Raw genomic sequence first — 228,236 nt, forward strand, 5'->3', positions numbered from 1 at the left:
GTATGGGCCCAGCCCCGTCGACATCATCGCTTCGCCCAGAGTGGCAGGCAAATGGGTGAGGGCCAGAAATGGATTGAGCAAATTGGCCCCGATGATGATCAGGTAGAGCATGGCGGTTGTGCGTATGGTGTCAGAAACAGCTCTGACGACTGATTCCCTGTCGAGCTTGCCCGACAACAGTGCCATGACGATCACCAACGCGGCCCCGATTCCTGCGGCCTCAACAGGCGTGAAGACCCCAAGATAGATACCGCCAATTGAGGTGACGATAACAAAGATCAACGGCAAGGCGCGCAGGAGCGCCACAAAACGCTCGCGAATTGGCACCTCAGCACCCCGTGGCCCCGCTGCCGGGTTGCGCAAGGTAACAAGGGTGACTGTGGCCATGAAGAGCACCGTCAACAGCAGGCCCGGCAGCACACCGGCCATAAAGAGCTGGCCGATACTCTGTTCGGTCAAAATGGCGTAGATCACAAAACCCGTCGAGGGTGGGATCAGAAATCCCAGCGTTCCCCCCGCTGCGATCGCACCAGTCGCCAGTCCGTCAGAATAGCCAAAGCGCTTCATCTCCGGAAGCGCCACCTTGCCGATGGTCACTGCGGTGGCTACGGACGAACCGCTCACCGCGGCGAAGGCCGCGCAGCCAACAATCGATGCGGAGGCGAGCCCACCGCGCAGCCGCCCCACCCAGGCGAAGGCCGCCTCATACAAGCGGCGACTAAAGCCTGCCGCCGAAGCGATATTGCCCATCAAAATGAAAAGCGGCACGACGGTCAGGGAATAATTCGAGGTCGCCGAAAACGTCTCTGTCACCAGCAGCGCATTGGCGGAGCGGCTGCCGTTCAGGACCATGGTGCCGAAAAATCCAACAGCAAGCATGGCCATGCCCACCGGCATTCTCAGGATCATGAGAATGAACATGATGCCGAGGCCACTGAGTCCAATCAGGAAATCACTCACTTCTCGGCGCTCCCGGTTAGCAGCACATCAACAAGTTGAAGGGCCAGCACAATTGCATAGAGCGTCGCTCCGAGCACGAGCAGCCCGTAAAACGGCCACAGCGGAATAGCGAGCATATTGGTGGCATCGCCAAATTCAGCCGCGTCCTGCATCTTCGACCAGGAACGCAAGGCCAGCAGGCCGAGCAGATATATGGCAATGCCACGCGACAGGAGATCGCCGAGAAACCGTCCCACGGGGCCAATAATGCCATCGAACACGTCGACGCGAATGTGGTCGCCCCGCTGCGCTGCGGCAGGCATTGCCAGCATCACCAAAGCGATAGAGGCCAGTTGGATAATCTCATTGCTGCCCAGAATGGGCGCCGCGAAAACATATCGCATGATCACGCCAACGGAGGTGGCTACCAGCAGGACCACCAGCGCCGCTGAAGAGAGTATGTTAAGAAGGCGGACCGCCCATTCGACTGGTGTCGAATGGGCCAATCCGCGTGGCGCGTTTGCGGCCTCGTGGTCAATCATTCTGCAGGGCTTCGACGTAGGCCCGAGCATCCAGCCCGCTCGCATCTGCTTCGGAGACTACCTGTTCCACCACAGTCGCAGAGACTTCGTTAAATCGCGCTGCTTCCTCAGGCGAAAGCGTGATCTGTTCCTTGCCATCGGTGGCGACAAAATCTGCCATCGCCTTGTCGGCAACTGCGAGCCAGGCGGCATTGCCGTTGATGGCTGCTTCACCGCCAGCCTCAAGCACAATTTTCTGCTGCTCAGCGGACAGATCATCGAAACTGTCGCGGTTCATGACCAGGAAAAAGTCGGAGATCGTAGTCTCCATGCCACTGGTGACGTATTTGGTCACTTCGGCCAGTCGGAACGCGCTTAGGGCTGTCGCGTCGATCATGGCCCCATCAATCACCCCAGTTTGCATGGAATTGTAGATTTCAGTCGCCGGCATCGAAACGGGTGTTGCACCCCAAGCTTCCACGACCAGCCCTGCATTGCGCGAGGGAACCCTGAGCTTCAGCCCTTTGAGATCTTCGAGGCTATGGACAGGCTTTTCAGCCATGAACAGCAGATTAGGTGCATTGTTCCAGATCCCGAGCAAGACAACACGGCGATACTCATCCGAGAGCTTATCCAAATTGGCAAGCATCTGGGCCGTTCCGGTCTCTGCGGAGATGACCCCGGGCAACTCTGCCAACAGGGTTTTTGGGAAATTTGACGCCGTGTAACCGGGCAATCCGAACACGATGTCGGCAACCCCATCGACGGCGCGGTTGTATTGCTCCGCTGGCCCTGGGCCAAGTTCACCACCCATGAAGATGCTGACGGTCACCTCACCACCAGTCTTCTCGGCGATTGCGTCAGCAAAAGGCTTGTATGCCTGCTCCAGAACGAAGTGGGTCGGCGGCTGGAAATCAGCCAGTTTAAGTTCACGCGCCATCGCTGACGACGCCGCAAGTGCCAGTGCGGCCGTTAACACCGCTGTCAAGCTCTTGATATTCATGTTGTTTTCTCCCTTTGTAAATTGACTGGCTAAGTTCTATTTTCGTTGCGCCGGGACTGTTCCTGGCGCTGATGCAGCATGGTTTCAGCGGGGATAGACCACCCCTTCGAACAGTTTGCGCGCGGTGCGGATGGTGCCGGCCGCCTTGACGCCGCCGTCCTCGGCCATTTCAAGAAATACCTCCATGGCCCCGGTGGGGTGCTCGATCTGAAAGCGGCCATCCGCCGGAATGACCGATAATGGTTGGGCGACGCTGCCTTCAATCAGGCAGGCCGTGGCGACCGTTACGGCGGCCAGCACCCCGACAGAAGCGTGCACCCGATGGGGAATGAAGCTGCGGGTATTGATGGCGCCCCCCGCGACAGCGGGCGAAACCAGTGTCATCTTGGGAACCGAAGCCTCGCTCACATCGCCCAGGTTCATGAGCGGCCCCACCGCCAGCCGGATCGCCTCGATCCGGGCCTTGAGCGCGGTGTCGGCTTCGATTGCCTCACGAGTTTCTTGCCCCGACAGGCCAAAATCGCTGGCCCGCATGATGACGCAAGGCATGCCATTATCAATCAAGGTGCAGTTCACGCCGTCGATGACGTCGCTCGCCCGGCCAGTGGGCAGCAGGGCACCACACATGGCGCCGGCAATGTTCTGAAACAGCAGGGGGATCGCGGCATGCGTGCCGGGAACGCCATCAATGCGCGCATCGCCCGCATAATTGACGCGGCCATTGGGGGTCTGGATTTGCGCGACCGCCACTTCACCGGAATTGACCATGTGGATGCGAACCGGGGTAATATCACCCGCAACCGGCACCAGACCCCGCTCGATCGCCGCAGGGCCAACGCCGGCCAGGATATTGCCGCAACCCTGCGCGCCCGAAACCAGCGCCTGGTCGACAAATACCTGCAGGAACAAATAGTCGATATCGGCGTCCGGTCGGGTCGATGGCGACAGGATCGCCACTTTGGAGGTCAATGGATCAGCGCCACCAATGCCGTCGATCTGACGCGGATCAGGGCTGCCCATAATGGCCAGCAGCAGCGCGTCGCGGCTGGTCGGCTCGGACGGCAGGTCGCTGGCCAGAAAATAGGCGCCTTTGGACGTGCCGCCCCGCATCCACAGGCAGGGGATGCCGCCCTCAGACATATTTCAGCCCCTTGGCCGCCAGCGTTTCGCGCATGCCATAGATATCGAGCCCCAGTTCACCGGCGGCCAGACGCTGGCGCTTGCTCTCTTCATTGGCCAGCCGCTTATTGGCCGCTGCCAGAACCGCTTCGGCTTCGTCGCGCTTCACCACGACAACACCATCGTCATCGGCCACGATGACGTCACTTGCCTCAACCAGTGCGCCGGCGCAGACAATCGGCACATTGACCGAGCCGGGGGTTTCCTTGACCGTGCCCTGCGCTGAAATCGCCTTGGACCACACCGGAAAGCCCATGCGGGTCAGGTCGCGGATGTCACGGACGCCGGCGTCAATGATCAGTCCGCGACAGCCCCGCGCCATGGCCGAGGTCGCGAGCAGATCGCCAAAATAGCCATTGTCGCAGGGTGAAGTTGGCGCCAGTACCAGAATGTCGCCTGCCGCCAATTGCTCGATGGCCACATGGAGCATCCAGTTGTCGCCCGGCGGGGCCGAAATGGTGACGGCAGAACCGGCAATCTGGGCACCGGCATAGATGGGCCGCATATGGCTTCCCAGCATGCCCTTGCGCCCCTGCGCCTCGTGCACGGTGGCAACACCCGCCGCAGCCAGCCCGTCAATGGTCGCCGCAGTTGCGCGCGCGATGGTCTGAACAACAATACTCATTGTTCATTCTCCTTTTTGGCCACCGGTGGGGTGCCGTGCGTATGGAAGCTCTCGATGGTTTTCAGGCCCCAGGCCTGGCCTTTTTTGCGCTCGGTTTCGGTCCAGACGACCGTCTGCCAGTCGGGCGCCAAAATCAGGCGGGCGCCGGCATTGGCAAGTTCCACGCGGTTGCCGGCCGGCTCCCAGACATAGAGGAAGAACGTGCCTTGAATGGCATGCTTGTGCGGCCCGGTTTCGATATGCACGCCGTTTTCCAGAAAGATGTCGGCGGCCCGTAAGATATCCTCGCGCGTGTCGGTGGCATAGGTGACGTGGTGCAGCCGGCCCTGCCCGCCGCCATGCTCTTCGGTGCAGGCCAGATCATAGGTCTTGTTGTTGACCGTGAACCAGCAGCCGCCAATCCGGCCATTGTCGAGCTGGATCATCTCGGTCACGCGGGCGCCCAGACAGGTTTCCATGAAGCGGCGGAACTCGGAAACATCGGCGGCCAGAAGGTTGAGATGATCCAGCCGACGGGGCGCGGCACCGCGACCGTGATAGCGTTGCGCCAGGTTCTTCAGCTTGGGGCGCTCGGCTTCCGGCGCGACATAGCGCTTGGTGTCCCAGTAGATTTCGAACACATGTCCGGACGGGTCTTCAAAGCGGAAGGCCCGACCGTAACCGAGATCGCCATCGACCCAGCCGAGCACCTTGAAGTCGCTCGCTTCGATGGCAGCCACCCGGCGGTCCAGCGCTGCCTGCGAGCTGGCGCGATAGGCGATGTGACCGACGCCGGTGGTATGATGGCGCGTCAGCTTGAGCGTGTGGAACTCATAATCGTCCCAGGCGCGCAGATAGGCCGAATTTTCGTCCTGGCCCGACACGGTCAGGCCATAGACGCGGGTGAAGAAGTCGAGGCTTTCATCGAACTTGTCGGTGAACATCTCGACATGCCCGAGATGGGCTATATCAAAGCAGGGTTCCATCAGAGCTCATCCACGGTGCGGGGAAAGATCGACTGGAAGCCTTCGGCATATTTTGAAGCGCGGCCGCCCGACTGTCCGCCCGAGTTGCGCTGGAAGTGGTTGGCCCGGTTCTGGGCGACCCGGGTATAGAACTCCCAAAGGTGTTCCTGGCCTTCCATGCATTCGATGGCGGCGCGCTTCTTGTCCCAGACGTCCGTAACGTCGAGAAACACATCGGGCTTCCACCCCATCTGCTCGGTCTGGTGCGGCTCGAACAGATAAAGCTGTGGCGCGCCGAGCACCTTCTCGCCGGGTTTGTGACCCCAGGCCTGGGCAATCATGCGGGTCTCAAGGGCGACCTGCGTAGCGTACATGTGATCGGTATTGTAGGGATCATATTGCGAGTGGCTGAGCATGAAGGCCGGCTGCACGGCGCGAATGATATCGACCAGGCGATACTTGTCGTCATCGTTCAGGCGCAGCGGGTAGTCGCCCAGATCCATGCTGACCAGATCATGCACACCCAGTTTTTCTGCCGCCCGTTCAGCTTCTCCGCGTCGGGCCGATTTGACTTTTTCGAGGGTCATGTCGGGCTGCTTCCACAGCTTGGCAGACTCGCCCCGCTCGCCAAATGACAGGCAGACGACGGTGACCTCATAGCCCCGGGCCGCATGTTGGGCGATGGCCCCACCGCAGCGCCAGACGAAGTCGGCGGCATGGGCGCTGATGACAAGTGCGGTCTTGGCTTTGGACTGGGTCAACTCACTCTCCTGATGCTTAAGCTGGTTGAATGTCGCATCGCAGCATCGAGAAAACCAAATCCAAATCTCGGACCAGCCATAAGTATAGGCTATAGCGATTTACGTTTGACGGTGGGACCTGTACGCTGGCGAGGCCCCTCCCCCCTATGCAGCCAAGGATATGCAGATGGTGACCGCTGGATCGATTGCGCTGGCCGGTATTGGCGCGGCCAGCCGGGCCTCCACGCAGGGCTGGCAATTACCGTCGCGCGCACCATACTCCGATGGCGTCAACGCGCAGCATGCCCACCCGGCACTCGATGCCCTATTGGCCGCAAGTTCATGAGAGCCAATCTGCGCCATCTGCGCGCTTTTCTGGCGGTCTTCGATACCGGCTCCATCACACGCGCTTCGGCGATGTGTCACGTATCCCAACCGGCGGTGACCCAGGCCATTCGCAAGCTGGAGCGGCAGGCCGAAGCCGAGCTGTTCCAGCGCACCAGCCATGGTCTGTTCGCCACTCCAGCCGGTACGGTGCTGGCACTGCGCGTCCGCACCGCCTTTCGCCTGCTCGATCCAGCGCTTGCGGAATTGGCCCCACGCCTGCGCATCACCGCCACCGCGGCGCAACTGACGGCACTGATTGCGGTCACCGAGACCGAGAATTTCACGCTGGCCGCCCGACGGCTCGGCCTGGCCCAGCCCACCGTGCATCGGGCCATCACCGACCTTGAGCAGGAAATCGGCCGGTCGCTTTTCGAACGTACCGCGCACGGCATGATCGCCACCCGGGCGGCGGAACTGCTGACCCGGGCTGCCCAGCTGGCCTTTGCCGAACTTGATCAGGGCGAGGCAGATCTCGGCGAATTGCTGGGCCGCGAAGTCGGCCGCATTGTCGTCGGGGCCATGCCGCTCTCGCGTTCGCTGATCTTGCCGCGTGCCATTGCCCGCTTCCGGCAACAGCGCCCAACCTTGCCGATCCAGGCACTCGATGGCCCCTATGCCGATCTGATCACCGGCTTGCGACGCGGTGAGGTGGATTTCCTGATCGGCGCCATGCGCGATCCTGCGCCGATCGGCGACATTGTCCAGCAAGCGCTGTTTGACGACGAACTGGTGGTTGTCTGCGGGCGTCATCACCCGTTGCTGACCCAGCCGAGTGTGCAACTCGCCCAACTGGCTGCCTATCCCTGGGTGGTTGCGGTTGAAGGCACGCCCACCCGGCAGCAATTCAACCAACTGTTCGCACCCGGCAGCAGCACCAGACCGATCAGCCTGATTGAAACGGGCTCAATGGTGCTGATGCGCGAATTGCTGCAAATCTCTGATCACCTGGGGTTCATTTCAGGGCTGCAGATTGAATCGGACATCAAGCTGGGTGCCGTTGCGCGCCTGCCGCTGCGGCTTGGGGATACATCGCGCTCGATTGGCCTGACCGTTCGCGCCGGCTGGACCCCGACGCGGGCCCAGGACGAGTTTCTGCAGGCGCTTCGAGCCACGGTGGCTGACCTCGGCCCCTGAGCATCATCAGCCAGATGCGCTAGATCTGCTCGGGCCAGTAGAGCCGCGTCGGATTGTCGACCAGCAGTGCCTGGAGGCTTTCGGGCGACGGGGCGATGATCTTGAGCAGATCGACCAGTTCGCCATCGTCGGGCATATTCGCCTTGATATTGGGATGGGGCCAATCGGTGCCCCACAGCACCCGGGTCGGAAAGCGCTCAACCAGCAGGCGACCATATTCGGCTGCGTCGTGGAAGGGCGGGCCGGCGCGCGAGATACGCTCGGAGCCACAGACCTTCACCCAGAAGCGCTCATCTTCCATCAGCTCAAGCAGCAGGCGGAAGGCCAGTTGCTCGGGTCCGGCGCTGGCATCGATACGACCCATATGGTCGATGACCATGGGCAGTTCGAGTTCCTTGAGGAAGGGCGCCAACTCTTCCAGCCGATGCGCATCGAAATGCACCACAATGTGCCAGCCAAGCGGAGCGATACGCTTCACCATGGCCCGCACCATATCCTTGTCGGCGGCCTCGCCAAGGTGGGTGACGAAGTTGAAGCGGACGCCGCGGACGCCCGCATCATGCAGGCGCCCCAGTTCCTGATCGGAAACCGTCGCATCAACCATGGCGATTCCACGATAATTGCCCTTGCCCGCAATCAGCGCGTCGACCATGGCCGCATTGTCGCTGCCGTGGCAGCTGGCCTGCACGATAACGGAACGATCAATGCCCAGATGGCGATGCAGGGCAAAGAGTTTTTCCTTTGGGGCGTCCTCGGGCTGATAGGTGCTGGTCGGGGCGAAGGGAAACACAGCTGCAGGCCCAAAGACGTGACAATGGGCATCGCAGGCGCCCTTGGGCAGCACGAGATCGGGCTTTTTGGGATTGGGGTGGAAAGGCAGGTTCATGGAGTCAGATGCTCGTCGGTTCGTGTGATAGCGGCTGGGCCGCAGCAGGCGTCGCCACGCTCAAGCGCAGCGTCGTGAGGATCAGCAGCACTATGCCGACGGCTCGCGCGGACAAGGTAGCAAGGTCAACGGCATCAACGGCAGTTGGCCAGACGGTCAGCAAGGCTCCCAGGACCAAGATGCCGCGTTCCGGCCAGCTGAGAGGCCGCACGAGCCAGCCCGAGAACGCCAGGGTCAGGCCCATCGTACTGAGGGTCGCCAGCACGATGGCCAAGCCAATCTGCACGCCACTGCCGACCATCAGAATGCCCGGCATGGTGAAAAACAGAAACGGGATCAGCAGCTTCACAAAGCCCAGCCGGATCGATTCCACTGCGGTCGCATTGGCATCGGCGCCTGAAATGCCGGCTGCAGCATATGCCGCCAGCGCCACCGGCGGGGTGATGGCCGAAACCAGTCCATAGTAGAAAATGAACATATGGGCCGAGATTGCGGGCATGCCCAATCGCGTCAAGGCCGGGGCTACCAGGACAGCCAGGAGCAGATAGGCGGCCGAGGTTGGCAAGCCCATGCCCAGCACAAAGGAGGCCAGCGCCGTCAGGAGCAGGATGGCCCAGATATTGCCGGCGCCAACTTCGACGATCAGGCTGGACAGCATGAGCCCGACGCCGGTGAGATTGAGCACACCGATCACCACGCCGGCTGCTGCGACTGCTGCAATGATGGGCATGGTGGAGACCAGCGTGTCCCGGCAGACCTGTACCAGGTCGATCAGGCTCGCCCTTGTCTGCTTGTGCCAAGGGCTGATGGCCAGCGCCAGCACGATACAATAGACCGCCGCGCGGGTTGGTGTCGTGCCTGCGAACAACAGCGCAATCATGCCCACCAGCGGCAGCAGCAGATAGCCCCGGGTCTTCAACGCTTCCAGCAAGAACGCGACGCCGCCAGCGGTGTCGCGTTCCAGATTGAGTTTGCCGGCTTCAAGGCGGATGGCGATCATCAATGCCAGCACGTAGAGCAGGCCCGGAACCAGCGCCGCCAAGGCGATCTGAGAATAGGGTACGCCGACGATTTCGGCCATCAGGAAGGCCGCAGCGCCCATGATCGGGGGCAGGATCTGCCCCGCCGACGAGGCGGCAGCCTCAATGGCGCCCGCCGTTACCGGGGAGTAGCCGACCCGCTTCATCAGCGGAATCGTGAAGGTTCCCGTCGTCACCACATTGGCGACGGCGCTACCATTGATGGTACCGAACAAGGTGCTGGACAGGGCCGCGGAAAGCCCTGGTCCGCCCTGGACACGGCCCGTCAGGCCACGGGCGATATCGACGAAAATCTCACCAGTGCCGATTTTCATCAGCAGCGTACCCAACAGGGTGAACAGGAAGATATACTCGACCGCGACGCCCATCGGCACACCGTAAAAGCCTTCGGTGGAGAGGAACAGCGTCGAGGAGAGGCGCGCCAGATCGTAGCCGCCATGGCCATATTTGCCCGGAATGAGATAACCGAACAGCGCATAGCCGATGGCGAGTGTGGACAGCACAAGCAGCGCCCAACCCAGGGTTTTGCGCACCAGCACGAAGGTCACCGCGCACAGCGCGAGAAACATGATTTCGTCCATCCAGGTGGAGAGCGCGCCACGCTGGATGACGTCGAGATAGGAGTACCAAAGATAGGGGCCCGGTACGAGGGCGATGGCAGCCAGAATATAGCAGAGCACCCGCGATATCCGCGAGCGGGCTGACAGGCCGACGACCATCAGGCCTGCGGCAGCAACCAGCGAATAGAACATGGAGCGCAACAGCAGAGCGGTGATACCGCCAAAAAAAGCGCCATAAATCACGAGCGCCGTGATCGCAACAGCCAGCAGGGCATAGAGGAGCGATACGATGATCGCTCCTCGGCCCTTACCATGCCCGCCGCGCAAGAGGAGTTTGTCGAGAGCTTCAGACATTATGGCCATTGCTGGTCCGACCTACCGGCCGGCCTCGTCAAAATAGCGCTGCGCGCCGGGGTGGAGCTGGATCGGCGTGTTGGTCGCCGTGGCGAGAGCGATATCGGCCGCCTGAGGATGGATAGCGCCCAACTCATCGAGGTTGTCGAAAATGGCCTTGGTGATCTGGTAGATCGTTTCCTCATCGGCGTCAGCGACGGTGAAGATCGTGGCCGGATCGTTGATGGCCAGTACGGCCTCATCCTGGCCAGCATAGGTGCCGGCGGGGATTTCGTAGTACTGATAGAATGGGTAGTCCACGATCATCGGTGCAGCCGCGTCGGCGTCGATGGGGATCAGGTGCATCTCGCGCTGCGCACCCAGATCGATAAGGGCGGCGGTCGGCGCACCGGCCAGCACGACGGTGGCGTCGAGCGTGCCATTCATCAGCGCCGTGGTGCCTTCATTGTAGGAAATGAACTGGACATTGGCCGGATCGAAAACGCCGTGGGCTTCCAGCAGACGCTGGCCGAGAACGGCAGAGTTTGAACCCGGCGGTCCCAGATTGATGCGTTTGCCGGCGAGATCAACCATGGTCTGGATGCCGGTATCGGCCGTGGTGGCGATCTGCAGCACTGCTGGATAGAGATAGGCCATGGCCGCGACGGGCAAGGCTTCTTCAAACGGGCCCTGGCCGACGCTGGCTTCGTACAGCGTAGAGGACGAGGAGAAGCCCATGGTCATCTGACCTGCCGCAGCGCGGCGGATGTTTTCCACCGAGGCGCCCGTGACTTCTGCGCGGGCAAAAGCATCAGGCATGTTCTGGTTGAGCATCTCGGCCATGCCGGCGCCGATGATGTAAAACAGGCCACCAGTGCCACCAGTGCCGATGGAAATGCGCTCCTGGGCAAGTGCCGGCGTTCCCGCCAACCCTAGCGCCAGACCAGCGCAGATGATCAGTTTCGAAAGTTTCACAGTCTTCTCCCTTGAGTAAAAAAACAATGGCGTCATGCCATTTCTGTAGGCCGCAACACGGGTTCGGCAGAAAGCGCGCGGAAGCTGGCAAAGCTGGCTTCCACAATCTGCTCGACAGCGAGTTCGCGGTCGGCTCCATCGACCGTGCCACCCGACAGACGGGTGACGCGCTCGGGATTGACGAGGGCGTAGTAGAGGGCACCAAGCAGGAAGTGGCTGCGCCAGACCAGATCGGCCTTGGACGCGCCCGGCAGGCAGTCGCCGATCGCCTCGAGAAAGGCGTGGCTGGTGCTGTCGAAGGCCCCGGCGATGATCTCGCGGGCATCACTATTGCCCTCGGCCGACAGAACGGCGCGCATGCGGGTGAATTCGGCACCGCCACCGTCATGATCTGACGATGAGGAGAATGCCGGCACTACATAGGCGCGCAGAACCGCATTCAGACGATCATCTGCATCGTGCACGCGTCTCGCCTCGCCCAGCAGTTCCAGGCGACGGCTATTCATGGGCACGGTATGGCGCTGGTAGATTTCGCGCAGCAAAGCTGCCTTTGAGCCGAAATGATAGGTGAGGCTGCCGACATTTGCGCCAGCCGCCTTGGCGATCTCACGCAGCGATACGGCACTGTAGCCGTTCGAGGAGAACAGCTTGATCGCCGACGCCAGAAGCGCTTCGCGCACACTTGCCTTGGACATATCCTCCCCCCCCCGTTTTGTACGAGTGTTCATATTTCTTGTACGTTCGTACAAATAGAGAGTCAACTGCTGCCCAGCGCCAGCCAATGGTCATTGTCGGCCAGACGGCTTTCCATTCCGGCGTGCGTCATTGCGAGCGATTCCGACCCGTCCTTGCTCAATGGGTGGCGCAGCTGATTGATCTGCAGGAAGCGCCCGCGACGAGTCGTGGGTCGTTACCGAAGCGCCGGCGCCGCTCACAAAAGCGCAGCTCGAGTGTACGCACCCCGTTCGAATCCGAACTGGCTTGGCTTCATGAAGGCAGCCGGCATGAGGACCGCGGGAGGAGAGCCTCACAAATCGCCAGACTGCAGAACGCCAATTGTGTGCTGTATCGAGCGATCTACTGCTTTTTGCGCATTGCTTCGTTCAGCCGATCGCCCAGCGCGCCGGTGCTGCGAGGCGCTTCTTGTTGTGGGCGCTGATTGGCCCGCAGGGGCTGATCGCGGGGCCGTTCGCGCGGGGCTGTATTGTCAACTTCCCGGCGCATGGTGAGGCCGATGCGCTGGCGTGGGACGTCGACCTCGACAACCCTGACCCTGACCACGTCGCCCGCCTTGACGACCTCGTGGGGGTCCTTGACGAATTTGTCGGCCAGCTGGGACACGTGCACCAGCCCATCCTGATGGACGCCGATATCGACGAAGGCGCCAAAGGCGGCAACATTGGTGACGGTGCCTTCCAGCATCATGCCGGGTTTGAGGTGTTTGATGTCGTCCACGCCTTCGGCAAAGGTCGCTGTCTTGAAGGCAGGGCGCGGGTCGCGGCCGGGCTTTTCCAGTTCGGCAAAGATGTCTCGTACCGTAGGCAGACCGAAGCGGTCATCGACAAAGCCCTTTGGATCGAGACCGGCCAGTGCCGATTTGTCGGCCATCAGGCTGCGCAGGTCGCGGCCGCAGGCGGCGATGATGCGGCGGGCCACGCCATAGGCTTCCGGATGCACCGAGGAGGCATCCAGCGGCTCGGCGCCATCGGTGATGCGCAGAAAGCCGGCGCTCTGCTCAAAGGTGCGCTGCCCCAGGCGCGGCACCTCGAGCAGGGCCTTGCGTGAGCGGAATGGGCCATTGGCGTCGCGGTGGGTGACGATGGCTTCGGCGACCGATGGGCCAAGGCCGGAAATGCGCGCCAGCAGCGGGGCCGAGGCGGTGTTGAGGTCAACGCCCACCGCGTTCACCGCGTCCTCGACCACCGCGTCGAGCGAGCGGCTGAGGCGATACTGATCAATATCGTGCTGATACTGACCGACGCCGATCGCCTTGGGCTCGATCTTGACCAGTTCCGCCAGCGGATCCTGCAGGCGGCGGGCTATGGAGACAGCGCCGCGCAGCGAGACGTCGAGGTCGGGGAATTCGGCGGCGGCCAGCGCCGAGGCCGAGTAGACCGAGGCGCCGGCCTCCGAGACGATGACCTTGGTCGGTTTTGCTCCCGGCAGGCGCTCGATGAGATCGGCCACCAGCTTTTCAGTCTCGCGGCTGCCGGTGCCATTGCCGATGGCGATAAGCTGCACGCCGTGCTGCTTGACCAGCGCGGTGATCGCCGCCTGGGCGCCCATGACATCGTTGCGGGGCTGGAAGGGATAGACAGTATCGGTGGCGAGCACCTTGCCGGTGGCGTCGATGACGGCGACCTTGACGCCGGTGCGGATGCCGGGATCGAGCCCCATGGTGGCGCGGGCGCCAGCCGGTGCCGCCAGCAGCAAGTCCTTGAGATTGCGGGCGAAGACGGCGATGGCTTCCACTTCGGCGCGTTCGCGCAATTCGACCATGAGATCGATGGAGAGCGAAACGCGCAGGCGCGTCCGCCAGGCCCAGCCGGCAACCTCGCGCAGCCACTGGTCTGCCGCACCATTGCCCTGGGCCTGGAGCGCCGCCGCAACAAATCGCTCGGCTGGTTTGACCGGGTCGATGACGTCGGCGTCCACCTCGATGTCGAGACTAAGAAAGCCCTCGTCCCGGCCGCGCATCATCGCCAGTGCGCGGTGGCCGGCCACCTTGTTCCAGCGTTCGGCATGGTCGAAATAGTCGGAGAACTTGGCGCCGCCCTCCTCCTTGCCCTTGAGTACCTTGGCACGGAGCATGGCCTTGTCGCGCATATGGGCGCGCAGGCGCCCGAGCAAAGGGGCATTTTCCGACAGGCCCTCGACAACGATATCGCGGGCGCCCTCGAGCGCTTCCTTGGTGCCGGGCACCTCCTCGGTAACATAGGCGGCGGCCAGATGCAGGGGATCGGCGCTGCGATTGGCCAGGATCGCCGTGGCCAGCGGACCCAGGCCGCGCTCGCGGGCGATCTCGGCCTTGGTGCGGCGTTTGGGCTTGAACGGCAGATAGAGGTCTTCGAGCTCGGCCTTGGTGACGGCACCGGCCGCGGCAGCGGTGAGCTCGGGGGTCAGCTTGCCCTGCTCATCGATGGATTTGAGGATGGCGGCGCGGCGAGCCTCCAATTCGCGCAGATAGGTCAATCGCTCGGCCAGCAGGCGCAATTGCGTATCGTCCAGCCCGCCGGTCACTTCCTTGCGATAGCGCGCAATGAACGGCACCGTGGCGCCGCCATCGAGCAGCTCCACGGCGGCGCGCACCTGTTCGGGTCGGGCCGCGACTTCGGTGGCGATCTGGGCGGCAATGCGGGTGTCGAGCTGGGACATGGATCTTCTTTGCGGTTCGGCTGGCGCGACCATAGTCGCCCCAGGCCCAGGCTCACACCCGCCACGCCACGATTTCCTCAACTGTGTGAATGGCGGCGGCCAAGGCCCCGGCGCCTCGTTCGCCCCGCGATCACCGGTCGCCGCCTTGTCGGCGCCCAGCCGGTCGGCCGGCGCCAGCATGACAGCGCCGCGCTCCTTGACCGAAATCAATGCGCCACCGCGGCGTCTTGCTAGGATTTTCCCATGGAAAGCGCGCCACCCAATCGTCCGGATTTGCTCCGGGTCACCAAGCTCACCAAGACCTACGCGGTCGGGGATGCTCAGGTCGTCGCCCTCGACGGGGTCGATTTCGTTGCTGCCAGCGGCGAGTTTGTTGTCATTCTGGGGCCATCGGGGTCTGGCAAATCGACCTTTCTCAACCTCATCGGCGGTCTCGACACAGCCAGCGCAGGCCAGGCATGGTTTCGTAACTGGCAGATCACCTGTGCTGACGACGCCGGCCTGACCCGCTATCGACGCAACCATGTCGGCTTCGTGTTCCAGTTCTACAATCTGGTTCCCAGTCTAACGGCCCGTGAGAACGTGCAGCTGGTCACCGAAATCGCCACCAATCCAATGGCGCCAGCGGAGGCATTGGCCATGGTGGACATGGCCGACCGGATGGATCACTTTCCTGCCCAGCTGTCCGGGGGCGAACAGCAGCGCGTAGCCATCGCCCGTGCCATTGCCAAGCGACCCGACATCCTGCTGTGCGACGAGCCGACCGGCGCCCTCGACTCCAAGACCGGCATTGTCGTGCTGGAGGCCCTCACCCGGATCAATGCGGAACTCGGGACCACTACGCTGGTAATCACCCACAACGCGGCCATCCGCACCATTGCCCATCGCGTCGTCAGTTTTGCCGACGGCAGGATTGCCGCGATCGACACCAATGCCGAGCGCCAGCCAGCCGCCTCTGTGCGATGGTGAGCGGTCTGAGTGCCCTGCACCGCAAGCTGTTGCGCGAGCTGCTACGCTTGTGGGCGCAGGTGCTCGCCATCGCCCTGATCATGGCAGCCGGGGTTGCCACGCTGCTGATCGGCATCGGCACCTATCAGTCGCTGGAGCGCACGCGCGAGGCCTATTACCAGAGCCATCACCTCGCCAATGTATTCGCCACCGTCACCCGGGCGCCCGGCTCAATGCTGGCGAAGATTGGCGCCATGGACGGGGTTCTGGCTGTCGATGGCCGTATCGTCAAGGTAGCGCTGGCCGATATCGAGGGGCTGGAGCAACCAGCATCGGTGCGGCTGATCTCGCTGCCCCAGCAGCAGGCGGGTACACTCAATCGCCTCTATCTGCGCAGCGGGCGGCTGCCCGAAGCCGCCAACCACATGGAGGCGGTGGTCAGCGAGATCTTTGCCAAGGCCCATGGCTTTCGCGAAGGCTCGCAATTTGGCGTCGTGGTCAATGGCGCCTGGCGGCAGGTGACCATCACCGGCATCGCCCTGGCCCCCGACCATGTCTATGCCATCGCCCCCGGCGAGATAACGCCCAATAGCGGCCGCTTCGGCATCCTCTGGGCGCCTGAGCGCACCCTGGCGGCGGCCTATGATCTGGGTGGCGCCTTCAATGCAGTCTCGGTGCAACTGGCGCCCGGCACCTCCGAGGACGCAGTGATTACCGAGCTCGACCGCCTGCTCGATCCGTTCGGCGCGCAAGGCGCCCATGGCCGCAGCCAGCTCACCTCCCACGCCTATCTCGATGCCGAATTGCAGCAGCTTCGCTCAATGAGCGAGGTGCTGCCGCCGGTGTTCCTGCTCGTGGCTGCCTTCCTCGTCAACATGACGCTGACGCGCCTGATTGCCCTTGAGCGCGAGCAGATCGGCCTGCTCAAGGCCATTGGTTATTCCGGCCGCGCCATCGCCTGGCATTATGTCGAATTCGTGCTGCTGATCGCCATCATCGGCCTGGTCATTGGCACCAGCTTCGGCGTCTGGGCGGGCAACGCGCTCACCGAATTGTACACAAGGTTCTACAGTTTTCCCGTCCTCGTCTTCAGCCGCGAACCCAGCCTTTACGCCATTGCGGGCGGTATTACGCTGTCCGCCGCCGTGGTTGGCGCCATCCGTGCCGTCCGTGCCGCCGCCGCGCTGCCCCCAGCTGTGGCGATGTCGCCGCCGGCCCCGCCGACATACCGGCGGCATAGTACCCGCCGCCTGCACCTGCCGCTGCGCCAGACCGGGGTCATGGTCATGCGTCACCTGCTGCACCGACCCTGGCGATCAGGTGGCGGCATCGTCGGCATTGCCTTGTCTGTCGCCGTCCTTGTCGGCTCGCTCTGGTCGGTGGGCGGCGTCGAGTTCATGATCGATTATTCGTTCAACCGGACCGAGCGGCAGGATGCCATCGTCAATTTCACGTCCAGCAAACCGCTGGCGGCCACGGCCGAAATTGCCCGTTTGCCGGGTGTGCTGAGCGCGGAACCCTTCCGGGCCGTGGGTGTGGAAATCGGTCATGCCCAGGTGACGCGCCAGATTGCCCTGATGGGGCGTCCCGCCACGAGCCCCCTCACCCGCATTCTCGACGCCGATCTCAAGGTGGTGCCGATTCCGCCGCAGGGCGTGCTGCTGACACGGTCTTTGGCCAGCATCCTGGGCGTCAGTCCCGGCGACAGCGTCGATATCCGCCTCCTCGATGGAGAGCGGCAACGCCATCAGCTGCATGTGGCAGCTGTGGTCGAAAGCTATCTCGGACTCGGCGCCTATATGGACATGGCCGCCCTGCAGGCGTTGATTGGCGAGGGCAACCGCATTTCGGGCGTCAATGTCACCATCGACTCGCTGCACCAGTCAGAGCTCTTCGCTGCGCTCAAACGCTCCCCTTCGCTGGGCCATATCTCCCTGCAGGCGGCCGCACTCACGCAGTTTCGCGCCACCATGGCGCAGAATATGTATGTCATGATCGCCGTCCTGGTGGGGCTAGCCAGCCTCATTGCCTTCGGCGTGGTCTACAATTTTGCCCGGATCTCTCTATCGGAGCAGGGGCGCGAAATGGCCAGTCTGCGCGTGCTTGGCTTCACCCGCGGCGAGGTCTCGGCCCTGTTGCTGACCGAAATTGCCATCCTGACGCTGCTCGCCCAGCCGCTGGGCTGGTTTCTCGGCGTGCTGGTCGCGCGCGGCATGGTGGAGGGTTTTTCCAGCGAGTTGTTCTCCATGCCGCTGATCATCGGCCCTGATGTTCTTGCCACCGCCAGTCTGGCCGTTATGGCCGCAGCGCTGCTGTCCGGACTCGTGGTCCGCCGCCGGGTTGACCGCCTCGACCTTATCGCCGTGCTCAAAACCAGGGAGTAGCCAAATGTGGAGCCGCCTTCTAACTCTGTGTATTGTCCTCTCGCTGGCCGCTGCCGCTGGCTGGGCCCTGTGGCCGCGCCCGATCGGCGTTGAGACCACCAGCATCGCTACCGGCAGCCTCGTGGTTACCGTTGATGAAGATGGCACCAGCCGCATCGGCGAAGTGTTCCATGTTTCGGCGCCCATTCTGGGTCGCCTGAAACGCGTGGGCCTGCATGTCGGCGATACCGTTACGCAGGGCCAAACACTTGTGAGCATGGAGCCGGTCGCTCCCGGCCTCCTGGATGAGCGGACGCGACGCGTTGCCGAAGCGGCGGTTCAGGCGGCCGCTGCGGGCGTTACGCTGGCCGAAGCTGGCCTGGCACAGGCTAGGGCAACCGACACCTTTGCCCAGCAGGACCTGGAACGATCAATCCAGCTATCGGAGCGCGGTCTGGTGTCGACGCAGGCCCTGCAGCGGGCGAGGCTCGCGGCGGAAACTGCGGAGAAGTCCATGGAGGCGGCCGAGGCAACCCTGCAGATGCACCAGCAGCAGCTGCAGAGCGCACAAGCCGCGCTGATCCAGGGCGACACGCCCACAGTCGGTCCCTGCTGCGTCAATGTCGTGGCGCCGGTCACCGGGCGGGTACTCGCCGTCTTCTCGGAAAGTGAACAGGTGCTGCAGGCCGGTGCGCCGCTGATGGATATCGGCGACCCAGACCTGATGGAAATCCAGGTTGACGTGCTCTCCAGCGACGCTGTGCGCATTGTTCCAGGTGCCCGGGCCAGCATTGTGGATTGGGGGGGTGCGCCGCTGCGCGCTGAAGTGGCACAGATCGATCCGATTGCCACCACCCGGGTCAGTGCCCTGGGTATCGAAGAGCAGCGCACGCGCGTAACGCTGCGCCTGCTCGATGGCCCCAAGAGTCGGGCCGGGCTCGGCCATGGTTACCGCGTTACCGCACAGATCGTGGTCTGGGAGGCGGCAGAGGTGGTCCTGGTGCCCCTCGGCGCGCTGTTCCGCACCGGGGGTGATTGGTCGGTTTTTGTGGTCGAGAATGGCACTGCGCGGCTGCGGACATTGCGCCTGGGCCAACGCAATGGCGAACTATCAGAGGTCACGGACGGCCTTGAAGTGGGCGAGACTGTAATCATGCACCCGGGCGATACGCTGACAGATGGTCGCAGCGTCGTGGCGGAACGCTAACAGCGCTATGCCCGGCACCAGCGGCAGTATCGCTGCGCGACGGCACGCCAGCTGCCCCTGCAACGCAAGGACTTTCTGGGACTTCAATGGCTTAGTGGGTGGATGGCGGAGAGGAAGGGATTCGAACCCTCGAGACAGCTCTAAACCATCTGCGCCCTTAGCAGGGGCGTGCCTTCGACCACTCGGCCACCTCTCCGAGGGGGTGGATAGCGGGCGGGGTGGACGAAGGCAAGCGGTTTTTGGCCAGAATGTCAGCGAGGCCACAGGATCGTTGCGCGCTGTCGGGCTGTCAGCGGTCAGCGGCGGCAAAATTGGGTCTGGGCGCGTCGAAGCCGGACCGGGAATCCCTGGCTCCGACGCGGTGCCTGCCTAACGCTGGTTGAACAGCACCTTCTGGGCGTCCTTGTCATTGGCGAGGTCGAGTGGCGCTTCCTTGCCGACATTGAGGCCCTTATGGACAGCCGGGCGGGCGTTGAGGCGCTCGACCCAGGCGGCGAAATTTTTCAGTTCGGCCGTGTCGATGCCATAGCGCTCCCAGGCCTGGGCCCAGCCAATGGTGGCAATATCGGCGATGGAATATTGGCCGGTAATGAAGTCCCTGCCCTCAAGCTGCTTGTCCAGCACGCGGAACAGGCGATGGGTTTCGTCGCTGTAGCGCTTGATGGCATAGGGCACTTTTTCAGGGGCATAGACGCTGAAGTGATTGTTCTGGCCGAGCATGGGGCCAAAGCCACCAACTTGCCAGAACAGCCATTCATCGACCTTGACCTGCTCACGCGGATCAGTGGGGTAGAACTGGCCGAATTTGAGCCCGAGATATTTCAGGATCGCGCCCGATTCAAAGATCGAGATGGGCGCGCCGCCAGGACCTTCGGGGTCGACGATGGCCGGAATCTTGTTGTTGGGGGAAATCGCCAGGAACTCGGGCGTGAACTGCTCGCCCTTGCCGATATCGATGCGATGGTAGGTGTAGGGGACCCCCAGCTCTTCGAGCATGATGTGCACTTTCTGCCCGTTTGGCGTGGGCAGCGAATAGGCTTCGATAGGCTTGCTCTGGGTGGTCATGGCAGTTCCATTTGTCGTGACGTTACCCAAGTTTGTATCGCCCAATTACGATGAAGGGCAAGGCAACAGCATGCTGCCTTGCCCTTGCAGGAAGATTTTCATGCCCGTTTGACGACCATTTGTGGCCGACCATTTCCACGCAGGGCCGGCGTCACACCGTGACGGTCCAACGTGGCCACGACGCGGTGGCGCATGGCGGCGAACATGAAATCGGGCGTGACGTTGACGGGGGCGTCAAAGGTCACCGTGACAGTGCTGTGACCGCCATCGCCGAGCAGTTGGACGCCAATCACCTTGCCGGTGAAGGGCTGATCGAGATAGGTGCCCTTGACCCGACCGCCAACCTGGAACGGCACCAGCTCAGCATCGGGCAAGGCGGCCCGGGCGGTGTTCCAGTCGCGATAGCCGTGGCGGCGCGCGATCTGCTCCAGGGCCGCACCATGGGTGAGGGTTTCACCGGCCGTGGCGCGCGTTTCGCGCAGGGTTCGGGCTTCAGATTTCAGGGTCTGGATGGACGGGGTATCGAGTGAATACGACATGACAGGATCTCTCATTTGCATGAGGCGTCTGGTGCATGGGAGCCCGCATTGCCATGAAGAGCCTCGCAAAGATGAACCTGGGTTCGCTTCTTGCTCGGAGACTGGGCTTCACCATCGGAATTGCTTCCGGCGAGCGGCAGGTGCCAGTGACCTGAGCCCGATATGATACCGAGACCGGGGTTTGTCAACTGCATGGCTGGGCAGCGATCAGCGCCGCTGATGGGCGCGATCACATTTTTCGGTTGGGCAGATGTTGGTGGGCAGGCTATGGCCTGTCCCAATTCGCCGGAAGAATCCCGGCCTGCGCCGGGATGACACCGGGATGTAAGGACACTGCCATGGTTGAAACGCTGTTCCTGCTGATTGCCGGCCTGCTGGGCGGGGCGCTGAACTCGCTGGCGGGCGGTGGCTCGTTCATCGTGTTTCCGGCGCTGCTGTTTGTCGGCGTGCCGCCGGTGATGGCCAATGCCTCCAACACCTTTGCCGCCCTGCCCGGCTATGCCAGCGGCACCTTTGGCTATTGGCATGCCATGGCGCAACACAAGCATCTGCTGGTGCTCTATGGGGTGGTCGCCGCGGTGTTTGGCTATATCGGCGCCGAACTGCTGCTGGTGGTGACCGATGCCCAGTTCGCGCTGGTGGTGCCCTGGCTGATGCTGTTCGCGGTGCTGTTGTTCGCGTTTGGCAATCAGCTGAATGCCTATGTGGCCAGCCATAGCGGTGGTGGACGGGGCATGAAGCTGCTGGGCAGTGGCCTGTTGCTGCTGTTTCTGGCCGGGGTCTGCGTCTATGGCGGATTCTTCAATGCGGGTCTGGGCATTTTGCTGCTGGCGTTTCTGGCGACGGCAGGGATGAGCGACATTCACGCCATGAACGGGCTCAAACTCTATGTGTCCTCGATCGTGGCGCTGGTGGCGGTGGGGCGGTTTGCAGTGAGCGGTTCGATCGACTGGTACCATGGCTCGATCGCCCTGGTGGGCGTGGTAGTGGGTGGTTATCTGGCGGCACGAAATGCGCATCGGTTTCCGACCAAAGTGATCCGGGGCGCAGTGATTATCTACGGGCTGGTAATGACCGGGTATTTCTTTTGGGGGGCGTATGTCGCTTGAGTCCCAGCCCAAGCTGGATCGTCATCGTTCGGCTTGACCAGTTCGAAAGTGTAGCGCCCTCGGGTCGAGCCCGGGGGCGATGCGCATCGGGTGGGGCCAGCCATGTGCGTTACTGAATATCCGCCTTGCTGATCCACACCGCTGCATCATGGAATGTCGCGCCGCCAAAGGGTTTGGCGGGGCTGGCGCTGGTCAGGGTATTGATGCCCCTGCCGCCGCGATGTGCCCTGTTCTGGTGCAGGCCTTCGGCGATCAGCACGCCGGTGGGCAGGCCAGGCCGAATCCGGGCCGTCAGATCAACGGTACCCCGGCGGTTACCGATGGTGACGAACTGGCCATCGTCAATGCCAAGGCGAGCGGCATCCTCGGGGTGGATAAAGACGGCGGGCGGGCCCTCGCGCTTCTGGCTGCCGGGGGTCTCGTTGAAGGTCGAGTTGAGGAAACCGCGCGCCGGGCTGGTGGCAAGGCGGAAGGGGTGTTCTGCGTCGGTCGGCTCATTGATGGCCCAATGGTCGGCAAAGCGCGGCAGTTCGGCGGGATCGCAGGTCCAGAGGTAACCCTTCTTGTCGGCCACGGCCTGCCAATCAGGCTCGAAACGGAAGCGACTGTCGGGCCAGGCGAAGCCGTTGGCGAAACGGGCCACGGCGTCGGGGCGTTCGCGGTCGACAAAGCCGGTCTTTTCGACCTCCTCCAGAGCCGGATAGCCCGAGCGGCGGAAGGTGTCGGCGACGACCTCGCGGTCGGTGGCGCCAAAGCTTGGATCGGTCAGTGCGAGGCGCGAGGCCAGGGCGTTGATGACCTCATGATTGGAGCGGGTTTCGCCCGGGCGGGTGATGACCGCCGGGCCGTAGAGCACACGGGTATGGCCGCCGCGGGTATAATAGTCGTTGTGTTCGAGGAACATGGTGGCGGGCAGCACGATATCGGCCAGTTCGGCGGTTTCGGTCATGAACTGCTCGTGCACGACCAGGAACAGGTCCTCGCGCGCCAGACCATGGCGCACCAGCGTCTGTTCGGGCGCGACCGAGGCGGGGTTGGTATTCTGCACGATCATGGCCTTGACCGGACCGCCCTGCTTGAGCGCCCTCGCATCGCCGGTGAGGATCGGGCCGATTTCGGACATGTCGAGCCAACGCGGCTCGCCCTTTTGCAGGGTTGTGCCGGTGAGGCGCGACTTGTCGAGCGCCCAGGTGCCCGAATTGGAGTGGAAGGCGCCGCCGCCGCGATGCTGCCAGGCGCCGGTCATGGCGGGGATGCAGAGCGCGGCATGCATGGCGGTCGCGCCATTGCGCTGGCGGGTGAAGCCATAGCCGAGGCGGAAATAGGAGCGCGGCGTGGTGCCGACGAGATGCGCGAACTCGGTGATCTCGGCGACGGTGAGGCCCGTGATCTCGGCGGCCCATTGCGGCGTCTTGCCGGCAAGATGGGCTTCAAAGTCGGGACCGAAATCGGTATATTTTTCCATATACTCGCGGTCCGCCAAGCCATCGAGCAGCAGGATATGCATGACGGCAACGGCCAGGGCGCCATCGGTGCCGGGGCGCAGGATGAGGCCGAGATCGGCCTGGGCCATGGTGGCGGTCTGGTAGATGTCGATGACGACCACCTTGGCGCCGCGTTCCTTGCGGGCGCGCATGGTGTGGGTCATGACATTGACCTGGGTATGGACCGCATTGGTGCCCCAGATGACGACGCAATCGCTTTCGGCCATCTGTTCGGGATTGACGCCGCCCAGCATGCCGGTGCCGGCGATATAGCCGGGCCAGGCGGTGCCGGTGCAGATGGTGTCATATTGGCGGGAATAGCCCTTGGCGGCGCGCAGGCGATCAATGCCGTCGCGCTGCACATGGCCCATGGTGCCGGCATAGTAATAGGGCCAGATCGCTTCGGCGCCGTGCTCGGCCTCGATCTGGCTGAAGCGGGCGGCGATTTCGTCGAGCGCGTCATCCCAGGAGATCGGCGCGAACTGGCCGCTGCCCTTGGGGCCGGTGCGGCGCATAGGCTGGGTCAATCGATCGGGGTGGTGCACCCGCTCGGCATAGCGGGCGACCTTCTCGCAGATAACGCCGGCGGTATAGGGGTCATCCTGAGCGCCGCGTACCCGGCCAATGGTGCGATCATCGAGAATGTCGACGTCGAGCGCGCAGGCTGACGGACAATCATGCGGGCAAACGGAATGGACAGTGCGCAGGACGACGGGCTTGTTCATGGCAGGAAAATACGTGCCTCTCGGCCCGGGTGCAAAGTGATTGTTGTGATGGACGGATTATAAGGCGTGATGGCGTGCCCAAGCGCCGCCTGCATTGCGGTTTTCATCAGTCTGGACGGACCCCGAGACGGCTTTCGCCTCTGGTAAAGTTAAAAAACGAGACGATTGCCGTCCCGGGATGCCGGTTTTTGGAACTGTACGGCGGCACGGGGATCGCTCGCCCCCACACGGCCGGACTGGAACCTGTGGAAGAGACGAACTTCCACCCGGCACACCCCACCACCGTTCGCCTGCAGGCCGCCCATGCGGGGTGATGGGCAGAGTATGCACGCGGTTTTGGGGGGTGGGGATAAGGGGGATAGTTCTGGATCCTGGCGGGTGAGGATCAGCCAGACTTGCAGTCGACACCCACCCCTTGTGGGGAGGGGGTGGTTGGCCCCGATATCGAGGCAATATCTTGCCACATGCACAGCATTGTACCTCTGCATCGAGGGGAAGGCGCAGATCGCGCGGTGTGGTCGTGCAAAGCTACAGGGTGGCGAAGGCTTTGCTGGCGGGTTCGGCGTTGCGGCGGGCGCGGTTGCTGGCGTGGGTTGCCAGTTGGGCGGCGCCAGCGTGGAACTGGGAGAAAGTGATCGTCCCGGCCGACTGCGTTGCAATGGTGATGCCGCGCCAATTGGGCCGCACCGCGCGCACATCGGACCAGATGATGCTGGTGACGCGCCCCAGGGCAGAGCGGTGCTCGATGCACTTATTGTTCCAGCGCACCCGGGTGAACAGGCCATCCAGGCCGATGCCCAGTGCCCCTGCCCCCAGCAGCAGCGAGGCCAGGAAGGTGGCGATCATCTGCGTGGCGGGGATGTGTTTGGAACTGCCAATGACGATCACCGCCGACATCAGCACAACGGCCAGAGCCGCCGCGCCATAGCAGGCAAAATACTCTACCAATGAGGGCCGCAACTCGGACCAGCCATCCACCAGCAGGGCCTCCTCACTCTGCAGCAGGCGCAGCGCCAGAAAGGCGGCATAGCCGAAGGCGACGACCCCGGCGGCACGGGACAGCGGCAAGTCAGCAGTCAGCGGTACATATTTGAGAATGAGAAGGGAGATAATAATCGACAGTGGCACAGCCACTTCCTGCCAGCGCAAGGGCACTAATGCTCTCCAAAATAGTTGGGCCGATGACGCGAAACGGCAATTTCGATGCCTCGAATCTAGCAAGGTGCGGTGATTTGGCCACTGACAATTTTGCGACTTGTGTGCGTGGCGGCGATTTTCCGGCGAGAATGTCACAGTGTCGGCGTGCATATATGGCTTCAAGGCGATAGGAAACCGATTCATGACGCCGCGCCAAATAGTTGATTTACCACGCATATTTCGTCCGTGGCAGCGCATCGGATGCGGCCGCAACGGCGCTGACGCAGCGCGCCCGCCAGTGCGGGGTGGACAGGCGAGCCCATTGCGATTTCTAAATTGGCGGCGTGCTGGAGGGCGAGATGCGCGATTCGATACCAATGCCGGTGACGGCGATGCTGGGCGCCAGCATGTTCTGCTCCGGCGTGACCTTTGCCAGCACCGCCCCCTATGCCGCCATTGTTGGCATCGAGGCGCTGGGATTGAGCAGCGCGCAGTATGGACTGCTGATTGCCATCGGCTCGGTTGTCGGCGCGCTGGTGTCGGTGGCGCTGGGTTATGCATCTGACCGCCTGCATGATCGACGCGTGCTGGTGTTGCTGGCGGCTGTCGCCGGCATGGTCGGCTATGGCCTGATCTATGCCGTGCGGACGCAACTGGCATTCGTTGTCGCCATGGGCGCAATCATGCCGCTGGGCCTGGCGATGTTTTCCCAGAATTTTGCCTATGCGCGGGTGTATTACAACGCCAAGAACCCAGAACGGTCGCAGTTCATGGTCTCGGCGATGCGCACGGTGTTCACCGTAGCCTGGGTGGTTGTGCCCCCGATTGTGGGCGTTATTGCAGCGCAGTTTTCGGTGTTTGACGTGTATCTAGTGGCGGCATTGGCCTATGCGGTGTGCGGGCTGATCTTTGCCATCATGATGACCGATCCGGGCACCCATATTGCCTCGGCCCCGATTGCCAAGCGCGAGGCGGGCGCCAAGCGGGGGCTGCTCCCGGCGCCGATCCTGACCGGACTGGCGGGCATTCTGGTGATCAATATCGCCATGCGACTGGTGACGCTGGCCATGCCGCTGACCATTGTCACCCGGCTGGGCGGCACCTTGGCCGATGTGGGACTGTATGCCGGATTTGCTGCGGCCATGGAAATCCCGTTCATGATCATGTGGGGCTATCTGCTGGCACGGATGTCGCGCGAAGCCATCATCGTGGGCAATGCGCTGCTGCTGGGTCTTTACATCTATCTGGTGTCGCAGGCCGGGTCAGTGCTGGAAGTGTTCTGGCTGCAAATCCTCAACGGCATTGCCACCGCCGCGCTGATGTCGATCCCGATCAGCTATATTCAGGACGCGATCAAGGGGCGCGTGGGGCTGTCGACCTCGCTGATGGATGCGGTTGCGATCGGCGCCACGCTGGTGGGGGCGACCGCCTTTGGCGTCTTGAGCGCTACTGGCGATTATCAGCTGGTGCTGCAAGTGGCAGCGGCCATTGCGGCGGCGGGTGGGCTGATCATGCTGACCGGCAATGCCAGCAGAATGCGAGCCCGCCTGGCATAGCGCGACGGGAAATCCCGCGCGCAAGAAGAAAGGGTGGCCGTAGCCACCCTCCCCTTCAGATATGTGACGCCGCTCAGATCTGCGGCTTGCGCTTGGGCTTGTGGTCTTTCTTGACCGGCTTGACGCCATCGGTCGGCTTGCCGGCCCATTTCGGCTTGCCCTTGTCCTTGCTCGGCGCCGCCTTGCTGACCTTGGGCGGGCGCGGCTTGTCGAAGTCGGGCTTGGGTGGCCGAGGCTTGTCGGCATCAGCGGAGGGGTTCCAGCCGCCGGTTGCCGGTGCCTCGAAATCATCAGGCCGCAAGCCTGCAGAGCCATAGCGGCTCTGACGGTCGGCCCGTTCGGGGCGCGGTGCATCGGGATCGTAGCGCTCGACCGGACCGGGTGGGCGACGTTGCGACGGGGGTGGGCCAGCCGGACGTTCGCCGGGACCATCAACCGGGGTGATGGTGACACCGCGTTCGCCCGAACCATTCTTGGCGATGTTACGGGTAAAGGCATCGGCCTTTTGCGCGGCAACTTCAAAGATGGATTCCGTATCGAAGATGCGGATCGAGCCAATGGCGGTCTTGGTGACGTCGCCGGCCTTGCACAGCATGGGCAGGATCCAGCGCGGTTCGGCACGCTGCTTGCGACCGACATTGACCTTGAACCAGGTACCGCCTTCGAAGCGTTCGCGGGTCCGCGGATCGCTGTCGCCGGGCTTGCCGGGCACCGGGTTTTCGGTGACATCCTCGGGAGCCGGACGGGCAGCGAGCTGCTGACGCAGATAGGCGGCGGCAATGGCTTCGACCGAATGACGTTCCATGAGCTGAGCGACGAATTCGGATTCGTCCTCGGCGATGGGCGCTGTCAGGGCGTCATTGGTCAAAATACCTTCGCGGAAGCGGGCGTCGATCTCGGCCGCGGTGGGCGGCGCCATATTGGTGACGTCGAGCTTGGCCGTGCGCAGAATGCGCTGGGCGACATTGCGACGATGCATCGGGGTGATGATGACGCAGGTGCCCTTGCGTCCTGCCCGGCCAGTGCGACCCGAGCGATGCAGCAGGGTGTCGGGATTGGTCGGCAGATCGGCGTGGATCACCAGATCGAGATTGGGCAGATCGATGCCGCGGGCAGCAACGTCAGTAGCGACGCAGATCCGGGCGCGGCCGTCGCGCATGGACTGCAGCGCATTGGTGCGTTCGGCCTGGCTGAGTTCGCCGGACAGGGTGACCACATCAAAGCCGCGGTTGTGCAGGCGGGCCGAGAGGTGTTTGACGCCCTCACGGGTGGAGGCGAAGACAATGGTATTGGCCGCCTCGTAGTAGAGCAGCGTGTTGATGATGGCGTTTTCGCGCTCATTGGCCGGGACCAGCATGAGCTTGTAATCGATATCGGCATGCTGCTGACCACCGCCGGTGGCAGCAACACGCAATGCATTGCGCTGGAAGGTCTTGGCCAGTTGGGCGATGGGCTTGGGCACAGTGGCCGAGAACATCAGGGTGCGACGATCCTCGGGGGCGGCGTCGAGGATGAATTCGAGATCCTCGCGGAAACCCAGATCGAGCATCTCGTCGGCTTCGTCGAGCACGACGGCCCGCAGTGCCGACATGTCGAGCGCGCCCCGGGTGATGTGATCGCGCAGACGACCGGGGGTGCCCACCACGATATGGGCGCCACGATCGAGCGCACGGCGCTCGGTGCGGGCATCCATGCCACCGACGCAGGTGGCCATCTTGGCACCGGCTTCGGCATAGAGCCATTCGAGCTCGCGCTGGACCTGCAGGGCCAGTTCACGGGTGGGGGCGATGACCAGGGCCAGCGGGGCGCCGACCGAAGTGAAATGTTCGGCTTCGCCGAGCAGGGTGGCGGCGATGGCCATGCCGAAGGCAACGGTCTTGCCCGAGCCGGTCTGGGCCGAGACCAGCAGGTCGCGGCCAGCGGTCTCATCTTCGATGATGGATGACTGGACAGGGGTCAGAGTCTCGTAGCCCTTGGCAGCAAGGGCGCGAGCGAGTGGAGGCGAAATGGTTTCAGGCAGGGACAATGCAGATCTTTCGGATGGGGTGAGAACCCCTACCCGAGCCTCCCCTGGATAGTCGGGAGGGCGGCAAGGAGTTCTGAAGTTGGTGCATTATAGCACAAACAAGCAAAAAGGCCGCCCCCGATGGGCGGCCTCGGATTTTTGGAGGCGCGAGGCGATCAGCCCTTGGTCTGGCGGCGCAGTTCGGCGATTGATTTGCCCTTGTGGCCCCAGTTTTCCATCGGCACCTCATCGATCACGACAAAGGTGCTGTCAGGACTTTTGCCGAGCACACGAACCATCACATCCGTAATGCCGGCAATCACCGCGGCCTTTTTCTCGGCCGAGACATCATCATCGGTAATGCGGACGTTGATGTAGGGCATCAGCCGACGATTTCGTCTTCGTTGAAGAAGAACTTGATTTCTTCAGCAGCGGTTTCCGGCGCATCCGAACCGTGCACGGAGTTTTCGCCGATCGAGAGGGCGAATTCCTTGCGAATGGTGCCGGCAGCGGCGTTTTCCGGGTTGGTGGCGCCCATGACTTCACGGTTCTTGAGGATGGCGCCTTCGCCTTCAAGCACCTGAACGACGACGGGCGATGCAATCATCTGCTCGACCAGTTCGCCAAAGAAGGGGCGTTCCTTGTGCACCGCGTAAAAGCCTTCGGCCTGGGCACGGGTCATATGGATCTTCTTGAGGGCGATCGGGCGGAGACCGGCTTCCTCGAACTTGGCAATGATCTTGCCGATCAGGTTGCGGCGGACGGCATCAGGCTTGATGATCGAAAAGGTGCGTTCGAGCGCCATGGGTAGATCCTTGGATGGGTCTGAGGGAATGGTGGCGCTTTGTAGCGGGAGAGTCTGACGGAGGCAAGACGGGGCAGCCATGCGGGAATCCCGGTTGCCATCGGCGTCACATAACTTTATCCAGCGGCAAAGACTTTTTGTTGCGGGTACGCGCACGGCTTGGCCGATGCGCTGTTTTGCCTGCCCAGTTCCATAGATTGCCGTTGTCATGCTGTCGATCAACAACCTCACCTATCGTATTCAGGGCCGCGAACTGTTCGAGGACGCTTCGGTGGTGTTGCCGACGGGGTCCAAGACCGGCTTTGTCGGCAAGAACGGCACCGGCAAGACGACACTGTTTCACCTGATCCAAGGCCATATCCATGCCGATTCCGGCGGCATGGAACTGGTCAAGAAGGCGCGCATCGGCGCGGTGGCGCAGGAAGCCCCGGCCGGCAATGAAAGCGTGCTGGATGTGGTGATGTCGGCCGACAAGGAGCGCACGGCGCTGATGGCCGAGGCCGAGACGGCGACCGACCCCGACCGCATCGGCGAAATCTATATCCGGCTCGCCGATATCGACGCCTATACGGCCGAAGCGCGCGCCTCCTCCATTCTCAAGGGTCTGGGCTTCGAACAGGACCGGCAGAATTCACCGACGCATGAATTGTCGGGCGGCTGGCGCATGCGGGTGGCACTGGCCGGCGTATTGTTCAGCCAGCCTGACCTGTTGCTGCTGGACGAGCCAACCAACTATCTCGATCTTGAAGGCACGCTGTGGCTGGAAAAGTACCTGGCCACCTATCCCTATACCGTGTTCATGATCAGCCATGATCGCGACCTGCTGAACAAGTCGGTCAGCTCGATCATCCATCTCGAGCATCGCAAGCTCACCTATTACAAGGGCAATTACGACACGTTCGAAAGCACGCGTCGCATGCAGATGGAGCTCAATAACAAGGGCCGCGAGAAATCGCTGGACCAGATCGCCCACATGCAGAAATTCGTCGACCGCTTCGGTGCGTCAGCGACCAAGGCCAAGCAGGCGCAGGCGCGCATGAAGATGATCGCCAAGCTGAAGCCGCCAGCGGCGATGTTTGACGAGTACTCTGCGCCCTTCACCTTCCCGCAGCCCAAGGTCGAACAAGCCACGCCGATGATCTCGCTGGACGGCGCTTCGGCCGGCTATGGCGACAAGACCATTCTGCGCCACATCAATATGCGCATTGACCCGGGCGACCGGATCGCGCTGATCGGGGTGAATGGTAACGGCAAGTCGACCTTTGCCAAGCTGCTGGCCGGCGACATCAAGCCGATGGGCGGCACATTTGCCAAGGGCAAGAAGCTCGAGATCGCACATTTCGCCCAGCACCAGATGGACAAGCTCAAGCCCGAATGGACCCCGTTCGAGCATATCGTCGACATCATGCCGACCGACAGCGAATCCAGGCGTCGCTCGCGCCTGAGCCAGATGGGCCTGACCAAATCACGCATGGACACCCCGGCCAAGAACCTTTCAGGCGGCGAGCGGGCCCGCCTGCTGATGGGGCTGATTACCTTTTCAGGCCCGGGCATGATGATCCTGGACGAGCCTACCAACCATCTGGATATCGATAGCCGCGACGCGCTGGTGCACGCGCTCAATGACTATGAAGGCGCCGTGCTGATCATCAGCCATGATCGCCATCTGATTGAAGCGACCTGCGACACGCTTTGGATTGCCGAGGGCGGCACCATCCGCGTGCTCGATGAGGATCTGGACAGTTACCAGAATTCCATCACCTCGGCCAAGGAAGGCAAAGGCGGCAGCAAGGCCGACCGGAAGGCCAACAAGCAGGAAGCCGCCGCCCGCCGCGCCGAGATTGCGCCGATCAAGAGTGCGATCAAGGATGCGGAAACCAAGATCGCCCGTTTGAAGCGGGAGATCGACAAAATCGACGCCCAGCTCGAAGACCCCAAAGTCTACAATGGCAGTCCCGAGCAGGTGATTGCCCTTGGCAAGGACAAGGCGCGATGCGGCGCCGAGCTCGAGAGCACCGAGGAGCAATGGCTGGCGCTGAGCGCGGAGCTGGAAGGCGTAGAGCAGGCATGAACCGACTGACCGCCAAGGATGTGATCTTCACGCTCGGCCTGCAGCGCCATCCCGAGGGCGGCTGGTATGCGCAGACATTCGAGGACGCGGCGAAGGCGGATGGTCGGTCGCGCTCGACAGCGATCTACTATCTGCTGGAACGCGGCGACATTTCGGCCTGGCATCGGGTGGACGCGGTCGAAGTCTGGCATTTCTATACCGGCGCGCCGCTCGGGCTGCAGGTTTCGGACGGCACCACGGTCGACTCGTTCATCCTGGGTCCTGATCTGGAAAACGGACAGCGGCCGCAACTGGTGGTGCCGAAAGCCGCCTGGCAGTCGGCCCAGAGCACGGGAGACTGGACGCTGGTGGGTTGCACCGTGGCGCCAGGCTTTGTGTTCTCCGGCTTTGAGCTGGCCCCGCCCGGCTGGGAACCTGGCCACAAATAGGCTGGCGCGCCCCTGCCCCGGGTTTCAACCGACAGACATCGGCCCAGACAGATCGTCCCAGTACTGATATCACGCATCAGCCGCCACACTGGCGCGGGGGACCCCAAGATGACGACGCCGACTGCATTGTTGATCGCGACTGCCATAGGCGCCTTGTTGAGCCTGCCGGCGCATGCGCAAGATCTCGATGAAACACAGACTGCAGAGGCAATGGACTTTGCCATGCATGACGCCGTGTTCACGATGTATCACGAGATCGGCCATCTGCTGATCGGGGAACTCGGCCTGCCAGTGCTGGGCAAGGAAGAAGACGCTGCCGACGCTCTAGCCACGATCATGCTGCTGCTTGATAGCAGCGATGACGACAGCTACGATGCGCTGATCGACAGCGCCGATGGCTGGTATTTCAACGCCGTCAAATCCACCGGCGAGGGCGTCGACGCGTTCTCCTATTATTCCGACCATAGCCTGGATATCCAGCGCGCCTATGCCATGGTGTGCATGATGGTGGGCAAGGATCCGGATGCCTTCTCCGAGACCGCTGAGGCCTATGATCTCGATGCGGATCGGCGCGAGGCCTGCGGCTATACCTTTGCGCAGGCGGCCTCTGCCTGGGCGACGCTGCTCGAGCCCCATATGGTGGTTGAAGCGCCCGGCGCCGAGATCACCGTGCGCTATGAGGACGCCGGGGACTATGAAGGCTTTGCCGAGGCGCTCAAGGGCCGGCAGGTACTGGAACGTGCGGCGGCGCTGATCACCGAGAGCTATGTGCTGCCGGGACCGGTGAGCTTCATCGCCAGGCAGTGCGGCGAGCCCAATGCCTTTTACAGCCCCAGCCAGAGCGCAGTCATCTATTGCTACGAGATGGCCGCGGACATGCATGCGCTCTATGTCAATGACATCCTGCCGCTGGCGGCGGCGTCAGAGACCGAAGAGGTGACGGTCGAGCGCGTGGACAGCGATGGTCCGCGGCAGAACCTGGTGGGGCACTGGAGAGATGCTGCGGTGGCGCCTAACTGAAGCCGACATAGCGGCCCGGCTTGTGATTGAAGCCGATAATGATGTTGAGCACCAGCGCGCCCAGCACCGAGTAGATGACCCGGTCCAGCGGCAATATGAAGAAGGCCGCCACCAGGATAAGGGCGTCGATGCCGAGCTGAAAATAGCCGGCGCGAATGCCGAAATTGTCCTGCAGATACAAGGCGAGGATGTTGATGCCGCCGACACTGGCCTTGTGCCGGAACAGCAAGAGCATGCCGATCCCCATCAGCCCGCCGCCCACCAGGCCGGCAAACAGCGGGTCAACCGAGGCTACGTCGAGCCAATCGGGAATATGACCGGTAAAGAACGAGACCAGCCCGACGCAGGCAAAGGTCTTGATGGTAAAGGGCCAACCCATGCGCAGCACCGCGAGCACGTAGAATGGCAGGTTGATGGCAAAGAACAGCCAACCGAACGGGATGGCTGTGCCATAGTGCAGCAGCAGCGCCAGACCGGCCGTGCTGCCGGTGGTCAGGGTGACCTGAGCGTAAAACACGATGCCGAGAGAGACCAGCATGGTGCCGATCAGCATGGCGAGAATGTCTTCGTGCAGCTGGTGGCGACTGGGTGTGGCGAGGTCTGGCGTCATGCTTTCTTGGTCCAGCGGCCATTGGCCTCCTGCTGCCAATAGGTCAGTTGGCCACTATCCTTGAGGGCGCGCCAGGCCAGCCGGGCTTCGGCCAAGGCATCGGGGTCGTGACCGGAAAACAAATAAACCAGCCGCTCATAGCCCTCGATCGATTGCGGTACGGCGCGATCAACGAAAAAGCGGCAGGCAGCCCCATTGGGATTGTCGGTGGCGGTGGTGAGCAGGATGGGCTGATGCGCATCGGTGGGCGAACCGGCCAGACCGTGCGCGAGAAAGCTGTCGTCGCGATAGGTCCACAGCTCGGCGTCGAGCGCCTCGGCCCGCTCGGTCGAGCCGACTTCGATAATCGCGCGCCAGCCGCGCTCGAGGGTCTTTTCCAGCAATTGGGGCAGGACGGCTTCGAGCGGGCGGGCTTCGAGATGATAAAACAGCACATCAGTCATCAAGTGCACCGATCTTCCGGCCAAAGGGGGAGTTTCTGCGCTTCCGGTGCTGACGTACTCCAAGATACGCTCCGCTCCGGTTCGCCAAACTCACCATTTTCGCCTCGCCCTGACCGGATCCTGGCACAGTTTAGCGCTCGTAACAGTCGCGCACCAGCCGATCAAGCAGGGCCACGCCAAAGCCTGGCGCCCAGGAGGCGTTGACTTCGCTCGCTTTGACGCCAAAGGCCGTGCCGGCGATATCGAGATGGGCCCAGGTCACATCATTGACGAAGCGCTGCAGGAACTGGGCAGCGGTGATCGAACCGGCGGGGCGACCGACCGAATTGCGGATATCGGCGAACTTGGATTCGATCATTTTGTCATAGGCGGCGTTCAACGGCATGCGCCACAGCTTTTCGTTGGCGGTTTGGCCCGCCGTGAGCAGTTGGCCGGCAAGCTGCTCATCGTTGGAAAACAGACCGGCATATTCGTGCCCGAGGGCCACGATGATGGCGCCGGTCAGCGTCGCCAGATTGATCATGAATTTCGGCTTGAACCGATCCTGCGTGTACCAGAGCGCATCGGCCAGCACGAGGCGGCCTTCGGCGTCGGTATTGATCACCTCGATGGTGGTGCCGCTCATGGCGGTGACGATATCGCCCGGGCGCACCGCCGTGCCCGACGGCATGTTTTCCACCAGACCGATGACGCCCACCACATTGACCGGCGCCTTGCGGGTGGCCAGGGCGCATAGCAGGCCGGTGACAGCGGCAGCGCCGCCCATATCGCCCTTCATGTCTTCCATGGAGCCGGCCGGCTTGATGGAAATGCCACCCGTGTCAAACACCACGCCCTTGCCGACAAAGGCGAGCGGCGCAGCATCGGGTTTGCCGCCCTTCCAATGCATGACAACCAGGCGCGCCGGGCGGTCGGAGCCGCGGGCGACGCAGAGCAGCGCGCCCATGCCGAGCTGCTCGAGTGCTTCGGGCTCAAGGATTTCGACCTCAACGCCCAGCGCACTCAGTTCGGCGGCGCGGGCAGCAAATTCCACGGGGCCGAGCACATTGGCCGGCTCATTGACCAGATCGCGCGCCAGCAGCGTGCCGGTCACGACCGCGTCGCGCTCGGCAATCGCCAGATCGGCTGCCGCCGGGTCGGCAACATGCAGGGTAATGGAGAGATTGCCGGGCGCATCCTCGGGGCGGACGGACTTGTATTTGTCAAAACGATAGTGACGCAGGCGCAGGCCGGCGGCCAGTTCGCCAATCGCGGCAGGCGTGGCGTCAGGCTCGTCGATCACGATGGCGACAGTTTCAAGGCGCGTGGCGGCGATCTTGGCGAGCAGCGAGCCACCCCGATCGGTCCAGCCATTGAGTGGCGCATTGGTCTCGGGCTTGCCGCGGCCCAGCACCAGCAGGCGGGCACCCTTTTGGCCAATGATATCCAGGGCCTGACCCTGCCGACCGGTAAAGGCGCCGGCCGCCGCCGCTTGCGTCCAGTCCAGGCCGGTGGCCGTCCAGATGGCAGCCGCTGCGCCGGTGGGTGCTGCGCCTTCGGCGGCATAGATAACGGTCAGCGGTGCCGACGCGCCCAACTGGGCGGCGGTGCGGATTTCGAGAGACTGGGACATGGAAAGCCTTGGTGGGCGAGGAAGCGCAGGGCGCAAAATAATGACTGGGCAACATTGAGATGTTTGGACCGCGCGTCAATCCCGCAACAGGGCGCAATCAAATCGGAGCAGGTCTGTTTGAGCGCTTGTCTGCCCCGGCGAACTGCACCAGACTAAGTGCACTCAACGAGACACAATTGCGGCACCTGGGGACGCTAGTCAGACAGTATGAAGCGACTGACGGCTTATCTGGCACGCCTGTTCGTCACCGATGCGGTGATTCTGTTCGGGGTGGTGTGTTTCCTGCTCTGGCTGGTCAATTGTCTGCGCTCGTTCGACGTTGTCGCGGTCAAGGGCCAGGGCGTCGCCACGCTGGCGCTGCAGGGGCTGCTGACACTGCCGCCATTGGCCATTTCCTTCTTCTATGTGTGTGTTGGCATTGGTCTGGTGCGCGCCTTGCAGGCGCTGCAAGCCAATCGGGAACTGCATATCATCCATAGCAGTGGCGGCCTTCGCTCGCTGTGGAGCGCCACTGCCATCGTGGCCAGTGCCGGGGTTGCGGGGGTATTGCTGCTAACGCACTTCATCGAACCCGAGGCCAATCGCCGGCTGAACATCCTCAGTGCCAGCGTTGCAGCGGACCTGGTGAGTTCCACGCTCAAGCCGCAACGGTTCACCCAGGTGACGCCGGGGGTGGTGATGTTGATTGGCGGCCGGTCCGGCGATGGCGAGATCCAGGAGTTTTTCGCCGATGACCGGCGTGATCCGGAAACCCGGCGCACCTATATCGCCGAATCGGCGCGCGTTTCGACCGACGGGGACAATTATGTGCTCGAACTGCGCGACGGATCACTGCAGAATACCGGGTCAGACGGCCGGTTTTCCGAGGTCACTTTTGGTCGCTATGACGTCAATGTGGACCGCTTCTCCCAGCCGGTCGGGCAGATCGATGAACTGTACCAAACCAATAGCCTGGCGCTGGTGCTGGCGGCGCTGGAGAGTGGCGAGTGGTCGCCACGACTGCTGACAGCGCTGGGCAATCGTGGTGGCGAGGGGCTGCGGGTAATCGGCATCTGCCTGCTGGTGCTGGCAATGTCGGGATTTCCCAGCGGGCGGCGGGCCCGCTTCAACGTGCCGATGGAGGCAGTTGTGCTGCTGATTGCCTTCGGCGAGCGGGGCCTGAGCGCCTATAGTCCATTGGGACCGTCGACCGGTGCGCTGGCCATGATCATCGCTGGCGGGGGGGCCCTGCTGCTGCTGGCCCGACCACGCCGCATACAGCCCGGGATAACGGCATGACCCGGATCGACTGGATCGTACTGAACCGGCTGGGCAGCCGAATCGGGGTCACGGTGCTGATCTTTTACGGGATCATCATGCTGGCCGAGTCGCTGGACACCTGGCGCTTCAACTTCGTCGCCGACAATTACGGCCTGCCAATGGCTGGGTTGATGGTGGCCATGAGTGCGGTGCGCTGGACCATCAAGACCCTGCCCGTCACCGTGCTGATGGGCGCCATTCTGGGGTTTCTGGACCTCAAGGCGCGGCATGAGCTGACGGTCATCCAATCAAGTGGCATCTCGATCTGGCGCGTGGTTCGCGCGCCAACCATCGCGCTGGCCGTGATCAGCCTGGGGATTGCGCTGGGCGCAGAGACCGTCAGTACGATCGTCAATCGCGGGCTGTATCCAACGCCGCCGGGGCAAGCGAGCATGCAGACGCCGAGCGGGGAAATCTGGCTGGAACAGGAGAGTGGCGAGTTCCACTATGTGATGATGGCCACCGGCATGCAGCCGGGTGGGGCGTTGCTGGGCAATGTGACCATCTTCCGGCTCAACGGGGCCGACAAGGATCGCATCGAGGCGCCTGAGGCGCAGTTGCAGGATGGCGCCTGGCTGCTGCCGAGCGCCACGATCCGCACGGCGCACGAGCCGGCCCGCACGGTCTATAATTATCGGCTGCCAACCACTTCGTCGGCTGGTGAAATCAGCCTGAAGCTGGCTTCGACCGAGGATATGACATTTTTCGAACTGGCCGGATTGCTGAGCGTCGGGGTGGCAGATCCACTGATCCGCAATGCAGCGACAATGCGCCTGATCAAATTGCTGGCGCTACCGCTTGTGCTGACGGGGTCACTGTTCATTGCCTTTGCGTTTACCGCGGGTTATCGAAGGTCATCTAATTATGGTCCTGCGGTGCTTTATGGGATCGTGCTGGGTTTCGTTGTGTTCGTGATAACCGAGATGGCCGACCGCGCTGGGTCGACCGGCGTTCTCGATCCTACGTTTGCCGCAGTCGGACCAGCATTTGTGGCCATCGTCATTGGTGTGACGGTATTGCTGCACAAAGAAGACGGGCGCGCGTGAGAAAAGTGGGCTGGAGCGATTGGTTGAATTCGGCGCTCCGCCTGGCCTGTGCCAGCGCGGCGCTGGCGCTCGTGGCAACAGGCGGTGTAACCGCACAGGGCCTGATTCCCAGCGACTTCTTCAATGCGCCGATTGATCCCGCCTCACCTTCGGCGATCGAGGCCAGTACGTTAACATTCGACAACGCCTCAAATGTCATTCTGGCCAGTGGCGATGTGGTGCTCAAGCGCGGCGGCTATACGCTGACCGGGCAAAATCTGGTGTATGACCGCAATAGCGACAATGTGCACTTTACCGGGGCCGTGACCATTCGCGACCCGTCCGGCAATCTGACGGAAACCACCGACCTTGAGGTCACGGGGGGGATGAAGCAGGCCTTTCTGGAGGCCATGACTATCACCACCTATGACGGCGCGCGGATCACCGCCGACAGCACCGACTATGACGAGGCGCTGGAAACCCTGCTGGTGAATGCCACCTACGCCCCCTGTGGCGAATGCATCGACGCCAAGGGCCGCCGAATCGGCTGGTCGATGAAGGCCAAGCGGGTGATCTCCAATTCCGAGGATGGCTCGCTCTATCTGGATCAACCCAGCCTGGCCATTCTGGGCATTCCGGTGGCGTGGCTGCCATTCCTCTGGCTGCCCGACACCAGCGAGGACGCGCTGTCGCGCGTGCCCAAACCGGCCTATTCCTTCACCGAGAAAACCGGCCACGCGCTGGCCTTCACCTCGACGGTGTATTCGACGCGCTGGAGCGACGTGATCCTGACCCCCACGCTGATGAGCCGGCAGGGATTGCTGCTGGGTGGGGAATGGGTGCAACGGTTTGAGGGTGGCTCGTTCCGCATCAAGGGATCGGGCCTGTACCAGCGAGACCAGGGCGCGTTTACCTTCAGCGAAGCCAAGCGCGACTGGCGCGGGGCCTTGCAGACCAGCGGCAGCTTCCAACCGGTCAAGGACTGGACCGTGGGCATGAGCTACACGGCATTCACCGATGCCGCCTATCTGCCGGACTATACGCGGACGGACGACAAATCGTCGGTCAATGAGATCTACGCGACCAATTTGACCGAAAACACCTATATCGACGCCCGGGTGCAGAGCTTCACCCTGCTCGGCGACGTCACCCAGGCCAGCCAGGGTCAACAGGGCCAAACGCGGCCAACGGTGCGGTTTGACCATATCGAGGATCTTGCGCCGGGGCTGGGTCGCATCGAGGTCAGCGGCAAGCTGCTCGGGGTGCGTCGAGACCTTGATTCGACCACGACAGTGGGACCTGCCAGCACCCCCTACACCTTTGGCTATGCGGGCAGCAAACAGCACGCGAGCCTGCAGGCCGGCTGGCAGAACCAGTATATCGGCGGGGGCGGATTTGTCTTTACGCCCTATGTCGGTGCGCGCGCCGACATGGCCTATTATGACGGCAGCAGCGCTATCGGTCCGGGGCCGACCTCTTTGTTCAGCGCCACGCCGATTGCGGCGATGGATGTGCGTTTCCCGATGGCCGCCAGCGATGGGCGAACGGTGCATCTGGTCGAGCCCATCGCGCAACTGGTCTATCGTGGGTCCAGCACCACGGCGGTCGGTATCACCAATGACGATGCGCAGAGCTTTGTGTTCGATGACACCAATCTGTTCAGCTACAACCGTTTTTCGGGCAGCGACCGGCAGGAAACCGGACTGCGCGCCAATCTGGGTGGCCGTTATCAGGTCAACTTCGCCGACAATGACTATCTTGAGCTGATCGCGGGGCAGTCGTTTCAGTTGGCCGGCGCCAATGCCTTTGGGGCGGCCGATCCGGCGCAGACAGCGGTTGGTGGCGGGCTCGATGCCACTGCGTCCTACGCCGTGCTGGGAGCCTATGGTGCTTTCGAGCCCGGTATCCGGCTTGGCGGCAAGCTGCAGATTGATACGGTAGAGCCCAGCATCGCGCGCGGCGGATTTGGCGGCAGCTTTGCACAGGATGGCTACTCGGCCTCGGTCGACTACAACTATCTGGCCGCCAACCCGGCCGCTGGCGTGGTCAATGATCAGCACGAAATTGGTGGCAGCGTCGGCGTGCCGATCGCCGACTACTGGACGATCAGGGCGGCGAGCTATTGGGACCTGCAGGCCAATAGATGGTACAAGGTGAGTGGCGGCGTTCAGTATGACGACGGCTATTTGCTGATGGCGCTGGATGGCACACGGACCAATGGCGTCGCCAATGACACCAAGGTCACCGCAACTTTTGCCATCAAGGCACCGGCGGGGCTCAATCTAGGCTATAGCGGGGCCTTTGCGCCCGGCCAGTAGGCGAGATACCGGATTTTGGCCGTATTGTGCGGGCAATTGACAGTACGGGTTTCCCGCCGCATGGGAAGCAGGCACATGATTTCGAGGCAGAAGACGATGATGGCAAATGGTTTGTGGGGACGCGCAGTTGGCGCCCTGATCGCTGGACTGCTGCTGAGCATGGCGGCAGCGATGCCGACCCTTGCGCAGAGCGTCCGGGTTACGGTCAACGGCACGCCGATCACTGACGTGCAGATTTCCCAGCGGGTGAAGCTGTTTGCCCTGGAGGGCAATCGCGGCGGCACCAAGGGCGCCACCGAGCAGTTGATCGACGAAGCTGTGCAATTGAGTGAGGCCAAGCGGCTGGGCATTACGGTCTCCAATGCGCAGATCGACGACGCCTTCCTGCAGATCGCGCGCAATCTCAAGATGAGCTCCGACAATCTGCGCCAGATGCTGCAGCAGCAAGCCATCAATAGCGACACCCTCAAGGATCGCCTGCGGGCGGCCATTGCCTGGAATGCGGTGACCGAACAGGCCATCATGCCGCAGGTGCAGATTTCCGATCTGGAACTGGACCAGAAGGCAGCCAATCAGATTGAGGCGTATCAGGGCTTTGACTACATTCTGAAGGAAATCATTTTTGTCGGCCAGGGGTCGAGCGGGCGGACAGGTCAGGCCAACAAATATCGCAGCAGTTTTGCCGGCTGCGATACCGCCGTCGACCTGTCGCTGAACTTCACCGATGCGGCCGTGGTCGATGTCGGACGCCGCCACGCCACGCAGATGCCTGAGGCGATTGCCAAGGAACTGGCCGGACTCAATGTCGGCGGCATCACCAAGCCACGCGTGGTCGAGAGCGGCGTGTCGATGCTGGCCGTTTGCGAGAAGACCCAGGCCGAGGACCTGACGTTCATCAAGAGCGATCTGCGCGCTGACGCCGGCAACAGCGCAATGGCCGAGAAGGTAACCCAGTATCTGGCCGATCTGCGCAAGCGCGCCAAGATCATCTACAACTAGGTCACAGGCCCGCCAAGGCGGGCCTGCCACTGATCTGCCAATGGGGGCCGAGATGGACAAGCCGCTGGCCATCAGCATGGGCGAGCCGGCTGGCGTTGGCCCCGACATCGCACTGCAACTTTATGCACGCCGTGCTGAACTCAACCTGCCACCATTCTGCCTGTTCGGGCATGGCGCGTTTCTGGCCGAGCGGGCGGCGCGGCTGGGGTTGGATATTGCGTTTGCCCCGGTGGGGCCGGACGGCGCCATGGCAGCATTTGACAGCGCCCTGCCCATCGCACCGATTGATGGCATTGTGCCTGATCAGCCCGGCCAGACAACGCCGCTGTCAGGTCACGTGGTGATCGAGGCGATCTCAGCGGCCGTGGCGGCAACCCTGCGCGGGAGCTGCCGGGCGCTGGTGACGGCACCGATCCACAAGGGCGCACTCTATCAGGCCGGGTTCAAGCATCCCGGTCATACCGAGTTTCTGGCCGAGTTGTGCGCGCAGGGCGGCAAGCCGAAATTGCCGGTGATGATGCTGGCGCATGGCGGCTTGCGGGCTGTGCCAGTGACCATCCACGTCCCGATCCGCGATGTCCCCGGATTGCTGAGCAAGCAGTTGATCGTGGATACGGTCCGCGTCGTGGCGCATGATCTCAAGCAGCGGTTTGGTATCGCCAATCCGCAGATTGCGGTGGCCGGGCTCAATCCGCACGCCGGCGAGGGCGGCAATATCGGCCGGGAGGACCTTGAGATCGTCGGCCCAGCGGTGGCGCAATTGCAGTTCGAGGGCTATGGCGTAACGGGCCCCCTGCCCGCCGACACACTGTTTTATCCGCTCCACTGGGCGCAATATGACGCGGTGGTGGCGATGTACCACGATCAGGCACTGATCCCGATCAAGACGGTGGCGTTCGAGGAGGCGGTCAATGTGACGCTGGGGCTGCCGATCGTGCGCACTTCACCCGACCATGGTACGGCATTTGATCTGGCCGGCACCGGTCGGGCCTCACCCAAGAGTTTTCTCGCCGCCATCGTCATGGCGGACGCAATGACGGCGAACCTATGAGCCAAATCGACAATCTGCCACCGCTGCGCGAGGTGATCGCCGAGCATGGGCTGCGCGCCAAAAAGGAACTGGGGCAGAATTTCCTGCTCGATCTGAACCTGACGGCCCGCATAGCGCGCGTTGGCGGGTCGCTGGAGGGCGTTCGGGTGATCGAGGTGGGTCCGGGGCCAGGCGGGTTGACCCGGGCCCTGCTGGCCGAGGGGGCGCGCGAAGTTATCGCCATTGAGCGCGACGCGCGGGCCCTGCCCGCCCTGGCGCAGATCGCCGACGCCTATCCGGGTCGATTGACGGTGATCAGTGGCGACGCCCTGGAGATCGACTACCAGGCACTGGCCGACGGGCCGACGCGGATCATTGCCAATCTGCCCTACAATATCGCCACGCCGCTGCTGACCGGCTGGTTGACGCAGGCCCCGTGGCCCCCGTTCTTTGAGAGTCTGACGCTGATGTTTCAGCGCGAAGTGGCCGAGCGCATCTGTGCCCAGCCCGGCGATGATGCCTATGGACGGCTGGGCGTACTGGCCGGCTGGCGCAGCGACGCGCGGATGGCGTTCAATGTGAGCCGTGAGGCCTTCGTGCCCTCGCCCAACGTGACCTCCACCGTGGTGCATCTGGTGCCCAAGCCGGTTGATGCGGACGTGGCGGTGAAACATCTCGAACAGATCACCAAGGCCGCGTTCGGCCAGCGCCGCAAGATGGTCCGGCAGAGCCTGAAGGCTACCGGCGTGCCGGTTGAGGGACTGTTGGCGGCGGCTGGGATCAGCGGCAGCGAACGGGCGGAAGATCTGCCCATTTCGGTATTTCTGGCCATGGCACGTGCCCTGCCAGAGCTGCGCAAGACCGGCAATCCAACCTGACGGATTGATTCAAGACGCTGTCAGATCGAGTCGATCTGGCTCTGCAAGTCCTTGACGAAGCTAGGTAAATTCAGTTGGCGCTGGCGCTGCAGCCGCGCCGACGCAAGGATGGTACGGACGCGCTGGCTCGACGTCTCGAGATCCTCGTTGACGATGACGTAGTCATAATCCTCGAAATGCTCCATCTCGATGCGGGCATTGCGCAAGCGCGTTTCAATGGTGCCCACGCTATCCTGGGCGCGGCGTTCCAGCCGGGCCCGCAGTTCCTTGATGGAGGGCGGCAGGATGAACACGGTCACCATGTCCTTGCGGGCGCTGCGGTAGAGCTGCAGCGTGCCCTGATAGTCGACATCGAACAGGATGTCGTTGCCGGCGGCCAGTTGCTGTTCAACCTGGGCGCGTGGGGTGCCGTAGAAATTGCCGTGCACCTCGGCGGATTCGAGCAGTTCGCCGTCGGCCTGCATGCGCTTGAACTTGGCGACGTCGACAAAATGATAGTGCTTGCCATCGACTTCGTCGGTGCGGCGGGCGCGGGTGGTGGCCGAAACGGAAAGCCTGATATTAGGATCAGCGCCAAACAGGGCACGCGAGATTGACGACTTGCCCGCGCCCGAAGGCGAAGCGATCACCAGCATGACGCCGCGACGCTGGAATTCCATCATCGGCCAGTTCCTATTCGATGTTCTGCACTTGCTCGCGTAGTTGATCGATCGACGCCTTGAGGTCAAGGCCGATGGCGGTCAGTTCCACCGCATTGGATTTGCTGCATAGCGTATTGGCTTCGCGATTGAATTCCTGGGCCAGAAAGTCGAGCCGCCGGCCGACGGCGCCGCCACCGGCGATCAGTTGGCGCGCGCTGCCCAGATGCGCCGTCAAGCGATCAAGTTCCTCGCGGATATCGGCCTTGGTGGCCAGCAGCAGTGCTTCCTGAGCCAGCCGTTCCTCGGGCAGCGTGATGTCGTCTGCCAAGGCGGACACCTGCTGGCGCAGGCGGGCCAGAATGGCCTCGCGGGTGCGGGCGGGATGCGTTTCGGCCTGGGCGATCTGGGCTTCGATTTCCTGCAGGCGCTGCAACAGCATGGCGGCAATCCGGCCGCCCTCCTGACGTCGCGCCAGCGCCAGATCAACCAACGCCTGGGAGACACCCTGCAAAATAGCTGCGCTCAAGTCCGCTTCGGCGGCGGCGGTCATGGGCAGATCGCGCTGCTCCAGCACGCCCTTGAGCCCCAAAATCCCATCGAGGCTGGGCGGCGCTGCATCGACCTTGCCGGCCAGCTCGCCCATGGCGGCGAGCACGGTGGCGAGGGCCTGTTGATTGACCAGGACATTTCCCCCTGCCCCCTCGCGCTCCACGGCCAGATTGCAGGTGACAGAGCCGCGCGAGACCATCTTGCCGATGAGCTGGCGAATGTCGCTCTCCAGGGCATCAAAGCCCGGAGCAAGGCGCAGCCGGATGTCGAGACCACGCGAATTGACCGATTTGATCTCACAGGTGAACGATGCCCCCGCCGCCGCACCGGTGACGCGGGCATAGCCGGTCATGCTCGCCAGGGAATGGCTCACTGCGCAGCCGGCGTATCGGCCTCAGCGCCTGCCTCGACGTCCTCAAGGGCCTTGCGGGTCGCCTCGGCCTCGTCAGCCAGCTTGCGATACTGGGCGACGTTCTTGCGGTGTTCGGCATAGGTCTCGGCAAAGACATGGCCTTCGCTGGGCAAGGCCCCCTTGGCAACGAAGTAGAGATAATCGTGGCTATCGGGATTGGCGACGGCCTCGAGCGCATCAATGCCGGGATTGGCGATCGGGGTGGGGGGCAGCCCGTCGATCTGATAGGTGTTGTAATCCGTCTTCGCCTCAATCTCGGAGCGGCGCAGGCCACGGCCGAGCGGCGTCTGTCCCTGCGTGATGCCATAGATGATGGTGGGGTCGGACTGCAGGCGCATGCCCTCGCGCAGCCGATTGACAAAGACCGCCGCAACCTGGGGACGCTCAGAGGCCACGCCGGTTTCGCGCTCGACGATGGAGGCGAGTATCAGCAATTGTTCGGGGGTCTCCATCGGCAGGTCGGCCTGGCGAGCGGCCCATACTTCCGCCAGTTTGGCGGTCATGGCCGCCTGCATTTCGTCGATGACCGATTGGCGTGTGGCACCAGGAACATAGTCATAACTGCCCGGCAGAATGGAGCCCTCGGGTGGCAGCGTGGCAATTTCGCCAATCAGGTTTTCGTTGGCATTGACCCGCTGCAACACTTCCCAGCTGGTCCATCCCTCGGGGATGGTCACGGCATAGCGGATCGGATCGCCCTCGGTGATTTCCTTGAGAATATCGGCCATGCTTGCCCCGGCCGGGATGCGGAAATCGCCCTGCTGGATGATGGACACACGCTCCAGGGTGCGACCACCCAGCTGGAAGATATAGCGATTGGAAATAAGCCCCTGCTCTTCGAGCCTGGTGGAGATCGAGCTGAGGCCGGACCCGGCTTCGACGCGGAAAGTCGCCTCCTGGGTCAAGGGGCCATCACCATAGAACTGGGAAGCGCCATAGAGCAGCACACCGCCGGCCACCAGCAGGGCAATGACCAGCAGGGTCAACAGTGCGTTCAGGACATCGACCAAACCATTGCGCGAACGGCGGCGGGGGCGCCGGGCCTTACGATCATTCATTGTGCTGTTCAACCTTGATGCCCGGTCGCGCAACTAGTGCGCCGGATCTTAAGTGTAAATCGGCAGCCGTTCGACGATAGCGCCAACGCCATTGTTGGCGGGGCTGGTGGCAAAGACAAGAGGCACGCGGCGCGGCGATGCCATGAGGCCCTCCACAATCGTGGAAAACTCAGTGGACCTTGCGCATAACCAGCGTCGCATTGGTGCCGCCGAAGCCAAAGCTGTTGGAGAGCGCCACGTTGATCTCTTTTCTGAATGCCGTTTTGGGCACCAGATTGATGGCGGTTTCGACCGATGGATTGTCGAGGTTCAGTGTCGGCGGCGCAATGTTGTCGCGCATGGCCAGCAGAGAGAAGATCGCTTCAACCGAACCGGCCGCGCCGAGCAAATGGCCGACTGCCGATTTGGTCGAGCTCATGGCGACGCCAGCAGCGGCATCGCCCAGCATGCGCGTGACCGAACCAAGTTCGATCTCGTCGCCAAGTGGGGTGGAGGTGCCGTGGGCATTGATGTAGTCAATCTCGCCCGGGCTGATCCCGGCGCGCTTGATAGCGGCCTGCATGCAGCGGAAACCGCCATCGCCGTCTTCGGACGGCGCGGTGATGTGGTAAGCATCGCCGGAGAGGCCGTAGCCGATGATTTCGCCGTAAATCTTGGCGCCACGGGCCTTGGCCCGCTCATAATCTTCCAGCACGACAATGCCGGCGCCTTCGCCCATCACAAAGCCATCACGATCCTTGTCGTAGGGGCGCGAGGCGGCTTCGGGCCGGTCATTGAAGCCGGTGGAGAGCGCGCGGCAGGCAGCAAAGCCGGCCAGCGCCAAGCGGTTGACGCAGCTTTCAGCGCCGCCGGCGACCATGACGTCAGCATCGCCCAAGGCGATCAGCCGGGCGGCATCGCCAATGGCGTGGGCGCCGGTGGAACAGGCGGTAACGACGGAATGATTGGGGCCCTTGAGCCCAAAGCGAATCGACACATGACCCGAGGCCAGGTTGATCAGGCGACCGGGGATGAAGAAGGGGCTGATGCGACGCGGCCCCTTTTCATGCAGAATGATCGAGGCGTCGTAAATGCCGCCGATGCCACCAATGCCAGAGCCGATCAGGACGCCTGTGCGTTCCTGATCTTCCTGGGTCCTGGGCTCAACGCCGGCATCCTGAATAGCCTGGGTTGCCGCCGCCATCGCATAGACGATGAAGGGGTCAACCTTGCGCTGTTCCTTGATGTCCATCCACTCATCTGGATTGTACTTGCCATCGGCGTAGTCGCCGAGGGGCAAGCGATGAGCGATCTGACAGGCGATATCGTCCACCTGGAACTCGTCAATGCGCCTGGCACCACTCTTGCCGGCCAGAATATTGGCCCAAGTGGATTCAACTCCGCAACCGAGGGGCGTTACAAGCCCCATCCCGGAGACGACAACGCGACGCAATTCCATGGCGAGCTATCCCTGCTGGCTTTTAGCCAACAGCTTTGGTGAGGAACGATACGGCATCACCGAAGGTCTGAATGCCTTCAGCAGCGTCGTCCGGAATCTCCACCGAGAACTCTTCTTCAAAGGCCATCACCAGCTCGACCTGGTCGAGAGAGTCAGCACCCAGATCGTCGATAAAGCTGGCCTTTTCGACAACCTTCTCGGCATCCACATTAAGGTGTTCCACAACGATCTTGCGGACCCGATCAGCGACATCGCTCATAGTTTGACTTCCCTTTTCGAAATCGACGTTTCGTTTCGCTTCTTATTGGCGCATTGCCAAATCTTCAAGCACCGTATTAGCTGACTAACCGGCAATGTAAGCGCGCTTTGGGGCGCCTGCAAGGCGATCTGCCAGCGATGCAACCGGGGCCGATTAGCACACTTGTTAACGCTGCGCCATAAGCCAATGTCCCGGTTTTCCACGAGTTTGACCGCTTTAGATCATTGCCATGCCGCCATTGACGTTAAGCGTATGACCGGTGATGTAGGCCGCCGCGTCGCTGGCGAGAAAAACCGCGCAGCCGGCAACTTCCTGTGCAGTCCCCAGCCGATTGGCAGGAATGGTCGCCATGATCGCCTCGCGCTGCTTGTCGTTGAGCTCATCGGTCATGGCGGAGGCGATAAATCCCGGCGCAATGGAGTTGACGGTAATATTGCGCGAGGCCACTTCGTGGGCCAGCGCCTTGTTCATGCCGATCAGGCCGGCTTTGGAGGCAGCATAATTGCCCTGCCCGGGATTGCCCATGACGCCCACGACCGAGGCAATGCCGATGATGCGGCCAAAACGCTGCTTCATCATGCCGCGCAGCACGGCGCGATTGAGATGGAAGGCCGCGGTCAGATTGACGGCCAGAACTTCGTCCCACTCCTCGTCCTTCATCCGCATGAACAGATTATCGCGCGTCATGCCGGCATTGTTGACCAGGATATCGAGCCCCCCCAGGGCCGCCTCAGCCGCCGGCACGAGCTTGTCGACCTCATCGAGCCTGGACAGGTTGCAGGGCAGAATCGGGCAGTCCTTGCCGATGGCGGCGGCGGTGTCTTCGAGCGCACCGACGCGGGTGCCGCTCAATGCGACGCTGGCGCCGGCGGCGGCGAGCGCCTTGGCGATTTCACGACCGATGCCACCGCTGGCGCCAGTTACAAGAGCGCGTTTACCAGTTAAATCAAACATTTAAGTGTCTCCCGTGGAGAAAGCGATTCACGTCGCTCAGCTTTTGCATAAAGGGGTCAGGCTGACAATTCGGCGACGAAGGCATCGATATCGGCCGGCGTGCCAACGGCGGTGGCAATGGCCTCGCCATTGATCCGCTTGGCCAAGCCGGTCAGCACCTTGCCGGTGCCCAGTTCGGCCAGATGGGTGACCCCACCAGCACCGGTGAGCCAAGTTACGCTCTCGGTCCAGCGCACCACGCCGGTCACCTGTTCGACCAGGCGTTGCCGAATCTCGTCAGGATCGGAAATCGGGGTCGCCAGTACGTTGGCGACCAGCGGCACGACCGGGGCATTGACGGTCACTTCGGCAAGAGCCGCCGCCATGGCTTCGGCGGCGGGCTGCATAAGCGAGCAATGGAACGGTGCGCTCACCGGCAGCAGCAGAGCGCGCTTGGCGCCCCTGGCCTTGGCAATCTCAAGAGCCCGTTCGACTGCGGCCGTGGCGCCGGAGATCACAACCTGGCCGGGGGCATTGTCATTGGCGACGTCGCAGACGTCGTCGCCTGCAGCCTCGGCCGCCACGGCACGGGCGGTGGGCAGATCCAGCCCCAGCAGCGCGGCCATGGCGCCGTGCCCGACCGGGACGGCCTTCTGCATGGCCTGGCCGCGCGTCTTGAGCAGGCGCGCCGCATCAGACAGCGAGAAGCTGCCAGCTGCACACAGCGCCGAGTATTCTCCCAGCGAGTGGCCGGCAACATAGGCGGCATGATCGGCCAGCCGAATTCCCCTGGCCTCGAGCACCCGCACGACGGCCAGGCTGACGGCCATCAAGGCCGGCTGGGCATTTTCGGTGAGACGCAGGATGTCGTCGGGGCCTTCAAACATGATGGCCGACAGACGCTGACCAAGGGCCTCGTCGACCTCCTGAAACACCAGGCGGGCCTCATGATAGGCCGCAGCCAGATCCTTGCCCATGCCGACGGCCTGACTGCCCTGGCCGGGAAATGTGAATGCGCGCTTGGTCATGCAGGTTCTCCAGGGTAGCAGTAAGACAGGCTCCTAAGCGGCTGTCCAGTTGCGCGGCGTTTGCCTCGGGGGTGCGGCGCTGTCAAGGCAAGGCGGCCGTTTGGCCCAGTTTTGCCTTGCTTCGGGCTTGTTCATATCTTATAGCCGCGCCAGCAATTCGTTTGGCCGGGGGCTGAACGGAGGGTCTGCGTTTGCAGATAGGACGTGTTGTCCGGCCTCCCGTGTTCCCGCTCTTTGCAAGACTGCTTTGATGCCCTTCCCGGTTTCAAGGAGGCTCCGCGCCAGGTGATTGCAGTGTTTGAACCACGAAGGAAGGCGCATTCATGGCCCTTTACGAACATATCTACCTGGCACGCCAGGACGTTTCCCAGCAGCAGGTTGAAGAACTGACCACTGCACTGACTGACATCCTCGCCACTGGCGGCGGCAAGGTCACCAAGAATGAATACTGGGGCCTGAAGGGTCTCTCCTATCGCATTCGCAAGAACCGCAAGGCGCACTACACGCTGCTCAACATCGATGCGTCGCCGGCGGCGGTTGCTGAAATGGAACGCCAGATGCGCATCAATGAAGACATCCTGCGCTTCATGACCGTCCGCGTGGACGAGCATGAAGAAGGCCCGTCGGCAATGATGGCAAAGCGTGACCGCGATGACACCCGCCCCGATCGTGGTGGCTTCAGCGGCGAACGCCGCCCGCGCCGTTTCTAAGAACAGGACCCATACGCTATGGCAATCAAAGACCTCACAACCGCCCAAGCCCGCCGTCCTTTCCAGCGTCGTCGCAAGACCTGCCCGTTCTCGGGCGAAGGCGCGCCAACGATCGACTACAAGGATGTGCGTCTGCTCTCGCGCTATGTTTCCGAGCGCGGCAAGATCGTCCCAAGCCGCATCACGGCCGTTTCGGCCCTGAAGCAGCGTGAACTGGCCCGCGCCATCAAGCGCGCCCGTTTCATCGGCATCATGCCCTACGCCGTTTCGTAAGAAACTGATCGGGCTGGCTGCGGTCAGCCCGATCATTGTCGATCCGACACGCTGTGCCTCATCCGCACAAAGTTGGGGCGACCGGAATGGTCCGGCGCTCCTAACCGTCCTTGAGACGGGACAGCCACAAGGAATTTCCACATGAAAGTCATTCTTCTCGAGCGTATCGCCCGTACGGGTTCGATCGGCGACGAAGTCACGGTGAAGGACGGCTTTGCCCGTAACTTCCTGCTGCCCCAGGGCAAAGCGCTGCGCGCCACCGAATCCAATCGCAAGAAGTTTGAAGCCGAACGCGCCAATATCGAAAAGCGCAATGAAGAGCGCCGCAACGCCGCCACCGGCATTGCCGAAGGCCTGAACGGCGCCACCGTGACGATGATCCGTCAGGCCGGCGAGACCGGCCAGCTCTACGGTTCGGTCGCCGCGCGCGACATCGTGGAAGCGCTGGCTGCAGACGGTTTCACCCTGCAGCGCAGCCAGGTTGACCTGCTTGATCCGATCAAATCGGTTGGCCTGCACACTGTTGCCCTGAACCTGCATGCTGAAGTTGCCGTGACCATCACCGTCAACGTCGCCCGCTCAGCCGACGAGGCCACTCGCCAGGTTGCCGGCGAAGACGTGACCGTTACCGTGTATGAAGACGATGTCGATGGCGATTTCGCCGCCGGCCAGAAGGACGCCAAGCAGGACGACCGCTTCGACGACGAAGCCTAAAACCCCGGCGATCCAATAGATCTAAAGAGGCCGGGCATCTCGCCCGGCCTCTTTTTGTTTTAGCGAAGGCCGCGACTCGCCCGCATTCTGGTACCCTCCCCAAAGCAAGCTTAAGCCGTCATAATCCCCGCTGTTCACAGAGTTAACCGCAGCGGCATATGAAGGCTCAACCAATCGCTCATTGGCGGGCCGTTTGGAATCGACTCCGGCCACGTGACGGTTAAGACACGTTAACGTTTTACCCGAGGGGACCCATGGCAGAGATTGCACGACTGCATCCGACCGAAGACAAGTCGTTTCGTCTCGCCCCACACAATGTGGAAGCCGAGCAGGCGCTGTTGGGTGCAATCCTGCTGAACAATGACGCGTTTTACCGCGTTTCGGACTTTCTCGAGCCGATCCATTTTTACGAACCGATTCACCGCGATATCTATGAGCTGGCCGGCAAGATCATCCGGGCCGGCAAATCGGCTGACCCCACCACCATCAAGACGCATCTGCCCGACCAATTGCTGCCTGAGGTGACGATGGCGCAGTATCTGGCGCGGTTGGCGGCGGAAGCCACCACCGTGCTCAACGCGGCTGATTACGGCCAGGCGATCTATGATCTGGCGATTCGGCGCAATCTGATCCTGGTCGGCGAAGAGATGGTGCAGGTCGCCTACGAATCCGAAGTGGAGATGACCCCCAACAAGCAGATCGAAAAGGTGGAAGGCGAGCTGTTCCAGCTGGCAGAGAAAGGCCGCTATGATGGCGGCTTTCTGAACTTTTCCACCGCGCTCAGCGCCTCGATCCAGATGGCCGGTGAAGCCTATCAGCGTGACGGGGGCCTGTCGGGCGTGGCCACGCTGCTGGACGACCTGGACCGGCAAATGGGTGGCTTGCAGCGCTCCGATCTGATCGTTCTGGCGGGTCGCCCGGCCATGGGCAAGACCTCGCTGGCCACCAATATTGCCTTCAACATTGCCAAGTCCTGGAAGTCAGAGGTTCAGCCGGACGGACATCTCAAGACCACCAATGGCGGCATTGTCGGCTTTTTCAGCCTGGAAATGAGCTCGGAGCAGCTGGCCACCCGTATTCTGGCCGAGCAGGCGGAGATTTCCTCGTCTGACATCCGCCGCGGCCGCATTCACGACAGCCAGTTTTCCAAGCTGGTCGATGTCAGCAACATGATGAGCAAGATCCCGCTCTATATCGATGATACCGGCGGCATCAGCGTGGCCCAGCTGGCGGCGCGGGCGCGTCGGCTGAAGCGGCAGAAGGGCCTCGACTTTCTCGTCGTCGACTATCTGCAATTGCTCAGCGGGTCGAGCAAGGCATCGAGCCAGAACCGCGTGCAGGAACTGACTGAAATCACCACCACGCTCAAGGCGCTGGCCAAGGAACTGGAAGTGCCCATCGTCGCACTGTCGCAGCTGTCCCGGCAGGTGGAGTCGCGCGACGACAAGCATCCGCAGCTTTCGGATTTGCGCGAATCGGGTTCTATCGAGCAGGACGCCGACGTGGTGCTGTTCGTGTATCGCGAAGAATACTATTTAAAGAACAAAGAGCCTAAAGAAGGCACGCCAGAGCACATGGCCTGGCAAGGGGAAATGGAACAGGTGCACGGTAAGGCCGAAGTCATTATTGCCAAGCAGCGCCATGGCCCCACGGGTACGGTGCAATTGAGCTTTGAGGCGCAGTACACGCGCTTTGGCAATCTGGCGCGTGCCGACTACCTGCCCGAACGTATGGAATAGGCATGGCGCTGACGTCTGGCCTTGGCGGGCAACTCAGTATCGATCTTGGGGCACTGGCCCGGAACTGGCGGGCCCTGGACAAGGTCAGCGCCGGCGCGCTGACGGGCGCCGTGGTCAAGGCCGATGCCTATGGCACGGGCATCACGGTGGCCAGCAAGGCGCTGCATGCTGCCGGCGCGCGGTTTTTCTTCGTGGCGACGCCCGATGAAGGCATGGCGGTGCGTGCTGCCGTGCCGGACGCCCATATCTTCGTGATGAACGGGCTCTATCCGGGCGCGGCCAATCTCTACATTCGCCAGAACATGATGCCGGTGCTCAGTTCGGTGGCCATGCTTGAAGAATGGCTGGCCAAGTGCATGGAGCGCAATGAGGCCTATCCGTCGGCATTTCATTTTGACACCGGTATCAACCGGCTCGGCTTCCGGCTCAATGAGGCCGGGTTCGTGCGCGAACGCATCGCCGCACTGGGCTATGCGCCGCAGATGCTGATGAGCCATCTGGCCTGCGCCGACCAGGCCAACCATGAGAAGAACCGGACGCAATTGGCGCTGTTCGGCTCGGTGATGACGCAGTTCCCCGGCATTCCAGCCTCACTGGCCAATTCGGCCGGGCTGATGAGCGGGCGCGACTATCATTTCCAAATGGTGCGACCCGGTATCGCGCTCTATGGCGGGCGGGCGGTAATCGGCCGCAAGAACCCGATGGCCACGGTGGTGACGCTGCATGTGCCGATCCTGCAGGTCAAGGAAGCGCGGACCGGCGAGACCGTGGGTTATGGCGCGACCTATAATCTGGCACGCGACAGCCGGCTGGCCATTGTCGGCCATGGCTATGCCGACGGGTTTTTCCGCAGCCTGTCGGGCACCAATGCGCGGCCTGGCGGCAAAGTCGCGATCCGCGGCAAGTTGTGTCCGGTGATCGGGCGCGTATCGATGGACCAGATGGTGGTGGACATTACCGAGCTGGGTGCCGACATCCCGAATCCGGGAGAAGGCGCTGAAGTGCTCGGTCGCCAAATCAGCATTGATGACCAGGCCGATGCGGCGGGAACGATCGGCTACGAAGTGCTGACATCGCTCAAGGGCCGCTACAACCGCAATTACGTTGGCGACGGCAATCTACCGCCGGAGTAGGTTCGTGTTTTGTTCTTGCGTCCTGGTTGTGATCAACTAGTATCGCCGGTGCATTGACGGGCCGGGCAGCAGCGCGATCCGCCGTTTCGTGAAAGGTTCGTCTTGGCCAAAGCCCGCTCCTCGTTCGTCTGCCAGTCCTGTGGCGCGACCACCACACGCTGGCAGGGACGCTGCGACGCGTGCGGCGAGTGGAACACCATTGTCGAGGAAATGACCGATTCGGGTGTTGGCGCCGGCCCGAAATCGGCCAAGGCAGGCAGCCGTCCAACCAATCTGGTGCCGCTGTCGGGCGAGACGGAAAGTGCGGCGCGCGTGGTCAGCGGCATCGCCGAGCTGGATCGTGTGACCGGGGGCGGGTTTGTGATGGGGTCGGCGCTGCTGGTTGGCGGTGATCCCGGCATTGGCAAATCGACGCTGTTGCTGCAAGCGGCCGCCGCCCTGGCCAATCTGGGCCGCCGCGTGGTCTATGTCTCGGGCGAAGAAGCAGTGGCCCAGGTTCGGTTGCGGGCGCAGCGACTGGGACTGGGCGAGGCCCCGGTGCTGTTGGCGGCCGAGACCAATGTCGAGATCATTCTGGCGACGCTGGAAAACGGCCCTGCCCCCGATCTGGTCATTATCGATTCGATCCAGACACTGTGGACCGACCGGGTGGACAGCGCCCCGGGCACGGTGACGCAAGTGCGCACCTCGGCACAGGCCCTGACGCGGTTTGCCAAGAAAAGCGGGGCTGCGGTGGTTCTGGTCGGCCATGTCACCAAGGACGGCCAGATTGCCGGGCCACGGGTGGTCGAGCACATGGTCGACGCCGTGCTGTATTTTGAGGGCGATACCAGCCACACCTTCCGGATTTTGCGCGGCGTGAAGAACCGCTATGGCGCCACCGACGAGATTGGCGTGTTTGCCATGACCGAACTGGGGCTTGAAGAGGTCGCCAACCCGTCGGCCCTGTTTCTCGATCAACGGGACGAGGGCGCGGCAGGCTCGGCGGTGTTTGCCGGGATGGAGGGCACACGGCCCATTCTCATCGAGATCCAGGCGTTGGTGGCCCCCTCCCCGCTGGGCACGCCGCGGCGGGCAGTGGTGGGTTGGGATGCCGCCCGACTGTCGATGGTGGTGGCGGTGCTCGAAACCCGGTGCGGGGTTCGGATTGGCGCCAATGACATCTATCTCAATGTAGCGGGCGGGCTGAAGATCAACGAGCCGGCGGCCGATCTGGCCGTGGCCGCAGCGCTGATCTCGTCGCTTACCAGTTCGCCACTACCGTCAGACTCGGTGTATTTTGGCGAGATTTCACTGGCAGGCGGGGTGCGGCCGGTGGTGCATGGCTCGCTGCGGTTGCGCGAGGCCCAGAAGCTGGGATTCAAGGCGGTGTCGACCGGACGGCTGACCAATGCGGACCGCACCAGCGGGCTGGAAGTCTCTGAATACAGCACCTTGCAGGAGTTGGTGGGGCGCATTGCGGCCAATGGCAAACCGCGCGAACCGGATCGCGACGAGTGGTAAGCGGGCGACAGCACCATGGTTTGTCGGCGGATTGACCGCGATGACGGCGGCAACCCTTGGCAGCCGCGTACAAAGTCGCTAAACGGGACCCAACACAGCCGGGGGCGGCTACAGGAGCTTGGCGAACAAAGATGCTGACAGCGTTTGACGTTGGTGTAGGTGTGCTGGTGCTGATTTCAGCAATCCTGGCAACCGCACGCGGATTGACCCGCGAAGTTCTGTCACTGGCGACATGGGCCGGCTCGGCCGCGATCGCCATCTATATGTGGCAGTATCATCCCGAAATTGCGCGCGGCTACATTGCCGAGCCGCTGGTTGCCGATATCGCCACAGTGGTGGTCACGTTCATCATTGCGCTGATTGTGCTGCACCTGCTGACCATGCGCATCGCCGATTTCGTGGTCGATAGCCGTGTCGGCCCGATTGATCGCACGCTGGGCTTCGTGTTCGGCGTATTGCGCGGCATTCTGATTGCCATCGTCATCACCATTTTCGGCACCTGGCTGCTGCCCAATGCGCTGCCGCCCTGGGCCGCAAACGCACAGACCTTGCAGCCCCTGCAGTCGATGGGCAACACGCTGATCTCCATGCTGCCGGCCGAACTGGAGCAGCAGGTAACGCAAATTCTCAAGGGCGGCACCGGCCTGACCGATGAAAACACGGGCGGCCCGGTCGTTCCGATTGAAGAGGGCACCGACGCCATCGAAGACGGCACAGTGCCACCAGCCGCCGTGAACTGACGCTTGATCACTCTGTGGTGAGGGCAGCGCGCTCGCCACAACCCTGACCACCTTGCACCGCAATGGTCGGGACCCGAAAATGGGACTATAGCGTGGAGATCTCATTCCGGCTCTGGTCCGCCCGCAAGTCACGACCCGCGGCAGCCGCGATTGAGGCAGCATTGGCATGGAGAGCCCGTTGAACCATCCGAACGATGACCGGCTTGATATTGATGGCGACACGCTGCACGAAGAGTGCGGCGTGTTCGGCATTTTGGGGCACAGTGATGCGGCCGCCCTGACCGCGCTGGGGCTACACGCCCTGCAGCATCGCGGGCAGGAAGCGGCTGGCATTGTCAGTTTTGACGGGCGCCAGTTCTACGCCGAAAAGCGCATGGGGCTGGTGGGCGACCATTATACCGACCCCGTGCTGCTGGCCAAGTTGCCCGGCGCGATGGCAATGGGACACACGCGCTATTCGACTACCGGCGAAGTGGCATTGCGCAATGTGCAGCCGCTGTTTGCCGAACTGGGTGACGGCGGCATTGCCATTGCCCACAATGGCAATTTCACCAACGGATTGACGCTGCGCCGGCAGATCATCGCCACCGGCGCCATCTGCCAGTCGACTTCGGACACCGAAGTGGTGCTGCATCTGGTGGCGCGCTCGCGGCACAGTTCAAGCACCGACCGGTTCATCGACGCCATCCGCCAGATGGAAGGCGGCTACGCCATGCTGGCGATGACCCGAACCAAGCTGATCGCCGCGCGTGACCCGATTGGCATTCGGCCGCTGGTGATGGGCGAACTCGACGGCAAGCCGATCTTCTGTTCGGAAACCTGCGCGCTCGACATGATCGGGGCCAAATATATCCGCGACGTCGAGAACGGCGAGGTGGTGATCTGCGAGGTCCAGCCCGATGGGTCGATCAGCATTGAAGCGCGCAAGCAGGCGCGCAAGCAGCCCGAGCGTCCATGCCTGTTCGAATATGTCTATTTCGCCCGGCCTGACTCGATGGTTTCGGGTCGCAGTGTCTATGGCGCCCGCAAGCGCATGGGAATCAACCTGGCCAAGGAGGCCCCGGTCGAGGCCGATGTGGTAGTGCCAGTGCCCGATGGGGGGACACCTGCTGCCATCGGCTTTGCGCAGGCCAGTGGCATCCCGTACGAGCTGGGCATTATCCGCAATCATTATGTGGGCCGCACCTTCATCGAACCGACCCAGTCGATCCGGGCCTTTGGGGTCAAGCTCAAGCACTCGGCCAACCGAGCCGAGATCGCCGGCAAGCGCGTGGTGCTGATCGACGATTCGATCGTGCGCGGCACAACCTCGATCAAGATCGTGCAGATGATCCGCGATGCGGGCGCCACGGAAGTGCATATCCGCGTGGCCAGCCCGATGATCGCCTATTCGGATTATTATGGCATCGACACGCCGGATCCGGACAAGCTGCTGGCCAATCAGCACGACAGCCTGGAATCCATGTGCAAGTTCATCGGCGCGGACTCGCTGGCATTCCTGTCGATTGATGGCCTGTACGAAGCCGTCGGTGGCGAGAAGCGCAACGCGCAGGCACCACAGTTCACCGACCATTATTTCACTGGCGAGTATCCGACGCAGCTGACCGATCTGGACGGCCGCGGCAAGAACGACCCCAAACATGTTTCTCTGCTGAAAGAGGCCGGTTAATGGCTGTATCTGCGGATCAAACCGGCCAGGATCTGGTCGGCAAGGTCATTCTCGTGACGGGCGCTTCGCGCGGCATCGGTTATGCGGCGGCGCTTGAGGCGGCACGGCGCGGAGCCCATGTGGTGGCGGTGGCCCGTACGGTTGGCGGACTTGAGGAGCTCGATGACGAAATCCAGGACCTTGGATCGTCAGCGACGCTGGTGCCGCTCGACCTGCGCGATGGTGACGCGATTGACCGGCTGGGCGCGGCAATCTTTGAGCGCTGGGGTGCCCTGGACGGGTTGATCGCCAATGCCGGGCAGCTTGGTGTGCTCAGTCCCCTGCCCCATGTGAAGCCAGAGGATTTCGACAAGGTGATAGCGGTCAATGTGACGGCCAATTACCGGCTGTTGCGATCGACCGATCTGTTGCTGCGCCAGGCCGAGGCCGGGCGCGCGGTGTTTGTGTCGTCGTCTTCGGCCAAGTCGGCGCGGCCGTTCTGGGGGCTGTATGCCGCCAGCAAGGCGGCGGTAGATGCCATGGTCAAGTCCTATGCTGCCGAAATCGAGCAGTCCAAGGTCAAGGTGAACGTGTTCTATCCCGGCGCGGTGCGGACAGCGATGCGCGCCAAGGCAATGCCTGGGGAAGATCCGGCTTCTCTGCCAACGCCTGCCGAGATTGCGCCCAAGCTGGTCGACATGGTCAGCCCGGCCTTCAAGGACAGCGGCAAGCTGTATGATGCCAGCACCGGCACCATCAGCGAACTCTAGGCGCCCGCCATGGCAACGATCCGCAGCTACCGGCCGGACGATCTGCCAGCACTGTACGATATCTGCCTGACGACCGGCGCGGCCGGTCAGGACGCATCGGCACAATACAGCGATCCAGAGCTGATCGGACACCTCTACGCGGCGCCCTATGCGGTGCTGCAGCCCGATCTGGTGCTGGTGGCCGAGGACACGCTTGGCGTTGCCGGCTATATTGTCGGCACATATGACAGCAATGGCTTTGCCGAGCGCCTGGAGCGCGAATGGTGGCCGGCGCTGCGACAGCGTTACGCCAAGCCGTCAACGGCGCTCACGCAGAGCGACAGGCAGCGGATCGCCGACATTCAGACCCCGAGGAGCAATCCGCCAGCAATCGTTGCCCGCTATCCGGCCCATATCCACATGAACCTGCGCAGCAGGCTGCGCGGTCAGGGCGTGGGTACAGCGCTACTGGAACGCTGGGTGGACAAGGCGCGCGCGGCCGGCGTGGCGGGCATTCACCTGGGGGCCAGTGTCAGCAATAGCGGCGGCGTTGGCTTTTGGCGGCGCAGCGGCTTTGCTCCGCTGCAGACCATTGGCAGCACGGTGTGGATGGGTATGGCGCTGACCGACTAATCGGCCAGCGGCGTCATCAGGATCTTGTCAATCCGGCGCCCATCGAGATCGAGCACCTCAATCCTGAAGCCGTCATGTTCAAATGTCTCGCCGACTGCCGGCAGACGATTGATGATCGACAGCACATAGCCCGCCACCGTCTCGAACTTGGCGTCACGCGGAATGGCGATCTTGAGCTTGTCGCTGAACTCGTCGACCGGCATCCAGCCGGCGACCAGCCAGGAGCCGTCCTCGCGTCTGACGATCGCCGGATCATCGCCCGTCTCTTCCTGGAACACGCCGGTGATGACTTCGAGAATGTCCGCCGAGGTGACAATGCCTTCGAAGTGGCCGTACTCGTCGACCACCAGGGCCATGTGGACGGTGGAATTGCGAATGGCGCGCACCACGTCGAGCGCATCGGCATGATCCATCACGACAGGCACCGGCTGCACGAAGCGGCGCAGCTCGAGCGGCAGGCCATTGGCGAAGACGCCGATAATGTCCTTGATGGCGACAACGCCGATGATGGAATCGGCATCCCCGTCCTGCACCAGCAGGCGGGAGCGATTGGTGCTGAGGATCGTCTTGCGGATTTGCTCGCTCTGATCGGAGAGATCGAGCACATCGACATCGAGGCGCGGTGTCATCAGGCCACGGGCCGAACGGTCGGCCAAACGCATGACGCCCGAGATCATCGAGTGTTCGTCGCTTTCGATGACGCCGGCGGTGGTGGCTTCAGCGATGATGGTCTTAACCTCTTCCTCGGTCACCTTTTCGTCAGACTCCCCGGCCTGGCCGAGCAGGGCCAGCACGGCCTTGCCCGAGATGTCGAGCAGCCAGACCACTGGTGAGCCGACGGCAGCCAAGAGCTTCATGGACGGGGCGACACGGGCAGCGACGCCTTCGGCATCGCGCAGGGCGATCTGCTTGGGCACCAGTTCACCCAGGATCAGCGAAACATAGGTGATGACCAGCACGACAACACCGACGCCGAGAATGTCGGCGAGACTGCCGGCGACGCCGACGGTCTTGAGCCAGTCGGTGAGGCGCAGGCCGAGCGTCGCGCCGGAAAAGGCGCCCGACAGGATGCCCACCAGGGTAATACCGATCTGCACCGAAGACAGGAACTTGCCGGGGTCCTCGGCCAGGACGATGGCAATTGCGGCGCCCTTATTGCCCTGATCTGCCATGTTGCGCAGGCGGGCGGGGCGGGCGGAAACCACCGCAAGTTCCGACATGGCCAACAGGCCATTGACGATGGTCAGGACGACGACGATCAGTATTTCTAGGAACAAGGTGACTTCACAAAATGCGACCGCACACTCAGCAGCGGGTCGCTTCAGCGCGCGCAATATAGGGGTAAGTCACGGCTTTGTACCATGGGGTCTGTGAATATGTTGCGGACAACCACGGCACGAACGGTGAACCGGAACGGGGCCCGCCGGGGCGCGACTAACCCAGGCGGCGCTTGGTCTTGTCGTCATAGGGATTATTGCTGCCGGCACGCACCCACAGGCGAATGGGCGAGCCCTTGATATCGAAGGCCTCGCGCAAGCCATTGACCAGATAGCGCTGGTAGGACGTGGGCAGCACGTCGGGGCGCGAGGCAAACAGGATGAAGCTGGGTGGCCGGGTCTTGGCCTGCGTCATGTAGCGCAGCTTGAGGCGGCGACCCGAGACGGCCGGTGGCGGATGCCCATCGACCATGCCCTGCAGCCAGCGGTTGAGGCGGGCAGTGGAAATATGGGTATTCCAGGTGCGCTCGATCTTGAAGATGGCGGCCATCAGCTTGTCGATGTTCTTGCCGGTAAGGCCAGACAGGGTGACGAGGGGAACACCGCGCATCTGCGGCAACAGCCGCTCGCACGCCTCCCTGAGGTGGGCCAGTGCGGCGTTCTTGTCCTCGATCAGATCCCATTTGTTGACGGCGATGACCAGCGCCCGGCCTTCGCGTTCAACCAGATCGGCCAGCGCCAGATCCTGCTTTTCGAACGGTACGGTGGCGTCGAGCATGAGCACGACAACTTCGGCATACTGGATGGAGCGCAGACTATCGCCGACGGCAAGCTTTTCCAGCTTCTCGGTCACGCGGGAGCGGCGGCGGATACCGGCGGTATCGACCAGATTGATGACCCGCCCTTCCCATTCCCACGGCACCAGGATGGAATCGCGGGTAATGCCGGCCTCGGGACCAACCAGCACGCGCTCTTCCCCGACCATGCGATTGATCAGGGTCGACTTGCCGGCATTGGGGCGCCCGACAATGGCAACGTTGAGATAGCGGTTGGGATTCCAGCGCAGCGTGGCTTCGTCGCCCTCGCCTTCGAGCATGTCCTCGGTAATGTCGACATCGACGGCCGGCATCAGGTCAACAATGGCCTGGTCCTGCGCGCCGCGCTCGGCGGCAGCCTTGTCGATGGCGGCAGAGACGATGGAATAGAGTTCGGACAGACCCAGACCGTGTTCGGCGGACAGCGCGATGGGCTCGCCGAAACCAAGCTTGTAGGCTTCCACCAGGCCAGCCTCGGAGGCGCCGCTTTCGGCCTTGTTGCCGATCAGATGGACGTGCTTTCCGGCCTTGCGCAGCACCTGGGCAAAGCGCTGATCGAGCGGCATGACGCCGGCGCGGGCGTCGATCATGAACAGGATGACGTCGGCTTCGCGAATGGCCAGCTCGGTCTGCTGGCGCATGCGGTCCTCAAGGCTGCCATCCTTGACATCCTCATAGCCCGCCGTATCGAGGATGCGGAAGGTCAGGTCGGCGATGCGGCCTTCGGCCTCGCGGCGGTCGCGGGTGACACCGGGGGTGTCATCGACCAGCGCAATCTTGCGCCCGACAAGGCGGTTGAAGAGCGTGGACTTACCAACATTGGGACGACCGACAATGGCGACGGTGACGGTCATGGATATGCGTTCCGATCAGGCGGAGACGGCGACCGCTATTGAGCGGCTGGCGCAGTCTCGGTGGTGACAGCCGATGCATCGGCCGCCGGTGTTTCTGTGGTGGCCGCTGCGTCAGCAGACGGTGCATCGCTACTGACGATGGCATCAATGGCGCTGGCAGCAGCGTCCGCATCGGCAGTCGGTGCAGCAACGCCCTCGGCCTGCAACTGCGCCAGATAATAGCCCATGCGGTTGCGGGTGGTTGACTGGGTCAGCGGATCATTGATCACCGCCTCGAAACTGGTCCGGGCCGCAGTAAAATCGCCAGCCTTGTACTGGGCCAGGCCCAGCGCTTCGTAGGCCGCATTGCGCAGCGGGCTGGTATCGGTGGCAACACTGCCGACGCGCGCTTCGACATCAGCCAGATTACCGTGGTCGACCATCAGCGTGCCGCCCAGCACCAGGGCCAGCTCACGCAGGCGCTGATTGGACTGGCTGTTGGCCAGGGAGTCGTAAGCGGCGACGGCCTCGTCAATCTTGCCGTCCCTGGCCAGAAGGCCGGCTTTGCGGAACTCGGCCAGTGTGGGGTAGTTGCCACTGCCATCGGCAATGACGCTATCAAGCTGGGCCTGGGCAGCAGCCAGATCGCCGCCATCGGCGAGTTCGAAGGCCGCGTACAATTCGTCGGACGATGCGGCCGCCTTGCTGGCATGATACCAGGCCCAGCCTTCATTGACGGCAACGAGGACCACAACGGCCACGGCAGCACCAATCACATAAGGCGCAAAACGACGCCAAAGCGCGCGCATACGATCGCTGCGCAGCTCCTCATCGACTTCGCGGAAAATATTGTCTTCGGCCATGGTCTGCCTAATGGTCGGGTTTGGATTGGAGCGCACGTTTAGCACTTTGCCGGGCGAATGCAAATGCGCCCGGCGCGGCCATTGCCGCAGGCTTTGGTGCGATACTAGCGCGGGTTGAGGCGCCGGGGATTATTCCCACTCAATGGTGCCGGGCGGCTTGCTGGTCACGTCATAAACGACGCGGTTGATGCCGCGAACCTCGTTGATGATGCGGGTGGCGGTCTTGCCGAGGAAGTTCATGTCGAACTGGTAGAAATCGGCCGTCATGCCATCGACCGAGGTCACGGCGCGCAGGGCGCAGACGAACTCATAGGTGCGGCCATCGCCCATGACGCCGACGGTCTGGACCGGCAGCAGCACGGCAAAGGCCTGCCAGATCTTGTCGTACTGGCCGGACTTGCGGATTTCATCGAGATAGATGGCATCGGCCTGGCGCAGGATGTCGAGCTTTTCGGGCGTGATGCCGCCGGGGCAGCGAATGGCCAGACCCGGACCGGGGAATGGGTGGCGGCCAATGAAGCTCTCGGGCAGGCCCAGCTCGCGGCCCAACACGCGGACTTCGTCCTTGAACAGCTCGCGCAGCGGTTCGACGAGCTGCATGTTCATGCGCTCGGGCAGACCGCCCACATTGTGATGGCTCTTGATGGTGACCGAAGGACCGCCGGTGAACGAGACGGATTCAATAACGTCGGGATAGAGCGTGCCCTGGGCAAGGAACTCGGCGCCGCCGAGTTTTCTGGCCTCTTCCTCGAAAGTTTCGATGAACAGCCGGCCAATGATCTTGCGCTTGGTCTCGGGGTCCGAGACCCCATCGAGCTCGCGCAGGAATATCCTGGAGACGTCCACATGGACGAGCGGGATGTTGTACTCGTCGCGGAACATGGTGACGACCTGTTCGCTCTCATTGAGGCGCATCAGACCGTGGTCGACATAGATGCAGGTGAGCTGGTCGCCAATGGCCTCGTGGATCAGCACGGCAGCCACCGAGGAATCGACGCCGCCCGAGAGGCCGCAAATGACTTTGCCCGTGCCGACCTGCTCGCGGATCTTCTCGATCATCCTGGCGCGATAGGCCGCCATGGTCCAGGTCGAGGCGATGCCGCAGATCTGGTGCACGAAATTGGCATAGAGCCTGGCCCCATCGGGGGTGTGCACCACTTCGGGGTGGAACTGCACGGCCCAGATGCGACGGGCTTCGTCGGCGATCATGGCGAAGGGGGCGTTTGCGGAGGTGCCGACGACTTCAAAGCCCTCGGGCAGGGCCACGACGCGGTCGCCATGGCTCATCCAGACCTGGTGCTCGCTGCCCAGATCCCATACGCCGTCAGTCAGGGCCGAGGCCTTTTCAACCTTGACTTCGGCACGACCGAATTCGCGATGATGGCCGGCTTCGACCTTGCCGCCCAGCGCCATGCACAGGGCCTGTTGGCCATAGCAGATGCCCAGGATGGGGACGCCGGCATTCAGAATGGCCGGATCAATGGTCGGGGCGTTTTCATCAAGGGTTGAGGCAGGCCCACCCGAGAGCACCACACCGCTGGGCTGCAGGGCGGCCATGGCGGCGCCGGCGCTCTGGAAAGGATGGATTTCGCAATACACCCCCGTCTCGCGAATACGGCGCGCGATCAACTGGGTGACTTGCGATCCGAAGTCGACGATCAGGATCGATTGCGGGTGGTCGGCGGTGTCTGGGCTTTGCATGGCGAGCCCTTAGCCGTGATGGCGAGATTCCGCAAGATGGCAGCGTGCAGAGCACAGTTGCGCGCGCACGAAAAAGCCAGCCGGACTAGTTGAGAATGGCGATGGAAAAATTGAGCAAAGTCGCAAAAGACACCCATGCCAGATAGGGAACGAAAAGCCATGCGGCGATTGTATCGGTTTTTCGCGCCACGAGGATAAACCCGATGATCAGGCCGAGCATGACGATGATGATGGCAAAGGCGCCCCAGAGCAGGTGGGCCGTGAACCAGACGGGGGACCAGAGCCAGTTGGCCAGCATCTGGGCGACCCACAGGCCCATGGCCGGGCTGTTGGGCCGCGCCATCCAGATGCGCCAGCCGGCAATGGCGATCATGACGTAAAGGATGGTCCAGACCGGCGCAAAGACCCAGCTGGGGGGATTGAAGGGTGGCTTGGCAAGGTTTTCGAACCAGGTGCCCGGGGTGGACTGGGAACCGATGAAACCACCGACGCCAATCACCACGACCAGGAAGACTGCCAGGGTCAGCCAGCTGCGGGCGGAGCGGTAGTCAATGGTGGTGGTGGTCATGGCGTGCGGCTCCGCAAACGTACAGCTCAACCGGTAACGCGCCGGGGCACCGATTGGTTCACCGGGGCGATCATGGGTTTCGGCGCAGGGCGTTGAGATAGAAGCCGTCGGTGCCGGTCAGGCGGGGGGTCAGCGCAATGCCGGCGCCGGCAGTGGCAACGCCCGCGGGCGCCTCGGCGCCGAAGGCAGCTTGCCAGAGCGATTGGGGATCGAGCGAGGCAAAATCGGGGTTGGCGGCGAGGAAGGCGGCGACCTGGTCGTCATTTTCTTCGGGCAGGATGGAGCAGGTGATGTAGATCAGCGTGCCACCGGGCTTGAGGAAGCGCCGGGCGTGCGCCAGGATGGCGGCCTGCTCGGCGACGCGCTGGGCGAGCAGTTCGGGGGAGAGCTTCCACTTGGTATCGGGACGGCGGCGCCAGGTGCCGGTGCCGGTACAGGGCGCGTCGATGATGACGCGATCCATCTTGCCGACGAGGTCATCGAGGGCATCCGGCAGCGGGGCCCGCACCTGCACATTGTGGGCGCCATTGCGCTTGAGCCGGTCATAGATCGGCGCAAGGCGGCTGCGATCGCTGTCATAGGCGAAGATCTGGCCCTTATTGGCCATGGCTGCGGCCAGCGCCAGGGTCTTGCCACCGGCGCCAGCGCAGAAATCGAGCAGCTGTTCGCCGGGCGAGGCGCCGGCCAGGGCGGCAACAATCTGGCTGCCCTGATCCTGCACTTCGAACCAGCCCTTGAGGTAGCCCTCATCGGTGGTGACATTGGGGGTGCGGGCATCGCCCGAGCCGGCAGGCATGGTGACGCCGACCGGGGAGATGGCGGTTGGCACGGCATTGAAGCGGGCCAGCGATTTCAGCACGCGCTCGCGCTGGGATTTCAGCGTGTTGGTGCGCAGATCAAGCGATGGCCGGGCCGCCATGGCCTGGCCCTCGGCGATCCAGCTATCGCCAAAGGCGCGGGTGAGGGACGGCGCGAGCCACTCAGGAACATCGGCAAGGATGTGACCGGCGGAATCGTCGGGGAGCTGGCCGGTGATGCGGGCCAGCTCGTCGGCGCTCAATGGTTCGGGCGCGTGATCGTCGGTGGCGAAACTGTCGTTGAGGGCGGCGGGGTCGTGCCCCCAGTCGCGCACGGCAACCGCCAGCACCAAAGCGCGCGGGCTGTCATCGGCCATGATGGCGGCATGGGAGGCGCGGCGGCGCAGGGCGTCATAGACCAGATTGCCGATGGCGGCGCGGTCCCCTGCCCCGGCGAAACGATTGTTGATCCCCCAGGCCTTGAGCGCTTCGGAGACGGGACGCTTGCGCGTCTCGACATCCGTGAGGACTGCAATGGCGGCGGATAGACGGCCTGGAAGGCGCATGCGAGACCTCTGATTATTCTACTCTGGTGGGAAGCTGCAGCGTGTTTCCTGCGCTTCCGGTGCTCACGTACCCAAGGTACGCTGCGCGCCGGTTCTCGAAAACCCGCCCCATCTCCCACACCAGAGCGAATACTCAAGCGGCCTCTAGGGGCCAGGGGATGCGACGAGAACGCGAAAGAGGACCATTAGCCAGAGGATGGCGAGGACCGCAAGGCCGGCGGTGTAGATGGCGAAGCGCTGCAGCAGGTGATTGGTGGTGACATGGATGATGGCGTGGGCATAGCGCAGGGCCACGAAGAGCCCGGCGGCGGCGGCCTCCAATGAGGTTACGCCGCCCAGCATGAGGGCCAGCAGGGCCGCGACGTAGAACAGCACGGGCAGCTGGAACTGGTTGTCGAAGCTGTTGGAGAGCAGGCGCGCCCTGAGCGGATAGGCAGTGCGGTCCACCGCGATGGCGGCCATGGCAATTTCGCCGGACATGACACGCGGCACGCGCTCGCGGCCCATCAGCACGAGAATGGCCATGGTCAGCAAGGCCTGGGCGGCCATGGCCAGGATCATGAGCTTGGCGAGAAGAGGCATGAATAAAGCTCCGCTAGAGAGTCTGCTACGCGTGGCAAGTGCTTTTGGATGCGTGGGATTTTTCTCCAGGCATGGTTCTCGACCGCGCGGCGCGGGCCGGACGGTTGCGGGCAGGCGGACGGATCCCGAGACGGCCTTCGCCTCTGGTAAAGTTAAAAACGAGACGATCGCCGTCCCGGGATGCCGGTTTTTGGAACTGTACGGCGGCACGGGGATCGCTCGCCCCCACACGGCCGGACTGGAACCTGTGGAAGAGACGAACTTCCACCCGGCACACCCCGCCACTGTTCGCCTGCAGGCCGCCCATGCGGGGTGATGGGGGAGTATGGCACGGGACGCGGGGGCCGGGGATAAGGGGGACTGACGCTGGCGCCGAGGGGGTTTGGTAAAGCAGCGTTCAGTCAGTGCAGAGCCCTCGGGTCAAGCCCGAGGGTGACGGTCTGTGGGTGGGGAGGCCCCCGGTCCTCGGGTCAGGCCCGATTATGCCGAGGGCGACGGCCTGCGGGTGGGGACCGAAAGTGCCCCTGCCCCGGCCTAGCGGCCGGAGCGGTAGTTGGGGGCTTCGCGGGTGATGGTGACGTCGTGGACGTGGCTCTCGCTGAGGGCGGCGCCGGAAATCTTGACGAAGACCGAATTGTCGCGGAACTCCTTGAGATTGTGGGCGCCGGTATAGCCCATCGAGGCGCGCAAGCCGCCCGCCAGCTGATGCAGCACGGCGCCGGCGGCACCCTTGTAGGGCACCTGACCTTCAATGCCTTCGGGCACCAGTTTCATCTGGTCGCGCACATCCTGCTGGAAGTAGCGATCAGCCGAGCCCGAGCCCATGGCGCCGACCGAGCCCATGCCACGGTAGGATTTGTAGGAGCGGCCCTGATGCAGATAGACCTCGCCGGGGCTCTCGTCGGTGCCGGCCAGGAGCGAGCCGACCATGACGCAGGAGGCGCCGCCGGCCAGGGCCTTGGCCATGTCGCCGGAGAATTTGATGCCGCCATCGGCGATGACCGGGATGCCCTGGCGGTCGCCCTCTTCGGCGCAGGCCATGACGGCGGCCAGCTGGGGCACGCCGACACCAGCAACGATGCGGGTGGTGCAGATCGAGCCGGGGCCAATGCCCACCTTGACCGAATCGGCACCGGCATCGACCAGCGCCCTGACGGCTTCGGCGGTGGCGACATTGCCGGCGACGATGCGCACGCCATTGCTCTCGCGCTTGACGCGCTCGACGGCCTCGGCGACGCGGACGGAGTGGCCGTGCGCGGTGTCGATGACCAGGAGGTCAACGCCAGCGTCGATCAGTTGCAGGGACCGCTCATGGCCGGCATCGCCAACGGTGGAGGCCGCCGCGACGCGTAGGCGCCCGCGTTCGTCCTTGACGGCATTGGGGTTGAGCTGGGCCTTTTCGATATCCTTGACGGTGATCAGGCCGGTGCAGCGATAATCGGCATCGACCACCAGCAACTTTTCGATGCGGTGCGTATGCAGCAGCACCTTGGCCTCTTCCTTGGAGACGCCATCGCGCACGGTGACCAGTTTTTCAAAGGTCATCAGCTCGCGGATGGGCTGGGCGGGATGGGAGGCAAAGCGGACGTCGCGATTGGTGAGGATGCCCACCAGCTTGCCAATGGCCCGCCCGCCGGTGCCGCCGTTCTCGACGACCGGAATGCCGGAAATCCGGTTGGACTGCATCAGCGAGAGCGCATCGGCCAGGGTGGCATCGGGGCCGATGGTGATGGGGTTGATGACCATGCCGCTTTCGAACGACTTGACCATGCGCACCTGTTCGGCCTGCTGGTCGGCGGTCAGGTTCTTGTGGATGACGCCCATGCCGCCGGCCTGGGCCATGGCGATGGCCATGCCGCTTTCGGTGACGGTATCCATGGCCGATGACAGAATGGGCAGATTGAGCGCTATGTCCTTGGTGACATAGGTCGAAATGTCGGTTTCAGAAGGCAGAATATCGGAGCGCGCCGGCTGCAGCAGCACGTCGTCAAAGGTCAAAGCCGCGTCGCCAGTAATAGTGGTAATAATCTTCGCCAAGGCCAGACCTTTCCGGACTTCTGAATGGGATCAGAGATGTAGGATGCTGAACCGGACAGGGTTTTTGTCGGGTTCTGGTTGGCGAGGGTCAATAGCACCGGCAGGGGCACTTGCATAGTGGGTGGCGGTGGATGGCGGCTATGCCATGAAACCACAGTGCGAAACGACGCTGATCTTTCGCGCGACAGGCGTCTGGCCGGGTTCTCAGAACTGCCGGCACGGTTCATATTGGGCCGCCGCAGCCGCGACGCCTTCCGATTCCTTTCTGGTTCCCATTCCGTGATCCGCGCAACTCCGCTCATCCTGGCCGTCGCCCTGTTCATGGAACAGATGGATTCCACGGTCATTGCCACCTCCCTGCCGGCCATTGCCAGCGATATCGGCAGTGAACCGATTGCGTTGAAGCTGGCGCTGACCGCCTATTTCGTGGCGCTGGCCATTTTCATTCCGATCAGTGGCTGGATGGCCGACCGGTTCGGGGCCAAGAACATCTTCCGGATCGCCATATTCGTGTTCATGCTGGGCTCGCTGGCCTGCTCATTCTCGTTTTCGCTCGAGACTTTCGTGCTGTCGCGATTCTTCCAGGGCATTGGCTCGTCGATGATGACTCCGGTGGGGCGCCTGCTGCTGGTGCGTTCAACGCCGCGCAACGAACTGGTTTCGGCCATGGCCTGGCTGACCATTCCGGCGCTGCTGGGACCGCTGACCGGGCCGCTGATCGGGGGATTTCTCACGACCTATCTGAGCTGGCACTGGATTTTCTGGATCAATATCCCGATCGGCATTGCCGGGATCATCCTGGTCAGCATCTTTCTGCAGGTGCCAGAGGAACGCTCGCCGCGCCGGCTCGACGTGAGGGGTTTCCTGATTGCAGCGGTGGCGTTCTCGGGAACAGTGTTCGGGCTCTCGGTGGTCAGCCTGCCGGCACTGCCGATTGCCTATGGCTATGGGACGCTGGCCGTGGGGCTGATTGCCGGCGGACTGTATTTCGTCCATGCCCGGGCCACCCAGCACCCGCTGCTCGACCCGCAATTGTTTCGCCACAGGCTGTTCCGCTCGGCGGTTATCGGCGGCTCGTTCTTTCGCATCGGCGTGGGTGCGGTGCCATTCCTGCTGCCGCTGATGCTGCAACTGGGATTCGGGATGACGCCGTTTCAATCGGGCGCCATCACCTTTGTCTCGGCGATCGGGGCGATCATGAGCAAATTCCTGGCCGAGAAGATCTATGCGCGGTTCGGGTTTCCCCGGACGCTGGGCTTTGCCGCGTTCTTTGGCGGGGTGCTGATTGCGGCGCAGGGGCTGTTCAATGACGCGACGCCCATACTGGCCATCATGGTGGTGCTGCTGGTGGGCGGCGTGTTGCGCTCGGTGTTTTTCACCGGCGCCAATGCGCTGGGCTATGCCGATGTGAATGATGAAGAGGCGGGCCAGGCCACCGCCATCGTCGCGGTCGCCCAGCAATTGAGCGTGGCGTTCGGCGTGGCGGTGGCCGGCGCCATCCTGGAGGTCAGCACGCAAATGCGCGGCAGCGAACTGGAATTGGTGGATTTCCAGATCGCATTCTTCGTGGTGGGGGGCATGAGCGCCCTGGCCGCGTTCATCTACTGGCGCCTGCCGGCCGAAGCGGGCAGCAATGTTTCCGGCCACAAGGCGACGACCCTGCCCAAGGCGTGAGCGGCAGGGCGCGAGGCCAGCCCTGACGGATAGCCACGGAAGTGGCTGGACTGGCGCCGGGGGCTAGCGGTCGTACTCCCCTTCGCCCGGCACGGTGTCATTGGTGCCCTTGAACCCCTTGGCAATGAGATAGGCCTCGGCGGAATCGGCGCGGCTGGAGGGCGGCTTGGCGTGGTGGGTGGACTTGAAGTGGCGCTTGAGCATGTGCAGCAGCTCATGCTCGGTGCCGCCCTGGAACACCTTGGCGATGAAGACGCCATTGGGGGCCAGCACGTCGAGGGCAAAGGCGGCGGCGATCTCGATGAGCTGGACGATGCGCAAATGGTCGGTGGGGCGGTGGCCGGTGGTGGGCCAGGCCATGTCGGACATCACCAGATCGGCCTTTTTGCCGCCCATGGCCTCGATCAGCATGGCCGGGGCGTCATCATCGGTGAAATCCTTCATCAGCAGCTTCACGCCGGGGATGGGGTCCATTTCGAGATAATCAATGCCCACGATCAGCGGATTGGCATCGGTGGAGCCGATCGCCTTGGCAGCCACCTGTGACCAGCCGCCGGGCGCGGCGCCCAGATCGACAATGCGCATGCCCTGGCGGAAGAGATGGTGCTTCTCGTCCATTTCCTTGATCTTGAAGGCCGCGCGCGAGCGATAGCCGGCCTCGCGGGCCCGGGCGACATAGGGATCGTTGAGCTGGCGCTCGAGCCATTTGGTCGAGCCGGTCTTGCGGCCCTTGGCCGTCTTGAGCCGGATCTTGAGGTCCTTGTCGGACTTGCGCCCGCCAGAACCGAGAGCTTTATCCACCATTGGGGTTTCTCCGAGGATAGCGCGAGGCACGCGACCGGGTCCGGTCGGCATCCATCAGCGAAATAAGAATGCCTTCGCGCAGGCCACGATCGGCCACGCGAACGCGGTCAGTAGGCCATTCGCGACGAATGGCTTCAAAGATGGCGCAGCCTGGCAATACCAGATCGGCGCGGTCGCGGCCAATGCAGGGATGGGCCACGCGGCGCTCGAACGGCATGGCGAGCAGCGCGTTCATGGTTTCATCGACCTGATCGCGTTGCATCCACAGGCCATCGACCTTCTGGCGCTCATAGCGCTCAAGGCCAAGATGCAGGCCGGCCAGCGTCGTCACGGTGCCAGAGGTGCCGATCAGGTGCACCGGATGGCTGGCAATCATCTGGCGCAGCTTCTCGCGGCCGCGGAACTGGCGCAGATGCTCGCTGACATGGGCCACCATGGCTTCAAAGACTGCCGGGGTGACATTGACGCCACCAAATTTCTCGGCGATCGACACCACGCCGACCGGCAGCGACTGCCAGGAGCGGATCGCCGCCGACATCCGGCCCTGGGATTTGGGCCGGCCACCGCGGAAATCGAGCCAGGCCAGCTCGGAGGAGCCGCCGCCAATATCGAAGATCAGCGCCCCGGCGGTGTTGGCGTCGACCAGGTCGGCGCAGCCAATCACCGCCAGCTGGGCCTCGGTGTGGCGATCAACGATTTCAAGATCGAGCCCGATTTCATCCCTGACGCGCTGCAGAAAGGCCGGGCCGTTTTCGGCGCCGCGGCAGGCTTCGGTGGCAATCAGGCGCATGCGGGCGGGCTGATGTTCGCGCAGTTTGTTGCGGCACTGGCGCAGCGCCTCAAGCGTGCGATCCATGGCCGCCTCGCCCAGACGCCCGGTGACGGAAACGCCTTCGCCGAGGCGGACGATGCGGGTGAAGCCATCAATGACGCGAAAGCCGTGATCGTGCGGCCGGGCTATCAACAGTCGACAGTTATTGGTGCCAAGGTCGAGCGCCGCATAAAGCGGCCCGCGGTGCTTGCGAGTCGGATTGATGGCGGGCGCTGTCCGCTTGTCCGTATCAACAGGGACCCCGTTGGTCCCTGCCCTCTCCACCTGGTCAAGACCAGCTGGAGAACGGCGTGCCGGTCCGTCCAAAGACAGAGCTGCAGCAGCGGACCGATCGGAATCGGTCACATTGGTCTCCTGATGTGCGCGGTCGCTGGGCCCGGCTTTGGCCGGTAGCGCCCGATCGCACTTTGTTTCGTGTCACCGACGACGGTAGAGCAAGAGACCAATAAGCGCAATGGAATGCGTACCACGCCCCTGAGGACAAGCAGGCGGCGGCGCGCGATTGAGCAGGCCGGTAAAGTGCCAATCCGTTAGGCAGATTGCCGTGCGATTGTGCGGCACGACGCCATGACCGCCCCGAGATTGATTCAGGATGAATCGATAAGTCTTTGTTCTTCAATCGCTTTACGAAGCCGCCACGGCTGGCACGGTTCCTGCATTGAACTGATGGCAGGGCTCGTACCGAGCTCAAAACTGATTGGGTGTCCAGCGTTGGGCGCCCCGCATGGCAAAGCTGCCAATCGTTTCGCATTCCGGTTCCCCAACCGGCGCGCTTCGATTGGCAGCTTTTTTGTTTTGCGTCGCGCCGAACAGGAGAATGCAGATGAGCGAGAGACTTGTCATCGTCGGCAACGGCATGGCACCGGGACGGATGCTGGAGCATCTGTTTGAAGCGGCACCGGGCCGTTTCGAGGTGACCATTTTCAATGCCGAGCCGCGCGTGAACTACAACCGGCTGATGCTGTCGCCGGTGCTGTCGGGCGAAAAGAGCTATGCGGAGATCATCACCCATGGCGATGAATGGTATGCCGAGCATGGCGTGACGCTGCACAAATCGGCGCCGGTGACGCAGATCGACCGCGTCGCCAAGCGCGTGCAATCGAGCAATGGGCTGGTCGCGGAATACGATCACCTGGTGATCGCCACCGGGTCCAGCCCGTTCATTCCGCCCGTGCCGGGCCATCAGCTGGCGGGCGTGGTGACCTATCGCGACCTCGACGACGTCGACAAGATGCTGGCGGCCGGGCGGGGCAGCAGCATCGTGGTCATCGGCGGCGGGCTGCTGGGGCTGGAAGCAGCGGCAGGCCTGAAACTGCGCGGCATGGACGTCACCGTGCTGCATCTGGCGCCGACGCTGATGGAGCGCCAGCTGGACCCGGCAGCGGGCTATCTGCTGGAAAAGGCGTTTGTTGACCGCGGCGTGCGCGTGATTACCCAGGCCAATACCAAACAGGTGCTTGGCCAGGATCGCGTCGAGGGCGTCGAGCTGAGCGACGGCACGGTGATCGCCTGTTCCATGGTGGTGATGGCGGTGGGGATCCGACCCGCCTCGGCGCTGGCCAAGGAAAGTGGCCTGGCCGTCAATCGTGGCATTGTGGTCGATGACCAGATGCGCACCGATGATCCGCATATCTTTGCGCTGGGCGAATGCGCCGAACATCGCGGCGTCTGCTACGGGCTGGTGGCGCCGCTCTATGAGATGGGCCAGGTGCTGGCCAGCACACTGGTGGGGGTGCCGGCCAGCTATCAGGGATCGGTCACCTCAACCAAGCTCAAGGTCACCGGGATCGATCTGTTCTCGGCGGGCGATTTCGGCGAGGGCGAAGACCGCGAGGAGATCGTGCTGCGCGACGCCAGTGCCGGCATCTACAAGCGGCTGGTGCTCAAGGACGACCGAATTATCGGGGCGGTGCTGTATGGCGAGACCTCGGACGGGCCGTGGTTTTTTGACCTGTTGAAACGCGGGGTGGACACGCGCGAGATGCGCGACACGCTGGTGTTTGGCCAGGCGTATCAGGGGGGCACCCCACTGGACCCTATGGCGGCCGTTGCAGCCTTGCCGGATGAGGCAGAGATCTGTGGCTGTAACGGCGTGTGCAAAGGCAAGATCACCTCGACCATTACCGGCAAGGGCCTGACCGGGCTGGATGGCGTGCGTGCCCATACCAAGGCTTCGGCCTCGTGCGGCTCGTGCACCCATCTGGTGGAGCAATTGCTGCACCTGACGCTGGGCGCGGGCTATAACCCGACCGCCGTGCAGCCGATGTGCGGCTGCACCGAATATGGCCATGACGATGTGCGCCGGCTGATCATCGCCAAGGGGCTCAAATCGATCCCCGCGGTGATGCAGGAGCTGGAGTGGAAGACCAGTTGCGGCTGCGCCAAGTGCCGGCCGGCGCTGAACTATTACCTCGTGTCCGACTGGCCCGGCGAATATGAGGATGACGGGCAGAGCCGCTTCATCAATGAGCGGGTGCACGCCAATATCCAGAAGGATGGCACCTATTCGGTGGTACCGCGCATGTGGGGCGGCATGACCAATCCCAAGGAATTGCGGGCCATTGCCGACGTGGCCGACAAGTTTGCCATCCCGGCGGTGAAGGTGACGGGTGGACAGCGCATTGATCTGCTCGGGGTGAGAAAGGAAGACCTGCCCGGCGTCTGGGCCGACCTGAATGCGGCCGGCATGGTATCGGGCGCCGCCTATGCCAAGGGTCTGCGGACGGTCAAGACCTGCGTGGGGTCGGACTGGTGCCGCTTCGGCACCCAGGATTCCACCGGGCTCGGCATCCGCATCGAGAAGTTCATGTGGGGCGCCTGGACGCCGGCCAAGCTGAAGCTGGCGGTATCGGGCTGTCCGCGCAACTGCGCCGAGGCGACCTGCAAGGATATCGGGGTGATCTGCGTCGACTCCGGCTATGACATCCACTTCGCCGGGGCGGCCGGGCTCGACATCAAGGGCACTGAATTGCTGTGCCACGCCAATACGGAGGATGAGGCGCTCGAAATCATCGTGGCGCTGACCCAGCTGTATCGTGAGCAGGGGCGCTACCTCGAACGCATCTACAAATGGGCCAAAAGGGTGGGCACGCCGTCGATCCTGGCCAATGTGGTCGACGATCGTGACAAGCGCCGCGCCTATTACGAGCGGTTTGTCTATTCGCAGCAATTTGCCCAGGTCGACCCGTGGCAAGAACGGGTCAATGGCAAGGATGCGCATGAGTTTGCGGCACTGGCCGAGTTCGGCATGCCGGTGGCAGCAGAATGAGGGAGCGGGCCATGGACGAATGGATCGAAATCGGCCGCGTCGACACCATACCCCGCCGCGGGGCGCGATGCGTCAATACCCCCAATGGCAAGATTGCGGTATTCCGGACCCAGGACGACCAGATCTTTGCCATCGACAATCGCTGCCCGCACCGGGGCGGCCCACTCAGCGAAGGCATTGTGCACGGGGCGTCGGTCACCTGCCCGATGCACAACTGGGTGTTCGACCTGAGCACGGGACAGGCACAGGGCGCCGATGAGGGCGAGGTGCGATCCTATGCCGTCAATGTCGTGGACGGGCGCATTTTCATCACGCCCGACCTGATGATGGTTGCCGCCGAATAGGCTGGCGCCCGGCTCAGTCCTGATGGCCGGGGCGCGTCACCTTGGGTGGATCGCTGGCCGGGAAGCTGTCGGCCAGTTCGCGGTCAAGCTTGGCGTCCAGTTCCTCGGGCGTGGGGCGCTCATCAGGCTCCCCGTCCCGGGCAGGCGCGGGGTGTTTGGGATCGGCTTTGGACTTGTCGGCAACCATGCGTGGTCTCCCTGGCTTGGTAGCGACGCCACAACAACAGGACACGCTGAAGGGGCGAAATCGAGGTGGCGCGCTGTCTATCCCGCGAAGATGAGACTCCCTGAGGCCGATTACAACCTCTGCGCCAAGGGTACCTGCCCCGGCGTGCGGTCAGGGCCCTTCAACAAAGGTGTCGAAGCCGATGGTGAGGTGGTGTTGCAGGGCGTATTGGTAGTTGATGCGGTCATGGGCGCTCAGGGCATCGATGACGGCCTGGTGCTGGTCAAAGGTGCTGGTGCGAAAATCCTGGCGGGATTTGCCTTTTTCCATGATGCCGATGATCACCGGCTTCATGATGCGATAGAGCTCGAGCAGGGCGGCATTGTCGAGAATGCCGACCAGGCTGATGTGAAAGCCGAAATCAGCCTCGGACGCTTCCTGAATGGTCTGGGCACTTTTCATGGCGGCATTGGCGGCAAGCAGCGCTGCGAGGTGGTCATCGGTCAGATTGTCGAACATGGCGTCGACTGAATTGACCTCGATCAGCGTGCGGAAGCCCTGGATGTCGGCAAAGGTCTTGCGCGAAATCTCGATGGTGTTGAACGAGAACAGATCGAAGGCCCGCGCCATGCGGTTGTCGATGATGGTGGCGCCAACCTTGGGACGCACTTCGACGACGCCATAGGCCTTGAGCATCCGCATCGCCTCGCGGACGGTATTGCGGCTGGTGGAAAACCGCTCGCACAGTTCCCGCTCGGACGGCAGGGCATCGCCCACCTTGAGCAGTTCACTGTCAATCAGCGCCCGGATCTCGAGCACCAGACTCTCCACCGCGGAGCGCGCCTGAACGGAGCTCCCGGCCTTTGCTGCGTGTGGATGATCAAAGGACAAGGCGGCGTCTCCGGGTGGGGCCTGGCGGGCAGGCTCTTTTGTAGGACCAGATTGTGCATGGCTTAACGATGTTGGCAAGAATTGCCACGCCTAACCGTTCAAAGTGAGACAAATCCGGTGTCGTGGTCAGACAAAAAGCGCAGAAATTGGCGAAAAGCCGCTTTCTCAATATTGATCGCCCCGCCAATTCGTGCACAGTTCAGGCAACGGACCGGTGAAACGATGCATTCTCGGACCTTCTGCCAGAACCACCTACCAGCATCGACCCAGGGAGAGAATAATGAGCTTGCTCAAAAAGCTTGCGGGCCTGACCGCGATCACCGCATCGGTCCTGACACTGTCGGGCGCCGCCACCTTCGCTGCCGACTACAACTGGACGTTCCAGACCTCGGAAACCGCGGGTGAACCCGGCTTTATCAACAAGCAGAAATGGGCCACCAATGTCGGCGTGCTGTCCGGCGGCCGCATTGAAATCGAAATCCTGCCCATTGGCTCGGTCGTTCCGCACACCGATACGCTCGACGCCGTCGGCTCGGGCATTCTGCAGGGCCATCTGACCGATCCAAGCTATTTCGCCGGCAAGGACCCCGCTTTTGCCATGATGGGCAATCTGGTGGGCGCGTGGAGCGATCCATTCGAACTGCTCGGCTTCATGCAGTCGGGCGGCGGCCAGGAGCTTTATGCCGAGTTGGTAGAGCCTTATGGCGTTCACTTCATCGGCGCAGCGGCGACCGAGCCCGAAGCCTTCGTGGCTGCCGTGCCGATCCGTACCGTCGAAGACCTCAAGGGCGTCAAGCTGCGCGCTCCCGAAGGCATGGTGTTCGAGATCTTCTCCAAGGCCGGCGCGTCGCCAGTTGCCTTGCCAGGCTCGGAAATCTTCTCGGCCCTCGACAAGGGCGTGGTTGATGCGGCTGACAACACCGTGTTCGCCACCAACCAGGCACTGGGCATGAACGACGTTGCTCCGTACCCGCTGTATCCCGGCTTCCACTCGCTGCCGCTCATCGACATTTCGATGAACAAGGAAATCTGGGATGGCCTGCCCGAAGATCTGCAGGCGATTCTGGTCGCATCGGTCGACAAGTTCATCTTCGATCACGTCTATTCGGTGCGCATGCTCGACGCCAAGGCCGTTGCCGAGGCCCGCGCCAATCCTGAAATCGAGATCATCAACTGGTCCGGCGATGAGCGTGCGAAATTCCGTCGCATCGCCCAGGAAGAGTGGAAGAATTGGGCCACGCGCAGCGACATGACCCAGCGCTACTACGACACCGTCACCGCCTATCTCGAAGGCCGTAACCTGCTGTAGCCTCAACAGCGCTTGACCTGAGTGCGCCCGGCAAATTATCTGCCGGGCGCAAATGTATGAATACCGGAGAACCGAGATGGCCGAAGACGTTGATATTGCGGCCATTGCCGATGGCGGCGATGAAGAAATCCGCACCGGGCTGGACCGGGCGGTTTCCAACTCCAGCAAGGTATTGGCCTGGGGCATTTTCCTGGCTTTTGCCATCACCGTGTTTGAGGTGATTTCGCGCTATGTGTTCAACAGCCCCACATTCTGGGCGCACGAAAGCACCACCTTCCTGATCGCCGCCACCTTTCTCATCGGCGGTCCGATAGCCCTGGCGCGCGACAAGCATATCCGCGTCCGCATGTTCTACGATGGCATTTCCCCGGCCCGCCGCCGCGTCATCGACATCTTCAATTCCATCATTGCCCTGCTCTTTTTCTTCGGCCTCGCCTATGCGGGCTGGACAATGGTGGGCAAATCCTGGCTCTCACCCACCGGTGACCTGCGCCTCGAAGGCACGGGAACCTCGTGGAATCCACCCACCCCGGCCCTGCTCAAATTGCTGGTGCTGATCTGCGTCGCCACCATGTTTGTCCAGACTCTGCTGCACCTGGTTTCGGCCATAAGGCGCGACGTGTCCGTGCCATCTGACCGCGCGGAGGAGAATTAATCATGGGCTTGAGCGCATTGGGCATCGAGTACGGCTCCTACATTCTCGTCGGCGCCATTTTTCTGCTGCTGCTCACCGGGCAGCCACTGGCCTGGGTCACCGGCCTGGTCGCCCTGATCTTCACCTTCGGCTGGTTTGGCGGCAACGCCCTGCCCCTGGTCACCTCGCGCATTTTCGGCTTCATCACCGAATATTCGCTGGTTGCCATCCCGATGTTCATCCTGATGGCGGCGCTGCTCGACCGCTCCGGCATCGCCAAGTCCTTGTTCAACGGCATGCGCATCCTGGCTGGACGCCTGCCCGGCGGCGTTGCCGTGCAGACCCTGATCGTCGCCATCCTGCTCGCGGCGATGTCCGGCGTGATCGGTGGCGAAATCGTGCTGCTCGGTATTCTGGCGCTGCCGCAGATGCTGCGCCTGGGCTATGACCGGAACCTGTCGATCGGCGTCGTCGTCGCCGGCGGTTCGCTCGGCACCATGATGCCACCATCGATCGTGCTGATCATCTATGGCCTGGTCGCCAGCGTTTCCATCGCCGACCTGTTCGTCGCCGCCATCACGCCTGCCCTGTTGCTGCTGGCCTTCTATGTCGCCTATGTGCTGTTCATCTGCTGGCGCGATCCGCAGATGGGCCCGCCCATGTCCGATGAGGAGATGGCGCAGGAATCACTGGGCAGCGCGCTGCGCTCGCTGGCGGCACCGTTCTTCATCGTCTTTGTTGTGCTCGGCTCGATCTATGGCGGCATCGCCTCGATCACCGAAGCGGCAGCGATGGGCGTTTCCGCCGTGCTTCTCATCTCGCTTATGCGGCGTGAGCTGACCTTCAAGATGGTGCAGGACAGCCTGGTCCACACGCTCGAAACCTGTGGCATGATCATCTGGATCGGCATTGCTGCCGCCGTGCTGGTGGGAGTCTATAACCTGATGGGCGGCAACCGCTTCGTGGCCGACGCCATTCTGGGCATCGACGCGCCGCCGGTGGTCATCATCATGGTGATGATGCTGATCCTGCTGGTCCTGGGGATGTTCCTCGACTGGATCGGCATTGCGCTGCTGACCCTGCCGATCTTCGTGCCCATCGTCATCCAGCTGGGCTACGATCCGATCTGGTTCGGTATTCTGTTCGCGGTCAACATGCAGGTGTCCTACCTCACCCCGCCGTTCGGTCCGGCAGCGTTCTACCTCAAGAGCGTGGCCCCCAAAGAGATCACGCTCAAGCACATCTACACTGCATTGTTGCCGTTCATCGCGCTGCAACTGGTGGTGCTGGCGATCATCCTGTTCTTCCCGCCCATCGCCACCTGGGCGATCAAATAAGCACAAGGGCCCGCGCCGCAGTCTGGCGGCGGGGGCCCTGTTGACGAGAGTGACGGCGCTATCTTTGGCGCCTGGGTATTTCACTGTGTCTGTCGAACCGGCGAAATCGCTTCGCGTCCCAGGGGCGCGCAGTCAAATGGCTGCGGTGGAGCCGCCTTCGCTGAAAGCGCTCTAGGACCGGGCGAACGGTACCGAGGCCGTCAGAATTTCCCCGGAATTGTTGAACTCCACCTCGAAGTCCACGGTAATCGTATCTTCAATAAGCAGGATGCGGGCGCCGATGCGCACATCACTGCCCGAGCGATCGCGCTGGGATTTGCGCAGATCAAAGCTGATCGTGTTGCCGCGAATCAAGCCGATCGCCGCGCCGGTGAAACCGGCATTGGAACTCATGACCGCTTCATAGCGCCGCTGCTCCTCGACATAGGCAATGGTGCCACTGATCGAGAGGGTGGTATCGACCAGCGAACAACGCCCCGTGTAGTTGATGCGCCCCAGATTGCCCTTGGCAACCGACAGGCGACAGCGGAACGGCTCAGGTTCGTCCCCACCCACCAGCTTGCTGTCGCCGCGCCACTGTCCGATATAGGCCTGCAGCAGGTTGATCTCGTCCTGGCCGGCACGGGCCGGCATGACCGCCGCCAATGTCGCCAGCAGCAGCAGAATCACGGGGAAAATCGACGTTGATCTTTTCACTTGAGAAATGCTCTCCACGGTAGGGTCGGCGGAACAGATCCCCTTGAGATGGGGATAGAAGACCTGGACTGTGCTTGGCCCTTGCAAATTTGGGGCACCCTGACAGGTTGGCTATGAGACAGGCGCAATCCGCTGTGCTCAAAATAGTGGCAATACGTAACCATCTAGTTCACAGGGCGAGACTCGTGACCACATCCGACACACCCATTATTGATGTTCACGCGGTCAGCTACACACTCGAGATCGCCGGGCGACCGCTGCACATTCTCAGAAACGTGTCGCTGCGGGTCAATCCCGCCGAAGTAGTGGCCATCGTGGGGCCATCGGGCAGTGGCAAGACCTCGCTGCTGATGCTGCTGGCGGGCCTCGAGCAGGCGAGTTCGGGACGCCTCACCATCAACGGCGCGACGCTGGCCGGGCTGGACGAGGATGATCTGGCCCGCTTCCGCCGCCGCACTATGGGGATCGTGTTTCAGAGTTTTCACCTGATTCCGTCACTGACGGCGCTGGACAATGTCGGGCTGGCGCTGGAAATCGCCTCGCCCGAACTCTCGCAAGCCCAAGTTCGGGAAATGGCTGCTGCGGCTCTGGCCGCCGTTGGCCTGGCCAACCGGCTTGACCACCGCCCCACCGCCCTGTCTGGCGGCGAACAGCAACGCGTCGGCCTGGCGCGCGCCATGGTCGCCAACCCGCCGCTGCTGCTGGCCGATGAGCCGACCGGTAATCTGGATCAGGAAACCGGCGCCCTGGTGATCAAGCTGATGTTTGACCTGGCCCGGGAACGCGGCACTGCGGTGGTGCTGATTACCCACGATCCCGCGCTGGCGGCGCGGGCGGACCGCGTGCTGACCATGACGCAGGGCGAGCTGGTCGAAACGCCGGTGGCCCGCTGATGCGCGCATTCTGGGCGGGCATTCGCATCGGATTGCTGGACCTGCGCGGCGATATGCGCCGCTTCGTGCTGTTGCTGGTTTGCCTTGCCGTGGGAACGGCGCTGATTGCCGGCGTCAATTCGGTGGGCGCGAGCATTACCCAGGCGATTGACCGCAACGCCGCCGAACTGATGGGGGGCGACCTTGAACTGTCGCGCGCCGATCGTCCGGCAACGGCCGATGAAGTGGCGCAGATGGCGCAATTTGGCCAGGTTGCCGCCGTGGTGGACACCAATGTGCGCGCCATTGCCGGGGACCGGGATGCCTTTGTCGACCTGGCAGCGGTGGGCGACAGCTATCCGCTGCTGGGCCAGGTGGCCAGTCCGCAATTGCCCGATGGCATGACGCCGTTTGCGCTGCTCGAGGAACGCGATGAGCAATATGGCGCGCTGCTGGCGCCGGTGCTGCTGGACCAGTTGGGGCTGGTGGTCGGGGACAGTTTTGAGCTGGGTGGCACGACGTTTCAGGCGCGCGGCACGCTGAGCAAGCTGCCCGATGGACCCGTGCGCGGCTTCCGGCTCGGGCTGACGACGCTGATCAGCAATGACGGCCTGGCGACGCTGCGCGATCGCAGTTCGCCCCTGCCTGGGCTGGGCAACTGGTTCCGCTACAAGCTGCTGCTCGCCGACGGGCTGGACGCGGACAGCGTGCAGGCCCGCCTCGATGACAGCCTTGGCAGCACCGGCTGGACGAGCCGTTCGGCGCGGGACGGGCTGGGGCCCATGGTGCGCTACTACAACCTGTTCATGCGGTTTCTGGTGATTGTGGGGCTGGGGTCGCTGCTGATCGCCGGGGTCAGTGTGTGGACCGGGATGCGGGCCTATGTCACCGAGCGTGCCGGGCTGATTGCCATTCTGCGCAGTCTGGGGGCCGACCGGTCGCGTCTGATGCTGCACTTCTTTTCGCAGGTCGCCGCCCTGTCGGCCATTGGCGTGGGCGCGGGGCTGCTGATCGGCGGCGTTGCTGCCTATGCGTTGCTGCCGGCGATTGGCGAGGCGGTCGGCATCAGCCTGTCGACCCGTCTGCATGTGCAGCCCCTGGTGATCGCCGGCGCGGCAGGGCTGCTGATCGCCTTCGCTTTTGCCTATCTGCCGCTGCAGCAGGCCCAGACCATCCGGCCGGTGCTGCTGTTCCGCTCCAAGGGGCTGGGCGCGCCGCCAATTGACTGGCGCGGCCTGCTGGGCAGCTGGCAGGCATTGCCGTTGCTGGCGGCTGCAGCCGGCTTTTTCTGGCTGGCTGTATTGATGACCGGCGACCCAATACTGGTGCTGGCCTTCGCGCTTGCCAGCGGGGTGGCCGCGCTGGTGTTTGAAGGGGTGACGCGGCTGGCGCAGTGGGGGCTGAACCGGTTTCCTCATGTGCCCATGCGCATTGTCCGTCATGCCATCCGCAGCATCACCGAGCCGGGCTCGAACTCGGCCCCCGTGGTGGTGTCGGTGGGCATGGCGCTGGCCATGCTGATCGTGGTGCTGGTGCTGCAAGGCAATCTGCGACAGGAATTCATCGGCGCTTCAGCATTTGACGTGCCCACGCTGGTCGCCTCGGACCTGTTTCCCGACGAGGTGGACACGGTGATGGCGATGAGCAGCGCCGGTGGCGACATTGCGTTGTCGGTGGCAACGCCGATGCTGCGCGGGGCGCTGGTGGCCATCAAGGGAACGCCGGTGGCCGAGGTGCGCACGCGCGGCCCGGAGGCGACCTTCCTGTTGTCCGGCGAGGTGCCGCTGACCTACCGAACTCAGATGCCGGCCGCCTCCAAGCTGATCAGCGGGCAATGGTGGCCCAGCGACTATTCCGGCCCCGGACTGGTTTCGCTGCACCACAGCCTGCGCTCCGGGCTGGGCGTGGAGCTTGGCGACCAGCTGACCTTCGATATTTTTGGCGACAATATCGACGTCGAAATTGCCAGTTTCCGCGACTATTCCTGGCAGGGCGGCATCGATTTTCTGGCCACCTTCTCCCCCGGCGTGCTGGACGCCTATCCGGTGACACTGTTCTCAGCCGTCACGGCGCAGCCCGGGCGCGAAGAAGCGGTGGCGCGGGCGCTGGCCAGCGCCGTGCCCGAGATCAATTTCATCGCAGTCGGCGACACGCTCAAACAGATCACCAATGCGCTGAGCCAATTGTCATTCGCGGCGGCGCTGGTGGGCGGGCTGGCGGTGGGCAATGGCATGCTGGTGCTGATCGGCAGCCTGGCAACGGGCCGGCGGCAGCGCGAAGCCGACGCCGTGATCACCAAGGTGCTGGGCGCCACGCGGCTGGAACTGCTGGCGACGGCGGCCATTCAGTATCTGGTGCTGGCGATCATCGCCGCCGCGCCGGCCACCGGGCTGGGGGTGGGGCTGGGCTGGCTGATCAGCGCGGTGATGCTGGATGTCGATTTCACCATCCAGTCATATGCCCTCGGACTCGTGCTGGTATGCGCCATCGCCATCACCGCCCTGCTGGGCGCCTTGACGATCCTGCGCGCCGCCTCCACCCGCCCGGCCCTGCTGCTGCGCGATCTGTAACAGGCGCGTTGCAGGCTTGCGAAGGCGCCACTGGCGACAGTGGCGTCTTGGTATTGATAACGCTTTCAATGACTTGGCCGATTTTTTGACCGACTGTCGTGCCGCTGGTGAACCCGCCTGCCCGATGGCAAGGGCACGCATATCAGCGCGGCGGCGCGATCGCGTGACGGCCCGGATTTTTGTCCATCGTTAACTTGACTATTTTACTCACCAATAATATGCACCAAAAGGTGATCGCCTCGATCATATTTATGTGCAGGCTATTGGAGAATACGCATGTCCGACCGTATCCGAAGCGGAAACAGGTGGTTACTGGGGGCCGGTCTGGCGCTCGCTTTTGCCGGAGCCGCCGTGGCCGAGGAAATCGTGATCACCGACCACGAGAACCGCGAAATCCGCCTGGATGCGCCCGCGTCGCGCATTGTGACCATACCGATGCCGTTGGCTTCTGGGGTGATTGCGCTGAGCGGCGGCGCCGACCGCCTGGTGGGGCTTAACCCGCTGTCGCTGACCGCCATTCGTGAGGGGATTCTGGGCAAGATCTTCCCCGACGCCGTCAACATTTCGGACGCCGTCACCGGCACCGATTTCGTGCCCAATGTCGAGGCGCTGGCCGCCGTCAATCCCGACCTGGTGGTGCAGTGGGCCGGTCGCGGGCCCGAGATCGTCGACCCGATCGTCAATGCCGGCCTCAACACCCTGCTGATCAAGTACGGCACCGAGGAACTGACCCGGCAGTACATGACCATGGTCGCCACCGCCATTGGCAAGCCGGAGCGGATCGCTGAACTGGTCGACTGGAGCGACGTGGTGCAGCACGATATTGAAGCCAAGGTGGCGAGCATTCCCCAAGACGAGCGCCCCAACGTGCTCTATCTGGGCCGTTCGCTGTCTGACATCACCGCAGCGGGCGACACGGGCAGCTATAGTTCCTGGTATATCGCGCTGACCGGGGGCCGCAACGCTGCGGCCGAACTGGACGGCACCAGCTCGATCAACCGCGAACAGATTGCGCAATGGGATCCAGAAGTGATCCTGCTCAACAGCTTCGAGCCCAATCTCGACGTCAACTGGGTCTATGACGATCCGATCCTGTCGCTGACCAAGGCGGCGCAGCAGCATCGCGTCTACAAGATGCCGCTGGGCGGCTATCGCTGGGATCCGCCGAGCCAGGAATCGCCGCTGACCTGGATGTGGCTCGCCGAACTGCTGCATCCGGAGCTGTTCGACTATGATCTGCGGGCCGAGATGACCAAGGCCTACAAGACGCTGTATAACTACCAGCTGACAGAGGCCGATATTGACGGCATCATCTGGACCGCCCAGCAGGGCGACAGCCTTGGCTATGATCAGTTCGCGGCGCAGTAGACCGTGTCCACACAGATCGATGATGGGGGGGCAATTGCCCCCCGCTGGCGACCATGGAGCCGCACCGGCTTCGCCTTCGCCAGTTTCGGCGTGGCGCTGATGGTGGCCATCCTGGTCAGCCTGTGCGTTGGCCGCTATTCGGTCAGCGCCATGACGGCGCTGCACATTCTGGGCGAGGCGATTGTTCATCCCGGACAGGCCATCGAATCGATGGACCAGCGCATTGTGCTGCTGGTTCGCGCGCCACGGGTGGTGATCGCGGCAATGGCCGGGGCGGCACTGGCAACGGCAGGCGTGGCCCTGCAGGGCGTGTTCCGCAATCCGCTGGTATCGCCCGAAGTGCTGGGCATTTCGCAGGGCGCGGCGTTTGGCGGGGCCCTGGCGATCACCATGGGGATCTGGGGCGTGCCGCTGCTTGGCATCGTCTTTGTCGGCGGCTTTTCGGCGCTGATCGCGGTGGGCATGCTGGCACGGATCAACGGCCAGACCGAGATCCTTACCGTCATCCTTTCAGGCATGGTGGTCGGCTCGCTGTTTTCCGCCTGTGTCTCGCTGCTGCAGTTCATCGCCGATCCAAACAGTTCGCTGCCCGCCATTGTCTACTGGCTGATGGGCTCGTTCGCGACCGCCACCTGGGACCGGGTGCTGGTGTCGGCGCCGGGCCTGCTGCTGGGCATCGCCCTGCTCTGGGCGCTGCGCTTCCGCCTCAATGTGCTGTCGCTCGATGACAGCGAGGCACGCAGCCTGGGGGCGAGGCCCGATCAGGAACGCTGGCTGGTCTTCGTGCTGGTCGCGCTGATCGTGGGCTGCCAGGTCGCGGTGTCGGGCATTGTCGGCTGGGTGGGGCTGGTCATTCCGCATGCGGCGCGGCTGATCGTGGGGCACGACCACCGCCGGCTGCTGCCGGCCACGGCGCTGCTGGGTGCCACCTTCATGGTCGGCGTCGATACATTGGCCCGCACCCTGACCGCCGCCGAAATCCCGCTGGGCGTACTGACCGCCATCATCGGCGCACCGGCGTTCGCGCTGCTGCTGCGCCGCCATTTCAAAGACAGGGAAGCCACATGATCGGTTTAACCAATGCCGTCGTCCGGTTCGGCAATCGCTGCGTGCTCGACCAGCTAAGTTTTTCGGCGGAACGGGGCAGAAGCCTGGCCATTCTGGGGCCCAATGGCCGCGGCAAAACCACGGCACTGCGCGCCATGCTGGGGTTCCAGGCCCTGGCTGCAGGCACGCGCACGGCGCCGGCGGTGGTGGGCTATGTGCCCCAATATGCCTCCAGCAATCAGAGCTACAAGGTGCTGGATGCCGTGGTGATGGGGCGCGCCGCCGGGCTTGGCCTGTTCGGGCAGCCCTCGGCGCGCGACATCGCCGCCGCCCGGGACGCCCTTGAGCAGGTCGGCGCCTTGCGCTTTGCCAAGGAACGCTTTGACCGGCTGTCGGGCGGCGAGCGGCAACTGGTCCTGCTGGCCCGGGCACTGGCGACGGGGTCCAAGGTCCTGGTGCTGGACGAGCCCGGTTCGGCGCTCGATTTGAACAATCAGGCCCGGCTGCTGCGCCTGCTATCGGCGCTCCGGGCGCCGCGCGACCGGGCCATTGTGTTCACCACACACGACCCCAACCATGCGCTGGCGGCCGCCGACGATGCGCTGCTGATGCTGCCGGACGGCCCGGCCCTGTTTGGCCCGGTGGCCGAAACCATCGTGCCCGAACTGCTCGAACGGCTGTATGGGGTGCCGATGCGGCTGGTGAACCTGATCGGCGAGGATGGCACTGGCCAGAATGCCGTGCTGCCAGCCTTTGCCGGGAGGCGCGCGGCATGAGCGTCTTGCTGATCCACTCCCATTTCGGCGCCGTGGCCCCGGGTTATGCCGAGGCAGCCCTGGAGGGACGGGTGGCGATCGTGCGCGAGCGCGATCTGGGCCCTGCCGACTTTGCCCGCGCCAGCGGCCTGATCACCACAACCCATCTCGACCAGATCGGCCTGCTGGCCCATGCCGAGCCGCTGACGGCCCTGCTGGATCGCGGCGGCCGCTGGTTTTTCAATGGCCACATGCTGCGCAGTTTCGTGGCGGGCCTGGGGCGCTATGTGCCGATCGAGGCGCCCAGGCGGCCCGACTACAAGCTGACGCGATTGTACGAGCATCCGATCTTTGCCGGCATCGAGCAAAGCGAGCTTGAGGAAAACAAGGGCGTGGCCGGGTTTTACGGGCGCGGCCACAACCCGCTGCCGGAGGGCGCGCGTGCCGTCAATGGCATCGGGCCAGCGCAATTGCCGGTGGACTGGGTGTGGGCGCGGCCGGCGGGCGGGCACATTTTTTCTCATGCCGGCAATGATCTGAGCGGCATGATCGGCGACCACGGGCACGGCACAGTATTGACCCAGCGGATTATCGCCTGGTGCGAGGGGAGACTGGAAGCATGAGTATCCTGGCAGTTCACCCTGGCGCCTACTACCATATCGAGAGCTTTGAGAGCCCGCGCCATGCGGACTATTTCGACCAATTGGTGCGCCCCGAAGATCTGGGATCGGTGGCGCTGGAAGAACACAATGTGGTGCTGATCCCCTGCCGCACTCCGGCCGACCGGATGGCGCCGCACGCGGCCCGGCTGCGGGCCTATCTGGACGGTGGTGGCACAATTGTCGCCACCGGCGAGAGCGAGTCGCAATTGTTCCTGCCGGGGATCAGCTTCACGCCGCAGCCGACCAATTTCTGGTGGTGGCTGACGCCGGGCGCCGATCTTGGCGTGCGGATCGCCGCGCCGGAGCATGCCCTGTTCCAGCGGTTGGAGCAGCGCGACATCACCTGGCATCTGCATGGCTGGTTCGATGCCCCGCCCGGCGCCGAGATCCTGGCGGTCAATGGCCAGGGCAAGCCAATCCTCTATATCGACGACGTGACCACGGCTGGCCGCATGGTGCTGACCAGTCTTGACCCCTTCTTCCACCATGGCAGCCATTTCATGCCTGCCACCACGCGTTTTCTCGAGGGCTTTCTGCCCTGGATGCGCAACACACTTGACCGCAAGGCTTCCCAATGACTGACACAACAAAACTGCATGTCCGCGAAAACGGCCAGGACCTGGCCTATAGTTTTGAAGACCTGATGCACTTTCACGGCTTCGGCTTTCCCGGCGGCGTCGCCCATGCCTTCAAGGTGATGCAACGCGCCCTGCCCCTGCTCGCCGATGGCGCGCCGCCTGAACGCCGCGAGATCGAAATCCGTACCGCGTTCCGGGGCCTGGGCGCCCGCGACGCCTTCGAGATGGTGACGCGATCCCTGAGCGAGCAACGCTATAGCGTCGATGCGGCGCTGGAACGCCCGGAGCGCGGCGAGACCCTGATGCGCTATGTTTTCGTGCTCAGCTATCGCGGCAAGACCGTTCGGCTGCAGATCCGCGACGGTCTGGTGCGCGACGAGTTCATCGCGCTGGGCCGCAAGGAGAACCGCAGCGACGCTGAAAATACCCGGCTTGGCTATCTCAAGCAGGAGATGGCCGAGCGACTGCTGGCCACCCCCGCCATGGATGCATACGACCTCGCCTAGGCGATCGGGTGGCTAGTGCGCTGCGCGGTCACGACTGCAAGCGGCGGCGGGCCCTGCCAATGGACCGCCGCCGTCACTGCACGTTGACCAGCTTGGAGGGCAGCAATTCGCCATGGTCACTGAGGATGGAATAGCCGATGCCGCTCAGCAGGGAGTTGATGCGGCGCAGGGCGTGAATGGTCTCAAGGTGCAGATCGCTGGTCTGCACGCTGGTGGCGTTGCCGGCGCGCAAGCGGGCAAAGTGCTGCGACATGCTCGAGCGTTCCATGCCGTTGACCTCTTCCTTCTCGGCCACCAGTTCGCGCGCTGACTCGGTATCTTCAGAGATCAGCACGTTGGAGGCCAGTTGCATGTTCTCGAGCACGCGCGCGTGCAGTTCCATGATCTCCTGCCAGCCAGGCAGGGAAAAGCTGAGACGGCGCTCGAATTTCTGATCGGCCAGCTTGAGCAGCTGTTTGGCGATGATATCGCCGGCCTGCTCCAGGCTGATGGCAAAATTGATGAGATCGGAGGCGCGCCGCGTCTGCTGGGGGGTCATGGCGTCCCACTTCAGGCGGGTCAGAAACAGCTTGATCTCGCGATTGGACTGATTGACCTCAAGCTCCAGCGCCTTGACCCGGCGGATCGCGGCCTTGTCGCCGCTCTGGTAGATTTCCATGACGGGCTGCAGCATGACCTCGACGGCCTCGCTCATCCGCAACAGCTCCCGCGTCACGCTGGCCAGCGCCAGATCAGGGTTGGTCTGGTTATCGGCCTGCAGGGCCGGTGTCCGCAGATTTGCCACGTTGAGCTCGCCCGGCACCACCGCTTCGGTGACGAAGCGTTCGGTGGCGCGCGCCAGCAGACCGGTGAGCGGCAAGCCGAGCAGCATGACGGCGGCGTTGAAGCCGATATGGAGCAGGCTGGCCTGCTGGCCCACCGAGCCGGGCAGCGTCCCCAGGTGAGGCAGCGCCAGCTGGAACAAGGCCAGACAGATCACCGCCGCGCCGCCGCGCACGGCCAGCACCCCCAGAGACATGCGCCGCGCCCGAACATCGGCGCCGCGGGTCATGGCGACGGCAATCAGCGTGCCACCCAGATTGGCGCCGAGCACAAAGGCAGCTGCCACCTCGAACGGAATGACGCCCGTTGAGCCAAAGCTGATGATGACCAGAATGGTGGCCACCGAGGAATAGGAAATCCAGGTGATTGCCGCGGCCACAAAGAAGCTGGTCCACAAATCGCCCCGCAAATAGCCGATGGCGGCTTCCAGCACGTCACCACCGCGCCAGGGCGCGGTTGCTTCCGAGACCATCTCCAGCGACAGCAGGACGAAGGCGATGCCGATGATCATGCGGCCCAATTGCTTGGTCTGGCGGCTATTGCCGCGCAGAAACAGCAGGCCGCCCACGATGATCAGGATCGGCGTCAGCAGGGTCAGGTCAAACGACAGCACACCGGCAATGATGGACGAGCCGAAATAGGCGCCGAGCATCAGGGCCAGGCCGGTGGCGCCTTCCAGCAACCCGCCAGCGGCGAACCCGGCCGCCAGGGCGGCGACGGCGGTGGAGCTCTGCAGCGCAATGGCCATCAGGGTACCGGCGCCCGCTGCGCTGATCCGGCTGTCATTGGCACGGGCCAGCAGGCGCTTCAGCTGTGGTGAATAGGCGCGCTCAACCGCCGAACGGACCATGCGCACCGCCCAAAGCAGCAGCACAATCGCAGCAATCAGTTGAACGGCAAGCAGATACATCCAGTACTCCAGAAAGTCCGCGCCGAAACGGCGCGTCGTGCATGCTCAACCTTTGTCTGAGCAGATGCAAGGTCAGTCGCGCGCTGTTACCGGGTGTTTGAGCGGCGCGGTTGGCGCAGCGCGGTTTGCCGATTGTCGAGCAGGTGAGCGCCGTTAGCGGCGGCGCGCTCCTTGCGGGCGATTGATGGCGCGCCGGCAACTTCGGACAGCCAGCGGCGTTAGGCTAGATAGACAGCAGCAATGTCACCAAGATGTGGCGCCGGGTTCTGGCTGCTGCTCAATACCGGAGAGTGCAAATGGCTGAAATCGACCATGAGAAGATCCGCATCGTTGCCTATGAGCTGTGGGAGCGCGACGGCGCACCGGAGGGGCGCGCGGACGACTACTGGCACGCTGCCGTCAAACTGCTGTCGGACGAAGCCCATTCGGCGGAGCCGACAGATAGGGCGGCAACGCCGATGCCGACGCCGCCAACACCGCCCATCTGAGCGCCGGCCTAGCTGGCCTGGTCGAAGCGCTGGCGGGTGACCGCTTCGAGCGCACGCAGCATGACCGATGAATCGGCGCCGGGCTTGCAGGTGTCCACGCTCATGATCTGGCGGAACTGGCGCGCGCCCGGCAGGCCGGCGGCCAGCCCCAGCATGTGGCGGGTGATATTGTTGATGCGGGTACCGGCCGCGCACTCGCGATCGGCATAGATGACCATGGCCTGCATCACCGCCTCGAGCGTCACCGGCGCGGTGGTGGCGCCGAAAAAGCGGCGGTCGACCTCGGCCAGCAGCATGGGATTGTGATAGGCAGCGCGGCCCAGCATGACGCCATCGGTATGGGCGAGCTGGGCCTGGGCCAATTCGAGCGTATCAATGCCGCCATTGATCAGCACCGGCAGCGGCGCCAGCCGGGCGCGCAGGCGATAGACGCGATCATAGTCGAGGGGCGGAATGGTGCGGTTTTCCTTGGGCGACAGGCCCTGCAGCCAGGCCTTGCGGGCGTGCACATAGAGCGCCGCGACCCCGGCCTCGACCATGGCATCGGCAAAGCGGTCCAGCCCGGTTTCGACGTCAGAATCGTCGATGCCGATGCGGCATTTGACGGTGACCGGGCGATCGGTGGCGTCGCGCATGGCGCGCACGCAATCGGCGACCAGCGCCGGCTCGGCCATCAGGCAGGCGCCAAAGCGGCCCGACTGCACGCGATCGGACGGGCAGCCGACATTGAGGTTGATTTCGGCATAGCCGTAAGCGTCGGCCAGCCGCGTGGCCGCCGCCAGTTCGGCGGGATCGGAGCCGCCCAGTTGCAGCGCGACAGGTTGCTCTGCCGGATCAAAGCGCAGATGGCGGTCGACATCGCCATGCATGATGGCGGCGCTGGTGACCATTTCGGTGAACAACAGGCTTTCGCGCGTCAGCAGGCGATGGAGGAACCGGCAGTGGCGGTCCGTCCAATCCATCATAGGGGCAACGCTGAAGCGCCGGGCGCGGGCAAGAGAGCTCATAGGGCGGGCAAATAGCGCAGATTGGGCCGATTGGCCAGCCGCTGGGGACAGGGCGGGGTTGCGCGGCCGACTAACATGTCAGTGATGGTCATGGCGCGCGAATTCCAGTATGGCGGCTGCATCAGGTTCAACGAGTGCGTGCAACATGCCCCTGCCCCGTTTCATCGCCGTGATCGATATCGGCAAGACCAATGCCAAGGTGGTGTTGATCGACGCCCAGACCAGCCAGCAATTGGCGGCGCGCAGCACGCCCAATACGGTGCGGTCGGACGGGCTTTATCCGCATGCCGATGTGGAGCGGCTGTGGGGCTTCATGCTGGAAAGCCTCGGCGCCCTGCAGGCCGAGCATGGCGTGGATGGCATTTCCATCACCACCCATGGCGCCACGGCGGCGCTGCTGAGCGGCGACCGCCTGGCCTTGCCGGTGCTGGATTACGAGTTTGCCGGCCCCGATGAAACCGCGGTCGACTATGGCGCGGCGCGGCCCGATTTTGCTGAAACCCTGTCGCCGCGCCTGCCCAACGGGCTCAATATCGGCGCGCAATTGTTCTGGCAGAGCCGGCGCTTTGCCGAGCCGTTTGCCAGCGTCACCCAGATCCTGACCTATCCGCAGTATTGGGCGTGGCGGCTGAGCGGCGTGATGGCCAGCGAAGTCACCTCGCTGGGCTGCCACAGCGATCTGTGGGCGCCTGACAAGGGAGATTTTTCCAGCCTGGTGCGCCAACAGGGCTGGCGCGAGCTGTTTCCGGCGGTGCGGCCGGCGGCCTCGGTGCTGGGAGCGATCCGGCCCGCACTTGCCCAGGCAACGGGGTTGCGGGCGGAAACGCCGGTCACCTGCGGCATTCACGATTCCAACGCCTCGCTGCTGCCGCATCTGGGCAGCCATGCCGAGCCGTTCACCATTCTGTCGACCGGCACCTGGGCCATCGCCATGACGGTGGGCGGCGACACGAGCCATCTCGATCCAGCGCGCGACAGTCTGGCCAATGTCGACGCCTTCGGGCGCCCGGTGCCGACGGCGCGCTTCATGGGCGGGCGCGAATTCGACATGCTGGCACCCGGAGCGGTGACGCCGGTGGCGGCCGATGTCGATGCGGTGATCAGCGGCGACGTACAGGCGCTGCCCAGCTTCATGGCGGGTGTCGGCCCCTTCCCCGACCATGTGGGCCGCTGGACCGGGGACCCCGGGACGCTGAGCCCGGGCGAGCGCACGGCGGCGGTGTCGCTCTATCTGGCGCTGGTGACCCAGACTTGCTTGGGCCTGTGCGGCCTGGGCAAGCAGATCATCGTTGAAGGACCATTGGCCCGCAACCAGCTGTTCGCGGCGGCGCTGGCCCGGCTGACCGGGGTGCCGGTACAGGCGTCAGGCGATGCGACCGGGACGAGTCTGGGCGCCAGCATGCTGTTTGGCGGCGGCGGTGGCAGCGCGACGGGCACGCCCATTGCCCCACTCGAGCATGAAGGGTTCGACGCCTATGCCGCACGCTGGCGCGCGCGGCTGGCCTGACAGCGCCAATCAGAGCGTGATCGGGGCGCTTTTGGGGCTAGCGCGCCGCCACGTCATCGAGCGACGAGTTTGCCTTGTGCAGCGATTTCTCACGCAGCCAGATATAGAGCCCGCTGGCGATGATGATCGCGGCCCCCACAATGAACAGCTGATCCGGCGGCTGGTTGAAGATCAGCCAGCTGGCGATCGACAGGTATAGCAGGCTTAGATAGTTGAACGGGGCCAGGGTGGCGGGGGGCGCGTAGCGGTGAGCTACCGAGTTGAGAAAATGCCCACCCAGGCCGGCAACGCCCATCACGAAAAAGGCCAGCCAGGAAATGGGCTGGCTGGGCCACACCCAATCGGTGAGTGCCACCGGGGCAATCAGGATCACGGGCACCACGCCGACAAAGAACTGCTGGGTCTGGGCGCTGTCGACGCCGGCCAGCTTGCGGGTGAGGATGGAGAACAATGCCAGGAAAAACGCGCAGCCGACACTGAGCAGTGCGGCGGGCTGAAAGGCCTCAGATCCGGGCCGGACAATGATGAGAATGCCGATGAAACCGACGGCAATCGCCGCCCAGCGACGGGGCCCCACGGTTTCGCCCAGCAGCGGACCGGACATGGCGCAGATGATCAGCGGGGAGCTGAACTGGATGGCGCTGGTGACGGTGAGCGGCAGGTAGCGCATGGCGAGGAAGTTCAGGCCGGTCGTGCACAACAGGCAGACGCCGCGCAGGACTTCCAGCTTCCAGTTATTGCTGATGAAGAGGTTGCGGCCGGTGACCGGCAGGAACAGCACCAGCAGCAGCGCAAGGTGCATGCCATAGCGCATGAAGATGATCTCGGTGGTCGGCATGCCGCCAACTGAGAGCCACTTGGCGGAGACATCGAGGACCAGCAACACCAGTTGGGAGACCAGAACCAGCGTGATGGCATAGTTGGCCCGGCTCTCCACAGGAGCAACGACGCTGGCCATCAGCTCAGCCAGCCAGCAGAAGAGGCATCATGGCTGAACGCTATAGTCATCAACATGGCGAATCCGGGAGGAACACGGCGACTGCCGCGGAACATCCATAGCGTTGGAATATGCCGCCGCAGGTGTCAATGCGCCGGTCGCTAATACTGGTATGGAAGATGAAATAGGGCCAGCCGGCACCCCTGAAGCCATTCCCGGGGTGCCGACCGTGACAGGAGACGCGGGCTAGAACGTCTCGCTCAGATTTCGCACCTTGAGGGACTTGACCAGTTCGGATGCCGAAGGGGTGGCGCCGTGGCGGGGGGTAAAGGTGAGGTCGGTGGTGCGCCCCGGCAGGAGCGTCACGGCATTGTCGGAGAAATAGCCGGGCGTATCGACCGTGGCGGTGACGAACAGCGCCGGCTGGTCGCTGGTGAGGCTGAGCACCAATTGACCATCGACATCGGACCAGGCGGCCCGGATCTTGGGCTGCACCAGCTCATAGGCCTTGTAGGGCTTGGGGAAATAGTCGTTCTCGCCCAGCAGCTTGCCCTCGGCGTCGCGCCAGGAGAAGAACAGGAACTCGTCTGCCGCCAGGTCGACCGCCGGGATGGCCGCGACTTCTACCGCGCCATCGGGCGAGATGGTGCTGTGGCCGGTGAACAGTTGGCGCTCGCCACCGGCAACCTTGACCGCCCGAACTTCCAGGCTGATCCCGACCGGCGCACCGGTGTCGTTGATGGCCTTGAGCACAATCCGACTGGGGGGTGCGTTCTCTACCGGCTTGCCGCGCGAATTGGTCGGCACCGCGTCATGCACCGGCACGGCGACGACATTGACCGGCAGGAAGAAGCGCTTGGCCATGTATTGCAGCAGCTTCCACTGCCCGCCGTAATCGAGGCTCGACCAGGAGGCGACCGGCCAGATGTCGTTGATCTGCCAGAACAAGGTGCCCATGCAGCGCGGCTTGGTGGAGCGCCAGTATTCAATGGCGGTCTTGATGGCGAGGCCCTGCTGGATCTGGGACAGGAACACCATCTGGTCGAAATCGCGCGGGAAGCGGAAGTAGCGCGTCATGGTTTCGAGGATACGGGCGTTGCCGCCATCATTGCGCTGGTGGTTTTCCATCACCGGCGAGGACGGGTTGCGGTCCCTGGGCTCGGAAAAAGTCTCGATGACGTTCATCGAAGTGAAGGACTGGAAGCCGAATTCGGAGGCAAAGCGCGGATTGACGGTGCGATAGGCCTCAAAGCTCTTGGCCGAATGCCAGACGTCCCAATAATGCGTGTCGCCGCGGGTATCGGCGTGCCAGCCATCGGAGAAGTCCAGATAGCCCATGGAAGGCGAGGACGGCCAGAAGCGGCGGGCGGGATCCTCGTCCTCGACGATATTGCCGAGCATGGAATTGAGGCGATCATAATTGGCGACATAGCGCTCGGGCGCCGCCTTGGTCTCGGGATACCAGCCAAGCGAGCCGATGACTTCATTGTCGCCGCACCACAGCGCGATACAGGCGTGATGGCTGAGCCGGCGCACCTGCTGGGTGATTTCGGTGCGCACATTGGCAAGGAAAGGGCGATCCGAGGGGTAGCTCATGCAGGCAAACATGAAATCGTGCCAGATCAGAATGCCCAGCTCGTCGCACATCTCGTAGAAATAGTCCGGCTCATACTGACCGCCGCCCCAGATGCGCAGCATGTTCATGTTGGCGGCCTTGGCGCTTTCCAGCAGGTCGCGGATGACTTCGGGGGTGATGCGGGACGGAATGGCGTCGGCGGGGATCCAGTTGGCGCCGAGCATGGAGATGTCGCGGCCGTTGATGCGGCACTTGAAGGAATGGTCGATCTCGTCCTTCTCGACGATCCACTCAAGCTGGCGCAGGCCGATCTGGCGGGTGGTCTTTTCGCCGTCCAGATTGGTCACCAGTTCATAGAGCGGCTGCTCGCCCTGCCCCGCCGGCCACCAGAGTTTCGGGTCGTGTATGGTCAGGTTGTGGGTGAAGAGGTTTTCGCCGGGATTGACCACCAGCTTGTCGGTGACGGTCTGGCCGGCAATGGTGTGCTCAAGTTCCACCTCACCGTGAGCAAAGGCAAAAACCCGAGTCTTTATCGACAGTTCGACCGAATGGCTGGCATGGGCCTGATCGACCTGCACGCTCTCCTGACGGGCCAGGCGCGACTTGCGCAGGGCCATGGTGCCATAGACGCCGATGGGCATGATGCAGATGCCCCAATCCCAACCCGCATGGCATGCCGCCTTGCGGATGAAGTTCATGTGGATGCCGGCAAGACCATTGGTCTGGTAGTTCTTGGTGAAGGGGATCGGGAATGGATGGGCGTCGGCGCGCGCCCTGGCCACGTCGGGGGCAATGGCGAAATCGATGCGCAGGGTATTGTCGCCCTCGCGGACCATGCCGGTGACGTCGATGTCGTAGCGGATGAAGCTGTTGTCGGTTTGCGCAATGACCTCGCCATTGAGCGAAATGGTGGCAATGCAGTCGACCTCGCTGAGGGTCAGGGTCAGATAGCCAGCGATATCGGCGGCGCTGGCGCTGAAGCGTCGCTCCACCGACCAGGCGGTTTCATTGACCCACATCACCTGCTTTTCGTTTTCGCCGTAATAGGGGTCGGCAATCTTGTCGGCAGCCAGCAGCGCCGAATGCACATCGCCGGGCAGGTCCAGGGGCACTGCTATGTCGCTGGTGGGTGAGGTCAGGGCGAAGCGACCGGCCAGATCGATTGCCGAATAGGTGGCGGGGATAGACATCAACAACTCCTGGGAGCAGCGCAAGCGGCGCTGCCAATACTGCTGGAACGGGCGCACCGAGCGACAAGAAAAGCCGATGCAATCGATTTCATCCGCTTTTAGCCGGACTCGTGACAGCTTCCAATGGGGTCGATGCCCAAAATGTTGGCAGCGCTGTCAATGCGGCAATCGCGACAGGTGTCTCTATGCCGCACCGCTTACAGTTCTATTAGGACTTCAGCAGGTAGGCTGCTTCCATACAAAGGGCGCAGTCGATGTGGTCACTCGAGTCAATAAAGCGACAGTTTTCGGTTCCGGACGACCCCGAGCTGGTGCTGGCACAGGCCCGGGCGCTGTCGACGCAGGTCCCGCTGATGTATGCCATGGTGGTGGTCAACACCGTGATCCTGGCGGTCAGCCATGCCGGGGCGGGACCGGATCTGCTGACCCTCTACGCACCGGCGATGCTATCGGTGCTCTGCGTGGCGCGCATCGTCTCGTGGTTGCACGGTCGGCAGAAGCTCAACGATATCGATGTTGCCCGCCGCAGCCTGCGACGCATGATGCGGGTGATGCCGCTACTGTCGATCGGGTTCAGCGTGTGGACCGTTGCGCTGCTGCCCTATGGCAATGCCTATCAGCAGTCCCAGGTCGTGTTTTTCGCCGGCGTCACGACCATTGGCTGCATGTTCTGCCTGATGCATATGCGCGCCGCGGCCGTGTCCATGGGCGCCCTGCAGCTGGTTCCGTTCACCATTGCGATGCTGATGATGAACAATGTGGTGATGACGGCCATCGCCATCAATCTGGGGTTTGTGGTGGCGGGCGTGCTGATTGTCCTGCTGGGCAATTATCGCGACTTCGCCGACCTGGTGGCATCGCGTTCGGCGATGGCGCGAAAGCAGGCCGAGACGCAGCGCCTGTCGGACGAGAATAACCGGCTGGCCAATGTCGACCCGCTGACCGGCCTGCCCAATCGTCGATGGTTTGACCGTCAACTCGACGAGATGCTGGGCGAGAGCAACGCGGACGGCACAGCAATTGCCGTCGCGCGCATCGATCTGGATGGCTTCAAGGCCATCAACCAGACGTTCGGACAGACGACCGGCGACCGGGTGCTGGCCGAAACGGCCCGCCGCATCAGCACGGTGAGTCCATCGGGCAGTTTTGTCGCGCGTCTGGGGGCCGACAATTTCGCGCTGATCACGCGCGATGTTCAATCGGACGCCGGGCTGCAGCGCCTGGGCACTGAATTGTGCCGCGCCCTGCGCAGCCCTTTCGACCTGCCGGACGCCAATATCCACCTGTCAGCGTCAATCGGCTTTGCCGCATCCCATCCCGGCGACACCGCCGAGATGGCCTATGACCGGGCCGACTACGCGAACTCGGTGGCCAAGCGCGAGTGTCGCGGCCATGCCGTGGTGTTTGCCGACCGCCACGACCGCGAGATCCGCAAAGTGCGCCAGATCGAGCACGAATTGCACACCGCCGACCTCGACAAGGAAATCCATATCCTGTTCCAGCGGCAATTCGATACCGCAACGAACCGCACGACGGGCTACGAAGTGCTGGCGCGCTGGAACAGCCCGGTGCTGGGGGAAGTCTCGCCAATGGAGTTCATTCCACTGGCAGAGCATATCGGCTTGATTTCCAAGGTGACCCAAACCGTCCTGCGCAAGGCGCTGGCCGTCTCGGCCACCCTGCCCAAGCACATCCGCCTGTCGGTCAATCTGTCAGCCCATGACATCGGTTCCGCCACGGCGATCAAGGCCATTGCCGGTTTGCTGAAACAGGCTGGCACACCGCGCCGAATTGACTTCGAGATCACCGAAACCGCCGTCATGCGTGACCTCGATCAGGCCAATTCTTCCCTGCTGACGCTGCTGGCACTGGGGTCACGGATTGCGCTGGATGATTTTGGCACCGGCCATTCGAGCCTGACCCACGTGCAGCGGTTGCCGCTGGACCGCATCAAGGTCGACCGCAGTTTTGTCACCGATATCTGCAATGACCGAACCAGCCAGGCCATCATCAAGACCACAACCGAACTCTGCCGCAATCTGGGCATTTCATGCGTGATTGAAGGGGTGGAAACCCAGGAGGAGCTCGACGTGCTGGTGGGGCTGGGTGGCACCGTCATCCAGGGCTATCTGTTTGGCCGACCGGTCGATGCCGACACCATGCTGGCGCAACTGGCGCGCGAGCGGACCGTCCGCAGCGGCGACGCCAGAAGAGCTTCTGGCGCCACCAATTAGGCTTTCCCGGCGCGTTGCGGCGCGGCTACTGCGCCGCCTCATCAGGCAGGTCGGCGTCGATAAAACCACCGGACTGGCGATTCCACAGGCTTGCATAGAGGCCGCCGGTCTGCAGCAATTGGGCATGGGAGCCCATTTCCACGACACGTCCCTGATCGAGCACCACCAGCCGATCCATCATGGCGATGGTGGACAGGCGATGGGCGATGGCAATCACCGTCTTGCCGCGCATCAGCAGCTGCAACTGGCTCTGGATCGCCGCTTCAGCCTCCGAATCGAGGGCGGAGGTGGCTTCGTCGAGCACCAGGATCGGGGCGTTCTTGAGCAGCACGCGGGCAATGGCGATACGCTGGCGCTGACCGCCCGAGAGCTTGACGCCCCGCTCGCCCACATGGGCGTCAAAGCCCTTGCGACCCTTGGCATCGCTCAATCCCTCGATGAACAGGGTGGCCTCGGCCAGATCGGCCGCTTCGCGCATCATCGCCTCGCTCGCGTCGGGGCGGCCATAGAGGATGTTCTCGCGCACCGAGCGATGCAGCAACGAGGTATCCTGGGTCACCACGCCGATATTGGCGCGCAGACTGTCCTGGGTCACCCTGGCAATATCGTGGCCATCGACCAGAATGCGGCCATCAGCGCGGTCATAAAAGCGCAGCAGCAGATTGACGATGGTGGACTTGCCGGCCCCGGAACGACCGACCAGGCCGATCTTTTCGCCGGGACGGATATGCAGGTTGAGATCCTCGATCACCCCGCCTGTCTTGCCATAGTGGAACGAGACGTTCTCGAACTTGATGTCGCCCTTGACCGGACCGATCGGTTCGGCTTGCGGCTTGTCCGAGACGACGCGCGGCAGCGAGATGGACGAGATGCCATCGCGCACGGTGCCGATGTTCTCGAACAGCGAGGACATTTCCCACATCACCCACTGGCTCATGCCCTGGAAGCGCATCACCAGACCCAGCGATACGGCCACCGCACCGGGGCTCATGGTGCCCTGCAGCCACAGCCAGATGCCGGTCCAGCCCACCGCAAACAGCAGCAGGGCATTGGAGAAGTTGACCAGAATGTTGAGGACGGAAAACAGCCGCATCTGCCGGTAGGCGGTGTCGAGAAACTGGTCCATGGCCTCCTTGGCGTAGCTTTCTTCCCGGTTGGAATGGGAGAACAGCTTGACGGTGGCAATGTTGGAATAGCTGTCGACGATGCGGCCGGTCATCAGCGAGCGCGCGTCGGCCTGCGCCTCGGAGATATTGCCCAGACGCGGGATGAAATAGCGCATCATGGCGACATAGGCGACCAGCCAGACCATGAACGGCATTGCCAGGCGCCAGTCCGAGGAGGCCGCCAGGATGACGGCGCCGGTGAAGTAGACGACGACATAGACCAGCATGTCGAGCAGCTTCATCACCACTTCGCGCACGGCCAGCGAAGTCTGCATCAGCTTGGCGCCAATGCGACCGGCGAACTCGTCCTGGAAATAGCTCATCGACTGGCGGATGAGATAACGATGGCTCATCCAGCGAATGCGCTGCGGGAAATTGCTCAGCAGCGTCTGGTGCATGATCAGCGTGGAAAACACCACCAGCAGTGGCATGACCACCACCACGATCGAGGCCATCAGCGCCAGCTTCCAGCCATCAGTCTGGATGAAGGTGGCGCGATCGGCCTGGGCCAGCCAGTTGACGATATCGCCGATAAAGCCGAACAGCAGGATTTCGCTGGCTGCGATGGCGGCCGCCAACAAAGCCATCAGCAGCAGCCATTTCTTGGCGCCGTGGCTGTAATGCAGGCAGAATGCCACCAGCCCCTTGGGCGGCTCGCTGGGCTCGCCCAGAGGATAGGGATTGAGACGTCGTTCAAACCAACGCAGCATGGTCACTCACCGTAATTGGGTCCGCCGGACCGTCGTGCAAGGCGCGATGTGCACAACCTCAAGCATGGTTGAGGTCAAGCCGGCACTGGCCAAGAGCGAACAGGCAGCTAAGAAATCTGGATACCGCGCTCATGGGCCCGCAATCAGCCCAGAGGAGACACGAGCCGCGACCCTATCATGCCCCCTCCCCAATGCCGTCCCATTTGGCGTAGAAGAGTGGACCGAAGCGGTCGCCGGGCCGCAAACAATACATGAAAGCGCCGCGCTGGCTGTTGCGGCGCAGCCACACTCATTGTCAGACCGCCGATTTATGGACCCGTTCATGCGCACCCAAGACACCATCTACCTCAAGGACTATGCCGCCAGCCCCTACCGGATCGTGTCAGCAGATCTCGATTTCCGGATCACCGAAGCCGATACACGGGTGCGGGCGCTACTGACGATCGAGCCGCGCGAGGACACCGCAGCCGGAACGCCGCTGGTGCTTGACGGCAATGAGCTGACGCTGGGTTCGATCGCCATTGATGGCGCGCCGCTGGTGCTGTCGGCCTATGGCGCCGACGCCAGCGGGCTGACGGTCTTTGAACCACCATTGCGCCGCTTCGTGCTGGAAACCGAGGTTACGCTCAAGCCCGAAGGCAATACCCGGCTGATGGGGCTGTACCGCTCGGGCGGCACCTGGTGCACCCAGTGTGAGGCCGAAGGTTTCCGCCGCATCACCTATTATCTGGACCGCCCCGACAATCTGGCGCTGTTCAAGGTGCGGATCACCGCGCCGCTGAACGTGGCGCCAGTGCTGCTGTCCAATGGCAATCTGATTGACCAGGGCGATGCCGGCGAGGGCATGCACTTTGCCGTCTGGGAGGACCCCTTCCCCAAGCCGTCCTATCTGTTTGCCCTGGTGGCGGGCGATCTGGGATCGATCACCGACAGCTTCACCACTGCCTCGGGCCGCAAGGTCGCGCTGGCGATCTATTGCAGCCATGGCAAGGAAGACCAGTGCCTGTGGGCAATGGACAGCCTGAAGCGCTCGATGGCCTGGGATGAGCGGCGCTTTGGCCGCGAGTATGATCTGGACATCTTCAATATCGTGGCGGTGTCGGACTTCAACTTTGGCGCGATGGAGAACAAGGGCCTCAACATCTTCAACGACAAGCTGGTCTTCGCCCAGCCCGAGAGCGCCACCGACGCCGACTATGACGGCATTGAGCGGGTGATCGCGCATGAGTATTTCCATAATTGGACTGGCAACAGAATCACTTGCCGCGACTGGTTCCAGCTGTGCCTGAAGGAGGGCCTGACGGTCTATCGCGACCAGGAATTCACCAGCGATGAGCGCAGCCGGCCCGTCAAGCGCATCTCCGATGTGGTCGGCTTGCGGTCGGGGCAGTTCCCCGAGGATGGCGGCCCGCTCGCCCATCCGGCGCGGCCGGACCAGTATAGCGAGATCAACAATTTCTATACGGCCACTGTCTACGAAAAGGGCGCCGAGATCGTGCGCATGCTGGCGACGCTCTTGGGCGAAGCCGGATTCCGCAAGGGCATGGACCTGTATTTCGAGCGCCATGACGGGCAAGCGACAACGATCGAAGCTTTTCTGGCGGTGTTTGCCGAAGCCAATGATGTCGATCTGGAGCAGTTCAAGACCTGGTATCTGCAGGCCGGCACGCCGCGCCTGAGCGTCAGCGACAGCTATGATGGGGCGAGCCAGACCTATACGCTCAAGCTCGGCCAGCAGACGCAGCCGACACCGGGTCAGCCGACCAAGCAGGCCCTGGTGCTGCCGATCAAGTTCGGCCTGATCGGCCCCAATGGCAGCGAGATGAGCTGGACCGGGGTGAGCGGCGGCACGGTGCGCGACGATATGATCGTGCTCGATACCGCCGAGGCCGAAATCCGTTTCACCGGCGTTCCCAACAAGCCGGTGCCCTCGCTGCTGCGCGGCTTTTCAGCTCCGGTCAATATGGACACCACGCTCAGCCAGGCCGATCAGCTGTTCCTGGCCCAGCATGACAGCGATCCGTTCAACCGCTGGCAGGCGCTGCAGGATGTCGGCATGGCGCTGGCCGTGGCGGCAATCGGCGGCACGCCCTGGAGCCAGCAGGCGGTCACCGCGCTCAGCCAGGCCATGGCTGAAACGCTGGCCAGCGAGACGCTGGACGACGCGTTCAAGGCACTGGCCCTGAACCTGCCCGCCGAAGCCCAGATCAGTCGCACCATTGGCAAGGATATCGATCCTGACCGGGTGCACATGGTGCGGGCCGCGCTGCTCAAGGCGGTGTTTACGCCCCTGGCGCTGCAATTGCTGCAGACCTATCGCAAGCTCTCCAGCGACGCGCCCTATGCCCCCGACGCGGCCAGCACGGGCCGACGCGCGCTGCGCAACCGGCTGCTCGGCCTGCTGGTGAGCAGCGATGCCGCTGGTGCAGCCGATCTCGCGGCGCAGCAATATGCCGGCGCCCGCAATATGACCGACCGCCTGGCAGCGTTGAGCGTCAGCGCCCTTGCCTGGACGCCGGACGCGGAGGCGCTGCTGGCCCACTTCCACACCAATTTTGCCGCAACCAACCCGCTGGTGCTGGACAAGTGGCTGGCGGTGACGGCCAGCGTGCCCCAGGACATGGTGATCGACCGCATGCGTGCCGTGCTGGCGGACCCGAACTTCCCCAAGACCAACCCCAACCGGCTGCGCTCACTGGTGGGCGTGTTCTCGATGGCCAATCCCACCCAGTTCGCCCGCGCCGATGGCGCCGGTTTCCGCTTTGTGGCCGAAACCGTGGTGGAGATCGACAGCATCAATCCGCAGGTTGCGGCCCGGCTGCTGACCGGTTTCCGGGTCTGGCCCATGCTGGAAGAGGAGCGCCGCGCCGCAGCGAAGACCGCCCTGCTCTGGCTCGAGACCAGCGGCTCACTGAGCCGCAATACCGCCGACATCCTCACGCGCATGTTGGCAAGCTAAATCGCCGCCATTGTTGGAAGAATTTTTCTTCAACAGCTAAGTGATTCTGCCGACTCGCATTTTTGCGGGTCGGCCCGCTGCCGCCATTTTCGAGGTCTGGACACGCGAGTCGCGCTGATTCATTGTTCGTTAAGGGCAAATCGGGTCGGGCAAAGACAGCCTCGCAGGATGGAGAATTGCATGGGGCGGGTGGAAACATCCGGTGTCGGCGCCAGAGGGTTGGGCGCACACCAGCAGCGGGCGACAATGCCCCCTGCCAGCGATGGTTTTGAGGCACATGCGCGCCTGGGGCACAGCCTGGTGCTGTCCCCGATCACGGCTGCGGTGGCGTTGACCGCCGTGTTTGCCGCCCTGCTGTTTGTCGCCTACGACACGGTGTGCACCTTTGCTGCCGCCCAGCATGATCTGCCCAGCAACGCGGCATGGACCGCCGACAATTCCGGGACGAATGGTACGGCAGCAGCCAGCGCCACCCCGCCCATGTCCCGCCAGTTTGACCTGCTGCGGCGCGCCAGCCTGATCACGGCGCCACCCGCCGATAGTCTGGCGGCCTTTCCCAGCCATTTCCTCCCGGCGACCAATCTCGGGCCGCAGGCCGAGGGCGCGGCAGCGCCAAACCAGTGGGCTGCCATCGGGCAGCGTGCCGGCATCGCCTTTGGCCTGGCGGGTCTGCTGACAGTCCTCGTCTGGCGCCGCAGGCGCGGCGACATGCCCGACCTGCTGCAGCGCCACAGTTACCGCATACTGGCTGCCGCCATCCCGATGGGCGTGGCCTGCTGGACCAGGGACGGGGTGCTGGTGACCTGCAATGAGCAGTATCGGGCCCGGCTCGATCTATGCGGCAAGACGGTCACCTATCATGACGCGGTCAAACGGATGATCGCCGGCGGCTATGTCAAAATACTCAACGATGATGCCAATAATCGCCTGCTGGAACTACATGCGCGCGACGGCTCGTGCCTGCTGATTGACGAGCGGCCATTGGCCGATGGCGGCTTCATGACGCTGGTCAGCGATGTGACCGAGCGCAAGAAGACCGACACCATGCTGCAGACGATCCGCGAGGAACAGCGCCAGCTGGCGCGGCGCTACCATGAGGAAAAGCTCAACGCCGAGGCGGCCAACCGCGCCAAGACCAATTTTCTGGCCCATCTCAGCCACGACATCCGCACGCCGCTCAACCACATTATCGGCTTTGCCGATCTGATGCGGCACCAGGCCTATGGGCCGCTGGGCGATGCCCGCTATGCCGACTATGTGCAGTCGATCAAAAGCTCGGGCGAACATCTCCTGGCCTCGTTTGCCACCATTCTCGATCTGGCCGAACTGGAGGGGGGGCGCAAGGCGCTGCGCCATGATCCGCTCCAGGTCGATGATGTGCTCGGAAGCGTATTGACGCGGTTTGCCGGAACGGCCGCCCGGGCCAAGGTCGGGCTGGAACTCACACGCACCTGCGGCGCCACCATTGAAGGCGACCGGCTCGGCCTGGTGCGCATGGTCTCCAATATCGTGGAAAACTCGTTGCGCTTTACCCCGGCTGGCGGCCGGATCACCCTGTCCGCCTTTGCGGCCGATGATGGCGTGGTACTGGAAATCACCGACACCGGCATCGGCATGAGCCAGGAGCGGCTGGCCAGCCTGTCGCAGCCCTTCGCGCTGGGAGACGCCACCTTCACCCGCGAGGGCGCCGGCCCCGGCCTGGGACTTTCGATTGCCCAGGCCATTGCCGAGCAGAGCGGCGGCTCGCTCGCCATCGACTCCAGTCCCGCGCTGGGCACCACGGTTGCCATCTCGCTGCCCCTGCTGACGGCCGATCTGTCGGTGGCCGCCTGATGCTGAACCGGCAATGGCATGACGCGCACCCCATGCCCGACAAGGCGACGCTGGAACAGCGCATCGCCTGGCATCTCGAACATGCCGCACAATGCGGTTGCCGCGACATGCCCGAGAGCATCAAGCGCGAACTGGCGGCACGCGGCATTGACCTGCCGCAGCGGCCGACGCGCTAAAGGCCCCGTGCCTTTTCATACCAGGCCCTGGCGGCCTCGGTGACCTCGGCCCGCATGGCGGCAAGATCGAGCTCCAGCCGTTCGAAATTGGGGTAGTTCGTCAAGCCGGCGAGCAATTCCCGAAACGCGTTGGGCCAGACTTCATCCTTGAGCGGCTGCACCAGCGCTGAACTCATCACCTGCAGCACCGTCGAATACACCCCATGGATTTCGGCCAGCCGGGCGCCCTGCGGCACCAGGCCGGTCTCGCCGAGCCGGCTCAGCACCGGCGCGGTGGCGGCTTGCGGCAAGGCGATGGTCTGGCCGGCCAGCAATTGCGCCGACTGGACGATGAATTCGAGGTCGATCAATCCGCCCTCGGCCAGTTTCAGGTCAAAGGCGTGCCGCGGCGGGCGCTCCTTGGCCATCATGGCGCGCATGGCGAGCACATCGTCCACGGTCTTGGCAGCGTCGCGGGCGCGCGAGATCGCCGCATTGATGGCGTCGTTGATGACATCGCCAAAACTGCCATCGGCCAGAATGACGCGGGCGCGGCTCAGCGCCAGATGCTCCCAGGTCCAGGCATTGTCGCGATGATAGGAGGTGAATCCGGCCAGGCTTGTCGCCAGCGGCCCGGCATTGCCCGAGGGGCGCAGCCGCATATCGGCTTCGTACAGCACGCCCTCGCCGGTCGGCGCGGTGATGGCAGCCACCAGACGCTGGGTCAGGCGCGTGTAGTAGTGGTTGGTGCTGAGCGGCTTTGGCCCGTCGGACTCGCCATCGACTGCGTCGTAAAGCAGGATGAAGTCGAGATCGGAGGCGACGGTCATTTCGTGGCTGGCCATCTTGCCAAAGGCCAGCAGCGCCACCTTGCCGCCTTCCATGACGCCGTGTCGCCGTTCGAACTCGGCGCGCACGCTGTCAAACAGGCGGTGCAGCAGGGTCTCGGCCAGCGCGGTGAACTGTTCGCCGGCGCCCCGCGCGTCCACCGTGCCCGAGAGCAATCCGGCGGCGATCAGGAATTTCTGCTCCTGGCCGATGATGCGGGCGCGGTCGATGACCTCTTCATAGGAGCGGGCATCGGCCAGAAAGGCATCGACCTTGGCGATCAGCGCATCGCGGCGGGTGACATCATTGGCGAAAGCGGGGTCGATCAGCCCGTCCATCACATGGGCCCGGTGGATCACCGACTCGGCCATGCGCGGCGCCGAAGCCAGCAATTGCACGAGCAGGGTGCGCAGGCTGGGATGATTGCGCAGCAGGGCAAACAATTGCACCCCAACGGGCAGGCGCGACAGGAAATCATCGAATTTGGCCAGCGCCGCGTCGGCGTTGCCGGTATTGCTCAAGGTGACCAGCAAGGCGGGCAGCAATTCGGTGAGGTGGGCGCGCGCGGCCGAGGCCCGGGTTGCTGGGTAGCTGCCATAGTGCCATTTGCGGACGATTTCGATGGCCTTGGTGGCGTCAGCAAACCCCATATTGGTCAGGGTTTCGAGCGTGCCGGGATCGTCATCGCTGCCGGTGAACACCAGATTGCCTTCGCCGCTCCCCAGGCTTTCACCCTCGGTGAACAGATCGGAATAATAGGCGGTGACCAGTTCGAGGGCGGCGCGATAATCGGTCTCGAACTGGCGCAGATCGGGCTCGCCCATCAGTTGCCCGATCACCGCGACGTCGGCGGCAGTGGCTGGCATGACATGGGTCTGCTCATCGCGCAGCATTTGCAGCCGGTTCTCGACGGCGCGCAGATACCAGTAGGTCTGGCTCAGCTCAGTGGCGGCGCGGGGCGAAATCCAGTTGGCGTCAGCCAGCGCAGCCAGGGCATGGGCGGTCGGCTTGACGCGCAGGGTCTTGTCGCGACCGCCGGCGATCAATTGCTGGGTCTGGGTGAAAAACTCGATCTCGCGGATGCCGCCGCGGCCCAGCTTGACGTTGTGGCCCTCGACGCGGATCGAGCCGACATTCTTGGCGATATTGATCTGGCGCTTCATCGCCTGGATATCGGCGATGGTGGCGAAGTCGAGATGCTTGCGCCAGATATAGGGCGCCAGCTCCTTGAGGAAGGCCTGCCCCACCTGGCGGTCCCCGGCACAGGCGCGCGCCTTGATCCAGGCGGCCCGCTCCCAGTTCTGGCCGCGGCTCTCGTAATAGGACAGCGCCGCATCAACCGAAATGGCGACCGGGGTCGAGCCCGGATCGGGGCGCAGGCGCAAATCGGTGCGGAACACATAGCCATGGGGCTGGCGGTCTTCCATCAGCCCGACCAGCTTCTGCACCATGCGTGAATAGGTCCTGGTGGCCTCCAGCGGATCGCGCAGCACGCCCTTTTGCGGGTCGTAGAACACCACGATGTCGATATCGGAGGAGTAGTTCAGCTCCTGGCCGCCATGCTTGCCCAGCGCAAAGATGGCCAGACCCGAATTGGCCGCGTTGGCCTGGTCGGGCGGCAGGGTGAGCTGGTCGCGCGCGCTGGCCTGACGCATCAGAAGATTGAGCGCGGCATCAAGGGCAGCGTCGGCCAGATCCGAGAGCGCGGCGGTGGCCTGCGCCGTGGTCCAGGCCCCCCCGGTTTCGGCAATGGCCGCCAGCAGCGCCGTGCGGCCCTTGGCTATGCGCAGAATGGGGCCGAGTTCGGCTTCGTCAGCCGCGGTATTGCCCGCCGTTTCAACCGCATCGATGATGTCGATGAAACTGCCATCGGGCGTGTCGCTGAGCGCCACCACCAGCCAATCCACATTGTCCTGGGCCAGCCCCAGCAGATAGGGCGCCAGTTCCAGCAGCGGGCCAAGGGCTGTTGCCGCCTGGCCGAGCACCGCCTGGTGGGCGTCGGACTGCTCGCCCAGCCACGCGCTGAAAACCGGCGTCGGGATCGGGGGGAGCGGATTGAGTTTTGTGACCATGCAAAAGGGATAGCTTGGCGGGCCAATGGCGGCAAGGCGCCACGCGCGACTAAGTCGGGGCCCCCGGCTGATCGGTCAGGCGGCCGGCAGGTCGATCACGGCGCGCACGCCCGGCGCATTGTCCTCGACACGAAAGCTGCCGCCATGCAGCCGGGCCACGGCATTGACCAGTGACAGGCCCAGGCCCGAGCCGGACTCGGAGCGGCTCTTTTCGAGGCGAACAAACCGTTCGATGACGCGCTGGCGATCGGGTTCGGGAATGCCGGGGCCGTTATCGGCCACTTCGATCAGCACGCGGTCACCGGCCCGACGCAGGCCAACGGTAATCCGCCCCTGCGCTTGTCCCTCGCCCTGGCCCTCGGGCCGGGCATATTTGACTGCGTTTTCCAGCAGATTGACCATGGCCTGGCCAATCAACTCGCGATTGGCATGCAGGTGCACGCCTTCGGTAATGGTGGTTTCCACGACAATGCCGGCATCTTCGGCCACCGGACCATAAAGCTCGGCGACATCGGCAACGATGGCGCTGACATCGTTGTCCTTGAGCGCGCCCGAGGGGGCCCCGGCCTCGGCGCGGGCGATCATCAGCAGGGCGTTGAAGGTCTGGATCAGGCGGTCGCTTTCGGCAATGGTGGTTTCCAGCGCCTGCTGCCGGGTTTCATCGCTGGCGCCCTCGCGCAGGGCCGACTCGGCCTGATTGCGCAGCCGCGTCAGCGGCGTCTTGAGATCATGGGCGACATTGTCGGTGACTTCCTTGAGCCCCTGCAGCAATTGCTCGATGCGGTCCAGCATGGCGTTCAGATTGGTGGCGAGACCATCGAACTCGTCATTGCGCCTGGTCACCGGCACGCGTTCGGACAGATTGCCCGACATGATCTTGGTGGAGGTATCGCGGATTGCATCAATGCGGCGCAGCACGCGTTGCGCGGTGATGCCGCCGGCAATGATGGAAAAGGCAATGATGCCGAGCACGCCGATCAGAAAGCTCTGGATGATGATGGCGGAAAAGCCGCGCCGCTCGACCACGTCGCGCCCGACGACCAGGCGCATGCCATTGCTCAGCTCGACCGAGCGTACCACGGCATAGCCCGATTTGGCGGGCTGCGGGTCCCGCCCCTCAAGCTGTTCGGGGTTGTCGGTCAGCGCGTCGGCGCGCTCATAGTCAAAGCCGTAAGTGCCCGGCGTCAGCAGCACATCCACCGGCACATCGGTGACATTGCCCAGCAGGTACTGGCCCGAAGCATCACCGAGAAAATACACCCCCGGCCCCGGCGCGCGCGAGATACGCTCGACGGCAAAGGCCAGCGCGCGCACGCCCTGATTGGCATCGATGCGCTGCAGGATGCGTACTTCACGGTCGATTTCATCGGCCTGCTGGCGCTGGATCGAGACGTTGGACTGCCAGCCGATAAAGCCCAGCAGCAGGATCGAGAAGATCCCGAAGATCAGAATGAACGTGGCCGTCAGGCGGACCGTCGAGGTGCGCCAGAGCTGGGCGAAATGGCTGAACTGGCTCACCAGCTACTCGCGGATCATGTAGCCGGCGCCACGCACGGTCTGCAGCAACGGGCTGGCATGGCCCTTGTCGATCTTGGAGCGCAGGCGCGACATGTGCACGTCAATGACATTGGTCTGAGGATCAAAGTGATAGTCCCAGACATTTTCCAGCAGCATGGTGCGGGTCACCACCTTGCCGGCATTCTTCATCAGATATTCCAGCAGGCGGAACTCACGCGGCTGCAGGAGGATGGTCTCGCCGTCGCGCTCGACCTTGCGCGACAGGCGATCAAGGCTCAGGCCACCCACGGCATAGCTGGTGGCGGCTTCCGACGGGCTGGAGCGGCGCGCCAGCACTTCGACACGGGCCAGCAGTTCGGTAAAGGCATAGGGCTTGGTCAGGTAATCATCGCCGCCCGCCCGCAGGCCGGTTACACGGTCATCGACTTCCCCCAGCGCGGACAGAATGAGCACCGGGGTCTTGTCGCCCTCGGCGCGCAGCGATTCAACGATGGACAGGCCATCGCGGCGCGGCAGCATCCGGTCGACGATGAGAACGTCATAATCCATGCCCGAAGCCATGGCGTAGCCGGTTTCGCCATCAGCGGCGTGATGGGTGATGTGCCCGGCCTCATCGAGCGCCTGCATCAGATAGCTTGCGGCCTCGCGATCATCTTCGATCAGCAGAATCTTCACCGCGACGCTCCGTGTGTGACGCTAGATATCTCAGTCGTCACCCTCCCCCTTACGGGGAGGGTCAGGGAGGGGGTGGGTTGGCCCAAATTTCGGTGCTCCCGCACTCCCTCCCAACCTCCCCCGTCGAGGGGGAGGTGCCGTCCGGTAATTGTGGCGCGACAAGCGCCACAACAATGCAAGGCTATTCGCTCAGCGGCAGGCCGATAAAGCGGGCCTCGCCGTCACGGCTGGCCTTGACCAAAGCCGTATTGAGCCCCTTGGCCTTGACCGCGTCGATCGCCGCTTCGAACTCTTCGAGGCTGGCTACCGGCGTGTTGTTGACCTCAAGAATGGCGTCGCCAACGGCCAGACCCTTCTCCGCAGCTGGCGAGTCCTCGTCAACCTGCTGGATCAGCAGGCCACCGCCGCCATCGGCATTGGGCACCAGTGTCAGGCCGACACTGGACTTGCTGGGCAGCTCGGCCGGCGGGGTCGGCTGGACCGGCTCTTCGGTGGCAGCGGCAGTCTCATTGAGGGTCTGCAGCTTGACCGACAGCTTGGTCTCGGCGCCATCACGCCAGATGGTCAGTTCAACCGTGGAGTCGGGGGTCTTGCCGGCAATGGTGCGGCTAAGGTCGAGCGCATCCTCGATCGGGTCGCCGTCAACAGCGATGATGATGTCGCCAGATTTGACGCCGGCATCACCGGCCGGGCCGTCAGTGGCCGGTTCACGCACGATGGCGCCCTTGGCGTCGCTCAGGCCGACACCGTCAGCAATGTCACGGGTGACATCCTGAATGGAGACGCCAAGATAGCCGCGGGTCACCGAGCCATCATCGATCAACTGCTGGACGATGCCCTTGACGGTAGCCGCCGGGATCGCAAAGGCGATGCCGACATTGCCGCCATTGGGCGAGTAGATGGCGGTGTTGACGCCGATCACTTCACCCTCGGTATTGAAGGCGGGGCCACCGGAATTGCCGGTGTTGACGGCCGCGTCGATCTGCAGGAAATCGCCATAATTGGAGCCGCCGATATTGCGGCCCGAACCGGAGATGACGCCGACGGTCACGGTGCCGCCCAGGCCAAACGGATTGCCCACGGCCACCACCCAGTCGCCGACGCGGCTGGCTTCGGTCTCAAACTTGACGAAGGGCAGATCGCTGCCCTCGATCTTGAGCACGGCCAGATCGGTGCGCTGGTCGGTGCCGACAATGGTGGCGACCTTTTCGGTGCCGTCCTCGAACAACACCGTTACCTTGGTGGCATCTTCAACGACGTGATTATTGGTGACGATATAGCCATCAGCCGAGATCACGAAGCCGGAGCCGGCGGCCATGTACTGGCGCGGCTTGGGCACGGGGGCGTCGCTGCCGGGACCCTGCTGACCGAACTGGTCAAAGAAATCGCGGAAGGGATGGCCCTCTGGCAAATCGGGGAAATTGAAATCGAACTGACGCCCGCCCCGCTGCACCCGGCTATTCTGGCTTTCCTGGGCCTCGACAAGAATGGAGACCACGGCGGGTTTGACGGCCTCGACCAGATCGGCAAAGCCGGCATGGGGCTGAATTTCCTGCGGCACGACGATCTGGGCAGCGTTCTGCACCTGGGCATTTGCCGTCTGGCCGGTGATGACATAGGCGGTGGAAACACCGCCAACACCGATCATCAGCGCCAAGGCAGAAACCCCGAGCCAGCGACTGGTACGTTTCATGATGGATGGACGCATTGCGGTTGTTCTCCTTCGGGCAAGCCCTCAACAGCTTGAGGGGGTGGTTATGAAACACCTGAGCTTGCTGCGAGGTTGCGCCAACATTAAGGTTTGGCAATGTTGAGGGCGAGATTGCGGCAGTAAATCAGTCGCTGCTGTGGCGCTCAAGACTATCGAGCGCAGCCTGTTCCTCGGCACTCAACCCTGGCTGAACAGTGGTGGGCCGCTGACGCCCCACCAGCACCAGCACCAGCAAGCCGGCGAGCAGCAAGGCGGGAGCGGCGATCCACAGCAGCAGGGTCTGATCAGTGACGCGCGGATTGAGCAGCACATATTCGCCGTAGCGGTCGACCAGATATTGCTGCACCGCCGCGTCACTATCGCCGGCGACCAGCCGCTCGCGCACCAGAAGGCGCAGATCCTTGGCCAGATCGGCATCGCTGTCGTCAATCGACTGATTCTGGCAGACCAGACAGCGCAGCCCCGCCGAGATATCGCGCGCCCGCTGCTCGAGCACCGGATCATCGAGCATTTCATCGGGGCTGACGGCCAGCGCCGCGCCGCTCAGCAGCAGGACCATGGTCAGGGCAAGGGCGCGCAACCAGATCATTCTGCCGGCTCCGGCGCCGCTCTGCGCGCGCGGCGTGGCGCGCCCACGCGCACCTTGCGGTCGGTGAGCGAGATGATGCCGGCCAGCGCCATCAGCAAGGTGCCCAGCCAGATCAGCGTGATGTAGGGCTTGTGCCAGACGCGCACGACATGGGTATTTTCCAGCGGTTCGCCCAATTGCAGATAGAGCTGGGAGAAGCCGTAGGTTTCGATGGCGGCTTCGGTGGTAGGCATGCCGCTGGCGACATAGGTGCGGCGGTCGGCCATGGTCTGGCGCGTCTGGCCATTGGGCCCGGTAATGGTGAAGCGGCCTTCATCGGCCAGATAATTGGGCCCGGGCACCTGTGCAAAGCTGTCAAAGGCAATGCTGTAGCCGGCCAGCTCAGCGGTTTCGCCCGGGTTCAGCGTGGTGACCAGTTCGCTCTCCCAGGCACTGGTCGAGACAATGCCCAGCACGGTGATGCCGATGCCGAAATGGGCGATCGCGGTCGACCAGATCGAGCGCGGCAGGCCCGCCAGCCGGCGCCAGCTCTCCTGGGTCGGAATGCGGCCCAGTTTGGCGCGCTCGACCAGTTCGGCAAAGGCGCCAAAGGCGACCCAGAAGCCGAGCAGCAGGCCCAGTGGCGCCAGGGAGATCGACACCCCGCCCAGCGCCGAGATCAGGATGGTGAAAAATACCGCCAGCGCAGCCGCGCCGATCAGGCGTTGGGCTGCCGCCACCACATCGGCGCGCTTCCAGGCCAGCAGCGGACCAAAGGGCAGTACCAGCAAAAGCGGCGCCATCAGGGCGCCAAAGGTGAGGTTGAAGAACGGCGCGCCCACTGAAATGGAGGTGCCCGCCAGGGCATCGAGCAGCAGTGGATAGAGCGTCCCCACCAGCACCGCCCCCACGGCCGTGGCGAGGAACAGATTGTTCAGGATCAGCGCGCCTTCGCGGCTGACCGGGGCAAACAGCCCACCCTGGCGCAGGGCGGCGGCGCGCAGCGCAAACAGGAAGAACGCTCCGCCAATGACCAGTGCCAGCAGGCTCAGGATCACCAGACCGCGCGTCGGATCGCTGGCAAAGGTATGTACCGAGGTCAGAATGCCCGAGCGCACCAGGAACGTGCCGAGCAGCGATAGCGAGAAGGTGATGATGGACAGAAAGATCGTCCAGATCTTGAGCGCATTGCGCTTTTCCATCACCAGCGCCGAGTGCAGCAGCGCCGTGCCGGCCAGCCAGGGCATGAAGCTGGCATTTTCCACCGGGTCCCAGAACCACCAGCCACCCCAGCCAAGCTCGTAGTAGGCCCAGTAGGAGCCCATGGCGATGCCCAGCGTCAGGAAAGTCCAGCTCAGCATCGCCCAGGGGCGTACCCAGCGGGCCCAGGCCTGATCGATGCGGCCCGAAATCAACGCGGCAATGGCGAAGGAGAAGCAGACCGAGAAGCCGACATAGCCGGCATAGAGCAGGGGCGGATGGATCGCCAGACCGATATCCTGCAGCACCGGGTTGAGGTCATTGCCCTGCAGCGGCGCCGGAAATACCCGCGCAAACGGGTTGGAGGTCAAGATGGTGAAGCCGGCAAACGCGGCCGTCAGCAGGCTCTGGGTGGCCAGCACCAGGGTCAGCAGGTCGTGCGGCAGGCGGCGGCCGAAGGCGGCAACCATGGCGCCGAAACTGACCAGGATGAATATCCACAGCACCATGGAGCCTTCGTGATTGCCCCAGACGCCGGAGATCTTGAAGATCAGCGGCTTGAGCGAATGGGAATGGTTCACCGCCAGCAGCAGCGAGAAGTCCGAGGTGACGAAGGCCTGGACCAGCGCCAGAAAGGCCACGGCCACCAGCACGAATTGCAGGATGGCGGCCTGGCTGAGCACCTGCGCGATGCGCGCGCCCGAGCGCCAGAACGCATAGCCGCCGATCGCGCCCATGGTGGCGATGGCAAAGGCCAGGATCAGCGCGAAATGGCCAAGTTCAATGCTCACTGCGCCGTCTCCGGACGCCATTCGCCGCTGGCCTTGAGGGCGTCGACGACTTCCTTGGGAAGGTAGTTTTCATCGTGCTTGGCCAGCACATTCGTGGCGGTGAACTGACCATCGGAGCCCATGCTGCCCTCGGCGACCACGCCCTGCCCCTCGCGGAACAGATCGGGCAGCAGGCCGACATAGCGGGCCGTCACGTCATTGGCGCCATCGGTGACGATGAACACATTGTCCTGCCCGTCCCGCACCCAGCTGGCGTCCTTGACCAGGCCACCGAGCCGGATCGGCTGACCGATGGCGATGTCGCGGGCCATGATGTCGGATGGCGAATGGAAAAACACGATCTGGTCGCGCAGTGCCACCAGCACCAGCGTGGTCGCCAGCGCCAGCACCAGCGCCAGCCCGGCGATGACCGCCAGCCGCTTCTGCTTGCGCGTCCAACCCGACTTGCGAACGCCGATGGGCATGGTCATGGCTTTGCTCCCTTGATGGTGAGGCCGGCGCCGAGCGCCAGCGTATCGAGTTCGCCGCGATCGAAGGCCTGCGGATAGGCCGAAACGGCCTCGTCAAAGGCCGCCTGGGCCTTGGCGGTGTCGCCCAGCACCAGATAGGCGCGCACCAATTGGGTCCACTCCTCAATGGTGCCGCCCTGCTCGGCCAATCGTGACGCGAGGCCCGAGACCATGCCGGCGATCATCTCTGCTTGCTGATCATCAAGCGCGGCGGCCGGACCGTCAACCGGCTCGGCACCGTCGTTCTGGGCCACGGCGAGACCCTGCTGGGCGGCGGGCAGCCAGGGTTCATCGCCCGTCGACAGCGCCAGGGCGTCGTTCCAGGCGGCAATGGCGGCCGGATAGTCGCCCTGCCGTGTCAGTTCGGCAGCGATATAGAGCCGCGACAGCACATGGCGCGGGTCGCTGGCGGCAGCGGTGCGCAACAAGTCCATCGCCTCGGGCGAGCCCGCGCCCTGCGCCTCGAACATCAGTGCTTCGGCCAGATTGGTCTGCAGGTCGGGCGTCGGGCCTGACAGCGCGATGATGCGGCGATAGGCCTGCACGGCATCGCCGAAGCGGCCCATTTGCATGTAGGCGGGGGCAATCACCGTCCAGCCGCGCAGATCGTCGGGATTGGCAGCCAGCGCGGCTTCGATGCGCACAATGGCCTGGTCCAGGTCAACCTCCTGGGTTGCACTCGCCGGCACCCGGTCAGCCAATGGCTGCGCCGGCAGGTCGGGACTGCCCAGTTGCGCATAGACCACCAGAGCCAGCGCGGCGATGCCAGCCAGACCGGCCAGCAGGGGTGCACGACCCATTTCGGGGCGCCGCGCTGCGACCTGTTGCGTTTCCGCCTTGAGGCGCAGGATTTCGCGGGCCAGTTCGCCCTTGGCGGCCTCGGCGTCGGCGGCTTCCAGCTTGCCGGCGGCGAGATCGGCATCGATCCCGGCCAGCACAAGGCCAAAATCACGGTTGCCATCAGCCAATTCAGGCCCGGCTGCGTTGACCGTGCGCGAGCCCGCTGCGTAAAGAAGGGCAGCGCACGCAATGGCGGTAACAGCGATGGCGATAAACCAGAAAATCATGGCCCCCGAATACTTAGCGCCGACGCACGGCAATATGGCCCCATCTATAACCGGAATACGGCGAAAAACCACAAAAACACGGACCATTGCGGGGGACGCATTGCCACAGGCCGGTATTGCGGCATGAAGCAGAGCCGCGTCGACTTTGCCATTATCGGCGCCACGCCGCTGGCGCGCCTGCTGGCCGGGCTGCTGGCCACGGTGCATGGCAAGTCGGTGCTGTTCCAGGGCGCGAGCGTGGCGGGGCAGCGCCTGCCGCAGGGGCTCGATCTGTCGGTGGCGGCGATAACGCGACCGCAAAGCTGGGCTCTGCTGGCCCAGACCGTCCCCGAGACCACGAGGCTGATCAGCCGGATCGGCAAGCGGGCATCAGTGCTCCGGATGGACCCGATCCTGTTCGCCGACGGGGCTCCGGGCAAGCAGGCGCTGGCCCATGTCCGCCACATGGCGGCGGCCTATGGGGTGGCGGCCGAGCGGACGCCGCTGCACTTTCTCGGGCCGGACCGCGATGGCGTGATGCTGCGCGATGCGGTGCTGCTGCGCCGGGCCGTGCTGGAACCCGCCCTCGACAGCTGGATGGCGCAAAGCGGCGTAAAGCGGCTGCCGGTCGAGGTGCCGCTGCAGATCCAGTGGGACGGCCGGGCAGAATGCGTTCTTGCGGACGAAACCACCACCATTGGCCAAACCATCCTGGCCGATGATGCCGCCATCGTCACCCATCTGGCGGCCACAAGCTGGCCGACGCTGCTGCAGCAGCAATTGGCCAGCACCATCCTGACCATCCCGCACCAGAAACTGGCGGCGCCAGTCCTGTGCCAGCTCGATAGCGGGGTGATGCTCAACCAGCTTGCCGGCGGGGGCATCATGGCGCACGGACCGGGTGCGATCGACGCGCTGTCCCTCGCACTGGGCACGGCGCTGGGCCAGACCGGCGTCGTCCGGCATGCCGGTCAAGCCAGCTTTCCAGGGGTGATCACCCGCGACGGCGCCCCGGCAGCCGGTCGCTTGGGGGGGACGGGCCCGGATGTGCTGGCCGGTTTTGGCGCCATCGGGGCGTTTCTGGCGCCGGCCATCGCCCGCTGGCTGTGCGGCCAGGCCAGCGCGTCGGAGAATGACTGGTTTGCCGCGCACCTGGTGGACCGAAACCATGCGGACAGCCGGGTCAGCGATATCGGAGCGCCACGATGAGGGGGCAGCCCAACAGGCTGGCCGCTGCCACCGCCGGACCACTGGCCGGCAGCGCCATTGATCGCGACCAGAAGCTGCAGTTCAAGCTGGATGGGCGCACGATCGAGGGGTTTGCTGGCGATAGCGTGCTCAGCGCCGTGCTGGCTGCGGGTATCGATACGGTCGGCCGCGGGGCCGAAGGACCGCTGGCGCTCTCCAGCCGGTTTGCGCCCGCCATTATAGCCGCCGCGCAGGCCAGTGATCCGCAGCGCGCCCTGGCGATGGAGCGGACGCCGATCACCGCGGGCGCCGAATATCGGACGCTGGCGCCGCGTTCGCGCTATGCGGCGCTGCATCGGCTGCGCAACCTGCTCGCGCCGGGCACTTCATTGGGGGTGGATGTGCGCCAGGCCAACGCCATAGCCCTGCCCTGGACAGAAGGGATCGGCGCGGTCGAGACCCCGGCCGACCTTATTGTGGTGGGGGGTGGCGTCGCCGGCATGTCGGCCGCTGTCGCTGCTGCCGATAGCGGGTTGAGCGTTATCCTGCTTGAAGCCTCGCCGCGTCTGGGCGGCTATGGCGGGCTGTTTGGCAGCCTGGACGGCGAGGAAACGCCCGAGGCGAGCTGGCTGCGGCTGGGTGCGGCCATTGCCGGTTCTCCCGGCATCACGGCGCTGACCCACGCCGCCGTCTATGCGGCGCGGCCGGGTGCGGTGCGCGTTCACATCACCGACAAGGCCGACACCATGCCATCGGCGCGGGTGGTGGATCTGCACGCCAATTACATCGTTATCGCCACGGGCGCGAGCGAGCGCCTGCCGGTCTTTGCCGGCAATCGGCTGCCGGGCATTGTGGGCCTGCGCGAGGCCTATGATCTGGCAAGGAACTATGGCGTGTGGTGTGGCCAGTCGGCGCTGTTCGCCACCGCCAGCAGCGCCGCCTATCGGCTGGCCATGCTGGCCCGCGACGCCCGCATTGCCGTGCCCCGCATCATCGATGCGCGGCCGCAGCCGCAATCGCGCTTCATCGAGTTCAGCAAGGCCTACGGCATCACCATGGCGCCTGGCACCATAATCGCCGAAACCCGGCATGCGCCGCAGGGGGCGGGGTTGGTGGTCAGCCCGCATCTGGCCATGGCCGGCTTTGCCCACGAGGAGCCGACGCTGAGCGCGGACCAGCTGGTAGTGTGCGGTGGCTGGCAGCCCCATCTGGAACTCTGGCACATGGCGGGCGGCACCAGCCACTGGAACGCGCAACAGCAGCGGCTCGAGCCCGGCTCCGGCCCTCAGGGCATGGCCCTGGCCGGCAATGCGGCAGGCTATCTGGGCCATAGCGCCTGTCTGGCGAGCGGGCGCGCGGCCATCAACCAGCTGCTCGACCGGCCCGCAGTGGCGGTCACGGAACGGCGCGTCGACCCGATCTACGAGACGGCGGACGCCCCCTGCCCGATCGCGCCGCCGAGCGAGCAGGCTGTTGCACCCAGCTTTCTTGACGCTGGCCATGGCGCGCTGGCCCGCCCGCGCCCGGCGGCCACACGCTGGCCCGGCTGGTTGCCACGTGTGCCCAGCACGCCAGCGTGGAATTTGGCAGATGTGCCGCAGGCGCTGACGACGTCCGATATCGCCGCAGGCGTGCAATTGGGGCTGATTGCCCCCGACAACGCCGGCGCGTTGGCGCGGGAACGGGTCGCCATGGTCACCATCGCAGCCCGCTCGGGCAGCAGCGAGCCAAGCTCGCCGCCGGATATGGCGCCGCTGGTGCCGGGGTTTTTGACCGGCAGGTTCGGGCCCGAAGTCGAACTCTGGTTGATCGAGCCCGAGGACCGGCGCGCGCTGGAGCCGGGTGCGCTGCTGCAGCGTGATAGTGACAGCGCCGATCCGCAGGCCGCAATTGGCGTGGTGTTGCGGGCAGTCGAGAACGGCAGCATTGCGCTGCTTGCGGCGCCTTTCGCCCGGGCCGGACGCACTGCTGCGGTGCGGGAACAGGGCCGGGCCATTCCGGTGCGACTGACGGCGCCCTATCGCAGGGCCGGGAACTAGCTGCTGCGTTCGGCCGACGCCCGGGCGCGGCGCAGTGTTTCGGCATATTCGGGGTTGAAGCGCACTTCGGCCATCTTGATGCCGGCATCGAGGCGCGCGGCAATCACCGGGTCGGTCGGGTGTTGCCGCACCAGATCGAGGTTGCGCTGCAACTGCATTTCGAGCGCCTCGGCCGACTGGCTCCAGGCCTGGTCGAACACCGCGTTCAGCGCCATGGAGGCGCGGCATTCGCGCACTGTCGCCAGCAGATAGACCCCGCTGATGGCCGCCAGGATCTTGTCATTGTCGAGCCGGTCGGCCTTGGGATCGCGGCCGCGGCGCAGCGCCTGGTTGAGGTCGGGCACCACTTCGCGCAGGCGCGGCTCGATGCGTTCGGAAACCTGTTTGGTCAGCGCTGAGAGATTGGCGGCCCACTGGCTGCCGCGCTCAAACTCGATATAGCCGGTCAGGGCGCGCACCAGCCGGTGAAACCGGTACAGGCCGCGACAGATCAGATCAATGTCGGCAAAGGCGCCGGCCGGTTGCAGCAGGTGGATCTGGTTTTGCGCGTGCGCCAGCATGGCGTCAACCACCGGCCCGAAGCCGCTGCGCGCGACGGCGACTTCGTTGGCGCTGCCCGAGAGCTTGATGATGGTGGTGATGAGGCGGGTCGGGTTGGCGATCTGGCGCATGGCGGCGTGGAACAGCAGGGCGGCCAGCGGCGGGTCGTTCAGCGGCATGGATTGCAGCGCGGTGCCCAGCGCGGCATCCTCGCCAATGGTGTTGATGGCTTTGCCAAATGCTGTCGCCTTGGCCAACAGGGGACGACTGCGCAGCGCGTTGAGCAATTGCGGCAGGGCGGCGCGGGCATCGTCGCTGCCCAGCATGGCGCGCAGGCGACGATTGGCTTCTGGATCGGCTTCGGCTGCCGCCAGCCCGGCTGTCATGCGGGTCATGATCTCGGGCATTTGCGGCCCGAGCCAGGTGGCCGTCAGGCTGCCATCAACCAGTTGCTCGGGTGAAATGATATCGGCACATAGGTCGCGGCAGACCCAGGTCCAGCCCGCCACGACATTGCTGCGACGCAGCGACCCCGGAAACGAAAACGTCACCGGATCTTCAACGATGATCGCGTCAAGCATCCCGGCAAATGGCTTCACCGCCGGGCGCGCAGCGCGCGTGGCAGATTTGGCAGCCGGAGCTGGCGGGTCGGTTCGATTGGCAGCTTGGGACATGGAAGCAGTCGGTTGGGAACTATCTTGCCCCAAGCCTAGCGCCCGTTAGTAAATAATCCGTACCGCCCGGGCGAGAGTCTGGCTGTTATGCAGCGCCTTTTTCGACCATCCAATTACCGTTCTGTTCGCGGCAGGCCGTGCCCTTCTTGACGAATTCGCGGCCGCCGACTTTGACGGTGTGGGTGAAATCGCGGCAATCGAGATTATTGACCCGGACATAGGGGCCAACCGCAACCGAGCCCGTGGTGCCCTTGTCACCCGACCAAGCGCGTGGCGCGCCGGGGCGACCGAACTGCAGCGCATAGAACTGGGCGGTGTTGGCGGCAGCCGAGTCGGCAGCCGACATCAAGGCCAGCGCAGCGGGATCGACAAAGCCGTTCGAGACGCTGGTGGTGGCCAGGGCCTGCTGGGTGGTCTGGGCCGGGCTGGCAACCAGGGGGGCCGCAAAGACCGGCGCGGCGGCGGCAACCGGCGCCTGTACCACCTGGTTCGATCCTGTGCTGGCGCACGCTGCCAGGGTCAGGGCGATAACGGGGGTGGCAATGATGGCGAAACGGTTCATGGGGTCAGGTCTCTGAATGGTTGGAAGGCTCTTGTTGCGGCAATACGGCGAAAATGCGTCATCCGGCCGCCGGTGGGCCACCGCCCTGGCGCGCTGTTGGCAGGCGCAACTCGACCAGCAGGCCGCCCAGCGCCGAGCGTTGCAGGGTCAGCGTGCCGCCATAAACATCTACCAGTTCCTTGACGATATCGAGCCCCAAGCCGCTGCCGGGCGTTTTCTCGTCCAGTCTGACACCGCGACGCAACACTTTGTGGGCGTCCTGCTCGCTCAGACCGGCTCCATTGTCGTCGATCCGGATCACCAGATTGCTGCCGACCTCGCCGCGTTCGGCCTCCAGCCGCACCTCCACCTGCCCCGTCGACCACTTGCAGGCATTATCGAGCAGATTGCCGGCGATCTCCTCGAGATCGGATTCGTCGCCACGAAACCACGGCAGGGCCGGGTCGACAGGCTGCAGGGTAACGCTGACCTCGGGGTGGATCTTGCCCATCACCCGGATCAGCCTTGTGATGATCGCCACGGCGTTGGTTTTCTTGCCGACCACGGCGGTGCGGGCCGTCAGCCGGGCCCGCTCCAGATAGCTGCCGACAATGGTGCTCATCTTGTCGCTTTCGGCCCGCACCACGCTGGCCAGTGCACCCTGGGTGGCGGCCGCCTCATTGCGCAGCACGGCGATCGGGGTTTTCAGGCCATGCGCCAGATTGCCGACCTGACTGCGGGCGCGTTCAATGATCTGGGTATTGGAGCGCAGCAATTCGTTGACCTCTTCGGCCAGGGGCGCGATTTCACGCGGATAGCTGCCGGTCACGGCGGCGCTGTCGCCCTCGCGCACGCTTTCAATGGCCGCACTCAGCCGGGCAATCGGGCGCATGGCGAAACGGGCGACGATAAAGCTCATCATGGCCAGCATGACCCCCACGGCCCCCAGCACGATAAATGCCTGGCCGCGAAAATCGCCGACCAGTTCAAGGATTTCGCTGAGATTGCCGGTGACCGCAATTTCGTAGGAGCGCGGCCCCAGCGTCACCGTGCGCTCGATCACGCGCAGGCTGGTGCCGAACGCATCGTCCATCACGGTGCTGGCGCGCCCGGTCGGGCTGGCCGGCCCGGTGATGTCGGGCATTTCGATTCCGACCACCGAGGGCGACAGATTATACAGCGTGCCGTCAACATCACGGATCACCCAATACCAGCCCGAACGCGGGCGGCCGAAGCGGGGATCGGTCAGGGCAATGGCCTGGCTTTGCGGATCGCCGGTTTCCAGCAGCGCCCCGGCCAGGCTCTCAATGTGGAAATTGAGCGTTTCCGACAATGAGCGGTCGAGCGCCCGCGAATACAGGTCGGTCAGCAGAAAGCCGGTGGTGACCAGCGCCACGATCAGCCAGCCGGCCGATAACCAGAATAGCGATGCGGCGATCGAGCCCTTGCGCATGGACAGGGTGATCAGTCTTCCGCGATCTGGTAGCCCAGCCCGCGCACGGTCTGGATGCAGTCCTCGGGCAGCTTCTTGCGCAGCCGCCCGACAAACACCTCGATGGTGTTGCTGTCGCGGTCAAAATCCTGGTCGTAGAGGTGCTCGGTCAGTTCGGTGCGCGAAATGACCTTGCCCTTGTGATGCATCAGATAGCTGAGCAGGCGCAGTTCGTGGCTGGTCAGCTTGACCGACTGGCCCTCGACCGTCACCTTGCCCGAGCGGGCATCGAGCCGCACCGCGCCCGAGACAATTTCATTGGAGGCGAGCCCGGCAGCCCGGCGCACCAGGGCGCGAATGCGCGCCAGCACCTCTTCCATGTGGAACGGCTTGGCGACATAGTCGTCGGCGCCGGCATCAATGCCCTGCACCTTGTCGCTCCAGCGGTCACGCGCCGTCAGCAGCAGCACCGGCGTGGTCTTGCCATTGCGACGCCAGCTTTCCAGCACCGACAGGCCGTCCATTTGCGGCAGGCCGATATCGAGCACGATGGCGTCATAGGGTTCGGTATCGCCCAGAAAGTGGCCTTCATCGCCATCAAAGGCCACATCGACGACATAGCCGCCTTCGGTCAGCGCCTCTTTCAGCTGGCGATTGAGATTGACGTCATCTTCGACAACGAGAATGCGCATTGCCTGGCCCCCACATGCAGGAATTGAGTCTACTGCGCCGGCAGAACCAGGTTCTGCGCCGCGCCCGAGGCCTCCAATACGCCGATGTGATAAACGAGTCGGCCGCCCTCGTCACACACCGCAACATTGAGGATTTTGGCGCTGCCGTCTATGCCGGCCGCCGCCAGCACGGCATCAAGCGACATGATCTGCCCCGACGCCACCGCCTCCTGGATCTGGCGGTTATCGAGACATGCCTGCGCATTGGCCGGAGCGGCGCCGGCCAGCCCAATGGCCAGCGCGACGGCGACCGGCGCAAGGATTTTTGAGGTCAAGGTTTTCATGGCAGCAACATAGGGGGAGATTGCTGAATGGGACATGAATGGGGCAAAGCGGCCAAAACCTTAGAGCTTCGTGCTGCTGCCAGAGTCCCGGAGAATGGCATTTGCGGTGTGCCGGCTCATCAGGTTGCGTGGTACCATCAGGATTATGCCCTGAGCATTCGTCCACTTTTCATGAGACCCTTTCGCATGGGTCAGGTAGCGAAAGCCATTGGCTCGCAACACTTTGACGACGGCCGAATAATAGCCGTCGACCATTCACGCGGCTTTGCCGACTGGTCGCTGCCAGAGGATGGCCGGAATGATGTCTTCCGGTGCCGAGGACTCCAGCTCCGCCTTGCTCACATGATTGGCGATGACCAATCCGGGAGCAACCTCCATCATCACCGATTCAAATTCATCGATAGTCTTGGCCTCGATATGGAGACCGATGATGTCGCTATCGGCGTAGAAGACTTTGGCCTCGTCATCCCAATGCGCAGTGACGTTGAACATGCGCTTGATCATGCGTCACTCCCCGTTGTTTCCGTACCAGGAATATGAGTGACGTACCCGTCATTGGCAAGCCCCTCACGCCCGGCCGATATCGCCCTTCAGCCCCTTGCGCAGAAAGATCAGCGCCAGCGCTTCCATGATCAGATGCCCGGCTGAACTGCCATCGAGTGATGGCAGGTCGATGCCGAGGACCTGCGCGATGCCGGCCAGCAGCATGATGGCGGCGGCGATATAGGTCTTGTAGCCGTTGAGAATGTCCATGGTGGTTCTCCGTTTGGGTGGGGTTGATGCGGCGCCGGCCGCGTCACGCGCGGCCTGGCGGATGGTTTTGACGCGGGCCGACCAGCCCTTGCCGAACACGGCAAAGGTGGACAGCCGGGTCAGGAAGCTGAGACGGCGGTCGCACAGGGCGTCGATCAGCCCGGCGGCGCCTTCAAGCGCAATGCGTGTCTTGATGGCATCCAGCGTCAGCGGGCCGATGGCGCCATCGACGCGCACGCCCAGCGCGCCCTGCAGGGTGCGGATGGCCCGATCCGGCCCGGAATTGACGGCAAAATCGAACAGCGCCAGGTCCAGTCCGGCCGGCAATTGATCAGCCCGAACCCGAAGCCAGTAGCCCTCGTGATAGATGCGCGCCGCCTCGGGACGCTGCAGCCCCTGCACGTCGGTCTTGCTGAGGCTCCACCAGGGCGAGACCTGGCGCCAGCGGGCCAGCGTCTTGCGGGTAATGCCCAGATTGGTGGCGCCGCCCGGATCGCTGGGGTGATCGGCATAGCCGCCCTCCTGCTGCAGCACCAGATCGAGACAGATGTCGAACCGGCTTTTAGCCATTGAACTCTCCTCTTGCCGCATGGCCGGCGCCCAGCACCGGGCTGAGCTGGGCAAGCGTGAAGCTGAAAGCGCCGGGCGGGCTGCCGAAATCGGCAAGCTGCTCGGCGTTGGCATAGGTGGCCTGGGGCGCATCGGTTTCGATGACCCGCTTGGCGTTGGCGCCGTCCAGAATGGTCAGGCGATAGCGTTCCGGAACATGCTCCAGTGGTGGCTCGGCAATGCCCCAGCCATCGCCATCGGCCCGGCTGCGCCGCACCCAGCGTATGGCGATATCGCCATTGGCCGCGCGTGCCGCGCGCAGATGCACGGGCGGCAAGGGCAAGGCCGGCGCCGCATCGAGGGCTATGGTCAGGTCCGTCCCGGTGAGGTCGCTGCTGCCGGCATAGACCCGGAAGTCGCGTGTCTCGCCGAGCCAGCCGGGCTCGAGGGCCAGCGTGCCGGCCCGGCTATCGAGCAGCACGGCGCGACGGCCAGGTGACGCCGCGCCGATGGCCGGCCCCGTACCATCGAGCCCGCGCAGCAGGTCCTGCAACCGATAGTGCCCCGGGGCGATCAGCGTGGCGCTGGCAAAGCCAATGACTTCCCAGTCCCCCGCATCGGTCTCCACCGCCAGGCGATTGCTGCCCGCCAGCACGGCCAGCGGCTCAGCTGCGGCCAGATGCCCGGCATGGAGCGTTACATCCACACCCGCCCCGCGATCCCACACCGCCCGCGGACCGGCCTGCAGCGGCGTCGCCAGGCTGCCCAGCACGCCGCGGCGATTGAGCTGCACAATGGTCGCACCGGTGGCCTCGTCCACCAATTGCAGGGGACCGGGCCAGGGATGGGCATAGCCTGCCATCACCAGACGCGACCGCGCCGGCTCGGCTGGCAGTGGCGGCAGGTGCGCCAGCGTCACCAACGGCAGGGCCCGCACGGCCGTGCCGCTGCCGCCCCGCATCAGTTGGTCGGCGCCCACGGCCACCGCCGTCTGGGCCACCAGCGTCTGCGCCGTCACCCGGCGGGTCTGTCCGTCGGTGACTTCGGTGATTTCAAACGGCCCTTCGGCCAGTCCGGCAATGGCCACCAGATCGCCCGGCTGCAGCGCCAATTGGGCTGGCGGCAGCTCAAATTCCAGCGTCTCGCGGCGCGCACCTTGCCCGTCCAGCAGGCGCTCGGCGGCCAGCCGGGCTGAGGCGCTATCGAGCACCAGCGCCACAGTCTCGCCCGCCAGCGGACCATCGGCCTGCGCCATGGCCGTCACCGTGCCCGCCAGATAGTCGCGCTCGCGATCGACAAAGCTCAGCGCCAGCCGCCCCGGCACCTCGGCCGGATCGCCGCGGCGCCGCGACAGTGTCGGACCATCGCCCTGCGCAAGCCTCTCGAGGTGCAGCAGCGTGCTCTGCTGCCGCTGCGCCTGGCCCAGATGCAGCCCGCCGGCAGGGTTGCGTAGCCCCTGCCCTGTCGCAGCGATCAGCGGTTCCAGTGCAGCCCGACCCGTGGTGGCGGTGTTCAACGTGTAGCCGGCGATGAAAGGCAGCGCCGGTTCCGCCGTCAGGCCGACGCCATGCTCGGCCGCAAGGGCCCGTGCCAGCTCGTCACTGGCCATGCCGCCCAGCCGTCCGGTCAGCCAGTGGCCATTGCGATGGTTCACCCCGTCGGACCAGACATCGCGCAGCGCCGGAAAGGCCGGCCAGGGCCGCGCGTCCCAGGTCCAGTGGTAGAGGCGGTCGATATCGACCATGCCGGGCGGGTTATGGGCACTGTCGCGCCAGAATGCCTGCTGCGCCCGCAGCAGCTGACGCTGGATAAGCGGATCGGGCAACCCGCTGGAAAAATACGGGCGCCCGCTTTCGGCGCTTTTGTCGTCGCCAAAGATATTGGGCTGGTTGGCGCCCTTGTCGACCGCGCCGCAGCCCAGTTCGGTGAACCAGATGGGCTTCCCACCAGGCACCCAGGCGGTCGGCGTTGCATCGCGGACGCCGCCGGGCCGGTTATGGTGCGGCTGGCTCCACCAGTTGGCGATATCCTTGAAGCGCCACACCCAGGGCTCGTCATGGGCGCCATCGGTGATCGGCGTGCGGATCTGGTTCAGCCGGTCGGCCGCGCTGGCATAGAACCAGTCGAAGCCCTCGCCCCCGGCAATGTTGCTCTTGAGATAGCCGAGCTCATGCCCGCTGCCCCAGAGCCCGGCGTCCTCATGCTCGGTACCCTCGCGCCAATCGGCCAGCGGCATGTAATTGTCGATCCCCACTGCATCGATATGCGGCGAGGCCCAGAGCGGATCGAGGTGGAAGAACTTCTGTCCTTCGGGCTGATAGCCGGAATATTCGCTCCAATCGGCGGCATAGGTCAGCCTGGTGCTTCCGCCAACCACCCCCCGCACCTCAGCCGCCAGGCCCACCAGCGCATCGACAAAGGGAAAGCTGTTGCCGGCGCCGCGCAGCGTGCTCATGCCGACCATTTCCGAGCCGATGATCAGCGCGTCGACGCCCCCGGCCGCCACGGCCAACCCGGCATAGTGCAACACCATCTGCCGGTGCGCGGCGGCAAAGCTGGCGATCTGCGCCCCCGCTGCCGCAGTCTGATCGGGCGAGCCGGGCCGGCCCGGCGCCGGATCGCCGGTGATCCGCCCCCGCCAGGGATAGGCTGGCTGCCCGGCTCCGCCATGGGGGTTGGGCAGGCCGTTGCCGGTCGGAATATCCATCATGATCAGCGGATAGAGCGTTACCGAGAGCCCCCGCGCCTTGAGGTTGGCAATGGCCGCCAGCACCGCACTGTCGGAGGGCGTGCCGCCATAGGCCGCGCCACCACTATGGCTGGTCACCACCGGCACCGCACCGCGCTCCAGCCCCATCACCGACCAGTCGGTGTCGAGCATGGGCCGGTTGGAACCCTCGACACGCGGGGTGATGGCACAGTGGCCGCAGCGCAGGTCGTCGCCAAACCACGCCACCACCAGCGCCACATGCTGCAAATTCGGGCACAGCGCGGTCAGCTCGTCGATCGACCAGCTCCAGTCGCTGATCTGGGGGAACACATGGGTGTTTTCCCCCGCCGTTTCGCCCGGCCCGACCAGCCGCACCCGGGGCGTCGGGTCATAGCCGAATTCGGTGGCGCCGGGGATCACGGTCACCGCGCGGATCTGGGTTTCGAGATCCCCCACCACCCGGCAGAGTTCCACCGAGAGCTGGGGAATGCGGTTGCCGAAGCGGCTGAGCGGCAGGTTCTCCACCACCAGATAGCAGAGCCCGCGATAGGCTGGCGCAGTGCCCTGCGTCGCCTCGATCAGCCCATCGGGCAATTGGTCCTCGGTGCCGCGATAGAACCGCAGCGTCAGCCCGTCGGGGTTGAGCAACTGCCCATCGGCCCAGATGCGCCCCAAATGCTGCACCGCCCCTTCGCAGAACGCCACGGCAAAGCTGGCGCCCACCTCGTCCTCGGCGGGTTCGCTCCCGCCAAAGCCCTTGGCCCCGGCATTGTCCTGGCGCAGCAATTCGAGTTCGCGCGCCCAGATGATATTGCCCGCCAGCCGGCTCCAGCCATAAAGCCGGGGCACCGCCCCGCCCTCGCTGGAGCCCTGCAGGCGAATGTCGGCGCCACCGCTCGGCGCCGGCTTGTCGCCAAACAGTGCATTGTCGACGGCACTGCCCGCCAGCGCCCCCAGCGCCCGGCCAATGGTGGCGCCAATCGGCCCGCCCACCATGCCGCCAACCACCTGTCCGGCCAGCGAAAGCGCGAGAGTGGCCATTTTCTGTCAGCTCCTGATGGGATCGGGAAAGCAAAACCGCGCCGCGATGCGTCGGGCCCAGGCCTCGCTCAGATTGGCTTCCACCACGCCGAGCCGTTCCTGGGCGTGGATGAAGCGGGTCGGGGCAACCAGAATGCCGCAATGCTTGGGCTCGTGCCCCGCCAGCTGGAACAGCAGCACCTGCCCGGCCGCCAGCGGCCCGGTTTCGGTCAGCAGCAGGCGTTCGGCCGCCGCGCGCAGCGCCCCGGCATTGAGCGGGTCGCGCAGATCGGCGCGATAGGGCGGCACCGCCATCGGCTCGCTGCCATAGAGCGTCCGCCACACCCCGCGCAGCAGGCCCAGGCAATCGCAGCCGGCGCCGATGGTGGCCGCCTGGTGCCGATAGGGCGTGCCCAGAAAAGCCTGTGCCGCCGCCACCACCGCCTCGGCCCTCACTTGACCACCGCCTGGCCATCGAGCGCATCGCCCTGGCGCGGATGGCGCAGCACATAGTCGCTGCCCGGAATATGCGGAAAGCCGCGGAAATTGACGGCATTGGCGAACTTGTCCCGGCAGCTGGCAAAGCGCCGGCCGCACCCCGCCGTGACGCTGAGCGTGTCGCCGACCACCACCCAGTCGCCAATCCGGGCGGCAAAGCCCAGCACATCGGCAGCGCCCAGCCGCGTATGGCTGATCACCGCGTCTGACAGGCCCAGCCGTCGGCCCTCGCTCCAGCGCGCCACGCCAAAGCCAAACCAGCCCTCGGCAAAGCCTTCCAGGCCCGTCACCACGGCGCGATAGGGACCGTCCATCCCGGTCACCGTGGCAAAGCCCTGCAAGACCGGGGTTTCGAGCGCCACGCCGCAGCGCGTGTCGCCGACCTCCGCATCACACAGGCGCTGATAGATCCGGCCATGGGTGGCATTGAGCCCCTGCTGGGCCGAGCGCAGTTCGGCGCGAAACACCCCCTCTTCGCGCACGATCTCGCCAATGGTGTCGCGGCGCAGCAGCAGGCGCTGGCCCGGATCGGCCCAGTTGACCCGCCAGCTTTCCACCACTGCCCCGTCATAGCGCCCGAGCAGGATATCGTCCTCGGTGATGGCCTCGCTGGTCAGAACCCCCAGCACCTCGCTGGTCTGTACCGCCGCGCCCAGCCGCGCCGGCACCGCGCCGCCATCGAGCCCATGGGTCGGCAGATAGTCGGTGCCGGCAAAGCTCAGCCTGCGGTCATGATCGGTAAAGCCCAGCTCCAGCCCGTCGCCGCGGATCAGTTTCCAGCACTGGCACAGCGTGGTTTCAGCCTGCGCAATATGGGTGGCAAAGCCGATATCGAGCGTTCTCATGGCAGGATCTCGACCAGCGGAATGGAGGGCGCCTCGGCCCCGTCAAAGCTGGTCAGTTCCACGTCGAGCCGGTCGGTATCAAAGCGCACCGGCACGTCGAACAGAAACCCGGCGGTTACCGCTGCGCCCGGATCAGGGGGTACATCAAAGCTCACCAGTCCGGTGTTCAGATCCACCACCCAGCCGCCGGGCTGTTCCGCCCCATCCAGCGCCAGCCGCACCGATCCCGCCACCGGCCGGGTGATCGGCCGCAGATAGGGGTCAAAATCGGCGCCATAGCGCTTGGTCAGCGCAAACACCGTCCGCACCCCATCGCCGGTGCCAAGGGTCTGATCGAGCGGGGTCGGCGCAGCGCCACCGCTGGAGAAATCCAGCCCGTCGCGCCACAAGAAACCGTGCAGCCGGCCGCGGCGCTCCTCGAAAAACCCCAGCACCGCCGCCATATCGGCGCGCGATTTCACGCCATAGCCGGCATTGTAGCGCCGCCGCGCATGCTGCCAGCGCCCATTGCGCTGCTCGCCACCGCCCGCCAGCGTCACCACATCGGTGCGCCGCTCGGGCCCACCCCGCGCCCCCAGCGCCACATCTAGGGGAAAACGGACCGGATGAAAGGCCATGATTGCTTCCTTCAAAACGTTCAGTCGTCACCCTCCCCCTTGCGGGGAGGTTGGGAGGGGGGATGGGCGCCCCGATACCCGGGCTCTCACACCCCCACCCGGCCTCCCCCTGAAGGGGGAGGGGCGCGGCCGGTGATTGTCGTAAGAAAGTGCCCCATCCCTGATGCGGTCCCTCCCCCTTCAGGGGGAGGCTAGGTGGGGGCCGCGTCGCAAACTTGATCTAGGTCCCTCGCGATCCGCGCCGCACCGCGCGCAACAGCATGGCGCTGAGCTCGGCCTCGGAAGCCGCAAAGCTGCGGGCGTCGCTGGCGGTCACATTGAAGGTCACATTGATCGCGCCGCCGCCGCCGCTCGCCACACCCAAGCGCCCATCGGACCCGCGTTGCAGCGGCAGCACCGCCTCGGCCCCCGCCTCGCCCATCACGCCCAGCCCCGCCCCGTGCGGGAAATAGCTTGGTGCGGCGATCACCCCGCCTTTGGCGAAAGGGGTGACGCCGCCCAGCGCCGGATTGGTGGCGGCAAACAGATTGCCCACCAGCCCGCCGACCAGATCACCCAGCGGCCGGATCGCCGCTTTGAGCGCAATGTCAGAAAAACTCCTGGCGATATCGCCGAGCAGCGATCTGAACGATTTGCCATCGCTCAGCGCGCCGCGAAATGCCGTGCTGAGCGAGCGCGCCACGCCATCGGCCAGATCGCCAATACGTTCGAGCTCCAGCGATACATCGTCCAGCTCGTCGCGAAAATTGCCGGCAAACAGGTCATCGGCCATCGGGAAAGCGCTCCATCATGGCGGTGAGATCGCTGCGCCCCAGCGGGCCGATGCGCTCACCCATCACCGCGCCCCAGGCGCTGGCCAGTTCGCGCGGCGTCAGCGCCCAGAAATCGCGCGATGGCAGGCGCAGCACGCCCAGCCCGAACGCCATTGCCGCATCCCAGGGAAACGGCGTCATGCTGTCTCTCCAAACGTCGCCTTGAGCAGCCTGGCGGCGATCTCGGCGGCGCCCTTGAGCCCGCCCTCAATGCTCAGCCGCGCCAGATCATCATCGGTGATGGCATTGCCACCGCCGCGCAGCCCGGCGCCCAGGATGGCGGTCAGATCGCTGGCCGATACCCGGCCGCTGGAAAACCGCTCGGCCAGCCCCACCAGATCGCCGGCCTGCAGCCGCGCCTCCAATTCCGCCAGCGCCCCCAGTGTCAGGCACAGCGTCACCGTCTCGCCGCCAATGACGGCATCAATTTCACCCCGTTGGGTAATGGCCATGATCCAATGCTCCAATGTTGCAGTCGGCCTGCCCTCTCCCTTGCGCGGAGGGCAGCGCAGCCGATCCTCAGATCGCCGCAAAGCTGATCGCCCCGGCGCTTTCCAGCGCCAGGTCAAACGTCACCTCGCCGGCGTGATCGCCGGAAAACTCCAGCGCCACGATCTGGAACGGCCCAGTCACCGTGCCGAAATCGGGCAGGATCAGCTGCCAGTCGCGAATGGTGCCGGCAAAGAACAGCGCGCGGATCTGCGCGTCCGACGCGGTGTCCTTGAACACCCCGGCGCCCGACACCGCAGCGCGCTTGACCCCGCCCCCCGCCAGCAATTCACGCCAGCGCCCGGCGCTCTCCTGGTCGGTGGTGTCGACGCTGGCGGCATTGAATGCCAGTGCCCGCGTACGCAGCCCCGCCACGGTGAGAAAACTGCCCGACCCGGTCTGGTCGAGCTTGAGCAGCATATTGCTTCCGCTTTGAGCGGCCATGATCTTCGCCTTTCAGGAAATGGGGCACGAATTCTCAGTCGACACCCTCCCCCTTGCGGGGAGGGCCAGGGAGGGGGGCGGCTGACCACAATTTGGGGGCTCTCACACCCCCTCCCAACCTCCCCCGTAAAGGGGGAGGTGCCGCGCGGTGGTGGTGACACGACCATGCCACCCTCCCTCAAGAGGAGAAGAGAAGCTCGCTGAACACCCGAAGCGCCACCGCCGCCCGGGCCAGGCCGGTATCGGCATCGATCACGCTATCGGTGCGCACATGCCCGATATGGCTCAGCGTTAGCCCCGGCGCCTCCAGCGCCAGCGCCACTGCCACCACCCGAGCGACCATGTCGAGCGCCCGCTGCCGGCTGGGCTGGTCGCCCCAGCAATGCAGCTGCAGGCGATGCTCCTGCCCCGGCGCCAGATCGCCATCGCGGTTGAGCACGTCATGCCGGGCGATCACCACATAGGGCGGAGCCCGGCCGGTTGGCGCGGCGTCAAACACGCCATCGGCGCCGGTGATCGCCAGCAGCGCCGGATCGGCCTTGAGCGCGGCGACCAGGCCCGTCTGCAGCAGGGAAATGGGATGCATGGGCTACCCCGTGAAACTGGTTTCGCTGCAGGCGCAGCTGAGATAGGCCCGACGGCCATTGAGATCGGCGGCGCTGATCACATCAAGATTGCGGCCGCGATAGAGGATGCGGTCACCGGGCTTCAGATCGGTGCGAAAGCGCAGCACCACGGCGTGCGAAATTTCCACCGCGCGGCCATCGGCGCTGGTGCCCTGCCGCCCGCGCAGCGAGCGTACCCGGGCCCACACAGTGGTCAGCGGCACAAACAGCGTACCGTGCCCGCCCCCCGGTTCGCTGCTCATCTCGCGCCGCTTGAGCTGCACCCGATCGGTCAGCGAACCGATGGGCGGAACGGTCTCGCTCATAGCCGCACCCGCTTGTACGCAGCCACCAGCCGGTCAAAGCCCGATGGCACCACCGCGCCCGAGCCGGCCATGATCACCGCATCGCGATGCTCGAACCAGTAACCAACCAGCACCAGCAGCGCCTGGACGATATCGGCGGGCACGTCTTCGACTGCCGTGCCAAAGCCGGCAACATAGTCGATTTCAATGCCCTGCCGCTCGCGCAGCAGCGGCATGCCGGCCACATTGGCGGGCAGCAGCAGCCGGTCCGGCGCGCTCGAAAATTGCGCCAGCGGCACGTCGTGGCCTGCCCCATCGCTGTCATAGGCAGTGATCCCGGTGACGCTGATAAACGGGGTCACCGGCAGTTTCACCATCCGGTTGTCCGGCCAGGCATCGAGCACCACACGCCAGCTCTGCGCCAGTAGCGCCCGTCCGGTCACGCCCTCGAGATGCAGCCGCGCCGCGCCAATCAGCGTGGTGATCAGCCCGTCCTCGGCACTGTCATCAACCTTGAGGAATGCCTTGGCCTGGACAAGCGAAACAGGCTCCTCGGCGGGTCCCGCCAGAAGATAAGACGTCATGTTCTTTGCCTTTTGTTGGTGGGTTTGCGGCACCAAATGGTGCAGTCGAGCTCTCTCCCCACCCGGGTCGCGCCCTGGCGCGCCCGAGTGCAGGCTCTTGTGGGGAGGGTGGCCCCGAAGGGGTCGGGTGAGGGTGTGGCGAGCCCATGAGTTGGACACCCCCACCCTTGATCCCTCCCCACAAGGGGGAGGGAGAGGTTGGCGGTCAGGTGGGCACGACGCCGCCGAAGGGAGGGCCGTCAGCCTGAGTCAGATGGAGTGGAGCGCCGAGCATCGGAGCGCAGCGTACGTTGCAGTACGTGAGCACCGAAGCGCAGGCGCTTCGCTCCAGCTGGCCAGGATCACGGTCCTTACGAGGTGGCGAACTTCAGCAGCTTGATCGCGTCGTAGTCCGCAATGCCGCCACCGACCCTTTTGGTCGTATAGAACAGCACATAGGGCTTGCTCGAGAACGGGTCGCGCAGCACGCTCACCCCCTGGCGGTCGACGATCAGATAGCCGCGGCGGAAATCGCCAAAGGCGATGGAGAAGGCGTTGGCCGCGATATTGGGCATGTCCTCGGCCTCGACCAGTTCAAAGCCCATGAAGCGGGCCTTGCCGTCCGCCGTCGCCGCCGGTTGCCACAGATAATTGCCGTCGGCATCCTTGAGCTTGCGCAGCGTGCCCTGCACCTTGCGGTTCATCACCCAGCTGGCGTTCTGGCGGTAGCCGGCCTTGAGCGCATAGACCAGGTCGATCAGCACGTCGCTGGCATTGCTGGCGGGCAAGGCCCCGGCCGCGCCGGTGGCGATATAGCCCAGATTGCCCCAGCTCCAGCTGGCTTCGGCCACGGCTGTCGCGGTGAGAAACCCCTTGGGCTTGTTGACGCCATCGCCGTTGACAAAGGCCGTGGTTTCCTGGGCCGCAAAGGCCGCGTTGACCTCGTCGGCAATCCATTGCCCGACATCGACTGCCGCATCGTCGAGAAATGCTGCGGTCGCCGCCGGCATGGCATAGAGCTCCATGGTCGGATAGCTCAGCTCGGCCAGGGTCTGCGCGGCGGTAATCGGGCGCGCCGCCGTTTCGCCGACCCAGCCCACCGCCGGCCCGGTCACCGAGATGGGACGTTTATACACCGAACCCGACACCTGCCTTACGCCGGCCAGGGCGCGCATGGGCGACACCGAGGTCATCAGCCGGGTGATTTCGGTTTCGGTTTCCGGCGGCACCACATAGCCGCCATCGGCGTTGACGCCGACGGACAGCGCCTTCTCCTCGCCGCGCTTCACATAGGCGGCAAAGGCCTGCTTGTATTCGCCGTCTGCCTGCACGGCCTTGCCGTCGAGCTGCGGCCGGGCGCGTTCAACCAGGGCGCGGTCCATCGCCGCCTTGTTGGTGTCGAGCACGGCGTTGAGCCGGTCCAGCTTGCCCTCGAGCAGGCCATCGGCGCTGCCGCGCTTTTCAAGCGCGCCCAGGCGCTGGTCATTGGTGGTCTTGAATTCCTCGAAGGCGCTGGAAAACTCGGCGAACAGCGCGGCAATATCGCTCGGCGCGCCGGCCTTGGTTTCAAGCCCGTCACTGGTGGTATCCATGCAAAAATCCCTATCGGTTGCGGATGGTGTGGGTGGCCGCCGCAATGGCGGCGCCGGTGGAAAGGCCGGTGGGCGCGATGCGCGCGTCCTCCAGCATCGGAAAGGTGACGATCGAGATCTCGAACAGCTCGATCTGCCAGAGCTGGCGCACCCCGCCGGCGCGGCTCGCCCGCACGGTGCGAAAGCCGATCGAGAGCCCATCGAGGGCGCCATTTTCGATCAGGCGTTTCAACGCATCGGCGCGCGGCACGCCCGGCACCAGCCGCCCGGCCACGAACAGGCCAAGAGCGTCCTCGCCAATGGCCTCCCAGATGCCGACCGGCTCCTTGGGGTCATGCTGAAACAGCAACCTGATGCGGTCGCGGCGCCTGGCCAGGCTCTGCGCAAAGGCGCCGGCCATCACCACATCGCCGCTGGCGTCGCGCCGGTTGAACAGGCTGGCATAGCCGGAAAACCGCCCGTCAGCATCGATGGCAAGGGCGCTGGTCTTGCCCGCCATCAGCGCTTGCCGGCAGGTTTGCCGCTCGCCTTGCCGGCCGGTCTGGTGCTGGCCAGCGTGCCCGCCAGATTCCAGGCAAATTGCCGGAAGGTCTGCTGCGCATTGGCGCGATTCTGTTTTGTTGCCATAGGTTTAGTCATCCTTCTTGAAAAGGCGATTCAGGCTGGCGATTTCCTGCACGAAGTCGTTGAAGTGTTGATTCACCCGCGCCATTTCGCGCAGGCTCCACACGAGAAGGGCCGAAGCGCCACTGGCCCAGAGAAACAGCGCGAGATGGGCCAGATCGCCCCGCTCGATGACGGTACGTGTGAGTTCGTCCATGGGAGGTGCTCCTGCAAAATGAAAGCGGCCCCGAAAGAGGGGGCCGCGCGGGCAGTTACAATCGCTGACGCTGGAGGTGTATGGCGATCAGGTCCAACCCTGTCGCAAGCGCACCAGGCTGGCCGCTGCAGCCATGCCGCGACCGGACACCTGTGGCGTTCGCATTTTCCGGGCCGCCATGTCGGCGAGAAAAATGGCAACCTCGTCAACGGAAGTGGGCCGCTCCAGCAGCGCCACGAGGACCGGTAGATCGTCCAGGTATGCGTTCCACGTCGGCGGGTTGGACCGCGCGTTGATCGGGTCCCATTCCATCTGTAGAATTTTTCCGACCGCGTTGAGCTTGTCCGCGGTCTTCACAAGCTGCTCTGTTCCAGGCAGAAGGCGCGCCTTGAAGAAGTCGCCGTGTGTCAACACCAGCTGAATTTCGGCCGTGCTCAAGATCGTGTCCGGATACTCTGGCTTCGCCGCAAATTTGCGATCCAGACCCACGGCGGTCTCATACAAGCCGCGTGGAAGTGTCGCCGTCGAAACGATCGTGCAGGACCCACCACCTTCCACCCACTGGCTTTCGCCATTGCGGCCAAATCTTGCTGTTGTCTGTGAGGTGACGTGTCGTGCCCAGAAACTGTCTTCGTCAGCCTCATAGACGAAGAGCAGCTTTTCCTGTCCGCCGGCCGCGATCCCGAAAATTACGTCCCCCACTTGCACTAAATTAGCGCCCCGCACTCTTGAAGACACCGTAGTTCCTCTTCAACCAGATCGGATCAAATCCACCAAGGGTTTCCATCTGTTCCGCGTGGGGTAACCCTTGGATCCCCAGCAACTTCACTGCGCAATCTAGACATAGCATCTTGCCGCCGATGCTGATCGCTCCCGTTGTACCAAAGGTGCCGCCGGATTGGCAGCCACCGGAGAACCCATCGCAACGTGTCCCTGCCGCTACGTGAACACGGTCAATAACCCATTGCCCACCCTCCGGCGTACCTCGGGGTGCTCGCGGCTGATCCGCGCGGTAGCGTCGCTCAAGCTCCTTGACCAGGAGGCCAAGCTTCATCTCGAGCGTGGCAAATCGGACGGCAGCGATCAAAGCGCGCAGCCGGGTTTGCAGAAAGCGCGACATGGTCATGCTCTAAATCCCCAGCATGGCCCGCTTCTCCGCGTCGCTCAGAAACGCCGCATCCCCCACCCGTGCCCACAGCGCCGCGCGGTCTTCGGCCAGGGCTTCCACCCCGTCGAAATCGGGGGTGATGGTGGCGCCGCCAAAGGCCGGGGCCAGCCAGTTGCTGAGGTCCCCGGCCACCCGCAGCACCAGCGGGATCAGCGTGTGCCGCCACAGCGCGCGGTTGGCTTCGGCCAGATTGGCGTAGGTGTTGTCGCCCGGAACGCCGAGCAGCATGGGCGGCACGCCAAAGGCCAGCGCGATATCGCGCGCCGCGGCGTGCTTGGCCTCGATGAAATCCATGTCGCGCGGCGATAGCGCGATGGTCTTCCAGTCCAGTCCGCCTTCGAGCACCATGGGCCGGCCGGCATTGCCCGCCCCGGCGAAATTGGTTTCCAGCTCCTCCTTGAGCCGGGTGAACTGCGCCTCGGTCAGGCTGCCGCCGGCCATGGAATAGACCAGCGCGCCGCTGGGCCGCGCCGCATTGTCGAGCAGCGCCTTGTTCCATTGCCCGGCGGCGTTGTGGATATCGAGACTGGTCTGTGCCGCGTCGAGCGGCGCCATGCCGTAGTGATCGTCGAGCGGATGGAACAGCGCCAGGTGCAGCACGCTGGGCAGCGGCAGTGTCTCCTGCCCCAGCCGCAGCGTCCGCCCGCCCACGCTATAGTCATAGGCCATCGGCCAGCCATCGGCGCCGGCCACCACCTTGACGCGGTCGGGCCGCAGGCAAAACAGCCCGTGCACCGCGCCATCGACCACGCCGGCCTGCAGATAGGCGTTCCCCGCCGTCTGCAGATAGGCATAGATCGCCTCGAGCAGTTCGCCGCCCGATTGCCGCCCATTGGGTCGTGCCAGCAAAGCCAGCAGCGGGTGGTCATCCACCAGTTGGCCATTCTCGCTGACCCGCAGCGGCACGCGATTGGCGGTTTCGGCGATCAGCCGCACGCAGCGATAGACCACCGGATTCCTGGCAAATCCCTGCTGCACCAGGCTGGCAAAGCCGCGCTGGCTCCAGTTGGCCGCCCCCAATTGATTGAGGCTGAGCAGGCTGTGCCCGGCAAAATCCTTGCGTTCACCCGGCGTGTTCAGGCGCCCGCCCAGCAGGCGGTTGATCCAGTTCGGCATGTTTTGGTTCCTTGAACTCTAAAGCCCCCGCACCCGCGGTCGGCCCTCGTTGAGCAGCAGGTCGGTCACCGCCCAGACCAGCGCATCGACGCGGTCGGGCGAGTGGCCGTTGCTCTTGCCATCGCGGCCAAAGCTGCACATTTCGTCTTCCAGCGCACTCAGCCCGGCCACATGGGCCACCAGCCCGCGCCCATAGAGCGCGGCGACCGGTTCGGCGCGCAGCCATTTGCCGCGATTGGCGCGCACCGGCCGCACCGGCACGCTGGGGTCGATCTGGGCGATAACCGAGGCGACCAGATCGCCGCCCTGATTGACCTCCACCACCATGGCGTCGGCCGCATGGGCCTGATACGCCGCCACCGCCCGGCGGGCCCAGGTCAGCGGCGCGGCGGCGCCGAGGGTACAATCCTCCAGCACCACCGCCCCTTCCCCCTGCCGCCCGGCAACGATGATGCCGCAGGCATCCGATCGCGCATGCCCGGTCACCGGCGGGTCCACCGCCACCACAATCCGTTCCATCTCGCCGCTTTCGGGCGGGTGAAACATTGCCCGCTGCCACAGCGCATCGGGCAGATCCTCGATCAGTTCGCCATCCAGCTCCTGTCGCCCGAGCACCGTGCCGCGATAGCGGGCGACGACAGCATTGAGAAATTGTGGTGCGAGCTGCGCCTGATTTTCAATCGTGGCCATGCGCGTCACCACGGTCTGCTGATCGGTCACAAGGCGCTTGAGCAGGCGCGTCGGACGCGGCGTCGTGGTTGCCATTTGCTGGGGTCGGTTGCCGAGCCGCAGGCCAAATTGCAGCATGTCCCAAGCCTCTTCGGCGTGGGGCCATTTTGCAATCTCATCACACCAGGCGGCCGCGAATTGAGGGCCGCGAAACCGGTCCGGATCGGACGCCGAGAGCAGCGTTGCCTCAACCCCGTTGGGCCAGATGAGCGACTGTCCCCTGAGCACGGGGCGCTCGCGCTCAGGATGCACGTTCAGCAATCCGCTTTCGCCCCTGACCATGATGGCGACAGCTTCGGTGATCGTTTCTCCCACCAACGCAATCGGCCCGATCCGCTGTCGGGCCAATCCCCGCACCCATTCGGCCCCCGCCCTCGTCTTGCCAGCGCCGCGCCCACCCATCAGCAGCCAGGTGGTCCAGTCCCCTTGCGGCGGGCGTTGCCTCGGCAGTGCCCACCTGTCCCAATCGTAAAACTGCGCCTCGACCTCATCGTCGGTCTTGGCGGCAACTTCGGCGTCTGACTCAGCGCTGTTTGAACTGGTCAATGCGCTTTGCCAGCTTATCGCGTAGGTCTGCCATGTCCTTGCGTGTCGGCGGCTCGAGATTGCGTTCGGCGGCGCCCATCTCGATCAGCTTGTCGAGCGTCTTGGTCATGGTGGCCAGCACATTGGCCTGCTTGTCGATCGGTTCGTTCACCGCCGCCTCCAATTTTCTGATCTGCTTGTCGAAGACCTTGAGCATGCGCGCCACCAGATCGGCCTTGGTGACGATACGGGCGCGGCAACTCAGCCAGCCCTCACTCTGCCGCCGGTAGCGCAATTGAAACGGGGTAATCCCATGCCGCTTGCAGATCATGGCCGGCTGGAAGAGCCGGCCCTCATACTCCTGGCGAATGAGGGGCCAATTGACCGGGTCGGTCCGAGCCACAGCCACCACCGCTGCGTCCTTGGTCATGACGGTCTCGCTGAAAAATGAAAAAACATCGGCGGGTCCTTGTGACCCAATTTTCCGACTGTGCCATAACCATAGCAGACCAGCGTGACGCGGGGATTAGAGGGATAAATGGGGGTATGTGCGGCGCGAACTTTGCCGCCAATGCCGGTTGGTTGAACGGCCCCCATTGACCCTCCCAAAAGCCACCGGGCCGCGTATTGGCATCCAGCAGACGCTGCAGGCCGCCGCCAGACTTGCGGCTACGGGCATCGCGTGTTGTTGTGCCGCCTGGAGGACCTGGATGACTAGATTTGCATTCGTCGTGGCGGCGCTGATTTCTGGCAGTCTGCTGGTCATGGGCACCGCCTCAACCTCGTCAGGAGAGACCGACGCCTGCAACATCAAGGGCAATGTCAGCACCAGAGGCGAACGGATCTATCATGTTCCGGGCCAGAGATATTACAGCCAGACCCGCATCAGCGCCTCCCATGGAGAACGCTGGTTCTGTTCCGAAGCAGAGGCACGTGCTGCCGGCTGGCGCAGGTCGAAGGTGTAAGACGTCGAAGATGGGTTAGGCCAGCAGAGCCCGCTACCACTGCATACCATCAGCAAGGTGTTGAGCCTGGCCATCCGCTACTCGGCGCTTTGACCCCATTTTCTGCGGTTGGCGCGGTTCCATTTACGTCCCAGGAGCTGCCGATCCGCTTCAGTGACCGGAATGTCAAAATTGGGGTGGGTAGCGGCCAGGCGGCTTTTCGTGCCCGCGGGGCCAAAGCCGCCTCAACTCAATTCACTAATGGAATATCCTGAAAGGCATACTTCCAACCCTAGCCAATTTCTCGTTTCTTGCAGATAGGCCGCTGTTCGCTTCCTTGCTAAGGTCGGATAATGCGACTTCAAGGAGAACTTGCGGTGCTACCTGGCGATCCCAAAGAAAGGCTCATCTTCTGGAAAAAGAAGGCTGGGCAGTATGTCGAGAAAGCCAAGGCCAATGGCGGAAAATACAAAAGAACCGATAGCTGGTATCATGAATATTGCGATGCGCCTTACCTGACATTTGCGTCAGGCGAATATCTTGAGCGTCGCCTTATAGATCAATTTCATAACAACGTCCGCCTGACAGCATCCGGGCAGATAGCTCCCAGAATGGATTTTGCGGAGGACGATGGTCTATTTGCACCTCTGTTTTCACATTTGTGGCTTGAATATGAAGCGAGGGGCGGAACACCGACAGACGCAATCGTGAAAGCTCGTAACGAACTGGATAGGTACTTTCACGTTCGCCCCCCAAGAGGCGCTATCTTGTTTAAGGACTATCCAGAAACGCTTGACAACGTGGTTGTGAAGTTCGGCAAGCGCAAACATATGGAGAATATGCTCACCAAGGGTGAATTGCGGATAACACCTTCAGGTTTCTATTCCCAAGGCAGCCTTCTAAAGGCGATGCAAGACCTTGAGACGCAGCGTGAATTTCATTTGCCGGCCTTAATGAAGTTCTGGAAGGAAAATCTACCATCAGCATCAAAGGCATAAACGGTCAGGTAGTCGATGGCTTCGTTAAGCTGGTTGTCGGATGTCCAGACTACATGTTGTGGTGTGCCTGCCAAGATATTGATCGACGGCTGCCTGAGGATTTTGATGCCGACGCCGCGTTGATAATTCGAAACGTTAGTGCTTTTGTCCAAAGGCTCAGCGACGTTGTCCGCAGCATCTGGCCAAAATCAAAGATTTGGTCCGGCGCTGTAGGGTACTATGACCCATGCTCCCACGTACACTTGAAGCGAAGACCCGAAACGATAAAGCACTTCTCATTTGCTTATCAGAGAGAGTGGCGGACTTGCATATTTCCCCCGGAGGAACAGTTATCGAACGAGCCGGTTGTCCTTGCTCTTGGGTCGCTGGCGGATATCGCCGAGTTAGTTGTGATGCCGCGGTAAATTTGCATTTTTTCCCGGTCAAGCACATCAGACGGCAGCTTTAGGCAACCGAGATGGGGTACGCCAACGTCCGCAATGGGTCGGCAGCGGCTGCGCTGCACGTGAGTGAGATGCACCCTATGACCGTCGGCGCCGCCCGTTCGCTATCGCTTCCCCCTATTCGTACTCCACCCCTCCTCCGCAAACGCCGCCGCTGTCTCCAGCCTCTTTGGGCCACTGCCCCGTCGGCACCGGGCGCGCGCCCGCCATCCGCAAGGTCCGTCCTGAGCACCGGCTGGGCCCCAGCGCCGCACCCCGCGACCGCCCGCGCCCCAACCCCCGCGCCATCAATATCGCACCATGCGATGGCCGGGGTGTTGCTGGGCATGTTGCCCATTTGCGTCACTAAATCCTTGCTTAACCAAGATGATGCACATTGTCTTCACCATGATGGAGGCTTTAGTGAAGACAGTTTGCAGATTGATTATTTCTATGGTGGCCGCGACGGCGGGCGTCTCCAGCGCCAGCGCCGCCGATTTCGGCACCATGTATCCCCCCATTATTGACATCCCCTCCGCCCCGTTTTCGTGGAGCGGGTTCTATGCCGGCGTCTATGCCGGCTATGGCGCCGGGCGCGCCACCAGCACCGGTGTGGCCACCGGGTCGGTCTCTCCCGTCGACGTGGAGGGCGCCCTGCTGGGCGGCACTGTCGGGGTCAATACACAGTTCGACAATTTTGTCGTCGGGGCCGAGGGTGATCTCGCCTGGAGCGGCGTGAAGGGCAGCGCCACCTGCGCTGGCGCGCCTGCTTATGAGTGCCACGGTACGCTGGACTGGGCCGGTTCGGCCAAGCTGCGGGGCGGTATTGCGCTCGACCGCATGCTGGTGTTCGGCACGGCAGGCCTGGCGGTGGGCGGCATCACGGCGTCAACCAACCCCGCTGCCCCTGCCTCTAGCGGCTCATTCTCTTCAACCGTATGGGGCTGGACCCTTGGCGGCGGTGCCGAGCTTGCCGTCACCGATGCGGTGAGCGTCAAGGCCGAGTATGCCTATTACGACTTCGCCACCGTCCAGGCACCGATCAATACCATCGCCAATCTCGGTGCGAGCGATATCAAGTCACACGCGCACATGGTCAAACTGGGCCTCAACTACCGGTTCTGAAGCATCCACTGATTGCTCAGGGGGGTGGGGCATGGCCCCTCCCTCCTGCTCTATGCCAGTGCCGCGCCCCTTCGCCGCCGCGCTGGCAAGGGGCCAAGGTCCTGCGTCCGGGCGCAAGTCTGGCCGCGTGTCAGTCGCCGCAGTGGTCACGCCCGCGCGTGGCGGCCATTAGCGCACCGTCGAGACGGACACAGCCCCCGCCCCGTCACGCAGGCGCGGCCGGATCATGATTTCCACGTCCTGGTCGAGCGCGGTCAGGAACTCCATCAGCTTTTCGACGGAAAACTCATTGAGCTTGTAATTTCTCAGCGCAGAAACGCGGGGCTGGGGAATACCCAGCACATGGGCGGCATCGGTCTGCCTGAGCTTGCGGTCACTGATGATTTTATTGACCGCCATGGCCAGCCGCGTCTTGGTCTGGCGTTCGCCGGCATCAGGGCGCCCGAGGTCTGCGAGCACATTGCTGGTGCCGCGGGTGATGGTATCGGTCACTTTGGTTTCCTCTTCTCGGAGGCTGTCTGTTTCGTCATCTCTTGGTAGTCGGCCTGGGCCTTTTTCAAGCGCTCGGCCACCAGTTCAACATCGCGCCTGTCGGTTTTGATGCCGGCCGGCGATTTCTTCTGGAACGCATGCAGCACATAGATCGCGCCCGCGAATCGGACGGTATAGACCGCGCGATAGGCGTTGCCGTCATGTCTCTCGACAAGTTCGAGAACCCCGGCTCCCTCGCCTTTCCAGGGTTTGGCGTCGGGGTGTTTGCCGCCGAGTTGGGCCACACTGAGCGCATAGCCAATATCGTCGATCACCTCGTCCGGAAACGCCAGCAGGTCGGCCTTTGCAGAGCCAACCCAGTGCACCGGCGCTTCTGCGTTCTCAGGGCCCCTTGCCATGTCCGCTTATATACCAAGTCTGATATAAAACTCAAGCTTGCCGACAAGGGAAATTTCTGGGTGGATTACGGTGTTCAGGCAGGCATGGCTGGAAGCAAACGGCCCCTACCCCTCCTCGGCAAACGCCGCCGCGGCCTCCAGCGTCTTGAGGTCACTCTCTGCCGTCAGCGCCTGGCGCGCCCGCGCCGCGGCGTCGCGCGCCATGGCCAGGGCGGGCTGCTTGAGCGCCGGGCTGGCAAAAGCCAGCGTGTTCAGTCCTGCCAATAGCCGCAGCACCACTTCAATACTGGCGGCGCCGTCGCGGGCAATCGGGCGGAAGGCGTCCTCGATCAGATCGCGCGGGTCGAGCGGCGGTGCCGATACCAGGGCATGGCGCGACGCCGCGGGCGGCTCGATGGGCTGGCGGTCCACCAGTACCCGTACCAGCGTGCCGATCACATCAATGGCAGTGCCGGCATCATTGATGCCGGGCGACAGCGCCTTGCTGGCAATTTCGCTCAGCACCACCAGGCCAAAGCGCGGATCGCTGTAAAAGGTGCGGCTGTCGCCCACCACAAAGGCCCCCACCAGTTCCTCGACCAGCTTTTCGGGCACCACGCCCTCGATCCGCATCAGCGGCCGGTTGGGGGCGACATAGGCGCCCGGCCGCGCCGTGATGGCGATGGTCAGCTGGTTTTCCTGGGCGAGGCGCTGCAGTTCGCTGGCGTCGACATGCTGCACATAGCCCACGCTATCGGCAAATAGCGGGCTGCCCTGCGGCGCCACGAGCTGCAGCTGGCAATCGAAATTGGGCGGGTCGGTGACCATGGCCAGGGCATCGCACGTCGCCTTCTCCACCCGGTCAATGGTCTGGCCGACCCGGCCGATTGCCGAGATCTGGCCGATCCAGCGGATCAGCGCCGTCACCACCAGCACCACCACGCCCAGCGTCACCACAAACAGAAACAGCCGGCCGGCCTCGCTATAGAGCCCGGCTGACAGCCCGATAATGCCGACGATGGAAAACAGGAAGGCGCCGATAAAGACCGAAATCGAGGTCTGGGCGCTGCGGTCGCCGGTAATCAGCGGCATGGCGCGCGGCGAGGTCGAGGCCGAGGCGCTCGACAGCGCGCTGACCATGGTCGAGAGGGCAAAGACCGCCACTGTCAGCAGGCTGGACGCCAGAATGGTCAGAATCGACATCACGCCATTGGAGGGCATGGTGAAAGGCAGGGTTTCGGGGGCAAAGCGCGCCAGAAACCAGGCAATGGCGATGCTGAGCACCGCGATCAGCGAAAACGCCGCCGGCAGGAACCACATGCGCTGGACAAGCTGGCGTAACTGGAATGTGATCTGACTCATCGAGAACCCCCAAACCGGTATAACGCAGGCGCGGGCAAAGGGTTCGAAAATCGTCTGCCCTGCCGCGCGCCGAACGATCAGCTGCGCGGTCCGAACTGGCGCGCGGCCTCCAGGGCCAGCCCCAACCCGACGCTGCCCAGCACATCGGTGCGCACCAGTTCAGCGGCCGGAAACAGCGCGGCGAGGCGCCGGGCAATGGCGGGCACCTGGGTCGAGCCGCCGGTCAGGATCAGGCTGTCGACCTGATCGGCGGTGATCCCGGCCCGCAGCAGCGTTTCGGCAATGGTGTTTTCGATGCGCTGAACCGAACCGGCCAGCGCCTGGTTGAAATCGTCAATTGAAATGGCCGCTGTCAGCAGCTGGTCGCGCACGGCAAATGTTAGCAGAGTGCTATTGGCATCGGAGAGCTCGATCTTGGCGGCCTCCACGGCGCCAATCAGCCGGTGCCCGAGCCGGTCCTCGATCAGCGCGATCATGGTCGCGACGCGCTCGCTGGCCTGCGCCTCGCGCCGCGTACTGCGCAGATCGCGCAGCGCCTGGGCGGTATAGAGCCGGTTGATGCGGTGCCAGGTGGACAGGTCGTGATAGGGCGCCACTGGCAAATGCCGCTTGCCATCCCGGGTCCGCGTGCCCAGCCCCAGTTCCGGCATGATCTTGGCCATCGCCAGCAGCCGGTCAAAATCGGTGCCGCCGACATGCACGCCCGCCGTCGCCAGAATATCGCCGCTGCGATCGCTGGCACGGGCGCGTTGCGGTGAGACCCGGCCCAGCGAAAAATCAGCGGTGCCGCCGCCCAGATCGGCGATCAGCGCCAGTTTTTCATTGCGCACCTGCCGCTCATAGTCGAGCGCGGCGGCAATCGGCTCAAACTGGAACGCGACATGCTTGAACCCCTGCGCCCGCACCGCCTGCTCCAGCTGGGCCTGCGCGGCGGCGTCGGCCACCGGGTCATCATCGATGAAATGCACCGGGCGGCCGCAGACCACGCTGTCGAGCCTTGCGCCCAGTTCGGTCTCGGCCCGCGCCTTGAGCCGGGCGATGAACAGACCCAGGATCTCGATAAAGCCATAGCTGGTGGCCTTGACGCGCGTGCTGTCGCCCATCAGCGCGGTGCCGAGCACGCTTTTGAGCGAGCGCATCAGCCGTCCATCGGCGCCGGAGACATATTCAGCAACGGCCTGGCGGCCGATATGGATGCTGTCATCCTCAAAGCCGAAGAACAGCACGCTGGGAATGGTGGGCTTGCCGTCTTCGAGCGCCAGCAGGTGCGGCACACCATCGGCGCCCACCTGCCCCATGGTGGAGTTGGACGTGCCAAAGTCGAGGCCGCAAGCTTGGGTCATTGCCGGTCATCCACGGGAAAGCCGGCGCGGGCGCCGGGGGATGGCCGTCATAAGGGCTCAGGACGGGCGGTGCAAGCCGGGGTCAGGCGCTCTTTTTTGCGCTTGCGCTCCTGGGCGGGGCGCAGGTCGATGGTCTCGACGCGACCAAGACCCTTGCGCTGCGCCTTTTTCAGCGCGTCCAGCCCGGTCTGGAAGAATTTCCTGTCGTAATTGCCGCGCGGATTGCTAACCGCCAGGCCCATGCTCACCGTGACACCGCCGACATGGCTTTCCTTGTGCGCCAGGCCGAGATGGCGAATGGCATCGTGAATCTTGGCAGCGCTGGCGCGGGCCATCAACACGGGCAGATCGGGCAGCACGATAACGAAAGTGGCTGTGCCCCAAAGCAGGCAGATATCGCCGGGACGGGGCAGGTTCTGCGCGATGGCGCGCATCACGCTGCCAACGCAGTCGTCAGCCGCCGGCTTGCCATAGGCGCCGAGATAATCGTGCATGCGGTCGATTTCGATCACCAGCAGCGACAGCGAAACATGCCCGGCGGCAGCACTGGTCCAGCCCCCGACGAGTGCAGCCTCGATCGGCGCCGCCAGCTTGGGCCGCATGCCCATGGCGCGGGCAATCACCGGCTGGCTCGAATCGGGCTGCGCGTCCCTGGTTGTCGGGCGCAAGGCGCCGAGCGCGGTACGGACGCGCGACCAGAATGGTTCTGCCGGATTCTTGTCGATCACTGTGTCAATCATATCGGCGCCCGTCCTAGGCTTTGCAGGTCTCGTGCACGCTGACATCAATTCACAAGATGGTTAACGGGCTGTAAACAAACCCGCCAGTCCCAGAGTCGCATGCCTTGCTCACCGCCGCGCAACACTGCTGGCATTTGCAACGTCCTAAAGCGCCTCGGGCGGCTCCCATTCGGGCCATTCGACGGCGTGCTCTTCCCAGGTGTCGGGGTCAACGTCGGATTCCAGCATGGTGCGGCCAGACACCGAAACGCCAACATCGATGACGGTTTGCGGGTCGCCCGAAACCAGCGGGTGCCACCAGGCCAGACCCTTGCCCTCGGCGATGCGGCGATAGGCGCAGGTTTTGGGAATCCACTCGATCTCGGTGACGTTCTGCAAGGTCAGCTTGATGCAGTCGGGCACCTTGGACTGCCGATTGGGATAGTCGGTGCAGACACAGCTATCGCCGTCAAGCAATTCGCACCGCACATCGGAGGTGATGATCAGCCCGCTGTCTTCGTCCTCGAGTTTGAGCAGGCAGCAGCGGCCGCAGCCGTCGCACAGCGCTTCCCACTCGGTCTCGGTCATTTGATCGAGGGTTTTTTCTTCCCAGAAGGCCATTTTAATCCGGTCGTGATAAGCAGGAGATCGGTTTGCGCTTGTCTACAAGCATGCGCAATCATATTCCAGCAACCAACTTGCCGCGGCATGGTGGCGTGGACAACACTGCGTGACCGCCATTTGAGGAATTCTGGTGCAGGACCCGTTCTTTACCAAGGAAAAGCGCAAGAAGTCTTCCGGCATGCTGGCGGCCGATGCGTGGCTGGATTCCTCGCTCTACGATTCCGGCCAGTCGTTGGGCCGGGGCTGGACGCGGTTTCAGGATTTCATGTCGATCTTCCATGTCAGCGGCTTCAGGCGGCTGATGGTCGAGATCGTGTCGGATGGGCTGTCGTTTCTGGCCATTGGCTGCGTGCTGATGGTAGCGCTGGCCCTGCCCGCCTTTGACGCCACCGCCACCGGCGAGTTCAACAAGGCCGAAGACTATTCGGTGGTGTTTCTTGATCGCTTCGGCACCGAGATCGGCCGCCGCGGCATTCGCTCGGACGATTCAGTACCGCTGGCCGACATGCCCGACTATCTGATCAAGGCGACGCTGGCGACCGAAGACCGGCGCTTTTATGACCATTTCGGCATCGATGTGGTGGGCACGCTGCGCGCCCTGGTCAGCAATGCCGGCGGCGATAGCGGCACCCAGGGCGGCTCCTCGATCACCCAGCAACTGGCCAAGAACCTGTTTTTGAGCTCGGAACGCACCCTGGAGCGCAAGATCATCGAGGCATTTCTGGCGGTCTGGCTGGAGTGGCACTATTCCAAGGACGATATCCTCAAGCTCTATTTTGACAACGCCTATATGGGCGGCGGCAATTTTGGCGTGGTGGCCGCATCGGACTACTATTTTGGCAAGAAGGTGCAGGATATCAGCCTGGCGGAAGCGGCCATGCTGTCGGGCCTGTTCAAGGCCCCGACGCGTTATGCCCCCCATGTCGATCTGGCCGCCGCCCGTGGCCGCGCCAACCTGGTGCTGAGCAATATGGTGGCGGCGAGCTTTCTTACCGAAGGCCAGGTCACTGCGGCCCGACGCCACCCTGCCACCCCGATTGATCGGGTGGCCGACGCCAATTCGCCAAACTATTTCCTCGATTGGGCCTTTGTTGAAGCCAAGACGCTGATCGAAAGCCATGATCACAGCACCAACAATTTTGTGGTCCGCACCACCATCGACACCACGCTGCAAAAATACGCCGAAGAAGCCGTAATCTCGACCGTGCGCGAGGGCACCGAACGCTATGATGTCGAGCAGGCAGCCATGGTGGTCACCGATACCAGTGGCGCCATTCGCGCCATGGTGGGGGGTGTCGACTACGGCAAGAGCCAGTTCAACCGCGCCATCGTGTCAAACCGGCAGCCCGGCTCCGCGTACAAGGTTTTTGTCTATGCCGAGGCGATGGAGCAACTGGGGCTGACGCCGAGTGACCCCATCACCGACCGCCCGGTGTGTATTGGCGATTGGTGCCCGCAGAACTATGGCCGCAATTACAAGGGCAGTGTCACGCTGGCCAGCGCCTTTGCGCAGTCGCTCAATACCGTGGCGGTGACGCTGTCGATCAAGACCGGCCGCGAGCCGGTGGCGGCGCTCAGCCACCGCATGGGCCTGCAGGCCGATTATCCTGTCACCCGCTCGCTGGCGCTGGGCGTCGCCTCGGTTTCTGTGCTGGACATGGCCTCCTCCTACGCTGTGATGGCCAATGACGGCCTCAAGACGCCGGCCTTCGGCATTACCCGCATGTCCACTCTGGATGGCGAGCCTGTCTATGAGCTTGACCCCAATGCCGCCCGCGAGCGTGTGTTGAGCCAGACCACCGTGGCCAATATGAACTCGATGCTGCGCGGCGTGGTGACCGGCGGCACCGGGCGGCGCGCCGATGTGCCGGGCGTGCCGGTTCTGGGCAAGTCGGGCACTACCTCATCGTATCGCGACGCCTGGTTCTGCGGCTTCACCGGCAATTACGTCGCCGCAGTCTGGTTCGGCAATGACGACTATCACCCCACCAACACCCTGACCGGCGGCACTCTGCCGGCCATTGCCTTTCAGAAATTCATGGCCTATGCGCACACCAATATCGCGATCAGGCCGGTATTCGGGGTCGATTTCGTGCCCGAGCCACCCATGCTGGCCGAGGCCGATGGCGTCGAGGAGACTGTGCCGGAACGCCCGCCCAGCCTGACGCCCGAAGCCGCGCGCAAGTTGGTTATCCTGACCGATCTGTTCAAAGCCGGCCAGGATGAAGGAAGCGTCACCACCCAAGCCAGCGCGCCCCTGCCGCCGGCTATCGAGGAATTATAGGCATGGGGATGAAGGGTTGATCCCTTGGGCCTCTGATCGGCTGCCGGCGCGAAAAACCCCGGTCCGCGTCTATCGCGACCTGACCCAGGCGGCGTCGGACGGCAATCGCGTGCAGTTGCGCAAACTGGCAGAAGCGCTGCGCTTCGGCAGGGATGATCTGGCGTGATCTTCTGATCCGCCCTTCCGCCCGCGGCACCCCCTTGCTATAGGCTAGACCACCCCCTCCGCGCAGGTCTTTGCCGCCCATGCCGATTTTCAACCAGAGCTGCTAGACCGTGCGGTTTGTCCTCTACCTGCTGATGATGATCGCGGTGGCGTTGAGCGTGGGGTTCGGGCTGAGCTATTATGCGCTCACCGATGGCCGGCTTTTCGGCGCCGTGCAGGTCGGACCATGGATCGCCTGGCCCGATGTCGGCGCGGCTGCCCCCAATCCCTATACCCGCAGCCTCTTGTCGCGCGAGGCCAGCTTGCAGCTTGGCCAGGCCGAAGGGCTCCGCTTTACTGCCAGCGTCGATGCCGATGACCGCCCGCTGAGCCGCGACTGCAGCTATCGCATCCGGGGCAAGACGCCGCTGGCGACCGGCTGGACCCTGGTGGCGCTCGATGCCGATGGCCGCAATGTTGCGGCGCCCGACGCCGAACCGGCCATGCGATCGAGCGGCCTGGCGCGACCCAATAGTGGCGCCATCGACATCGCGGTGGGCACCGGGCTGATGCCGGGCAATTGGCTCGAACTGACTGGCGACGGGCCATTCACCCTGGTGCTCAGCCTTTATGACACGGCAGTGTTCTCGGGCTTCTCCAGCGACGAATCCATGCCCACCATCAGTCGGGGCAATTGTTCATGACCCGGTTTCTGCTCTGGCTGATCGGCGGCGTGGTGCTGGGTGGCATCATCCACATCATGGTCATCCTCACCCTGCCCCTGCTTGATGACGACACGGTCTGGACCCGGATCGCCGCGCTCGACGCCGACAACAAGATGGTGGTGCTGCCCGAACTCGCGCCCGGGGAGCCCAATCCGCTCGGACTGGACCCGGTGCTGATCTACGGGGTGTGTCGTCTCGATCTGGCCCAGGGCCCCGGCTATCTCAGCGGCGTGTTGCCGGACGCGCCCTGGTCGGTGGCCATTTTCAATGCGGCGGGTGTGATCATCTACTCGACCACCAATCGCGATGGCATCGGCCAGACGCTGGATCTGGGCATCTTCAACGCGGCGCAGACCCGGCTGCTGGCCCAACAGCAACTCGATGTTGCCGAGGGCGTTCTGGTGGTGGAATCGGCCAGCAACCAGTTGTTCACCCTGGTCCGGCTGATCCCGCCGCATCAGGCGATGCGCACCCGCTTTGCCAACAAGCTTGCCGAATCCCGCTGCGGCAATCGCGGCTAAGACAAGGCGGCAGTGGCAGGCAATTTGCTGCTCGCTACCATCACCCTGTTTGACCGTGAAGTCAGTGCAACCCAGCCGAGGCTATAGCGACGCCATGACGTCAGACAGCATCTGACGCACCTGACCGGCAACGCCATGCAGTTCGGCGTTCTCGATGGCGCTCATCGAGGCCACCGGATCAATAGCACTGACCTCGACCGATCCATCAGCCAGTTCCCGCACAATCACGTTGCAGGGCAGCATGGCGCCCACCCGCGGCTCCAGCTTGAGCGCCTCAAAGGCCATCTTTGGGTTGCAGGCCCCCAGAATGGCATAGCCGGGCATGGTTTCGTCCAGCTTGGTCTTCATGGTTTTCTGCACGTCAATTTCGGTCAGAATGCCAAAGCCCTTGGCCGCCAATGCCTGCTTGGTGTGGGCGATCGCCGCCTCGAATGTCGTGTCGGTCAGAGTTTTGTCAAAAGTGTACATGGTGGGTCTCCTCGACGCAGTGGGGCCGGTCCGGCAAGGATAGTACAATCACGAGGCGCGCCCAACAGTTTCCGACCACGGAAACCATGTTGCAGGTTGGGCATTGCACCGGCCTCGGGCTTTGCCGCCTGCGCGAGGCGATGGCCGCGTCATAGGCGGCGGGCAATCCGCGCTCAAACTGCGGGCCGATCCGAGTTGGGTCGGAAACAATGCCCCTTCTGCTATTGCTGGTTTTGCGGCAGTCCGTCGGTGATGTCGTAATAGTCACCCTTGTCGGCCACGAAGATGTGCAAGGCCAGTCTTGTGTGGGTGGCGCCATCAAACGCGCCCATATTGATGCCGATCCAGTCGCGTTCCAGCGGATCAAAGAACATTGACGAGCCGCACACCGAACAGAACCCACGCCGTACCTTGGCCGAAGACTGATACCAGGTGAGCTGGTCCGCGCCGGTCATGGCCACTGCCGCGCGCGGCACATCGACCCCTGCCTCATAGTGACCTGTGTGCTTGCGGCACATCGTACAGTGACAGGCCGATGCCGCGGGCAAATTACCCTGCACTGTAAACCGCACCGCTCCGCACAAGCACGCGCCATGATGGACTACCTGATCTGTCATGCTGCGATCCCCGCGCGTATCTCCGGTCGCTAAGATTGTACTGCGCTGGAGATTTGGGCAAGACGAGGCGCGCTAGCCGCCCAGCATGCCCAGTATGCCGCCGGTTGTCGCCAGCATCACCACCACGACCCAGGGCGGGGCCTTCCAGACCACCAGCAGCACGAAGCCGCCGACGGCCAGGGCAAAATCAAGAGAACTGAGTACGGCGCTGGTGAAGACGGGATTGTACAGCGCCGCGCCCAAAATCCCCACCACGGCGGCATTGGCGCCGCGCATGCCGGCCTGGGCCAGCGGTCGGCTTCGCAGACTGTTCCAGAAGGGCAGCGTGCCGATCAGCAGCAGCAGGCCGGGCAGGAAGATGGCGAGCAGCGCGATAGCGGCGCCCAGCAGGCCATTGGGGCTGGGTGTGCCGGCGGCGCCGAGATAGGCGGCAAAGGTGAAGAGGGGTCCGGGCACGGCCTGGGTCGCACCATAGCCGGCGATGAACACCTCGGGGCTGAGCCAGCCCGTGGCCACGGTTTCGGCTTCCAGCAGCGGCAACACCACATGCCCGCCGCCAAACACCAGCGCCCCGGCGCGGAAAAACCCGGCAAACAGCTCCAGGCCATGGCTATCGCCGGCGCTGGCCAGCAGCGGCAGGCCCACCAGCAACAGGGTGAACAGGCCCAGCGCGATGACGCCCATGCGGCGGCTGACCGGAAAATGCACGACTGCCGCTGGCGGCAGTGGCAGGTCGCGGCACAGCAGCAGCCCGGCGACAACGCCCAGCCCGATGGCCAGTATTTGGCCAATGGCGCCAGGCAGCAGCACAATGGCGGCGATAGCGAGCACGGCGATGCTGGCGCGCTGCCGGTCGGGGGTCAGCGATCTGGCCATGCCCCACACCGCCTGCGCCACCACGACGACGGCGACCAGTTTGAGCCCCTGCAGCACGCCCTGCGCCACCGGGCCTTCCAGCGCCCCGGCCGCCATGGCGAACAGCACCAGCGCAATCGCCGATGGCAGGGTGAAGGCGGCCCAGGCGGCGAGCGCACCCAGCGGGCCGGCGCGCCACAGGCCGAGCGCGAAGCCGACCTGGCTGGAGGCCGGGCCGGGCAGGAATTGGCACAGGGCGACCAGTTCGGCATAGGCGGCGTCATCAAGCCAGCGGCGGCGCAGGACCAGTTCGTCGCGGAAATAGCCGAGATGGGCGATCGGCCCGCCAAACGAGGTCAGGCCGAGCTTGAGAAAGGCGACAAACACTTCGCCAGGCGATCCGGCATGGCGGGTCGATGGATGGTCCAGAACGGGCTCCCCTGGCTGGCGCTATTTCTGCAGCACGATCTCGGCGTCGCCCTTATGCTGGAAGCGTGACGGGATCACGACATCGCCCCGCCCCCGCGCCGTGCCGCCATCGCCGCAGAAATCGTGCCGGTTGGCGCGCGTCACAAAAGCCGACAGGCGCTGCAGCGCGCCATCGACGGCCAGCGACTGCTCGTGCGGGGTTTCCACCACCAGGCTGTCGAGCGCAAAGCGATAGCTGTCATGGCGATAGTTCAGCGCCCGCACGAACCAGGCGATAAAGGCGTCGTTCTCATATTTGCGGGCGGCGACATCGCTGGCGGCACTGGCGGGCAGGTCATTGCGCAGACCCAAGAGCGCCAGGGCGCGCTGCCGATCAACCGCTATCACCGCGCAGATCGCGGCAAAGGTGGTAGGCAGGGTGTCGATATCAGTCGTTACATGGGCGCCGACGGTGCTGTAGCGGGTGCGCGATGACTGGTACGCAGTTCTTTTCAGCCAGGCATAATAGCGGTCAGTGCGGTAATAGCTGTCCTTGGGCGGTATGATCCGGGTGCGCTGCAGTTCCACCGAGGTGTCAAACGCCCAATCCTTGGCGTGCGGCGCAATGAGAAAACGCCAGACGCGGTTGTGCATCTCGTCTTCCTGATCGGTCTTGTTGAAGCCCGAAACCGGCTCCTTGCGCATGCTGGCGCTGACCTTGCCGATGGCGGGCATGGCCGTGTCATGGGTAAAGCCCGGGCTGGCACGACCGAAATCGCCCACCGGCCGCGCGACGCAAGCAGTAAGCAGGCCGCTCAGCGCGACAATGACAATCAGGCGCAAATAGTGACGGCGGTGCTCAACCACGCTTTCGCTTGGGCCGCGGGTCAACAGAATCTTTCGGCAAAGTCGGCGTCCCGCGTTCATAACGCACCCCGGTAAACATCACGATCTGGGCGTCGACGGGGTTTTGCTTCCCAACGACGATCGACTTGCGTCGGTCATCCAATTTGACGAGCTTTCCCAAGCTGGCCTCCATCTGTTCTCGCTCCCCCTTCCCTGGGGACAGCGTCTCGCGTTGGTAAAAAGGACTGCACAACGCCCCTTGTGCTCCTTATCCCCATTAAGAGATCGTCAAGGTTAACAGTCTGCTAACGAATTGGCGGCAAAGGTGGTGACACATCGAATGTGATGCGATTCCGAATTGACGGTTCTGACAAATGCTTGGTTTCCAGCCCTACGAGACGTTTCAACTGCTGATCGAAACCGGCGGTATCGACCGGACGAATACGCTGTTGATCGCCGCCTGCGACGCCTACACAAGGCGCGGCAAGGCAACTGCTCCCGAAATGGAACAGTTTGAAGCGCTGGCTAGCCGGCTGTTCCCGATCGCTGGGCCACAGGCCAAAGCCAAGGGCGCCGCGATCCTGGGCCGCGCCGAGGTGCTGTCGCCGGCGCTGGAGCGTCTGGTGGTCGACAATATCGGCGAGGATCTCAATACGTTCCTGAGCTTTGCCAAGGAGTTGTCCGAAGCGACCATGCTGTCGATTGTGGCACGCTATGATGTGCCGGGTGCCGCCACCATCGCCGCTCGCCCCGACCTGTCCAATGCGGTGCTGGCCAAGCTGTTCCAGATGAATTCACGCAAGGTATACCGGGCCCTGGCCGCCAATACCCAGATCGTGCCACGCGGCGCCTATCTCAGCGCTTTGGCCCGCTCAGCCCAGATGGATCACATGGTCGCCGAGTCGCTGGCCAAGCGCAGCGATTTCGATGCCGCCCTGCTGGCGCCGGCGTTCTTTGACCTCTCCGACACTGATCGACTCAAGGTCATTCAGGCCTTCGCCCACCGCGAAACGCCCGTCGCGCCGATCAAGAAGACCATCGAGCAGTTGACCGTCGCCAATGCCGAACTGACCCGTGCCCTGATGAAGCTCTATTCGGAGAACCGGCGGCCCGAAGTTACCAAGCTGCTCAGCCAGATCACCGGGCTGGACGAAGTGCGCTGCGGACAGATTGCCCACGACGTCACGGGATCAGCGCTGTTCGTCATCCTGCGCGCCTTTGGCTGCAGCGCCTATGACGGGCTCAAGGTGCTGATCCACGCCACCAGCCACGATGCCGACCGCTCGCGCGCCCTGGCCGATTTTGCCACCATGTTTGGCAATGTCACAGCGGATTCAATGGCTTACCTGATGAGCGCATGGCGAGGCGAAGTGAACCTGCTCGAACTGGCCAAGCCGGAATACAAGCCGTTCACCGAGACCAGCCGCCGCACGCCGTCAAGCCTGACGCCGGCGCATAATCCTGTGGTGGAACAGGCCATCGAGGCCCTGGCCCGCATCGGCATCAAGCGCGCCAGCTAAGCCAGGTCACCCGACCTCAACGTCACTTGACGATGTCGACACCGATATCGTCTTCGCGCAGATCCAGGCTCAACACCCACAAATCGGGGTCGAAATCGACCTCGCGGGCAATGCGCTCACGCACCTGCACCGGCTCGACACGGTGGAAGCGTTGCTGAAACGCCAATCCGGCGCCGTTGTCGGTGCGGCTGACCATGGGTGCCGGGGTATAGAGCGAGACGGTGCCATCGAGGTGATCGACCTCGATAAACACCTGTCCGGCAATCGGATCACCGCGCCGGGAGACCACGCACATATGGCCCAGATCGTTGTGGCGCCGCACGAACACCCCACACCAGATATCGCTGCGCAGCAGGCTCACTAGATTGATGCGCCGGCGTTGCGCAGCAGACTGACCAGATCGGGCTTGACCTGACCGGTCAATTTATAGCTATGGAAATTCTCGAACTCGCGAATGGCGCGGGCCGTGGAATCGCCGGGGCGGCCATCGATGGAGCCATGGTAAAAGCCGAGGCTGGCCAGACCGCGCTGGATCTGGGTGACCAGCGCTGTGTCATTGGCGGGCGCCAGATTGCTGGGCGTTGCAGCCTGTTGTGGGACGGGCTTAACCTCCGGCGCCACCATCGGTGCCTGCATGGGCTCAAGGGATGCCACCTGCACCGGCTTGGGCATGGCCTGCCCTGCACTACCCAGCGCCACGGCTGGACGGGGCACAGGCCGTTCAGCGGCTGGTGTCGCGGTGACGGCGGCCAAAATGGAATCAATGGTCTCGGCCGCCGCGCTGCCTACGGCATCGACGGCATTGTCGACGGGGCTGAGAGACGACACGCGAGCAATCACCTGAACCCGCTCAGGGGGCTGTACGGCTGCTTGCTGCACCGGCTGGGCCACTGCGCGCTGGACGGGCGCCGGCCGCACGGCGATCGGCGCCGGGCGCGGCGCCAGTTCAGCCGATTGCTGGGTTGCCGGGGCGACGCTGGCGGTATCAGCCCGCAGAATGGCATCGACAATGGCAGGGGTCAGTGCACCAGTAGGCTCAAAGCCGTTACGCTCTTCAAAGGCGCGGATCGCATTGGCGGTCATGGGGCCATAAAAGCCATCCACCGTGCCGCTGAACAAGCCGAGTTCGGTCAGCTTTTTCTGCACGGCAAAGGCGTCGCGATTACCCACCGGCGCCGCAGGCATCTCGGTGGCCGGGGCGCTGACGCTGCCCGTGGTGTCAGCATTCACGGGCGCCAGAACGGCGGTACGCTCGCCAGGGAGTGGGGGAAGTGCGGGCGCTGCGACGGGGGTCACATTCGCCACGGCAGCGCTTTGGCCGGCCGCGAAGAATGGCGCTGGATGGCTGCTGGTCTGGAAATACAGGGCATTGCTGCCCGCCAATGCGGTCAGACTGACCAGGGCAAGCAGAGCCGTAGAAGCGAGCGGCGCCCGCATATAGCGCGATAGGGCCCAAAGACCGGCGCGACCCAGAGAGGCCGCGACAGCGCTGCCTGCCGCCAGGGGCAGGTGAGAGAGAGTGCTTGCTGTCATTGCGCTTTTCTTTTTTCGTCTAGCCATGAGGTATTGCGTTCGGCGATCGGTTCTCTGCGGAATGGGGTGATGGTAGCAGTCTCTTCGGTCTTTATTGCTGGACCGTTTATGGGAAGCAAGACTGTCACGGTTGTCCCCGCTCCAATTTCGGACATGGCGCGCAGCGTGCCGTCATGCAGATCGACCAGACCCTTGACGATCGACAGCCCCAGTCCGGTGCCCTCATAGGGGCGGGACAGGCCACTTTGCGCCTGAAAGAACGGTTCGCCAACGCGCGCCAGCGATTCTGGCGCCATGCCCACGCCTTGGTCAATGACCGAAAGGTTCAAACTCTGGCCTTGCCGACGCATGGTGACGCTGACCGTGCTGCCCGGATAGCTGAACTTGATGGCGTTCGACACCAGATTAAGCAGTATCTGGCGGCAGGCCCGCTCATCGGCGTGCAGCAAGGGTAGATTGTCTTCGATCGTGCTCATCAGACGCACGTCGCGCTCCCGGGCCATTGGATCGACCATGGCAAAGCATGGCTCCAGGATATCGCAGAACTGGAACGGCTCGTTCTGCAGTTCGAACTTGCCGGCCTCAATCCGTGACATATCGAGCAGCATGCGGACGACTTCCAGCAGGTGCTTGCCGCTCTGATGGATCAGCCCGGCATATTCGCTATGGGTCGGCGACAGCTCGCCGCCAATGCCCGTGGTCATCATTTCCGAGAAGCCGACAATGGCATTGAGCGGCGTGCGCAGCTCGTGCCCCATGGTTGCCAGAAAGCGCGACTTGGCGCTCAGGGCCTCTTCGGCGGCCCGGTGGGCCTCGATGATTGCAGCTTCATTGTCCTTGCGCGCGGTAATGTCGCGAAACAGCGCTACCACCTCATGCCGCATGCCGGCTGTCTCAGCATCGAGAACCGGGGTCAGCCTGATTTCAACCCAGACGAATTGCGGAATCGAGCTGGCTGCGTGCGCATCATCCTGGCGCATGCGGACTTCGATGTTGCGCGTCTCGCCCCCCTGATTGGCATCGGCAAAGGCGGTCAGGAAGGTCGGGCGATCCGCCACGTGCAGGCGCGCGCCCAGCCCGCTACCCGTCAACTCGTAACGCCGGCAACCAAACAGAGCTTCCGAGGAGCGCGACGCGAGCAGCACTTCGCCATTGCTGGAAAAGCGGATGACGGCATCCTGGACATGTTCGATCAGGTGGCGATAGGCGGTCATCTGAGATTTGTCGTACACCTCATAGGCGGTGTTGATGCGGTTGGCAGTGTGGATCACCAGCCCAACGCCGACCAGGAAGGTGGCAGCTGCAGCGAAGGCCAGAGTGTTCGAAGCCATGAGCGCGCCGGGCACACCGATAGCGGCGGCAATGGTGCCCAGGATGATCACCGCAACAACCATCATCCAGCTATGCCGGCGCAGAGTGGAGCCGCCCAGCAGCGAGGCCAGCACGGGGCCCAGCAACGCCACGGCCATCCCCATATCGCTTGCCCGGCCATCGGCCAGGGTCAGCAGGAGGCCCAGACCGAGCAGAGTATAAACTTGGCCTGCCGCAGCCTGTTCGTAGCGCCGGCGCTGATGCAGCGCCAGCGTGGTCAACCCGCTGGTCAAGGCGAGGGCGGTCAGAGCAAATGGCAGCACGGTGCCCGTCACCAGCCCGTACACTGCCAGCGGCGTCACCAGGGCGCTTGCGGCAATGGTCAGTCTGGAATTGTTGGCGAGCGTCTTGCGACGCAGCATCTCCGGCCGATGGCCAGAGCCAGCGACGGCCAGGGGTATCTCTTTGCTTGCGCCGAAAGAGAAGAGGCTACGCATGTACACAATACTCACTATCACGACGCCAGTGGTGGTGGTGCCCAGGCACCGAGAGCCTGACGTCATCCGCCCTGCCCGGCCCAAATGAACTTTGGGTCCTGTTGTCGTCACACTGGCGGGCAAGAGCTAAGGCGAGCTTAAATCTCGGGTCACCAGCGGCTTGTCGGCCTTCCGACGGCCGTGTTTCTAGCGTTAGCGTAAACAAGGTGTTGCACTTGCTACCAAGCGAGTTTGCAATTGCATCAAATTTTATCGAATTGACCCAGCACGGCTTAATCGAGGGGGCATAGGGTAGGTTTTGCAGGTCGACGAAAGCCTGCGAAAATCATGGGTTATTCAATGTTTGTCGTTGTTCGTTCGGTTTTCTGGCTTACCGTCGCCTATATGGTGATCCGCCCCGGCGTTGATCTGCCAGATGCCAACGCCATGGCAGCGCAGGCCATGGCGGCCGGTTCACAGGTGGTGAGCGAGCAGATCAACCAGATCGAATGCGCCAATTTGCAGTGCGCGGGTAGCAAGATGGTCATTGCCGCAGCACTCCAGTCTTCCCCGTCGGTCGGCCTTCCCATGCATGAGATGCCGAACAACAGTCTGGCCCCCATCCCCCGGCCGCGGCCGGACTGGGCGGGTTAGCGGGCGCCGGCCGGCGCCCATAAGCGACTCCAGGGTTCGTGTCGCTTGCCCAAGCGACGCACCCCGCGACCCTGGCCCTGCCCCAAGCACGCTGCCCTGTGCTTGGGGTTTTTCTTTGTCCGAAAACCCGCCTCGGTACGCGCTTGCGGCTTGCGAGCTTGGCCGCAGCACCCTAGATAGGCTGCATGACCGAGCCAGCCACGTTCCAGGACATTGCCGACAATCTCTCCTTTCTGGATGATTGGGAGGATCGGTATCGGTATCTGATCGAATTGGGCCAAGCCCTTCCCAAGCTGGATGAGGCCGAAAAATCGGAAGCCAATCGCGTGCGTGGCTGCGTGTCGCAGGCCTGGCTGTCGGCCGAAGCCTCCAAACGCGATGGATTGACCATTCTGACCTATCGCGGCGAAAGCGACGCGATGATCGTGCAGGGCCTGGTGGCCATCCTGCTGGCGCTTTATTCGGGCCGCCCCGCGCACGAAATCGCCGACACCGACGCCATCGCCATCTTTGATGAGTTGGGATTGCGCGAGCATCTGACCGCCCAGCGCTCCAATGGCCTGGTGGCCATGGTTAATCGCATGCGGTCAGAAGGCGAAGCGCTGCGCTAGGCAGTTGCTGAAGATGCCGGTTCCGCTGTGGACTGGCGTGGCTTGGCAAACCGGCTGTTGACGAAGCGTAGCAGGGGCAGTTCGACCCAGACATAGAGCATCCAGCCAGCCGTGGTGCCGCCGGCGACCGAAACCGCAGCAACCAGATAATCCGCGAACAGATCGCTCGGGTCGAGCCATTTGAAGGCGAGGCCAGACAGGATCGCCACCTCATAGATATGCACCAGATAGATGGAATAGGACGCGTCGCCTATGCGTTCGAGCAGCGCTATGCGCGGCAGGCGGGGTTCCAGGCGTACCAGCAGCAATACCAGCGCTGATGCGAAAAACAGAAGGCCGACGAAGGCGATGCCATCTTCAACCACCTCAACACCCCAGGCCAAGCCCTGCACCATCGCGCCCATGCCGAGCAGCATGAGCGCATAGATTGCCCCCTTTGACAGGCGTCCGACCTGGCCGCGCAAGGTCGCCAGACCCAGCCAGGCTCCGGCGCAAAAGGCCAGCGGCATGTAGTTGGTGTAAAACTGCGGAATGGCGGCCTCAGGCTGCAATATCAGCCCCAGCACGGCCAGCGCGCCAAAGGCGATGCTGAGCCAGACGACCCTGGCGCGTGCGTCCAGAAAGGCCAGCAGGGCGAAGCAGATATAGAAGAACACCTCATAGTTCAGGGTCCAGCCGAGTTTGTAGAGCGGATGGATGCCCCCGCTCACCGGATTATGGAATGGAATGAACAGCAGGGACAACAGCAGCTGGGTGCTGTCATAGACCGTTGTCTTGAAGATCTGGGGCACCAGCAGCGCCAGTGCTGCTGCCAATAGCGTGGCGATCCAGTACATGGGTACGACACGAATGAAGCGGCGGCGCAGAAAGCCGGCCGCCGAAAACTGTCCCTCCCCCGTCACCACGACCATAATGAAGCCGGAAATGACAAAGAACAGGATGACGCCCAGCCAGCCGAGTCGGCCGAAGCCCAGATTGTGCTCGACCAAGGGATAAAGCAGGGCATGCGACGCCAGCACGAGAACCGCCGCAAAACCCCGCAAATATTGGATCGAGAAAAACTGGTGCCGCATGCGTTTTCGATATCATGCAATTCGTCCGGCCGAACATTACCGATGCTGACGTAGTTAAATTCTGCTGTCAGCTATAATGGGCAGAATTTCGCTGTGCCAGACCTGCCCGCGCGCCTGATCTGGTCCAGCCGCCACTGGTTCGAGGCCCCAATGGGCGGCCAACTGGCTCAGCCCGATGCGCAGCACCAGCTTGGCGCTGCGACGGGGCCAGCGCCGCTCGGTTTCGATGGTCTGGAGGCCCTTGCCCAGCCCGCAGACGTCGAACACCACATTCCAGCAATCGACGGGCAGCGACTGTGCCAGCCGATGCAAATGGTGCCGCGCTTCGCTGGCGCTGGCGGCCAGGTCAGCAGCCCCGGCGCTGCCGGCCCGGTGCGGCATGCGGGCGGAATCGTAGGACATGGTGAGGCGCGGCGTTAGCTGGGCCCGCTGAATCAGCCGTTCCAGCCGGCTGGCAGCGAGCAGATGGTGCGGCAACAGAAACGGCTGACCGTCACTGTCACGGCTGGCGGCCAGGCGGCCAGTGGTGCCGTCATCAATGGGCATTGCCGTTCTCCCCATCACGCCACGCTTCAAGGCTGCGTTCGAATCCGCTGACCTCTGCATCGAAATCAGGGTCGTCGCGCAGATCTTCGATCACCGCACAGGCATGAGAGACTGTGGTCCGATCCCGGCCAAAGGCATCGCCGATCTCAGTCAGGCTGCGTCCCAGAATGACGTGCGACAGATACATTGCCAATTGGCGGGCCCGGGCGGTACCCAACCGACAGCGCGAGGGGTGAATCAACAGGCGGATCGGGATGCGTTTTTCGTGCGCAATCAGCGCGATGACGGCATCACAAGCACCGGCCGCAGCAGGCTGGGCGCCCACAGCTCGGGCAAAGTCGACTGGTGCAAAAGACTGAAACATGGGCTCGCCTCGTCAATATAAAGGAATTTATTCCTATATACTGCGGGTTGGCAAGCGGCCGGGGATAAGTGGGATAAGCGAACCTGAGAATCAAAAAGGCCGCCCATAGAGGCGGCCTTTTAAAGGGTCGTTCTCGCCGAGGTCTGACTGCAACTTGGGGATTGCGGCTGAGCTGGCGGGATTTCGCCCTTGCGGGGTAATGAAGAAGTGCGTCAGGCGGCCTTGCGGCCCAGACCATTGTCCTTGGCCAGCTTGGAACGGGTGGCCGAATAGCTCGGCGCAACCATTGGGTAGTCGGCAGGAAGGCCCCACTTCTCGCGGTATTCCTCGGGCGAGAGATTATAGTGAGTCCGCAGATGGCGTTTCAACGACTTGAACTTCTTGCCGTCTTCGAGGCAGATAATATAGTCGTTGGTGACCGACTTGCGGACCGCGATAGCCGGCTTGAGCTCTTCAACTGGCTGTGGAGTTTCATTGTTCGAGAGCGTACGCAGTGCGCCATGAACATCCGAAATCAGCTTGGGCAGATCGTTGGGGCTCAGTGCATTGTGGCTCACATAGGCCGAGACAATTTCGGTACTGAGCTCGATCAGATCTTGCTCGTATCCGGTCGCAGCGCCGGTAGTATCAGACATAATTCAACCTTCCAGATTTTTTTATTGGGTAGCGGACTCTAAGTCGCTTCCAAATCATACCAATAGGGCTGTTCACTGATGTCTGCAACCCGACAAACCAGCGTTAACATGCTACTTACTGGTAAGTTCATCTGGAGAATCTTGTCGTGTTTTCAAGGTGAGTTCATCAATCACCATGCTCACTTGGAGGTGATCTTGACCCCGATGGCTGACGCGCGCCAACAAATGCGCAGAAACGGGGGTTGTTAACAACAGGAAGGCAGTGCCCAAAATGGCGCGCAGGGCCACACTGCCGTCAAGGCTGGTCAAGGCAACAGCCAGCAATATCAGGCCCCCGCCCACCGCGCCGGCCTTGGAGGCCGCGTGCATGCGGGTGTAAAGATCGGGCAGCCGCAAGACGCCGATAGCGGCCAGCAAAGTAAAGGCCGACCCGATCAGCAGCAACACACAACCGAGGTAGGTGATCAGATCGGCGATCATCGCTGGGCCTCCTCGCCATCCAGGCGCGACAACATGTAGCGGGCAAAGGCCACCGTTGCCATGAAGCCGAGCAGGGCCAGGCTGATGGCGATATCGAGATACAGAGTCAGCCCGGTGCGAATGGCGATAGCCCCGACAAAGCCCATGGCCAGTACCGTCAGCAGATCGAGGGCCAGAACGCGGTCAGCCAAACTGGGGCCGATGATCACGCGCACCACCGCGATCAGCATCGCAATAAACAACATGATCAAGGCGATCAGGGTGCTGATGGACACGATGTCGGCCGCGTTCATATGAAGGCCTCCTGGATCTTGCGTTCAAACCCCCCGGCGATCTCCGCGATCAGCGCCTCGCGATCATCCAGTTGCAGTGCGTGCACATAGAGCACGCTCCGATCCTCGGCGACATCAACGCTGAGGGTGCCGGGAGTCAGCGTAATCATATTGGCCAGCAACGTGATCTCAAAATCCGATTTGACCGTGAGGGGAAAGGCGATAATGCCGGGGCGCAGGGCGGCACGGATGTTGGGGGTTATCACGATGATGGCTACGCGCACGGCGCTGACCATCAGTTCCCACATGAATAGCAGGAACAGCGAGTTGATGCGCCTGATACGGCGCAACAATTGGGGGGACGCAAACCAGTTTCGCAGCAACAGCGCCGTCAGGGCACCGATACCGGCGCCGAGCAACAGGTTGAGCGCGGTGAAATTGCCGGTAATGGCCGCCCAGACCAGCGCCAGACCAACAATCATCAGAGCCAGGTTCATGGCGTGACCTCCGCTAGACCAAAGGCATCCGTATAACGGGCGCTGTCGATCATGTCCCCTGCCCCGACGCGCACGACTTCGAACAGCGGATTGGGCCACAGCCCGGCAGCCACGATCAGCACGGCCAGCACACCGATCGCCAAATAGTGGAGACGACCGGGCGGCGCGGCCGGTGGGGCCTCTGGAGTGAAATCAGCCCGCCAGAAGATATGGGCCCACAGGCGCGACCCGGCAATGATTGTGAGCACCGCATTGACCAGTAGTGCCACCACCAGCAGGCCACCCACGGCATCGCCCTGATCCAGCCCGGCCTCGATCAGCAGCAGCTTGGGCCAGAAGCCCAGCAGCGGCGGTACGCCAGCGGCGCCGAACATGAACACCAGGAATAGTATCGAAAGGGGAGCACTGGTGCCGTAGAGCCCACCCATGCGGCGACTATCGGTCTCCCCGGTCTGCTTTTCGATCATCCCGGCAACCAGATAGAGCGCGGTCATGGTCAGCATGGCGTGGAAAATATACATCCCAGCCCCACCAACGCCGCCCAATGATGGTATGGCGATTCCGGCCAGCACGGCGCCAATGCCGCCAATCACCACAAAGCCCATGGCCCGCCGCAGATTAGTTTCGGCAATCGCGCCAAGAGGGGCCAGCACCAGGGTGGCAACGGCCACCAGCACCAGAACCGGTTCGAGCACATCGCGCGTTGCGGGCAGCACAACCACCAGCGTTCGCAACAGCGCGTAAATGCCCACCTTGGTCAGCAACCCCGCCATCAGGGCGGAGATTGCTGCCGGTGGCGCGTGATAGGAAGCGGGCAGCCAGGTATTGACTGGAAATGCCGCCGCCTTCATGCCAAACGCCAGCAGCATCAGAGCGGCGACGCCGACCATGGCGGCGGGGTTGGCCAGCGGCGCAACCCGCAGGATATCGGCCATGTTCAGCGTACCCAGCAGGCCATACAGCAGGCCGAGTGACAACAGGAAGATGGTGGTAGCCAGGAAGTTCAGGAAGCCGTATTTGACCGCGGCATCAAGCTGCATCGGCGTGCCGCCAATCACCATCAGTCCAAACGAGGAGATCAGCATCACCTCGAACCAGACATAAAGATTGAATAGATCGCCGGTCAGGAATGAGCCGGTCACGCCGGCCAGCAACAGCAAGACCAGGGCGTAAAAACCATCACCGGCTGCTTCGGGGGGCCGATCGGCTTCAGCATAGACCAGCACAATCAGCGTCACCACCGACGCGGCCAGCGCGAAACTGGCCCCAAACAGATCGGCGGTAAAACTGATACCGAAGGGCGGCAGCCATTTGCCCATGGTCATGCTCTGCGGGCCGAATTCGGCCACCCGCATCAGCAAGCTGGTCTCGCAGGCAATAATGCCCGTTACCACCAGCAGCGCCAGTACGAAGCCGAGCCCGGCGGATTTGCGGACGATAAGCAGCAGCGCCGCGCCCATCAGGGCCAGCGCCAAGGGCAGCACGATGACCCAGTCGGCCACCCGGGTAACGGTCTCAATCATGGCTGTTGGCAGATTTTCTGCGGCCATCTCAGTAACTCAATGGCGGGTTGGGCGCGTGCTCGGGCTCAGCAACGCGCATGGTGTCGGTATTGTCGGCGTCAAGAGCCTGATAGGTGCGATAGGCCAGAACCAGCAGGAAACAGAACATGGCGAAGCCAATGACAATGGCGGTCAGGATCAGCGCCTGCGGCAGTGGATTGGCAATCGCCCCGGCGGGAGTATCGAGCCCCCTTGGGACAATCGGCGCAATTTCCCGGGTCAGACGACCAGCGGTGAAGATCAGCAGATTGACGCCATTGCCCAGCACCATGATACCCAGCAGCATGCGGATCAGCGAGCGCGACAGCAGCATGTAGATGCCCAGCGCGACGAAGCATCCAACCAGAGCGGCAATTACATAATCCATCAGAGGTTCTCCCCGTCTTCGCTTTCGAGAGCCAGGACCACTGAAGCCAAGGTGCCAAATACCACGAGGTAGACGCCGATATCGAACAGCATCGGGGTGGACAACGGCACCACTGAGCCGGCGATATCGAGATAAAGCCAGATGCTGGTCATGAATGGGTTGCCGTTGAAGATGGAGAGCATGCCGGAACTGCCAGCCAGCAAAACGCCGACGCCAGCGATGCCGAGCGGATCAAAGCGCAGGGCGCGCCGCACCTCGGCTGCACTCGAGGCCATGCCCAGCACGGCAATGGCCGAGGCAGCGATCAGTCCGCCGATAAAGCCACCACCGGGCTCATTGTGACCGCGCAGACAGACATAGACTGAAAACACCAGCATGGTGGAAACGATCAACGGCGCGATAGTACGGAAGATGACCGTGTTCATGGCGCAGCCCTCTTGCGGCGTGGGGTTGTGACCGGCTTGGCAACAGAGGATGGCGACTTGGGCGCCGGATTCTCGCTTGCCGGTTTCTTGTTTGCGGGTTTCTTGGGCGCCGGCCTCTTGGGCGCCGGTTTTGCCCCGCCTTTGACAGTTGATTTGGCACTCGGCGCTGCGGCGGCGCAGGCTGACTGTGTCGGCTCGGGTTTGATTTTGGGTGCAATTGGCGCGGGTGGCACCGGCGAGCCAACCGCCACCGGCGCCCTGCGACTGCGCAGCAGCACCATGATCGAAATGCCGGCGGCCATCAGCACCGAGATCTCACCCAGCGTATCAAAACCACGGAAATCAACCAGGATGACATTGACGATATTGGCGCCATGGGCGATCGGCACGCTGGTGGCGATGAAGAAATCGGACAGCCTGGTATCAAGCGTTCCCGACAGCACGACCATCAGCAGCAGGCTGACGCCAGCGCCACAGACCAGCGCCAGCGTGCCGTCGCGCGCCCAGTCTTCGAAGGGCCGGTGGTCGCGCTCGTCGAGGTTGAGCCGGGTCATCACCAGCGCCAGGATCACCACCGAGAGGATTTCCACCATGAGCTGGGTGAAGGCCAGATCGGGCGCACCGAACAGCAGGAAGATCAGCGCCACGGCGGTACCCTGCACACCCAGCGCCAGGATGGAATAGAGCCGGTTTGGCGCGGCGACGATGGCGCCAAGGCCGGCCAGCGCCAAAATGATCACCCCCCACTCATAGGGAGCCAGATGGGGCCAGCGCAGCTGGGCCGCCCAATTGCCCAGTTCAGCCGTGGGCAGCAAGGCGTTGATTCCGCCCAGCGCAAACAACGGCACCATCAGCGCCAGCGCCATCAGAGAGAACACCGTGACCAGATAGAGCTCAAGGCGACCATGATGCAGCACGCGCGTCACGCTGCCGGAAAAGCGGATCAGGCCGAACATGACCGCGTCAAACACCGTGTCGGCGGTCCAGCCCAGGCGGGTCTCGAAGCGCCGCAACAGGGTGCGGATGGTCGTGGCATAGCGATAGACCAGCCCGGCCAGCACCCAGGTGGCCACTGACAGCCAGACCACGGGCTTGGTGAAATCGATCGCCCAGGTGAGATGGCTCTCGACCGGTTCGTTGAGAATGGCGGTTGCCGCCGGCTCCAGCACGGTGTGGCCAAACCAGCCGACCAGCAGCGCGGTGGCGATACCGGCAAGGCCCAGAATGACCGGGCCGGCGAGCAGGCCGGACGACGCTTCATGGGCCGATTTCGGCGTTGGCATTACCGGACCCAGGAAAGGCTTGATCACCACCAGGGCACCGACTGCGGCCAGCAGGGCATTGCCCGCGATCAGCACGGCGAGCACGCTGAGGTCCTGCCAGTGCGGCGAGAGCAGGTTGAGATACATCTCTTCTTTGGCAAAAAACGCGATGGCGGGCGGCAGCCCGAACATTGAAAGTCCGGCCAGAATGGCCGCCGCAAAGGTGATCGGCATTTTGCCGGATAGGCCTCCCAGCGCGGTAATTTCGCGGGTGCCCGCTTCATGGTCGATGGCGCCGACGACCATGAACAGGCCGGCCTTGTAGAGCGCATGGGCGACGAAATAGATCACCATGCCGGCAATGGCGGTTTGTGTACCCAGCCCGACCAACAGCACGAGCAGTCCAAGCGAGGCAATGGTGGACTGCGCCAGCATCTGCTTGAGATCGGTTTGCCGCAGCGACCCCAGCGCGCCCCAGATCAAGGTGACACCGCCAAAGCACACCAGAATTGTAGTCCAGGCCACCGTACCGCCCAGCCAGGGCGTGGCGCGCGCCAGCAGATACACCCCGGCCTGCACCATAGTGGCGGAATGCAGGAAGGCTGAAACGGGCGTCGGTGCTTCCATGGCATTGGGTAGCCAGAAATGCAGCGGAAACTGTGCCGATTTGGTGAAGGCGGCGATGATGAAACAGGCCAGCACCAGGCCATACAGCCCGTGCTCGCGCACGGCATCTTCCATGCCGCGCAGCTCGCTCAATTCCCAGGTGCCGGTCAGTTGCTGCACCAGAATAACGCCCGCCAGCAGGGCCATCCCGCCTATATTGGTAATCACCAGCGCCTGAATGGCGCCGCGCCGGGCAGCGGCCCGCACCGCATCAAAGCCGATCAGCAGGAAGGAAGTGATCGCAGTCAGCTCCCAGAACACGAACAGGCCCAGCATGTTGTCGGCCAGTACCAGGCCGAGCATGGCGCCCATAAAGGCGAGCAGGAAGGCCAGGAAACGCCCCAGATGCGGATGGCCGGCCAGATAGGCGCCCGAATAGATGACGATCAGCGTGCCGATGCCCGAAATGGTCAGCGCAAAGGTCAGGCTCAGCCCATCGATGAAAAACGACAGGTCCAGCCCATAGGCTGGCACCCAGCCAATGCGCGCCGAAATGGCGCCGGTGGCCAGCACTGGCTCAATCAGCGTCACCAGGAAAACAAAAATGGCGGCCGGAACCAGCGCCAGCACCCAGCCCGATAGCGGCTTCGTAAAGCGGTGGATCAGCGGCGCCAGCGCGGCTGCAACAAATGGCGCAATCGCCACCAGTGCGATGCTCGCGTCAATGTCTGGCCCCAAGAGTGAAACTCCATACGCTGTTGGGCCTTGCGGCCGTTTTGATGTGGGATGACCTTACTGATTGAGCGCTCTCGAACAAGGCAAAACGGTCCGGGTGCGACGAAGTGGCGGCATCAGTTGGGGAAATCCTCGCTCTGGCATTCGGACCCCGCCCGCCCTATGTCTGGCACACACCACTTTTCGGTGCGAGAGCCAGCCATGGCTCGACCATGCGCCACCAGCCCGGACCTGTAATGATCAAGACCACGCCACCTGTTGCCGCCCGCAAATCCCACATCGCCCGTTTTCACGGCATCGAGCGCGACGACCCGTATCACTGGTTGCGCGCGCCCAATTGGCAGGAGGTGATGCAGCAGCCCGAGACGCTGGACCCGGAAATCCGCGCCTATCTCGACGCCGAGAACGCCTTCTATGAGGCCGAGTTCGGCAGCAAGACGGCAGCATTGCAGGACACCATCTACAAGGAAATCCGCGGGCGCATCAAAGAGGACGATAGCGGCATCCCGACGCCTGATGGTCCCTTCGCCTACAATTCGCGCATGCTCGAGGGCAAGCAATATCCCCAGATCGTGCGCACCGCCCGGGATGGTGGCGCCGAGGCGGTACTGCTCGACTGCAATATCGAGGCGGGCGATGGCTATTTCGGCTTTGCCGGCGCCGAACATGACCGCGCGCACAAATTCCTCGCCTGGGCCGCCGACCGCGCCGGCTCGGAATACTATGACATCGTCATCCGCGATCTCGCCACCGGCAGCGACAGTGCGGAGGTGATCGCCAATACCGCTGGTTCCTATGTCTGGAGCAATGACAGCCAAGCCATCTACTACACCGAGTATGACGACAATCACCGGCCTTACCGGGTGCGCCTGCACACCATCGGCACCGACCAGGCGACCGATCCGATCATCTTCGAGGAAAAGGACCCCGGCTTCTTCGTCGGCGTCGGTCGCACGCTGAGCGACAAGTTCATCGTCATCGATGCGCATGACCACCAGACCTCGGAAATCTGGCTGATCGACGCTGCCACGGGCGGCGCGCCGCGCCTCGTGGCGCCCCGCGTCACCGACCGCGAATATGATGTCGATGAGCGGGGCGGCCTGCTCTACATCCGCACCAATGCGGACGGCGCGGAGGACTACAAGATCGTCACCGCGCCGATCGACAATCCTGGCGCCGACAACTGGACCGATCTGGTGCCGCACCAGCAGGGCGTATTGATCCTCGATACCGTGCTGATCGCCAACCACATGCTGCGGCTGGCGCGGTTTGATGGCCTGCCCCGCATTGTGGTGCGCGATCTGCGCACCAACAAGGAAGAGACCGTCAAATTCGACGAGGAGGCCTACGCGCTGGGCATGTCGGTGGGCTACGAATTCGACACGGCGACGTTCCGCCTGACCTATTCCTCTCCCACCACGCCGTCACGCACCTTCGACGTCGATCTCGACAGCGGCAGCCGCACCCTGCTCAAGGAACAGGAGGTGCCCTCGGGCCACAATCCGGACGATTATGAAACCCGGCGGCTGTTTGCCACCGCGCCCGATGGCGAGCAGGTCCCGGTCACCGTGCTCTATCGCAAGGGCACTGTGCTCGATGGCTCGGCCCCGGCACTGCTCTATGGCTATGGCGCCTATGGCATGTCGATGCCGGCAAGTTTCTCGATCTCGGCGCTGTCGCTGGTCGATCGCGGCTTTGTCTATGCCATCGCCCATGTCCGCGGCGGCATGGAAAAGGGCTATCGCTGGTATGTGCAGGGGCGACGCGAGCTCAAGAGCACCACCTTCACCGATTTCATTGCCGCTGCGGAAATGCTGATCGATACCGGCCACACGTCCAAGGGCCGCATTGTGGCGCAGGGCGGATCGGCAGGCGGCATGCTGATGGGCGCCATTGCCAATCTGGCGCCTGAACTGTGGGGGGGCATTCTGGCCCAGGTGCCGTTTGTCGACGTGCTTAACACCATGCTGGACGAAACCTTGCCACTCACCCCGCCGGAATGGCCCGAATGGGGTAATCCGCTGGCCTCGTCCGATGACTACGCCCGCATCGCTGCCTATGCTCCTTATGAACAGGTCGTGGCCCAGGATTATCCGCCGATCTTTGCCCTGGCGGGCCTCACCGATCCGCGCGTCACCTATTGGGAGCCGGCCAAATGGGTGGCCAAGCTGCGCGCAACCAAGAGTGGTGCTGCGCCATTATACCTCAAGACCAATATGGGCGCCGGCCATGGCGGCGCCTCGGGGCGCTTTGATCGGCTCAAGGAAACGGCGATGTGTTACGCCTTTGCGCTGAATGCGGTTGGTTTGGAAGGATCATTCACTTCCAACTAATTGTTGCCGCTATCAAAACGCCCTATACCACCCCTACTTCCCGCAGCGTCTTTGCCAAATGGAGGCCATTATGACGACCAAGTTCACCCTACCACCCCTGCCCTACGCCTATGACGCGCTGGGCCCCTACATGTCGGCCGAAACGCTTGAGTATCATCACGACAAGCACCACCAAGCCTATGTGACCAATGGTGAGAAGCTGCTCGAAGGTTCGGGCCTGGAAATCCTGCCGCTTGAAGACATCGTCAAGGAATCACACGGCAAGAATGCCGGCCTGTTCAACAATGCCGGCCAGCATTACAACCACGTGCACTTCTGGAACTGGATGAAGCCCAATGGCGGTGGCAACAAGCTCCCGGCCAAGCTGCAGGCGGCCATCGATGCCGACCTGGGCGGGTTTGACAAGTTCCGCGCCGATTTCATCGCTGCCGGCACCACCCAGTTCGGTTCGGGCTGGGCCTGGCTCTCGCTCAAGAACGGCAAGCTGGAAGTCTCCAAGACACCCAATGGCGTGTCCCCGCTGATCCACGGCGCCCACCCAATTCTGGGCGTCGATGTTTGGGAGCACTCCTATTACATCGACTACCGCAATGCCCGTCCGAAATACCTGGAAGCCTGGTTCGACAATCTGGTAAACTGGGAACATGTCGAACTGATGTTTGACGAAGCCCGATAAGACCCGCAGGCCCCGGTTTTCCACCGTATGCCAAACCCGTCAGCGCCGCGCGCTGGCGGGTTTTTTGCTGCCTTGGTCCGAGTTTTTCCCCGTCGATTTACAGCAATGTGCTGCGCCCCCCTTCAACCGCCCGGCAGAGCGTGGTAACGCTTTGTTTACTATTTGAGGGGGTCTTGTGACACAATCCGCCAAGGTCGTTGCCATTATCGCGGCAAGCCCGGCGCTATCGTCCTTGTTGGCGATGGTGGTTGCTGGTGACTCCCGTCTCAAGGTCCGCATTTTCGAGACCGAACTCGAACTCATCGCCTATATGCGCCTCGCTCCCATCGATATGCTGGTGTGCGATTTCGACCGTGAAGAGCGCCCCGCCCATGAGATGGTCGAGAGCATCAGGCTCAATGGCGAACTGCTCAGCCAGGATGTGCCGGTGATTGCCCTCACCCGCAATATCACGCCACCCATGCGTGCCCAGGCGATCAGCGCGGGCATTGATGAGGTGCTGATCAAGCCGATGTCGCCGCGCTACTTGCTGCAGCGTATCCAGATCCGGCTTCGCACCCGCAGCGTGGTGGGAACCCTGGGCGGCTATCGCGGGCCCGAGCGGCGCAATCGCATCTTCGCCCCGATCCCGACGCCGGCGCCGTCGCGCCGCGTGACCGACAATGTGGTGTCGCTATTTCCCGACCGCCGCAAGCCGCTGCATCCCGGGCTGTAGCGTTGGGCCTCCCTAGCGGGCTTCGCTGACCAACCGGCTGATCCGGCTCCATAGATCTTCTATATTGTCGGCAAACTGGATCGCCCGCTCATGGCCCGGCAATCCCGGCGACAGCACGTCCGCCGCATAGCCGCGCATGACTTCAAAGGCACGGTGGCGATTGAGCATGACCACGGGCAGGTTCCGCCCCTTGGTCTTGCCGGTCGACCAGACCCCGAACAATTCGGTGGCCGACCAGAGCGAGCCGGGCAGCGCCACCAGTCCGTCAGCCAGGGCAGAGACCCGCTCGAAGCGGGCCGCCTGGTCCTCCAACGCTTCCACGGTCACGCCCTGCAGCGCTGGCGGCAACACGAAACTGGTATCGGCCACGATCCGCACGGACCCGCCGGCCGCCCGTGCTGCGGTAATCAACGGAATTGGGATGCTGTTGCCTTCTACCAGGCAGACCAGTTGCGCCCCGCGTTTGGCGAAATAGGTGCCGGTCTGGCTCATCAACGAGGCACGCTCGGGGTCGCCCGGTCCCTTGCTGGACGCGAAAACTGCGAGGATAGGTCCGTTTTTGGTGGGCTCCATACTGGTCACCGTCCGCGCTTCAAGCCGCCGAGGATACCGCGAACCAGCGCGTTCCCCAGTCGGTTGGCGACCGTGCGGGCCAGCGAATTCATCGCGGCTTCGGCCGGCGTCTGGCGGGTGGAGCGCCGTGCGGGTCGCGCCTCCTGATAGGTGCGCTCGGCGCTCTTGCGTTCCTGCTCTTCCAGCTGCTGGCGCTCTTCGGCCAATTGCTTGTCGCGGGCCGAGCGGGCCAGCACCTCAAAGGCCGAGTCGCGATCGATAGCCGTATCGTACAATCCCACCACCGGCGAAGCCGCCATGAGGGCCGCCCGCTCTTGCGGCAGGATGGGCCCGACCTGGGCCGAGGGCGGTCGGATCATGGTGCGGCCAACCATTGAGGGCACGCCCTTGGACTCCAGCACTGAGACCAGCGCCTCACCAATTCCCAGCTGGGTGATGACATCTTCCGTGGAAAAGGCTGGGTTGGGGCGGAAGGTCTCGGCAGCGACGCGCACCGCCTTCTGCTCGCGCGGGGTATAGGCGCGCAGCGCATGCTGCACCCGATTGGCCAACTGGGCCAGTACCGAATCAGGAATGTCGACCGGGTTCTGGGTAACGAAGTAGACGCCGACGCCCTTGGAACGTACCAGCCGCACCACCTGCTCGACCTTGTCGATCAGTACCTTGGGCGCATCGTCAAACAGCAGATGGGCTTCATCGAAAAAGAACACCAGCTTGGGTTTGTCGACATCGCCGATTTCGGGCAGTTCCTCGAACAACTCGCTCAGCATCCAGAGCAGGAAGGTGGAGTAGAGCCGCGGCGAACGCATCAGCTCGTCGGCGGCCAGAATGGAAATAAAGCCGCGCCCGTCGCGGTCGGTCCGCAGCATATCTGCGATAGCCAGCGCCCGCTCGCCAAAAAAGCTCTCGCCACCCTGCTGCTCGAGCACCAGCAGCGCGCGCTGGATGGCGCCAATCGAGGCGGTCGAGACATTGCCGTAATGGGTCGAGATCTCCTTGGCGCGCTCCTGAACATTGATCAAAAGGGCCCGCAAGTCCTTGAGATCAAGTAGCAAAAGACCTTCGTCATCGGCCAGCTTGAAAGCGATATTGAGCACGCCTTCCTGGGTGTCGTTGAGCTCGAGCATACGGCTGAGCAGCAAAGCGCCCATTTCCGAAATGGTGGTACGGATCGGATGGCCCTGCCGCCCGAACAGGTCCCAGAACATCACCGGGAAGATGTCGTCCTTGAAGTCGGTAAAGCCGATTTCCTGGGCGCGCTGGGTCTGCCAACCCTGTGCCTTGCCCATCTTCGCGACGCCCGACAGGTCACCCTTGATATCGGCGGCAAAGACCGGCACGCCAGCGGCAGAAAATCCCTCGGCCATCACCTGCAGCGTCACGGTCTTGCCGGTGCCGGTTGCGCCGGTGACCAGGCCGTGCCGGTTGCCATATTTCAGGGCAAGGTATTCCGGCTGCGTGCTGGTGCCCAGAAAGATCTTGTCGTCAACGAGCATTGGCAACCATCCTTGAAAGTTGGGTTCTTATAGCCGTCCGTACGCGCATGGGACAACTCGTAACTCGGTTTTCCAATGACCATGGCGGCGTGGCGCCGCTCTTGCCGCGTCGACGTCCTGGCGAGCGATCCTGGTCCGGAGCAGACAACGGCCCAGCAGTTCCCCGCTCGAACAGGCTGACGCTTGCCAACCTCAGTTGACGCTCACTAGCGAACCACTGCCCGCATTTCACCCACGCGATCGCCGCGCACGCTTTTGATGGGTTGGTGAGCAAAACCCTCCAGCACGGTGCGCTGGCCGGCATCGGGTTCTGCGATCTCAAGCAGCAGGCTGGCTATCATGGCCAGTGACGCGGGGATGCTGCCATCGTCGCATTTCAGGGCGTAGCCCCAGCCCTTGTCGCGGATGGCACCACATTGCACGCCATCGGCCCCATATTTCTGCATCACCCGACCGTTGAAGGCCGCCATGATCAGGTTATCGGGACGGCCCGTGCCGGCCACCAGATGGGGATGAGTTGTGGCAGCATCGAATAAGCGCGTGGCGGCGGTAGCCAATTCGGCAGACAGGCCGTGCCCGGTAGCCATGCGAGCAAATCCCTGGGCAAAGGCACGGAGCGGGGCGGCATAGGTGGGAATGGAACAGCCATCAGTGCCGCATTTGGCTTCATTCACGGGCTCACCGATGACAGCCTCGATCACCGCCCGCACCTGTTGCTGCACCGCATGCTCGCGCCCCGCATAACCTGCCGTCGGCACCCCCATTGCCCGGGCAACGCTGAGCATGCCCGCATGCTTGCCCGAACAGGCATTGTGCAGATTGGACGGCTTGGCGCCCTGCGCCCGCAGCGTGGCGCGCGCCGCAGCGTCAATTGGCTGATGGGCGCCGCATTCGAGATCGGCTTCAGACAGGCCAAGGCGGCTCAATAGTCCCGACGCCACGCTCACATGGCGGTCTTCGCCAGTGTGCGAGGCGCAGGCCAGCGCCAGCTCTTCAGCACTATGGTGAAACTGCTCGTCGGCGTGGCGGGCGAAGATGGCCAGGGCCTGTATCGACTTGATGGCGGAACGCGGAAATACCGGCCGCTCGATATCGCCAGCCGAGGCAATGATCCGCCCATCCGCATCGATTACCACATAGGCGCCACGATGCCGGTTCTCGACCCAGTTGCCACGCGTGGTTTCGGCGAGAATTGGGTTGGCATCCATCAAAAAACTCCGGTCCAGGCTGCCTTCAGAACAGCGCGGGACCGGAAAAGTCAATATTGCATGGGAAGGCGTGGAGGTCGGCACGACATGGAATGGCGTCCGGCGCCTAGATATCGGTGTCGTAAATCAGGGTCAGAAACTTCGAATTGACCCAGCCTCTGGTGACAGAGCGCTCCACCAGGCACCAATCCGATCCAGCCTCAAAACTGATGCAGCGCTCGACCCAGACTGCAGTGCCGGGTGCGACGGCGCCGGTTTTCCGGGAGTAGCTGGCAGGCCATTTGCGGACATTGAGCTGGTCCCACTCGGCAACGCCAGTGACGGCGGCCAGATGGTCCACGCGGTAGCCGGCAGCCATGGCCGGCTGAACGGCCAAAGCGCCAGCGGCAGTGATGACCAGACCGCACAGGGCGGCGATGACGACTTTTTCCTGCTGCTTGTTCATGTCAGTCTCTCCCTCAAGAGCCGTTGCCTAGCTTGAGAGAGAATGCGCCGCCGGCCTTGAACCGGCCCTGAGACGGCCGTTCAGTATCCGTTCATCCTGGTCCAATCGCGACAATATTTATGGCGCGAGACTGATCGCGACCAACTGAATCCATATTTGCATAGTAAATGTGCACAAACTGCACTTGTAGTTTTAATGGGCATCGACGTAACTGTTGCCGATGCCCAATCCCGACCTCTCCATCCTGATCATCGATGAAAACCACCTTCGCGCCTCGATCATCGAGGATGGTTTGCGTGAGGCTGGACATGGCCGCGTAGCAGTCATGCACGATGTCAACGACGTGGCGCGGACCATCACGAACATGTCGCCCGATGTCATCGTCATTGATCTGGAAAATCCCAAGCGCGACACGCTGGAGCATTTCTTTTCGCTATCACGGGCTGTTCAGCGCCCCATCGTGATGTTCGTGGACCGCTCTGATGGCACCATGATTGACAAGGCCGTCGCGGCCGGGGTCTCGGCCTATGTCGTGGACGGCCTGAAAAAAGAGCGCATCAAACCCATTCTTGACGTGGCGATTTCGCGTTTTCATGCCTTTGCCACGCTAACGCGAGAACTGGCGCAGGCGCGCAGCGAGTTGGAAGACCGCAAGATCATCGACCAGGCCAAGGCGATTCTGATCAAAACGCGCGGCCTGAGCGAGGCCGACGCTTACACCCTGCTCCGCTCAACTGCCATGAACCAGAACCGAAGGATGGTCGACATCGCCCAAAGTCTTGTCACCGCCGCTGATCTGCTCGGCCCATAGGAATGCACATGTCCACGACCCATTTGACCGCTGGTTTTCTGCCCTTGCTCGATAGCGTGCTGCTGGTGCTGGCCCGGGAAAAAGGCTTCGCCGAGGCCGAAGGGCTGGACTTGACCCTGGTGCGCGAAACCAGTTGGGCAAATATCCGCGATCGAGCGGCATTGGGGCACTTCGATGTTGCGCAAATGCTCGCTCCGATGCCGCTGGCAGCCAGCCTGAACCTGACGCCGCTTGCTACCGAGATGATCGCACCGGTGGTGTGCGGACTGGGAAACAACGCTATCACGGTGAGCACGGAACTTTGGACGGCGATGGCCGAACATGGCGCGCCGCAGGATCTGGCGGCCGGCCCATCCGGCGCGGCCCTTGCCAGGGTTGTGGCGTCTTCCCAGCGGAAGCTACGTTTTGGCGTGGTGCACCAGACGTCGTCGCACAATTACGAATTGCGCTACTGGCTAGCGGCGAGCGGCATTCGGCCCGACCGTGACATCGAGATTGTGGTGCTGCCGCCTTCCCTGCTGCCCGATGCGCTGGGCGGTGGAGGCCTTGACGGCTATTGTGTGGGCGAGCCGTGGAACAGTATCGGCGTAGCCAGCAAGGGCGCGCATATGGTGACCACCAAGGCCGCCATCTGGCAAGCCAGTCCCGACAAGGTGATTGGCATGCGAGCAAGCTGGGCCGAACAAAACCCCGAGCTGGTGGCGTCGATCATCCGCGCTATTTATCGCACCGGGCAGTGGTGTGCGGACCCGGCCAATCTTGTCGAGACAGCACAGATCATGGCGGGGGCAGCATATCTGGACGCCAGCCCGGAAATTGTGGCGCGCGCACTTAGCGGTCAGTTTGATATCGGCGCCGGTGAAATCCAGCACGTGCCCGATTTTTTCATTGCCCACGCCAGCGCTGCCAACTTTCCATGGAAGAGCCATGCGTTGTGGTATTATTCGCAGATGGTGCGTTGGGGCGAGGTGGCCTATGGCGCCAGCGATGCGGCGATCGCTGCGGCCTGTTTCCGACCCGACCTCTATCGCGCAGCGTTGGCGCCGCTGGGCGCGAATGTGCCGATCCTGGACAGCAAAACCGACGGCACGCATGCCACTGCCTACGAGATCGCGGGCACGGCCGGTCCGCTGGTTATGGGAGCAGACCGATTTTTCGACGGTCAGAGCTTCGACCCGGCAGCGCTTGAACGCTACATCACCGATCAAACCCCAAACTGATCTAACAAGAATTAGGCACATACTTCGTCTGATCAAAAATTGCTCAAAGTGGCGTTGTTTTGAGCCACACCGGGCTTTCTGATTTTTCGGAAGAGATTCAGACTTGCGGCTCAAAGCACTGACAGAAAACGACAAAATAGCGCCAATTGAACTTGGCACACTTCCTGCAATGAAGTCTGCACAAGGCGCTCCTCCCAAGACGCTCCTTTGATCGACGTCCAGAGCTGGGCGTCACCAGGCAAAGCTGCCAACCGGTTTTCGCATGTGGTCCTCCGACCCTCGCGTCATCCAGTTGGCAGCTTTTTTGTTTTCCGGTCGGTGCAGATGGAGAATTCAATGACGACGACAACGACCAGACCGCTTTTCTCACGCTGCAGGCTGCCAGCCTTCCGCAGTCTTGCTACAGGAATGCTTGTGGCATGGCTGATTTTGCCAGTGAGCGTGCATGCGGAAATGCTCGACGTGGAAAAAGATGAGCTGAAATTCGGCTTCATCAAACTGACCGACATGGCTCCTTTGGCGATAGCCTATGAGAAGGGCTATTTCGAGGATGAAGGACTCTATGTAACCCTTGAGCCCCAGGCCAATTGGAAGGTCCTGCTGGACGGCGTCATCACCGGATCGCTGGACGGCGCCCACATGCTGGCAGGTCAGCCGCTGGCCGCAACCATTGGCTACGGCACCAAAGCCCATATCGTCACGCCCTTCTCGATGGATCTCAATGGCAATGCCATTACGGTATCCAATGTCGTGTGGGAGATGATGAAGCCCAATCTGGCGATGGATGCCGATGGCCGGCCGCAGCATCCAATCAGCGCAGCGGCGCTGCTGCCGGTCATTGACAGCTTCGCCGATGAGGGCCGCCCCTTCAATATGGGCATGGTGTTCCCGGTCTCCACCCACAATTACGAGCTGCGCTACTGGCTCGCCGCCGGTGGCATCAATCCGGGCTTTTATTCGCCTGACGATGTATCCGGGCAGATCGGCGCCAAGGCCTATCTGTCGGTGACGCCGCCGCCCCAAATGCCCTCCACCATGGAGGCCGGTACCATTGATGGCTATGCCGTGGGCGAGCCGTGGAACCAGGCTGCGGTGTTCAAGCAGATCGGCGTTCCGGTCATCACCGACTATGAAATCTGGAAAAACAATCCCGAGAAAGTTTTCGGGCTGACGGCCGAGTTTGTCGAGGCCAACCCCAATACCACGCTGGCCATCACCAAGGCGCTGATCCGGGCGGCACAGTGGCTGGACGAGAACGACAACGCCAATCGTCTGGAAGCGGTCGATATCCTGTCGCGCTCGGAATATGTCGGCGCCGATGCCGAAGTCATCGCCAATTCGATGACCGGCACGTTCGAATATGAGGCCGGCGACAAGCGCGACGTGCCCGACTTCAACGTGTTCTACCGCTATTTTGCGACCTATCCCTATTATTCGGATGCCGTCTGGTACCTGACGCAGATGCGGCGTTGGGGCCAGATCGCTGAAGACAAACCTGACGGCTGGTATGCCGAGGTCGCCACGTCCGTCTATCGCCCTGACATCTATCTGCAGGCCGCCCGCATGCTGGTTGACGAAGGCATGATCGCCGAGAGCGACATCCCCTGGGACAGCGATGGCTATCGCGCTGCCACGGCCGAATTTATCGACGGCATTGCCTACGATGGCCGCACCCCCAACGCCTATATCGACAGCCTGCCGATCGGTCTGAAGACCGGCGAGACGGCGGCGTCGAAGTAGTCCCGAGAAGCACGGTCGGGCCCTGCGGTCCGACCCCCGCATCGCGTCGAAAACAGGATCACACTCATGAGTATCGCCAGTGACGTTTCCCTCAAGGCAGGTTCGGCCGAACGCCGCCAGAAGCTGTTTGCCGGCATCAACCGGGCCGGAGCCTGGCTCAGCGCGCTCGGGCTGGGTTGGCTGACACCGTTGCTGAAGATCGCGGCGGGCGACAATCCCCGCGAACAGCTGGGAGAACTGCGCGACAGCCTGGTGTTTCCGCTGATGGGTCTGGTGATCTTCGGCATGGCGTGGGCGGCACTTGCGCCGCAGGTGCAGACCTCACTGGGCGCCATTCCCGGCCCGGTGCAGGTGTGGGAGCAGGCGGGCGCGCTGTGGCAGGACCATGTCGACGAACGGGCGAAGGAAACTGCCTTTTACGAGCGACAGGATGCGCGCAACGCCAAGCTGGTGACCGACGGCAAATCCGACGATGTCAAATCACGCAGCTTCACCGGCAAGCCGACCTATATCGACCAGATTGTTACATCCTTGAAAACCGTAGGTCTGGGTTTCGTGATCGCCACGATTATCGCTGTGCCGTTGGGCATTGCGTCGGGGCTCAGTCGAGCGTTCAATGGCGCACTCAACCCGCTGGTGCAGTTGTTCAAACCAGTGTCGCCACTGGCCTGGCTGCCCATCGTCACCATGATCGTTTCGGCGGTTTATGTGGACGCCAACGGGGCCTTCCCCAAGGCGCTGATCATCTCGGCGGTCACCGTCACACTGTGCTCACTTTGGCCAACCCTGATCAACACCGCATTGGGTGTCGCCTCGATCGACAAGGATCTGGTCAATGTCGGCAAGGTGCTGCAGCTATCGACCTTTACCACCATCTCCAAGCTGGTGCTGCCCTCGGCCATGCCGCTGATCTTCACCGGATTGCGCCTGTCGCTGGGGGTGGGCTGGATGGTGTTGATTGCCGCAGAGATGCTGGCGCAGAACCCCGGCCTGGGGAAATTCGTCTGGGACGAATTCCAGAACGGTTCGTCCAACTCGCTGGCCCGCATCATCGTGGCCGTGCTCACCATCGGCATTATCGGCTTCATGCTTGATCGGGTGATGTTCACCCTGCAAACCGCCTTCACCTTCTCGTCCAACCGCTAGGAGGCGCCAATGTCCGTCATTCTCCAACTGTCCGATGTCTGCAAGCATTACGGCGACGGCGCCAAGCGCGCAGACGTCCTCTCGGGCATAAATCTGAGCGTTGAAGAAGGCGAGTTTGTCGCCATTCTTGGCTTTTCGGGTGCCGGTAAGACCACGTTGATTTCCCTGCTGGCGGGGCTGGTCGAGCCCGATCGCGGGGGGATCATTCTCCGCAATCGGGAGATCAGCGGCCCGGGGCCGGAACGCGGCGTGGTGTTCCAGTCCTATTCGCTGATGCCCTGGCTGACGGTCGGCGGCAATGTCGATCTGGCCATCAATGCGGTGCACAAGTCGATGAGCCGGGCCGAGCGGCTCGCGCTACGTACCCACTATATCGGCATGGTTGGCCTGGCCCACGCCGTTGATCGCCGGCCAGCCGAATTGTCGGGGGGAATGCGCCAGCGGGTTGCCGTGGCGCGGGCCCTGGCGATGCGGCCGGAAATCCTGTTGCTGGACGAGCCGCTATCGGCGCTTGACGCCTTGACCCGCTCCAAACTGCAGGACGAGTTCGCGCTGATCTCGGAAGCCGAGAAGAAAACCATCATTCTGATCACCAATGATGTGGATGAGGCGATCCTGCTGGCCGACCGGGTGATCCCGCTGACGCCGGGGCCGGGAGCGACACTGGGACCCGAATTCGTGGTCGGCATCGAGCGACCGCGCGAACGGGCCGCACTGAACGGCGACGACCGCTTCATCGCGTTGCGACGCAAGATCACCGAGTATCTGATGGATGTTGGTGCCGGACGCAATGCGATGGGTGAGCGCGACGTCGCCCTGCCCAATGTGGTGCCGATCAGTCGCGACAAGTCGCAGAAGCTCCCTGCCGCCTATGCAAAGGCCGCCGCTTCACCGACGGCAGCCGGCTATGTCGAGTTCTCCCGGGTATCCAAGGTCTATCCAACGCCCAAAGGCCCCCTGACAGTGGTCGATGGTTTCGACTTCAAGATGAAGAAGGGTGAGTTCGTTACCCTGATCGGCCATTCGGGCTGTGGCAAATCCACGGTGCTGTCCATGGTCGCAGGTCTCAACCCGATCTCCTCGGGCGGCATCGTGCTGGACAATTGCGAAGTGGTTGGCGCTGGCCCGGACCGAGCGGTGGTGTTTCAGGCCCCCTCGCTGATGCCGTGGCTGACGGCGCGGGAGAATGTGGCGCTGGGTGTCGACCGGGTCTATCCCAATGCCAGCAGCGCCGAGCGGCGTGATGTGGTGGAGTACTATCTCAACCGGGTCGGGCTGGGCAACGCCATGCATCGGCAGGCGAGCGAGCTGTCCAATGGTATGAAGCAGCGGGTCGGTATTGCCCGCGCCTTTGCGCTGTCGCCCAAGCTACTGCTGCTCGATGAACCCTTTGGCATGCTCGACAGCATCACCCGCTGGGAGCTGCAGGATGTCTTGATGGAGGTCTGGGCCAAGACCAAGGTCACCGCCATCTGCGTCACCCATGACGTCGACGAGGCCATCCTGCTCGCGGACCGCGTGGTAATGATGTCCAACGGCCCCAATGCCCGCATCGGCAATGTGATGGAGGTGGACCTGCCCCGTCCCCGTTCCCGTAAGGCTCTGCTCGCCCACCAGGATTACTACGCCTATCGCGAAGAGCTGTTGGGCTTCCTGGAGGCCTATGAAGGTGGCGCCAACCCCGATCAGGCAAGCCTTGATCGCATTCGCAACAAGCGGGCGCAGCGCAGCGCCGTGGGCCAACTGCCCAGTTCGGCGGCATAGCAATGACCCTTCCGGTTGCCAACATCACGACGCGCACCACCTGCCCCTATTGCGGGGTCGGTTGTGGGGTGCTGGCGACACCGCAGCCCGATGGCAGTGTGGCGATTGCCGGCGACCCCGAGCATCCGGCCAATCTTGGCCGGTTGTGTTCCAAAGGGTCGGCGCTGGGTGAGACGCTGGGGCTGGAGGGGCGGCTGCTCTACCCGGAAAGTGATGGTGTCAGAGTCACTTGGGACGTCGCGCTCGAGCGCGTTGCCAACACCTTCAAGCGGACAATCAACGCGTTTGGACCCAATTCAGTGGCGTTTTATGGCTCCGGCCAGCTGCTGACAGAGGATTATTACGTGGCCAACAAGCTGATGAAGGGGTTCATCGGCTCGGGCAATATGGACACCAATTCACGGCTCTGCATGGCCTCTTCGGTGGCCGGCCACAAGCGGGCTTTTGGTTCTGATACCGTGCCGGGCAATTACGAAGATCTTGAGCTGGCCGATCTGGTCGTGCTGGTGGGCTCCAATCTGGGCTGGTGCCATCCGGTGCTGTATCAGCGCATCGTCAAGGCCAAGGCGGAGCGGCCCGACATGCGGGTCGTACTGATCGATCCGCGCCGCACGGTCAGCGCCGACATCGCCGATTTGCACCTGGCCGTGCAGTCCGACGGTGACAGCGCGCTGTTTGTCGGCCTCCTGGCCCATCTGGCCAATGCCGGCATCGCGGCCCCCGACTTTGTTATCGATCACACCAGCGGCGTGGACGCCGCGTTGCTGATTGCCGAAGACTGGGACCTGGCGCGCGTGGCCGCCGTCACCGGCCTGGCCGAGAAAGCCATTGCCCTGTTCTACGACTGGTTCGCGCGTACCGAAAAAGCGGTCACCGTCTATTCGCAGGGCGTCAATCAATCGGCATCCGGTACCGACAAGGTCAATGCCATCATCAACTGCCATTTGCTGACGGGCCGGATCGGACGGCCCGGCATGGGGCCGTTCTCGGTTACCGGCCAGCCCAATGCCATGGGTGGGCGTGAAGTGGGCGGGCTGGCCAATACGCTGGCGGCCCATATGGATTTTACCCCGGACGCCATTGAGCGGGTCGGGCGGTTTTGGGGCAGTGACAGTATCGCGACCGAGCCGGGCCTGAAGGCCGTTGACCTGTTTGCCGCCATGGGTCGGGGCGAGATCAAGGCGGTGTGGATCATGGCGACCAATCCGGTCGATTCCATGCCTGAGGCCGATATGGTGCGGGCCGCCCTCGCCGTCTGCCCCTTTGTGGTGGTCTCGGACATGACCGGGAGCACCGATACCGGCGTCACCGCCCATGTCCGCCTGCCGGCGGCCGGATGGGGCGAGAAGGATGGGACAGTCACCAATTCGGAACGCCGCATTTCGCGCCAGCGGCCGTTTCTGACGCTCCCCGGCCAAGCGCGTCCTGACTGGTGGCTCATCAAGGAAGTCGCCCAGCGCATGGGTTTCGTCGATGCCTTCAGCTACGCCAACCCAGGCGAAATCTTTGCCGAACACGCCGCGCTGACGGCCTTTGAAAACGACGGCAGTCGCGACCTCGACCTGTCCGGTCTGCTCGACGCCGATTACGCCAGCCTGCCACCGACCCAATGGCCAGTGCGGCGCAAGCCGCGCGCCCGGATGTTTGGCGATGGCCAGTTCTTTACCCCCGACGGGAAGGCGCGCTTTGTCCCGGTGCTGCCACCGCCGCCCTTTGCGCCGCCGCCGGGCCGTTTCATCCTCAATACCGGGCGGGTGCGCGACCATTGGCACACCATGACCCGCACGGGCAAAACCGCACGCCTGTCGGCCCACTATGCCGAGCCGTTCGTTGAGGTTCACCCGACTGACGCGGCGCGGCTCAATATTCATCGGGCCACCTTGGTACGGCTCTCCAACCGACACGGCAGTGCAATTGTCCGCGCTCTGGTCACCGATCGGCAACGGCGTGGGCATCTGTTTGTGCCGATGCACTGGACCGACCAGTTCGCCTCCAATGGCCGCATTGATGCGTTGGTTGCTGCCAAGGTCGATCCGGTCTCCGGGCAACCGGCGCTCAAGATGGCCGAAGTGCATGCCGAACCCCTGCACACCACGCTCTATGGCTTCTTCGTCGCTACCCATCGGCCAATTCTCGACATGGAATACTGGGCGGTCGCAGCGGCCATTGGCGGCCTGCGCGGCGAAGTGGCCTGGCGGGAGCAACCGTCGGACTGGGGCGCCTGGCTGCGCAGCGCCTTTGCGCTGCCGGACGACGCCCAGATCGAAACCATGAGCGACGCCCGCTCTGGCCGCAGCAGTTTTGCCGTGCTGCAGGAGGGTCGCCTTGTCGTGGCCCTCTATGCCGCGCCCGATCCGGTGCTGGTGTCACGGCAATGGGCGGTCAGCCTGCTCAGTGCCGACGCGCTCACCGCCTCAACCGTGCTGGCTGGCCGACCAGGCGCCGACATGCCCGACGTTGGCGCCATTGTCTGCTCCTGCTTCTCGGTGGGCGCCAACACCATTGCCGCCGCCGTGACCGACCAGGGCTGCGTCACCGTCGAAGCCGTCGGCGCCTGCACCAGGGCCGGCACCAATTGCGGCTCCTGCCGCGCAGAAATCAGGGGGATTATCGATGCGCATTGTCTCGCCGCAGCCGAATAAAGCACGCATTGCGCCACTGGCTGTTCTGCCGGTGTTCTTCGATCTGATCGACAAGCGGGTGATTGCCATTGGCGGCTCGGAGCCCGCCACCTGGAAAATCGAGCTGCTGGCCGCTGCCGGCGCGCATGTGCAGGTGCTGGCCCCCGTCGAGACATGGTGCCAGGAGCTTATCGCGCTGGCCGAAAGCGGCACCGCCGCCGGCAGCATCAGCCTGGTTGACTGCCACTGGGCGCCCTCGGACCTTTCCGGCGCTGCGCTTGCCGTTGCCGACATCGAAGATGACGACGAGGCGGCCGCCTTTGTCGACGCCGCGCGGCATGAAGGCGTACCCTGCAATGTCATCGACCGCCCGGCCTTTTGCCAGTTCCAGTTTGGCGCCATCGTCAATCGCTCACCGGTGGTGATCGGGGTTTCCACGGCGGGCGCGGCGCCCATTCTGGGGCAAGCGGTGCGCCGGCGGATCGAAACATTGCTGCCGCACACGCTGAGCGCCTGGGCCAGGCTGGCGCAGGACGTGCGCGGCGCCGTCATGGCGCAGCTCGACGCAGGTCCGCAGCGCCGGGCGTTCTGGGAAAAGCTCGCCGAGCGGGCCTTTGGTGATGCTGGCCCGACCGCTGCCGACGCGAGAATTACCGGCGCTGGCAAGACCCCGGCCCCTGGACGGGTGACGCTGGTGGGCGCGGGGCCTGGCGATGCCGATCTGCTGACCATCAAGGCGGTGCGCGCGCTGCAATCGGCCGATGTGATCCTGTTCGACGACCTGGTGTCGGCCGAAGTGCTGGAACTGGCCCGCCGCGAGGCCAAGCGCCTGCTGGTGGGCAAGCGCGCGGCGCGCGAGAGCTGCAAGCAGGAAGATATCAACGCCATGATGCTGAACCTGGCGCGGCAGGGCAAGCACGTGGTTCGCCTCAAATCGGGTGACCCGATGATCTTTGGCCGGGCTGGCGAAGAGATCGACATGCTGGAGCGCCATGGTATTGCGGTGGCGGTAGTGCCCGGCGTTACTGCGGCTTTGGCGCTGGCCAGCCGGCTCAATCTGTCGCTGACCCATCGTGACCACGCCCAATCGGTGCGCTTTGTTACCGGCCATTCGCGCCGGGGCGGGCTGCCGGAAACGCTGAACTGGCAGGCGCTTTCGGACCCGGCGACCACCAGCGTCTACTATATGAGCCGCCGCACCCTGCCCGAAATCGTCAGCCGCCTTGGGGCGCAGGGGATGAGCCTTGAAACACCAGCGGTTATCGCCGGCAATGTCGGCCGGGCTGATGAGCAGGTCTGGCGCGGCACAGTGGGCGAAGCGGTCGCTGCCGTGACCGCATTCCCGCTGTCGGCGCCGACCATCTTTGCCGTGGGTGATGCGCTGAAACGGGCAGATTCCGGGCGTCTTGCTCTGGTGGCGAGCGCCTAGCAATATGTTAGCAATAGTGCCACCTGGCGAGGGTGCAAATGACCTGTGGGTGGGGCGCTACCCCACCCTGATATGTCCGATGCCCTTCAGGGCAATCTCGTCCAGGCTTTCGGCATATCCCGCGTCGGCATAGCGCATCACGCCGAGGGCGGTATCATTGGTCAAAGCATGTGTTAGCCGTTCTGTAGCCTGTTCTGTCCCATCGGCGATTACCGTGACCCCGGCCGAGGTCATGTAGCCGGCATAGCCGCCACCGCCGGAATGGACCACGACGAGGTCGGCCATGGACGAGCAGAGCAGCATGGCGTCGAGAATGGGCCAATCGGCGATGGCGTCCGAGCCGTCCTGCATGTTCTCGGTCATGATATTGGGGTGCGCCATGGCGCCGGCGTCGAGATGATCGCGGCTGAAGGCGACCGGCCCGGCAAGTGTGCCGTCCGCGACCATGGTGTTGACGGCCCGGGCCAGTGCGGTGCGCTCGCCATGCCCGAGCCAGGCGATCCGCGCCGGCAGCCCCTCGAACGGCACATGCCGACGCGCCAAGCCAATCCAGTTGGTGACGATTGTGTTGTCGGGGAACATCGCCAGCAGCGTGTCGTCGATCTTGCGAATGTCCTCCGGGTCGCCCGACAGGACCATCCAGCGGAACGGGCCGATGGCGCGGGCGAAGAGCGGTCGCAGATAGGCCTCGGTGAAAATCTTGATATCGAAGGCATTTTCCACCCCGCCCGCCCTGGCGTGGGTGCGGATCAGATTGCCATTGTCGAACACCTCGCTGCCGGCCTGCTGGAAGGCCAGCATGGCGCGGACATGGTCGACGATGGAGGCCTGGCTGGCCGCCATCAACTGGCCCGGCCCTTCCACCCGCAGGCGCTTTACTTCGGCCATGCTCATGCCCTTGGGCACATAGCCATAGACCAGGTCGTGGGCGCTGGTCTGGTCGGTGACGATATCGGGCACGATGCCGCGGCGGGCGATCTCGGGATAGATGTCGGCGGCATTGCCGACCAACCCGATCGAGGTCGCCCGTTTCTCGGCCACGGCCCTGTCGATCATCGCCAGCGCCGTATCGAGGTCGGGGGCGATGGCTTCGAGATAGCCGATCTCTTGGCGCTTGGCCGCCCTCTCGGCATCGACATCGACGCAGAGGATGGCTGCCCCCGCCATGCGCCCGGCCAGCGGCTGCGCGCCACCCATGCCGCCGAGACCGGCGGTGAGAATGAAGCGACCCGCAAGGCTGCCGCCAAAGCGGTTTTCGGCGATGCGCATGAAAATCTCATAGGTGCCCTGGATCACGCCCTGGCTGCCGATATACTGCCAGGCACCAGCGGTCAGCCCGCCCCAGCAGATCAGGCCCTTCTTCTCGAGTTCATAGAACACCTCGGCCCTGGCCCATTGCCCGACAATGTTGCAATTGGCCATGATGACCAGCGGCGCCCTGGCGTGGGTCTTGAGCAGGCCGATGGGCTTGCCCGACTGGATGATCAGCGTCTGGTCCTCGTCCATTTCCAGCAAGGTTTTGACGATGGCCCTGTGGCTGGCCCAGTTGCGCGCCGCCTTGCCCAGCGCCGCGTAAATGATCAGCTCTTCGGGATTTTCGCCGACGCTGAGCACATTTTCCAGCAGCCGCAGCAGCGCCTCCTGCCGCCAGCCCCTGGCGCGCAGCTCCGGGCCGCCGGGAATGGGGAAATTCGGGTGACGCGGGTTGGGTGTGGGCATGTCTGGCTCTCCTCTCTTCCCGCAGGAAGAGCGACAATTGCGGTCGGCATCTATCAGTCGACACCCCCCTTGCGGGGAGGGATCAAGAGTGGGGGGCGGTTGGCCCCGATATCCGGGCCAAACCCCACCCCCTCCCAACCTCCCCCGTCAAGGGGGAGGTGTTACTCCGCGTGTGTTGCTGGGGTCGGCATCACTCGCCTGCCGACCCAGATCCAGCGCATATTTGGCCAGCTCGATCCCCATGCGTTCCTCAACGAAAGGATAGACCGTGGGGTCGAGGACCGATGAGCTGAGTGGAATGACGGTTTTGGGCACGTGCAGGACAAAGATCTGCATGCCGACCTCCAGCTGCCCGACGCTGAGCGGCTCGCCATCCACCGAGAGAGTGGTGATGACATCGGGGAAGGTTGCCAGCCGGGCGCCGCCCTTGTCGTCCACCGCCATGTATTCGTTCATCACGTGCAGCATGTCGCCCGACGCGAGCGTTACCGTGCCGATATCGAAGGCTTCCCTGGTGTAGAGCACCGATTTGTCGGTGATCCGCCCCTCGCACAGAATGGTACCGCCCGTGGTTTTCGCGATGGTGTCGATGATGGCCGTGCCGCCCTTGCCCTGGGCGGCCAGAATGGCCTCGCCCAGCTTGAGCGCCAGCGAAATACCGCCCAGCGCGGCGTGCCGTTGCACATAGCTGGCGCGTAGCGGATTGCGGCAGGAGGCGATGAAACCGCCCGACATGTCGGCGGCGGTGCGCAGGATCGGCGAGACTTTCGCCGTGGCGCCGCGCGTCACCAGCTCGATATAGCGGTTCTCGCTGCGATTGCCGCCGACGGCGGTCTGGATCATCTGTTCAGCTGAACCGGCCATGCCGATCGAGCCCATGTCGCCAGTGGGATGGGCCCGGATATCGCCAACGGCGTCGACCACCTTGGTGCCGAGAATGGCCGAGGGCAGCCAGCCGTTCAGCGTCGATGACTTGCCGTTCTGGCCGACCATCAGGCCGCTGAGCTTTTCGCCCAATGCGTCCTGCAGCAATTGCACGGCCTTGATGTAGTCGACGCCCTGCATTTCCCAGGGCGTGGTCGACGCCGGGGCGCCAATGGCGGCAGCGGTAGCAACCCAATCGTTCTCGTCGAGTTCTTCGATGCTGACCAGTTCAGGCTGGCCGGCATTGACCGCAGCCATGCCCAGCATGCGGCCATGATCGGCCCAGCCACCGCCGCCGGCGGCATATACCGAGCCGCCGCGCACCGCCGCTTCGACGTCCTTTTCGGTCAGAATTCGGCCCATCAGCTATCCTCCTGCAGTTTGGCATCAAGCGCCAGCACGGCCTGCAGCAGCACCGCCGCACCCAGCGCGATATCCTCGGTGGCGGCATGTTCATCGGGGGCATGGCTGCGCCCATCGCGGCAGGGCACAAAGATCATCGCGGCCCTGGTGATGCGTGCCATCCAGGCCGTGTCATGCCCGGCGCCCGACGCCATGCGGCGATGGCTGGCGCCGGCCGTTTCGCAGGCGGCATCGAGAATATCGAGCAGGCCGGGATCACAGGGCGTGGGCGAATTGTCCGAGACGAGGCGCGGCACCGAGACGGTGACGCCGGTCTTGTCGGCAATCGCCACCACGCCCTGGTCCAGTTCATCGATGAAACGCTCCATATCCTGGCGCAGTTCGGCCCGGGCATCAATCAGCATGCGCACACGGGCGGGGACCACATTGGCGGCGTTGGGGCTCATTTCGAACTCGCCAACGGTCGCGGCAAAATGGGCGGCGCCGCCGGCCAGCGCCCTGGCCAGTTCCTCGACCCCCAGGGCAATCCAGGCGGCCGTGCTCAGGGCGTCCTTGCGCGACCCCATAGGGGTGGTGCCGGCATGGTCAGCGCGGCCTTCGACGATGATTTCGATCCGGGTGATCCCGGCAATCGCGGTGACCACACCAATGTCGGTTTCCTCATTCTGCAGCACCGGCCCCTGCTCGATGTGCAATTCGAGAAAGGCCTTGATGTCATCACGCCAGGCCGAGCGATGCGGGTTGCCCCCGACAGCCGCAATGGCCTTTTCCAGCGTTGTGCCGTCACTCTCCCGGGTCAACCAATCCAGCGGGCGCGTGTCGCTCATGCCCCTGCTGCCGATGCAGGAGACCCCGAAGATCGAGACCTCCTCGGCCAGAAAATCCACCACTTCGAGGGTATGCTCGAGCACCCTGCCCTGATCGCGCAGCGCCCGCGCCACTTCGAGGGCGGCGATCACCCCGGCAATACCGTCAAAGCGGCCACCATCGGGGACAGTGTCGGAGTGCGAGCCGAGCATGATGGTGCCCAGCTCGGGGCGACTGCCCGGGATGGTGCCGATCAGATTGCCGGCGGCATCGATCTGGGTGACAGCGCCGACGGCCTGCATGGCCTGTTCCAGCCAGGCCCGGCCTTCGAGAAATCTTGGAGTGAAGGCACGACGGGTCCAGGGACGGCCGGGCTCGGTGATGGCGGCCAGCGCCTCGATATCGGCAGCAATGCGCTCGGATCGGATGGGGGTATTGGCGATCATGGGCGGGTCTCCTCGCGTCCGGCGGTTCCCCGACCCCCACCCTTGATCCCTCCCCACAAGGGGGAGGGAGACGATGGGTGCGCGTTCAGAGGCAGAAGACTGGTTTGGCGCAGGGCGAGCTTGCCTCCCCCTTGTGGGGAGGGAGTGAGGGTGAGGGTGCCGTTCACGCGCCCAGCTCCGGCCGCACGAACTGTCCAAAGCCCGGTGCGCCGACCTCGGTGCCGTCGAACACCTGCTGGCCGCGCAGATAGGTCAACCCGACCGTCCAGGGCAGTTCGATGCCGTTATAGGGTGACCATCCCACCACATTGTGCCCGCTCGCTGCAGCATCATAGCGCCCGGGACGCGGGAACAGCACCGTGATATCGGCGTCCTTGCCAGACCTCAGGGCTCCCTTGGCGTGGTCGATCCGAAAGTGTCTGGCCGGGTTTTCCGCCATCAACCGGGCGGCCCAGGTCAGCGGGATATCGCGTTCGAGCGCGCCTTTGACGAAAAGCGGCACCATGACTTCGATTCCGGGCACGCCCGAAGCATTGGCCAGCATATCGGCATTGGTCTTGCGGCCTTCCGACCAGCTCACGTGATCGGTCGACACCAGTGTGACATTGCCGGCGCGGACATGCTGCCACAGCTTTTCGACCTCGGCGTGGGGGCGGATCGGCGGGTTGATCTTGGCCTTGCCGCCGAGCCGGGAAACATCGTTTTCCTCGTCGAGCGTCAGATAATGGATGCAGCACTCGATGGTGGCGGCGAAGCCCTGCTCGCGATAGGTGCGCGCAATATCGTAGCCGCGCCCGAGCGAGCAGTGCACCACATGGGCCGGGCAGGCAGTGGCGGCGCCGGTTTCGTAAATCTGCAGACTGGCCAGCAGTTCGGCGAGCGGCGGACGGCTGAGGCCGTGGGCGCGGTAGTCGGTGATCCCGGCGGCCTGGACCGTGGCCATGGCGGCGCGGACCATTTCATCGTCTTCGTTATGGACGCCGGCGGTGAGGCCGGTTCTGGCGACGGCCGTGAAGCATTCCTCAAGCAAGGCAGGCGGGATGCGCGGGAAGCGGATCGGGTCAGTGCCGAAGGTGGAGAATTTGAATGCGGCAACGCCGGCGGCGGCCTGCTCGGCGATGCGGCTGGCGCCGTCCTGCGGGTCGATGGTGCCATAGAGCGCGAAATCCACCCGCGCCTGGGGGGTGGCATGGGCTATCTTGCGGCGCACCGCATCAGCCGAGCAGACCAGATTGCCCTCGTCATAGGGCATATCGACGATGGTAGTGACCCCACCGGCGGCGGCCGAGCGGGTCGACCAGACGAAATCCTCCTGGTCTTTCTGGCTGAGCGAATGCACCTGCGCATCGATGGCGCCGGGCAGGATCAGCGCGTTGCCCAGCTCGTGACGCTCATGGGCCGAGGGCGCCCTGCCCTCGCCAACATGGACGATCTTGCCCTGGCGCACCGCCACATAGCCATTCTCGATGATGAGATCGGGGAGCACGACGGTGCCGGCCAGCGTGAGATCGAAATCGGACATGTCACTGCCTCCAAGGGCTGGGGGTGGACCTGGCTCCCCCTTGCCGGGAGAGCGTGAGGGTGGGGGCAAAGCGCGGCGTTTGTTGCATAGCCCCACCCTTGATCCCTCCCCACGAGGGGGAGGGAGGCGACTGTACGGCCCGATCCCCGGTCACGCCGCCGCCCTCCCCGATTGGCCGGTGCGCATCATCAAGAAACGCTCCAGCGCCGACAGAGCGTCATAGATCAGCACGGCGAGCACGCCGACGATCAGCCCGCCCTGCAGCACAAAGGCGGTATTGTCCGAGAGCAGGCCGGCAATGATGACCTCGCCCAATGTGCGCGCGGCGACGGTGGAGCCGATGGTGGCGGTGGCCAGCGAGATGACCACTGAAAGGCGGATGCCGGCCAGGATGACCGGCAGCGCCAGCGGCAGTTCGACCTTGAGCAGGCGCTGCCAGCCGGTCATGCCCATGCCCTTGGCCGCGTCGGTGACGGCCGGTGGCAGATTGGTCAACCCGGTCAGGGTGTTCTCGAAAATGGGCAGCAGGCCATAGAGAAACAGCGCCACCAGGGTGGGCGCCGTACCAAAGCCGAGCATGGGCACCGCCAGCGCCAGCACGGCGACAGGTGGAAAGGTCTGGCCGATATTGGCAAGGCTGCGCGAGAGGGGCAGGAATTCGGCGCCAAAGGGACGGGTGACGATAATGGCGAGGCCCACGGCGATGAATGTTGCGGCAGCGGTTGCGGCAGCGACAATGGCCAGGTGATTGAGGGTGATGTCGAACAGGTTGCCCTGATTGTAGATGGCGGGTTGGCTGGATTTGGTGAACAGGCCGAAAAAGCCCGAGAACAGATCCGGCCTGACCAGCAACAGGCCGAGCAAGACCAGGGCCAGGAGCCGAATGAGATTGCCCGCCGTCATTGCGGCTGCGCCGCCAGACGCGACAGCGCGGCCAGCGTCACCCGACCAACAATCTGGCCGTCGCGTTGCACCGGCAGGGCGGGCCGCCCCGACCACAATAGTTCGGCATAGGCATCGCGCAACGAGGCCTCTGCCGGGACCGGAGCGCCGGATGCCTCGCCGGCCTCGATGTGGTCGGCAACCCTGGACAGCGAGAGCAGCCGGAAGGGCCGCTCGCTGGTGCCGATCAGTTCGGCGACAAAGGGCGTCGCCGGATGGGCAATGATCTCGGCCGGGCTGGCGCATTGCAGCAATTTGCCCTGATCCATCACCGCGATGGTGTGGCCGAGATGGATGGCTTCCTCCATGTCATGGGTCACCAGCACAATGGTGGTGCCAAACCGGCGCTGGATGTTGAGCAGATCCTGCTGCGCCTTGGCGCGGATCACCGGATCGAGCGCGCCATAAGGCTCGTCCATCAGCAGGACATTGGGTTCGGCAGCCAGCGCCCGCGCCACGCCGACGCGCTGCTGCTGGCCACCGCTGAGTTCATGGGGCAGACGATCACGGAATTCGGCCGGGTCGAGCTGAAACAGCGCCATCAGTTCATCGACCCGGCTGGCGATCCGCGGCTTGTCCCAATTGAGCAGCTTTGGCACGGTGGCAATGTTCTGCCCCACGGTGCGGTGCGGAAACAGCCCATGGCCCTGAATGGCGTAGCCGATGCGGCGGCGCAGTTCATAGGCGGGGATGCCGGCAATATCCTGACCATCGATGCGCAACGTGCCCGAGGTCGGCGTCACCAGCTTGTTGATCATGCGCAGCAAGGTCGTCTTGCCCGAGCCTGAGGTGCCGACGATGACGCAGATGGTGTGCGGCTGGATGGTCAGCGTCACGTGGTCCACTACGGCCTGGCCACCATAGACCTTGCTCAGGTCGTCGATCTCGATCATGCCTGCTGCCCCCCGCGCGATGTCAGTTCCACCAGCGCGTCGAGCACGACGGCGGCGGCGAAGGCCAGGGCCACGGTCGGCACGGCACCGAGCAGCACCAGATCCATGGCGGTCTGGCCAATGCCCTGAAACACGAAGACCCCGAAGCCGCCGCCGCCGATCAATGCGGCGATGGTGGTCAGGCCGATATTCTGCACCAGCACGATGCGGATGCCGGTCAGGATCACCGGAAAGCCCAGCGGCAGTTCGATATCAACCAGGCGTTGCCGGCCGGTCATGCCCATGCCCTTGGCCGCATCGATGGCGGCGGGCGAGACATTGTCCAGCCCCACCACGGTATTGGAGACAATGGGCAGCAGCGAATAGGCGAACAGGGCCACCAGTGCCGGCGCGGTGCCAATGCCGGAAATGCCGATGGCCGAGGCGCCCGGCACATTGGCGGCGATCCAGGCCAGCGGCGCAATCAGCAGGCCGAACAGGGCGATGGAGGGAATGGTCTGGACGATATTGAGCACGTTGAGCACCCCTGCCCGCAAGGGTTTGACCTTGTAGCAGAGGATGCCCAGTGGCAGGCCGACCAGCGTGGCGATGGCCACCGAACCAAAGGCCAGCACCAGATGGGTGCGCGCCTCGGCCCAGAAGGCGGGCGCGCGATTGGCGTATTCCTTGAGCATGGAAAGCTGGTCCCAGCCGCCGCTCCACAGCAGCAGCGCCATGGCTGCCGCCACCACCAGCAGCAGGGCAATCCGGATGAACGGACTGAAGCGCAGGCGGGTCAGCGCATCGGTCACCAGCAGGGCAAAGGCAAAGACCAGCAGCCAGAACCCCGCACCCGGCGAAACCCGGGCAAAGCTGTTGCCCGCCGGCGTCAGATAGGCGGCCGACTGCCCCATCAGCACGAACAGCACCGCCAGCACGAAAAAGCCGACAAGCAGTTTGGCGAGGGCGGAAAAGCGCAGCAGCGCGACGACAAACCCGGTCAGCAGCACCGCGGCAAGCAACAGGCCCAACTGGCCCGGCAGAGCCTCGGCCAGGCTCTGGGTTTGGCCCAGCACGATGCGGTTGGCACGGAACAGGGCGAAGGGCAGCGCGGCACCTGCCGCAGCAATCAGCGCGATCAGCACGCCAAGCTTGTCTAGTGCCAACCAGGTCGGTCGGGCGCCGGTCGCAGTGGTGGTGTCGGCTATGCTCATGCTGGCTCCGGAATGGTCAGTAGATGCGTCGCCCGAAGATGGCCCGGCTCGAGGAGAGCCGGGGATGGGGTGAGCGCATGGCCCTCACCCCGGTTTGCCGCTAGTCGAGGAAACCGCCAGTCGTCAGATAGTCGGTCGCCACGGCGGCGGAAGCCTCGCCACCCACCTGGACCCGGCCATTGAGGTCCTGCAGCACTTCAAGGGTCAGACCGGCGAAAACCGGCTTGAGCAGCTCTTCGATCTGCGGATATTCGGTGAGCACGTCCTCCCGGATGATCGGGGCGGGCTGGTAGACCGGCTGCACGCCCTTGTCATCCTCAAGCACCTTGAGTCCGGATGGGGCGATGCCGCCATCGGTGCCATAGACCATGGCGGCGTTAACGCCATTGGTCTGCTGGGCAGCAGCGGCAATTGTCGCCGCCGTATCGCCACCCGACAGGGTGATGAGCTGATCAGGGGTCAGGGCAAAACCATAGACTTCCTGGAATTTCGGCAGGGCAGCGGGCGAGTTGACGAACTCGGCCGAGGCGGCCAGCTTGACCTCGCCACCGCCGGCGACCCAGGCGCCAAATTCGCTGAAGGTGTTCAGATTATTGGCTTCGGCGACATCGGTGCGGATGGCGACTGCCCAGGTATTGTTGGCAGGCGATGGCGTCAGCCAGACGATCTTGTTGGCCTCGTAGTCGAGCTTGGCGGCCTCTGCATAGGCCAGCGCCGCGTCATTCCACAGCGGGTCATCGGCCTTCTCGAAGAAGAACGCGGCATTGCCGGTGTACTCAGGATAGATGTCGATTTCGCCGGCGGTAATGGCCTGCCGAACGATCGGCGTGCCGCCGAGCTGAATGCGGTCTTCGACGGCAATATCATTGGCCTCGAGCACCTGCTTGATGATGTTGCCCAAAACACCACCCTCGGTGTCAATCTTGGATGAAACAACAACCTGTGCATTCGCGGCCGTGACAGAAATGGCGAGCGCGGCGACGGCGCTCAGAAGCTTGGATGTGAGGCGCATTGGTTTCTCCGTTTTCTCCGGGCCCAGAACCCGGTTTTCCCTAACGTATCGACTTGGCAGAGCTGGGCTAGGTCTCAAATGCTAATTGATGGGGCCCAAGGCGAAAAACTCGTCCAATTCCATAATCGCCGAGTGGCCAATTAGTTCGTTCATAAAAGCGTCAGAGCCCAGGGCGATCTCGACGGCCTCCACTTCGGCCGAGAGGGGCCGATCAAGCGTGTAGTAGGCGGCATGCTGGCGCACGAGATCATAGACGATACCGGGGACATTGCCTGGCCGGTCGCCCGAAATGTCCATGGCCTGCGCTGCCAGAATGGCTTCGAGCGCCGCCAGACGGTTGAGTGCCAGCACCTGCCGTTCAAACCGCTCCACCACCAGGGGCAGAAAAGCGGCCTCGTCTTCGAGCCCGCCCGCGACCACCATGGAATTGGCCGAGATCGGGTTGGTCATGCTGAGAACGCGGGCAAACAGCTCGCCGGCCAGCTTGATGATCGGGCCAAAACCGGTGGCAATAGCGCCCGGCGCCACCAGATTGACCGGCAGGTCGCGCCGCCCGCCATTGCCGAGCAGGACACAGCGATTGAACGAATTGCGTGCCATATGGGCCAAACCCAGTTGGGCAGTCTGCAGGAACACGGTGACGTCGAGCGGCAGCGACCCACCCGAGGTCAGCACCTGCCCGCCGGCGACCACCGGGTTATCATCGGTGCGTCCGGTAGCGGCGAGCAAGGTCTTGCCGGCAGCGACCAGGGTTTCAAACCCGGTGGCAAACACCTGGCTCATCATGCGCAGGCTGAGAGGGTCCTGAATGTGGGTGGCGTTGGGCCAGTCCCAGCCCATGGCATTGAAATAGAGCCAGGCGCCAATGCCGGCCTCGCGCTCGGTGCCAACATGGGCCACCGCCTTCCAGGGGTCACGCGACGCGCCGAGCGCTCCCGCCGTTGTCAGCCCGGTGGCGAGCATGACGCGCACCGTCTTGGCCGCGTCGCGAATGGCATTGGCGGCGGCGGCATAGCCCACGGCATTGGTCGAAATCGAGGCCAGGCTGTCGCGCGGGGCGAGGCGGAACGGCTTCAGGCCAGCCCGGGCCAGGGCGTCGCTGGCCGGCATGCGTTGCCCGTCAAATGTGGCTTCGCCGGCGCCCGTCAACACAGCGCCGATCTGCCCCATCAGACCGATATCGGCGCAACCGATCGATCCGGTGCGGCGCACCACCGGCACCACGTCATGGGCGAGCAAGGCGAGATAGGCCTGCACCAGATGGGTGGTGCAGCCGACCCGCCCGGTCAACGCCATATTGACGCGAATGGCCATGGCGGTGCGAACGATCTCGCTGGAAAAGGCCTCGCCGGTGCCAAAGTGATGGGCGCGGACCAGGCCGAGATTGAACGCGTCGAGCTGGTCAGGCGTCCACTCGACGTCTTTCATGGCACCCACGCCGGTGGTGGCGCCATAAACAGCCTGGCCGCTGGCCATGGTCTGCTCGACGACGATGCGGGCACTGGCCACCCGCTTCAGGGCCGCGTCGTCGGCAATCAGGCTCCCCTGGCGGGCGCCGATCCGGGCGATATCGATAAAGCGCAACGGCTTGCCGTTGAGCGTAATGGGATCTGATCGCACCGGCATGACAAGTTCATTCATGCCGACAGGCTAGTGCAAAACCGGCTGGTTGGCATGCCCCAAATAATCAACCTAGCGTGCGGCTCATTTCATCCAGAACATCGGCACCAGATCAGTCGAGATGGGTTCATGCTGATCATTGGTGGCCATCACATCGGCCATGTGCGCCCACCAGCGCTGCATGATGGCGGTGTTGGGCAGGTCGGCCATGGTGTGATCCGTGCGGCGCCAGAGCACGCCGAACAGGATATTGGTCTCGGGGTCGAGATGGATGGAATAATCCTTCACCCCCGCCGCGTGCAGCAGCTCGACCAGTTCGGGAAAGATCTCGTCATGGCGCTTGCGGTATTCGGCTGCCATGCCCGGATTGAGCTGCATCTTGAAGGCGTGCTTTTCATAGTCGCCATTGATGATCATGCGCGCTGCCGCCACATGCGGAACAGAATGGGCAGCGCAATGACGACAATCAGCAGGCTGCCGGTAAAGATCGACATGACAATGCCCGGCACGTTGAGCAGGCCCAGACCAAAGGTCACCAGACCCATGATCAGGGCGGCCAGCACCACGCCGATGATAGAACCGGCACCGCCCAGAATGGAGACCCCGCCGAGCACCACCATGGTGATGGCTTCGAGTTCCCAGCCTTCGGCAATCGAGGGACGCGTGGAACCCAGCCGGGCCGTCAGCAGTACGGCGGCCATGCCACTCATCAGCCCGGTCAGGCAGAACAGGATAAACTTGATCTTGTCGACGCGGACGCCGGAGAACCGGGCGGCGACGTCATTATTGCCGATGGCGAAGACGCGACGACCGAAATTAGTGCGGTGCAGCAGCACCCAATAGATGATGGCGCAGACTGCAAACAAGACCAGCTCGAACGAGATCACCCAGCCCACATAGCCCTGCCCCAACCAGGCAAAGCTGGCCGGATAGCCCTTGAAGCTCTGGTCACCCAGGATGATGAAGCTGATGCCGCGAAACAGGCTCATCGTGCCGATGGTCACCACGATCGATGGCAGCTTGAGCCTGGTCACCAGAAAGCCGTTGAAGGCGCCGCAGGCAATGCCGGCGCCCAAACCAACGGCGACCAGTACCGGCGTATCGGCACCATATTGCAGGGCCAGCCCCATCAGCGTCGACGCCAGCGAAATGATGGCGGCAACCGACAGATCGATCTCACCGGAAATGATCAGCAAGGCCATGGCCAGGGCGATCAGCGCCTTCTCGGTGAAGTTGAAGGTGAGGTCGGAGAGGCTCCAGGCATTGAGGAAGTAAGGCGAGGCGAACGAATTGACGATGAAGATCGCCACGGCCACGAGAACCAGCAGGCTCTCCCAGCTCAGCACGGCCGATTTCAGCGGATTGTCTAGGCGATCAGGGAGCTGGCGGTGCAGGGATGTGTCAGTCATTGGCCGTCTCCGCAAGGATTGGCGGAACCGCCAAATGAACTCGGGCTCTCATCCCCCCTCCCAACCTCCCCCGCAAGGGGGGAGGTGCGGGCCGGCGATGGTGGCACGAGGCAGCCAAAAGCTGGATGCAGTACCTCCCCCCTTGCGGGGGAGGTTAGGAGGGGGGACGGTTGGGCAAGATAGTGGGTCATGATCCCGCCTCCGCCTTCTTCAAAATCACTCGCCCCTTGCTGGCTTCGCCGCGGGCGTTGAGGACGACGGCGAGCAGGATTGCGGCGCCTGAAATGGCCATCTGCCAAAAGGGGCTGATATTGATCACCGGCAGGGCATTGTTGATCACGCCCAGGAAAATCGCGCCCAGCAGCACGCCCGGCACGCTGCCAATGCCACCGGCAATCGACACGCCACCGATCACACAGGCGGCAATGATGGTCAGCTCATAGCCGCTGGCCACTTCGGTGGAAGCAATCACATAGCGCGAGATCCACAGATAGCCGCAGAATCCGGCAACGGCGCCGGCGATGGTGAACGCCAGGAACTTGGTCTTGCCCACATCGATGCCGGTATAGACCGAAGCTGTCGGGTTGACGCCAATGGCATAGAGCGAGCGGCCCAGCGGGGTGCGGGTCATCAAAATGTAGAACAGGGCTGCGGTCACGATGGCAAACCAGCTCAGCACCGGCAGGCCCAGGAAGACGCCGCGCTGCAGCGCGATGAAATCGGGGCTCATCTGCGCGGCATTGACCCAGGCGCCGCCCGAGATGACGAACACCAGGCCGCGGAAAATGGTCAGCGTACCCAGGGTCACGACGATGGGCGGGATATTGAGTTTCCAGACCAGCACGCCATTGAAGGCGCCAAGGCCAGCGCCGATGACGAGGCTGAGGGCCATCAATACCGGGATCGGAACGCCCGGGAAGGCCGCATTGAGCATGGCCACGACCATGCCGGTCAGCGCCAGATTGGCTGCCATGGACAGGTCGATGGAGCGCGTCAGAATGACCGCCATCTGGCCCAGCGCCAGCATCATCAGGATCGAGGAGTCGTTGAAAATGGTCAGCAGATTGCCCGGCTGGGAAAAGCGCGAGAAACGCATGGTAACCAGCACGACCACCAGCAGGATGGCCAGCGCGAGCCAGATTTCACGGTGTTTCAAGACGCGGTTCATGCTGCCTGCTCCGCAAGGATACCGGCCGCCAGACGCACCAGCGTCTCGGGCTTGAGGTCCCTGTTTTCAATGGTGTCGACCATGCGGCCCTCGCGCATCACCACGATGCGGTCGCTCATGCCCAGCACCTCGGGCAGTTCGGACGAGACCATGATGACGCTGAGCCCCTGGGCGACCAGTTCGGCCATGAACTCATGCACGGCCGCCTTGGAGCCGATATCGATGCCCTTGGTGGGTTCATCAAGGATGATCACCCTGGGTTCGGTCGCCAGCCATTTGGCGATCACCACCTTCTGCTGATTGCCGCCCGACAGGGTCGAGACGTTCTGGCTGAGCGAGGCGGCGCGCAGGTCAAGCCGCTCGGTATAGGTGCGCGTCAGCGCGAACTCTTCGGCCAGACGCAGGAATCCAGACTTGCTGGTCTTGCCCAGCGAGGGGAGCGAGACATTCTTGAAAATCGGCTCGCCGGTAATGACGCCCTGCTTGCCGCGCTCCTCGGGCACATAGACGATGCCGGCCTCGACCGCGTCCGCCGGCGATTTCGGCGCAATGGTCTGGCCATTGAGCACCAGCGTGCCGGACGATGGCTGGGTCATGCCGAACACGGCCTGCATGACCTCACTCCGACCCGCGCCCACCAGGCCGTAAAAGCCCAGGATTTCGCCCTGGCGCACCGAGAAGGAAATATCGTCGAACTCGGTGGGATGGCTCAGCCCGCGGGCCTCGAGCACAACCTCGCCAATTTCGGCCTGCCGCGCGGGAAAGATGCCTTCAACCGGGCGCCCGACCATCAGTTGGACGATCTCGCCCTGGCTGGTCTCGCTGATCATCCCCTTGCCGACCTGCTCGCCATCGCGGAACACGGTGAAGCGGTCGGCGATGCGGTAGATTTCATCGAATTTGTGGCTGATGAACAGGATCGCCTTGCCGTCTTCCTTCAGCAGTTCGATGAGCACATAGAGCTCCTCGATTTCCTTCTGGCTGAGGGCGGCGGTCGGCTCATCCATGATGACCACGCGGGCATCAATCGAGAGCGCCCGCGCCACGGCCACCAGGTGCTTCTTGGCGATGCCGAGTTCCTTGAGCTTGATGTCCGGGTCGATGCCGGCGGCCATGGAATCCAGCGTCTCGCGGGCCTCATTGCGCATGGTGCGCCAGTCGATCAGTCCGAACCGGTTGGTCGGTGCGTGACCGAGATAGATATTTTCGGCCACCGTCATCTCGTCGAACAGCACGGTTTCCTGATGGATGGCGGTGATGCCGACGGCCGACGCGGAGTGTGCGGTGGGCAGGGTGACGACCTGGCCGCCAACGCGGATTTCGCCGGCGTCGGGCTGATAGATGCCCGTCAGGGTTTTGACCAATGTCGACTTGCCCGCGCCGTTCTCGCCGATCAGCGCGGTGACCTGCCCGGCATAAAGCTCCAGCGACACGTCATTGAGCGCCCGCACGCCGGGAAAACTCTTGGAAATGCCGGTCAGGGTGAGAATGGGGTCGGTCATAAATCTAGTGTTCCGCTTGCCGGGATTGTGCAGTCGACACCCTCCCCCTTGCGGGGAGGGTCAGGGAGGGGGTGGGGTAGCCTCGATATCGGGGCTCTCGCACCCCTCCCAACCTCCCCCGTCAAGGGGGAGGTGCCGTGCGGTGGATGGGACAGATCACGACCTGACCAGGAATTCGATCGTCCCCGGCCGGGGCCAATCCCGCCTAGTAGATCTTGGAGAATTCTTCGATGTTGGACTTGTCGAAGGTGAAGGGGGCAGCCATGGCGCCCGAGCTGGTATCATCCAGCGTCAGTTCGCCCATGCGGCCCATCGAGAGCGTTGCGCCGGGAGCGGCTTCAGCACCTTCAACCAGATCATTGGCCAGCATGACGGCCGAGTAGCCCAGATCGATCGGGTTCCACAGCGCCACGGCCTGGCTCGCGCCATTGTCGATGAACTGCTTGAACTCGCTGGGCAGGGCCAGGCCGGTCACGTTGATCTTGCCGATCAGGTTCTGATCGGTCACGACCTGCGCCGCCGCCACGACACCAACGGTGGTGGGGGCAATGATGGCCTTGAGTTCAGGATATGAGGCGATCAGGCCCTTGGCTTCGTCGGTCGACTTGACCGAGTCATCATCGCCATAGACGACGGCCACCAGGTTGATATTGGCGAACTTCTCGGGCAGCGCCGCCTTGGCAGCGTCGATCCAGGCGTTCTGGTTGGTTGCGGTAGAGGCAGCCGACAGGATGGCCACATCGCCGCCTTCTGGCAGGTAATCGGCAGCCAGCTTGATGATGGTCTCACCAATCAGGTTGGTTTCCGAGGGGTTCAGGTGCAGCTGGCGGCCTTCTGGCGCGACGCCGGAATCCCAGCTGATCACCTTGATGCCGCGTTCCATGGCCTTCTGCAGGGCAGGCACCAGCGCGTCGGGATCGTTGGCCGAGATGGCGATGGCGTCAACCTGCTGCGCGATCAGCGAGTTGATGACTTCGATCTGGGCTTCGGCAGTGGCAGCGGTCGGGCCGGTATAGATGACTTCAACGTCACCGAGTTCGGCGGCGGCTTCCTGGGCACCCTTGTTGGCGGCATCAAAGAAGCCATTGCCAAGCGATTTGACGACCAGCGCGATGCGGGTCTGGGCAAAGGCCGGGCCGGCGAGCAGGGCAGCAATGGCAGTGGTCGCTGCCAGGATTTTCAAGAGTTTCATCGAGTATTCCCTCCCTGGGATGGTCTTGTGATTGATCTCAGGCGACGCTGGCTTGCCGGTCGGCCTGAGCAGTCGTTTCCGCCACGATCAGCCGCACGCCTGCCGTTTCCAGCATTTGTCGGTCTTCGTCGCGGATACCGGCGTCGGTAACGACGGCGGCTATTCGGTCGAGGCCACACAGGATGAGGCTCGATCTGCCCGAAAACTTGGATGAGTCCGCCAGCACGATGAGTTCATCGGCCTGCCCGATCAGGCCGAGCTCGGACTGGACGACCATGGGATCGGCCTCCATCAATCCGTGCGCGCCGATACCCTGGCAGCCAATGAACATGCGTTTGGCGTAAAAATGGGAGGCCACCACGCCGCCGAATGGCGAGAGGATGACATTCTGCTCGCGATAGACCGTGCCGCCGGGAATGACGACCGAATTGCGCGAGTTGTGAATGAGATATTCGGCAATGGCGAAGCTGTTGGTGAACACCGACAGCCGACGCGAGGTCAGGTGATGGACCATCTGGTAGGTGGTCGTGCCGCCATTGATAATGATCGGCTCGCCATCATTGCACAGCTCGGACGCGGCCCGGGCGATGGCACGCTTCTGCTCGATATGGAGGGTTTGGTTGACCGAGAAGGGCCGCCCCATCAGCGCGCTTTGTTCGGGTGGGTTGATCGCCTCGGCGCCACCGCGCACGCGCCGTACATCGCCCCGCAGATCAAGCGCGGCAATATCGCGGCGAATAGTGGCCTCGGACGATCCGGTGACCTCACAGATATCAGCCACCGTCACGACGGAACGCGTCTGGACAGCTGCTATGATCACTCTGTGGCGCTCTGTTTCGTGCAAGGCTGCTATCTCCCTGACGCAGTTCTTCCCATCGATTTCAATCACTGTCAATCATCAAGCCGTCAACTTCGAAAAATACCGGGCAATCATGCTTGGTAATGATCGTTTCTGATTGACAGGCCTGAGTGATCGTGGCCATGTCCGCTCAACCCTTGATAACCGCTTACCCTCTGGGAGGAGTCTCATGTCCACTTCCGCGCCCAAGCGCCTCGCCAACCTCTGGGACGACGCCAAGGCCGCTGCAATGAGCGAGCCCGAACGCCTGGTTTACCGCTCCAATCTGCTGGGCAGCGACAAGCGCGTCACCAATTATGGTGGCGGCAACACCTCCTCCAAGATCATGCAAAAAGACCCGCTGACCGGCGAAACCGTCGAAGTGCTGTGGGTCAAGGGCTCAGGCGGCGACAGTGCCTCGATCAAGCTCGATGGTTTCTCGACGCTCTATATGGACAAGCTGCGGGCGCTGAAGGGTCTGTATCGCGGCGTCGAATTTGAAGACGAGATGGTGGGCTATTTGCCCCACGCCACCTTCAATCTGAACCCGCGCGCCGCCTCGATCGACACGCCGCTGCATGCCTATGTGAACCACCCCTATGTGGACCATATGCACCCCGACGCGATCATCGCCATCGCGGCCAGCAAGAACTCCAGGGAACTGACCCGGCAGATCTTTGGCGATACCATTGGCTGGCTGCCGTGGAAGAAGCCCGGCTTTGAGCTGGGCCTGTGGCTGGGCAAGTTCTGCGAAGAGAACCCCGAAGCCAAGGGCGTCGTCCTGGAGTCGCATGGCCTGTTCACCTGGGGCGATACGCCAAAGGAATGCTACGAGACCACCATTGCCATCATCAATCAGGCCATTGCCTGGTTCGAGACAGAGACCGAGGGCAAGACCATTTTCGGCGGCGAAGCGGTTGCTGCGCTGCCTGCAGAACAGCGCCGCGCCATTGCCGCCAAGCTGATGCCGAAAATTCGCGGCCTGATCTCGGAAGACAGCCACAAGCTGGGCCATTTCGATGACAGTGCGGCTGTGCTCGAATTCGTCAACTCCAAGGATTTGCGGCCGCTGGCTGCGCTGGGCACCTCCTGCCCCGATCATTTCCTGCGCACCAAGATCCGCCCGCTGGTGATCGAGTTTGATCCCGCCAATCCGGACGTCGATGCCGTGGTTGCCAAGATCCCGGAAGACATTGCCGCCTACCGCGTCGACTACCAGGCCTATTACGACCGCTGCAAACACGACAATTCGCCTGCCGTACGCGATCCCAATGCGGTGGTTTATCTGATGCCGGGCGTCGGCATGTTGACCTTCGCCAAGGACAAGGCGACGGCCCGCATTTCGGGCGAGTTCTATGTCAACGCCATCAATGTGATGCGCGGCGCCTCCACCGTCTCCACCTATGTCGGCCTGCCCGAGCAGGAAGCCTTCGATATCGAATACTGGCTGCTCGAAGAGGCCAAGCTCGCCCGCATGCCGAAGCCAAAAGCGCTGGCCGGCAAGATTGCTTTGGTCACCGGCGGCGCTGGCGGCATCGGCAAGGCCACCGCGGTCCGGCTGCTGCGTGAAGGCGCCTGCGTGGTGCTCGCCGATATCGACGAGACGGCTTTGGCCAATGCCACCGAAGAGCTCTCGGGCGTTTTCGGCAAGGACTTCGTCCGCCCGGTCATCGTCAATGTCACCAGAGAAGAGGCCGTCATTGCCGGCTTCGCCCATGCGGTGGTCGAATTCGGTGGCCTTGATATTCTGGTCTCCAATGCGGGCCTGGCTTCTTCGGCTCCGATCGAGGAAACCACGCTGGAGTTGTGGAACAAGAACATGGATATCCTGTCCACGGGCTATTTCCTGGTCTCCCGCGAAGCCTTCCGCCTGTTCCGGGCCCAGAAGATCGGCGGCAATGTCGTCTTCGTTGCGTCCAAGAATGGCCTGGCCGCCTCGCCCAATGCCAGCGCCTATTGCACTGCCAAGGCCGCCGAGATCCATCTGGCACGGTGCCTGGCGCTGGAAGGCGCCGGCGAGCAGATCCGCGTCAATGTGGTCAATCCGGACGCCGTGCTGCGCGGCTCCAAGATCTGGGCCGGCGAATGGCTCGAACAGCGCGCCTCGACCTACAAGACCGACAAGGATGGGCTGGAGGAAATGTACCGCGAGCGTTCGCTGCTCAAGCGCTCGGTGTTCCCCGAGGATATCGCCGAAGCGATCTATTTCTTCGCCTCGGACGCGTCAGCCAAGTCCACGGGCAACATCATCAATGTCGACGCGGGCAATGCCCAGTCGTTTACGCGGTAAGAAAGAGAGGAAGGGACCCCTCACCCGTCTCGGCCTGCGGCCGATCCACCCGCTCCCTCAAGGGGAGAGGGGTGACCCGGCGAATGGCCGGGCTCGGTGCCCCCTTCTCCCCTTGAGGGAGAAGGTGCCCGAAGGGCGGATGAGGGGTCCCTTTCCTGGGAGCCACACCATGACCGAACACATCATCGACCCATCCGTCGTCGAGGCTGAAAATGCGCGGCGTTCGACTGATCTGCGCAACGACTATGACAGCCTCGGTGAACGCCTCGACCGGCGCGGCATTGCCATTGACGCCATCAAGGCCAAGGTCGCTGGCTTCAATGTCGCGGTTCCGTCCTGGGGCGTGGGTACGGGCGGCACCCGCTTTGCCCGTTTCCCTGGCCCGGGCGAGCCGCGCGATATTTTTGACAAGATCGACGACTGCGCCGTGATCTCCCAACTGACGCAGGCGACCAATACCGTCTCGCTGCATATTCCGTGGGACAAGGCCGACGCCAACCGGCTCAAGCAGGCTGCCTCACGCTTCGGGCTCGGCTTTGACGCGATGAATTCCAACACCTTTGCCGATGCCAAGGGCCAGTTGCAGTCCTACAAATTCGGTTCGCTCAGCCATGCCGACCAAGGCACGCGCCAGCAGGCCATCGAGCACAATCTGGAGTGCATCGAGATTGGCCAGACGCTGGGGTCCAAGGCCCTGACCGTCTGGGTCGGGGATGGCTCGAACTTTCCCGGTCAGGTCAATTTCGCCGATCAGTTCGGTCGTTATCTGGATTCGATGAAAGCGATCTATGCCGGTCTGCCGGACGACTGGCGCATCTACACCGAACACAAGATGTATGAGCCGGCGTTTTACTCAACGGTGGTGCAGGACTGGGGCACCAATTACCTGATCGCCAAGGAACTGGGCGACAAGGCCTATTGCCTGGTCGATCTCGGCCATCATGCGCCCAACGTCAATATCGAGATGATCGTGTCGCGGCTGGCCCAGTTCGGCAAGCTGGGTGGCTTCCACCTCAACGATTCCAAATATGGCGACGATGATCTTGATGCCGGCTCGATCGACCCCTACCGGCTGTTCCTGGTGTTCAACGAACTGGTCGACATCGAAGGCAAAGATGCCGATTTCCATCCCGCCCACATGCTGGACCAGAGCCACAATGTCACCGACCCGATCGAGTCGCTGATGCTGTCGGCCGCCGACGTGCAGCGCGCCTATGTCCAGGCCCTGCTGGTGGATCGCAAGGGGCTTGCCGCTGCCCAGAGCAGCAATGACGCGCTGGCAGCTACCGAAGCACTGCGCCAGGCCTATCGCACCGATGTCGAACCCATTCTGGCCATGGCCCGCTTCGACAATGGCGGCGCCATCGATCTGCTCAGCACCTATCGCGCCTCGGGCTATCGCGCCAAGGTCGCCGCCGTGCGCCCGGCCATCGAAGCGGGATCAAGCGGCATCGTCTAGGTTTTCCAACGCTCCTCCCAGCGACGGAACAGGGCCCGGTGAGCGATCACCGGGCCTTTCTGCTTCTTGTGACATTGCGCATTTCGGTGGCTTCCTTCTCCCTCAAGGGGAGAAGGCAAGCACAGGCATCCCTACTTCATGGTCGGGAACTGAAATTCGGCGCCGTCCTTGATGCCGCTGGGCCAACGGGCGGTCACGGTCTTGGTCCGGGTCCAGAACTTGATCGAGTCGGTGCCATACTGGTTGAGGTCGCCAAAGGCGCTGGCCTTCCAGCCGCCGAAGCTGTGATAGGCCACCGGCACCGGGACGGGAACATTGATCCCCACCATGCCGACATTGACCCGCGCGGCAAAATCGCGCGCCGTGTCGCCGTCGCGGGTGAAGATCGCAGTGCCATTGCCATAGGGATTGTCCATGGTCAGCTTGAGCGCGTCCTCATAGGTCCTGGCGCGGACCACGCTGAGCACCGGCCCGAAGATCTCTTCCTTATAGATGTCCATCTCGGCGGTGACATTGTCGAACAGGCTCGGCCCAACAAAATAGCCCTTCTCATAGCCCTGCAGGGTCAAGCCACGACCATCAACGACCAGGGTCGCGCCCTGGGCAATGCCGCTCTCGACCAGGGCGGCGATGCGATCCTTGGAGGCCTGGGTGATGACCGGGCCCATCTCGCTGGCCAGATCGGTCGCCGGGCCAATCTTGAGCTTGTCGATGCGCGGCTTGAGCGCAGCGATGATCTTGTCGGCGGTTTCCTCGCCCACCGGCACGGCCACCGAGACGGCCATGCAGCGCTCGCCGGCGGCGCCATAGCCCGCGCCGATCAGCGCGTCGGCAGCCTTTTCCATATCGGCGTCGGGCATGATGATCATGTGGTTCTTGGCGCCGCCAAAGGCCTGCACGCGCTTGCCGTGGGCGGCCGCAGTTGCATAGACGTAGCGGGCAATCGGGGTGGAGCCGACAAAGCTGACGGCGCCGATCTGGTCGTGCTGCAGAATGCCGTCGACCACTGACTTGCCGCCATGAACGACATTGAGAATGCCCCTGGGCAGGCCGGCCTCGATCGCCAGCTGCGCCAGCCTGACCGGCACGGACGGGTCGCGCTCGGAGGGCTTGAGAATAAAGGCATTGCCCGCGGCGATGGCCGGCGAGAGCATCCAGAGCGGGATCATCGCCGGGAAGTTGAACGGGGTGATGCCCGCGCCGATGCCGACTGGCTGGCGCATGGAATACATGTCGATCCCCGGCCCGGCCCCGTCGGTGAACTCGCCCTTGAGCAAATGCGGCGCACCGGCCGCAAATTCGGACACTTCCAGACCGCGCAGGATATCGCCCCTGGCATCGTCCACAGTCTTGCCGTGCTCGGCGCTGAGCAGTTCGGCCAGTTCCTGCATGTCGCGATTGATCAGCGCCACAAAGTTGAAGAAGACGCGGGCCCGGCGCTGCGGGTTGGTGGCAGCCCATTGGGGTTGCGCGGCAGCGGCCGAGGCGACTGCGGCATCGAGATCGGCCTGGGTGGCCAGGACGACGCGAGCCTGCACCTCGCCCGTCGCCGGATTGAACACATCCTGGAATTCGGCGCTGTTGCCGGTGGTTTCGACGCCGTCGATGAAATGGCCGATGGTGCGCATAACAGTCTCCCTTGCTTGATCAAGGGTATGGCGCTACGCTTTGCGCATCGCAACGCGATAGATTTCGTATCTGTTGTGCAAATTTTGATGCTCAATAGACGCGATCACTCAGTCGACACCCTCCCCCTTGCGGGGAGGGATCAAGGGTGGGGGGCGGTTGGCCCGCATATCGGGGCGCTCAGCACCCCCTCCCAACCTCCCCCGTCAAGGGGAGGTGCCGCTCCACTCTTGGTCAAAAATCGGGACAGAAAGTACCGCCATGAACTGGGACGATGTGCGTATCTTTCTGGCCGTGGCCCGTAGCGGGCAGATCCTGGGCGCGGCGCGCAGCCTGGGGCTCAACCACGCCACTGTCGCCCGCCGGCTGACGGCGCTGGAGCAGGCTCTCGGCAGCCGGCTCTTTACGCGCAAGACCAATGGCTCGGAATTGTCCGGCGAAGGCGAGCGCTTTCTGGTCCATGCCGAGCGCATGGAAAGCGCCATGCTGGCCGCCAGCGAGTCGGCAGGCGCCGACAGCATCATTGACGGCACGGTGCGCGTGGGGGCGCCTGACGGGTTCGGCGTGGCCTTTCTGGCGCCCCGGCTGGGCGAACTGACCGAACGCCACAAGGGGCTGCGGATCGAGCTGGTCCCGATTTCCCGCGCCTTCTCCCTCTCGCGCCGCGAAGCCGACATTGCCGTCACGCTGGAGCGACCGCGCGAGGGACGGCTGGTGGCACGCAAGCTGACCGACTATCGGCTCGGGCTCTATGCCGCGCAAAGCTATCTCAGTGCGCGGGGTACACCGGCAGATCTGCCCGCCTTGGCCGACCACCAGCTGATTGGCTATGTGGACGATCTGATCTTTACCGCCTCGCTCGACTACACTGCCGAATTTTTCAAGGGCTGGCGCTCCTCGCTCGCCATATCCTCGGCCATGGGACAGACCGAGGCGGTGCGGGCTGGCGCCGGCATTGGCATCCTCCACGCCTTCATGGCGCAGCGTGATCCTGATCTGGTGGCGGTCCTGCCCGCGCACACGCTGACCCGCAGCTACTGGACCGTGGTGCACGAGGATTTGCGATCCATCCGCCGGGTGGCGCTGGTGGCCGAATTTCTTGCCGAGATCGTGGACCGCGAGAGGGCGATCTTCTAGCTCTGCTCCAAAGCCCGCAATGGCGCCGTGGCGTCAATTATCCAGTCGCGGAAGGCCTTGATCCTAGTCCAGTTGCGGCGGCTTTCGGGATAGACGAAATAGTAGTGATGCCCGACCCAGCCGACCAGGTCGAAGGGCCGGGCCAGCAGCCCGGCCGCCACTTCCTCTGCGTAGAACAGTGGCGTCAGCATGGCCACGCCGCTGCCGGCAATGGTGGCGCGGGATTCCAGATATTGCGAACCGAGGCCGATAAAGGGCTTCTGCACCGCCGCTGCGGCCGGCACGCCGGCCATTTCCAGCCAGGCGGGCAGCCAGGGGTCTTCGGGAGAGATCTGTGGCACGCGCAGCAGGTCGGCCGGCTCGCGGATGTCATAGCGCTCGATCAGGCTGGGCTTGAGCATGGGGGCGAACTCCACCTTGGCCAGCGGATGGCCGATCAGCCCCGGCGGGATATGGCCGGTGGCCCGGATGCCGGCGTCGAACTCCTCCTGGGTGAAGTCGACCAGCACATTGCTGGTATCGATCTTGACCGCAATATCGGGGTGGCCGAGCTGGAACTGGCCGATCTGACTGGCGAGCCAGCCGGTGGCAAAGGTATTGGTCACCGTCAGCGACAGCATGCCCTCGGCCCGCTCGCCGGTCTCGGCAAAGCTGGCGCGCAGCAGGTCAAAGGCCCGGCTGACCTCGGGCGCCAGCCGGGCGCCGACCTCGCTCAGCGCAATCTGGCGCGGGCGGCGCAGGAACAGCGGCGTGCCGACACGCTCCTCGAGAATGCGGATCTGGTAGCTCACGGCAGCTTGGGTCATGCCCAGTTCGGCGGCGGCCCTGGTAAAGCTCAGATGCCGGGCCACGGCCTCGAAGGCGCGTACCGCAGTCAGCGGCGGCAGTGCGCTCATGGATCAAATCTCCTTATGCCTACCTCCTGAGCTTTAGTTGGAAAGCCCCCGTTTTTCCAGCCATTTTGTGATGACCATACAGCCAACAGGAGGCATCCGCATAAGGATGTTCATGGCCATGATCACATTGTCAAAGCCAGTCCACAGGCACCGTTCGCATCTGCTTGCCACCCTCTCGGCCCGGCTGGGCCAGTTGGGTCGGCATGTCGCGGCACGGCGCCGCCGCCAGGCCACCATCGACCTGATCCATGCTTCACCCCATCTGCTGGCCGATATCGGCGCGACGGAAAACCATGTGAGCGAGCGCCGCCCCTAGGACGTAACGGGCCTCTTGCGCTGAGGCGCGTGGCTTTACTAGAACTAGCCCATGTCCAAAACCACGCCCGCCACGCTTGCGCTCACCAAAGCCGGTATCAGCTTTGCCACCGCCACTTATGACTACGACCCTGACGCCGACCGTGTCGGGTTGCAGGCGGCCGAGGCCATGGGCGTGTCGCCGTCCATCGTGCTCAAGACGCTGATGGCCGAGGTGGACGGCAAGCCCGTCTGTGTCGTGGTGCCCTCGGATGAAGAAGTGAACATGAAAAAGCTCGCCGCCGCCTTTGGCGGCAAGTCAGCGCATATGATGAAGCCGGCGGATGCCGAGCGGCTGACCGGCTACAAGGTGGGGGGGATCAGCCCGTTCGGGCAGAAAAAGCTGGTGCCCACGGTGGTCGAGGAATTGGCGACGCTGGAAGACGAGGTCTTCCTCAATGGCGGGCAGCGTGGCCTGCAGTTGCGCATGACGCCCGACGATCTGGTTCGGGCACTGGGCGGCAGGGCCGCTGACCTCATTCGCTAAAACAGAATCCCGGACAGACAAAAGGCGCCCGATCGGACGCCTTCATCTCAAGTCTAAATTCGGCAGGCTCGATTAACGAGCGTAGTTGCCGCGAGCGATGTTCTTGATGTCGCCCTTGGTGATGCCCAGATCGGTGAGCTGGCGGTTGTCGAGAGCGTTGAGCTCGCGGACGGTGCGCTGATACTGAGCAAACTGAGCGATTTTCTGGCGGATGTTCATTTTCGGTTCCCCTTCGTTTCGATGACCAATATCTATAGTTAGCCGGTCGTGATTAGAAGATGGTCTTTGTGCACATCCGTTATGCACTGCGTGCACGATCAATAGGCAATTGCGTCATCCAGCTTGCGTCGACGCGCGGCCCCTGCGCTGGCAACTCCCCGTCAAACACCTGATATACAACAAAAAACGGGCACCGCTGCTGCGGCGCCCGTTGCAAGACTTTGGTAACCAGTATTTGGCCGGCTATGCGCTCACCGCTTACGTGGGGCGGCTTTCTGCTCAACCACCTGCCGGTCGTCGCGCATTTCAAACCACATGGCGTTGAGAATGGCGAAGCTGCAGGCCAGTCCCACACCGAGAATCCAAGAGAAATACCACATGTCAGGCCTCCTAATAGGCGTTGGGGTTCTTTTCGAGCGACTGCGTCGTCACCGTGCCGCGCATGACCCGGAACACCCAGGCGGTGTAGGCCACAACGAGGGGGAGAAATATCAGCGTGGCCAGCAGCATGATGAACAGGGTCAGATGGCTCGATGAAGCATCCCACAGGGTCAGGCTGGAGTCCGGCACCACCGAGGATGGCAACAGGAACGGGAACAGCGAGAGGCCGGCCGTGGCGATAATGCCGAAGATGGCCAGGCTCGAGGCCAGCAGGGTTGGCAGGCGGAGCCGCGCCTGCAGGCCCAGGACGCCCCCGACCAGGCCGAGGAAACCCAATACCGGCGCGATGATCATCCAGGGATAGAGAGCGTAATTGCTCACCCAGCCGCCGGGCACCAGTTCGACAGTCTTGCCGAGCGGGTTGATGGCGCCATTGGTATCAACGACGCTGGTGATGACATAGCCATCCATGCCGAAGGCCACCCAGAGACCGCCCAGTGCGAACAGGACGATGGTAGCCAGGCCGGCCCAGGTGCCATAGGTGCGGGCGCGATCCGCCAGGATACCGGAGGTGCGACCCGCAATGACGGCAGCGCCCTGCAGCACAATCATGCCCAGACTCACCAGACCACTCAGCAGGGCGAAGGGCATCAACAGCTGGAAGAAATTGCCGGAATAGAAGGTGCGCAAGGTATCATCGAGATAGAACGGCGCGCCCAGCAGGACGTTGCCCACGGCCACCCCGAAGATCAGCGAAGGGACAAAACCGCCGATAAACAGCGCCCAATCCCAGGTTGAGCGCCAACGCGGGTCGGTCACCTTGCCGCGGAACTTGAAGCCGACCGGGCGCAGGATCAGCGCCAGCAGGATCACGATCATCGCCAGATAGAAACCCGAGAAGCTGACGGCATAGAGCGGTGGGAAGGCCGCGAAGATGGCGCCACCGCCCAGCACCAGCCAGACCTGATTGCCTTCCCAGGTCGGGCCGACAACGTTGATCAGAACGCGCCGTTCGGCATCGGTGCGGGCGACAAAGGGCAGCAGAGCCCCTACCCCAAGGTCACGGCCACCCATGACGGCAAAGCCGATCAGCAAAATGCCCAGCAGTGCCCACCAGATGAGGCGCAGTGTTTCGTAGTCGAGCGGAATTGAGCTCATGATCTCACATCCTTCATGGCTGGCGTTGCGGGCTGGGGAGCGACGACAAAGTCGGCGTCCTCGTGCTCATCAGTCGCGGCGAACAAATGGTCCTTCGGTCCGGCCTTGATGGTCTTGACCATCAACATGACCATGATGACCAGCAGCGCGGTGTAGAGCGCCACAAAGAAGGTCAGTGAGATCACCAGGTCCCAGAACTGCAGGCCGGAAGCGGCGTAGAAGGTAGGCAGAACGCCTTCCACCACCCAGGGCTGTCGGCCGTACTCAGCAATGATCCAGCCAAGTTCGATCGCCACCCAGGGCAGTGGCAGCGTGGCCACGGCGATCCACAACATCGGCCGATTGGTGTCGAGCCAGCCACGCGAAGCGCGATAGAACCAGACGCCGAAATAGGCGATGAAGAAGAAGCCGATGCCCACCATCAGGCGGAAGCTCCAGAACAGCGGCCACACATCTGGCACGGTATCGAGTGCGGCCATGGCGATTTCCTCGCCGGTGGCGTTCTCGACATCCTCGCGATACTTTTTGAGCAGCAGGGCATAGCCCAGATCGGCCCAGCTCTCATCAAACACTGCGCGGGCCGCCGTATTGCCGGCGTCGGCACGGATTTCCTGCAGCGCCTTGTAGGCGACCAACCCAGACTGAATGCGGGTGGCAGCGCGTTCGGTCAACTCGGTAATGCCGGGCAGGTCCCGATCAAGCGAACGGGTGGTGATGAGGCCAAGAACCCAGGGCAACTGCACCTGGAACGCCGGTTCTCCGGGGACGTCGCTGGGAATGGCGAACAGCGTCAGCGCGGCGGGCGCTGGCTCGGTGTGATACATCGCTTCCATGGCAGCGATCTTCATCTGCTGATGTTCGGTCGCGACGTAGCCGCTCTCGTCACCGAGGACGACAACAGACAGTGCCGATGCCAGACCGAAGCTGGCGGCCACGACCATGGAGCGCTTGGCCAGTTCGATATGCCTGCCCTGGAGCAGGAACAGCGCGGAAATGGAGAAGATGAACACGGCACCCAGCAGGTAGCCGGCGCTGACCGTGTGCACGAATTTGGCCTGCGCCACCGGATTGAAGATCACGGCGACGAAGTCGGTGACTTCCATACGCATGGTGTCAGGGTTGAATTTGGAGCCCACTGGATTTTGCATCCAGCCATTGGCGACAAGGATCCACAGCGCCGACAGATTGGCGCCCAGCGCCACCAGCCAGGTCACCGCCAGGTGGCCCACCTTGCTCAACCGGTCCCAACCAAAGAAGAAGAGGCCGATAAACGTGGCTTCAAGGAAAAACGCCATCAATCCTTCAATGGCCAGTGGCGCGCCGAACACGTCACCCACATAGTGGCTGTAATAGCTCCAGTTCATGCCGAACTGGAATTCCATGACGACGCCAGTGGCAACGCCCATGGCGAAGTTGACGCCAAACAGCGTGCCCCAGAACAGGGTCGCCTTGCGCCAGATGTCGCGTCCGGTCATGACATAGGTGCTCTCCATGATAGCCATCATGAATGAGAGGCCCAGTGTCAGGGGCACGAAGATAAAGTGATACATGGCGGTGGCGGCAAATTGCCACCGCGACAGTTCGACGACGGTCATGTCGATCATGGTGTCTGATGCCTCCAGACTGGTTGGCTCACCGACTCGCGGTCCCCAGGGACTATCGTGCGAAGTCTATCGGCGGCGCATTGACCCAGATCAATGTGCCAGGGAATGCAGGAATTAGAGTGTGCCCATGTCCAATAGTTCTGCCCGCCGGGCCGCGCCCGCCCCACCTCCTCCGGTGCAGTCTGCAAAAGACACGGAGCGCGAGAACGCCAGGACATTGTCGGGCCTGCGCCGCCTCGGCGGTCCATGGCTGTGGTTGGCTATGGGTGCGCCACTGCTGGGGGGAATCCTGCTGGTCGTTCAGGCGTGGACGCTGGCCGCCATTGTGGGCGAGGTCATTCAACAAGGCGCTGATATCAACGCACTGACGCCAGCCATCGTTATCGTCCTGATCCTGCTGCTGGCCCGCGCCGCACTGGCCGCCATTGGCGATCGGGCGGGAACGGCAGCCTCTGAAGCGATCAAGTCGAGCGTACGCCAAATGCTGTTCGCCCAGTTGCTGGCGCGCTCGCCACGTGCTGCCCGGCAGCCACCTTCAGGTGCTGCCTCGTCGGCCATCATCGACCAGGTCGAGGCCCTGGACGGGTTTTTTGCCCGCTATATGCCGGCCATGGTGCAGGCGGGATTTCTGCCGCTGGCGTTTGGCGCCTTCATTCTGCCGCTCGATTGGTTGGCGGGCCTGCTGTTTCTGGTCACCGCGCCGCTCATCCCGGTGTTCATGGCGCTGGTGGGCTGGGGTGCGCAGCATGCCAGCGACCGGCAGGCCCGCGCGCTGTCGCTGCTCAATGGCCGCTTCGCCGACCGGTTGCGCGGCCTGACCACGCTCAAACTGTTTGGGCAGGCGGAGGCCGAGATCGCCGGTATCGTGGCGGCGAGCGACGAGCTTCGCCACCGGACGCTGCGCGTATTGCGGATCGCCTTTCTATCCTCGGCCGTGCTGGAGTTCTTTGCAGCGCTCGGGGTGGCCGGCATTGCGCTCTATGTCGGTTTGACCTTCATTGACTTCCTGCATTTGCGCAGCACACCGCTGACGCTGGAACTGGGCCTGTTCCTGCTTCTGATGGCCCCTGAAGTCTACAATCCCCTGCGCCTGCTGGCCGCCCATTATCATGACCGCGCGGCGGCCAAGGCGGCCATTGGCGAGATCGAAACCCAGCTTGGCCACATGCCCACCGATCTTGTTTCACTCGCCCCTGCTGCCCCCTCGGGAAACGCCGGCGCGCTCGGACTAACCCTGAGCAATTTCACCCTGCGCACGCCCGACCACGCCAGGATTATCCTGAACAATGCCAGTCTCAACATCGCTGCGGGCGACACTGTCGCCATTGTCGGCCAAAGCGGCATCGGCAAATCGAGCCTGCTCGAAACCATCGTCCGTCTGCGCACCCATGAGGGTCAGATTATCCTGGGAGAGCAGGCGCTGGCCGACTGGCCCGAAGCCGATCTGCGCCAGAGGGTGGCCATGCTGGGCCAGAAACCGCGAGTCTTCGCCGGCAGCATAGCCGACAATATCGCACTGGCGTGTCCCGATGCGTCTGCGGCCGATATCCGCAGTGCTGCCGAGCGCGCCCAGGTTACCGCCTTTGCCGATAGCCTGCCCGAGGGACTGGACACGGTGCTGGGCGAGGGCGGGCTGGGTCTGTCGGGTGGTCAGGCGCAGCGCATCGCGCTGGCCCGGATTTTTCTGCGCGATCCCGGCATGATCCTGCTTGATGAGCCAACGGCCCATCTCGATGCCGCCCTCGAACAGGTGGTGCTCGATGCCCTGCTGGCTTTCGCCCGTGGCCGCACCCTGATCATTGCCACCCATTCGCTGGCCGTGGCGGCGCGCATGGGTCACGCCTATCGCATCGCTGGCGAGAGCCTGTTGGCGACCCCGGTCCGCGCCAGCTCATCACGGAGCGTGGCATGAACGCGCTCCTCGCCTTCCGCAGTCTGTTTGCGCGTCAGGCCAAGGGCCTGCTGATCGCCTTGCTGCTATCGCTGGTTACCCTGACGGCCGGCGTTGCCCTGTTGGGCACCTCGGGCTGGTTCATCACCGCCACGGCGCTGACCACAGCAGGACTGGCATTCAACCTGTTTGTTCCCTCTTCCCTGGTGCGCGGTTTTTCCTTCATCCGTATTCTGGCGCGCTATGGCGAAAGGCTGAGCGGGCATGACGCGACCTTGCGGCTGCTTACCGATATTCGGGGATGGCTGTTCAAGCGGCTGTTTCCGCGCCTGCCGCTCAATGATCGCAGTTTGCGCCACGGCGATCTCGTCAGCCGGCTAACGGCCGATGTCGATGCGCTCGACACTGCCTTTCTGGTGGCCATCGGCCCGATCGCGGCCGCTGCGGTTATCGGCATTGCGCTCACCACGATACTGGCCTGGTTGTTGCCCGCAGCCGCTCTGGTCTATGGCGTGAGCTTCGGCATGGCGGTGCTGCTGGTGCCTGCCGGTCTGGTGCTGGCCAGCCGGCGTGTCGGCACCGACATTGTTACCCGGGCCGCCGCCGCCCGTGCGGCCGTGCTCGACGGCATTGAGGGCCATGCCGACCTGACGCTGTTTGGCGCATTGGGCAGGACGCAGAGTGGTTTCCAGGCGCTGGCCGAGCGATTGGCCCGGGCACGGGGGCGCCTCGCCACCCTCGCCGCCTTTGCCGCCTTTGGCGTACAGGCCCTGGCGGCCCTGGCCTTGACCGGTTCCCTGTGGCTGGGCCTGCGGGCCTATGCCAATGGGCAGATCGATGGTCCGGTGCTGGTCGGGCTGCTGCTGGCCATTCTGGGCAGCTTTGAGGCGAGCAGCGTCATTGTGCGCAGCGTCGCCAAACTGACCACCGCCATGGCCGCAGCCGAACGCCTCAACGCCATCGCCAATGCGCCTATCAGCATTGCCGACCCGATCAATCCCGTCGACCTGCCGGCCGGCCTGCCTATTGCCATTACCGACCTCAGCTTCGCCTATGATGGCGGCGCGCCGGTGTTGCGCAACCTCACTCTGGCCATTGCACCGGGCGAGCACATTGCCATTATCGGCGAGAGCGGCATCGGCAAGTCCAGCCTGCTCAATCTGCTGCTGCGATTGGTGGAACCGCAATCGGGTCAGATCACGCTGGGCGGGGTGGCCCTGTCGGCGCTGGAGCAAGCCGATATCCACGCCAGCATGGCCCTGCTCAGCCAGGATAGCCCGCTGTTCAATGACACTATCCGCGCCAATTTGCTGATCGCCCAGCCAGCGGCAAGCGATGAGGCGTTGTGGGACGCGCTGGATGCCGCCGGCATTGGTGAGTTCGTGCGCGCCCTGCTCCGCGGCCTCGATACCCTGGTCGGGGAAAGCGGCCGCACCGTCTCGGCCGGCCAGGGACGACGGCTGTGCCTGGCGCGGGTGCTGTTGAGCCGGGCGCCCATTGTGCTGCTGGATGAGCCGACCACAGGCCTCGACCGGCCCGCGGAGCTGGCCTTCTTTGACACGATGCGCAGCGCGGCGGTGGGCCGGACGGTGATATTGGTGACCCATGCCGCCTTTCCGCAGGGCACGGTTGACCGGGTTCTGAGCATGCGGGACGGCCGGCTGCACGCGATCGACACCCCAATAGCGCTGGAAAACTAACGCCTCGTCCAAGGCCCTTGACCTTACCATGATGGGAAGGTCTATATGGGTTGGGACGAGGTGATTGACATGAACGAACACGTCCACAACAAACCTATCAGCATCGATATTGACGGCATGACCTGCGCCTCCTGTGTGGCGCGGGTGGAGAAGGCGCTCAACAAGGTTCCCGGTGTCGAAAGCGCCAGCGTGAACTTTGCCACCGAGCGCGCCAGTGTGCGGATGGCCGAAACGGGCCAGGTCGCCGACCTGCTCGCTGCCGTTGAAAAGGCCGGCTATACCGGCCATGAAACGCCACAGGCCGGCGAGCATTCCGGCCACCAGCATCACGACGAAGACGCGGCCATCCTGCGGCGCGACGTCATTATCGCCGCCATTCCCACCCTGCCGTTGTTCGTGCTGGAAATGGGCGGGCATCTCTATATGCCCTTCCACATGTGGCTAACCAATCTGGTGCCCACACCGACTTTGCACATCTTCTACTTCGTGCTGGCCAGCTTCGTGCTGTTCGTACCGGGCTGGCGCTTCTTCAAGGTGGGTATTCCTGCCCTGCTGCGGGGCGCGCCCGAAATGAACTCGCTGGTCGCGCTGGGGTCGGGCGCTGCCTATCTCTACTCGGTCGTGGCAACTTTTGCGCCACAGGTGCTGCCGAGCCAGGCGCAATATGTCTATTACGAAGCGGCGGCCGTCATCATCACCCTGATCCTGGTGGGACGCTGGCTTGAGGCCATTGCCAAGGGGCGCACCGGCAACGCCATTCAGCGGCTGGTGCGCGAGCAGGCCAAGACCGCGCGGGTGCAGCGTGATGGCCAGATCAGCGAGATCGCCATCGAGCAGGTGCAGGTCGGCGACATCATTCTGGTGCGGCCGGGCGAGAAGGTGGCGGTGGATGGCGAGATTGTCGACGGCGCCAGCCATATCAATGAATCGATGATTTCGGGCGAACCCCTGCCGGTCTCCAAGACCGTCGGCGCCGAGGTGATTGGCGGCACGCTCAATACCTCGGGCAGCTTCAGCTTCCGGGCCACCAAGGTGGGCGGCGACACCATGCTGGCGCAGATCATCCGCATGGTCGAGGAAGCCCAGGGCGGCAAGCTGCCCATTCAGGGCGTGGTTGACCAGATCACCGCCTGGTTCGTGCCGGCGGTGATTGTGATGGCCATCCTGACCTTCGCGGTCTGGGCTGTCTGGGGCCCCTCGCCCGGCTATGTGTTCGGACTGGTCAATGCCGTGGCCGTGCTGATCATCGCCTGCCCCTGTGCCATGGGGCTGGCAACGCCAACCTCGATCATGGTCGGCACCGGGCGGGCTGCCGAAATGGGCGTGTTGTTCCGCAAGAGCGAAGCGCTGCAGCGGTTGCGCGACGTGGCCGTGGTGGCGCTCGACAAGACCGGCACCCTGACCGAAGGCAAGCCGGCACTGACCGACATCATCCTTGATGACGATTTCGAGCATGACGAGGTGCTGGCGCTGGTCGCGGCCGTCGAGGCCAAATCCGAGCATCCGATTGCGGCGGCCATTGTCGCCGCTGCGGAAAAGGCCGGGCTGACGCTGGGCACTGTCACCGATTTCGCCGCCGATGCCGGCAATGGCGTCAGTGCCCGGGTTGATGGCCGGCTGGTGTCCATCGGCTCACAGCGCCATCTGGGTCACCTGGATTTTTCCGACTTCACGGCCGCCATCGAAGAGTTTGCCGACCAGGGCAAGACGCCGGTATTTGCCGCCATTGACGACAAGCTCGCTGCCGCCATTGTGGTGGCCGACACCATCAAACCCACCAGCAGAGCGGTGATCGATGCGCTGCATGGGCTGGGCCTGAAAGTGGCGATGATCTCGGGTGACAATCGCCGCACGGCTGAAGCCATTGCCCGGCAATTGGGCATTGATGAGGTGCGGGCCGAGGTGCTGCCGGCCGACAAGGTCGACACCATCAAGGCGCTGCGCCAGTTCGGCACCGTGGCCTTTGTCGGCGACGGGATCAATGACGCGCCGGCGCTGGCCGAGGCCGATATCGGCATTGCCGTGGGCACGGGCACCGACGCCGCCATTGAAAGCGCCGATGTGGTGCTGCTGGGCGGCGACCTCAAAGGCGTGCTCGATGCCCTGGTGATCAGCCGGGCGACGATGAAGAACATATGGGAGAACCTGTTCTGGGCCTTTGGCTACAATGTGCTGCTCATTCCCGTGGCTGCCGGCGTGCTCTACCCGGCCTTCGGAATCCTGCTGTCGCCCATGCTGGGCGCGGGGGCCATGGCGATGTCGTCGATCCTGGTGGTCAGCAATGCGCAGCGCCTGCGCGGGGTGAAGGCGGTGACGCTATGAATATCGGGGAAGCCTCCAGTGCCACCGGCGTTTCGGCCAAGATGATCCGCTATTACGAGACCATTGGCCTCATTCGTCCGCCGCAACGCACCGACAGCAATTATCGGGTCTATGGCGCCGACGAGGTGCATGTCCTCCGCTTCATCAAGCGGGCCCGCACGCTGGGCTTTTCGGTGGATGAAACCGCAATGCTGCTCAGCCTGTGGCAGGACAAATCCCGCGCCAGCGGCGAGGTCAAGGACGTTGCGGTCAGCCACATTGCGGCGCTCGAAACCAAGATCGACGAGCTGCAATCCATGGTCAAGACCCTCAAGCATCTGGCCCATTGCTGCAGCGGCAATGATCGCCCCGACTGCCCGATCCTGGACGATCTGGCGGGCGAACAACCCCTTTCGAAAGGACACTGACATGACTGACAAGACGATTTTCGCCGTCAACGACATGACCTGCGGCCACTGTGTCGGCACCGTGCGCAAGGCGCTGGAAGAGGCGCTGCCGGGGGCTGACATCGCCATTGATCTCGAAACGCACAAGGTCGAGTTCACCGGGGATCGGAAGACGGGCGAGCAGGCGATCCGCGAGGCGGGATATACGCCAGAGGCGGCTTAACGATTTCCCAGTCGACACCCTCCCCCTTGCGGGGAGGGATCAAGTGAGGGGGGCGGCTGACCCAGATATTCGGGCTCTCGCACCCCCACCCATCCTCGCCCGTAAAGGGGAGGTGCTGCTCCGAGTTTGGGAAAGACATCGCTTCCGTCAAAAAAACAGAGGGCGCCATGGGCGCCCTCTGCATGTCCGTTCTGGAGTTTGGGAGGTCAGAACGGGCTGTCCGGGAAGTAGAACTGCTCGGCGTTTTCCTGGGTGATCAGCGGCGAGCCGAGAATGTAGCTGCCGGTGACCGGACCGTTGGAGACGAAGTGATTCACCGTCACGTCCATGGCGGTGGCGATCTGGGCGGGCGGATACAGCACGTCCACCGGCACCAGTGGATCGCCATCCATCACGCCCTTGACGATTTCCTTCATCCCCGCGCCGCCGACCACGAACATCTCGCTCTCGCGGCCTGCCTGCTTGATGGCTTCGACCACGCCGAGGGTGATGTCATCATCCTGGGCCCAGACGCCGTCAATGTCGGGGAAGCGGCTGAGGAAGTCCTGCATCACTTCGAAGCCGTCATCACGGTTCCAGTTGGCGAACTTGTTGTCGAGCACATTGATGCCCGAGCCCTCGATCTTGCCCATGAAGGCGTCGAAGCGTTCGGTGTCGAGCACGGTGGGGATACCGCGCAGGATGACGATATTGTCGCCATCGCCAAGGCGGGTCATCATGTATTCGGCCGAGACTTCACCCATTTCGGTGTTGTTGCCCGAGACATAGACGTCCTGGATGGACGGGTCGGTCAGGCCACGGTCGACCACGGTGATGAAGGCACCGGTTTCGGCAACGGCCCGGACGGGCTCGGTCAGCGGCTCGGATTCAAACGGCAGCACCACGAGGGCGTCGATCTGATGCACCGAGACCAGATCTTCGAGATCGCTGGCCTGATCGGCCGGGCCGTCGGCGGTCACGATGATGATGTCGATATTGGGATTGGCGGCTTCGAGGCGCTTTTCGGCTTCAGCAGCGTGCCAGTTCAGGCCACCCATGAAGCCGTGCGTGGCGGCCGGAATGGAGACGCCGATCTTGATCTGATCCTGTGCGAACGCCGCGCCGGCCAGTGCGCTGGTGGCCAACAGGCCCAGTGCGATTGACTTCAAAGACATAGCTTAGTTCTCCCTGTGTTCTGGCGCGCTGATGGCGCCGGTTCTCCCGCCCGTTTCGGGCTCGGATTATTCGGCCTTCTTGCGTGCAGTGCGGAGCGAGCCGCGCTGCAGATAGACTGCCGCCACGATGATCACGCCCTGCACTGCCCCGTTGAGGTAGTTGGAGATGATCTCGGTGAGATTGAGAATATTGCCGATCGCGGTCAGGATCAGCGCACCGATCACCGTGCCGCCGACCCGGCCAAAGCCGCCCTTGAGCATGGTGCCACCGATGATCACTGCGGCAATGGCTTCGAGCTCCCACAGCACGCCGGTGGCCGACGAGGCCGAACCCAGGCGCGGCACATAGATGATGGTGGCCAGAGAGACGCAGAGGCCCTGCAGGATATAGGTGGCGGTCTTGACCCGATCGACCTTGATCGCCGAATAGCGCGCCACGTGCTCATTGGAGCCGATGGCCATGCAGTGGCGGCCAAAGGCAGTGCGGTTCATCAGCACCCAGCCAATGATGGCCACGAAGATGAAGACCCAGACCGGAATGGGGATGCGCAGGAAGCTGTCATAATAGACCGGGCGGTAGATATCACGCGCGCCGGTGGCCAGCGACAGCGTACCACCATCGGCGAAATAGGTGACCAGCGAGCGATAGATGCCCATGGTGCCCAGCGTCACGATGAAGGCCTCGATCTTGGCCTTGGTGGTCAGAAAGCCATTGATGTAGCCGGCACCAATCCCCAGGATCAGCGAACAGCCAATGCCCAGCAGCACGGTCCAGATCGAGGCGCCCAGCATATCCACGGCGGTGTTCATGACGATGATCATGACCCCGGCAATGAAGGCAGCCATGGAGCCCACCGACAGATCGATGCCGCCGGCGGTGATGACGAAAGTGCCCCCCACCGCGATGATGCCGATAAAGGCCGAGCGGGTCAGGATATTGGTGATATTGCCTTCGTTGAGAAAGGCTGGATTGAGGCTGTAGCCCAGGATCACCAGCAGGATCAGCGCCAGCAGCGGCCCCAATGTCTTGAGGTCGATCTTAAAGCTTCTGCCTGGCTTTGCCGCCTCATGCGCTGATGCGCTCATCGTCCCCATCCTGCTTGATGCCTGCGGCGTACCGCATGATTTCTGCTTCGGTAATTTCGGCGCCCTCGAGCGTGCCGGCCAGGCGCCCCTCACGCATCACCAGCACGCGATGGCTGAGGCCGATCACCTCCTGCATCTCCGAGGAGATCAGGATGATCGATTT

At 63.4% G+C, this 228,236-nt stretch carries 213 protein-coding genes and 1 tRNA gene (2 of these 214 running past the window's edge); 78 read left to right on the forward strand and 136 right to left on the reverse strand.

Translation table 11 applies throughout. From position 1 onward, the window contains the following. The 7 genes from ABFY71_RS07420 to ABFY71_RS07450 all read right to left on the reverse strand — a co-directional run. On the reverse strand, positions 1-960 hold the 5' portion of the coding sequence (locus ABFY71_RS07420) for a TRAP transporter large permease (RefSeq protein ID WP_347945379.1). It extends 345 nt beyond the left edge of the window; 960 of the gene's 1,305 nt are visible here — the first part of the coding sequence; its start codon is at positions 958-960; its stop codon lies off the left edge, out of view. After that, a complete protein-coding gene (locus tag ABFY71_RS07425) occupies positions 957-1,526 on the reverse strand; it encodes a TRAP transporter small permease (RefSeq protein WP_347945381.1) in 570 nt (189 codons plus the stop codon). The genes ABFY71_RS07420 and ABFY71_RS07425 overlap by 4 nt, the downstream gene beginning before the upstream one ends. Next, entirely contained in the window at positions 1,474-2,463 is a 990-nt protein-coding gene (locus tag ABFY71_RS07430) for a TRAP transporter substrate-binding protein (protein WP_347945382.1), read from the reverse strand. Before ABFY71_RS07430 ends, ABFY71_RS07425 begins: the two co-directional genes overlap by 53 nt. 84 nt (positions 2,464-2,547) lie before the next feature. Further along, positions 2,548-3,603, reverse strand: a complete 1,056-nt coding sequence (locus ABFY71_RS07435; RefSeq protein ID WP_347945383.1) for a 4-oxalomesaconate tautomerase — start codon at positions 3,601-3,603, stop codon at positions 2,548-2,550. Then, positions 3,596-4,267: a 4-carboxy-4-hydroxy-2-oxoadipate aldolase/oxaloacetate decarboxylase gene (locus tag ABFY71_RS07440; protein WP_347945384.1), complete on the reverse strand. Its 672-nt coding sequence runs from the start codon at positions 4,265-4,267 to the stop codon at positions 3,596-3,598. The genes ABFY71_RS07435 and ABFY71_RS07440 overlap by 8 nt, the downstream gene beginning before the upstream one ends. Beyond that, complete coding sequence (locus ABFY71_RS07445) at positions 4,264-5,232, reverse strand: VOC family protein (RefSeq protein WP_347945385.1); 969 nt, start codon at positions 5,230-5,232, stop codon at positions 4,264-4,266. The genes ABFY71_RS07440 and ABFY71_RS07445 overlap by 4 nt, the downstream gene beginning before the upstream one ends. Further along, positions 5,232-5,972, reverse strand: a complete 741-nt coding sequence (locus ABFY71_RS07450; protein ID WP_305579904.1) for a PIG-L deacetylase family protein — start codon at positions 5,970-5,972, stop codon at positions 5,232-5,234. The genes ABFY71_RS07445 and ABFY71_RS07450 overlap by 1 nt, the downstream gene beginning before the upstream one ends. A 166-nt stretch (positions 5,973-6,138) precedes the next feature. Here ABFY71_RS07450 and ABFY71_RS07455 point away from each other — a divergent pair, with 166 nt between their 5' ends. After that, positions 6,139-6,297, forward strand: a complete 159-nt coding sequence (locus ABFY71_RS07455; protein WP_347945386.1) for a hypothetical protein — start codon at positions 6,139-6,141, stop codon at positions 6,295-6,297. After that, positions 6,294-7,472, forward strand: a complete 1,179-nt coding sequence (locus ABFY71_RS07460; protein ID WP_347945387.1) for a LysR family transcriptional regulator — start codon at positions 6,294-6,296, stop codon at positions 7,470-7,472. The genes ABFY71_RS07455 and ABFY71_RS07460 overlap by 4 nt, the downstream gene beginning before the upstream one ends. A 19-nt stretch (positions 7,473-7,491) precedes the next feature. Here the strand turns inward: ABFY71_RS07460 and ABFY71_RS07465 are convergent, their stop codons facing one another. The 5 genes from ABFY71_RS07465 to ABFY71_RS07485 form a co-directional block, all read right to left on the reverse strand. Continuing rightward, a complete protein-coding gene (locus ABFY71_RS07465) occupies positions 7,492-8,358 on the reverse strand; it encodes an amidohydrolase family protein (RefSeq protein ID WP_347945388.1) in 867 nt (288 codons plus the stop codon). Positions 8,359-8,362: 4 nt separating this feature from the next. Then, positions 8,363-10,312: a TRAP transporter permease gene (locus ABFY71_RS07470; protein WP_347945389.1), complete on the reverse strand. Its 1,950-nt coding sequence runs from the start codon at positions 10,310-10,312 to the stop codon at positions 8,363-8,365. A 21-nt stretch (positions 10,313-10,333) separates the two neighbouring features. Then, entirely contained in the window at positions 10,334-11,266 is a 933-nt protein-coding gene (locus ABFY71_RS07475) for a TAXI family TRAP transporter solute-binding subunit (protein ID WP_305579895.1), read from the reverse strand. Positions 11,267-11,298: 32 nt separating this feature from the next. Next, positions 11,299-11,961: a TetR/AcrR family transcriptional regulator gene (locus ABFY71_RS07480; RefSeq protein ID WP_347945390.1), complete on the reverse strand. Its 663-nt coding sequence runs from the start codon at positions 11,959-11,961 to the stop codon at positions 11,299-11,301. A 382-nt stretch (positions 11,962-12,343) separates the two neighbouring features. Then, positions 12,344-14,641, reverse strand: a complete 2,298-nt coding sequence (locus ABFY71_RS07485) for a Tex family protein (protein WP_347945391.1) — start codon at positions 14,639-14,641, stop codon at positions 12,344-12,346. Between the two features lie 243 nt (positions 14,642-14,884). Here ABFY71_RS07485 and ABFY71_RS07490 point away from each other — a divergent pair, with 243 nt between their 5' ends. The 3 genes from ABFY71_RS07490 to ABFY71_RS07500 are packed head-to-tail and all read left to right on the forward strand — an operon-like array spanning position 14,885 to position 19,159. Then, positions 14,885-15,610, forward strand: coding sequence for an ABC transporter ATP-binding protein (locus ABFY71_RS07490; RefSeq protein ID WP_347945392.1), 726 nt, complete (start codon positions 14,885-14,887; stop codon positions 15,608-15,610). Further along, positions 15,607-17,973, forward strand: a complete 2,367-nt coding sequence (locus ABFY71_RS07495; RefSeq protein ID WP_347945393.1) for an ABC transporter permease — start codon at positions 15,607-15,609, stop codon at positions 17,971-17,973. The genes ABFY71_RS07490 and ABFY71_RS07495 overlap by 4 nt, the downstream gene beginning before the upstream one ends. Positions 17,974-17,977: 4 nt before the next feature. After that, positions 17,978-19,159, forward strand: a complete 1,182-nt coding sequence (locus ABFY71_RS07500; protein WP_347945394.1) for an efflux RND transporter periplasmic adaptor subunit — start codon at positions 17,978-17,980, stop codon at positions 19,157-19,159. 103 nt (positions 19,160-19,262) lie between these two features. Here ABFY71_RS07500 and ABFY71_RS07505 read toward each other — a convergent pair. The 3 genes from ABFY71_RS07505 to ABFY71_RS07515 form a co-directional block, all read right to left on the reverse strand. Further along, a tRNA-Ser gene (locus tag ABFY71_RS07505) sits at positions 19,263-19,355 on the reverse strand. Positions 19,356-19,528: 173 nt separating this feature from the next. After that, the gene (locus ABFY71_RS07510) at positions 19,529-20,224 is read right to left on the reverse strand and encodes a glutathione S-transferase family protein (protein ID WP_347945395.1); all 696 of its coding nucleotides are present in this window, start codon (positions 20,222-20,224) and stop codon (positions 19,529-19,531) included. Positions 20,225-20,322: 98 nt separating this feature from the next. After that, the gene (locus ABFY71_RS07515; RefSeq protein ID WP_305579466.1) at positions 20,323-20,763 is read right to left on the reverse strand and encodes a glyoxalase superfamily protein; all 441 of its coding nucleotides are present in this window, start codon (positions 20,761-20,763) and stop codon (positions 20,323-20,325) included. Between the two features lie 338 nt (positions 20,764-21,101). On the opposite strand from ABFY71_RS07515, the gene ABFY71_RS07520 reads away from it, so the two are divergent. After that, a complete protein-coding gene (locus ABFY71_RS07520) occupies positions 21,102-21,872 on the forward strand; it encodes a sulfite exporter TauE/SafE family protein (protein WP_305579467.1) in 771 nt (256 codons plus the stop codon). 109 nt (positions 21,873-21,981) lie between these two features. Here ABFY71_RS07520 and ABFY71_RS07525 read toward each other — a convergent pair whose 3' ends face one another. Then, positions 21,982-24,081: a molybdopterin-containing oxidoreductase family protein gene (locus tag ABFY71_RS07525; RefSeq protein ID WP_347945396.1), complete on the reverse strand. Its 2,100-nt coding sequence runs from the start codon at positions 24,079-24,081 to the stop codon at positions 21,982-21,984. Between the two features lie 528 nt (positions 24,082-24,609). Beyond that, entirely contained in the window at positions 24,610-25,236 is a 627-nt protein-coding gene (locus ABFY71_RS07530) for a hypothetical protein (protein WP_347945398.1), read from the reverse strand. 341 nt (positions 25,237-25,577) lie between these two features. On the opposite strand from ABFY71_RS07530, the gene ABFY71_RS07535 reads away from it, so the two are divergent. Next, entirely contained in the window at positions 25,578-26,774 is a 1,197-nt protein-coding gene (locus ABFY71_RS07535) for an MFS transporter (RefSeq protein WP_347945400.1), read from the forward strand. Between the two features lie 73 nt (positions 26,775-26,847). On the opposite strand, the gene ABFY71_RS07540 is transcribed toward ABFY71_RS07535, so the two are convergent. From ABFY71_RS07540 to ndk, 3 genes are all read right to left on the reverse strand, one after another. Then, entirely contained in the window at positions 26,848-28,800 is a 1,953-nt protein-coding gene (locus ABFY71_RS07540; RefSeq protein WP_347945401.1) for a DEAD/DEAH box helicase, read from the reverse strand. Positions 28,801-28,955: 155 nt separating this feature from the next. After that, positions 28,956-29,162 (reverse strand): tautomerase family protein, encoded by a 207-nt coding sequence (locus ABFY71_RS07545; RefSeq protein WP_305581470.1) that lies wholly within the window; start codon positions 29,160-29,162, stop codon positions 28,956-28,958. Further along, positions 29,162-29,584, reverse strand: coding sequence for a nucleoside-diphosphate kinase (ndk, locus tag ABFY71_RS07550; protein WP_305581472.1), 423 nt, complete (start codon positions 29,582-29,584; stop codon positions 29,162-29,164). Before ndk ends, ABFY71_RS07545 begins: the two co-directional genes overlap by 1 nt. A 208-nt stretch (positions 29,585-29,792) precedes the next feature. On the opposite strand from ndk, the gene ABFY71_RS07555 reads away from it, so the two are divergent. The 3 genes from ABFY71_RS07555 to ABFY71_RS07565 all read left to right on the forward strand — a co-directional run bounded on the left by ABFY71_RS07555 (position 29,793) and on the right by ABFY71_RS07565 (position 33,103). Beyond that, on the forward strand, positions 29,793-31,655 hold the full coding sequence (locus tag ABFY71_RS07555) for an ABC-F family ATP-binding cassette domain-containing protein (protein ID WP_347945402.1): 1,863 nt from the start codon (positions 29,793-29,795) through the stop codon (positions 31,653-31,655). Next, positions 31,652-32,083 (forward strand): cupin domain-containing protein, encoded by a 432-nt coding sequence (locus ABFY71_RS07560; RefSeq protein ID WP_347945404.1) that lies wholly within the window; start codon positions 31,652-31,654, stop codon positions 32,081-32,083. The genes ABFY71_RS07555 and ABFY71_RS07560 overlap by 4 nt, the downstream gene beginning before the upstream one ends. Positions 32,084-32,191: 108 nt before the next feature. Further along, positions 32,192-33,103, forward strand: a complete 912-nt coding sequence (locus tag ABFY71_RS07565; protein ID WP_347945405.1) for a DUF4344 domain-containing metallopeptidase — start codon at positions 32,192-32,194, stop codon at positions 33,101-33,103. Here ABFY71_RS07565 and ABFY71_RS07570 read toward each other — a convergent pair. The 3 genes from ABFY71_RS07570 to ABFY71_RS07580 form a co-directional block, all read right to left on the reverse strand. Further along, positions 33,096-33,713, reverse strand: coding sequence for a YitT family protein (locus tag ABFY71_RS07570; RefSeq protein WP_347945406.1), 618 nt, complete (start codon positions 33,711-33,713; stop codon positions 33,096-33,098). The genes ABFY71_RS07565 and ABFY71_RS07570 overlap by 8 nt on opposite strands. Continuing rightward, positions 33,710-34,156 (reverse strand): DNA polymerase III subunit chi, encoded by a 447-nt coding sequence (locus tag ABFY71_RS07575; protein ID WP_305582078.1) that lies wholly within the window; start codon positions 34,154-34,156, stop codon positions 33,710-33,712. The genes ABFY71_RS07570 and ABFY71_RS07575 overlap by 4 nt, the downstream gene beginning before the upstream one ends. A gap of 130 nt (positions 34,157-34,286) precedes the next feature. After that, the gene (locus ABFY71_RS07580) at positions 34,287-35,768 is read right to left on the reverse strand and encodes a leucyl aminopeptidase (RefSeq protein WP_347945407.1); all 1,482 of its coding nucleotides are present in this window, start codon (positions 35,766-35,768) and stop codon (positions 34,287-34,289) included. 207 nt (positions 35,769-35,975) lie between these two features. Here ABFY71_RS07580 and ABFY71_RS07585 point away from each other — a divergent pair, with 207 nt between their 5' ends. The 6 genes from ABFY71_RS07585 (at position 35,976) to rsmA (ending at position 43,317) form a co-directional block, all read left to right on the forward strand. Then, positions 35,976-37,046: an LptF/LptG family permease gene (locus tag ABFY71_RS07585; RefSeq protein WP_347945408.1), complete on the forward strand. Its 1,071-nt coding sequence runs from the start codon at positions 35,976-35,978 to the stop codon at positions 37,044-37,046. Continuing rightward, positions 37,043-38,113: an LptF/LptG family permease gene (locus ABFY71_RS07590; protein WP_347945409.1), complete on the forward strand. Its 1,071-nt coding sequence runs from the start codon at positions 37,043-37,045 to the stop codon at positions 38,111-38,113. Before ABFY71_RS07585 ends, ABFY71_RS07590 begins: the two co-directional genes overlap by 4 nt. A gap of 23 nt (positions 38,114-38,136) precedes the next feature. Next, a complete protein-coding gene (locus ABFY71_RS07595; protein WP_347945410.1) occupies positions 38,137-40,410 on the forward strand; it encodes an LPS-assembly protein LptD in 2,274 nt (757 codons plus the stop codon). A gap of 99 nt (positions 40,411-40,509) precedes the next feature. Further along, entirely contained in the window at positions 40,510-41,409 is a 900-nt protein-coding gene (locus ABFY71_RS07600) for a SurA N-terminal domain-containing protein (RefSeq protein ID WP_347945411.1), read from the forward strand. A gap of 52 nt (positions 41,410-41,461) precedes the next feature. Then, positions 41,462-42,460, forward strand: a complete 999-nt coding sequence (gene pdxA, locus ABFY71_RS07605; protein ID WP_347945412.1) for a 4-hydroxythreonine-4-phosphate dehydrogenase PdxA — start codon at positions 41,462-41,464, stop codon at positions 42,458-42,460. Beyond that, positions 42,457-43,317 (forward strand): 16S rRNA (adenine(1518)-N(6)/adenine(1519)-N(6))-dimethyltransferase RsmA, encoded by an 861-nt coding sequence (gene rsmA, locus ABFY71_RS07610; protein ID WP_347945413.1) that lies wholly within the window; start codon positions 42,457-42,459, stop codon positions 43,315-43,317. The genes pdxA and rsmA overlap by 4 nt, the downstream gene beginning before the upstream one ends. 20 nt (positions 43,318-43,337) lie before the next feature. On the opposite strand, the gene gmk is transcribed toward rsmA, so the two are convergent. The 7 genes from gmk to fabD all read right to left on the reverse strand — a co-directional run bounded on the left by gmk (position 43,338) and on the right by fabD (position 49,635). Further along, a complete protein-coding gene (gmk, locus tag ABFY71_RS07615; protein WP_347945414.1) occupies positions 43,338-43,979 on the reverse strand; it encodes a guanylate kinase in 642 nt (213 codons plus the stop codon). A 10-nt stretch (positions 43,980-43,989) separates the two neighbouring features. Next, the gene (locus ABFY71_RS07620; protein ID WP_347945416.1) at positions 43,990-44,880 is read right to left on the reverse strand and encodes a YicC/YloC family endoribonuclease; all 891 of its coding nucleotides are present in this window, start codon (positions 44,878-44,880) and stop codon (positions 43,990-43,992) included. Next, the gene (gene mltG, locus ABFY71_RS07625) at positions 44,877-45,977 is read right to left on the reverse strand and encodes an endolytic transglycosylase MltG (RefSeq protein ID WP_347945418.1); all 1,101 of its coding nucleotides are present in this window, start codon (positions 45,975-45,977) and stop codon (positions 44,877-44,879) included. Before mltG ends, ABFY71_RS07620 begins: the two co-directional genes overlap by 4 nt. A gap of 169 nt (positions 45,978-46,146) precedes the next feature. Then, complete coding sequence (gene fabF, locus ABFY71_RS07630; protein WP_305582134.1) at positions 46,147-47,409, reverse strand: beta-ketoacyl-ACP synthase II; 1,263 nt, start codon at positions 47,407-47,409, stop codon at positions 46,147-46,149. A 28-nt stretch (positions 47,410-47,437) separates the two neighbouring features. Further along, on the reverse strand, positions 47,438-47,674 hold the full coding sequence (locus ABFY71_RS07635) for an acyl carrier protein (protein ID WP_046138081.1): 237 nt from the start codon (positions 47,672-47,674) through the stop codon (positions 47,438-47,440). Positions 47,675-47,890: 216 nt separating this feature from the next. Continuing rightward, positions 47,891-48,628, reverse strand: a complete 738-nt coding sequence (gene fabG, locus ABFY71_RS07640) for a 3-oxoacyl-[acyl-carrier-protein] reductase (protein WP_305582102.1) — start codon at positions 48,626-48,628, stop codon at positions 47,891-47,893. Positions 48,629-48,684: 56 nt separating this feature from the next. Beyond that, on the reverse strand, positions 48,685-49,635 hold the full coding sequence (fabD, locus tag ABFY71_RS07645) for an ACP S-malonyltransferase (protein WP_305582104.1): 951 nt from the start codon (positions 49,633-49,635) through the stop codon (positions 48,685-48,687). Positions 49,636-49,958: 323 nt separating this feature from the next. Here fabD and rpsF point away from each other — a divergent pair, with 323 nt between their 5' ends. From rpsF to ABFY71_RS07695, 10 genes are all read left to right on the forward strand, one after another. Then, entirely contained in the window at positions 49,959-50,345 is a 387-nt protein-coding gene (rpsF, locus tag ABFY71_RS07650) for a 30S ribosomal protein S6 (protein ID WP_305582106.1), read from the forward strand. An 18-nt stretch (positions 50,346-50,363) separates the two neighbouring features. Then, positions 50,364-50,618 carry a 30S ribosomal protein S18 gene (gene rpsR / locus ABFY71_RS07655; protein WP_371136237.1) on the forward strand — a complete coding sequence of 85 codons (255 nt, stop codon included), beginning with the start codon at positions 50,364-50,366 and terminating at the stop codon, positions 50,616-50,618. Positions 50,619-50,759: 141 nt separating this feature from the next. Continuing rightward, positions 50,760-51,332 carry a 50S ribosomal protein L9 gene (gene rplI, locus ABFY71_RS07660; protein ID WP_347945419.1) on the forward strand — a complete coding sequence of 191 codons (573 nt, stop codon included), beginning with the start codon at positions 50,760-50,762 and terminating at the stop codon, positions 51,330-51,332. A gap of 254 nt (positions 51,333-51,586) precedes the next feature. Further along, a complete protein-coding gene (locus ABFY71_RS07665; protein WP_305582110.1) occupies positions 51,587-53,071 on the forward strand; it encodes a replicative DNA helicase in 1,485 nt (494 codons plus the stop codon). A 2-nt stretch (positions 53,072-53,073) separates the two neighbouring features. Then, positions 53,074-54,204, forward strand: a complete 1,131-nt coding sequence (gene alr / locus ABFY71_RS07670; RefSeq protein ID WP_347945420.1) for an alanine racemase — start codon at positions 53,074-53,076, stop codon at positions 54,202-54,204. Positions 54,205-54,306: 102 nt separating this feature from the next. After that, positions 54,307-55,707 carry a DNA repair protein RadA gene (radA, locus tag ABFY71_RS07675; RefSeq protein ID WP_347945421.1) on the forward strand — a complete coding sequence of 467 codons (1,401 nt, stop codon included), beginning with the start codon at positions 54,307-54,309 and terminating at the stop codon, positions 55,705-55,707. 131 nt (positions 55,708-55,838) lie between these two features. Continuing rightward, a complete protein-coding gene (locus tag ABFY71_RS07680) occupies positions 55,839-56,447 on the forward strand; it encodes a CvpA family protein (RefSeq protein ID WP_305582118.1) in 609 nt (202 codons plus the stop codon). A 166-nt stretch (positions 56,448-56,613) separates the two neighbouring features. Next, the gene (gene purF / locus ABFY71_RS07685) at positions 56,614-58,116 is read left to right on the forward strand and encodes an amidophosphoribosyltransferase (RefSeq protein ID WP_371136238.1); all 1,503 of its coding nucleotides are present in this window, start codon (positions 56,614-56,616) and stop codon (positions 58,114-58,116) included. Then, a complete protein-coding gene (locus ABFY71_RS07690) occupies positions 58,116-58,865 on the forward strand; it encodes an SDR family NAD(P)-dependent oxidoreductase (RefSeq protein WP_347945422.1) in 750 nt (249 codons plus the stop codon). The genes purF and ABFY71_RS07690 overlap by 1 nt, the downstream gene beginning before the upstream one ends. 9 nt (positions 58,866-58,874) lie before the next feature. Further along, entirely contained in the window at positions 58,875-59,477 is a 603-nt protein-coding gene (locus ABFY71_RS07695; protein WP_347945423.1) for a GNAT family N-acetyltransferase, read from the forward strand. Here the strand turns inward: ABFY71_RS07695 and ABFY71_RS07700 are convergent. The 8 genes from ABFY71_RS07700 to guaB form a co-directional block, all read right to left on the reverse strand. Next, on the reverse strand, positions 59,474-60,739 hold the full coding sequence (locus tag ABFY71_RS07700) for a hemolysin family protein (RefSeq protein WP_347945630.1): 1,266 nt from the start codon (positions 60,737-60,739) through the stop codon (positions 59,474-59,476). The genes ABFY71_RS07695 and ABFY71_RS07700 overlap by 4 nt on opposite strands. Before the next feature lie 172 nt (positions 60,740-60,911). After that, the gene (der, locus tag ABFY71_RS07705) at positions 60,912-62,363 is read right to left on the reverse strand and encodes a ribosome biogenesis GTPase Der (protein WP_347945424.1); all 1,452 of its coding nucleotides are present in this window, start codon (positions 62,361-62,363) and stop codon (positions 60,912-60,914) included. A gap of 35 nt (positions 62,364-62,398) precedes the next feature. Continuing rightward, complete coding sequence (locus ABFY71_RS07710; protein ID WP_347945425.1) at positions 62,399-63,205, reverse strand: tetratricopeptide repeat protein; 807 nt, start codon at positions 63,203-63,205, stop codon at positions 62,399-62,401. Between the two features lie 129 nt (positions 63,206-63,334). After that, positions 63,335-64,906, reverse strand: a complete 1,572-nt coding sequence (gene guaA / locus ABFY71_RS07715; RefSeq protein ID WP_347945426.1) for a glutamine-hydrolyzing GMP synthase — start codon at positions 64,904-64,906, stop codon at positions 63,335-63,337. Positions 64,907-64,991: 85 nt separating this feature from the next. Beyond that, positions 64,992-65,474, reverse strand: a complete 483-nt coding sequence (locus ABFY71_RS07720) for a TspO/MBR family protein (RefSeq protein ID WP_347945428.1) — start codon at positions 65,472-65,474, stop codon at positions 64,992-64,994. A gap of 70 nt (positions 65,475-65,544) precedes the next feature. Further along, the gene (locus tag ABFY71_RS07725; RefSeq protein WP_347945430.1) at positions 65,545-66,837 is read right to left on the reverse strand and encodes an RsmB/NOP family class I SAM-dependent RNA methyltransferase; all 1,293 of its coding nucleotides are present in this window, start codon (positions 66,835-66,837) and stop codon (positions 65,545-65,547) included. Between the two features lie 144 nt (positions 66,838-66,981). After that, entirely contained in the window at positions 66,982-67,419 is a 438-nt protein-coding gene (locus ABFY71_RS07730) for an MAPEG family protein (protein ID WP_347945431.1), read from the reverse strand. Positions 67,420-67,953: 534 nt separating this feature from the next. Then, on the reverse strand, positions 67,954-69,456 hold the full coding sequence (gene guaB, locus ABFY71_RS07735; protein ID WP_347945432.1) for an IMP dehydrogenase: 1,503 nt from the start codon (positions 69,454-69,456) through the stop codon (positions 67,954-67,956). A gap of 279 nt (positions 69,457-69,735) precedes the next feature. Here guaB and ABFY71_RS07740 point away from each other — a divergent pair, with 279 nt between their 5' ends. Then, positions 69,736-71,130, forward strand: a complete 1,395-nt coding sequence (locus ABFY71_RS07740) for an MFS transporter (protein WP_347945433.1) — start codon at positions 69,736-69,738, stop codon at positions 71,128-71,130. A gap of 63 nt (positions 71,131-71,193) precedes the next feature. Here ABFY71_RS07740 and ABFY71_RS07745 read toward each other — a convergent pair whose 3' ends face one another. Continuing rightward, complete coding sequence (locus ABFY71_RS07745; protein WP_305577417.1) at positions 71,194-71,934, reverse strand: RlmE family RNA methyltransferase; 741 nt, start codon at positions 71,932-71,934, stop codon at positions 71,194-71,196. Beyond that, entirely contained in the window at positions 71,924-73,111 is a 1,188-nt protein-coding gene (locus ABFY71_RS07750) for a Ppx/GppA phosphatase family protein (protein WP_347945434.1), read from the reverse strand. The genes ABFY71_RS07745 and ABFY71_RS07750 overlap by 11 nt, the downstream gene beginning before the upstream one ends. Positions 73,112-73,589: 478 nt before the next feature. On the opposite strand from ABFY71_RS07750, the gene nirB reads away from it, so the two are divergent. Together nirB and nirD are read left to right on the forward strand one after the other, a co-directional pair. Then, the gene (nirB, locus tag ABFY71_RS07755; RefSeq protein WP_347945435.1) at positions 73,590-76,034 is read left to right on the forward strand and encodes a nitrite reductase large subunit NirB; all 2,445 of its coding nucleotides are present in this window, start codon (positions 73,590-73,592) and stop codon (positions 76,032-76,034) included. 11 nt (positions 76,035-76,045) lie between these two features. Continuing rightward, on the forward strand, positions 76,046-76,378 hold the full coding sequence (nirD, locus tag ABFY71_RS07760; protein ID WP_347945436.1) for a nitrite reductase small subunit NirD: 333 nt from the start codon (positions 76,046-76,048) through the stop codon (positions 76,376-76,378). A 13-nt stretch (positions 76,379-76,391) separates the two neighbouring features. Here the strand turns inward: nirD and ABFY71_RS07765 are convergent, their stop codons facing one another. Then, on the reverse strand, positions 76,392-76,565 hold the full coding sequence (locus tag ABFY71_RS07765; protein ID WP_347945437.1) for a hypothetical protein: 174 nt from the start codon (positions 76,563-76,565) through the stop codon (positions 76,392-76,394). 150 nt (positions 76,566-76,715) lie between these two features. Continuing rightward, complete coding sequence (locus ABFY71_RS07770; RefSeq protein WP_347945438.1) at positions 76,716-77,363, reverse strand: FadR/GntR family transcriptional regulator; 648 nt, start codon at positions 77,361-77,363, stop codon at positions 76,716-76,718. A gap of 352 nt (positions 77,364-77,715) precedes the next feature. Here ABFY71_RS07770 and ABFY71_RS07775 point away from each other — a divergent pair, with 352 nt between their 5' ends. From ABFY71_RS07775 to ABFY71_RS07785, 3 genes are all read left to right on the forward strand, one after another. Then, positions 77,716-78,744, forward strand: a complete 1,029-nt coding sequence (locus tag ABFY71_RS07775; protein WP_347945439.1) for a TRAP transporter substrate-binding protein — start codon at positions 77,716-77,718, stop codon at positions 78,742-78,744. Positions 78,745-78,820: 76 nt separating this feature from the next. Then, the gene (locus ABFY71_RS07780) at positions 78,821-79,399 is read left to right on the forward strand and encodes a TRAP transporter small permease subunit (protein WP_347945440.1); all 579 of its coding nucleotides are present in this window, start codon (positions 78,821-78,823) and stop codon (positions 79,397-79,399) included. Positions 79,400-79,401: 2 nt separating this feature from the next. Continuing rightward, on the forward strand, positions 79,402-80,715 hold the full coding sequence (locus tag ABFY71_RS07785) for a TRAP transporter large permease (protein WP_347945441.1): 1,314 nt from the start codon (positions 79,402-79,404) through the stop codon (positions 80,713-80,715). Between the two features lie 171 nt (positions 80,716-80,886). Here the strand turns inward: ABFY71_RS07785 and ABFY71_RS07790 are convergent, their stop codons facing one another. Then, positions 80,887-81,411 carry a heme-binding beta-barrel domain-containing protein gene (locus tag ABFY71_RS07790; RefSeq protein ID WP_347945442.1) on the reverse strand — a complete coding sequence of 175 codons (525 nt, stop codon included), beginning with the start codon at positions 81,409-81,411 and terminating at the stop codon, positions 80,887-80,889. 185 nt (positions 81,412-81,596) lie between these two features. Between ABFY71_RS07790 and ABFY71_RS07795 the strand changes: the two genes are divergently transcribed. The 8 genes from ABFY71_RS07795 to ABFY71_RS07830 all read left to right on the forward strand — a co-directional run bounded on the left by ABFY71_RS07795 (position 81,597) and on the right by ABFY71_RS07830 (position 89,769). After that, positions 81,597-82,304, forward strand: coding sequence for an ABC transporter ATP-binding protein (locus ABFY71_RS07795; protein ID WP_347945444.1), 708 nt, complete (start codon positions 81,597-81,599; stop codon positions 82,302-82,304). Next, positions 82,304-84,853, forward strand: a complete 2,550-nt coding sequence (locus tag ABFY71_RS07800) for an ABC transporter permease (RefSeq protein ID WP_347945445.1) — start codon at positions 82,304-82,306, stop codon at positions 84,851-84,853. The genes ABFY71_RS07795 and ABFY71_RS07800 overlap by 1 nt, the downstream gene beginning before the upstream one ends. A gap of 276 nt (positions 84,854-85,129) precedes the next feature. Then, positions 85,130-86,221, forward strand: a complete 1,092-nt coding sequence (locus ABFY71_RS07805) for an ABC transporter substrate-binding protein (RefSeq protein WP_347945447.1) — start codon at positions 85,130-85,132, stop codon at positions 86,219-86,221. Positions 86,222-86,224: 3 nt separating this feature from the next. Beyond that, positions 86,225-87,289 (forward strand): FecCD family ABC transporter permease, encoded by a 1,065-nt coding sequence (locus ABFY71_RS07810; protein ID WP_431021515.1) that lies wholly within the window; start codon positions 86,225-86,227, stop codon positions 87,287-87,289. Further along, positions 87,286-88,044, forward strand: a complete 759-nt coding sequence (locus ABFY71_RS07815; RefSeq protein ID WP_305577389.1) for an ABC transporter ATP-binding protein — start codon at positions 87,286-87,288, stop codon at positions 88,042-88,044. Before ABFY71_RS07810 ends, ABFY71_RS07815 begins: the two co-directional genes overlap by 4 nt. Then, positions 88,041-88,646, forward strand: a complete 606-nt coding sequence (locus ABFY71_RS07820) for a hypothetical protein (RefSeq protein ID WP_347945448.1) — start codon at positions 88,041-88,043, stop codon at positions 88,644-88,646. Before ABFY71_RS07815 ends, ABFY71_RS07820 begins: the two co-directional genes overlap by 4 nt. After that, entirely contained in the window at positions 88,643-89,263 is a 621-nt protein-coding gene (locus ABFY71_RS07825) for a hypothetical protein (protein WP_347945449.1), read from the forward strand. The genes ABFY71_RS07820 and ABFY71_RS07825 overlap by 4 nt, the downstream gene beginning before the upstream one ends. Further along, on the forward strand, positions 89,260-89,769 hold the full coding sequence (locus ABFY71_RS07830; protein ID WP_347945450.1) for a hypothetical protein: 510 nt from the start codon (positions 89,260-89,262) through the stop codon (positions 89,767-89,769). The genes ABFY71_RS07825 and ABFY71_RS07830 overlap by 4 nt, the downstream gene beginning before the upstream one ends. 73 nt (positions 89,770-89,842) lie before the next feature. Here the strand turns inward: ABFY71_RS07830 and ABFY71_RS07835 are convergent, their stop codons facing one another. Next, on the reverse strand, positions 89,843-91,501 hold the full coding sequence (locus ABFY71_RS07835) for a Na/Pi cotransporter family protein (RefSeq protein ID WP_347945451.1): 1,659 nt from the start codon (positions 91,499-91,501) through the stop codon (positions 89,843-89,845). A 296-nt stretch (positions 91,502-91,797) separates the two neighbouring features. On the opposite strand from ABFY71_RS07835, the gene ABFY71_RS07840 reads away from it, so the two are divergent. After that, on the forward strand, positions 91,798-91,989 hold the full coding sequence (locus ABFY71_RS07840) for a DUF2934 domain-containing protein (protein WP_347945452.1): 192 nt from the start codon (positions 91,798-91,800) through the stop codon (positions 91,987-91,989). A gap of 8 nt (positions 91,990-91,997) precedes the next feature. Here the strand turns inward: ABFY71_RS07840 and dusA are convergent, their stop codons facing one another. Next, complete coding sequence (gene dusA / locus ABFY71_RS07845; protein ID WP_347945453.1) at positions 91,998-92,996, reverse strand: tRNA dihydrouridine(20/20a) synthase DusA; 999 nt, start codon at positions 92,994-92,996, stop codon at positions 91,998-92,000. A 145-nt stretch (positions 92,997-93,141) separates the two neighbouring features. On the opposite strand from dusA, the gene ABFY71_RS07850 reads away from it, so the two are divergent. Further along, entirely contained in the window at positions 93,142-94,503 is a 1,362-nt protein-coding gene (locus ABFY71_RS07850) for an FGGY-family carbohydrate kinase (RefSeq protein ID WP_347945454.1), read from the forward strand. Between the two features lie 37 nt (positions 94,504-94,540). Here ABFY71_RS07850 and ABFY71_RS07855 read toward each other — a convergent pair whose 3' ends face one another. Together ABFY71_RS07855 and ABFY71_RS07860 are read right to left on the reverse strand one after the other, a co-directional pair. Then, positions 94,541-95,461, reverse strand: coding sequence for a DMT family transporter (locus ABFY71_RS07855; RefSeq protein WP_305576192.1), 921 nt, complete (start codon positions 95,459-95,461; stop codon positions 94,541-94,543). A 225-nt stretch (positions 95,462-95,686) separates the two neighbouring features. Continuing rightward, positions 95,687-98,206, reverse strand: a complete 2,520-nt coding sequence (locus ABFY71_RS07860; RefSeq protein WP_347945455.1) for a beta-mannosidase — start codon at positions 98,204-98,206, stop codon at positions 95,687-95,689. Positions 98,207-98,460: 254 nt separating this feature from the next. On the opposite strand from ABFY71_RS07860, the gene ABFY71_RS07865 reads away from it, so the two are divergent. Further along, a complete protein-coding gene (locus ABFY71_RS07865) occupies positions 98,461-100,440 on the forward strand; it encodes a putative bifunctional diguanylate cyclase/phosphodiesterase (protein ID WP_347945456.1) in 1,980 nt (659 codons plus the stop codon). 25 nt (positions 100,441-100,465) lie between these two features. On the opposite strand, the gene ABFY71_RS07870 is transcribed toward ABFY71_RS07865, so the two are convergent. Continuing rightward, entirely contained in the window at positions 100,466-102,316 is a 1,851-nt protein-coding gene (locus ABFY71_RS07870) for an ABC transporter ATP-binding protein (RefSeq protein ID WP_347945457.1), read from the reverse strand. A gap of 322 nt (positions 102,317-102,638) precedes the next feature. On the opposite strand from ABFY71_RS07870, the gene pepN reads away from it, so the two are divergent. The 3 genes from pepN (at position 102,639) to ABFY71_RS07885 (ending at position 107,284) form a co-directional block, all read left to right on the forward strand. Next, positions 102,639-105,275 (forward strand): aminopeptidase N, encoded by a 2,637-nt coding sequence (gene pepN / locus ABFY71_RS07875; protein ID WP_347945458.1) that lies wholly within the window; start codon positions 102,639-102,641, stop codon positions 105,273-105,275. A 180-nt stretch (positions 105,276-105,455) separates the two neighbouring features. Next, on the forward strand, positions 105,456-107,108 hold the full coding sequence (locus ABFY71_RS07880) for a sensor histidine kinase (RefSeq protein WP_347945459.1): 1,653 nt from the start codon (positions 105,456-105,458) through the stop codon (positions 107,106-107,108). Continuing rightward, positions 107,108-107,284 carry a hypothetical protein gene (locus ABFY71_RS07885; RefSeq protein WP_347945460.1) on the forward strand — a complete coding sequence of 59 codons (177 nt, stop codon included), beginning with the start codon at positions 107,108-107,110 and terminating at the stop codon, positions 107,282-107,284. The genes ABFY71_RS07880 and ABFY71_RS07885 overlap by 1 nt, the downstream gene beginning before the upstream one ends. Here ABFY71_RS07885 and ABFY71_RS07890 read toward each other — a convergent pair. The 8 genes from ABFY71_RS07890 to ccmI form a co-directional block, all read right to left on the reverse strand. Continuing rightward, on the reverse strand, positions 107,281-110,163 hold the full coding sequence (locus ABFY71_RS07890) for a bifunctional [glutamine synthetase] adenylyltransferase/[glutamine synthetase]-adenylyl-L-tyrosine phosphorylase (protein WP_347945461.1): 2,883 nt from the start codon (positions 110,161-110,163) through the stop codon (positions 107,281-107,283). The two genes, ABFY71_RS07885 and ABFY71_RS07890, sit on opposite strands and share 4 nt — an antisense overlap. 75 nt (positions 110,164-110,238) lie before the next feature. Then, complete coding sequence (locus ABFY71_RS07895) at positions 110,239-111,681, reverse strand: HAMP domain-containing sensor histidine kinase (RefSeq protein WP_347945462.1); 1,443 nt, start codon at positions 111,679-111,681, stop codon at positions 110,239-110,241. Positions 111,682-111,684: 3 nt separating this feature from the next. After that, positions 111,685-112,356, reverse strand: coding sequence for a response regulator transcription factor (locus ABFY71_RS07900; protein ID WP_305579485.1), 672 nt, complete (start codon positions 112,354-112,356; stop codon positions 111,685-111,687). A 181-nt stretch (positions 112,357-112,537) separates the two neighbouring features. Then, the gene (locus ABFY71_RS07905; RefSeq protein ID WP_347945463.1) at positions 112,538-114,064 is read right to left on the reverse strand and encodes a Do family serine endopeptidase; all 1,527 of its coding nucleotides are present in this window, start codon (positions 114,062-114,064) and stop codon (positions 112,538-112,540) included. A 127-nt stretch (positions 114,065-114,191) separates the two neighbouring features. Continuing rightward, on the reverse strand, positions 114,192-114,656 hold the full coding sequence (locus ABFY71_RS07910; RefSeq protein WP_347945464.1) for a cytochrome c-type biogenesis protein: 465 nt from the start codon (positions 114,654-114,656) through the stop codon (positions 114,192-114,194). Further along, entirely contained in the window at positions 114,653-116,626 is a 1,974-nt protein-coding gene (locus ABFY71_RS07915; protein WP_347945465.1) for a heme lyase CcmF/NrfE family subunit, read from the reverse strand. Before ABFY71_RS07915 ends, ABFY71_RS07910 begins: the two co-directional genes overlap by 4 nt. Then, positions 116,623-117,096, reverse strand: a complete 474-nt coding sequence (ccmE, locus tag ABFY71_RS07920; protein WP_347945466.1) for a cytochrome c maturation protein CcmE — start codon at positions 117,094-117,096, stop codon at positions 116,623-116,625. The genes ABFY71_RS07915 and ccmE overlap by 4 nt, the downstream gene beginning before the upstream one ends. Further along, positions 117,093-118,202, reverse strand: a complete 1,110-nt coding sequence (ccmI, locus tag ABFY71_RS07925; RefSeq protein ID WP_347945467.1) for a c-type cytochrome biogenesis protein CcmI — start codon at positions 118,200-118,202, stop codon at positions 117,093-117,095. Before ccmI ends, ccmE begins: the two co-directional genes overlap by 4 nt. A 123-nt stretch (positions 118,203-118,325) precedes the next feature. Between ccmI and ABFY71_RS07930 the strand changes: the two genes are divergently transcribed. Together ABFY71_RS07930 and ABFY71_RS07935 are read left to right on the forward strand one after the other, a co-directional pair. Next, the gene (locus ABFY71_RS07930; protein ID WP_347945469.1) at positions 118,326-119,390 is read left to right on the forward strand and encodes a hypothetical protein; all 1,065 of its coding nucleotides are present in this window, start codon (positions 118,326-118,328) and stop codon (positions 119,388-119,390) included. Further along, the gene (locus ABFY71_RS07935) at positions 119,387-121,408 is read left to right on the forward strand and encodes an FAD-dependent oxidoreductase (protein ID WP_347945470.1); all 2,022 of its coding nucleotides are present in this window, start codon (positions 119,387-119,389) and stop codon (positions 121,406-121,408) included. Before ABFY71_RS07930 ends, ABFY71_RS07935 begins: the two co-directional genes overlap by 4 nt. On the opposite strand, the gene ABFY71_RS07940 is transcribed toward ABFY71_RS07935, so the two are convergent. The 28 genes from ABFY71_RS07940 to ABFY71_RS08070 all read right to left on the reverse strand — a co-directional run bounded on the left by ABFY71_RS07940 (position 121,405) and on the right by ABFY71_RS08070 (position 142,200). Then, complete coding sequence (locus ABFY71_RS07940; RefSeq protein ID WP_347945471.1) at positions 121,405-122,622, reverse strand: hypothetical protein; 1,218 nt, start codon at positions 122,620-122,622, stop codon at positions 121,405-121,407. The genes ABFY71_RS07935 and ABFY71_RS07940 overlap by 4 nt on opposite strands. Positions 122,623-122,707: 85 nt before the next feature. Next, positions 122,708-123,184 carry an RT0821/Lpp0805 family surface protein gene (locus tag ABFY71_RS07945; protein WP_305580650.1) on the reverse strand — a complete coding sequence of 159 codons (477 nt, stop codon included), beginning with the start codon at positions 123,182-123,184 and terminating at the stop codon, positions 122,708-122,710. Positions 123,185-123,242: 58 nt separating this feature from the next. Beyond that, positions 123,243-124,616 carry a sensor histidine kinase gene (locus tag ABFY71_RS07950; protein ID WP_347945472.1) on the reverse strand — a complete coding sequence of 458 codons (1,374 nt, stop codon included), beginning with the start codon at positions 124,614-124,616 and terminating at the stop codon, positions 123,243-123,245. 11 nt (positions 124,617-124,627) lie between these two features. Then, on the reverse strand, positions 124,628-125,287 hold the full coding sequence (locus tag ABFY71_RS07955) for a response regulator transcription factor (RefSeq protein ID WP_305580654.1): 660 nt from the start codon (positions 125,285-125,287) through the stop codon (positions 124,628-124,630). Between the two features lie 29 nt (positions 125,288-125,316). Further along, positions 125,317-125,610 (reverse strand): hypothetical protein, encoded by a 294-nt coding sequence (locus ABFY71_RS07960; protein WP_305580656.1) that lies wholly within the window; start codon positions 125,608-125,610, stop codon positions 125,317-125,319. A 60-nt stretch (positions 125,611-125,670) separates the two neighbouring features. Beyond that, entirely contained in the window at positions 125,671-125,865 is a 195-nt protein-coding gene (locus ABFY71_RS19310) for a type II toxin-antitoxin system HicA family toxin (RefSeq protein WP_431021516.1), read from the reverse strand. Further along, complete coding sequence (locus ABFY71_RS07965; RefSeq protein WP_305583049.1) at positions 125,866-126,114, reverse strand: DUF1902 domain-containing protein; 249 nt, start codon at positions 126,112-126,114, stop codon at positions 125,866-125,868. It abuts the gene before it with no gap. A gap of 63 nt (positions 126,115-126,177) precedes the next feature. Further along, complete coding sequence (locus ABFY71_RS07970) at positions 126,178-126,933, reverse strand: glycoside hydrolase family 108 protein (protein WP_347945473.1); 756 nt, start codon at positions 126,931-126,933, stop codon at positions 126,178-126,180. Further along, the gene (locus ABFY71_RS07975) at positions 126,926-130,663 is read right to left on the reverse strand and encodes a baseplate multidomain protein megatron (protein WP_347945474.1); all 3,738 of its coding nucleotides are present in this window, start codon (positions 130,661-130,663) and stop codon (positions 126,926-126,928) included. The genes ABFY71_RS07970 and ABFY71_RS07975 overlap by 8 nt, the downstream gene beginning before the upstream one ends. A gap of 6 nt (positions 130,664-130,669) precedes the next feature. After that, a complete protein-coding gene (locus tag ABFY71_RS07980; protein ID WP_347945475.1) occupies positions 130,670-131,098 on the reverse strand; it encodes an NlpC/P60 family protein in 429 nt (142 codons plus the stop codon). Then, positions 131,095-131,985 (reverse strand): DUF2163 domain-containing protein, encoded by an 891-nt coding sequence (locus ABFY71_RS07985; RefSeq protein ID WP_347945476.1) that lies wholly within the window; start codon positions 131,983-131,985, stop codon positions 131,095-131,097. Before ABFY71_RS07985 ends, ABFY71_RS07980 begins: the two co-directional genes overlap by 4 nt. After that, a complete protein-coding gene (locus tag ABFY71_RS07990) occupies positions 131,982-132,602 on the reverse strand; it encodes a phage distal tail protein, Rcc01695 family (RefSeq protein WP_431021517.1) in 621 nt (206 codons plus the stop codon). The genes ABFY71_RS07985 and ABFY71_RS07990 overlap by 4 nt, the downstream gene beginning before the upstream one ends. 220 nt (positions 132,603-132,822) lie before the next feature. Beyond that, positions 132,823-133,374 carry a phage tail tape measure protein gene (locus ABFY71_RS07995; RefSeq protein WP_347945477.1) on the reverse strand — a complete coding sequence of 184 codons (552 nt, stop codon included), beginning with the start codon at positions 133,372-133,374 and terminating at the stop codon, positions 132,823-132,825. Beyond that, entirely contained in the window at positions 133,364-133,555 is a 192-nt protein-coding gene (locus tag ABFY71_RS08000; protein ID WP_347945478.1) for a rcc01693 family protein, read from the reverse strand. The genes ABFY71_RS07995 and ABFY71_RS08000 overlap by 11 nt, the downstream gene beginning before the upstream one ends. Continuing rightward, complete coding sequence (locus tag ABFY71_RS08005) at positions 133,552-133,866, reverse strand: gene transfer agent family protein (RefSeq protein ID WP_347945479.1); 315 nt, start codon at positions 133,864-133,866, stop codon at positions 133,552-133,554. Before ABFY71_RS08005 ends, ABFY71_RS08000 begins: the two co-directional genes overlap by 4 nt. Positions 133,867-133,933: 67 nt before the next feature. Beyond that, entirely contained in the window at positions 133,934-134,347 is a 414-nt protein-coding gene (locus ABFY71_RS08010; RefSeq protein ID WP_347945481.1) for a phage major tail protein, TP901-1 family, read from the reverse strand. Between the two features lie 178 nt (positions 134,348-134,525). Continuing rightward, the gene (locus tag ABFY71_RS08015) at positions 134,526-134,933 is read right to left on the reverse strand and encodes a DUF3168 domain-containing protein (RefSeq protein ID WP_347945483.1); all 408 of its coding nucleotides are present in this window, start codon (positions 134,931-134,933) and stop codon (positions 134,526-134,528) included. 3 nt (positions 134,934-134,936) lie between these two features. Then, a complete protein-coding gene (locus tag ABFY71_RS08020; protein WP_347945484.1) occupies positions 134,937-135,278 on the reverse strand; it encodes a phage head closure protein in 342 nt (113 codons plus the stop codon). After that, on the reverse strand, positions 135,275-135,841 hold the full coding sequence (locus ABFY71_RS08025; protein ID WP_347945485.1) for a head-tail connector protein: 567 nt from the start codon (positions 135,839-135,841) through the stop codon (positions 135,275-135,277). Before ABFY71_RS08025 ends, ABFY71_RS08020 begins: the two co-directional genes overlap by 4 nt. Positions 135,842-136,191: 350 nt before the next feature. After that, positions 136,192-137,412, reverse strand: a complete 1,221-nt coding sequence (locus tag ABFY71_RS08030) for a phage major capsid protein (protein ID WP_347945486.1) — start codon at positions 137,410-137,412, stop codon at positions 136,192-136,194. Between the two features lie 10 nt (positions 137,413-137,422). Then, a complete protein-coding gene (locus ABFY71_RS08035; RefSeq protein ID WP_347945487.1) occupies positions 137,423-137,911 on the reverse strand; it encodes an HK97 family phage prohead protease in 489 nt (162 codons plus the stop codon). Beyond that, positions 137,911-138,039, reverse strand: coding sequence for a hypothetical protein (locus ABFY71_RS08040; RefSeq protein WP_347945488.1), 129 nt, complete (start codon positions 138,037-138,039; stop codon positions 137,911-137,913). The genes ABFY71_RS08035 and ABFY71_RS08040 overlap by 1 nt, the downstream gene beginning before the upstream one ends. Before the next feature lie 4 nt (positions 138,040-138,043). Further along, positions 138,044-138,232, reverse strand: coding sequence for a hypothetical protein (locus ABFY71_RS08045; RefSeq protein ID WP_347945490.1), 189 nt, complete (start codon positions 138,230-138,232; stop codon positions 138,044-138,046). A gap of 87 nt (positions 138,233-138,319) precedes the next feature. Further along, on the reverse strand, positions 138,320-138,940 hold the full coding sequence (locus ABFY71_RS08050) for a hypothetical protein (protein WP_347945492.1): 621 nt from the start codon (positions 138,938-138,940) through the stop codon (positions 138,320-138,322). A gap of 4 nt (positions 138,941-138,944) precedes the next feature. Further along, positions 138,945-139,358, reverse strand: coding sequence for a hypothetical protein (locus ABFY71_RS08055; protein ID WP_347945493.1), 414 nt, complete (start codon positions 139,356-139,358; stop codon positions 138,945-138,947). Between the two features lie 3 nt (positions 139,359-139,361). After that, positions 139,362-140,516: a phage portal protein gene (locus ABFY71_RS08060; protein ID WP_347945494.1), complete on the reverse strand. Its 1,155-nt coding sequence runs from the start codon at positions 140,514-140,516 to the stop codon at positions 139,362-139,364. Positions 140,517-140,534: 18 nt separating this feature from the next. Next, positions 140,535-141,791: a DNA-packaging protein gene (locus tag ABFY71_RS08065; protein ID WP_347945495.1), complete on the reverse strand. Its 1,257-nt coding sequence runs from the start codon at positions 141,789-141,791 to the stop codon at positions 140,535-140,537. Continuing rightward, positions 141,769-142,200: a hypothetical protein gene (locus ABFY71_RS08070; protein WP_347945496.1), complete on the reverse strand. Its 432-nt coding sequence runs from the start codon at positions 142,198-142,200 to the stop codon at positions 141,769-141,771. Before ABFY71_RS08070 ends, ABFY71_RS08065 begins: the two co-directional genes overlap by 23 nt. A 334-nt stretch (positions 142,201-142,534) precedes the next feature. Between ABFY71_RS08070 and ABFY71_RS08075 the strand changes: the two genes are divergently transcribed. The 3 genes from ABFY71_RS08075 to ABFY71_RS08085 all read left to right on the forward strand — a co-directional run bounded on the left by ABFY71_RS08075 (position 142,535) and on the right by ABFY71_RS08085 (position 145,259). Continuing rightward, complete coding sequence (locus tag ABFY71_RS08075) at positions 142,535-142,735, forward strand: sunset domain-containing protein (protein ID WP_347945633.1); 201 nt, start codon at positions 142,535-142,537, stop codon at positions 142,733-142,735. 356 nt (positions 142,736-143,091) lie between these two features. Then, a complete protein-coding gene (locus tag ABFY71_RS08080; RefSeq protein WP_347945497.1) occupies positions 143,092-143,712 on the forward strand; it encodes a hypothetical protein in 621 nt (206 codons plus the stop codon). Between the two features lie 863 nt (positions 143,713-144,575). Further along, complete coding sequence (locus tag ABFY71_RS08085) at positions 144,576-145,259, forward strand: outer membrane protein (RefSeq protein ID WP_347945498.1); 684 nt, start codon at positions 144,576-144,578, stop codon at positions 145,257-145,259. Between the two features lie 168 nt (positions 145,260-145,427). Here ABFY71_RS08085 and ABFY71_RS08090 read toward each other — a convergent pair whose 3' ends face one another. The 6 genes from ABFY71_RS08090 to ABFY71_RS08115 all read right to left on the reverse strand — a co-directional run bounded on the left by ABFY71_RS08090 (position 145,428) and on the right by ABFY71_RS08115 (position 150,173). Then, positions 145,428-145,751: a helix-turn-helix domain-containing protein gene (locus ABFY71_RS08090; RefSeq protein ID WP_347945500.1), complete on the reverse strand. Its 324-nt coding sequence runs from the start codon at positions 145,749-145,751 to the stop codon at positions 145,428-145,430. Continuing rightward, positions 145,748-146,149: a type II toxin-antitoxin system RelE/ParE family toxin gene (locus ABFY71_RS08095; RefSeq protein ID WP_347945501.1), complete on the reverse strand. Its 402-nt coding sequence runs from the start codon at positions 146,147-146,149 to the stop codon at positions 145,748-145,750. Before ABFY71_RS08095 ends, ABFY71_RS08090 begins: the two co-directional genes overlap by 4 nt. Before the next feature lie 105 nt (positions 146,150-146,254). Next, positions 146,255-147,490, reverse strand: a complete 1,236-nt coding sequence (locus tag ABFY71_RS08100; protein WP_347945503.1) for a DUF2254 domain-containing protein — start codon at positions 147,488-147,490, stop codon at positions 146,255-146,257. Positions 147,491-147,567: 77 nt separating this feature from the next. Further along, a complete protein-coding gene (locus tag ABFY71_RS08105) occupies positions 147,568-148,833 on the reverse strand; it encodes an Hsp70 family protein (RefSeq protein WP_347945504.1) in 1,266 nt (421 codons plus the stop codon). A gap of 47 nt (positions 148,834-148,880) precedes the next feature. Then, positions 148,881-149,573, reverse strand: coding sequence for a GGDEF domain-containing protein (locus tag ABFY71_RS08110; RefSeq protein WP_347945505.1), 693 nt, complete (start codon positions 149,571-149,573; stop codon positions 148,881-148,883). 144 nt (positions 149,574-149,717) lie between these two features. Then, on the reverse strand, positions 149,718-150,173 hold the full coding sequence (locus ABFY71_RS08115) for a YcgN family cysteine cluster protein (protein ID WP_305583069.1): 456 nt from the start codon (positions 150,171-150,173) through the stop codon (positions 149,718-149,720). 133 nt (positions 150,174-150,306) lie between these two features. Here ABFY71_RS08115 and ABFY71_RS08120 point away from each other — a divergent pair, with 133 nt between their 5' ends. The 4 genes from ABFY71_RS08120 to ABFY71_RS08135 all read left to right on the forward strand — a co-directional run bounded on the left by ABFY71_RS08120 (position 150,307) and on the right by ABFY71_RS08135 (position 153,850). Next, entirely contained in the window at positions 150,307-152,460 is a 2,154-nt protein-coding gene (locus ABFY71_RS08120; RefSeq protein WP_347945506.1) for a transglycosylase domain-containing protein, read from the forward strand. Positions 152,461-152,476: 16 nt separating this feature from the next. Next, a complete protein-coding gene (locus ABFY71_RS08125) occupies positions 152,477-152,626 on the forward strand; it encodes a hypothetical protein (protein WP_347945507.1) in 150 nt (49 codons plus the stop codon). A 109-nt stretch (positions 152,627-152,735) separates the two neighbouring features. Further along, positions 152,736-153,308, forward strand: a complete 573-nt coding sequence (locus ABFY71_RS08130; RefSeq protein ID WP_347945508.1) for a DUF1214 domain-containing protein — start codon at positions 152,736-152,738, stop codon at positions 153,306-153,308. Beyond that, positions 153,305-153,850 carry a DUF1254 domain-containing protein gene (locus ABFY71_RS08135; protein WP_347945509.1) on the forward strand — a complete coding sequence of 182 codons (546 nt, stop codon included), beginning with the start codon at positions 153,305-153,307 and terminating at the stop codon, positions 153,848-153,850. The genes ABFY71_RS08130 and ABFY71_RS08135 overlap by 4 nt, the downstream gene beginning before the upstream one ends. A gap of 81 nt (positions 153,851-153,931) precedes the next feature. On the opposite strand, the gene ABFY71_RS08140 is transcribed toward ABFY71_RS08135, so the two are convergent. The 4 genes from ABFY71_RS08140 to ABFY71_RS08155 all read right to left on the reverse strand — a co-directional run bounded on the left by ABFY71_RS08140 (position 153,932) and on the right by ABFY71_RS08155 (position 157,089). Further along, on the reverse strand, positions 153,932-154,318 hold the full coding sequence (locus ABFY71_RS08140; protein WP_347945510.1) for a DUF302 domain-containing protein: 387 nt from the start codon (positions 154,316-154,318) through the stop codon (positions 153,932-153,934). A gap of 221 nt (positions 154,319-154,539) precedes the next feature. Further along, positions 154,540-154,935 (reverse strand): GFA family protein, encoded by a 396-nt coding sequence (locus tag ABFY71_RS08145; RefSeq protein WP_347945511.1) that lies wholly within the window; start codon positions 154,933-154,935, stop codon positions 154,540-154,542. A gap of 72 nt (positions 154,936-155,007) precedes the next feature. After that, the gene (gene chrA / locus ABFY71_RS08150; RefSeq protein ID WP_347945512.1) at positions 155,008-156,177 is read right to left on the reverse strand and encodes a chromate efflux transporter; all 1,170 of its coding nucleotides are present in this window, start codon (positions 156,175-156,177) and stop codon (positions 155,008-155,010) included. Between the two features lie 63 nt (positions 156,178-156,240). Next, complete coding sequence (locus ABFY71_RS08155; protein ID WP_347945514.1) at positions 156,241-157,089, reverse strand: hypothetical protein; 849 nt, start codon at positions 157,087-157,089, stop codon at positions 156,241-156,243. Positions 157,090-157,418: 329 nt separating this feature from the next. Here ABFY71_RS08155 and ABFY71_RS08160 point away from each other — a divergent pair, with 329 nt between their 5' ends. Beyond that, positions 157,419-158,564: a DUF2336 domain-containing protein gene (locus ABFY71_RS08160; protein WP_347945515.1), complete on the forward strand. Its 1,146-nt coding sequence runs from the start codon at positions 157,419-157,421 to the stop codon at positions 158,562-158,564. Positions 158,565-158,586: 22 nt separating this feature from the next. Here ABFY71_RS08160 and ABFY71_RS08165 read toward each other — a convergent pair whose 3' ends face one another. From ABFY71_RS08165 to ABFY71_RS08175, 3 genes are read right to left on the reverse strand one after another with little or no spacing between them, the layout of a single operon-like run. Next, a complete protein-coding gene (locus ABFY71_RS08165; protein WP_347945516.1) occupies positions 158,587-158,925 on the reverse strand; it encodes a DUF1491 family protein in 339 nt (112 codons plus the stop codon). Next, positions 158,925-160,097 carry a peptidoglycan-binding domain-containing protein gene (locus ABFY71_RS08170; protein ID WP_347945517.1) on the reverse strand — a complete coding sequence of 391 codons (1,173 nt, stop codon included), beginning with the start codon at positions 160,095-160,097 and terminating at the stop codon, positions 158,925-158,927. The genes ABFY71_RS08165 and ABFY71_RS08170 overlap by 1 nt, the downstream gene beginning before the upstream one ends. Beyond that, positions 160,094-161,830 carry a PAS domain-containing sensor histidine kinase gene (locus ABFY71_RS08175; protein ID WP_347945518.1) on the reverse strand — a complete coding sequence of 579 codons (1,737 nt, stop codon included), beginning with the start codon at positions 161,828-161,830 and terminating at the stop codon, positions 160,094-160,096. Before ABFY71_RS08175 ends, ABFY71_RS08170 begins: the two co-directional genes overlap by 4 nt. Before the next feature lie 414 nt (positions 161,831-162,244). Between ABFY71_RS08175 and ABFY71_RS08180 the strand changes: the two genes are divergently transcribed. Together ABFY71_RS08180 and ABFY71_RS08185 are read left to right on the forward strand one after the other, a co-directional pair. Further along, entirely contained in the window at positions 162,245-162,538 is a 294-nt protein-coding gene (locus ABFY71_RS08180; protein ID WP_305580194.1) for a hypothetical protein, read from the forward strand. A 185-nt stretch (positions 162,539-162,723) separates the two neighbouring features. After that, entirely contained in the window at positions 162,724-163,149 is a 426-nt protein-coding gene (locus ABFY71_RS08185; RefSeq protein WP_347945519.1) for a SufE family protein, read from the forward strand. Here ABFY71_RS08185 and ABFY71_RS08190 read toward each other — a convergent pair. The 11 genes from ABFY71_RS08190 to mbhE all read right to left on the reverse strand — a co-directional run bounded on the left by ABFY71_RS08190 (position 163,146) and on the right by mbhE (position 171,976). After that, positions 163,146-164,222, reverse strand: a complete 1,077-nt coding sequence (locus tag ABFY71_RS08190) for an acyltransferase family protein (RefSeq protein ID WP_347945520.1) — start codon at positions 164,220-164,222, stop codon at positions 163,146-163,148. The genes ABFY71_RS08185 and ABFY71_RS08190 overlap by 4 nt on opposite strands. 54 nt (positions 164,223-164,276) lie before the next feature. Next, the gene (locus tag ABFY71_RS08195; RefSeq protein ID WP_347945521.1) at positions 164,277-164,768 is read right to left on the reverse strand and encodes a DUF6456 domain-containing protein; all 492 of its coding nucleotides are present in this window, start codon (positions 164,766-164,768) and stop codon (positions 164,277-164,279) included. Further along, the gene (locus ABFY71_RS08200) at positions 164,758-165,132 is read right to left on the reverse strand and encodes a helix-turn-helix domain-containing protein (protein ID WP_347945522.1); all 375 of its coding nucleotides are present in this window, start codon (positions 165,130-165,132) and stop codon (positions 164,758-164,760) included. The genes ABFY71_RS08195 and ABFY71_RS08200 overlap by 11 nt, the downstream gene beginning before the upstream one ends. 212 nt (positions 165,133-165,344) lie before the next feature. Then, positions 165,345-165,767: a Ros/MucR family transcriptional regulator gene (locus tag ABFY71_RS08205; RefSeq protein ID WP_305580204.1), complete on the reverse strand. Its 423-nt coding sequence runs from the start codon at positions 165,765-165,767 to the stop codon at positions 165,345-165,347. A 111-nt stretch (positions 165,768-165,878) separates the two neighbouring features. Further along, positions 165,879-166,247, reverse strand: a complete 369-nt coding sequence (mnhG, locus tag ABFY71_RS08210; RefSeq protein ID WP_305580206.1) for a monovalent cation/H(+) antiporter subunit G — start codon at positions 166,245-166,247, stop codon at positions 165,879-165,881. Continuing rightward, on the reverse strand, positions 166,244-166,540 hold the full coding sequence (locus ABFY71_RS08215) for a cation:proton antiporter (RefSeq protein WP_305580208.1): 297 nt from the start codon (positions 166,538-166,540) through the stop codon (positions 166,244-166,246). The genes mnhG and ABFY71_RS08215 overlap by 4 nt, the downstream gene beginning before the upstream one ends. Then, positions 166,537-167,016 carry a Na+/H+ antiporter subunit E gene (locus ABFY71_RS08220; RefSeq protein WP_347945524.1) on the reverse strand — a complete coding sequence of 160 codons (480 nt, stop codon included), beginning with the start codon at positions 167,014-167,016 and terminating at the stop codon, positions 166,537-166,539. The genes ABFY71_RS08215 and ABFY71_RS08220 overlap by 4 nt, the downstream gene beginning before the upstream one ends. Continuing rightward, positions 167,013-168,566, reverse strand: coding sequence for a proton-conducting transporter transmembrane domain-containing protein (locus ABFY71_RS08225; RefSeq protein ID WP_347945526.1), 1,554 nt, complete (start codon positions 168,564-168,566; stop codon positions 167,013-167,015). The genes ABFY71_RS08220 and ABFY71_RS08225 overlap by 4 nt, the downstream gene beginning before the upstream one ends. Before the next feature lies 1 nt (position 168,567). Then, the gene (locus ABFY71_RS08230; RefSeq protein ID WP_347945527.1) at positions 168,568-168,945 is read right to left on the reverse strand and encodes a Na+/H+ antiporter subunit C; all 378 of its coding nucleotides are present in this window, start codon (positions 168,943-168,945) and stop codon (positions 168,568-168,570) included. Continuing rightward, positions 168,945-169,370 carry an MnhB domain-containing protein gene (locus ABFY71_RS08235; RefSeq protein WP_347945528.1) on the reverse strand — a complete coding sequence of 142 codons (426 nt, stop codon included), beginning with the start codon at positions 169,368-169,370 and terminating at the stop codon, positions 168,945-168,947. The genes ABFY71_RS08230 and ABFY71_RS08235 overlap by 1 nt, the downstream gene beginning before the upstream one ends. Further along, a complete protein-coding gene (gene mbhE, locus ABFY71_RS08240; protein WP_347945529.1) occupies positions 169,367-171,976 on the reverse strand; it encodes a hydrogen gas-evolving membrane-bound hydrogenase subunit E in 2,610 nt (869 codons plus the stop codon). The genes ABFY71_RS08235 and mbhE overlap by 4 nt, the downstream gene beginning before the upstream one ends. Positions 171,977-172,209: 233 nt before the next feature. On the opposite strand from mbhE, the gene ABFY71_RS08245 reads away from it, so the two are divergent. The 3 genes from ABFY71_RS08245 to ABFY71_RS08255 all read left to right on the forward strand — a co-directional run bounded on the left by ABFY71_RS08245 (position 172,210) and on the right by ABFY71_RS08255 (position 175,697). Continuing rightward, on the forward strand, positions 172,210-174,306 hold the full coding sequence (locus ABFY71_RS08245; protein WP_347945530.1) for a S9 family peptidase: 2,097 nt from the start codon (positions 172,210-172,212) through the stop codon (positions 174,304-174,306). A gap of 70 nt (positions 174,307-174,376) precedes the next feature. Next, complete coding sequence (locus ABFY71_RS08250; protein WP_347945531.1) at positions 174,377-174,982, forward strand: superoxide dismutase; 606 nt, start codon at positions 174,377-174,379, stop codon at positions 174,980-174,982. Positions 174,983-175,157: 175 nt separating this feature from the next. Then, entirely contained in the window at positions 175,158-175,697 is a 540-nt protein-coding gene (locus tag ABFY71_RS08255; RefSeq protein WP_305580224.1) for a response regulator, read from the forward strand. Positions 175,698-175,709: 12 nt separating this feature from the next. On the opposite strand, the gene ABFY71_RS08260 is transcribed toward ABFY71_RS08255, so the two are convergent. The 4 genes from ABFY71_RS08260 to ABFY71_RS08275 form a co-directional block, all read right to left on the reverse strand. Further along, positions 175,710-176,270, reverse strand: coding sequence for an LOG family protein (locus ABFY71_RS08260; protein WP_347945532.1), 561 nt, complete (start codon positions 176,268-176,270; stop codon positions 175,710-175,712). Positions 176,271-176,275: 5 nt separating this feature from the next. Then, on the reverse strand, positions 176,276-177,766 hold the full coding sequence (locus tag ABFY71_RS08265) for a helicase HerA-like domain-containing protein (RefSeq protein WP_347945533.1): 1,491 nt from the start codon (positions 177,764-177,766) through the stop codon (positions 176,276-176,278). Between the two features lie 206 nt (positions 177,767-177,972). Next, the gene (locus ABFY71_RS08270; protein WP_347945534.1) at positions 177,973-178,974 is read right to left on the reverse strand and encodes an asparaginase; all 1,002 of its coding nucleotides are present in this window, start codon (positions 178,972-178,974) and stop codon (positions 177,973-177,975) included. A gap of 106 nt (positions 178,975-179,080) precedes the next feature. Beyond that, the gene (locus ABFY71_RS08275) at positions 179,081-179,419 is read right to left on the reverse strand and encodes an SH3 domain-containing protein (protein ID WP_347945535.1); all 339 of its coding nucleotides are present in this window, start codon (positions 179,417-179,419) and stop codon (positions 179,081-179,083) included. Between the two features lie 220 nt (positions 179,420-179,639). Between ABFY71_RS08275 and ABFY71_RS08280 the strand changes: the two genes are divergently transcribed. From ABFY71_RS08280 to cysG, 7 genes are all read left to right on the forward strand, one after another. Beyond that, a complete protein-coding gene (locus ABFY71_RS08280; RefSeq protein WP_305580233.1) occupies positions 179,640-180,230 on the forward strand; it encodes an ANTAR domain-containing response regulator in 591 nt (196 codons plus the stop codon). Positions 180,231-180,238: 8 nt separating this feature from the next. After that, positions 180,239-181,450 (forward strand): CmpA/NrtA family ABC transporter substrate-binding protein, encoded by a 1,212-nt coding sequence (locus ABFY71_RS08285; RefSeq protein WP_347945536.1) that lies wholly within the window; start codon positions 180,239-180,241, stop codon positions 181,448-181,450. Between the two features lie 408 nt (positions 181,451-181,858). Further along, positions 181,859-183,190 (forward strand): CmpA/NrtA family ABC transporter substrate-binding protein, encoded by a 1,332-nt coding sequence (locus ABFY71_RS08290; RefSeq protein WP_347945537.1) that lies wholly within the window; start codon positions 181,859-181,861, stop codon positions 183,188-183,190. A gap of 66 nt (positions 183,191-183,256) precedes the next feature. Beyond that, positions 183,257-184,336: an ABC transporter permease gene (locus tag ABFY71_RS08295; protein WP_347945538.1), complete on the forward strand. Its 1,080-nt coding sequence runs from the start codon at positions 183,257-183,259 to the stop codon at positions 184,334-184,336. Positions 184,337-184,345: 9 nt separating this feature from the next. Next, a complete protein-coding gene (locus ABFY71_RS08300; RefSeq protein ID WP_305580239.1) occupies positions 184,346-186,100 on the forward strand; it encodes an ABC transporter ATP-binding protein in 1,755 nt (584 codons plus the stop codon). Positions 186,101-186,102: 2 nt separating this feature from the next. After that, positions 186,103-188,742 (forward strand): molybdopterin-dependent oxidoreductase, encoded by a 2,640-nt coding sequence (locus ABFY71_RS08305; protein ID WP_347945539.1) that lies wholly within the window; start codon positions 186,103-186,105, stop codon positions 188,740-188,742. After that, positions 188,714-190,150, forward strand: a complete 1,437-nt coding sequence (gene cysG, locus ABFY71_RS08310; protein ID WP_347945541.1) for a siroheme synthase CysG — start codon at positions 188,714-188,716, stop codon at positions 190,148-190,150. The genes ABFY71_RS08305 and cysG overlap by 29 nt, the downstream gene beginning before the upstream one ends. A 57-nt stretch (positions 190,151-190,207) precedes the next feature. Here the strand turns inward: cysG and ertB are convergent, their stop codons facing one another. The 15 genes from ertB to ABFY71_RS08385 all read right to left on the reverse strand — a co-directional run bounded on the left by ertB (position 190,208) and on the right by ABFY71_RS08385 (position 207,706). After that, positions 190,208-191,869: a thiourocanate hydratase gene (gene ertB / locus ABFY71_RS08315; protein WP_347945542.1), complete on the reverse strand. Its 1,662-nt coding sequence runs from the start codon at positions 191,867-191,869 to the stop codon at positions 190,208-190,210. Between the two features lie 147 nt (positions 191,870-192,016). Beyond that, positions 192,017-193,156, reverse strand: a complete 1,140-nt coding sequence (ertC, locus tag ABFY71_RS08320) for a thiohydantoin desulfurase (protein ID WP_347945543.1) — start codon at positions 193,154-193,156, stop codon at positions 192,017-192,019. Beyond that, positions 193,156-194,409, reverse strand: a complete 1,254-nt coding sequence (locus ABFY71_RS08325; RefSeq protein WP_347945544.1) for a Zn-dependent hydrolase — start codon at positions 194,407-194,409, stop codon at positions 193,156-193,158. The genes ertC and ABFY71_RS08325 overlap by 1 nt, the downstream gene beginning before the upstream one ends. A 163-nt stretch (positions 194,410-194,572) precedes the next feature. Next, complete coding sequence (gene ertD, locus ABFY71_RS08330; RefSeq protein ID WP_347945546.1) at positions 194,573-195,931, reverse strand: hydantoin-5-propionate amidohydrolase; 1,359 nt, start codon at positions 195,929-195,931, stop codon at positions 194,573-194,575. Between the two features lie 150 nt (positions 195,932-196,081). Continuing rightward, positions 196,082-196,834, reverse strand: coding sequence for an ABC transporter permease (locus tag ABFY71_RS08335; RefSeq protein WP_347945547.1), 753 nt, complete (start codon positions 196,832-196,834; stop codon positions 196,082-196,084). After that, positions 196,831-197,766: an ABC transporter ATP-binding protein gene (locus tag ABFY71_RS08340; protein ID WP_347945548.1), complete on the reverse strand. Its 936-nt coding sequence runs from the start codon at positions 197,764-197,766 to the stop codon at positions 196,831-196,833. The genes ABFY71_RS08335 and ABFY71_RS08340 overlap by 4 nt, the downstream gene beginning before the upstream one ends. Further along, on the reverse strand, positions 197,763-198,959 hold the full coding sequence (locus tag ABFY71_RS08345; protein ID WP_347945549.1) for an ABC transporter permease: 1,197 nt from the start codon (positions 198,957-198,959) through the stop codon (positions 197,763-197,765). Before ABFY71_RS08345 ends, ABFY71_RS08340 begins: the two co-directional genes overlap by 4 nt. Positions 198,960-199,059: 100 nt before the next feature. Beyond that, complete coding sequence (gene osmF / locus ABFY71_RS08350; RefSeq protein WP_347945550.1) at positions 199,060-199,971, reverse strand: glycine betaine ABC transporter substrate-binding protein OsmF; 912 nt, start codon at positions 199,969-199,971, stop codon at positions 199,060-199,062. A gap of 81 nt (positions 199,972-200,052) precedes the next feature. Next, positions 200,053-201,597 carry an aromatic amino acid lyase gene (locus ABFY71_RS08355; RefSeq protein ID WP_347945551.1) on the reverse strand — a complete coding sequence of 515 codons (1,545 nt, stop codon included), beginning with the start codon at positions 201,595-201,597 and terminating at the stop codon, positions 200,053-200,055. Positions 201,598-201,675: 78 nt separating this feature from the next. Beyond that, positions 201,676-202,008 carry an L-rhamnose mutarotase gene (rhaM, locus tag ABFY71_RS08360; RefSeq protein WP_347945552.1) on the reverse strand — a complete coding sequence of 111 codons (333 nt, stop codon included), beginning with the start codon at positions 202,006-202,008 and terminating at the stop codon, positions 201,676-201,678. Then, on the reverse strand, positions 202,005-203,000 hold the full coding sequence (locus tag ABFY71_RS08365) for an ABC transporter permease (RefSeq protein ID WP_347945553.1): 996 nt from the start codon (positions 202,998-203,000) through the stop codon (positions 202,005-202,007). Before ABFY71_RS08365 ends, rhaM begins: the two co-directional genes overlap by 4 nt. Positions 203,001-203,187: 187 nt before the next feature. After that, complete coding sequence (locus tag ABFY71_RS08370; RefSeq protein WP_347945554.1) at positions 203,188-204,168, reverse strand: ABC transporter permease; 981 nt, start codon at positions 204,166-204,168, stop codon at positions 203,188-203,190. Then, positions 204,165-205,670, reverse strand: coding sequence for a sugar ABC transporter ATP-binding protein (locus ABFY71_RS08375; protein ID WP_347945555.1), 1,506 nt, complete (start codon positions 205,668-205,670; stop codon positions 204,165-204,167). The genes ABFY71_RS08370 and ABFY71_RS08375 overlap by 4 nt, the downstream gene beginning before the upstream one ends. A gap of 205 nt (positions 205,671-205,875) precedes the next feature. Then, on the reverse strand, positions 205,876-206,862 hold the full coding sequence (rhaS, locus tag ABFY71_RS08380) for a rhamnose ABC transporter substrate-binding protein (RefSeq protein WP_305578049.1): 987 nt from the start codon (positions 206,860-206,862) through the stop codon (positions 205,876-205,878). Positions 206,863-206,899: 37 nt separating this feature from the next. Beyond that, positions 206,900-207,706 carry a DeoR/GlpR family DNA-binding transcription regulator gene (locus ABFY71_RS08385; RefSeq protein ID WP_347945556.1) on the reverse strand — a complete coding sequence of 269 codons (807 nt, stop codon included), beginning with the start codon at positions 207,704-207,706 and terminating at the stop codon, positions 206,900-206,902. A gap of 184 nt (positions 207,707-207,890) precedes the next feature. Here ABFY71_RS08385 and ABFY71_RS08390 point away from each other — a divergent pair, with 184 nt between their 5' ends. Together ABFY71_RS08390 and rhaI are read left to right on the forward strand one after the other, a co-directional pair. Further along, positions 207,891-209,990, forward strand: a complete 2,100-nt coding sequence (locus tag ABFY71_RS08390; RefSeq protein WP_347945557.1) for a bifunctional rhamnulose-1-phosphate aldolase/short-chain dehydrogenase — start codon at positions 207,891-207,893, stop codon at positions 209,988-209,990. 169 nt (positions 209,991-210,159) lie between these two features. Then, on the forward strand, positions 210,160-211,449 hold the full coding sequence (gene rhaI, locus ABFY71_RS08395; protein WP_347945558.1) for an L-rhamnose catabolism isomerase: 1,290 nt from the start codon (positions 210,160-210,162) through the stop codon (positions 211,447-211,449). A 131-nt stretch (positions 211,450-211,580) separates the two neighbouring features. Here rhaI and ABFY71_RS08400 read toward each other — a convergent pair whose 3' ends face one another. Beyond that, positions 211,581-213,077 (reverse strand): CoA-acylating methylmalonate-semialdehyde dehydrogenase, encoded by a 1,497-nt coding sequence (locus ABFY71_RS08400; RefSeq protein WP_347945559.1) that lies wholly within the window; start codon positions 213,075-213,077, stop codon positions 211,581-211,583. Between the two features lie 259 nt (positions 213,078-213,336). On the opposite strand from ABFY71_RS08400, the gene ABFY71_RS08405 reads away from it, so the two are divergent. Continuing rightward, complete coding sequence (locus ABFY71_RS08405) at positions 213,337-214,212, forward strand: LysR family transcriptional regulator (protein ID WP_347945560.1); 876 nt, start codon at positions 213,337-213,339, stop codon at positions 214,210-214,212. Here ABFY71_RS08405 and ABFY71_RS08410 read toward each other — a convergent pair. Then, complete coding sequence (locus ABFY71_RS08410; protein WP_347945561.1) at positions 214,209-215,108, reverse strand: LysR substrate-binding domain-containing protein; 900 nt, start codon at positions 215,106-215,108, stop codon at positions 214,209-214,211. The genes ABFY71_RS08405 and ABFY71_RS08410 overlap by 4 nt on opposite strands. 118 nt (positions 215,109-215,226) lie before the next feature. On the opposite strand from ABFY71_RS08410, the gene ABFY71_RS08415 reads away from it, so the two are divergent. Together ABFY71_RS08415 and ybaK are read left to right on the forward strand one after the other, a co-directional pair. After that, positions 215,227-215,424 (forward strand): hypothetical protein, encoded by a 198-nt coding sequence (locus ABFY71_RS08415; protein ID WP_347945562.1) that lies wholly within the window; start codon positions 215,227-215,229, stop codon positions 215,422-215,424. A gap of 51 nt (positions 215,425-215,475) precedes the next feature. Next, positions 215,476-215,949 carry a Cys-tRNA(Pro) deacylase gene (ybaK, locus tag ABFY71_RS08420; RefSeq protein ID WP_305578034.1) on the forward strand — a complete coding sequence of 158 codons (474 nt, stop codon included), beginning with the start codon at positions 215,476-215,478 and terminating at the stop codon, positions 215,947-215,949. Positions 215,950-216,021: 72 nt separating this feature from the next. Here the strand turns inward: ybaK and ABFY71_RS08425 are convergent, their stop codons facing one another. From ABFY71_RS08425 to ABFY71_RS08440, 4 genes are all read right to left on the reverse strand, one after another. Beyond that, entirely contained in the window at positions 216,022-216,168 is a 147-nt protein-coding gene (locus ABFY71_RS08425; RefSeq protein WP_305578032.1) for a DUF1127 domain-containing protein, read from the reverse strand. A gap of 251 nt (positions 216,169-216,419) precedes the next feature. After that, the gene (cydX, locus tag ABFY71_RS08430) at positions 216,420-216,548 is read right to left on the reverse strand and encodes a cytochrome bd-I oxidase subunit CydX (RefSeq protein WP_305578030.1); all 129 of its coding nucleotides are present in this window, start codon (positions 216,546-216,548) and stop codon (positions 216,420-216,422) included. Positions 216,549-216,558: 10 nt separating this feature from the next. Next, positions 216,559-217,707 carry a cytochrome d ubiquinol oxidase subunit II gene (gene cydB / locus ABFY71_RS08435; RefSeq protein ID WP_347945563.1) on the reverse strand — a complete coding sequence of 383 codons (1,149 nt, stop codon included), beginning with the start codon at positions 217,705-217,707 and terminating at the stop codon, positions 216,559-216,561. Continuing rightward, a complete protein-coding gene (locus tag ABFY71_RS08440; protein ID WP_347945565.1) occupies positions 217,704-219,311 on the reverse strand; it encodes a cytochrome ubiquinol oxidase subunit I in 1,608 nt (535 codons plus the stop codon). Before ABFY71_RS08440 ends, cydB begins: the two co-directional genes overlap by 4 nt. Before the next feature lie 127 nt (positions 219,312-219,438). Between ABFY71_RS08440 and cydD the strand changes: the two genes are divergently transcribed. The 5 genes from cydD (at position 219,439) to ABFY71_RS08465 (ending at position 225,833) form a co-directional block, all read left to right on the forward strand. Then, positions 219,439-221,223, forward strand: coding sequence for a thiol reductant ABC exporter subunit CydD (gene cydD / locus ABFY71_RS08445; RefSeq protein ID WP_347945566.1), 1,785 nt, complete (start codon positions 219,439-219,441; stop codon positions 221,221-221,223). Continuing rightward, positions 221,220-222,902, forward strand: coding sequence for a thiol reductant ABC exporter subunit CydC (cydC, locus tag ABFY71_RS08450; RefSeq protein ID WP_347945567.1), 1,683 nt, complete (start codon positions 221,220-221,222; stop codon positions 222,900-222,902). Before cydD ends, cydC begins: the two co-directional genes overlap by 4 nt. Before the next feature lie 69 nt (positions 222,903-222,971). Further along, a complete protein-coding gene (locus ABFY71_RS08455; RefSeq protein WP_347945568.1) occupies positions 222,972-225,224 on the forward strand; it encodes a heavy metal translocating P-type ATPase in 2,253 nt (750 codons plus the stop codon). Then, positions 225,221-225,631 carry a Cu(I)-responsive transcriptional regulator gene (gene cueR / locus ABFY71_RS08460; RefSeq protein WP_305578017.1) on the forward strand — a complete coding sequence of 137 codons (411 nt, stop codon included), beginning with the start codon at positions 225,221-225,223 and terminating at the stop codon, positions 225,629-225,631. The genes ABFY71_RS08455 and cueR overlap by 4 nt, the downstream gene beginning before the upstream one ends. Before the next feature lies 1 nt (position 225,632). Beyond that, positions 225,633-225,833, forward strand: a complete 201-nt coding sequence (locus ABFY71_RS08465) for a heavy-metal-associated domain-containing protein (RefSeq protein WP_305578015.1) — start codon at positions 225,633-225,635, stop codon at positions 225,831-225,833. A gap of 206 nt (positions 225,834-226,039) precedes the next feature. On the opposite strand, the gene ABFY71_RS08470 is transcribed toward ABFY71_RS08465, so the two are convergent. The 3 genes from ABFY71_RS08470 to ABFY71_RS08480 all read right to left on the reverse strand — a co-directional run. Next, complete coding sequence (locus tag ABFY71_RS08470) at positions 226,040-226,987, reverse strand: substrate-binding domain-containing protein (protein ID WP_305578012.1); 948 nt, start codon at positions 226,985-226,987, stop codon at positions 226,040-226,042. Positions 226,988-227,053: 66 nt separating this feature from the next. After that, positions 227,054-228,073 (reverse strand): ABC transporter permease, encoded by a 1,020-nt coding sequence (locus ABFY71_RS08475; protein ID WP_305578009.1) that lies wholly within the window; start codon positions 228,071-228,073, stop codon positions 227,054-227,056. Then, a protein-coding gene (locus tag ABFY71_RS08480; RefSeq protein ID WP_431021518.1) for a sugar ABC transporter ATP-binding protein crosses the window boundary here: on the reverse strand, positions 228,054-228,236 show its end. 1,359 nt of this gene lie beyond the right edge of the window; only the last 183 of its 1,542 coding nucleotides appear in the window; its start codon lies off the right edge, out of view — the gene reads right to left on this strand; it ends in the stop codon at positions 228,054-228,056. Before ABFY71_RS08480 ends, ABFY71_RS08475 begins: the two co-directional genes overlap by 20 nt.

The organism is Devosia alba (assembly GCF_039938915.1).
Lineage (GTDB): Bacteria > Pseudomonadota > Alphaproteobacteria > Rhizobiales > Devosiaceae > Devosia > Devosia alba.

Excerpts from the sequence above, each read along its gene's own strand:
- ABFY71_RS07435 (WP_347945383.1), bottom strand. The coding sequence starts at position 3,603 with ATGTCTGAGGGCGGCATCCCCTGCCTGTGGATGCGGGGCGGCACGTCC.
- ABFY71_RS08055 (WP_347945493.1), bottom strand. The coding sequence starts at position 139,358 with ATGACCATGTCGCGCTTTCTGCAAACCCGGCTGCGCGCTTTGATCGCT.
- rplI (WP_347945419.1), top strand. The coding sequence starts at position 50,760 with ATGAAAGTCATTCTTCTCGAGCGTATCGCCCGTACGGGTTCGATCGGC.
- ABFY71_RS08015 (WP_347945483.1), bottom strand. The coding sequence starts at position 134,933 with ATGCATCCCATTTCCCTGCTGCAGACGGGCCTGGTCGCCGCGCTCAAG.
- purF (WP_371136238.1), top strand. The coding sequence starts at position 56,614 with ATGGAGAGCCCGTTGAACCATCCGAACGATGACCGGCTTGATATTGAT.
- ABFY71_RS07975 (WP_347945474.1), bottom strand. The coding sequence starts at position 130,663 with ATGGCCACTCTCGCGCTTTCGCTGGCCGGACAGGTGGTTGGCGGCATG.
- ABFY71_RS07455 (WP_347945386.1), top strand. The coding sequence starts at position 6,139 with ATGGTGACCGCTGGATCGATTGCGCTGGCCGGTATTGGCGCGGCCAGC.
- rsmA (WP_347945413.1), top strand. The coding sequence starts at position 42,457 with ATGAGCCAAATCGACAATCTGCCACCGCTGCGCGAGGTGATCGCCGAG.
- ABFY71_RS08140 (WP_347945510.1), bottom strand. The coding sequence starts at position 154,318 with ATGTACACTTTTGACAAAACTCTGACCGACACGACATTCGAGGCGGCG.
- ccmI (WP_347945467.1), bottom strand. The coding sequence starts at position 118,202 with ATGATTTTCTGGTTTATCGCCATCGCTGTTACCGCCATTGCGTGCGCT.
- nirB (WP_347945435.1), top strand. The coding sequence starts at position 73,590 with ATGAGCGAGAGACTTGTCATCGTCGGCAACGGCATGGCACCGGGACGG.
- ABFY71_RS07510 (WP_347945395.1), bottom strand. The coding sequence starts at position 20,224 with ATGACCACCCAGAGCAAGCCTATCGAAGCCTATTCGCTGCCCACGCCA.
- ABFY71_RS07535 (WP_347945400.1), top strand. The coding sequence starts at position 25,578 with ATGCGCGATTCGATACCAATGCCGGTGACGGCGATGCTGGGCGCCAGC.
- nirD (WP_347945436.1), top strand. The coding sequence starts at position 76,046 with ATGGACGAATGGATCGAAATCGGCCGCGTCGACACCATACCCCGCCGC.
- ABFY71_RS07930 (WP_347945469.1), top strand. The coding sequence starts at position 118,326 with ATGAAGCAGAGCCGCGTCGACTTTGCCATTATCGGCGCCACGCCGCTG.
- ABFY71_RS08225 (WP_347945526.1), bottom strand. The coding sequence starts at position 168,566 with ATGGCCGCAGAAAATCTGCCAACAGCCATGATTGAGACCGTTACCCGG.
- ertD (WP_347945546.1), bottom strand. The coding sequence starts at position 195,931 with ATGTCCGATTTCGATCTCACGCTGGCCGGCACCGTCGTGCTCCCCGAT.
- rhaI (WP_347945558.1), top strand. The coding sequence starts at position 210,160 with ATGACCGAACACATCATCGACCCATCCGTCGTCGAGGCTGAAAATGCG.
- ABFY71_RS07500 (WP_347945394.1), top strand. The coding sequence starts at position 17,978 with ATGTGGAGCCGCCTTCTAACTCTGTGTATTGTCCTCTCGCTGGCCGCT.
- ABFY71_RS08270 (WP_347945534.1), bottom strand. The coding sequence starts at position 178,974 with ATGGATGCCAACCCAATTCTCGCCGAAACCACGCGTGGCAACTGGGTC.
- ABFY71_RS07865 (WP_347945456.1), top strand. The coding sequence starts at position 98,461 with ATGTGGTCACTCGAGTCAATAAAGCGACAGTTTTCGGTTCCGGACGAC.
- ABFY71_RS08100 (WP_347945503.1), bottom strand. The coding sequence starts at position 147,490 with ATGAGTCAGATCACATTCCAGTTACGCCAGCTTGTCCAGCGCATGTGG.
- ABFY71_RS08345 (WP_347945549.1), bottom strand. The coding sequence starts at position 198,959 with ATGAGCATAGCCGACACCACCACTGCGACCGGCGCCCGACCGACCTGG.
- ABFY71_RS08290 (WP_347945537.1), top strand. The coding sequence starts at position 181,859 with ATGCTTGTGGCATGGCTGATTTTGCCAGTGAGCGTGCATGCGGAAATG.
- osmF (WP_347945550.1), bottom strand. The coding sequence starts at position 199,971 with ATGCGCCTCACATCCAAGCTTCTGAGCGCCGTCGCCGCGCTCGCCATT.
- ABFY71_RS08375 (WP_347945555.1), bottom strand. The coding sequence starts at position 205,670 with ATGACCGACCCCATTCTCACCCTGACCGGCATTTCCAAGAGTTTTCCC.
- ABFY71_RS08285 (WP_347945536.1), top strand. The coding sequence starts at position 180,239 with ATGTCCACGACCCATTTGACCGCTGGTTTTCTGCCCTTGCTCGATAGC.
- ABFY71_RS07515 (WP_305579466.1), bottom strand. The coding sequence starts at position 20,763 with ATGTCGTATTCACTCGATACCCCGTCCATCCAGACCCTGAAATCTGAA.
- cueR (WP_305578017.1), top strand. The coding sequence starts at position 225,221 with ATGAATATCGGGGAAGCCTCCAGTGCCACCGGCGTTTCGGCCAAGATG.
- cydC (WP_347945567.1), top strand. The coding sequence starts at position 221,220 with ATGAACGCGCTCCTCGCCTTCCGCAGTCTGTTTGCGCGTCAGGCCAAG.
- ABFY71_RS08400 (WP_347945559.1), bottom strand. The coding sequence starts at position 213,077 with ATGCGCACCATCGGCCATTTCATCGACGGCGTCGAAACCACCGGCAAC.
- ertC (WP_347945543.1), bottom strand. The coding sequence starts at position 193,156 with ATGGGCCGAATTCTGACCGAAAAGGACGTCGAAGCGGCGGTGCGCGGC.
- cysG (WP_347945541.1), top strand. The coding sequence starts at position 188,714 with ATGCGCATTGTCTCGCCGCAGCCGAATAAAGCACGCATTGCGCCACTG.
- ABFY71_RS08145 (WP_347945511.1), bottom strand. The coding sequence starts at position 154,935 with ATGACAGATCAGGTAGTCCATCATGGCGCGTGCTTGTGCGGAGCGGTG.
- ABFY71_RS08030 (WP_347945486.1), bottom strand. The coding sequence starts at position 137,412 with ATGGATACCACCAGTGACGGGCTTGAAACCAAGGCCGGCGCGCCGAGC.
- ABFY71_RS07830 (WP_347945450.1), top strand. The coding sequence starts at position 89,260 with ATGACTGACACAACAAAACTGCATGTCCGCGAAAACGGCCAGGACCTG.
- fabD (WP_305582104.1), bottom strand. The coding sequence starts at position 49,635 with ATGACCAAGCGCGCATTCACATTTCCCGGCCAGGGCAGTCAGGCCGTC.
- ABFY71_RS08410 (WP_347945561.1), bottom strand. The coding sequence starts at position 215,108 with ATGAGCGCACTGCCGCCGCTGACTGCGGTACGCGCCTTCGAGGCCGTG.
- ABFY71_RS08405 (WP_347945560.1), top strand. The coding sequence starts at position 213,337 with ATGAACTGGGACGATGTGCGTATCTTTCTGGCCGTGGCCCGTAGCGGG.
- ABFY71_RS08020 (WP_347945484.1), bottom strand. The coding sequence starts at position 135,278 with ATGAGCGAGACCGTTCCGCCCATCGGTTCGCTGACCGATCGGGTGCAG.
- ABFY71_RS07785 (WP_347945441.1), top strand. The coding sequence starts at position 79,402 with ATGGGCTTGAGCGCATTGGGCATCGAGTACGGCTCCTACATTCTCGTC.
- ABFY71_RS07565 (WP_347945405.1), top strand. The coding sequence starts at position 32,192 with ATGACGACGCCGACTGCATTGTTGATCGCGACTGCCATAGGCGCCTTG.
- gmk (WP_347945414.1), bottom strand. The coding sequence starts at position 43,979 with ATGATGGAATTCCAGCGTCGCGGCGTCATGCTGGTGATCGCTTCGCCT.
- mnhG (WP_305580206.1), bottom strand. The coding sequence starts at position 166,247 with ATGATCGCCGATCTGATCACCTACCTCGGTTGTGTGTTGCTGCTGATC.
- ABFY71_RS07635 (WP_046138081.1), bottom strand. The coding sequence starts at position 47,674 with ATGAGCGATGTCGCTGATCGGGTCCGCAAGATCGTTGTGGAACACCTT.
- ABFY71_RS07940 (WP_347945471.1), bottom strand. The coding sequence starts at position 122,622 with ATGTCCCAAGCTGCCAATCGAACCGACCCGCCAGCTCCGGCTGCCAAA.
- ABFY71_RS07470 (WP_347945389.1), bottom strand. The coding sequence starts at position 10,312 with ATGTCTGAAGCTCTCGACAAACTCCTCTTGCGCGGCGGGCATGGTAAG.
- ABFY71_RS07545 (WP_305581470.1), bottom strand. The coding sequence starts at position 29,162 with ATGCCCTACATCAACGTCCGCATTACCGATGATGATGTCTCGGCCGAG.
- ABFY71_RS07890 (WP_347945461.1), bottom strand. The coding sequence starts at position 110,163 with ATGGTCACAAAACTCAATCCGCTCCCCCCGATCCCGACGCCGGTTTTC.
- ABFY71_RS08095 (WP_347945501.1), bottom strand. The coding sequence starts at position 146,149 with ATGGCAAGGGGCCCTGAGAACGCAGAAGCGCCGGTGCACTGGGTTGGC.
- ABFY71_RS07725 (WP_347945430.1), bottom strand. The coding sequence starts at position 66,837 with ATGCGCCTTCCAGGCCGTCTATCCGCCGCCATTGCAGTCCTCACGGAT.
- ABFY71_RS08205 (WP_305580204.1), bottom strand. The coding sequence starts at position 165,767 with ATGTCTGATACTACCGGCGCTGCGACCGGATACGAGCAAGATCTGATC.
- ABFY71_RS08035 (WP_347945487.1), bottom strand. The coding sequence starts at position 137,911 with ATGGCGGGCAAGACCAGCGCCCTTGCCATCGATGCTGACGGGCGGTTT.
- alr (WP_347945420.1), top strand. The coding sequence starts at position 53,074 with ATGGCGCTGACGTCTGGCCTTGGCGGGCAACTCAGTATCGATCTTGGG.
- ABFY71_RS07945 (WP_305580650.1), bottom strand. The coding sequence starts at position 123,184 with ATGAACCGTTTCGCCATCATTGCCACCCCCGTTATCGCCCTGACCCTG.
- ABFY71_RS08280 (WP_305580233.1), top strand. The coding sequence starts at position 179,640 with ATGCCCAATCCCGACCTCTCCATCCTGATCATCGATGAAAACCACCTT.
- ABFY71_RS07430 (WP_347945382.1), bottom strand. The coding sequence starts at position 2,463 with ATGAATATCAAGAGCTTGACAGCGGTGTTAACGGCCGCACTGGCACTT.
- ABFY71_RS07580 (WP_347945407.1), bottom strand. The coding sequence starts at position 35,768 with ATGTCCCAGTCTCTCGAAATCCGCACCGCCGCCCAGTTGGGCGCGTCG.
- cydD (WP_347945566.1), top strand. The coding sequence starts at position 219,439 with ATGTCCAATAGTTCTGCCCGCCGGGCCGCGCCCGCCCCACCTCCTCCG.
- ABFY71_RS07575 (WP_305582078.1), bottom strand. The coding sequence starts at position 34,156 with ATGACTGATGTGCTGTTTTATCATCTCGAAGCCCGCCCGCTCGAAGCC.
- ABFY71_RS08070 (WP_347945496.1), bottom strand. The coding sequence starts at position 142,200 with ATGACCAAGGACGCAGCGGTGGTGGCTGTGGCTCGGACCGACCCGGTC.
- ABFY71_RS07710 (WP_347945425.1), bottom strand. The coding sequence starts at position 63,205 with ATGGCCGAAGACAATATTTTCCGCGAAGTCGATGAGGAGCTGCGCAGC.
- ABFY71_RS07720 (WP_347945428.1), bottom strand. The coding sequence starts at position 65,474 with ATGACCACCACCACCATTGACTACCGCTCCGCCCGCAGCTGGCTGACC.
- ccmE (WP_347945466.1), bottom strand. The coding sequence starts at position 117,096 with ATGACCATGCCCATCGGCGTTCGCAAGTCGGGTTGGACGCGCAAGCAG.
- ABFY71_RS08105 (WP_347945504.1), bottom strand. The coding sequence starts at position 148,833 with ATGACCCAAGCTTGCGGCCTCGACTTTGGCACGTCCAACTCCACCATG.
- ABFY71_RS07680 (WP_305582118.1), top strand. The coding sequence starts at position 55,839 with ATGCTGACAGCGTTTGACGTTGGTGTAGGTGTGCTGGTGCTGATTTCA.
- ABFY71_RS08170 (WP_347945517.1), bottom strand. The coding sequence starts at position 160,097 with ATGACAGCAAGCACTCTCTCTCACCTGCCCCTGGCGGCAGGCAGCGCT.
- ABFY71_RS07460 (WP_347945387.1), top strand. The coding sequence starts at position 6,294 with ATGAGAGCCAATCTGCGCCATCTGCGCGCTTTTCTGGCGGTCTTCGAT.
- pepN (WP_347945458.1), top strand. The coding sequence starts at position 102,639 with ATGCGCACCCAAGACACCATCTACCTCAAGGACTATGCCGCCAGCCCC.
- ABFY71_RS07585 (WP_347945408.1), top strand. The coding sequence starts at position 35,976 with ATGAAGCGACTGACGGCTTATCTGGCACGCCTGTTCGTCACCGATGCG.
- ndk (WP_305581472.1), bottom strand. The coding sequence starts at position 29,584 with ATGGCGCTCGAACGCACCTTTTCGATCATCAAGCCTGATGCCGTCCGC.
- ABFY71_RS07955 (WP_305580654.1), bottom strand. The coding sequence starts at position 125,287 with ATGCGCATTCTCGTTGTCGAAGATGACGTCAATCTCAATCGCCAGCTG.
- ABFY71_RS07560 (WP_347945404.1), top strand. The coding sequence starts at position 31,652 with ATGAACCGACTGACCGCCAAGGATGTGATCTTCACGCTCGGCCTGCAG.
- ABFY71_RS07765 (WP_347945437.1), bottom strand. The coding sequence starts at position 76,565 with ATGGTTGCCGACAAGTCCAAAGCCGATCCCAAACACCCCGCGCCTGCC.
- ABFY71_RS07850 (WP_347945454.1), top strand. The coding sequence starts at position 93,142 with ATGCCCCTGCCCCGTTTCATCGCCGTGATCGATATCGGCAAGACCAAT.
- ABFY71_RS08000 (WP_347945478.1), bottom strand. The coding sequence starts at position 133,555 with ATGACGCCGTTTCCCTGGGATGCGGCAATGGCGTTCGGGCTGGGCGTG.
- ABFY71_RS07590 (WP_347945409.1), top strand. The coding sequence starts at position 37,043 with ATGACCCGGATCGACTGGATCGTACTGAACCGGCTGGGCAGCCGAATC.
- ABFY71_RS08115 (WP_305583069.1), bottom strand. The coding sequence starts at position 150,173 with ATGGCCTTCTGGGAAGAAAAAACCCTCGATCAAATGACCGAGACCGAG.
- ABFY71_RS08110 (WP_347945505.1), bottom strand. The coding sequence starts at position 149,573 with ATGATTGACACAGTGATCGACAAGAATCCGGCAGAACCATTCTGGTCG.
- ABFY71_RS19310 (WP_431021516.1), bottom strand. The coding sequence starts at position 125,865 with ATGGTCGACGGCTATTATTCGGCCGTCGTCAAAGTGTTGCGAGCCAAT.
- ABFY71_RS08355 (WP_347945551.1), bottom strand. The coding sequence starts at position 201,597 with ATGCCGGTGCGATCAGATCCCATTACGCTCAACGGCAAGCCGTTGCGC.
- ABFY71_RS08185 (WP_347945519.1), top strand. The coding sequence starts at position 162,724 with ATGACCGAGCCAGCCACGTTCCAGGACATTGCCGACAATCTCTCCTTT.
- ABFY71_RS08475 (WP_305578009.1), bottom strand. The coding sequence starts at position 228,073 with ATGAGCGCATCAGCGCATGAGGCGGCAAAGCCAGGCAGAAGCTTTAAG.
- ABFY71_RS08305 (WP_347945539.1), top strand. The coding sequence starts at position 186,103 with ATGACCCTTCCGGTTGCCAACATCACGACGCGCACCACCTGCCCCTAT.
- ABFY71_RS07490 (WP_347945392.1), top strand. The coding sequence starts at position 14,885 with ATGGAAAGCGCGCCACCCAATCGTCCGGATTTGCTCCGGGTCACCAAG.
- ABFY71_RS08250 (WP_347945531.1), top strand. The coding sequence starts at position 174,377 with ATGACGACCAAGTTCACCCTACCACCCCTGCCCTACGCCTATGACGCG.
- ABFY71_RS07840 (WP_347945452.1), top strand. The coding sequence starts at position 91,798 with ATGGCTGAAATCGACCATGAGAAGATCCGCATCGTTGCCTATGAGCTG.
- ABFY71_RS08180 (WP_305580194.1), top strand. The coding sequence starts at position 162,245 with ATGTTTGTCGTTGTTCGTTCGGTTTTCTGGCTTACCGTCGCCTATATG.
- ABFY71_RS07555 (WP_347945402.1), top strand. The coding sequence starts at position 29,793 with ATGCTGTCGATCAACAACCTCACCTATCGTATTCAGGGCCGCGAACTG.
- ABFY71_RS08370 (WP_347945554.1), bottom strand. The coding sequence starts at position 204,168 with ATGAACCGCGTCTTGAAACACCGTGAAATCTGGCTCGCGCTGGCCATC.
- ABFY71_RS08465 (WP_305578015.1), top strand. The coding sequence starts at position 225,633 with ATGACTGACAAGACGATTTTCGCCGTCAACGACATGACCTGCGGCCAC.
- ABFY71_RS07910 (WP_347945464.1), bottom strand. The coding sequence starts at position 114,656 with ATGATCTGGTTGCGCGCCCTTGCCCTGACCATGGTCCTGCTGCTGAGC.
- ABFY71_RS07860 (WP_347945455.1), bottom strand. The coding sequence starts at position 98,206 with ATGTCTATCCCCGCCACCTATTCGGCAATCGATCTGGCCGGTCGCTTC.
- ABFY71_RS07965 (WP_305583049.1), bottom strand. The coding sequence starts at position 126,114 with ATGATCAAGCGCATGTTCAACGTCACTGCGCATTGGGATGACGAGGCC.
- cydB (WP_347945563.1), bottom strand. The coding sequence starts at position 217,707 with ATGAGCTCAATTCCGCTCGACTACGAAACACTGCGCCTCATCTGGTGG.
- mltG (WP_347945418.1), bottom strand. The coding sequence starts at position 45,977 with ATGAATGATCGTAAGGCCCGGCGCCCCCGCCGCCGTTCGCGCAATGGT.
- ABFY71_RS08340 (WP_347945548.1), bottom strand. The coding sequence starts at position 197,766 with ATGATCGAGATCGACGACCTGAGCAAGGTCTATGGTGGCCAGGCCGTA.
- ABFY71_RS07525 (WP_347945396.1), bottom strand. The coding sequence starts at position 24,081 with ATGAACAAGCCCGTCGTCCTGCGCACTGTCCATTCCGTTTGCCCGCAT.
- ABFY71_RS07775 (WP_347945439.1), top strand. The coding sequence starts at position 77,716 with ATGAGCTTGCTCAAAAAGCTTGCGGGCCTGACCGCGATCACCGCATCG.
- ABFY71_RS08440 (WP_347945565.1), bottom strand. The coding sequence starts at position 219,311 with ATGATCGACATGACCGTCGTCGAACTGTCGCGGTGGCAATTTGCCGCC.
- ABFY71_RS08175 (WP_347945518.1), bottom strand. The coding sequence starts at position 161,830 with ATGCTGCGTCGCAAGACGCTCGCCAACAATTCCAGACTGACCATTGCC.
- ABFY71_RS07905 (WP_347945463.1), bottom strand. The coding sequence starts at position 114,064 with ATGCGTCCATCCATCATGAAACGTACCAGTCGCTGGCTCGGGGTTTCT.
- ABFY71_RS08045 (WP_347945490.1), bottom strand. The coding sequence starts at position 138,232 with ATGGACGAACTCACACGTACCGTCATCGAGCGGGGCGATCTGGCCCAT.
- fabG (WP_305582102.1), bottom strand. The coding sequence starts at position 48,628 with ATGTTTGATTTAACTGGTAAACGCGCTCTTGTAACTGGCGCCAGCGGT.
- ABFY71_RS07870 (WP_347945457.1), bottom strand. The coding sequence starts at position 102,316 with ATGCTGCGTTGGTTTGAACGACGTCTCAATCCCTATCCTCTGGGCGAG.
- ABFY71_RS07690 (WP_347945422.1), top strand. The coding sequence starts at position 58,116 with ATGGCTGTATCTGCGGATCAAACCGGCCAGGATCTGGTCGGCAAGGTC.
- ABFY71_RS07800 (WP_347945445.1), top strand. The coding sequence starts at position 82,304 with ATGCGCGCATTCTGGGCGGGCATTCGCATCGGATTGCTGGACCTGCGC.
- ABFY71_RS07935 (WP_347945470.1), top strand. The coding sequence starts at position 119,387 with ATGAGGGGGCAGCCCAACAGGCTGGCCGCTGCCACCGCCGGACCACTG.
- pdxA (WP_347945412.1), top strand. The coding sequence starts at position 41,462 with ATGGACAAGCCGCTGGCCATCAGCATGGGCGAGCCGGCTGGCGTTGGC.
- ABFY71_RS08335 (WP_347945547.1), bottom strand. The coding sequence starts at position 196,834 with ATGACGGCGGGCAATCTCATTCGGCTCCTGGCCCTGGTCTTGCTCGGC.
- ABFY71_RS07440 (WP_347945384.1), bottom strand. The coding sequence starts at position 4,267 with ATGAGTATTGTTGTTCAGACCATCGCGCGCGCAACTGCGGCGACCATT.
- ABFY71_RS07995 (WP_347945477.1), bottom strand. The coding sequence starts at position 133,374 with ATGGCCGATGACCTGTTTGCCGGCAATTTTCGCGACGAGCTGGACGAT.
- ABFY71_RS07745 (WP_305577417.1), bottom strand. The coding sequence starts at position 71,934 with ATGGTGGATAAAGCTCTCGGTTCTGGCGGGCGCAAGTCCGACAAGGAC.
- ABFY71_RS07815 (WP_305577389.1), top strand. The coding sequence starts at position 87,286 with ATGATCGGTTTAACCAATGCCGTCGTCCGGTTCGGCAATCGCTGCGTG.
- ABFY71_RS07695 (WP_347945423.1), top strand. The coding sequence starts at position 58,875 with ATGGCAACGATCCGCAGCTACCGGCCGGACGATCTGCCAGCACTGTAC.
- ABFY71_RS07960 (WP_305580656.1), bottom strand. The coding sequence starts at position 125,610 with ATGAAAACCTTGACCTCAAAAATCCTTGCGCCGGTCGCCGTCGCGCTG.
- ABFY71_RS07985 (WP_347945476.1), bottom strand. The coding sequence starts at position 131,985 with ATGAGAACGCTCGATATCGGCTTTGCCACCCATATTGCGCAGGCTGAA.
- ABFY71_RS08040 (WP_347945488.1), bottom strand. The coding sequence starts at position 138,039 with ATGGCAACAAAACAGAATCGCGCCAATGCGCAGCAGACCTTCCGGCAA.
- rpsR (WP_371136237.1), top strand. The coding sequence starts at position 50,364 with ATGGCAATCAAAGACCTCACAACCGCCCAAGCCCGCCGTCCTTTCCAG.
- ybaK (WP_305578034.1), top strand. The coding sequence starts at position 215,476 with ATGTCCAAAACCACGCCCGCCACGCTTGCGCTCACCAAAGCCGGTATC.
- ABFY71_RS08230 (WP_347945527.1), bottom strand. The coding sequence starts at position 168,945 with ATGGATTATGTAATTGCCGCTCTGGTTGGATGCTTCGTCGCGCTGGGC.
- ABFY71_RS08160 (WP_347945515.1), top strand. The coding sequence starts at position 157,419 with ATGCTTGGTTTCCAGCCCTACGAGACGTTTCAACTGCTGATCGAAACC.
- ABFY71_RS08195 (WP_347945521.1), bottom strand. The coding sequence starts at position 164,768 with ATGCCCATTGATGACGGCACCACTGGCCGCCTGGCCGCCAGCCGTGAC.
- ABFY71_RS07425 (WP_347945381.1), bottom strand. The coding sequence starts at position 1,526 with ATGCGAGCGGGCTGGATGCTCGGGCCTACGTCGAAGCCCTGCAGAATG.
- ABFY71_RS08060 (WP_347945494.1), bottom strand. The coding sequence starts at position 140,516 with ATGCCGAACTGGATCAACCGCCTGCTGGGCGGGCGCCTGAACACGCCG.
- ABFY71_RS07885 (WP_347945460.1), top strand. The coding sequence starts at position 107,108 with ATGCTGAACCGGCAATGGCATGACGCGCACCCCATGCCCGACAAGGCG.
- ABFY71_RS08470 (WP_305578012.1), bottom strand. The coding sequence starts at position 226,987 with ATGTCTTTGAAGTCAATCGCACTGGGCCTGTTGGCCACCAGCGCACTG.
- ABFY71_RS08455 (WP_347945568.1), top strand. The coding sequence starts at position 222,972 with ATGAACGAACACGTCCACAACAAACCTATCAGCATCGATATTGACGGC.
- ABFY71_RS08325 (WP_347945544.1), bottom strand. The coding sequence starts at position 194,409 with ATGATCGCCAATACCCCCATCCGATCCGAGCGCATTGCTGCCGATATC.
- ABFY71_RS07880 (WP_347945459.1), top strand. The coding sequence starts at position 105,456 with ATGGGGCGGGTGGAAACATCCGGTGTCGGCGCCAGAGGGTTGGGCGCA.
- ABFY71_RS07780 (WP_347945440.1), top strand. The coding sequence starts at position 78,821 with ATGGCCGAAGACGTTGATATTGCGGCCATTGCCGATGGCGGCGATGAA.
- ABFY71_RS07520 (WP_305579467.1), top strand. The coding sequence starts at position 21,102 with ATGGTTGAAACGCTGTTCCTGCTGATTGCCGGCCTGCTGGGCGGGGCG.
- ABFY71_RS08235 (WP_347945528.1), bottom strand. The coding sequence starts at position 169,370 with ATGAACACGGTCATCTTCCGTACTATCGCGCCGTTGATCGTTTCCACC.
- ABFY71_RS07990 (WP_431021517.1), bottom strand. The coding sequence starts at position 132,602 with ATGGCCTTTCATCCGGTCCGTTTTCCCCTAGATGTGGCGCTGGGGGCG.
- ABFY71_RS08265 (WP_347945533.1), bottom strand. The coding sequence starts at position 177,766 with ATGCTCGTTGACGACAAGATCTTTCTGGGCACCAGCACGCAGCCGGAA.
- ABFY71_RS08025 (WP_347945485.1), bottom strand. The coding sequence starts at position 135,841 with ATGACGTCTTATCTTCTGGCGGGACCCGCCGAGGAGCCTGTTTCGCTT.
- rhaM (WP_347945552.1), bottom strand. The coding sequence starts at position 202,008 with ATGATCATCAATGGCGACTATGAAAAGCACGCCTTCAAGATGCAGCTC.
- ABFY71_RS07485 (WP_347945391.1), bottom strand. The coding sequence starts at position 14,641 with ATGTCCCAGCTCGACACCCGCATTGCCGCCCAGATCGCCACCGAAGTC.
- ABFY71_RS07855 (WP_305576192.1), bottom strand. The coding sequence starts at position 95,461 with ATGGCCAGCGTCGTTGCTCCTGTGGAGAGCCGGGCCAACTATGCCATC.
- ertB (WP_347945542.1), bottom strand. The coding sequence starts at position 191,869 with ATGCCCACACCCAACCCGCGTCACCCGAATTTCCCCATTCCCGGCGGC.
- ABFY71_RS07570 (WP_347945406.1), bottom strand. The coding sequence starts at position 33,713 with ATGACGCCAGACCTCGCCACACCCAGTCGCCACCAGCTGCACGAAGAC.
- ABFY71_RS08200 (WP_347945522.1), bottom strand. The coding sequence starts at position 165,132 with ATGTTTCAGTCTTTTGCACCAGTCGACTTTGCCCGAGCTGTGGGCGCC.
- ABFY71_RS08075 (WP_347945633.1), top strand. The coding sequence starts at position 142,535 with ATGGGCACCGCCTCAACCTCGTCAGGAGAGACCGACGCCTGCAACATC.
- ABFY71_RS07950 (WP_347945472.1), bottom strand. The coding sequence starts at position 124,616 with ATGCGCAAGGGCTCGATCGCCGCATCGCTATTCTGGTTATCGGCCGGC.
- ABFY71_RS08390 (WP_347945557.1), top strand. The coding sequence starts at position 207,891 with ATGTCCACTTCCGCGCCCAAGCGCCTCGCCAACCTCTGGGACGACGCC.
- ABFY71_RS08275 (WP_347945535.1), bottom strand. The coding sequence starts at position 179,419 with ATGAACAAGCAGCAGGAAAAAGTCGTCATCGCCGCCCTGTGCGGTCTG.
- ABFY71_RS08005 (WP_347945479.1), bottom strand. The coding sequence starts at position 133,866 with ATGGCCATTACCCAACGGGGTGAAATTGATGCCGTCATTGGCGGCGAG.
- ABFY71_RS07480 (WP_347945390.1), bottom strand. The coding sequence starts at position 11,961 with ATGTCCAAGGCAAGTGTGCGCGAAGCGCTTCTGGCGTCGGCGATCAAG.
- ABFY71_RS08190 (WP_347945520.1), bottom strand. The coding sequence starts at position 164,222 with ATGCGGCACCAGTTTTTCTCGATCCAATATTTGCGGGGTTTTGCGGCG.
- ABFY71_RS07665 (WP_305582110.1), top strand. The coding sequence starts at position 51,587 with ATGGCAGAGATTGCACGACTGCATCCGACCGAAGACAAGTCGTTTCGT.
- ABFY71_RS08245 (WP_347945530.1), top strand. The coding sequence starts at position 172,210 with ATGATCAAGACCACGCCACCTGTTGCCGCCCGCAAATCCCACATCGCC.
- ABFY71_RS08295 (WP_347945538.1), top strand. The coding sequence starts at position 183,257 with ATGAGTATCGCCAGTGACGTTTCCCTCAAGGCAGGTTCGGCCGAACGC.
- ABFY71_RS07825 (WP_347945449.1), top strand. The coding sequence starts at position 88,643 with ATGAGTATCCTGGCAGTTCACCCTGGCGCCTACTACCATATCGAGAGC.
- ABFY71_RS07835 (WP_347945451.1), bottom strand. The coding sequence starts at position 91,501 with ATGTATCTGCTTGCCGTTCAACTGATTGCTGCGATTGTGCTGCTGCTT.
- ABFY71_RS08220 (WP_347945524.1), bottom strand. The coding sequence starts at position 167,016 with ATGAACCTGGCTCTGATGATTGTTGGTCTGGCGCTGGTCTGGGCGGCC.
- ABFY71_RS08300 (WP_305580239.1), top strand. The coding sequence starts at position 184,346 with ATGTCCGTCATTCTCCAACTGTCCGATGTCTGCAAGCATTACGGCGAC.
- ABFY71_RS07445 (WP_347945385.1), bottom strand. The coding sequence starts at position 5,232 with ATGGAACCCTGCTTTGATATAGCCCATCTCGGGCATGTCGAGATGTTC.
- ABFY71_RS07465 (WP_347945388.1), bottom strand. The coding sequence starts at position 8,358 with ATGAACCTGCCTTTCCACCCCAATCCCAAAAAGCCCGATCTCGTGCTG.
- ABFY71_RS07805 (WP_347945447.1), top strand. The coding sequence starts at position 85,130 with ATGTCCGACCGTATCCGAAGCGGAAACAGGTGGTTACTGGGGGCCGGT.
- ABFY71_RS07970 (WP_347945473.1), bottom strand. The coding sequence starts at position 126,933 with ATGGCTAAAAGCCGGTTCGACATCTGTCTCGATCTGGTGCTGCAGCAG.
- ABFY71_RS07820 (WP_347945448.1), top strand. The coding sequence starts at position 88,041 with ATGAGCGTCTTGCTGATCCACTCCCATTTCGGCGCCGTGGCCCCGGGT.
- rhaS (WP_305578049.1), bottom strand. The coding sequence starts at position 206,862 with ATGAAACTCTTGAAAATCCTGGCAGCGACCACTGCCATTGCTGCCCTG.
- der (WP_347945424.1), bottom strand. The coding sequence starts at position 62,363 with ATGACCGTCACCGTCGCCATTGTCGGTCGTCCCAATGTTGGTAAGTCC.
- ABFY71_RS08415 (WP_347945562.1), top strand. The coding sequence starts at position 215,227 with ATGATCACATTGTCAAAGCCAGTCCACAGGCACCGTTCGCATCTGCTT.
- ABFY71_RS07600 (WP_347945411.1), top strand. The coding sequence starts at position 40,510 with ATGGCAAATGGTTTGTGGGGACGCGCAGTTGGCGCCCTGATCGCTGGA.
- ABFY71_RS08260 (WP_347945532.1), bottom strand. The coding sequence starts at position 176,270 with ATGGAGCCCACCAAAAACGGACCTATCCTCGCAGTTTTCGCGTCCAGC.
- dusA (WP_347945453.1), bottom strand. The coding sequence starts at position 92,996 with ATGAGCTCTCTTGCCCGCGCCCGGCGCTTCAGCGTTGCCCCTATGATG.
- ABFY71_RS08010 (WP_347945481.1), bottom strand. The coding sequence starts at position 134,347 with ATGGCCGCTCAAAGCGGAAGCAATATGCTGCTCAAGCTCGACCAGACC.
- ABFY71_RS08365 (WP_347945553.1), bottom strand. The coding sequence starts at position 203,000 with ATGACTGACACATCCCTGCACCGCCAGCTCCCTGATCGCCTAGACAAT.
- cydX (WP_305578030.1), bottom strand. The coding sequence starts at position 216,548 with ATGTGGTATTTCTCTTGGATTCTCGGTGTGGGACTGGCCTGCAGCTTC.
- ABFY71_RS08135 (WP_347945509.1), top strand. The coding sequence starts at position 153,305 with ATGACCCGGTTTCTGCTCTGGCTGATCGGCGGCGTGGTGCTGGGTGGC.
- ABFY71_RS07730 (WP_347945431.1), bottom strand. The coding sequence starts at position 67,419 with ATGCCTCTTCTCGCCAAGCTCATGATCCTGGCCATGGCCGCCCAGGCC.
- ABFY71_RS08215 (WP_305580208.1), bottom strand. The coding sequence starts at position 166,540 with ATGAACGCGGCCGACATCGTGTCCATCAGCACCCTGATCGCCTTGATC.
- guaA (WP_347945426.1), bottom strand. The coding sequence starts at position 64,906 with ATGCAAAGCCCAGACACCGCCGACCACCCGCAATCGATCCTGATCGTC.
- rpsF (WP_305582106.1), top strand. The coding sequence starts at position 49,959 with ATGGCCCTTTACGAACATATCTACCTGGCACGCCAGGACGTTTCCCAG.
- ABFY71_RS08425 (WP_305578032.1), bottom strand. The coding sequence starts at position 216,168 with ATGAACATCCGCCAGAAAATCGCTCAGTTTGCTCAGTATCAGCGCACC.